Raw genomic sequence first — 228,797 nt, 5'->3', positions numbered from 1 at the left:
GAGCAACGAGAAGCGCACCGAACTGGGCATCTTCGTCAACGATGCCGCCTACAGCAAGCTCGAGTACTTCATGAAGACCAGCGTCAACGTCACCTGCAACGCGGCCGCCGGCACCGTCACGACGGCGCTGCAGATCGCCAACAGCGTCCCCTCCACCGGGATGACGTCGTACCAGCTCGGCATCCGCAACAAGCGCTACGGCATCCCGCGCCAATCCTTCATCCTCGACGTGATGTACTTCGCCCCACCGGGGTCGGTCATCACCGGCATCGATCCCGAGCACGGCAACTCCTGGTACGACGAACGATCCGGCGTGGAGGACGGTCGCGACGCCCACAGCATCCGGGTGTTCGTCGGTCAGGGCGAAACCCGCACGGTCTCGTACACGAGCACGCTGCCCGCGGGCAAACGCGGACCGCTGGCGGTGCGCTATTCGCCGACCGTGACCAGCACGCCCGTGCACATCGCACCGGACTGCGCGGGCCTGTTCACCCAGCCTCCGGCTGCGGCGAAAGCGAAGTCGGCGTTCACCCTCCCTGCTCTGACGCCCGGTCAGTGCGCGGCCGTCGAGGTCTTGGCGCGGGCCGAGTCCGACCGTCCCTGACCGCCCGACGCGCCGTCAGAGGGTGGGGGCGCACCGGATCACGTCCCCGGTGACGCCGGCAGTGCCGGGGACGCCCCGGCGGCATCCCATCTCTCCCGCCACGAGCGCGATTGGCCGGCGCGCACCAGACACACCACCAGCAGCAGCCATCCCGCCCCGAACAGCGTGAAACTCTCGAACAGCGAGTTCGCCAGCAGGGCGACCAGCATCAGCGGTGTCCACGCATAGATCACCGAGCGCCGCTCGCCGGCGACCAGCCACGAGCGGATCACGGCGATGCCGGTCATCGCCAGGAACAGGAAGAAGCCCACCCAGCCCACCTGCAGCACCAGGTCGGCATAGGAGTTCAGGGCCGTCGTGTAGTGCTTGCCGAGCGAGATGTTCACCAGCACGAACGGGTACTGGTCCTGCGGCCAGGGACCGAACCAGCCGAACCCCTGCACCGGATAGAACCGCACGTAGAACGACAGCACGCGCCACAGATTCGCACGGATCGAGAACTCCGGCCCGGCCGCGGCGATCAGCTGATGCCGGGCGATGTACGCGGTGGCAAGCCCCACCACGGCGACGCCGGCCACCGTCCACTGCAGCGTCATACGGTTGTGCGGGCGCACGTGGCGCACCGCCGCCAGCACGGCGGTGGCAAGCCCCACGCCCACCGCCACCACCAGCACCGTGGGGGAGCCCGACAGCACCGCGAGCACACCCGCCACGACCACCGAATAGACCGCGCGCGCGGGCGTGACCGACGAGGTGCGCCACTCCACCACGAACGTGATCAGCGCCAGCACCGCCACGAAACCCAGCATGTTGCGGGTGCCGAAAATGCCCTCGGCGGGCCCGAACCGGGTGATGTTGCCGGGGATCCCGAACAGATGCACGGGCGTGCGCATCAGGATGCCGATGACGATCTCCAGCCCCAGCGAGATCGACAGCAGCCAGCGCATCACGTCACCCAGCGCCCGTGCCGTCTGCAGCGTGTCGCGCACATGCCCGATCACGATCGCCAGGAACGCGATGCCCAGCAGCGCGACCCAGCCGGTGACGGTGTCGGACGCCGAGGTGCTCCAGAAGACGCTGATCAGCGTCCAGGCGAGGAACACGCTCAGCGACACCGGCAGCAGCCGCCACAGCGAGAGCTCGCGGTGCCGTGCCACGAGGATGCCGCCGCCGAGCAGACACAGTCCGGTGATGATGGTCAGGAACGTGACCTGGCCCGCCAGCCAGCCGATCGCGTGCGAGCAGAGCACGGCGCCCATCGCGGTGAGCGTGAACGCGCGGGCCAGGGCGGCGGAGCCCAGCAGTTCGACCAGGTCACGCCGTGCCCCGCCGCCACCGGCTGCCGTGCTGCTCACCGCGCGCGTCTCTGCTGTGCGGGCGCCCGCTGTCCTCGCTCGGCGACGGGTGGCGACTGCTCGATCAGGCCGCCGCCGACGTACGGCGCCTGCTTCATGCGGAAGCAGAACATGACCATGAACAGCCAGCCCCACTCCATCAGCGGACGCGACTCGACCAGACCCTGCATCAGCAGCACCGTGGCCACGAGCACCGGAAGCAGGCTCAGCACCGAGTAGGGCCGGTCGCGGTGCAGATCCCACCGCGGCCGATCGACGGCGAAGAACCAGGAGCGGCAGAGGAAGGCGAAGTAGGTCAGAGCCAGCAGCGCCACGCCGATCGCACCCAGCTGGAACAGCGAGTCCACCCACATGCTGTGCGCCACGAACACGGTCAGATCATGGTCCATGATCCAACCCTGGAAGTGCGGGTCCCAGGGCAGCCACGGCGTGGCGAAGCCCCACCCGGTCACCGGCCGCTCGTGCGCCTTCGCCAGCACCGCCGTCCAGATCCGGCCCCGACCGGTCAAGTCGTCCGAGCGCCCGAGCAGGCCGAACAGGCGGTCGCGCAGCAGCCACGCGGTGACCAGCCCCGCGGCGCCGATCAGGAGGAACACCAGGCAGCGCAGGCTGCGGCCGCGCGCGGTCCGCGCCGTGCGCATGATCAGGACCATCGCGAGAACGACGGCCGTGGCCACGGTCGCGAGGTAGATGCCGGCCGAGCCCGCCCGCACCAGCAGCAGCGCCGACACCGCGGTCCAGACGCCCAGCTCGATGCGGCGCCCCCGCCCCGAGGCGGCGAACTGGACGGCGAAGACGCTGATCGCCAGCAGCGCGGCGGCGCCGAGCAGATTGGCGTTGCCCATGATGCCCTGGATGCGGCCGCCGTCGAACAGATTGCCACGCACCCAGTACAGCTCGGCAGGCACCTTGCCACTGGGCGCGGTGATGAAATCGGGGAGGATCGGATGCCGGAGCACGACCGCGACCCACAGTTCGATCAGCAGTGACAAGCCGATGACCCACTTCATCGCGGTCACCAGCGCGCGGATCAGTTCGCGCCAGGTCAGCACGTCGGCCACGAACAGACCGTGCAGGGTCGTGGCCGCCAGCACGCTCCAGGTGATCAGGGTGGTGCTCGGCCACGCCGTCCAGATCACCGACAGCGCCGCCCAGAGCACATAGGCCAGCACCAGCCAGGGCAGCCGGCGCCAGCTCGGGTCGCGTCCCGCACCCTCGGCCGCGCGCGCGCGCTGCACGAGCGTCCACACGACGATGGTGACAGCGCTGCACAGGCCGATCAGGGCTCCGAGCAGGGCCGGTCCGAGCAGGTTGTTCCAGCCGCTGGCGATCAGCGCGACCAGGAGCACGAACACGCACCACGCGCGCACCAGCAGATGCCGGGTCCGCTCGCGCGGGGGCGGTGCCGGGGCCGCGGCGGTGGGGTGCGAGGAGAGGGCTGCCATCGTGGGTCTCAGGGTACCGTGCGCACCTGGCCGTTCCCATCGCCCACCCGTCGCAGACGGTCCGGCGCAGCCGCCGGCGCGCTTCGTTATCGGAAGGCGACACGCCGTCGGCGCGTCGCAAAGGTTCAACACCGGGGTGAGGCTTTACGCTTTGCGACTTGACCTCTCGGAATGACACCGGTGTAATTATGTGCAAGCGCTGATCGCGTGGGGGGAAAGTAGTTTGGAGAACGAGATGACGGGCGCACAGTACCGCTCAGGCGTTCCCGAGGATTGGTTCGTCGATCCGGTGAGCCTCGGGGTGCCGGGAGTCCGGCACCCCGTGGAAGAGGACAATCCGCTCGCTTGGCAAGCCGATGCGCTGTGTGCGCAGACCGATCCGGAAGCGTTCTTTCCGGAGAAGGGCGGCTCGACTCGCGATGCGAAACGCGTCTGCATGTCGTGCGAGGTTCGGGCCCAGTGCCTGGAGTACGCACTGCAGAACGACGAGCGATTCGGCATCTGGGGCGGTCTCAGTGAACGAGAGCGCCGCAGGCTGAAGCGCATGGCCAGCTGACGGGCGGCGGCGCGTCGGGCGATCAAGCTCGACTGCGCCGCCTATGCTGTCCAGGTCATGCCCGCCAGAGTCCACGCCATCCTCGTCGTGCGCCCGGACGCGCGCGCACCCGCCGCGCACCGCCTCGAGCGGATGCTTGCGGCGCTTCGCGCGCAGACCCGTCCGGTCTCGGCGCTGACGATCGTGCTGTGCGGTGAAGACGCGGATGCCGCGGCGTTCGCCGCCGGCTCGGGGGCGCAGCTCGTGCTGACCGCGTCGCGTACGACCGGCTTCGCCGCGGCGGTGCACCTGGCATCGCGCAGCCTCGACGGCGACGCGGTATGGCTGCTCGCGCAGGACACCGTGCCGGAACCGGGCACCCTCGGCCACCTCGCCGACGCGCTCGAACTGGCCCCGTCGGTGGCGGTGGTCGCGCCCAAGCTGGTGCAGGCGGGCGACACTGCCCGCATCGTCTCACTCGGCGTCAGCACGACCCGCGTGGGGCGCACGGTCGGGCTCGCCGACGGAGAGTACGACCAGGGGCAGCACGACGGCACCGAGGACGTGCTCGGCACCGACGTGCGCGGCATCCTGGTGCGCGCGGCGGCGCTGGCGCAGCTGCAGGGCCTGGATCCGGCGCTGGGCGGCGCCGACGAGGGCCTCGACCTGGGTGTGCGCGCCCGCCTGGCCGGCGGCCGGGTCTGCGTGGTCTCGGCCGCCCGCATGGCCGTGCACGGCGACGGGGTCGCCGGCCTGCGCGGCGTGCCCGCCACGCGCAGCGCGCACAACACCTATGCACGTCGTCGGGCGCAGCTGCATCGGCGGCTCGCATATGCGCACGTGGCCTGGCTGCCGCTGCTGTGGCTGTCGACCCTGCCGACAGCGCTATGGCGCACGGTCGTGCAGCTGATCGCGAAGACGCCCGGGCGCATCGTGCCCGAATGGGGGGCCGCGCTGGTCAGCGTCGTGCGGCTGGGCGCCGTCGCCCGCGCCCGTGCGCGGATCCGGCGCGCGCGCCGAGTCTCCTGGAGTCAGCTGGCGCCGCTGCGCGTGACACGCAGCCAGCTGCGCACCGGCCTGCACCCCGACCTCGATTCCAGCGAGACCGGTGCCCCGCGCGGCGACCTGCGGTTCTTCTCCGGCGGCGGCGCCTGGGCGGTGCTGGCGGCAGGCGTGGTGTCGGTGGCGGTGTTCCCCTCGCTGCTGGTCTGGCCGGCTCTGGGCGGCGGCGCGCTCGCGCCGCTGCGCTCGACGGTGGCACGGCTGTGGGCCGATGCCGGGTTCGGACTGCGCCCGCTGGGGCTGGATGCCGTCGGGCCGGCCGATCCGTTCTCGTCGGTGGTCGCGGTGCTCGGCACGCTGTGGCCGGGTGACCCGTCGCGCATCCTGGTCCTGCTGTGGATCCTCGCGCTGCCGCTGGCCGTGCTCGGCGCCTGGTTCGCCGCAACCCGGCTGACCGACCGCTCGGCGCTGCGCATCACCGCCGCGGTCGGATGGGCGCTGGCACCGACGTTTCTGACCGCGCTGACCCAGGGGCGTCCGGCCGCCGTCCTGGTGCACCTGCTGCTGCCCTGGCTCTTCTACGCCGGTACCGTCGCGCACCGGTCATGGGGTGCGGCGGGTGCGGCATCCCTCGTCTTCGCGGCGGTCGTCGCCAGCGCGCCGTCGCTGGCGCCGGCGCTGGTCGCCCTGTGGGCCGTGCTGCTGATCGCGATCGGCATCGCCCGCCGCGGCGTCGGCCTCGTGCGGGTGATCTGGCTCATCGTGCCGGCGATCGTACTGAGTGCCCCCCTCGTGCTGGCCCAGCTGCGCGCCGGCAACGCATGGGGCCTGCTGGCCGACCCGGGTCTCGTCTGGGCGGGCCCGCAGGTCAGCTCCGACACCGGCGGCCGGCTGCTGCTTGCCGCCGGCTCGCCGACCGCCGACCCCGGCGGGTGGGCGCGGCTGCTCGGCTCGGGCGGCTCGTGGCCCGCCGGCGTTCCGGCGGCATGGCTGCTGGTGCTGCTCGCGCCGCTGGGCGTTCTGGCGCTGCTGTCGGTGTTCACCCGGCGCTGGCTGGCGGGCGCCGCGATGCTGCTGGTCGCGCTGGCCGGAACGGGCACCGCGCTGGCGGCGGTCGGCATCGCCGTCTCGGTCGTCGACGGGGCGGCCGTGCCGCTGTGGCCCGGCGCCGCACTGAGCCTGGCCTGGGCCGGGGTGCTCGGTGCCGCCGTGCTCGCCCTCGACACCGGCTTCGCGCTGCGAGTGTCTCCCGACGCCGACCGGGCGCTGCCGGCGGGGCGCACCCGCGCCCTGGGCGCCGCCGTCGTGATGCTGACGCTGGCCGTGTTCGCGCTGCCGATGCTGACCGCGCACCTGCGCGGCCAGTCCGACCTGGCCGATGGCCCCGCCTCGACGCTGCCCGCGTTCGTGACGGCCGAGGGCCGCAGCAACCCCGACATCGGCACGGTCGTGCTGCACCCGCTGCCCGCCGGCGCCGTCGGCGCGCAGGTGGTGTGGGGCGAGAGCGCGACCCTGGGCGGTCAATCCACCCTGCTCGCCACGAGCACGCGGATCTCGGCATCCGACAAGTCAGTGGCCGCGCTCGCCGCCGACCTGGTCACGCCGACGTCCTCGGATGTCGTCAGCCGCTTGCGTGCGGACGGCATCGGGTTCGTGCTGCTGGCGCCGGCCGAGCCGGGCGCCGATCTGTCTCGGGCGCGCCGGCTGACGGCAGCCACGGCACTGAACCAGCGCGACGGGCTCGACGCCGTCGGCAGCACCACCAAGGGCGACCTGTGGCGAGTGACGGATGCCGTCACCCCGCGTGCGCCGGCGCCCGGCGGTGTGAGCGCCACGGCGCAGGGCATCGCCGCGGCTCAGCTGATCGCGATCGCGGCCGCACTGCTGCTGGCCGTGCCCACCACCGCCTCGCGTCGCCGCGCCCGGCATCGCCCTCGCGTCGTGGGCCGACGCGGCACGGTCCCGGCGGCGGCGCCGCCGGCGTTGCAGGTCGCGCCCGACGCGACACTCATGCCGGCGGTCGCCGCCGGACCGGTCTCGCCCGTCGGCCGGCCCGAGTCCGAACTCGCCGACGCGGCGCGCCGGCCCGTCACCACTCCGGCGGCAGCCGATGAGGAGGGATCATGACCCGTGCATCCCGCATCGGCGTCGCCGCGCGCTTCACCGCCGGCGGTGTGATCGCCGTCGCCGCCTCGGTCGCCATCGCCGGGGGCGTCGCGTTCGGCTGGATGCCGCACACGGCGACCCCCCTCTCGCAGCAGGTCGCACCGACCGCCGCCGACGCCGTGCTCACCTGCGCCGGCCCGCTGCTGGCCATCGGCCGCGATGCCACCGCGGCCGCCGAGATCGCCGTCGCCGGCAGCGCGCGGGTGACCTCGGCCGGCGACGAGCTGCGCACGGATCGGCTGGCCACCACGGGGATGCCGGCCCAGGCCGGCCCCACCCGGCTGGTCGCCGCCGCCGCCGGCCGGACGGTCCCGCACGCCGCGGGAGCGGCCTCCGCATCCGTCACCTCACCGGATCTGAGCGGATTCGCGGCATCGGCGTGCACGCCGGCGCTGATGCAGTCCTGGCTGGTCGGCGGGTCGTCGGCCACCGGCGCCGCCGACATGATCCTCCTGGCCAACCCCGGCACCGTCGCCGCCACGGTCGATCTCGTGCTGTACGGCCCGGACGGCCCGCGCCCCGGCGGCGCCGGGTCGAACATCATCATCGCGCCCGGCACCCAGCGCGTGATCCCGCTGGCGGGGCTCGGCCTGGATCAATCCGCCCCGATCGTGCGCGTCACCGCCACCGGTGCGCCGGTGCGCGCATCGCTGCAGTCCAGCATCACGCGGGGGCTCGCGCCCGGCGGCGTCGACCAGTCGGGTGCGATCGCCGCCGGATCGACCATGCAGGTGATCCCCGGCGTGCGGGTCACCTCGGCGCCGCAGGACCAACCCACCACGATCGTGCGGATCGTGTCGCCGGGCGCCGCCACGACGGCATCCGTCACGGTGCTCGGACCGCATGGCCCGATGGGGCCGGCGCAGCAGGTCCCGCTGGAAGACGGCGGGCCGATCGAGCTGAAGCTCGACGACCTGATGCCCGGCACCTACACCGTCGTCGTCGGCGCCGCCCATCCCGTCGTCGCCGCGGTCTGGCAGGCCACCGGCACTGGCGGCGGCTCGGACTTCGCCTGGGTCAATTCCGCGCCGACCCTGACGGCCGCCGACGGCACCCTGTTCATGGTGCCGGCCGGCCCGGCTCCCGCCCTGGCCGTCGCGGTGACCGGCACGCAGCCGGCCACCCTCACTCTCACACCGGCCGCCGGCGGCACCGCGCAGAAGGTGAACGTCGCGGCCGGCCAGACGGCATCCCTGGCCGTCAACGCAGGCACCGCCTACCGGCTGATCGCGACCGGCCCGGTGCAGGCCGCGGTCACCTTCGCCGGGCCGGATGCGTTGGCATCGTTCCCGGTCGGCGCGCAGGACGTGGCATCCGCACCCGTGGTCGTCTACCCGTAGGTGCATTGAGCTGCTGGTCAGCCCATGACCCGCTTGGTCAGGGCCGCGATATCGCGGTCGAGCACTTCGAAGCGCGAATCCATTTCGTGGTGCAGGTGGTCGATGCGGGCGTTCATGGCGTCGAACTTGGTGTCGACGGCCTCGAATCTCACGTTCATCTCGCGACGCAGACCACTGAGCTCGATCCCGGTCTTGCCGATCTCGGCGCGAAGCGCAACGGTATTGCCTGCCATCGTTCGTGAGAGGAGCGTTGTCATCAGCGTCATCCCGCCGATCATGATCGTCGTGAAGACGCCCAACAGCACCCAGGTCTGAGGCTCGGTCACGATGTTCACCCCTTCATTGTCGCCGACTCCTGCCGATAATGCCACGGTGGCAGGCCGCACCACCCGTGCTATCGCGCCAACTGTGGAGAGCCGACACGGACCGGGATGCTGGGGAGGAGGCGCGATACCAGCCGCAGGCCAGTAGATCAAAACTCAGAATCGGAAGCGCTCGGGCCCGAGGTCCCACGGATCGCGGCCGAGGTATTCGGCGGCCGCGCGGAACACGCAGCTCTCGATCTCGACGCGGCGGTGCAGATCATCCACCCGGTGCAGCCGGCTCAGCCGCTCGATCGGGATGCGGTAGAGGACGACCCGGTGGCCCTTGCGGTCGATCAGCCAGCGCGGGATGCCCTCGGTGTCGGATTCGGCCGGCATGTCGGCGACCTCGAAACCGACATCGCGCAGCTCTTCCCACGCGGAGCGCAGGAACTCGGCGGCCGTGCCGACGGTCAGATCGAACCGGTCGAAGCGGGTCTCCAGCGGCGGCAGCGGGGGACGGACCACGGGGCTCCGGCCCTGGCGCCCATGCCGCCCGTGGCGAGCGGGCCGGGGCCGTGCCGCAGCCGGGGACTTGCGCCGCATCATGCGTCCATCCTAGGCGGCGCGCCGGGGCGGTCGGCGGCACCTGCGGCACTACCGTGGAGAGCAAATGCGCCAGAGACTGTGCTCCAAGGTGGGGTGTGCCCGCGAAGCGGTGTCGACCCTGACCTATGACTATTCCGACCAGATGGCGGCGATCGGCCCGCTCGGCCGCGAGGGCGACCCCCACGCCCACGACCTGTGCGCCCTGCACACCGAGCGGCTCTCCATGCCGCGCGGCTGGATGATCGTGCGGCACGAGACGCTGCAGCTGTAAGGCGTGGCAGCCGGCGCGTGATCGTGCCGGCCGCCGTCGGCCGCCCGCCGTCGCGGTCCCCGTCCGCCCTCCGCCGCCCGCACAGGGTTCGGAGGATCGTCCGAAGTTCGGAGGGGTTTCGCCGGATCCGTCCGAGGTTCGTGCGATTGTCCGAAGTATGGGAGCGCACGGCGCCAGGGCACGGGCTCCCGGGCGGCCGTGGGAGAATTGCCGGATGCCGACATCCCTCCCGCAAGCCCCCGCACGTCCGCTCGACTACCGGGTCGCCGACCTGGCGCTGGCCGGCGCCGGGCGCCACCAGTTGCGCCTGGCCGAGAACGAGATGCCGGGGCTGATGGCGTTGCGCGCCGAGTTCGCCTCATCGCAGCCGCTGGCCGGCGCGCGCATCGCCGGCTCGCTGCACATGACCGTGCAGACCGCCGTGCTCATCGAGACTCTGGTGGCTCTGGGCGCGCAGGTGCGCTGGGCCAGCTGCAACATCTTCTCCACCCAGGACGAGGCCGCCGCCGCGGTCGTGGTGGGCCCCGGCACCGTCGCGCAGCCGGCCGGAGTGCCGGTGTTCGCGTTCAAGGGCGAGACCCTCGCCGAGTACTGGGACTTCGCCGAGCGCATCTTCGACTGGTCGGCCGAAGGCTTCGACGGCCCGAACCTGATCCTCGACGACGGGGGAGACGCCACCCTGCTCGTGCACAAGGGCGCCGAGTTCGAGAAGGCCGGGCGGGTGCCGGATGCCGCGGCCGGCGACTCCGCCGAGTACGGCGTCATCCTCGACCTGCTGCGTCGCAGCCTCGCCGCCGACCCGCACCGGTTCACGCGCATCGCCGACGGCCTGCTGGGCGTGACCGAGGAGACCACGACCGGCGTGCACCGGCTCTACGACCTGGCCGCCACCGGCCGGCTGCTGTTCCCGGCGATCAACGTGAACGACTCGGTGACCAAGTCGAAGTTCGACAACATCTACGGCATCCGCCACTCGCTGCCCGACGGCATCAACCGCGCCACCGACGTGCTGATCGGCGGCAAGGTCGCCTTCGTGGTCGGCTACGGCGACGTCGGCAAGGGCGCCGCCGAGGCGCTGCGCGGCCAGGGCGCCCGCGTGATCGTCAGCGAGATCGACCCGATCTGCGCGCTGCAGGCGGCGATGGACGGTTTCCAGGTGGCGCGGCTGGAGGACGTGCTCGAGAAGATCGACATCCTGATCACGTGCACCGGCAACACCCACGTCGTGCGGCTCGAGCACCTGCAGGGCCTGAAGCACCTGGCCATCGTGGGCAACGTCGGCCACTTCGACGACGAGATCGACATGGCCGGGCTCGAGGCGCTGCCGGGCGCCGTCAAGGTCGAGATCAAGCCGCAGGTGCACGAGTGGAAGATGCCGTCGGGCCGCAGCATCCTGGTGCTGTCCGAAGGCCGGCTGCTGAATCTGGGCAACGCGACCGGGCACCCGTCGTTCGTGATGAGCGCCTCGTTCACCAACCAGGTGCTCGCACAGATCGAGCTGTTCACCCGAACCGATGCCTACCCGACCGCGGTGCACACGCTGCCGAAGGTGCTCGACGAGAAGGTCGCCCGCCTGCACCTGGACGCGCTCGGGGTGCGCCTGACGACGCTGACCGATGAGCAGTCGGCATACCTGGGGGTGCCGGTGGACGGCCCCTACAAGCTGGACATCTACCGGTACTGACCCGGCGCGTCAGCGCGGCGGGACCAGCCGCGCGACGCGCTCGTTCTCCAGCATCAGCGCCGCGTACTCCCGGTCGCGGCGCAGCGCCACGACGCCTCGCACGAAGGCCTCGGCATCGGCGGTCGGAACCGGGGCGACGAACGGCGTGACCTCGGCGGCGAGGGATGCCGCCAGGCGGGCGCGGGGCACGGCCTGCATCTGCGCGGCCTGCGCGACGAACTGCGCGCAGCGGCGGGCCAGCGGGTCGGGCAGGCGCGACACGTCCGCGATCTGCGCCCAGCCGGCCAGGATCGGCGGCTGGCCGGGGGCCGCCGGCGGCAGCACCGGGGTGCGGGTGCGCTGGCAGTAGGTGCCCGCCATCAGATCGCCCAGGCGCTGCGAGCGGGGCGTGAACGCGCCGACCAATGCCGCGATCGCGCCGACGCTCATCCAGATCTCGAGCACCCCGACCAGGGCGCGGATCAGCGCGTGCCGGAACCCGGCGGCGCCGCCGTCGGCGCGCACGATCCGGCCGCCGACGGCCAGCCGGCCCAGGCTCCGGCCGCCGCTGAGTGTTTCCACCGCGGTCGGCAGTACGACCGTGACCAGCACGATGACGACGATGCCCAGGATGCCCGAGGCACTCGCATCCACAACGCTCTGCCCCAGCATCCAGCTCGAGGCCCATGCCAGAAGCAGCAGCACCGCCACGCCGACCAGCAGGTCGATCAGGGTGCCCACGGCGCGCAGGAAGAAGCCCAGCGGCTGCACGTCCAGCGCGACCGCCTCGCCGGTGAGGACCTCATCCGGCACGATCGTGATCGGATCGGCCATGACCTACAGTGAACCACATGGACCTCGACGCCCTCACGGCCGCGCGTGCGGCGGAGTGGCAGCGGCTGGACCGGCTGGCCCGCGCCCGCCGCCTGACCGGCGCCGAGGTCGACGAGCTGGTCACCCGCTACCGTGCGGCCTCGGCCGACCTGGCCGACATCAAGACCAGCGCGGGACGCACCACCACCGGCGACTACGTGTCGACGATCCTGGCCCGGGCCCGGCTGCGGCTGACCGGCAGCGGCACCGACACGCGCTCGGCGCTGCCGCGGTTCTTCCTGCGCCAGCTGCCCGCGGCGCTGTACCGGCTGCGATGGACGACGCTGGCCGTCGCGCTCGGCTTCTTCGTGATCGGCACCCTGGTGGCGATCTGGATCTCCACCGATGCGCAGGTGCTGGCGGCCCTCGGCAGCAAGGCCGACCTGCAGTACTACGCGGAGCACTCGTTCACCGACTACTACCGCGAGAACCCCGCCGCCGTGTTCGCCGGTACCGTCTGGAGCAACAACGCGTGGATCGCCGTGCAGTGCGTGCTGTTCGGGATCAGCGGATTCTGGCCGCTGTATGTCGTGATGCAGAACGCCGTCGGCGTCGGCACCGCCGGCGCGGTGATGATCTCGCTCGGGCACGGCGACGTGTTCTGGCAGTTCATCGCCCCGCACGGAATGCTGGAGCTGACGAGTGTGTTCGTCGCCGCAGCCGCGGGCCTGCACGTGTTCTGGGCATGGGTGGCGCCGGGGCGCCGATCGCGGGCCGCCTCGCTCGCGGCCGCCGGCAGAGCCCTGGTGACCGTCGCGATCGGGCTCGTGTTCAGCCTCGCCCTCTCGGGCCTGGTCGAGGGGTTCGTCACGCCGCAGCACTGGCCGTGGCCCGTCAAGGTGGCCCTGGGCGCGCTGGCGCTCGCGGTCTTCCTGACCTACATGCTCGTCGTCGGGCGCCGCGCGTATCGCGCGGGCGAGACCGGCGACCTCGCCGAGAGCGAAGCCGGCACCCCCACCCTCGTCGCCGGCTGAGGCCGGCGGCCCGGGGGAGCGGCTCGACCCAGAGGGTCTGGGCCGGCCCGGGCTGGGCCCCGCCCGCGGGCAGAACTCCTCCGATTCGGGCGCGGACCGTCGAATTCGGGGCTTTTCCGCGCGCGGGCGTCGATTTCGAAGGAGTTCTGGCCGCGCCGGCCCGAGCACACGCTGCGTCCACCATTATTTTGTTTTGATCAAATGAAAGCTAGACTGGGGGCATGCGCGCACCGATCTACGACATGGATGCCGCGATGGCGATCCGCGGCGCGGGGTTGCGCGTGACCGGATCCCGCACGGCGGTCTTCGACGCGCTGCGCGAGCACCCGCACGCCAGCGCCGAAGACGTCTATGGCGCCGTGGCGCCGCAGCTGGCGCATCCCAGCCTGCAATCGGTGTACAACGCGCTCGGCGACTTCGCCGGCGCGGGTCTCGTGCGCCGCATCGAACCGGCCGGGCACCCGCAGCTGTTCGAGCTGCGGGTGGGCGACAACCACCACCACCTCGTGTGCACCGACTGCGGTGCCGTCGCCGACGTGAACTGCGTCGTCGGCGAGGCGCCGTGCCTGGCGCCGGGCGACGATCACGGGTTCATCGTGCGCGAGGCCGAGGTCACCTTCTGGGGATCATGCGCCGCGTGTGCAGCCCTGCCGGCCGCGCCCGGCAACGCCAGAGAACACTGAACGAAGGGAACACCATGACCGACAACCTGATCGACCAGCCGGACGAGGGCGTCATCCCCACGCCCACCGACCGCGAGCAGGCCGAAGCCGAACAGCAGACCGAGACGCAGGCCGGCGCCTGCCCGGTCTTCCACGGCGAGTCCCAGCCGGTCGCGACGCCGAACAGCGCCTGGTGGCCGGGGCGGCTGAACCTGCGGGTGCTGGCGAAGAACCCGCCCGCGACCAACCCGCTGGGCCCCGACTTCGACTACCGCAAGAACTTCGAGAACGTCGACCTCGCCGAGCTGCGCCGCGACATCGAAGAGGTGCTGACCACGCCCCAGGACTGGTGGCCGGCCGACTTCGGCAACTACGGCCCCGCGATGGTGCGGATGGCCTGGCACAGCGCGGGCACCTACCGCGTGACCGACGGCCGTGGCGGCGGCAACTCCGGCCAGCAGCGGTTCGCCCCGCTGAACAGCTGGCCCGACAACGTCGGCCTCGACAAGCCGCGCCGCATCCTCTGGCCGGTCAAGAAGAAGTGGGGCAAGCAGGTCTCGTGGGCCGACCTGATGATCTTCGCCGGCACCGTGGCGATGGAGCAGATGGGGTTCACCTCGTTCGGCTTCGCCGGCGGCCGGGTGGATGCCTGGGAGCCCGACGACGACGTGTACTGGGGCGCCGAGACCACCTGGCTCGGTGACGGCAAGCGCTACGAGTCCGGCAAGGAGCGCGACCTCGAGAACCCGCTGGCCGCGACCCAGATGGGCCTGATCTACGTCAACCCCGAAGGGGTGGGCGGCAACCCCGACCCGATCGAGCTGGCCGGCGACATCCGCGAGACGTTCAAGCGGATGGCGATGAACGACGAGGAGACCGTCGCCCTGATCGCCGGCGGGCACACCTTCGGCAAGACGCACGGCGCGGGATCGGCCGATCACGTCGGCGCCACGCCCGAAGAGGCGGGCCTGGAGCGCCAGGGCCTGGGCTGGCACAGCACGTTCGGCACCGGCAAGGGCGACGATCAGATCGCCAGCGGCCTGGAGGTCACCTGGACCTACCACCCGACGCGCTGGGACAACGAGTTCTTCCACATCCTGTACGCCTACGAGTGGGAGCTGATGGACAGCCCGGCCGGCGCCAAGCAGTGGCGGCCGAAGGACGGCGGCGGCGCCGACATGGTGCCGATGGCCCACGACGCCACGAAGCGCCGCGAGCCGCGCATGCTCACCAGCGACCTGTCGCTGCGCTTCGACCCGATCTACGGACCGATCTCGCAGCGGTTCAAGGACGATCCGGATGCCTTCGCCGACGCGTTCGCGCGGGCCTGGTTCAAGCTGACCCACCGGGACATGGGCCCGGCCAGCCGGTACCTCGGCGAGCTCGCCCCGACCGAGGAGCTGATCTGGCAGGACCCGGTGCCCGCGGTCGACGGCGAGCTGATCGGCGCCGCCGACGCGGCGACCCTGAAGGTGCAGATCCTGGACTCCGGCCTGACGGTCTCCGAACTCGTGGCCACGGCGTGGGCGTCGGCGGCATCCTTCCGCAACAGTGACAAGCGCGGCGGCGCCAACGGCGCGCGTCTGGCACTGGCCCCGCAGAAGGATTGGGCGGTGAACAACCCCGAGCGCTCGGCCAAGGTGCTCGACGTGCTGCGCGGCATCAAGGCGCAGTTCGACGCCACCGGGGCGCGGGTCTCGCTGGCCGATCTGATCGTGCTGGCCGGCAACGCGGGCGTAGAGAAGGCGGCCGCGGACGCCGGTCACCCGGTGTCCGTGCCGTTCCGGCCCGGTCGCACCGACGCGGTGCAGGAGAAGACCGACGTCGAGTCGTTCGCCTACCTCGAGCCGGTCGCCGACGGGTTCCGCAACTACGTCGGCCCGCTGGCATCCGCGTCCGGACTGCCGGCCGAGCACCTGCTGGTCGATCGGGCGAACCTGCTGAACCTGACCGCGCCCGAGATGACGGTGCTGGTGGGCGGGATGCGCGCACTGGCGGCGAACTGGGACGGCTCGTCGTACGGCGTGTTCACCGAGCGTCCCGGCGTGCTCACGAACGACTTCTTCGTCAACGTGCTCGACATGGGGACGCAGTGGGAGCCGCTGGACCCGGGCTCGCACGCGTTCGCGGCCACGGACGTGGCCACCGGGGCGAAGAAGTGGATCGGCACCCGCGTCGACCTGGTGTTCGGCTCGAACTCCGAGCTGCGCGCCGTCGCCGAGGTCTACGGCGCCGATGACGCGGGCGACAAGTTCGTCGCCGACTTCGTCGCGGCCTGGACCAAGGTGATGGAGCTGGACCGCTTCGACCTGGAGTGAACCGGCGCGCCACGGCCGGTGTGCGGACGCCGTGGCCGTGCCTTGCGACAGCGGCCCGCCCCCTTCGGGGAGCGGGCCGCTGTGCCGTTCTGGCTATGCCGGCAGCCGGTCCATCGTCGGCGCCAGCAGGGCGCGGTGCAGGATGCCGGCGATCGCGCCGCCGACCAGCGGGAACACGATGAACACCCACAGCTGCGACAGCGGACCGAGCCCGCCGTAGATCGCCGCCGCGATCGAGCGTGCCGGGTTGACCGAGGTGTTGTCGATCGGGATCGAGATCAGGTGGATGAGCGTCAGCGTCAGGCCGACCGCCAGCGGGGCGAAGCCCATCGGCGCCCGCCGGCTCGTCGACCCGGTCACCACGAGCACGAACACCGCGGTCAGGATGATCTCGATGCAGATCGCGGCGCCGATGCCCCAGCCGCCCGGCGAGTGATCGCCGAAGCCGTTGCTGGCGAATCCCGCCGACTGCGCCTTGCTGAGCCAGCCCTCGGGGCCGAACAGGCCCACCAGCACCAGCAGGGTCGAGCCGACCAGGCCGCCGACGATCTGGGCGACGATGTAGCCGATCACGTCCTTCCAGGCGAATCTGCCGGCGATGGCCATGCCGAGTGTGATCGCCGGATTGAAGTGCCCGCCTGAGATCGGGCCCCACGCGTACATGCCGACCACGACGGTCAGACCGAACGCGAGGGCTATGCCGAGGTGCCCGACGCCCTGCGGCGTGCCGAGGCCGCCGACGGCGAAGTCGGATGCGTACAGCGCCGTGCCGACACCGCCGAACACGAGGACGAGCATCCCGAGCCCCTCCGCGATCATTCGGGTGACCAGGGGCGGTGCTGCCAGGGGAGCGGAATCCGACATCGAACGACCTTTCATCATTCTCGTCAGGTTATCAGCGGGCCCCTGCCGCGCCCGCGCCGGCTACAGCCGCCCGGCGGCCTTCAGCTGCAGGTACCGGTCGGCGATGCGCGGGGGCAGTTCGTCGGGTGCGTCGGCCACGACATCGGCGCCGGCCCGGCGCACCGCCGCCGCCACGCGCGCGGCGTCGGCCAGGGTCTGCTCGGCCGCCGCCGCCCGGTAGACCTCGCCGACGGTGCCGCGCGCCCGGGCGCGCTCGGCAAGGGCCGTATCGGTCACGGTGCCCACCAGCACCTGTGTGCCGGCGGTCACGCCCGGCAGCGAGCCGAGGAACCCGCGCGCGGCGTCGGGCTCGTCCTGCGCCGTCAGCAGCACCAGCAGCGACGGGCGCACCGCCAGGGCGCGCAGCTGCGCGAATGCGCCGTCCCAGTCGGTGTCGATCAGGCTCGGCTCCACCGGCGCCATCGCGTCCACCAGAGCCGGCAGCAGCGCCTCGCCGTCCACGCCCGACACGCGCGCCCGCACCAGACGGTCGAACATGATCACGTGCACGTGGTCGCCGGCCTGCGCGGCCAGCGCCGCCAGCAGCAGCGTCGCCTCGATCTCGGCATCCAGCCGCACGCCGTCGCCGACCCGTGCCGCCGAGGTGCGGCCGGTGTCGATCACGACGACGACGTGCCGGTCGCGCTCGGGCCGCCAGGTGCGCAGCATGGTCGTGCCGGCGCGCGCGGTGGCCCGCCAGTCGATCGAGCGCACGTCGTCGCCGCGCACGTACGGCCGCAGGCTGTCGAACTCGGTGCCCGGCCCGCGGATCAGCACGCTGGTGCTGCCGTCCAGCTCGCGCAGCCGCGCCAATCGTGACGGCAGATGCCGCCGGGCGGTGAACGGGGGCAGCACCCGCAGCGCTCCGCGCGCGGGGAGGCGCGCCTGACGGCCGGCGAGGCCCAGCGGGCCGTTGCTGCGCAGCACCACGAACTGCGACACCAGTTCGCCGCGCCGCCGCGGCCGCAGCGGCACCGCGACGCTGATGGACTCGTCCGGCTCCAGCTGCACCGGAATGCGCTGGGCCGGCGCCCCGGCGGTGGGCTGCCACGCATCCCGCAGCAGGCCGCGCACGCGGCGGCCGCCGACCGCGCGCAGCCGCAGGGTCTGCTCCACCCGGCTGTGCAGCAGCGCCCGCCGCGGCAGCTCGCGCTGCACCCGCACCCGGCGCGGATCGGCCGCGGCCGCGGCATCCGCGCCCGCCGTCACCAGGCACAGCACCAGCCATCCTCCGGCGACCCACCACGAGTCCAGCCCGGACAGCACGATCACCGGGATCACCCCGAGGGCGATCAGAGCGGGCAGGCGACCGGTGACGAACACGATCAGATCGGCACTCGGGTCTGCGCCAGCACGCTGGTGAGCACGGCATCGACCGAGACGCCCTCGAGCATCGCGTCGGGGCGCAGCCGGATGCGGTGCCGCCAGGTCGGCACCAGCATCGTCTGCACGTGGTCCGGCGTGATCGCCGGATAGCCGCCCAGCCATGCCCACGCCTTCGCGGCCGCCAGCAGCGCGGTCGTGGCGCGCGGACTGACGCCCAGCTGCACGGACGGGCTCTGCCGGGTCGCCCGGGCCAGGTCGACCAGGTAGCCCAGCACCGCGTCGGTGACGGCGACGGATGCCGCGGCCCGGCGCGCCGCCCGCAGCTGCTCGGCGTCGAGCACCGGGTGCACGTCGTCCAGGGCGCGCGGATCGAATCCGTTCGCGTGCCGGCGCAGCACCTCCAGCTCGGCGTCGCGCTCGGGCACCGTGATCAGCAGCTTCAGCAGGAAGCGGTCCAGCTGCGCCTCCGGCAGCGGGTAGGTGCCCTCGTGCTCGATCGGGTTCTGCGTGGCGGCGACCAGGAACGGATCCGGCAGCGCCCGGGTCACGCCGTCGGCGGTGACCTGGTGCTCCTCCATCGCCTCCAGCAGCGCCGCCTGAGTCTTCGGCGGGGTGCGGTTGATCTCATCGGCCAGCACGATGTTGGTGAAGATCGGACCCTCGCGGAACTCGAACTCGGCACTGCGGGCGTCGTAGACCAGCGAGCCCGACACGTCGCCGGGCATCAGGTCGGGGGTGAACTGCACCCGCTTGGTCGACAGCCCCAGCGCCTTGCTGAACGCGCGCACCAGCAGCGTCTTGGCGACGCCGGGCACGCCCTCCAGCAGCACGTGGCCGCCGGCCAGCAGCGCCACCAGCAGCCCGGTGATCGCGCCGTCCTGGCCGACCACCGCGTGCCCGGTCTGCCGGCGCACCTGGTGCAGCAGCTCGCGCAGGGCGGCTTCGTCCGGCGTCGGGCCGGCGCCCGGTCGCTCGTCCTGCGGGATCGGGTCGGTCTCGGTCATGGGGTGGTCCTCCCGGGTAGGTCGGTGGGCGAGACGGCCGCGCGCACGGCCGTCTCGATCGCCTGCAGCCGATCGCTGAGGGCGAGCAGGTCGCGGTCGGTGCGGGGCGCGGAATCGAGCAGGATGCCGTGGACCTCGCGGCGCGGCACCGCGAGCCGGTCCGCGGCGGCATCGGCGACCGTCGCGGGTGCGGCGCCCGGGCCCAGGCCCAGCAGCCGCGCCAGCCGGTCGCGCGTGCCGGCCTGCAGGCGCCGCGCGACGTGGACGCGATCACCCGAGCGCGCATACAGCCGCGCCCGGCCGTCGGTGGTCTCGCCGGTGCGCACCGTGACCGGCAGGTTCTCGGCCACGAGCGGCCCGAACCGGCGCCCCCGCCACACGGCGGTGGCGATGCCGGCCAGCAGCAGCAGCACGATCGCGGGCGACACCCACGACGGGGTCAGCGAGCCGAGCGTGGGCGCCGCGGCACCGGCGTCGGCGTCGTCGGCCGACGGCACGAACCAGATCAGCGTGCGGTGAGCGCCCATCAGATTGACCGCCAGCGCGGCGTTGCCGTGCTCGGCCAGAGCCGCATTCGTCAGCAGCGCGGCCCCGTCCACGGCGGTCACCGTCGTGCCCGCGGTCGTCCGCTGCAGCAGCGCGGCGTCCGGGCCCGTCCGGTAGCAGGCGGTCACGCCGGGTCTCTGCGGCACCGTGAACAGGGTGCCGGGCACGATCGCGCCCGCGCGCTGCGCAGCCGGCAGCGGACAGTCCGGCGGCACCGGGGCATCCGCGCCGTAGCCGGTCACGCTGCTGCCGAAGCGCAGGCGGACCGATCGCGACAGCGGCTGCGCGATCACGACGTCGGCGGCCGCACCGGTCAGCGACTGGAACGTCTTCGCGCTCAGCAACGGGCTGTCCGGCAGGACGAGGGTGGCCTGCGCGGGCCGGGCCCCGACCCGCCCGGCCGCGCGCAGCGCGTCGTCGGCGGCGCTGCGCGTGCGCACGATCTGCACGTCGACGCCGTGATCGGACAGGATGTGCGCCAGGGCCTGCGCGCCGTCGGCGCCGGTCGAGGCAGGGTCGAGCAGGTCGCGTCTGGTCCACTGCCCGATGCCGGACAGGATCGCGCCGCCGACGCCGGCCACGACCAGCACGACGGCGATCGCCGCCCACACGCCGGCGTGCCGGCGGCGTGCCGACGTCGCCGGGCGCGGCAGCACCGCCGTCACCGGACGGGCTCCGCGGTCTCGTCCCGGCGGAGGGGCTGGTCGGTCTGCACGAGCTCATCGGCGCGGGCCACGACCGCCAGCAGCGCGGGGGTGCCGGTCCGGCGCAGGTAGCGCACGTCGTCGAAGGCGCCGGCGGCGGCATCCAGCTCCGCCGCGCGCGCCGGGAAGGCCCGCGCGGCGGTGCGCGCGAACGCGTGCACGGTCGCCCCCGGCGACAGGTCGACGGCGCCGCGCTCGACGAGGCCGCGCGCCAGGGCGCGGAAGCGCAGGATGATCGCTTCGGCCCAGTCCTCGCCGGCGGCGGCGGATGCCGCGGCCCGGCGCAGCTGCGCGGCGCTGCGGGTCTCGGCGTCGCCGAACAGGTCGACCGGCGACGCGGCGGTGCGCCGGGACAGACGGGAGCGGCCGGCGAAGAAGACCGCCAGCACGATTAGCGCGACCAGGACTGCGGCGACGGCCAGTGCCAGCCAGAGGCCCCACGTGCCGCCGGGGGAGCCGTTGAACAGACTCGCGAAGAACTCCTGCACGGCGCGCGCGACGCGGTCCAGCGGCGTGGGCGCGGCGGCGGCGTAGGCGGGGTTGCTCAGCTCGTGCTCGGCCCAGCTGCGCGCCTGGTCGCCGTCCGGTGTCAGTGGCGGGACATCGGCGGCCGGCAGTCGGATCACTGCCGGTCCTGTTCCGGCGCCTGCCCGGGCGCCGCCCACTGCGTGGACGACGGCTGCCCGCCCTCGGGTGCGGGCGTGGGCTCGGTGGGCGCCGCCGGGGGACCGGTGGGAGAGGCAGTCCCAGACCCGGCGGGCGGGTACACCGGCTGCCCGGCAGGCGGGTAGCCCGCAGGCGGGTACCCCGTGGGCACACCCGCAGGCGGGTACCCGGCGGGCGGATATCCGGCGGTCATCGGCGGCCGGGCGATGACCCGGCCGATGTGCGCGGTGTAGGGATCGGGCAGGTCGCCGGAGCCGGCATCCCGCATCTGCACGTAGGCGAGCAGGTCCAGATCCAGGCCCTCGTGCCGCATCCGGCTGTCGATGTACAGCAGCGAGGTGGCGGTGGCCTGCACGACCGAGGCGACCGACTGGATGAGCAGCACGATGATCTCGGGGATCGCCAGGGCCACCACGAGCGTGATGACACTCTGGGTCTGCGCGCTGCCGGTCGGGGCGATCACGGCGCCGATGATGGTGCCCAGCAGCGCGAACGGGATCGACACGAGCTGCGCGACGGTGCCGAAGATCAGCTGGATCAGCACGATCACGCCCAGGATCGGCCAGAACCGGGTGCGGCTCAGCCGCCAGGCGCGCACCACGGCACCGCGGATGCCCTCGTGCTCGAGCACGATCACCGGCGCCACCAGCAGCAGCTTGGTCGCCAGCCACAGGTAGAGCGGGATCGCCGCCAGCAGCGCGAGGATGGTGACCACGACCGCGGTGGCCCGGCTCTGCGTGCCGACGGCGACGATGATGCCGGCGACGCTGCCGATGCCCAGGATCGAGGCCAGCGTGACCAGCAGCGCGTAGCCGATCAGGCGCCCCGCCACCGGCCGCACCTGCTGCCACAGCGCCTTCAGGCGCAGCCGCTCGGCGACCGCGCCGCGGGCGACGTCGGCCACGACGACGCCAGTGACGATGATGCTCAGCGCAGCGGCGGCAAGACCCAGCACGAACGCCGCGATGATCGTGGTGGCCACCGACCCGGCCAGGATCGTGGCGTAGTCGGGGGAGGATTCCGGCACGTTCTGCAGCCGGGACATCGACCAGAACGTCACCGACCCGATGGCCGCGACCAGCACCAGGAACGCGACCACCTGCACCACCAGGGCGAACCCCAGCAGCACCCGCGGATTCGCGCGCAGCGCGCTGAAGGATCGGCCCAGCACGGTGCCGAACCCGAGCGGGTGCAGAGGGATGATCCCCGGCCGCGATGCGGGCCGCCAGGTGGGGTACGCGGTCACGAAGCCTCCCTCATGCGACGGTTCCGCCCCTATCGTGTCACAGACGACCGCGAGGCGACGGACCGGAATCCATGTGGCTCGGCTACGCTGTCCACAGCGCACGGGGAATGCGTTGGCGAGCGTGCCGCGAGATGTGCACGCCGGACGAAGGACAAGACTTTCTATATGACTGCACGGATCCTGGTGGTCGACGACGACACCGCTCTGGCCGAGATGATCGGCATCGTCTTGCGCACGGAGGGGTTCGACACGGTGTTCTGCGCCGACGGTGCCGCAGCCGTCGACGTGTGGCGGGCCGAGCGGCCCGACCTGATTCTGCTGGACCTGATGCTGCCGAACATGGATGGCATCGAGGTCTGCACGCGCGTGCGCAGCGAATCCGGAGTGCCCATCATCATGCTCACCGCCCGCACCGACACCGCCGACGTGGTCAAGGGACTGGAATCGGGCGCCGACGACTACATCGTCAAGCCGTTCAACCCGAAGGAGCTGGTGGCCCGCATCCGCACCCGGCTGCGGCCGGGCAGCGCGGGCACCTCGGAGCAGATGCGCATCGGCGATCTGGAGGTGGATGTCGCCGCCCACGAGGTGCGCCGCGGCAGCACCTCGATCGCGCTGACCCCGCTCGAGTTCGAGCTGCTGGTGGCACTGGCGGCCAAGCCCGCGCAGGTGTTCTCCCGCGAGATGCTGCTCGAGCAGGTGTGGGGCTACCACTACAAGGCCGACACCCGACTCGTGAACGTGCACGTGCAGCGGCTGCGCGCCAAGGTCGAGCTCGATCCCGACAATCCCAAGATCGTCACCACCGTGCGCGGAGTCGGCTACCGCGCCGGTGCGGTCGTCTGAGCACGCCATGCCCGCCGTGACGGCGCCCACCCCCCGCGTCGGGGCGCACTCGTGGCGGCGCTGGGAGACGTGGCGCGCCTGGCTGGAGGACCTCGGCACGCTGTGGCGGCGCTCACTGCGCTTCCGCATCGTCGCGATCACGCTGGCGCTGACGGCCACGGCGATCATCGTCGCGTGCGTGTGGATGGCCCTGGCGATCCAGAACGACCTGTTCGAGTCGCGCAAGGACCAGGCGCTCACCGATGCGCGCCGGGCCGTGGACACCGCACAGACCACGCTGAACGACGCCGTCGTGCAAGACGACCCGGTGCAGGTGCAGAACCTGCTCAAGAGCGTGCAGAGCTCGCTCGCGCAGCAGTCCGCCACCGACATGACCCTCGCCGTCCGCATCGACACCACGTTCTCGCCGCTGGCACCGGCCGGATTCAAATCCGGCGGGCTCGAAGAGGACATGATCTCGCCCGAGCTGCGCCGGCACGTGCGCGGCGAGAACCAGACCGAGACGCAGTGGGCGCAGTCGATCGCGCTGCCGGTCGCCGGCGGCGCGGCCCGGCCCGGGATCGTGGTCGGGCAGCAGATCGACGTGCCCGACATCGGCCCGTACGAGCTGTACCTCGCCTACGATCTGGATGACGCGGCCAAGACGCTCAGCTTCGTGCAGGCGACGCTGTGGATCGTCGGCATCGCCCTGGTGGTGCTCATCGGCGGCATCTCCTGGTTCACGCTGCGCGCGGTGACCACCCCGATCCGGCAGGCCGCCGAGACCAGTGCGAAGCTGGCTGCGGGCGACCTCGGGGTGCGCCTGACCGTGCACGGCGAAGACGAGCTGGCGATCCTGGGCCGGTCGTTCAACGCCATGGCCGACAGCATCCAATCGCAGATCAACCAGCTCGCCGACCTCTCGCTCGTGCAGCAGCGGTTCGTCTCGGATGTCTCGCACGAGCTGCGCACGCCGCTGACCACGATCCGCCTGGCCGCCGATGTGATCAACGACCGGCGCGACGAGTTCGACCCGGCCACCGCCCGGGCCGCCGAGCTGCTGCACGCGCAGGTGCAGCGGTTCGAGGTGCTGCTGACCGACCTGCTGGAGATCAGCCGGTACGACGCCGGGTCGGTGCAGCTGGAGATGGAGCCGACCAGCCTCGCGCACCTGGCCGAGGACGTCGTCGCCTCGATGGCGCAGCTGGCCGAGCAGCACGGCACGGATGTGCGGCTGGTGGCGCCGGGCGGCTACTCGCCGGTCGAGATGGACCCGCGCCGCATCCGGCGCATCGTGCGCAACCTGCTGGGCAACGCCATCGAGCACGGTGAGGGGCAGCCGATCGTGATGACCGTCGACAGCAACCAGCAGGCGGTCGCGCTGAGTGTGCGCGACTACGGGATGGGGATGGCAGGCGCGGATGTGCAGCGGGTGTTCGACCGGTTCTGGCGCGCCGACCCCTCCCGCAAGCGCACGATCGGCGGCACTGGGCTGGGCCTGTCCATCGCGCTGGGCGATGCCACGCTGCATCACGGCACGCTGACGGTCTGGTCGCAGCTCGGGCGCGGCACCAACTTCGTGCTGACGCTGCCCCGCGGGTCCGCCTCGGTGGAGGGCGTCTCGCCGCTGCCGGCGGACCCCGGCGGCGACGAGGGCGCGTCGATGGATGCGCTGGGGCTGACCCAGCCGATCCCGCTGCACGATCTGCCGCGCCCCGACCGCGGAGGAGGCGGATCATGATCGGCACCGGCGGACACCGGCCCGCGGCGCCCCGGCGCGCGCGCCGCGGCATCCTGGCGGCCGTCCTCGCCGCGGCCGCCGTGGTGCTGGCCGGCTGCACCGGCCTGCCCACCTCCGGCCCCGTCTTCGCCGGGATCGCGCCGGGCGAGGTCGCGCCGCCGGACTTCTCGTTCGTGCCGCAGAAGCCGCAGGACGGCGCATCGCCCGAGCAGATCGTACAGGGCTTCGTCGACGCCGGCATCGGCCCCGAAGGCACCTGGGCGGTCGCGCAGCTGTATCTCGCGCCGAGCTTCAAGGACCAATGGAAGCCGAACCTCAACGCCACGATCGACGATCGTGCCGCCCGCGCGTATGTGAGCGATGGCGACGACAAGGTGTCGCTGACGGTCACCCAGCGCGCCACCGTCGACGCCACCGGCGCGTACAAGCCGTCCGACGGCGGCCAGTCCACGCTGCCGTTCACCCTCGCCAAGGTGAAGGGGCAATGGCGCATCACGCATGCGCCCAACGGCATCGTGCTCGGCGCCGATCAGTTCACCGGCGTGTTCCACCCGTACGCGCTGATGTACTTCGACCCCGGCTGGCACTACCTGATCCCCGATGTGCGGTGGTTCCCATCCAGCAACGCCGTCACGCGCATCGCCGACAAGCTGATCGACGGCAAGCCGAGTCCGTGGCTGGCAGGCAGCGTCGCCTCGGCCTTCCCGGAGAACATCGCGCTGGCCCGGCCGTCGGTGCCGCTGTCCGACGGCGTCGCGCAGGTCGAGCTGTCCGGTCCGGTGCTCTCGCTGGAGGGCGCGACGCTCAACCGCATGCAGACGCAGCTGCTGCCGAGCCTGTCCAGCGTCGGCGGCGTCACCGACGTCTCGATGGTCTACCAGGGCACCGCGCTGAGCGCGCAGCCGGTGGCCACGGCATCCACCCGCATCGACGTCCGCCCGCTGGCACGCACCGACAAGGGCTTCGGCTTCTTGTCGGCCACGGGACAGGTCGAACCGATCCCGGGGATCACCGAGGCGATGGCCACGGTGCATCCCGATGCGATCACGCTGGCCCGTGACTACACGTCAGCCGCCGTGCGCACCGCCACGGGAGCCGTGCTGCGGGTGCCCGCGAAGGGGCAGGTACGCACCCTGGACGCGCGCGCCGGGCTGATCGATCCGGCCGTCGATGCGCTGGGCTACATCTGGAGCGTGCCGGCACGCACGCCGGGCGCGCTTCTCGCGTACGGCCCCGACGACAAGGCGGTGCAGATCAGCGGCGGCGCCTGGTCGAACGCGTCGCAGGTCTCGGCCATCTCGATCTCGCGGGACGGCACCCGGATCGCGGCGATCCTGACGGTCGGCGGCGAGTCCACCGTGGCCGTGTTCGGCATCGTGCGCGATGCCGACGGCGTGCCGCAGAGCCTGGGCGACGGGCTGCTGCTGACGAAGCTGCCCGGGCTGGGCATCGACCTGACGTGGCTGGACGAGAGCACGCTGGGCATCCTCGCCCACGCGGGCGACACCACCGTCGAGATCCAGCAGATCATCGGCGGCCCCGGCACCACCACGGTGGCGCCGGACGGCGTCACCACGATCGCCGGCACCCCCGCCATGGTGCGGCTGCGGGGGGCCGACGGCACGCTGTACTCGCAGCGCGGCTCGAACTGGGAGCAGACCGGGACCGGCATCCTGACCGTGGGTCAGGCGCAGGGGATGCCGCAGTAGCACCGGCTCCTCCCCAGGCGGGGGCGGATGCGGTCGCCGGCCGGGCTGTGCACAGACCCCGCCGGCGCCCATGCGGTGGAGCCGGGTCGAGGGAGCATGGATGCATGGTCAGCCCCGGCGATGCGGATGAGGGGCCCGGGGCATACCTCGCACGCCTGGCGCGCGCGGCCGGCGCCGAGGCGCTCGCGCTCGTGTTCCCGGTGGCGTGCGCAGGCTGCGGCGCGCTGGATGCGACGCTGTGCGTGCCGTGCGAGCGGATGCTGCAGCCGGACGTGCGCCGCCGCATCGTCGCCGGCATCCAGGTGTGCAGCGGCCTGGACTTCGACGGCGTGCCGGCGCGCGTGCTGCGGGCGCTGAAGGCCGACGGCCGCACCGGCCTGGCCCGCGCTCTCGCGCCGGCGCTGGCCGCTGCAGTGGCGGCCGCCGGATCGCCCGGGCCCGAGCCGCTGCTGGTCGTGCCGGTGCCGACCTCCCGCGCGGCGATGCGCCGGCGCGGCTATCGGGTCACCGAGCTGCTCGCCCGGCGCGCCGGAGTGCACACGATCCGCGCGCTGACCAGCGTGCGCGCCACCGCCGACCAGCGCGGCCTGTCGGCGCTCGCACGCGCCGGCAACGTCGCCGGGAGCATGCGGGCCGCCCGTGGCGCACCGGCGCAGCTGGCCGGTCGATCCGTGCTGCTGGTGGACGACGTGGTGACCACCGGCGCGACGCTGGGCGAGGCCGCGCGGGCCCTGCGTGCTGCCGGCGCCGTCGTCACCGGCGCCGCCACCGTCGCGGCCACGGCGCGCCGGCATCGGCCTGTCGCGGCGGATTCCGGGACTGGGCGCCTCCGTACCGGACACATCGCAACAAGTGCGTGACAGTGCGGGGTGGGCCGACTACGGTGGGGGGCACAAGGTCGACCGAAGGTCCGCCCTTGACCGGGGGGACCGGAACAAGGAGGTCAGGGATGGAAACCAGCATCGTCGGCGTGGGTGTGAGCGTCTCGGATCGATTCCGCAGTGTTGCCGAAGAGAAGGCAGCCCGGATCGAGAGCATCGCCCCGCGCGCCCAGACCATGGATGTCAAGGTCACGCATCGCGCGTATCACAACGGCCGGATGGAGGACTCCACCGTCGAGCTCACGCTCACCGGCAAGGGGTTGCCGCTGGTGCGCGCCGAGTCAGTCGATCAGGACAAGTTCACCGCGCTGGACATGGCGGTCGACAAGCTCACCGAGCAGGTGCGCCGCGCCAAAGAGAAGCGGGTCGACGCACGCCGGCATCCGCGCGGCGCGAAGCTGGACAAGGGCACCGGTGTGCTGCAGGGCGTCGACCTGCAGCCGGCATCGGCCGACATGCTGCACGCCGTGGCGACCGGGGAGATTCCGCTCATCACCGGCGCGGAAGACGAGGAGGACTACACTCCCGTGGTCATCCGCACCAAGCGCTTCGGCGCCGAGTGGATGACGGTCGAAGACGCCGTGGACCGGATGGAGCTGGTCGGGCACGACTTCTTCCTGTTCATCGATGCGCGCACCGACCATCCCAGCGTCGTGTATCGGCGCAAGGGCTGGGACTACGGCGTCATCTCGCTGACCACGCCGGCGCCGCCCACGGTGCAGATGGTGTCGTGATCGTCGCGGGCGCGTGAGCGCCCGTGGGGCGGGCGGTCGAGGGGGGTTCGACCGCCCGCCCGTCTGCGCCCCGACTATGCGACCGCGCGGATCAGGATGCGCCAGGCCTCGGGCCCCTGCTCGAGGTAGCTCGTGGTGACCTTCTTGCCGTACCGCATGTCCATCTGCGCCAGCAGGGGCAGCGGCGCGTGGCCGGCCGAGATGATCAGCCCGCCGCCCGGCGCCAGGGCATCGATCGCGCCGAAGATGGCGGCATGGCGGATCGCGTGCGGAATGGTCTGCACGTTGATCTCGGGCAGGTCCTCGTTCACCTCTCCGCAGGTGCACTCGGCGGCGTGGGCGGCAGCCGCCTCATCGCGCGACGCATGGATGTCGATGTCGGCCATGATCTCTCCCGTCTGTCGGCGATCGCACCGGCTGGTGATCGCGCACTGCGCCCGAGTTTATTACACTGGATCCCGTGGAAAATAACGACGGCCCGAGTCGACGCCGCCGCATCGCGGCCAGCGGTCGCCGGCACTCGTCCACGCGCGAGATGGTGCTGCAGATGATCGAGGCGCAGGCCGCGCCGATCTCGGCGGCCGCGCTCACGCACGCCACCGGCCTGCACGAGAACACGGTGCGCGGCCACCTCGAGCAGCTGCTGGCCGACGGGTACATCGTCCGCGAGCGCGAGGAGTCCTCCGGCCGCGGCCGGCCCGCCTGGCTGTGGCGCGCGGTCGCGCAGGACCCGGAGAGCCCCTATGCGGCGCTGGCCGGCGTGCTGGCCGAGACCCTCGCCCGCACCGGCGCCGATCCAGCCCGCCAGGCCCGCGAGGCCGGCCGCAGCTGGGGCCGGGAGCTGGCCGCCCGCCGCACCCGCACGGCCGCCGGTCCGCGCGAGGCGGTCATCGACGCCATGCGCGAGCAGGGTTTCGCCCCCGAAGACACCGGCGACGACGTGCTGCTGCGCCGCTGCCCGCTGATGGAGGCCGCCAGCCGGCATCCCACGATCATCTGCGCCGTGCATCAGGGCATCATCGACGGCGTGCTGCAGGCCCAAGGCCAACGCGCCGACAGTGTGCTGGAACCCTTCAGCGCACCCGGCGTGTGCACCCTGCACCTGGCTGTGGCCCCGTGACGGCCGCCGCTCGGCGCGGGCCCTCGCTGCGCCTGCTGTGGATGCTGCCCGCCGGCCTGTCGCTGCTGGCCGGGCTGGACGCCGCGATGCTGCTGCTGGGCCTGCCGGCGCCGGTGACCACCACCCGGCTGCCCGAAGTGCATGGCATGCTGATGGTGCTCGGCTTCGTCGGCACCCTGATCTGCCTGGAGCGGTCCACGGCGCTGAACCGCTGGTACGGGTTCATCGCGCCGGGACTGCTGGGCGCCGGCGGCATCGCACTGCTGGCCGATCCGGTGCCGCTGATCGTGGCCAAGGCCATCCTCGTCGCCGGCACGGCAGGGTTCATGCTGATCTACATACCGCTGTGGCGCCGGCAGTACGACCACCCGCTGCTGACTCAGCTGCTCGGTGCCGGCCTGGGACTGGCCGGCGCGGTGATCTGGCTCAACCAGGACACGATGGACCGGGTGCTGCCCTGGCTGATCGGCTTCGTGGTGCTGACCATCGCGGCCGAGCGCGTGGAGCTGGCCCGTATCACGATGGGCCCGCACGCCGGCGGCCGGCTGCTGATTCACGCCTGGTCGATCGTGCTGGCCCTGGTGCTGGGCCTGGTCTATCCCGACGCCGGCGCGATAGCGCTCGGTGTGACGCTGCTGGCCCTGGTGGGCTGGCTGGTGGTGCACGACATCGCCCGGCGCACCGTGCGCGCCTCCGGGGCCGCGCGCTACATGGCCGCGTGCATCCTGGCCGGCTACCTGTGGCTGGCCGTCGCGGGCGTCGCACTGCTGTTCGGCGACCCGACCGCGCAACCCGCCTATGACGCCGTCATCCACGCCGTGTTCCTGGGCTACACGATCTCGATGATCATGGCGCACGCCACCACGATCCTGCCGGCCGTGCTGCACATCGCGCTGCCGTACCGGGCCGGGCTGTGGGTGCCCGCCGGCATCCTGCAGCTGAGCCTGGTCGTGCGGCTCTGGTTCGGCGACGGACTGGGCTCACAGGCCGGCTGGCAGATCGGCGGCGTGCTCGGCGTGATCGCACTGCTGCTGTTCGTGCTCACCGCCATCACGAGCGCCGTCATGGGGCCGCTGAAGAAGGCGCCGCCCGTGCGCATCAGGCCGGCGCGGACGACGCCCGGTGCCGGGGCCGCGCCGGCTGCGGCATCCCGGCCCGTGCCGACCACCGCGCCGAGGACGCCGCGCCCGTCCTCCGACACCGCTGCCCCAGCGGCGCCGGAACCCGCTGAAGGAGACGCATGAGCGCCCCGACCACCCGACCTCCGGCCGCCAAGGCGCCGAACCGCGGCTTCTGGGCGCTGCGCGACATCCCGACGCTGCTGTGGCTGATCCTGGTCGTCGTCGCCGTCCTCGCGCACCGCGCGCTGCCCGCGCCGACCTGGCTGATGATCCACCTGCTGCTGCTGGGTGCGCTCACGCACGCGATCCTGGTGTGGACTCAGTACTTCTCCTATGCGCTGCTGCGCAGCGCGCCCACCGTCACCGATCGGCGGCGGCAGAGCGTGCGGCTGAGCCTGGCCAACGGAGGAGCCGTGCTCGTGATCGCCGGCGTGCTCGCCGCACTGTACCCGCTGACTCTGGTGGGCGCGGCGCTGCTGATCGTCGCGGTCATCTGGCACGGCACGAGCCTCTACGCACGCTCGCGCGGCAGCCTGCCGGGCCGGTTCGGCCGCACGCTGCGCTACTACATCGTCTCGGCGGCGATCCTGCCGCTCGGCCTCGCACTGGGCGCGTGGCTCGCGCACGATGCCAGCGCGGCCACCCTGGTGCTCTCGCACGCGCTGCTGAACGTGCTCGGCTGGATCGGCATCACCGTCGCCGGCACCCTGGTGACGCTCTGGCCGACCATCCTGCGCACCCGCGCCGACGCGCGCGCCACGATCGGCGCCGCGCGCGCCCTGCCGGTGCTGGCCGGCGGGGTGCTGGTGGCCGCCGCCGGCGCCGCCGCCGGCATCCTGCCGATCCTGGCGCTCGGACTGCTGGCGTACCTGACCGGACTGGGCATCATCGGCCTGTCGCTGTGGCGCGCCGCCCGGCAGACGCCGCCGCGCAGCTTCGCGGCGATGTCGGTGGGCATGGCCGTGCTGTGGTGGATCGGCTGCCTGCTGGCCCTGGTGATCGCCACGATCGTCGACTTCTGGAGCGGCGGGGGCTTCGCCGCCGTCTCCCGCACCTTCGACCAGGTCGCTGCGTTGCTGGCCGCCGGGTTCGCCGCCCAGGTGCTGGTCGGCGCGCTCAGCTATCTGATCCCGGTCGTCCTCGGCGGCGGCCCCACCCCGGTGCGCACCGGCACGGCCATGTTCGACAAGGGCGGATCGCTGCGCATCGCCACCGCCAACGCCGCTCTGCTGGTGTGCGCGCTGCCGGTGTCCAGCCTCGTGCGGGTGGCGGCATCCGTGCTGTATCTCATCGCGATGGCGGCGTTCATCCCGCTGATGCTGGCCGCGATGCGCGTGCAGCGGGTGGCCAAGCGCGCCGGCGCGAAGCTGACCGAGCACGGGCACGGGCCGATCACCCCCGAAGGCGACGGCCGGCACCGCGCCGGGGGCGCGATGGCCGGGCTGCTGGCCGTCGTGCTGACCGTCGCCGTCTGCGCCGCGATCGACCCGATCGGAATGGGCTGGGGCGTGCCCGCCACCGGCGCCACGAACGCGCCGGTGCAGGTCGTGAAGGTGGATGCCGCCGACTACCGGTTCACGCCGAGCACGATCACGGTGCCGGTCGGCACCCGGCTGAAGATCGAGCTGACCAACACCGACCCCTCGATGGTGCACGACCTGGTCTTCGCCAACGGCGTCGCCGGCTCGCGCCTGTCGCCCGGGCAGTCCGAGACCATCGACGTCGGCGTGATCACCGCCGACCTGAACGGCTGGTGCTCGATCGTGGGGCACCGCCAGCTCGGCATGGTGATGACCGTCGTGGCCAGCGGCGCCGGACCCGGGGCGGCCGCGCCGACGCCCTCGGCATCGCCTGGCAGGGACGTGGGCGGCATGCCCGGGATGGACCACGGCACCGGCATCGACCTGAGCGGCACGCCCGGGCCGGGCTTCACGCCCTACGACGCCGTGCTGGCGCCGCTGCCTCCCAGCGACGGCCCGGTCACCCGTCGGATCACCCTGACCGTCACGGACAAGAAGGTCGAGGTCGCGCCGGGCGTGACCCAGACGCTGTGGCTGTACAACGGCACCGCGCCGGGACCCACGCTGCACGGCCGGGTCGGCGACACGTTCGTGGTGACGTTGATCAACCACGGCGACATGGGGCACTCCCTCGACTTCCACGCCGGCTCGCTGGCGCCGGACATGCCGATGCGCACGATCGCGCCGGGAGAGAGCCTCGTCTACACGTTCACCGCGAACCGGTCCGGCATCTGGATGTATCACTGCGCGACCATGCCGATGACCGCGCATATCGCCAGCGGCATGTACGGCGCCGTCGTGATCGAGCCGAAGGCCGGGCTGCCGGCGGTGTCGAAGTCCTACGTGCTGGTGCAGGGGGAGTACTACCTGGGTGCGCACGACGGCGGACTGGTGGACACCGCCAAGCTGCAGGCGGGCACGCCCGACCTGGTGGTCTTCAACGGATACGCGAACCAGTACGACCACGACCCGCTGACGGCGAAGGTGGGTGAGCGGGTGCGGGTGTGGGTGCTGGATGCCGGTCCGGAGCGCTCGACCAGCTTCCACATCGTCGGCGGCCAGTTCGACACGGTGTGGAGCGAGGGCCGGTACCTCATCAAGGATGCGACCGACACCGGGTCGCAGGCGCTCGGGCTGATGCCCGCGCAGGGCGGGTTCGTCGAGCTGACCTTCCCCGAGGCCGGCCACTACCCGTTCATCTCGCACTTCATGATCGACGCCGACCGCGGCGCGCACGGCATCTTCGACGTGACGCAGTAGCCGGCCGCGGCGGCCGGGTCGCGGCATCCCTGGCCGGGTCGCGGCATCCCTCGTCGTGCGGTCGGCTCTCACCCTCGTTGGGTCGGCGCGTTGTGCGGTCGTTCAGGAGGTGCGTCGGGCCGTCGTTCAGTCGGCGCGTTTTACGGACTTCGGCGCGCAGAACGGCACATCGCGCCGACCGAGTCCTTCCATTGCGGGTACGCCATGTCGACCCGCGCGAGAAAGCGGCCTACCGCGTCGAATGCATCGTGGTCGAGCAGGGGCTCGGGCAGCCCGCCGTCGACGAGGGTGAGCCGCGCCCACGTCTCGGTGCGCGACGCCGACCCGGAACGCACCCGCGGCAGCACCGCGCGCAGCAGGGCGATCCCTTCGCGCCGGCCCGCATTCACCGCCGTCGTCAGCTGCTTCGTCGACGCGAGTGGTACGGCCACCGGCTGCTCCGGCCGGCTGTGCGGCGGCCTTGCCCTGTGCACGAAATAGTCCGCCGCAGCGATCAGGTCGTAGGGGTGCCGCAGCACCGGCGCGAGCGTCGCCCAGGTCGACGCCGGAGTGGCCACGAGTAATTGCGATACGGGATGTCGGATGGTGTTCGTCAGCTCGGGCCGCACGGCACGACCGTTGATTGCCGCCGCCCGCGGTGCCCGCTTGGGCCAGTGCACCGCGACCTCGAGCACGTCGGGATCGATCTCGGGCGGCTGACCGCCGACGGAACGGAACATGCGCGTCGGGATCGGAGCATCCCACAGCACCGCCGCCGTGATGCCGTAATAGAACGCACCCTCCTTCATCACCGGGGCATACTGCACGGCTCGCTCGTGGATCCGCATCGCCTCGGCGATGCGTGGATAGGCGCGCCGCGCATCGATCGCTGCGTCGGCGACGAGGGGCGCTCCCGGCACGGCACGGGCGCCGTGGAAGGTGCGCTCCATGCTGCGCCGGCGCAGCCGCGACCGGCTCACGCCGGCACTGCATGCGGCGCGCACGCTGAACGCGGCGCCGAGCGCGGTGGGAAGTTCGTCGGCCGGCATGCCGACACTGTCGCACGGATGCTCGTTCGCCCGCGCACGTTATCCACAGGCCGCGGCATCCGGCCGGCATCTTTGCGGAGTCGCCGGGTTCGCCGTGCCTGATCTCCGTCGGCGCATTGTGCAATGGTGGGCACAGGGGCACATGGGCGCATGGGCGCATGGGCGCATCGCGTCGGCTGCGCGTAGACCGGCAATTTTCAGTCGACGCATATTACGAGTTTTAGCTTCTGCGCTCGTAAAACGCGCCGACTGAAATTCGGCGGCGGGTCTCAGTCGACGCGATTTACGGCGCTCCGCGCGCCAAGTGGTGAATCGCGCCGACTGAACTGCCGCTCGGCGGATCCGCTACGCGATCGCGACGCGACGGGTCAGGTCGGGCATGCGCGGCCGCACGCACCACGAGACCAGGGCGGTGACCACCGGCAGCCCGAAGGCGAGCAGGCCGAGCCACAGCCACGGCGCGTCGGCGAACTGCAGGTAGTCGGACGAGGTCTGGCCGATGCCCCACATCGGGATGAGCCCGGCGGCCGTGCCGACGATCGTGCCGATGCCCACGATGATCAGTGCCTGCCACGCGTTGATGCGCCGGCGCACCCGGATGCCGGCGCCGACCGCCGAGAGCGTGGCATCGTCGGGCCTGCGCTCGAAGCGGGCCAGGCCCAGGCAGACCGCGCCGGCACCGAGCACGAGCGCCATGGCGCCGCCCGAGATAGCCCACAGCACCGGGTCGATGGGGGCCGGGCCCTTCTCCACGTAGACGTCGAACCCGCCCCGGCCGACGTGCGCGCCCGCCGCGGCGGCCGTCAGCGCATCGGTCACCTCGGGTGTCGGCGGCTCAGCATAGGCGACCATGAGGGTCTGCGGTTGGGTGCGGATGCCGAGGTGCGCGGCGGTTTCGGGAGTGATGACCAGCTGTATTCCGCCCTGGAATCTGACACCGGCCAGCGTGGTCGCGGGGATCTTCTGCGTCGCCTCGGGCGTGGGCAGGTCCGCGGCATCGGTCGACCCCTGCCAGTAGCGGGCGAGGGCGTTGTTGTACTCCTCGTAGGTCGCGGCGCTCCAGCGGGTGAGCGTCACCGAGTCGCCATCCGGTCCCAGAAGGTGGTCCGCGAGGGCCAGCGCTCCGCCGTCCTGCAGGACGGCGCGCGCAGCGGCGGGCAGCGGCCGGCCGAGGTAGGCCGCCAGCGTCTGCGGCTCGGCGACCGCCAGCGACGGGCCCTGGGTCAGCGCCGCACGTGGATCGCACCGGTCGCAGTCGCCGGCCGACATGCTCGCGTCGGCCACCGACCACGCCGGTGCGGCGGGGTCCGCCGGCTGGCGTGTGCTCGGGTCGTACTGATACTGGACCGGCCCGCTGAGCACGCCGGTGCGCTGCGGGTTCGTCGATGCGACCAGGCTGCGGGCGGCATCCACGTACTCGTCCGGGTGGGTGGCGATGTCATCGCCCCACATGAAGACCTGGACCAGGCCGAGATGTCCACCCCAGGCGTAGTTGCGGCTGCTGCCCGCGTTGGTCATCGCGGTGGCCGACAGTGCGAACGAGGCGAGGAACACGCACGCGGCGATCGACGCGAACGCCGGGACCACCCGCGAGGGAGTCGCGGCGGCGTCCCGCGCCGCGATCCGGGCGGCGAGCCCGACGTGCGAGAGCGCTGCCGCGATGCGGGCGAGCAGCCAGTGCCCGCCGACGATGAACCCGATCTGGAAGACCACAGGGCCCGCGACGATCGCGATGATCAGCACGGCACGCCAGGGCGTGTCGTAGTTCACGACCGGGGCGGCGTTGAGGGCGGCGGTGCCCAGGGCGCCGCCGACGGTGGCGCACAGCCCCAGCAGCATCATGCCCAGTCCCCACAGCGGCCGGCGCGGGTTCAGCCGCGCCGGCCGGCGCGAGCCGCGCAGTGCGGCCAGCACATCGCCGCGGGTGGCCCCGCGTGCCGGGGCGATCGCGGCGATCGTCCCCACGATCACGGCGAACGCGATGATGCCGGCGATCAGTGTCCACGGCACCTGGATGCCCCAGTTGCCCCAGAACGAGCCGACGACGCCGTTGTCGGTGACGAGCATCCACACCGCGCTCGCGGCGATGCCGATCGCACCCCCGAAAAGCCCGCCGAGGGCGCCGAGCACGGTGCCCTGCAGCACGACGATCCGGAAGATGTCACTGCGGGCGGCGCCCACGCTCGCGGCGACGGCCAGGGCGCGCTGCTGCCGGCGGGCGGCGACCGCGAATGCGGCTCCGGCCAGCAGCACGACGAGGTATCCGCAGAACGCGGCGGCGATCGCACCGTACAGCACCAGCTGCCAGAACATGGCGCGGTCGCCCTGCACCTCGGTGTACGCGCCCGCGGGCGGGTCGAGCACGAGGTCGCGGGCGAAGGCGACGAAGCCGGCGTGGTTCATCTCCTGCAGCGTCTGGTAGTCGGGCTGCCAGTCGACGGTGTACCAGGTCGTGCCGCCGGTCTGCACGGCGCCTGCGGCCGATGCCGGCAGGAAGACCTGGTCCTCGGCGGGATCCTGGTCCATCGCCCGCATCGTGCCGGTGATGGTGAACGACAGGCCCTGATCGGGCAGGGTGAGCGCGCCGCCGATGCGTGCTCCGATGCGCTGCAGCGCGCCGGGGGTGACCATCGCCTCATGGCCGGATGCCGGAACCCGCCCGTCGACGATCGTGTACCGTCCCGCAAGGGCCGGGTCCCAGACCGGTCCGACGCTGGCGGGCATGTGGGCGGTGCCGGTCGCGGTGGTGACGTACGCCGAGCCGTACCGGTGCAGCGTGATCACCCGGGTGCCGGCCGGGATCACGGCATCCGCGTTCTCTGGTCGGGGCAGCTCCGGATTGATGGGAGCGCCGCCGTTCTCATCGACGTCGGTACGGGAGTAGTTCGGCTGGTCGATCGCCTGGGTGCGGCTCGGATCGGGACCGCCGATGATCTCGATCCACGCCTGGGCGCGTCCGAGTTCCAGCGTCGCCCGCTGCGCCGCCGAAGGGATGTGGCTCGCCGTGAACACGGCGGCGGCGGCGAGGGCGATGACAGGCAGCGCCACCAACAGCATCACCAGCAGGCTCGACCCCTTCGTGCGTGCGATCTGGCGCCGCGCCAGCCGCAGGTCCACGCGCCAGCGCGACCAGGCGCTGGGGCGGGGGCGCCGCTGTCCTTCCTCGGGCCGGCTCACGGTGCCGCCCCCTCGGCTCGGGCGAGGAGATCTGCCCGGGCGAGGGCCGAATCGAGCCGAGGCATCCTCGCTTCGGCAGATGCCCTCGGCTCGGGCGAGGACGTGGCGCTCCGGCGGCGGGATGCCGCGGGGCGCCCGCTCATGCGCGCGTCCCCACGAGGTCCTCCACGCCGTCGCGGCGCGACTCGTCGACGATGCGGCCGTCGCGCAGGAACACTATCCGGTCGGCCCACGCGGCATGGCGCGCCTCGTGCGTCACGAGGATCGCGCCGGCCCCGGCGTCCACCCGGGTGCGCAGCATCCGCAGCACGAGTTCCCCGGTGACCGAGTCCAGCGCCCCGGTCGGCTCGTCGGCGAGGATCAGCCGCCGGCCGCCGACGACGGCGCGCGCGATCGCGACGCGCTGCTGCTGCCCGCCGGACAGATCGTCGGGGTAGGAGTTCAGCTTGTCGGCGAGGTCGACCGAGGCCAGCGCATCCCGACCCGCACGGCGCGCGACCCGGGCCCGGAAGCCGTCGAGCTCGAGCGGGAGAATCACGTTCTCCAGCGCAGTGAGGGTCGGGATGAGATTGAAGTCCTGGAACACGAAGCCCAGGGACCGGCGCCGCAGCAGCGCCAGTTCGCGCGGCGACGCGGTCGACAGGTGCTTTCCCTCGACGATCACCTCGCCGGCGGTCGGATGCGCCAGCCCGCCGGCGATCGACAGCAGCGTCGACTTGCCCGAGCCAGACGCGCCCATGATCGCGACCAGTTCGCCGCGGGCGACGTCGAGGTCGACGCCGGACAGCGCCGACACGGCCGTCTCGCCGACGCCGTACTGCTGGCTGACGCCGACCATGCGCAGCACCTGCTCGCCGCTCATCGGGGGGTCCCCGTCGTGTCGACTCGCGGCGCGTGCTCGGCGGTCGGCGCGGCCGGCCGCCCGCGCTTGGGTCGCTCGGTCGACAGCTCCAGGGCCAGGGCATGACGTGGATGCAGCGCCAGGCGCTGCTCGGTGTGGTCGAGCCAGCGCGCCTCGGCCTCCGCGGCGAAGATCATCGAGTCGACCACGAGCGACCAGGCGAGCTCTTCCGGCCCGTCCGGGTCGGCTCCGGCGTACTTCGCACGGTTGAGCTCCTGCAGCTGCGCCAGTGACGCGCGCCGCTGGGACTGGATGACGGCGGTCACGTCCACCCCCGGCAGCGTCGCGGCCAGGGCCAGCTTGATCGCGAGCTCATCGCGGGTGCCCTGCCCGCGCTGCACGGGGGAGTCCAGCCACGCGCGCACCTCGGCCGAACCGGCATCGGTGATCTCGAAGAAGACGTGCCCCTGCTCGTCGGTCTCGCCCCGGGTCACCAGGCCGTCGCGCTCGAGTCGCTCCAGCGTGTTGTAGATCTGTCCGACGTTCAGCGGCCAGGTCGATCCCGTGCGCCGGTCGAATTCATGGCGCAGCTGGTAGCCGTAGCAGGGCCCCTGCTCCAGGATCGCCAGCAGACTCAATCGCACCGACATCGCGTTCTCCTCACATGCTTTCCAGGTATGTAGTTGCCGAGTATATACATACCGGGCAACTCGGGTGGCGGCATCCCCCCGCGTGTCGTGGGCACCGCGGCACTGCCAGTCACTTTCAAGGTCACGGGCGGATAACATGGGTAGGTGTGTCGGTGCGCGCCCGCACGCGCACCCGAGACCCGATAGATGGAGATCCTCTGTGGCTAACCCGCTCGAGAAAATACTTCGCGCCGGTGAGGGCCGCCTGCTGCGGCGCCTCCAGCAGGTCGTGAAAGCCGTCGGTGCGCTCGAAGACGAGTACGCGGCCCTGACCGATGACGAGCTGCGCGGCGAGACCGGCGAGCTGCGTGCCCGCTACGAGAACGGCGAGTCGCTGGACAAGCTGATGCCCGAGGCCTTCGCCGCCGTGCGCGAGGCCGCCAAGCGCACGCTCGGCCAGCGCCCCTACGACGTGCAGATCATGGGCGGGGCCGCCCTGCACCTGGGCAACATCGCCGAGATGAAGACCGGTGAGGGCAAGACCCTGGTCGCCACCCTGCCGTCGTATCTGAACGCGATCGCCGGCAAGGGCGTGCACGTGATCACGGTCAACGACTACCTCGCCAGCTACCAGTCCGAGCTGATGGGCCGCGTCTTCCGGGCGCTGGGGATGACCACGGGCACGATCATCTCGGGGCAGACCCCCGACGTGCGCCGCGAGCAGTACCTGGCCGACATCACCTACGGCACCAACAACGAGTTCGGCTTCGACTACCTGCGCGACAACATGGCCTGGCAGCAGTCCGACCTCGTCCAGCGCGGCCACTACTACGCGATCGTCGACGAGGTCGACTCGATCCTCATCGACGAGGCCCGCACGCCGCTGATCATCTCGGGTCCGTCCTCGGGCGAGGCCAACCGCTGGTTCGTCGAGTTCGCCAAGGTCGCCCGCACCCTCGAGCCGGGCGTGGACTTCGAGTTCGACGAGAAGAAGCGCACCGTCGGGGTGCTCGAGCCGGGCATCACGAAGGTCGAGGACTACCTCGGCATCGAGAACCTGTACGAATCGGTGAACACGCCGCTGATCTCGTTCCTGAACAACTCGATCAAGGCCAATGCGCTGTTCAAGCGCGACAAGGACTACGTCGTGATGAACGACGAAGTCATGATCGTCGACGAGCACACCGGCCGCATCCTGATCGGACGACGCTACAACGAGGGCATCCACCAGGCCATCGAGGCCAAGGAGGGCGTGCCGGTCAAGGCCGAGAACCAGACCCTGGCCACCGTGACGCTGCAGAACTATTTCCGCCTCTACGAGAAGCTGGCCGGCATGACCGGCACCGCCGAGACCGAAGCCGCGGAGTTCATGTCGACCTACAAGCTCGGCGTCGTGCCGATCCCGACTAACAAGCCGATGATCCGCAAGGACCAGTCCGACCTGGTCTACAAGAACGAGCAGGCCAAGTTCGTGCAGGTCGTCGAAGACATCGCCGAGCGCCATGCGGCCGGCCAGCCGGTGCTGGTGGGCACGGTCAGTGTCGAGAAGAGCGAGTACCTGTCGCGGATGCTGGCCAAGAAGGGCATCAAGCACGAGGTCCTGAACGCGAAGAACAATGCGCGCGAGGCCGAGATCGTCGCGCGCGCCGGGCGCCTGGGCGCCGTCACGGTGGCCACCAACATGGCCGGCCGCGGCACCGACATCATGCTCGGCGGCAACGCCGAGTTCCTCGCCGTGCAGGAGATCAAGGCGCAGGGGCTGGACCCGGTCGAGACGCCGGACGAGTACGAGGCCGCCTGGGACGACGTGTATGCCGCCATGAAGGAAAAGGTGGATGCCGAGGCCGAAGAGGTCGTCAAGACCGGCGGTCTGTACGTCCTGGGCACCGAGCGGCACGAGTCGCGCCGCATCGACAACCAGCTGCGCGGCCGGTCGGGCCGTCAGGGCGACCCCGGCGAGAGCCGGTTCTACCTGTCGCTGACCGACGACCTGATGCGCCTGTTCCAGTCCGGAGCGGCCGAGGCGATCCTCGCCCGCACGAACTTCCCCGACGAGGTCGCGATCGAGTCCCGGATGGTCTCGCGCGCGATCAAGAGCGCGCAGGGCCAGGTCGAGGCGCGCAACGCCGAGATCCGCAAGAACGTCCTGAAATACGACGACGTGCTCAACCGCCAGCGCGAGGCCATCTACACCGACCGCCGGCAGATGCTCGAGGGCGACAACATCGCCGATCGGGTGCAGCACTTCATCGAGGATGCCATCGGTGCCGTCATCGACGACCACACCTCGGTCGGCCACACCGAGAGCTGGGACTTCGACGCACTGTGGGCCGAACTGAAGACCCTCTACCCGGTGGGAGTGACGATCGACGAGGTCGTCGCCGAGGCCGGGAGCAGGGGCCGGATCACGCCGGACGGACTCAAGCGCGAGATCGTCTCGGACGCCCGCATCCGCTATCAGCAGCGGGAGCAGACCCTCGGCGAGGCCGCCACGCGCGAGCTCGAGCGCCGCGTCGTGCTGCAGGTGCTGGACCGCCGCTGGCGCGACCACCTCTACGAGATGGACTACCTCAAGGACGGCATCGGGCTGCGCGCGATGGCCCAGCGCGACCCGCTGGTGGAGTACCAGCGCGAGGGCTTCGACATGTTCCAGACCATGATGGGCTCGATCAAGGAGGAGTCGGTCGGCTACCTCTACAACCTCGAGGTCGAGGTGCGGCACGAGGCCGAAGGCGAGCTGGATGTCGCGGCGAAGGGCCTGACCGCCCCGGCCCAGGACGCGCAGCGCCTGCAGTACTCGGCATCCAACGATGCCGGCGAGGTCGAGGTGCGCAACGAGCGCGGTCAGGTGCAGCAGGCGGCCACCAACCGGATGCGCCAGCAGGCAGCGGCCGCCGCCGCGGCAGCGGCCGCCGACGGCGCGCCGCAGGAGGCGGCCCAGCCGACCGCGCGCGGTGCGTTCGGACAGCCCACCACGGCGCCGCAGCAGCAAGGCGGCGCACCGTCCCCGCAGAACCGTGCCGAGCGCCGGGCGGCGCAGCGCGGCAAGTGAGGGCGTTATCCTGAACGGATGACCCCACTGCGGCACCTCGACCAGTCGACCAAGCTCAAGGATGTTCTCTACGAGATCCGCGGGGCGGCACTGGTCGAGGCAGGTCGCCTGGAGGCCGACGGCCACCAGATCCTGAAGCTGAACACCGGCAATCCGGCGATCTTTGGGTTCGATGCGCCGTACCAGATCGTGCGCGACATGATCGCGGCGGTGCCGTACGCGCACGGCTACAGCGACAGCCGCGGCATCCTCTCGGCGCGTCGCGCCGTCGTCGCGCGCTATGAGGAGATCCCCGGCTTCCCGCAGGTCGACCCGGACGACGTCTACCTCGGCAACGGCGTGTCCGAGCTGATCACGATGACGATGCAGGCGCTGCTGGACACCGGCGACGAGGTGCTCATCCCGTCACCGGACTATCCGCTGTGGACGGCGATGACAAGCCTGGGCGGCGGCACGCCGGTGCACTACCGGTGCGACCCCGAGGACGACTGGCAGCCCGACCTGGAAGACATCCGCAGCAAGATCACCGAGCGCACCAAGGCGATCGTGGTGATCAACCCGAACAATCCGACGGGGGCGGTCTACACCCGCGAGAAGCTGCAGGGCATCGTCGACATCGCCCGCGAGCACTCACTGCTGCTGCTGGCCGACGAGATCTACGACCGGATCCTCTACGACGACGCCGAGCACATCAACCTCGCCGCGCTGGCGCCCGATCTGCTCTGCTTCACATTCAACGGGCTGTCCAAGACCTACCGGGTCGCCGGCTATCGCAGCGGGTGGCTGGTGATCACCGGGCCCAAGGCGCACGCCCAGGGCTTCCTCGAGGGGATCACGCTGCTGGCCTCGACCCGGCTGTGTCCGAACGTGCCCGCGCAGCACGCCGTGCAGGCGGCGCTGTCAGGCGTGCAGTCCATCGACGCGCTGATCGGTCCGACCGGGCGGCTGCACGAGCAGCGGGATGTCGCATGGCAGGGGCTGCTGGCGATCCCGGGTGTCACCTGCGCCAAGCCGCGCGGCGCCCTCTATGCGTTCCCGCGGATGGATCCGGACGTGTACGAGATCCACGACGACGCGAAGTTCATCTACGATCTGCTCGTGGCCGAGCACGTGCTGGTGGTGCAGGGCACCGGGTTCAATCTGCCCACCCCCGACCACTTCCGCATCGTGACGCTGCCCGAAGCACGGGTGCTCGCCGACGCGGTCGAACGCATCGGCAACTTCCTGTCGTCGTACCGGCAGTAGTCACAGCAGCGCGAACGACGTCGCGCGCCAGCGGCGGTCCAGGCCCTCCAGCCGCACCGCGACGGCACGCGTGCGCGCGGGGCCGCCGACGATGACGACGGCCTCCACGACGTTATCCAGCGGAATCGTGCAGTGCACGGAGCAGATCGTGTGCACCGGGCGGGTGGCGGCAACGCCCCGTGCGCTGCGCGCGCGGGTGGACAGGCTCGCACGGGTGAGCACCGACTGGAAGGCGTCTTCGCTCATCCAGCGGGCCAGCTGATTGACGTCGCGCACTCCCGCGAGCACCTCGAGCACGCCCTGGGTCAGATTGCGCAGCAGCGGCTCGGGATCGGGCAGCGCCGTGGCGGGAGTGCGTTCCGGCTCGCAGAGATCGTCCTCGGCTGGTGCCGGTCTCGGTGCCGGCCGCGGTGCGGCCGCTCCTGCGAGCGCTCTCGCCATGTGTCTGCCTTCCTCGATCTCTCGCCTGCCGCGAAGGGACACGAGAGGGATGTCGGTTACCCGCCCCAGTAGAACACAGGGCGAACTCACAGCAAGGTGAGAACCCTCTCACCTGTGGATAACTTCTCCGGCCGTCCGGCCGCATCGCATACGCTCGCGGAGTGCGCTGGGATCGCTTCTTCGAGGACCTCGAAGATCAGCTCGACTCCGAATGGGAGGCCGAGCGCGCCGCGCTGGACTCGGAGGCCGAACGGCTGCGGCTGTCCCGCACGACGCTGCGGGAACGGCTGCAGGCCCTGGCCGGCGACGACGCCGCACAGATCGGTCTTCATCTGACCGACCGGACGGTGCTGACCGGGCGACTGAGCGCCGTCGGCGTCGATTGGGCGGGGCTGGCACCGGACGGCCTGCCCGGCGGTGCCGGCATCGTGGCGATGGATGCCGTCACCGCCGTCGCACTGCCCGAAGCCGAACTGCTGCGCAGCGCACGCGCGCCGGCGGCGCCGGCCCGGCGCAGTCTGAGCGAACGGATGACGCTCGGCTTCGTGCTGCGCGACCTCGCCCGACGGCGGGTGCCGGTCACCGTGCATCTGCACGACGGCGAGCTGTCCGGCACGATCGACCGCGCGCTCGCCGACCACCTGGATCTCGCGCTGCACGAAATAGGTGTGCCCCGGCGCTCCGACCAGCTGCGCGGCGTGCGGATGGTGCCCTATCGGGCCCTGGCGTGGGTGCGGCTGGAGGAGCCGGACCGGGCGCGGTAGATGCCGGTCAGTCCGGGTTCTCCACGATCCCGGTGCTCCACAGCTCGGGGAAGCTGGCCGCGTTGGACTGGCGCCACAGCGCCATCCGACGCACCTGCTCGGTCTGGTCGTCCAGATAGGCGCTCACGCTGTCTTCGGCGACCCGCCACTGCGGTGGGCTGCCGACCCGCACGCCGCGCAGCGCGCCCTCGAGCACGAGGGCGATCACCTCGTCGACGGACACGCCCAGGGCCTCGGCGACCTGGGCGGGGGCCACCAGCCGGCCCGCGGGTAGGGGGATTTCGGGCATGCCCTCATTATCGCGGGCAAGCCCGGCCCGAAACCGTCCCCGCGCGGCCTGTGGATAACTTTCGAAGCGGCCGGCCGGACTGCGCGACGATAGAGATCATGAGCGCACTGGACAGGGTGATCTCCCCGGGCCGAGTCACCGGCCCCGACCAGGTTCCGGCCGCAGCCGAGCGCGCTCCCCGCGCGCGCCGCCGCGGCTTCTGGACCGACACCCGCTTCTTCCTCGGACTGCTGCTCATCGTGGCATCCATCGCCGGCGTCTGGGCCGTCGTCGCGCTGGCGCGGCAGACATCCCCGGTGTACGCCGCCGCGCACACCCTGGTCCCCGGCCAGGCGCTGACCGCAGCCGATCTGGTGGTCGTGGACGTCGCCCTCGGCCGCACCGCGGACGCCTACCTGGCGCCGGGCGGGACGCTGGCGGGCCTGGCCGCGACCCGCACCATCGCCACGGGTGAGCTCGTGCCCGCTGCCGCCACCGGCCCGCTGGCGCAGGCGAGCACCACCACCGTGGTCGTGCACAGCGCCGTCGAGGTCCCCAGCAGCGTGCGCGCCGGCAGCATCGTCGAGCTGTGGTCGGCCGCGCAGACCGAACGGGGCGTGTACGCGGTCCCCAGCATCCTGATCCCGACCGCGACGGTGGTGTCGGTCACGCGGGACGATTCGATGATCGGCGGCGGCGCCACGGCCCTCGAACTCGTCATCGAACGGGCCGACGTCGCCGACACCCTGGCGGCGATCGCCGCGCAGGCCGCGCTGTCGATCGTGCCGGCCGGGGGCGGCTCGTGACCCGCGTCATCGTCGCGGCAGGCAACGCCTCGACGCTGGCCGAACAGCTGACCCGGGCCGGGCTGACCGTGACCGGGGTGCTGGCCGCTGTCCAGCCCGCTTCGGGGCCGGAGCCGGGCCTGGACGCCGCCGACGTGCTGGTGCTCGAGGTCACCCGGCGCAGCCTCACGGCGCAGCTGGTGGCCGCGTGCGACGGCGCCGGTGTGCGGATCCTGCCGCTGTGCGCGAGCGATGCCGACGCGCGGCTGGCCGGCACGTTCGGCCTCGGGCCGCTGCTGCCGGCCGACGCCGACGGCTGGGCCGTGGCTGCGGCCCTCGCCGAACCGGCGGCGTCGTTCGCGCCCGGCGGCGGAGGCGGCGCGACCTCCCGCGTGATCGCGGTGTGGGGTCCGGCTGGTGCGCCCGGCCGGTCGACGGTGGCGGTCGAGCTGGCCGCCGAGCTGTCCCGCGGCCGGCACCGGGTCTGCCTGGTCGACGCCGACACCGTCGCGCCGTCGATCGCGCTGATGCTGGGGCTGGCCGATGAGGGCCCGGGCTTCGCGGCGGCGTGCCGGCAGACCGAGCGCGGCGGGCTGGACGGTGCGGAGCTGGAGCGGATCAGCACGCCGGTGTCGGTCGGAGACGGCCGCATCGACGTGCTGCCCGGCATCAACCGCCCGTCGCGCTGGCCCGAGCTCAGCGACCGCCGCGTGCGCGCAGCGCTGGCCGCCTGTCGCGGGTGGGCGGAGCACACCATCGTGGACGTGTCATCCGGCCTCGAGCGCGACGAAGAGATCGTCAGCGACCTGACCGACGGCCCGCGGCGCAACGCCGCGACCCTGGCCGCGTTGGGCGAGGCCGACCAGATCGTGGCGGTCGCCTCGGCCGATCCGCTGGGCATCGCCCGGTTTCTGCGGGCGCACGCCGAGCTGCGCGCCGCCGTCGGGCCGACACCGGTCGCAGTCGTCGCGAACCGGCTGCGGCCGGGTGCCCTGGGCCTGGATGCGCGGGGTCAGGTGCGCCGCACCCTGGAGCGGTTCGCCGGCATCCGGGACGTCTGGTTCGTGCCTCCGGACCCGCGCAGCGTCGACGCTGCGCTGCTGGCGGCGCGTCCGGTCTCGGATGCTTCGCCCCGGTCGCCGCTCGCGCAGGCCGTGCGCCGTTTCGTGGGCGAGGCGATCGCGCCGCGGCCGGAGGTGGCCCGCCCCGTGCGGCGCCGACGGTCCCGGGCGCGGGCGTGTGCAACGGAGGGGACGATCGCGCCGTAGGCTGAATCCGTGTCGACGCTCACCGATCTCGTCTATGCTCAGGGCCGTGCCGACGAAGCCGACGTGGAGTGGCTGCATCGCCTTGCCGGCGACGGGCAGCTTCTGGCCGACCTCGCCTTCGCCGACGTCGTGATGTGGGTGCCGACCGTCGACGATTCGTTCACCGCGGTCGCACACACCCGGCCCGGGGGAGCGGCGACGCTGTTCTACCGGGACATCGTCGGCGAGCTGGTGCGCCCGCAGTGGCGCGCCCAGGTGCGCTCGGCGTTCACCACCGGGAAGATCGTCGACTCGGCGTCGCCGGACTGGTTCGAAGAGACCCCCACGCGGGTGCGCGCCGTGCCGATCGTGCGCGAGCACGTCCGCGCCGGCGAGAGGCCGCCGGTGATCGGCGTGCTCACCCGGCACACCAATCTCGGCGAGACCCGCACCCCGTCGCGCCAGCAGATCACCTTCAACGACTGCGCCGACGACCTGTTCGGCATGATCGCCAGCGCCGACTTCCCGGATCTGTCCGCACCGACCGGGCCGCGGCGAGGTGCGCCGCGCGCATCCGACGGCCTGATCCGGCTCGACGTGGACGGCATCACGACCTTCGCCAGCCCCAACGCGCTGTCGGCGTTCAATCGGCTCGGCTTCGACGACGAGCTCGAAGGCGAGTCGCTGGCCGAGGTCGTCACCGGCATCCTGCCCGAGAAGCGCCACTTCGACGAGTCGCTGCCGCTGGTGATCACCGGCCGCGCGCCGTGGCGCACCGACATCGAGGCGCGCGGGGTCACCGTCTCGCTGCGCACGATCCCGCTGCGCGAGCATGGCACCCGGATCGGTGCGATCGTGATGTGTCGCGACGTGACCGAGATGCGCCACCAGGAGCAGGAGCTGATCACCAAGGACGCCACGATCCGCGAGATCCATCACCGGGTCAAGAACAATCTGCAGACGGTCGCGTCGCTGCTGCGCATCCAAGCGCGCCGCACCCACTCCGAAGAGGCGCGCGAGGCGCTGACCCAGGCCATGCGCCGGGTCGCGGCGATCGCCGTCGTGCACGACACGCTCGCGACCGGGCTCGCGCAGAACGTGCCGTTCGACGAGGTCTTCCAGCGGGTGCTCAAGCTGGTCGCCGAGGTCGCCGCCGACGCGAACACGCGCGCGAAGACGCATACGAGCGGCACGTTCGGCACGCTGCCCAGCGAATACGCGACGCCGCTGGCGCTGGCGCTGACCGAATTGGTGACCAACGCGGTCGAGCACGGCCTGGCCGGCAAAGAGGGCGACGTCGAGATCGTCGCCGACCGCACCCCCGAGCGCCTCGAGGTGCGCGTGCGCGACACCGGAGTGGGGCTGCCGGCCGGCCATGTCGGCCAGGGGCTGGGCACGCAGATCGTGCGCACGCTCATCCAGGGCGAGCTCAGCGGCTCGATCGACTGGCACACGCTCGAGGGCGAGGGCACCGAGGTGACCATCGAGATCCCGCTGCGCTACCTCGACCTCGACCCGGACTGAGCGGGGCCCCAGGGCGCCCGGCGGCGTCAGGACGCGCGGCGGGCGCGCGCGGCGCGGCGCTTGAGCGCGCGGCGCTCGTCTTCGGACAGTCCGCCCCACACGCCCGAGTCCTGGCCGGTCTCCAGTGCGTACTGCAGGCAGATCTCGGTGACCGTGCACCGTGCGCAGACGGCCTTCGCCTTCTCGATCTGGTCAACGGCCGGACCGGTGTTCCCGACCGGGAAGAACAGTTCGGGGTCGACGGTGAGGCATGCGGCTTTGTCGCGCCAATCCATAGTGCAGATGCTCCTTGAGAGGGGATGTCAGGTCGTGTCGGTTACGGTCCCAGCGCGGATTCGGATTCCGCTAACCTGGAGGGTGTGCGAGCTGGATGCTCGCCCCACGCCGCTGTGGGAGCACACAACGTGTTCAATGGTTCCACAGCCGGCGAGCGGAATCAAGGGTTTTTCCCACGAGTTCTGTGCGATCTGCTGATAGTTGCCCGAGCGCGTTGGAGGCCGTCGACAAATTCGAGGGCGTTCGGAGGGAATGTCAGGAATGCGAACAAGCACCGCCGCACACACCGCGACCGTCATCCTCGGCCTCGAGGCGGCGGGGGTGCTGGTCCTGGCGATCTGGCAGGTGCTGGAGCTGATGGCCGGTGCCGCCGAGTGGCTGGCCAGCGCCCTCGCGCTGATCGTGCTGACCCTGATCGCCGCCGCGGCGGTGGCCGCCTTCGCCGTCGGTGTGGCGCGGGATGTCTCGTGGGGACGCTCGGGTGGCATCGTGACACAGCTGCTCATCGTCGCCGTCGCGATCGGGGCCGCCACGGGCGCCTATGCGCACCCGCTGATCGGGCTGGCACTGGCCGCCGTGGCGGTGGTCGCACTCATTCCGCTCGTCCTCGAAGTGCGCCGCGCCGGCATCGCGCGTCGGGCGGCCGAGCACGGCGACGACGAGGACCGCTAGTCGATGCCGAGCTTGGCCCGCAGCCGCGACACGTGCCCGGTGGCCTTGACGTTGTACTGCGCATCGGTGATCGCACCCTGCTCGTCGATCACGAACGTCGAGCGCAGCACGCCCTCGATCGTCTTGCCGTAGTTCATCTTCTGGCCCCACGCGCCGTAGGCCTCGTGCACGGCGCGGTCGGGGTCGCTCAGCAGCGGGAAGGTCAGGCTGTCGCGGGCGCGGAACTCGCGGAGCTTGTCCAGGCTGTCCCGGGACACGCCCAGCACCGTGTAGCCGGCGCCTTGCAGCGACGAGAGGCTGTCGCGGAAGTCGCACGCCTCGGTGGTGCATCCGGGGGTCATCGCCGCCGGGTAGAAGTACAGGATGACCTTCTGCCCGCGCAGGTCGTGCAACGAGACCGGCGTGCCGTCCTGGTCGTCGAGGGTGAAGTCGGGTGCGGTGTCTCCGGGTGTCAGCTCAGCCATACCGCCAGCCTACGGCCTGCCGGAGTGCTCCGCGAAGGTGGTCAGCAGGCGCTGCAGCGACTCCAGCCGGCCCAGGGCCGCGGGGGAGAGGTCGCCGGCGGCCCTGGCCTCGTTCATGGCGCAGTCGACGGCGTCCGGCAGGTGGGTGCATCCGCGGGGGCAGTCCTGGGCGATCTCGGCCAGGTCCGTGAAGGCGCCGAGGATGTGCGCCGGGTCCACGTGTCCGAGCCCGAATGAACGCACTCCCGGGGTGTCGATGACCCAGCCGGTGCCGGATGCCCCGCGATAGCGCAGCGACACCGTCGAGCTCGAGGTGTGCCGGCCGCGGCCGGTGACCTCGTTGACGTGCCCGGTGGCCCGTCCGGCATCGGGCACCAGCGCGTTCACGAGCGTGGACTTGCCGACGCCGGAGTGCCCGACGAACACGGTGGTGTGGCCGACCAGCGCCGCCCCGATCTCGTCGACGGGCAGCCGGTCGCGGGCGCTGGTGAAGATCCGCAGCTCGATGCCCTCGAAGTGCTTCAGGAACTCGGTCGGGTCGGCCAGGTCGGTCTTGGTCACCACGAGCAGCGGCCGGATGCCGGCATCCAGCGCCGCGATCAGGTAGCGGTCGACCAGCCGCGGGCGCGGCGGCGGGTCGACCGCGGCGACCACGATCAGCATCTGGTCGGCGCCGGCGACGACGACCCGTTCGACCTGGTCGGTGTCGTCGGCGCTGCGGCGCAGCAGCGTCGTGCGCGCGGCCACGCCGACGATGCGCGCCAGGGTGCCCTCGGCTCCGGAGACGTCGCCCACGACGCGCACGCGGTCGCCGGTGACGATCGACTGCTTGCGCAGCTCACGGGCCCGGGTGGCCACGACGGTGTGCTCATCGGGTGTGTCCTCGCCCACCAGCACCGTGTAGCGCCCGCGGTCCACGCCCAACACTCGCGCCAGCACGGCGTCGGTGTGCGCCGGGCGGCGCTTGGTGCGCGGCCGGTTCGCCTTCGGATTCGGGCGCATCGGGATGTCGGACTCGTCGAGCTCGTCATCCTCCTCGGCGTCGCCGTCGTCCAGCCAGCTCATGGCGGGTGCGCGGCTACGCCGCGGATTCCCCCGACTCGTTGCCGAGCATCCGCGCCCACAGCTGCGGGAACTGCGGCATCGTCTTGGCGGTGGTGCCGATGTCGTCCACCTCCAGGCCCTCCACGACCAGGCCCAGCAGCGCACCGGTGGTGGCCATTCGGTGGTCGTGGTAGGCCTGCCACACGCCGCCGTGCAGCGGCCGGGGGACGATCCGGATGCCGTCCTCGAGCTCCTGTGCTTCGCCGCCCAGCGTCCGCAGGTTCTCGGCCAGCGCGGCCAGCCGGTCGGTCTCGTGCCCGCGCAGATGGCCGATGCCGTGCAGCGTCGAGGGTGAATCGGCCAGCGCCGCCAGGCCCACCAGGGTGGGGGCGAGCTCGCCGGCGGCCGACAGGTCGAGGTCGACGCCGGTGATGGTGTCGCCGCCGGTGATGTGCAGCGCTCCGCCGCGGCGCTGGGTGCGCGCGCCCATCAGAGGCAGGATGTCGGTCAGCAGCGCGCCCGGCTGCGTGGAGTGGGTCGGCCAGCCGGTCACCGATACGCGTCCGCCGGCCGCCATGGCCGCGGCCAGGAACGGGGCGGCGTTGGACAGATCGGGCTCGATGTGCACATCCTTGCCGCGGATGGACCCGGCCGGCACGACCCACTCGGTGGGGCTGGGGCGCTCCACGAGCACGCCGCGGCGGCCCAGCGACTCGATCGTCATGTCGATGTGCGGCACGCTCGGCAGGCGGTCGCCGTCGTGGATCAGATGCAGCCCGACGTCGAAGCGGGGGGCCGTCAGCAACAGGCCCGACACGAACTGACTCGATGCGCTGGCGTCGATCGTGATCTCGCCGCCGCGGATCTGGCCGTGCCCGCGCACCGTGAACGGCAGCGCCCAGCGTGCGCCGTCGTCGATGTCGACGCCGAGGTCGCGCAGCGCCTTGATCATCACGGCCATCGGGCGATGAAGCGCGCTGGCGTGCGCGGTCAGGGTCACCTCGCCGCCGACCAGGCCCGCCAGCGGGGCGACGAAGCGCATCACGGTGCCGGCCTGTCCGCAGTCCACGGCGCCGTCGGCCGCGTGGAAGGGGGCGATCGGGGTGATCAGCAGGTCGTCGCCGAAAGGGCCATCGCCGTGCTGCGGCTCGATGCTCACGCCCAGGGCGCGCAGCGCCCCGATCATCCGATCGGTGTCATCCGACTGCAGCGGCGCATACAGCCGGCTCGGGCCGTCGGCCAGGGCGGACAGGATCAGCTCGCGCCCCGTGAGCGATTTCGACCCGGGCACGGTGACCACGGCGTCCAGCGGGCCGGAGGCCTGCGGGGCGCGCCAGGTGCCGGTCCTGGTCGATCCGGACGAGGGCTGGGAATACCGGTGGGCGGTCATCGGGTTCTACCATAACGAACCCACCAGAGGAGCCGGATGATCGCCACCCTGCAACGCCCAGCTGAGCGCGAGCGCACCCACGTAGACTTGCGCGCGATGGACGAATCAGCAGCCGCCACCGCGCGCACGCAGTTCGAGCAGCAAGCGCTGCCCTACATGGATCAGCTGTACGCCGCCGCGATGCGCATGACGCGCAATCCCGCCGACGCCGCCGATCTGGTGCAGGAGACGTTCGTGAAAGCGTTCGCGTCCTGGAAGACGTTCACGCAGGGCACGAACCTGAAGGCGTGGCTGTACCGCATCCTCACCAATTCGTATATCAACACCTACCGCAAGAAGCAGCGCGAGCCGTACCAGAGCGCGATCGACGAGCTCGAGGACTGGCAGCTGGGCGGCGCCGAGTCGACCACGTCGACGTCGTCGCGCTCGGCCGAGGCCGAGGCCATCGACCGGATGCCGGCGACGGCCGTCAAGGACGCGCTGCAGTCGATCCCCGAGGACTTCCGGCTGGCGGTCTACCTCGCCGACGTCGAGGGCTTCGCCTATCAGGAGATCGCCGACATCATGAAGACCCCCATCGGCACCGTCATGAGCCGGCTGCATCGAGGCCGCCGGATGCTGCGGGAGCTGCTGGCCGACTACGCCAAGGAACGTGGCATCACCACATCAGGGAGCAAGAAATGACCGACTGCGGCTGCGAGAAGACCCGCAAGGATCTCGAGGAGTACCTGCGCAACGAGGTCTGCAAGACGGCATCGTCCGACATCCGCGAGCACCTGGCCGGATGCCCGGGATGCCGGGACGAGGCGCTGGTGTCGCGGACCCTCACCGAGGTGCTGGCACGCTCCTGCAAGGAGGCTGCCCCCGAACAGCTGCGCGAGATGGTGCTGACGCGGCTGAGCGAGCAGCACACCGTCGCCTGAGCGGGCCGTCGGCAGCGCGCCGCGCCCTATCGCGGTGCGAACACGGTGAGTGCGCCGGGGACGGCCTCCACCGTCAGCGGCAGCAGGCCGATCGGGTCGCCGTCGGCATAGCCGGTGACCGCCTCCGACTCCAGCCGCACCGAGCGCACCCGGAAGGTCGAGACCTCCGGGATGGTCGTGTGCGTGCCGCGGTAGACCCGCGGCAGCAGTCGCAGCAGTCGCAGCCGCCCCGCGGGGCGGACGATCGTCACGTCCAGCAGGCCGTCGGCGATGTCGGCATCCGGGCAGATCGGGATGCCGCCGCCGTAGCTGGGCCCGTTGCCCACCGCGGCGATCACGAGGTCGTCGGTCACGTCACGCCGGCTGCCGTCGGGCAGCTGCATCTGCAGCGTGAAGGGCGCGGCGTGCAGCGTCAGGAACTCGATCAGCAGCGCGACCGTGTAGCGGGATGATCCTCGCGGCCACCGCATCGCGTTGGCCCGATCGTTCACGCGCGAGTCGAATCCGCTGGCCAGCACGCTGGCCATCAGCTCGAACGTGCCGTCGTCGCGCGTGATCCGGGCCAGGTCGACCGTGCGGGTGCGGCCGGCGGCGATCACGTCGGCGGCACCGCGCACATCGAGCTCGCGCAGGCCCAGCGCCGCGGCGATGTCGTTGCCGGTGCCGACCGGGATGATGCCGAGCGGGATGCCGGTGCCGGCGATCTCGGCCAGGGCGAGGTGCACCGTGCCGTCGCCGCCGGCGACCGCCACGGCGTCGGCGCCGGCCCGCAGCGCGATCTGCAGCAGCGCCGACGACTCGGCCGCGCTGCCGCCGGAGATCAGCGAGGTCTCGATGCCGTGCGCGCGAAGCCGATTCGCGGCGTCGGCCGCGGCAGCGGACTGCCGGCCGCCACGGGCCGCGGGGTTGATCAGCAGCGCGAGCTTCATGCCGTGCCGGCCGGCGGCACCAGCGTGCCGGGGTTCATGATGGCGTGCGGGTCGACGGTGCGCTTGACCGCCCGCAGGATCTCGACCCCGAGCGGGCCGATCTCATCCGGCAGATACGGCCGGTGGTCCCGGCCCACGGCATGGTGGTGGGTGATCGTGCCGCCGGCGGCGCCGATCGCGCGGGAGGCGGCATCCTTCGCCCGCGCCCACTGCTGCTCGGGCTGTGCGGTCAGCGCCGCGACCACGGTGAAGTACAGCGAGGCGCCCGCCGGGTACAGGTGCGAGATGTGGCACATCACGATCGGCGTGGTGCCCTGTGCGGCCATCGTCTCGGTCAGCGCCGCGGTGACCGCCGCCTTCAGAGGTCGCAGGTTCGTCCACGTGGTGGCCGTCTCGAGGGTCTCGGCGAGGATGCCGGCATCCAGCAGCGCGTCGCGCAGCGCGGGGGAGGCGAACCGGCCGCGCTCCCAGGAGCGGGCCGGCTCTTCGCCGCGGTCCTTGCCGCCGTGCGCGGCGCACACCGCGGTGGCTTCGGCGCGGCGGGCCGCGGCCGCCGCCTGCGTCTCGGCTTCGAACGTCGCCACGGCCAGGGCGCCGCGCAGCCTCGTCAGGTGCCCGCCGATCGCGGCGTTCACGCGGGTCTCGGGTTCGTCCGAGAGCCGGATGACGGTGGTGCGGATGTCGCGCTGGACCAGGTCGCGCAGCGCGCCGGCGCCCGCGGCGAAGTCCGGGAACGTCCATGCGGCGTAGGCAGTGGCGGCGGGCGTGGGCCGGATGCGCACGGTGACTTCGGTGATGACCCCGAAGGCGCCCTCGGAGCCGAGGAAGAGCTGCCGCAGGTCGGGGCCGGCCGCGCTGGCGGGGGCGCGCCCGAGGTCGAGGTCGCCGGCGGGCGTCGCGATGCGCAGCCGATGCACGAGCTCGTCGAACCGGCCGTAGCCGCGCGAGGCCTGACCGCTGGAGCGGGTCGCGGCGAACCCGCCGATCGTGGCGTACTCGAAGCTCTGCGGGAAGTGCCCGAGCGTATAGCCGCGCGCGCCGAGCAGCTCTTCGGCCTGGGGGCCGGTGGTGCCGGGCCCGAACGTGGCCAGCCGGGACAGCTCGTCCAGCTCGTACAGGCCCGCGGTGCGGGCCAGGTCCAGCGCGATCACGGCCCGCTGCGCACCGATGACGGGATCGACGCCGCCGACGACGCTGGTGCCGCCGCCGAACGGGATCACCGCGATGCCGCGATCGTCGCACACCCGCAGCAGCGCCGCCACCTCGTCATGCGAACCGGGTCGGGCCACGGCATCCGGCGCCTGCTGTGCGGCACTGCCGCGGCGATGCAGCAGATCCAGGGTGCTCTTGCCGCCCAGGTGCCCGGCGCGGGCCTCGTCGTCGGCGGTGGTCTCGGCGGCGGCCGACAGCGCGGCCATGTCCGCCGCGGTCAGCCGTGCGGCGGTCAGCTGCAGCTGCGCGCGGGGCAGCCGCGGAATCGAGTGGACTCTGCCAGGCAGCAGCGTGGCGGCGAGGACCCGGGCGCCGGCGGGCAGCGTCCGCACGTGCGCGGCGTCGCCCCACGCATCCCACTGCATGGGCGGCCGGGTCTGCGGTACCGCGAGCGGGGCGCGGCCTTCGGCGGGCATCGTGGCCATGGCGACAGTATGACAGATTATGTATCGTTGTCACATGGTTGATCTCGCCGTCGGAACCGATGCCGCGATCCTGGACGCCGCACTGGTCGAGGTGCTCGAGCACGGCATCCGCCGCACCAGCGCCACGGACATCGCACGGCGCGCCGGTGTGTCGCGACAGACGCTGTATCGGCACTGGCCGGACCTGCAGACGCTGCTGGCGGCTCTGGTCACCCGCGAGCTGCTGGCCGCACTGCCGCGGGGCGCTGCGGTCGCGACCACGTGCGACGAGCTCGTCGGGCTGCTGGTGGACACGGCCGGCGCGATTGCCGAACTGCCCCTGCTGGCGCGGCTGCGCAGCACCGATCCAGAGCTGCTCGCGCGCTACATCCTGCAGCGGCTGGGCACCAGTCAGCACGCCATCCACGCCGAGCTGGTGGGCCGCATCGAGGCCGGGCAGGCGGCCGGGTTCGTGCGCGCCGGTGCGCCGGCGCAGCTGGCGGCGATGGTGCTGCTGATCGCGCAGTCCGCGATCCAGTCGGCGCCGCTGGTGGCCGGCTGGCTCGACGAGGGCGCGTGGCGGCGCGAGCTGGACCACGCCCTGCACGGCTATCTGCAGGCCCGGCCGTGACCGGCGAGCCGGTCTGCCGCCCGCGGGCACTCGTGCGCGCGGGCGGACCGGCCACGGCGCTGAACGCGGCGCGGCGCGCCCGTGAGCTGGCGGAGCTGGGCGAGCGGCCGCACGTGGACGTGCTGGTCGTCGGCGGCGGCATCACCGGCGTCGGGGTGGCGCTGGACGCCGCCAGCCGGGGTCTGCGCACCGTGCTGGTCGAGCGACATGATCTGGCGTTCGGCACCAGCCGGTTCAGCTCGAAGCTCGTGCACGGGGGACTGCGCTATCTGGCCACCGGGCAGTTCGGCATCGCGGCCGAGAGCGCGCTCGAGCGGCATCTGCTGATGACCCGCATCGCACCGCATCTGACGCGTGCCCTCGCACAGGTCACGCCGCTGTACCGCCCCGGCTACATTCCGCGCGGGGCATATCTCGGCATCGGCTACGGCATGGGTGACGGGCTGCGTCGCCTGGCAGGCACGCCGACGCACCTGCTGCCGGCTCCTGACTTCGTCGCCGCCGGCACGGTGGCCTTCCTCGCACCGGCCGTGCGGCAGGCCGGACTGCGCGGCGGACTGCGCGGCTGGGACGGCCAGCTGTTCGACGACGCCCGGCTGGTCGTCGCCGTAGCCCGCACCGCCGCCGGGTTCGGGGCATCCGTGCTCACCCGGGTGCGTGCACGGCAGGTGACCGGCGACGGCGCCGTGCTGCATGACGTGCTGACCGGACAGGAGCTGGCGATCACCGCGAGTGCGGTGATCTCGGCCGCGGGGGTGTGGGCGGGCGCGCTCGATGCCGATGTGCATCTGCGGCCGAGCCGCGGCACCCACCTGGTCGTCGACACGGCGCGCCTGGGCGGCTCCGACGTGTCGCTGACCGCGCCGGTGCCCGGCTCGTCCAGCCGGTTCGTGTTCACCGTGCCGGCGCCGCACGGCCGCACCTACATCGGGCTGACCGACGTCGAGGCGCCCGGGCCGATCCCGGACGTGGCGGCGGCGACGGATGCCGAGATCGACATGCTGCTGGGTGTGATCGGCGACGTGCTGGCACGTCCGCTGAGTCGCGCCGACGTGATCGGCGCCTATGCCGGGCTGCGGCCACTGCTGACCGACGGGCCCGATGGCGAGCAGACCAGCGACCTCTCGCGACGGCATGCCGTCGTGGAGTCGGCGAGCGGGGTGCTGTCGGTGGTCGGCGGCAAGCTCACGACCTATCGCCGGATGGCGGCGGACGGGGTGGATGCCGCGCTGGTGCGCCGCTTCGGCGCGGCCGGTCGCAACCGGCCCGGCCGCACCGCGGATCTGCCGCTGGTCGGGGCGTGGCCGCGCGGCCGGCTCGGACAGATCCGCGCGCCTGGCCGGCTGGTGGGCCGCTACGGCGCCGAGGCGCCGTACGCCGCGGCACTGCCGGACGGCGCCCCGGCCGCGCGCGGTGTCACGGCGCAGGAGCTGCAGTGGGGCGTGGCCGTCGAGGGCGCGTTGTCGGTCGACGACCTGCTGGAGCGCCGCACCCGGCTGGGCCTGGTCGCCGCCGACCGCGACGCGTCGACCGAGGCGGCCGCAGCCGCGTTCGCGCGCGCCGGTGTCGACCCGGTGGCCGAGACCGGCTAGAAGCCGACCGCCTGCTGCAGGATCGCAGCGGCCTCGGCCGCGTGCACCTTGGGCGAGCCGGTGGACGGCGCGGCGGCCGCACCACGCGAGATGCAGCGCACCGAGCGCGAGTGCAGGTGCTCGATGACCTCGAGTGCGAAGAACGGCCACGCGCCCTGGTTCGACGGCTCGTCCTGCACCCACACCAGCTCGGCGTTGGGGTACTCGGCCAGCACCGCATTCAGCCGGTCGACCGGCGCCGGGTAGAACTGCTCCAGTCGCACCAGTGCGATCCGAGGGTCCGGGTTCTTGTCGAGCTCGGCCTTGAGGTCCCAGTGGATCTTGCCCGAGTGCAGCAGCACGCGGGTGACCGCGGCCTTGTCGGCGATGCGGCGGTCGTCGTCCAGCACCGGCTCGAATGTCGTCCCGGTGAGGAAGTCCTCGACCGCGCTGGTGGCCCCGCGCAGCCGCAGCATCGCCTTCGGGGTGAACACGACCAGCGGACGCCGCGGGCGTGCATACGCGTGCCGGCGCAGCAGGTGGAAGTACGACGACGGCGTGGACGGCCGGGCGACGGTCATGTTGTCCTGCGCGCACATCTGCAGATAGCGTTCGATGCGCGCCGACGAGTGGTCCGGCCCCTGGCCCTCGTAGCCGTGCGGCAGCAGCAGCACGACACCGGACTGCTGGCCCCACTTCTGCTCGGCCGAGGTCACGAACTCGTCGACGACGGACTGCGCGCCATTGCCGAAGTCCCCGAACTGCGCCTCCCACAGCACCAGGGCGTCGGGGCGCTCGACCGAGTAGCCGTACTCGTACGCCATCGCGGCGTACTCGCTCAGCGGCGAGTTGTACACCCAGAACCGGCCCTGATTGGCCGACAGGTTGGTCAGGGGGATCCATTCCTGCCCGTTGGCCCGGTCGTGCAGCACGGACTGCCGCTGCACGAACGTGCCGCGCTGCGAGTCCTGACCGGCCAGACGCACCGCGGTGCCCTCCAGCAGCAGCGACCCGAAGGCCAGCAGTTCGCCGAATGCCCAGTCGATGCTGCCGCTGCGGCTCATCTCGCGGCGCTTGTTCAGCAGCTTGTCGAGCTTCGGGTGCACCGTGAAGCCGTCCGGCTTGTTGACGAACGCGTCGCCGATCGACTCGATCACTTCGCGCGAGACGCCGGTGGTCTCGGGCACCCCGGTGAACGCATCCGGGCCCGTGGCATCCGGCTGCACGACGGGGGAGGTGCCGGTCTCGGCGGCGTGGGTCTCGGCGAAGGCGATCTCGAGGCGGTCCTGGAAGTCCTTCTTCGCGGTCTCGTACTCGTCTTCGGTGATGTCGCCGCGACCGACCAGGGCCTCGGTGTACAGCCGGCGCACCGACCGCTTGGCCTCGATCAGGTCAGTCATCAGCGGCTGCGTCATCGACGGGTCGTCGCCCTCGTTGTGCCCACGGCGCCGGTAGCAGACGATGTCGATCACGATGTCGCGGTGGAACTCCTGGCGGTAGCGGAACGCCACCTCGGCCACGTGCACGACGGCTTCGGGGTCGTCGCCGTTGACATGCAGGATCGGCGCCTGAATGGTCTTGGCGACGTCGGTGGCGTACACCGACGTGAAGCCGTCGCCCGGCAGCGTCGTGAAGCCGACCTGGTTGTTCACCACGACGTGGATCGTGCCGCCGGTGCGGTAGCCGCGCAGCTGCGACATCTGCAGCGTCTCGACCACGACGCCCTGACCGGCGAAGGCGGCGTCGCCGTGCACCAGGATCGGCAGGTAGGTGAAGGAGCCCATCGGCTTGCGGTCCTGCTTGGCGCGGATGATGCCCTCGAGCACGCCGTCGACCGTCTCCAGATGCGAGGGGTTGGCGGCCAGGTGGATCGGCAGCTGGCGGCCGTCGTCGGCCACGAACGTGCCGTCCATGCCGAGGTGGTACTTGACGTCGCCGGACCCGCTCTTGTTGCCGACGTTCACCGAGCCCTCGAACTCGCGGAACACCTGGCCGTAGGTCTTGCCGGCGATGTTGGTCAGCACGTTCAACCGGCCGCGGTGGGCCATGCCGATCGCGGCGCCGTCCATGCCGGTCTGCGCCGCGCCCTGCAGGATCTGGTCCAGCAGCGGGATGAGCGACTCGCCGCCCTCGAGGCTGAAGCGCTTCTGACCGACGTACTTGGTCTGCAGGAAGGTCTCGAAGGCCTCGCCCTCGTTGAGCTTGCTGAGGATGCGCAGCTGCTCGTCGTGGCTGGGCTTCTGGTACTTGACCTCCATGTAGTCCTGGAACCACTTGCGCTGGGCGGGGTCCTGGATGTGCATGTACTCGACGCCGATGGTGCGGCAGTACGAGTCGCGCAGCACGCCGAGGATGTCGCGCAGCTTCATCTGGCGCTTGCCGCCGAAGCCGCCCGTGACGAACTCGCGGTCCAGGTCCCAGAAGGTCAGCCCGTGGGTCTCGATCTCCAGGTCGGGGTGTGTGCGCTGCACGTACTCGAGCGGGTCGGTGTCGGCCATCAGGTGACCGCGCACGCGATAGGAGTTGATCAGCTCCTGGACCCGAGCGGTCTTGTTGACCCGCTCGGAGATGTCGACGCTGATGTCCTGCGCCCAGCGGATCGGCGCGTAGGGGATGCGCAGCGCGGCGAAGATGTCGTCGTAGAAGCCGCGCTGACCGGCCAGCAGCTCGTGCACCTTCTTGAGGAACTCGCCGGAGCCGGCGCCCTGGATGACGCGGTGGTCGTAGGTGCTGGTCAGCGTGATGGTCTTGCCGATGCCCAGCTCGTTCAGCGACTTGTCGGAAGAGCCCTGGAATTCGGCCGGGTACTCGAGGGCACCTGCGCCGATGATGCACCCCTGGCCCTTCATCAGGCGCGGCACGGAGTGCACCGTGCCGATGCCGCCGGGGTTGGTCAGCGACAGCGTGGTGCCGGCGAAGTCGCTCGCCGTCAGCTTGTTCGCGCGGGCGCGCTTGATCAGGTCCTCGTATGAGGTGAGGTACTCGTTGAAGGTCAGGGTGTCGGCGCGCTTGACCGACGGCACCAGCAGGGCGCGCGAGCCGTCGGGCTTGGGCAGGTCGATGGCGATGCCCAGGTTCACGTGGGCCGGCGCGATCACCGACGGCTTGCCCTCGACCTCGGCGTAGTACACGTTCTGGCTCGGGAACTCCTTCAGCGCCTGGATCAGCGCCCAGCCGATCAGGTGCGTGAAGCTGACCTTGCCGCCGCGGGTGCGGGCCATGTGGTTGTTGATGACGATGCGGTTGTCGATCATCAGCTTGGCCGGGATGGTGCGCACGCTGGTGGCGGTGGGCACAGTCAGGGACTGGTCCATGTTGGCCGCGAGCGTCTTGGTCATGCCGCGCAGCGGGGTGACGACATCCTGCCCGTCGTCTTCGACCGGCTCATCGGCCGCCGACGGCCGCGCCTTGGGCGCCTGCGCCGGGATCGGCTGCGGGGCGGCCGGCTTGGCCGTGGTGCGGGCCACCGGAGGGGAGCCGAGCACCGGGATCGGCGCGGTCACCGGATGCGCGCCCGTGAGGGCCGTCGTCATCGGCGGGGCGGCCGGCGCAGCCGCGGCGGGCGCCGCTGCCGGTGCGTCGGTGTCGACCGGGTGGTATGCCTCGAGAATCGGCCACCACGACTTGTCCACGAGGTTGCGGTCCTTCTGGAACTGCACGTAGAGCTCATCGACGAGCCATTCGTTGGCCCCGAATTCCCCCTCGCTCGAAGTCCCGACGCCTGTCACCTGGCTCGACACGTCCGTTCGCCTGCTTTCCTCGCTGAGATCTTGAGATGGATGGGGACGGCCCCATGCACACGTTCGTCAAGCGTATCTCAGTCGCCTGTGCGCGCGCCGACCGGTGCGGTCGCGAAATGGCCACGATCAGGCATCATTTTTCCAGCCACGCGGAGTCACTACCCTGGAGCCATGGAGTTCTACGGCGAGCAACCTGAAGTCGATCTGGCCTATTCCGATGTCTTCCTGGTGCCGCGTCGATCGGACGTGACCAGCCGACTGGATGTGGACCTCTCGCCGGGGGACACGACGGCGGCCACGATCCCGCTGGTCTCGTCGAACATGAACTCGGTGACGGGCGCGCGACTGGCCGCCACGCTCGCCCGCCGGGGCGGTCTGGGAGTGCTGCCGCAGGACATGCCGTTGCAGGAGCTGGATGCCGCGATCCGCTGGGTCAAGGCTCAGCCGGTGCCGTGGGACACGCCGATCGTGCTGCCCCCGCGCGCGACGGTCGCCGACGCGGCGCGCATCCTGCCCGCATTGGAGGGATACGGGATCGTCGTGGCCGACGCCGCCGGGCAGACACTGAAGATCGAGGATGTGCGCGGCGTCGTGCCCGCCGGCCGGCTCGGTTCGGCCCTGCCCGATGCGCGCCTGGGCGACCTGGTGCATGCGCGGCCGACCGCGATCGACGCCGACGACGTCACCGACGCGCGGCAGGCGTTCGACCTGATCGTCGACAGCGCCGCCGAGACGGTGTGCGTGCTGCGCCGCGGCGAACTGATCGGCACGCTGTCGCAGCGCAGCGCGCTGCGCGCGACGCTGTACCGTCCCGCCGTCGACCGGGACGGCCGGCTGATCGTGGCCGCCGCGATCGGCGTCAACGGCGACGTGCAGGCCAAGGCCCGGGCGCTCGTGGCCGCGGGCGTGGACGTGCTGGTGGTCGACACCGCGCACGGGCATCAGGAGTCGATGCTGCACGCCCTGCAGGCGGTCGCCGCACTGGAGCTGGGCCTGCCGATCGCCGCCGGCAACGTCGTGACCGCGGAGGGCGTGCACGATCTGATCCTCGCCGGCGCGACCATCGCCAAGGTGGGCGTGGGCCCGGGCGCGATGTGCACGACGCGGATGATGACCGCGGTCGGCCGTCCGCAGTTCTCGGCGGTGCTCGAGACCGCGCAGGCCGCGCGCCTGATGGGCGCGCATGTGTGGGCCGACGGGGGAGTGCGCTATCCGCGCGACGTCGCGCTGGCGCTGGCGGCGGGAGCGGCATCCGTCATGATCGGCTCGTGGTTCGCCGGCACCGTCGAGGCGCCCGGCGAGCTCCTGGCCGATCGGGACGGCCGGGTCTACAAGGAATCGTGGGGGATGGCCTCGACCAAGGCCGTGCGCGAGCGGTTCGGACGACTGGACGCCTATGAGCTGGCCCGCAAGGAGCTGTTCGCCGAGGGCATCTCGTCGTCGCGCATCTACCTCGATCCGCTGCGGCCCGGGCTGGAGGACCTGCTCGACATGATCACCTCGGGCCTGCGCTCGGCGTTCAGCTACGCCGGCGCGCGCACGTTGACCGAGTTCCAGGATCGCGCCCGGGTGGGCCTGCAGTCCGCCGCCGGCTACGAAGAGGGCAAGGCGCTGCCGGTCAGCTGGTAGCGCGCACCGCGCGCGTTCGGCGCGTCCGGGGTTTCGCTCGCGCGCCCGTCTCTTGCATACGCGTACGTTTTGGCGCAGCCGGGTTCGCTCGCGCGCCTGTTTCTGACATCCGCGCCCGTTTATTTCATGCGCGACTGCGACTTTCTCTAGCGCGAGCGGTTGTGCTGTGCGGCACGAGAACCTGGATGCCACCGCCTTGAGCCGGCGGCCTCGGCAAGCACACCGCCGGTGATGCCGTGGGCGCGATGCCGCCTATGGTCGAGGCTTCGAACAGGGCAGTCCGTCTTCGGTGAGGATGTCCCAGATCCGGGCCGGATGGTCCGCGTCGGTCGCTTCCCAACGCGAGAAACCGCGCACCTCCCGGCGGATCTCGTTCTCCCGGTTCTTCTCATCGATCACGATGTCGGCGGCGCTGCGATCCGCGCCGAACTCCGGGCTCGCCGCGACGCCCGCCGCCGGTGCCGAGCAGCGTGCGGATCTCGTCGAGAGCGGTCAGGGCTCCGCCCGGTCGGTTGCGCCAGATGGCCTGGTCGACGGCGCTGACGGCGGGTGTGAACGGCAGCGATCGGGCGAGGTCGAGCACCGTCTGTGCGGGAGTCGTGATCTCGTGCTCGCCGTATGCGATCCGCTCCACGTCATCGAGCCCGGTCGCATGGCGCCGGATGGCACCGCCCGATCGGCCGCCGGTGGCGTACGCGATCGTGATGTCGACCCGGCGCGGCCAGGCTCCGAGCACATCGATTCCATGCACGGCCGCGGCCGCCTGGTGCGAGAGGAGGACGGGATGCCGCAGCCGGCGCAGGACCTCGTCCACGCGCACCGCGTGTCTGGCGATCGGCTTCAGCTGCCGCCATTGATGCGTCTTCGCGTAGGCGCCCGACGCGACCCGGGTCCACTCGCCGGTCTGGACCGCGCGCCGCAGGCCCCGCTCGTTGATCAGTTCCAGCGGCCGATCGCTGCGACGGATGATGACGAGGTCGTCCGCAGTGCGTGTCGGCATGCACCGACTCTGGTCCGGTGCGCCGACAGCGAAGGCGTGGATGCCGCTGTCTGGGGACAATCCCCTCGAACCGCGTGGATGTGCGATCTGGGGAGGAACCGCTCGCGCCGGCACGCCGGCGGCCCCGGCGCCCCGCGGCCCCGGCGCCCGGTGGCCCGGCGCCCGGTGGCCCGGCGCCGAGTTCGCCCGCGCGCCCGTTTCTGACATCCGCGCCCGTTTCTTTCATGCGCGACTGTGAAATTCGATAGCGCGAGCGCGCGTGTATGGGCTGGGGGCCAATGCACCACGCGCCCCGGCCACAGCGGACGCCGAGCCCGACTGCCCTAAACTGTCAGAACGATGGACGACCCTCCCAGTCGCAGACGCCCGCCCCACGACCCTGCCCCCGGAAGCCGGGGTGATGCGTGATGGATTACGTCATGCTGGGCGTGGGGCTGCTGCTCACCATCGGCACCGGCCTGTTCGTGGCCAGCGAGTTCGCGCTGGTCAACCTCGACCGCGCCGACCTCGAGGCGCGCCAGGCGCGCGGCGAGACGCGGCTGACGATGACGATCGCCGCGCTGAAGAAGACATCCACGCACCTGTCCAGCGCGCAGCTGGGCATCACCCTGACGACGCTGCTGACCGGGTTCACAATGGAACCGGCCATCTCGAACCTGCTGCGTCCGGTGCTGACCGGGTGGGGGATGCCGGAGGCCGCCACCGTCCCGATCGCGGCCATCATCGGGGTCTCGATCGCCACGATCGTGTCGATGATCCTGGGCGAGCTGGTGCCCAAGAACTTCGCGCTCGCGCTGCCGCGCCACACCGCCAAGCTGGTGCTGCCGTTCCAGCTGGCCTTCACCGCCGTGTTCCGCCCCGCGGTGATCGTGCTCAACGATTCGGCCAATGGGGTCCTGCGCGCGGTCGGGGTCGAGCCGAAGGAGGAGCTCTCCGGCGCCCGCACGGCATCCGAGCTGTCCAGCCTGGTGCGCCGTTCGGCCAGCGCCGGCGTGCTCGAACAGGACACCGCGACGCTCCTGGACCGCAGCCTCACCTTCTCGGCGCTGACCGCCGCCGATGTGATGACCCCGCGGCCCGACGTCGAGGCCGTGGCCGCCGGCGACTCCGCCGACGAGATCATCCAGCTGGCCCGCCGCACCGGGTACAGTCGCTTCCCGGTGTACGACGAGTCGATGGATGACATCGTCGGCGTCGTGCACCTGAAAGCCGCCGTCAGCGTGCCGCGCGAGCGCCGCCCCGACGTGCCGGCGGCCGCACTGGCGACCGAGCCGCTGCGGGTGCCCGAGTCCGTGCATCTGGACGGTCTGCTGGCCGAGCTGCGCGCCCGCGGCTACCAGCTGGCCATCGTGCTCGACGAGTACGGCGGCACCGCCGGCATCGTCACGCTGGAGGACCTGGTCGAAGAGATCGTCGGCGAGGTGCTCGACGAGCACGATCGGCGCCGGGCCGAGATCGTCCGAGGCGGCGAGACCGTCACCTTCCCCGCCGACTGGCGCCCGGACGAGCTGCGCGACCGCGCCGGGGTGCGGGTGCCCCCCGGTGACGTGTACGACACCGTCGGCGGGTACATCATGAGCGTGCTCGAGCGCATCCCGGTCGCGGGTGACGTCGTCCCGATCGCCGGTGGCACGCTGACGGTGGCGCGGATGGACGGCAGGCGGATGGACCGCGTCACGTTCACGCCGGCACCGAGCCCCGCCGGCGAGGACGGTGAGGCGCGATGAGCGACTGGGCCGGAATCGTCTGGCTGGTGATCCTGCTGGTCTTCAACGCGTTCTTCGTGGGCGCCGAGTTCGCCGTCATCTCGGCGCGGCGCTCGCAGATCGAGCCGCTGGCCGAGCGCGGGTCGCGGTCGGCCAAGACTGCGCTGTTCGCGATGGAGCACGCGACCCTGATGCTGGCGACCACGCAGCTGGGCATCACGATCTGCTCGCTGCTGATCCTGAACGTGTCCGAACCGGCCATCCACCATCTGCTCGCCATGCCGCTGGGTCTGACCGGGGCCAGCGCCGCGCTGGTGGATGTGATCGCGTTCGTCATCACGCTGGTGCTGGTCTCCTACCTGCACGTCGTGTTCGGCGAGATGGTGCCCAAGAACCTCGCGTTCTCGATGCCCGACCGCGCCGTGCTGCTGCTGGCCCCGCCCCTGGTGTGGACCTCGAAGGTCTTCCACCCCGTCGTGGTCGCCCTGAACTGGCTGGCCAACCACGTGGTGCGGCTGTTCCGGGTCGAGCCGAAGGACGAGGCGGCATCCACGTTCACGCTGGACGAGGTGGCCACGATCGTGAACCGATCGCGCATCGAGGGGGTGCTGGCCGACACGTCGGGCACGGTCGCGGCGGTGGTCGAGTTCACCGACAAGAAGGCCGCCGACATCGCCGTGCCGCTGTCGGCTCTGATCACGCTGCCTGAGACGACGACGCCCACCGACATCGAGCGCGCGGTCGCCCAGCACGGGTTCTCGCGCTACGTGATCGTGGACGCCCAGGGCCTGCCGACCGGCTATGTGCACCTGAAGGACGTGCTGCGGGTGGCCGAGGACTCGGATGCCGGCCTGGCGCGGCCGATCCCGGCCGGGCGCATCCACCATTTGGTGCCGGTGCTGGCCACCACCGACCTCGAGGATGCGCTCGCGCTGATGCGCCGCGCCGGCCGCCACCTCGCGGCGGTGCGCGACGGCTCCGGCGCGATCACCGGTGTGCTGTTCCTGGAGGACGTCATCGAGGAGCTCGTCGGCGAGGTGCAGGATGCCACCCGTCGCGGGTATCGCGCCAGGTAGGCGCGGCCCGGGTCAGGCGCGGCCGGGTCAGACGGTGCCGGATCGGGCGGTGCCGCGTCAGACCGTGTGGAATCGGGCCGTGCCGGATCAGGCCCAGCCGGGCCGGGCCCGCAGGTACTGCGCCGGCCAGTAGTCGATCTCGTCGCCGAGCGAGACCGAGGCGCGCAGCGCGAAGTGCGGGTCGCGCAGCCACTGCCGCCCGGCCATGATCGCGTCGGCGGCACCGTCTGCGAGCACCTGCTCGGCCTGCCGCGCGTCTTCGATCAGCCCGACCGCGCACACCGGTGCACCGGTGTCGCGCCGCACCGTCTCGGCGAAGCCGACCTGGTAGCCGGGGCCGGTGCGGATCTGCTGGTGGCGCACCAGCCCGCCGCTGGAGATGTCGAACATGTCGGCTCCGTGCTCCAGCGCCCACTGCGCCACCGTCACCGTCTGCGCCAGGTCCCAGCCGCCGTCCATCCAGTCCGTCGCCGACAGCCGCACCAGCAGCGGCGCGTCGGGTGCGGCCGCGCGCACGGCATCCAGCACCCGCAGCAGCAGCCGCGCGCGATTCGCGAGGCTGCCGCCATACTCGTCGGTGCGCCGGTTGGACAGCGGTGAGAGGAACTGGTGCAGCAGGTACCCGTGCGCGCCGTGGATCTCGAGCACGGTGAAACCGGCCGCCACGGCCCGGCGCGCGGCGGCGGCGAAGTCCGCGACCACCTGGTCGATGCCGGCGCGATCCAGTGCGGCCGGGGCGGCGTAGCCCTCGTACGCGATCGCTGACGGGGCCACGGTCGGCCAGCCACCGGCCTCGGGCGGCACCGATCCGCGGGCGGGGGCGAACGGCGCCCACGTGGACGCCTTGCGCCCGGCATGGGCCAGCTGCACGCCGGCGACGGCGCCGCGCGCGCGGATCGCCGCGACGATCGGCGTCCACGCGTCGCGCTGCGCGTCGGTGTAGAGCCCGACGTCGTCGGGCGAGATGCGCCCTTCCGGGCTGACCGCGGTGGCCTCGGCCATCACCAGGCCTGCACCGCCGGTGGCGAACTGCGCCAGGTGCACGTGATGCCAGTCCTGCGGCATCCCGTCGACGGCGCTGTACTGGCACATCGGCGAGACCCACAGCCGGTTGCGCAGCGTCACGCCGTGCAGGGTCAGGGGCGACAGCAGGATGCTCATGGTGATGCTCCGGGGCAGAGTAGGGTGTCGCCATGGCCGGGACCGACGCATGGATGACGCGTTGGGCGGCCGCCGACGCGGCACGGTGTCTGCGAAGACCAACCGCCGCCGATGACAAGTATTCCCGAGGCGTCGTCGGACTGCGCACCGGGTCGGACGCATACCCGGGCGCGGCGGTGCTGGGCGTGCAGGCCGCATGGCGCACCGGAGTGGGCATGGTCCGCTACCTCGGCCCCGCCGGCGCCACGGCGCTGGTGCTGGCCCGCCGCCCCGAGACGGTCACGGCGGACGGTCGCGTGCAGGCCTGGGTGATCGGGTCGGGGACGGATGCCGCAGCCCGCACCGCCGGCGAGGCCGCCGTGCTGGCGGGCATCCTCGCCGGCGACATGCCGGTCGTGGCGGACGCGGGCGCGCTCGACCTGGTCATCGGTGCCGCCGCGCCGCTGGTGGTCACTCCGCACGCCGGCGAGCACGCCCGGCTGCGCGCGCTGCTCGGTCTGGGCCCGGCGGCCGACCGGGCGGCCTCCGCCCGCAGCACCGCTGCCGCGCTCGGCGCCGCGGTGCTGCTGAAGGGCGCCGAGACCGTGATCGCGACACCGGCCGGCTGGAGCGCCGTCGTCGACGCCGGCCCGCCATGGCTGGCCACCGCCGGCACCGGCGACGTACTGGCCGGCGTTCTCGGAGCCCTCGTCGCGGGCCGGTGGGCACAGCGGCCCGGCACGGTCGAGGACCTCGGCCCGGTGGCGGCGACGGCCGCATGGTTGCACGGCCGCGCCGCCGTGCTGGCCGCGGCGCAGGCCGGCCATGGCCAGGCCGGCGGTGCACAGATCGGCGGCCCGATCACCGCCCTGGACGTCGCCGACGCGCTGCCGCGCGCCGTGGCGGCGATCCTCGCGGGCTGACCGCCCAGGCTCCAGGCAGAGGATGCACGAGCGCTCACCATAGGATGACTGCGTGTCGAGACGGGCGTGGCTGTGGGTGGCGTTCGTCATCGTCCATCTGTTCGTCGGCGCCATCGGCTTCGTGCTGCCGAATCAGCCGATGGGCGACGTCTACCTGGTCTACGAGCCCTGGGCCCACCGGGCCCTGTCCGGTGCGGGCATCGTCGGCATCACCGCGCCCTGGGTCTACCCGCAGTTGGCACTCGTGCCGATGGTGCTCGCGGAGGGCTTCTCGTGGATCGCCGGCTACACCGTCGGCTGGGCGGTCCTGGTCACGATCGGCAATGCGCTGGCGTTCGGGATGCTGGTGGGCCGGGGCCGCTCGCGCGGCCGCCTGGCTGCAGCCGGCTTCTGGATCGCCGCGATCGCGCTGCTGGGCCCGGTCGGTCTGTACCGGATCGACGCCATCACGGTGCCGCTGGCGATCGCGGGCAGCCTCTGGCTCGTGGGCCGGCCGTGGCTGGGGTCTGTGCTGCTGGCGGCGGCGACCTGGATCAAGGTGTGGCCGGCTGCGCTGATCGCCGCGGCCGTGATCGCGGTGCGCCGTCGCGCGGCCGTGCTGGGCGGCGCGCTCGCGGTCAGCGCACTCATACTGGCGGCGGTGTACGCCGCCGGTGGCGCGCGCTACGCATTCGGCTTCATCGGCGACCAGACCGGTCGCGGCCTGCAGCTGGAGGCGCCGGTCAGCGCCTTCTACCTGTGGCGGGCCGTGCTGCACCTGCCGGGCTCATTCATCTACTACGACCCCGACATGCTGACCTTCCAGGTGACCGGGCCCAACGTCGACGTCGTGATCGCGCTGATGACGCCGGTGCTGGTGGTGGCCGTGGCGACGGTGGCGGCCGCCGGGGCCGTGAAGGCCGCCCGCGGGGCATCCTTCCTCCGACTCTTCCCGCCGCTGGCGCTGGCGCTGGTGACCGCGTTCATCATCGCCAACAAGGTCGGTTCGCCGCAGTACCTGACCTGGATCGTGGTGCCGCTGGTGACCGGGCTCGTGATCGAGCGGCGCCGCTGGGGGCCGCCGGCGGTGCTGGCGCTGGTGGTCTCCGCACTCACCCAGGTCGTCTACCCGATGACCTACGGCGGCCTGCTGCTCGCGCAGCCGGGGCCGGCCGCGGTGCTGACGGCGCGCAATGTGCTCCTCGTGGTGCTGTTCGTGTGGGCCGCCGTGCGGCTGGCGCGGGTTCCGGTGCATGCGCGCCGGGTGCCGGTGGCCACGGCGCGCGCGGCCGAGTAGCGTCGCAGGCATGCTCATCGCCTTCTCAGTCGCCCCCAGCGGAACCGGTCGTCACGACGGTTCCGTCCATGACGCCGTCGCCGCCGCGGTGCGCGTGGTCCGGGAATCCGGCCTGCCGCACCGCACCACCTCGATGTTCACCGAGCTCGAGGGGGAGTGGGACGAGGTAATGGATGTCGTGCGGCGCGCCACCGAGGCGGTGCTGCCGTTCGGCTCCCGGGTCAGCCTCGTGCTGAAGGCCGACATCCGCCCCGGCTACACCGGCGAGCTGGACGCCAAGATCGATCGGCTCGAGGCCGCCCTCGGCGAGGACTGACGGCCGTTCGGGCCGGCCGAGGCGCCCGCCCGGCCCGCGCACCCGGCACGGGCCGCCCCCGGCCGAGGCATCGGTCGCCCGCCCGCGTCCGGCGCGCCGGCGTGATGCACCCCGGCGGTGCCGGCCGCCACACTCCTCGAATCGATTCGACACGCGCCGCCGCGCGGCGCTACGATGGCACGATGACCGCGCCGGTGACCGCTTCGAGAGGTGCTGCGCGGTGGGCGCTGCTGGCGCTGGCGCTCGGCAGCTTCGGCATCGGAATGACCGAGTTCACGGTGATGGGTCTGCTGCCCGACATCGCGCACGACGCGCTGCCGGCGCTGTGGGTGACCAGCCCGGCCGCGGCGATCGCGCACAGCGGCTGGCTGATCTCGCTGTACGCGCTGGGCGTGGTCGTCGGCGCCCCCACGATCGCGGGGTTCGTCGCGCGCTTTCCGCGCCACCGGGTGATGATCGGCCTGGCTGTCGCGCTGACGGTCGGCAACGCGCTGACCGTCCTGGCGCCGACGTTCGAGCTGGTCGCGGCATCCCGGTTTCTTGCGGGCCTGCCGCACGGCGCCTATTTCGGCATCGGCGCACTGGTGGCCGCCGACGTGCTCGGCCCCGGCAAGCGGGCGCAGGGCGTTGCGTTCGTGCTGACCGGACTGACCATCGCCAACGTCGTCGGCGTGCCGGTCGGCACCTATCTCGGCCAGCAATTCGGCTGGCGCACGGCGTTTCTGGCGGTCACCGTCATCTTCGGCCTCGCCGCCGCCGCGATCGCGGTGTTCGTCCCTGCGCACCCGGGTGAGCCGGGGCGCACGCTGCGCGCCGAACTGGGAGTGTTCCGCATCGGGCAGGTCTGGCTGACCCTCGGCATCGGTGCCATCGGGTTCGGCGGCTTCTTCGCCGTCTACAGCTATGTCGCCCCGATCGTCACCGAGGTCGCCGGCTCACCGGCGTGGGTGGTGCCCGTCGTGCTGGTGCTGATGGGTGTGGGCATGACCGTCGGCAACCTGGTCGGCGGCCGGCTGGCCGACATCGATCTGAAGCGCACGCTGCTGGGCGGCCTCATGGCTCTGGCCGCGGTGCTGACCGTGCTGGCCCTGGTGGCCCACGTGATCGTGCTGCTGGCGATCATGGTGTTCGCGCTGGGCGTCGTCTCGCAGGTGCTCAGCCCGACCATCCAGACCCGGCTGATGGATGTCGCCGGCGACAACCAGTCGATCGCGGCGGCGCTGAACCATTCCGCGCTGAACATCGGCAACAGCCTGGGCGCGTTCCTCGGCGGCGCGGTGATCACCGCGGGCGCCGGGTTCGTCGCGCCGGCGTGGGTGGGCGTGGTGCTGGCGCTGGCGGGCCTGGTCGTCGCGGCATCCGGCTATCGGGTGCAGCGGCGCCGCGTCGCGCGATCGACGACGCAGCCGATCGCCGTCGTAGGCTGAGGCGATGAGCGATTCCGCCGCGCGTGGCCTGCAGGATGTCGTGCGGGCAGCCCTGGCCGACGTCGCGTCGGACGGCTTCGACGCCGACATCCCGGTGGCCGGCACCGTCGTGCTGGTGCGGGAGGGCGCCGGCGGGCCTGAGGTGCTGATGATCGAGCGGCCGGCGCGCGGCTCGTTCGCCGGCGCCTGGGTGTTTCCCGGCGGCAAGATCGAACCGGGCGACCAGGTGGCCGGGGCCGCCGAGGTCGACGACGCGCGCCGCGCCGCCGCCCGCGAGACGGTCGAAGAGGTCGGCGTCGTCGTGCGCGCCGAGACGCTGGTCGAGTTCAGCTGCTGGGAGCCGCCGCAGGGCATCCCCAAGCGCATCCGCACCTGGTTCTATCTCGGGCAGGTGCGCGAGCCGGCGCAGTCGGCCGGCGCGGCAGATCTGGCGCTGTCGGCCGACGAGGTGGTCGCGGCGCAGTGGGCACGGCCCGCCGACGTGCTGGCGGGGCACGCCCGGGGCGAGCTGATGCTGTACCCGCCCACCTGGGTGACTCTGAACGGGCTGGCCGGCTTCGCCGACTGCGACACTCTGATCACGGCGGCGCGGGCCGGCGGCATCCGCCGTTTCGCGACCGTCGTGCGCCGCGATGAGGCGGGTCCGGTGTTCCTCTGGCAGCCGGATGCCGCAGCCGACGTCGCGGTCGGACTTGATGCGCGGGGGCCCCGCAACCGACTGCACACCGGCGCGCTGCCCTGGCGGTACGCGCGCTCCGACGACGCCTCGTCCTGACGGCGTCGTCTGAGACCGGTGGGCGTGCGGCACGACCCTGGTGCGGCGGGTGCGGCGACGCTAGGGTGGGGCCGAGCCGGTGGGGACCCGTCGGCCGGATTCCAAAGGGGGAATCATGAACCGACGTGCCATCACCATTCTCGCGGTCGCAGCGCTGGGGCTGACCGCACTGATCGGTGCCAGTCCGGCTGTCGCCGCACCGCAGCCGCCCGGCACCACCACGACGTACGTCGCGTTCGGCGACTCGGAGGCGGCCGGCACCGGCAACCTGCCCTACGCCGACACGGCGTGCCTGCGCTCGCAGAAGTCGTACCCGATGCTCTTGGCGGCCACCTTCGGTCCGGTCGCATCGTACGCATGCTCGGGGGCGACCACCGCCGATGTGCGGGGCCAGATCCTCGCCGCAGCGCGGGCGGGCGATCTGGGCGCGGACACCCGCATGGTCACCCTCACCGTGGGCGTCAATGACATCGACTTCGGCGGCGTCGGCTGGGAGCAGATGCTGATCGGCTGCAACAGCGCGCCCGATGCGGCGACCTGCGTGCAGACCGCCCTGGGTGCGGCCGTGGGTTCGCTGTTCGCGCTGACCGGCAAGATCGGGACCACGGTCGGCGCGATCCGGCAGGCGGCGCCGCACGCGCGCATCCTCGTCACGGGCTACCCGCTGCTGTTCGGCCAGGTCACCGACTCGTGCAGTATCGGCGCCTATCAGGGCACCCCGGTGAAGCTGAGCAGCGCGTACACGACGCTGATCGACACCGGGCTCACGGTGCTGAACAGCATGATCGCCACCGGCGTCGCCGGCTACGCGACAGCGAGCGGGGACCCGGGCGTCTCGTACGTCGACGTCACCGCGACCTTCGCCGGGCACGGCCTGTGCGACACCGGTGACCGGTGGATCAGCGGGCTGGTCTCGGGCCAGGCCAACGCCGTGCGCAGCCTGCACGCGAACGCACCCGGGCAGCAGGCGTTCGCGCGCGTCCTCGCGATGGCAGCGGCCGACTGACCGGCCGCCCGACTGCGTGACGCTCGATCCGGCCGTGGGAGTCCCGGCCGGATCGAGCGCTGCCGCGACGGTCTGCCGGTTCAGGCATCCAGCAGGCGCTGCAGGTGGTGCCCCACCAGCTGCGTCTCGATCAAGAAGCCGTCGTGCCCGAAGTCGCTCTGCAGCACGACCGCCTCATTGCCGTCGAGGGTGTTCGGGATGCCTCGGGCGATGCGGTGCTGCCCCTCGACCGGAAACAGCCGGTCGGTGTCGATGCCCAGCACCAGGGTCGTCGCGCGCACGCGTCCGAGGGCGTCTTCGATGCCGCCGCGGTCCCGGCCCACGTCATGCGAGTCCATCGCCTCGACCAGGCGGATGTAGCTGTTCGCGTCGAACCGGCGGGTGAACTTGTTGCCGTGGAAGTCGAGGTAGGACTCCACCGCGAACCGGCCGTCGTGGCCGAGCGGACTGACGGTGGACTGCCAGGACCGCTGAAAGCGCTGGTTCAGCTCGGTGGGACTGCGATAGTTCAGCAGCGCCATCCGCCGCGCCAGCGCGAGGCCGCGGTGCGGGCCGTTGCCGTCGCCGGCGTCGTAGTACTCGCCGCCCGAGAAGCCGGGGTCGATCTGGATGGCCTCCAGCTGCACCGAGTTCAGCGCGATCTGGTCGGCCGTGTTGAACGGGGGCGCCGACAGCACCGCGAGCCGCTGCACCCGGTCTGGGTAGGTCGCCGCCCACTCCAGGGCGTGCATGCCGCCCATCGAGCCGCCGACCACGGCCGCCCACCGGTCGATGCCCAGGGCGTCGGACAGCAGCGCCTGCGCCGCGACCTGGTCGCGGATCGTCAGGTACGGAAAGCGGCGCGCCCACTCGTAGCCGTCCGGGCCTATCGAGGCGGGCCCGGTCGACCCCTGGCAGCCGCCCAGCATGTTCGGCGCGAGGACGAACCACCGGTCGGTGTCGATGGCCAGTCCCGGGCCGACGAGGTCCTGCCACCAGCCCGCGGTGGGGTGGCCCCGGCCCGCCGGCCCGCGCACGTGGCTGTCGCCGGTGAGGGCGTGCAGGATCAGGATGCCGTTGTCGCGGGCCTCGTTCAGCTCGCCCCAGGACTCGTACGCCAGCCGCACGAACGGCAGCTCGCGGCCGCCCTCGGTGCGGAACGACCCGAGTCCGGCGAACGTGCGGTCGCCGACCGGATCGCCGTCGCGCCAGGCGCCGGTGGCCGGCGGACGGCCCAGCAGCAGACGGGCGTCGGCCTCGGTCACCGGCGCGCTGGGCACGGTGTCTTCAGAGGTCTGCCAGTCCATGGCATCCATTCTCTCGCGACACCCCGGGCAGCCCGGGCGTGTTACGGGTCGAGCCCGTGCGCGTGTCGGCGGCGCGGCGTAGTCTCGCGCGCATGGACACGATCGAGTACCTGATGCGCGGCGACCCCGCGATCCGCTGGCAGGTCATGGCCGATGTGACCGGCGCCGCCCCACAGGAGGTCGCCGCCGAGCGGGCGCGCGTCGCCGCCGAGGGCTGGGGTGCGCGGCTGCTGGACGAGCAGGCCGATGACGGGCTCTGGGACGGCGGCGCCTACCGCCCGGGCTGGGTCGACGAATCCCGGCCCATGTACGACGCATGGACGGCGACGCACTTCAGCCTGCAGCAGCTCGTCGACTTCGGCGCCGACGCCGCCGATCCGCGGGTGCGACAGGCGATCGCCCGGGTGCGCGCGAACGTGCGCTGGGATCACGAGGGTGAGCGATACTTCGACGGCGAGACCGAGCCGTGCATCAACGGCGTGGTGCTCACGGTCGGTGCCTACTTCGGCGAATCCGTCGACACCGTGGTCGACACGGCTCTGGCCGGCCGGCTGTCCGACGGCGGCTGGAACTGCTGGTCGGAATACGGCGCACAGGTGTCGTCACTGCACTCGACGATCTGCATGCTGGAGGGCCTGTGGGCCTGGGAGCAGGCGACGGGCGGCACCGAGGTCTCGCGTGCCGCGCGGCACGACGCCGAGGAGTATCTGCTCGAGCGGCGGCTGTTCCAGCGTCGGAGCACGGGCGAGGTGATCGACCCGCGTTTCATGATGACCTCGTATCCGGTGCGCTGGTTCTATGACGTGCTGCGCGCGCTCGACTATCTGCGCCGGGCCCGACCCGAACGGGATCCGCGCTGCGCCGAGGCGGTGGAGTTCCTGCGCGCCAAGCGCGGCGACGACGGGTTGTGGCCGCTCGAGAACACGCACGAGGGACCGATCCTGTTCGAGATGGACGGTGAGCGCGAAGGGTTCGGCAGCCGCTGGGTAACGCTGCGCGCTCTGCGGGTGCTGCAGTGGTGGGACGGCGCGTAGTGCCCACGCCGAGACTCAGCGGCGCGGACAGACGGATGCCCCGGCCCGACCGAGACGGTCGGCCCGGGGCATCCGGTCCCTGAGGAGGGCTATCAGACCCGCGCGGCCTCGGCGATCTTGCCGGCCGCGACGAGCGCCTGCTCGAGGTCGTCCTTGAGGTCCTCGACGTTCTCCAGGCCCACCGACAGGCGCACCAGGCCCGGCGTGACGCCGCCGCCCAGCTGCTGCTCGGGGGTGAGCTGCGAGTGCGTGGTCGAGGCCGGGTGGATCACCAGCGAGCGGACGTCGCCGATGTTGGCCAGATGGCTGAACAGCTTGAGGTTGTCGACGAAGGCACGTCCGGCATCCACCCCGCCCTTCAGCTCGAACGAGAGCACCGCGCCGACGCCCTTGGGCGCGTACTTCTGGGCGTTGGCGTACCAGGGCGAGCTGGGCAGGCCGGCATAGCTGACCGAGGCGACCTCGTCGCGGGCCTCGAGCCACTCGGCGATCTCCTGCGTGTTCTCCACGTGCCGCTCGATGCGCAGCGAGAGCGTCTCGATGCCCTGGATCAGCTGCCAGGAGCTGGCCGGAGCGAGCGCCGGGCCCATGTCGCGCAGCAGCTGCACGCGCGCCTTGATGATGTAGGCGATGCCGTCGCCGAGGGCGCCCGAGTAGCTCACGCCGTGGTACGACGGGTCCGGCTCGGTCAGCCCGGGGAACTTGTCGGCGTGCTGCGACCAGGGGAAGGATCCGCCGTCGACGATGACACCGGCGATGACGGTGCCGTGGCCGCCGAGGAACTTCGTGGCCGCGTGGATGACGATGTCGGCACCGTGCTCGAACGGACGGATCAGATACGGGGTCGCGATCGTGTTGTCGACGATGAACGGCAGGTCCGCCTCGTGCGCGATGTCGGCGATGGCCTGGATGTCGAGCACGTTGATCTTCGGGTTGCCGATGGACTCGGCGAAGACCAGCTTGGTGTGGGGCTGGATGGCGCTGCGCCAGGCGTCCAGGTCGTCCTGGTCGTCGACGAAGGTCGTCTCGATGCCGAGCTTGGCCAGCGTGTAGCGCAGCAGGTTGTAGGTGCCGCCGTAGATCGCCGACGACGCCACCACGTGGTCGCCGGCCTGGGCCAGGTTCAGGATCGACAGCGTCGCCGCCGACATGCCCGAAGCGACCACCAGGGCGCCAGTACCGCCTTCCAGGGCGGCCAGGCGCTGCTCGACGACATCGGTGGTCGGGTTCTGGATGCGGGTGTAGATGTTGCCGACCTCGGCCAGCGAGAACAGGTTCGCGGCGTGCTCGGTGTTCTTGAACACGTACGACGTGGTCTGGTAGATCGGCGTGGCACGCGACCCGGTGACCGGGTCGGGGGCGGCACCGGCGTGGATCTGCGCGGTTTCGAACCGCCAGTTCTCGGTAGCGGACATCAGGTTCTCCTCGGGCGTGTGGGTGGTCGCGGCCGGGCTGCTGCGACTGGTTCGAGGCTACGGATGTGCGCGCGTGTCAACAACGCAGGGGAAATGTTACGTAACGTTCGGCGGCATCCATCGCACGGGTGCTTTCGAAGGGCGCGGCTGGGCGCGGGTTGCCCGCGTGGGTACGGTGGATCCATGAACAGACGTGCAGTGGTGACGGGTGCCAGTTCCGGCATCGGCGAGGCGACGGTGCGGGCCCTGCGGGCGACCGGATGGGATGTCGCCGCCGTCGCGCGGCGCGCGGATCGGCTGGCGGCCCTCGAGTCCGAAACCGGCGCGGTGGCGTTCGCCGCCGACCTGACCCAGGCCACCGATGTCGCAGCCCTCGCCGCGTGGCTGGCGGAGTCCGGCCCGGTGCACGCCCTGGTACAGGTCGCCGGTGGCGCGCGCGGCACCGACCGCGCCGAGGACGGCAAGTCCGAGGACTGGCAGTGGATGTTCGATGTCAACGTGCTGGCCGCGCAGCGGACGGTCGCCGCCCTGCTGCCGCTGCTGCGCCGGGCGGCGGCATCCGATGACCATGCCGACCTGCTGTTCGTGACATCCACCGCGGCGCAGGACGCCTATCCGGGCGGTGCCGGCTACAACGCCGCGAAGGCGGGCGAGGCGATGCTCGCGCACGCGCTGCGACTCGAGCTCAACGGCGAGCCGATCCGGGTCGTCGAAGTGGCACCCGGCATGGTCTACACCCCGGAGTTCACGCTGAACCGGCTCGGGGGCGATGCGGATGCCGCCGCCAAGGTCTACGCCGGCGTCGAGAAGCCACTCGTGGCCGAGGACGTCGCGGACGTCATCGCCTATGCGCTGAATGCGCCCGGGCACGTCAACCTCGATCTGATCACGATGCGGCCGGTCGCCCAGTCGGCGCAGCACCTGCTGGCGCGCGGCCCGCTTCGGGTCCGCGAGTGAGCGTTCACTGCGGGTGAGCATGGCTACGCTGGAGCGGTGGCGCTGACACTGCCGGAACTGGCCGACGCGGGTCTGATCGATGCGGGGTGGGCGCACGAGCTTGCTCCGGTGGCATCCGACATCGCCGCGCTCGGCGCACGGCTGCGTGCCGAGGTCGCCGCCGGGCGGCATTACCTGCCGGCCGGCGACCGGGTGCTGCGGGCGTTCGCGCGGCCGCTGGCGCAGGTGCGCGTGCTGATCGTCGGGCAGGACCCCTACCCGACGCCCGGGCACCCCATCGGCTTGTCGTTCGCGGTCGACCGGCACGTGCGGCCGCTGCCGCGGAGCCTGGCGAACATCTACCAGGAGATGCAGACCGACCTCGGCATCCCGCCCGCCGCACACGGCGACCTGTCGGCGTGGAGCGACCAGGGCGTCATGCTGCTGAACCGGGTGCTGACCGTCGCGCCCGGGGCCCCGGCATCCCATCGGGGCTGGGGATGGGAGAAGGTCACCGAGCATGCGATCCGCTCGCTCGTGGACCGCGGCGGCCCGCTGGTGGCGATCCTGTGGGGGAGGGATGCCGCGAACCTGCGCCCACTGCTGGGCGACACGCCGATCATCGCGTCGCCGCATCCGTCGCCGCTGTCCGCGCACCGCGGGTTCTTCGGCTCCAGGCCGTTCTCGCGCGCCAACGAGCTGCTCGTGGCCCAGGGCGCGGCCCCCGTCGACTGGCGCCTTCCCGAGTAGGCCGCCCCGGCCGACAGGCGCGCGGGCTTGCGCTGGACCGCGCTCGCTCGACCGCCCTCGACGGGCTCGCTGGATCGTGCTCGACGGGCTTGGTCGCGCCCCCACTTCGCTGAGAATCAGCATCCGGTCGAGAGCCCGGGCGTCGCCGCGATTGTCGGCCGGGATGCCGATGCCCACGCGGGAATGGCGGCGCGGCCGGGCATGCCGACGGGCGCGTCGCTCGATGCGCGACGGACTGCACCGCGCGCGGCGCATTTCCCCGGCGACCGCGCCGCGTGGTCGGCCCCGACGTCGAGAATACTCATCGAGAATGCGCAAACTGCGCGATGCGTGACCGTTGCGCGCGGTTTGCGCGTTCTCGACGGGGTCTCGGCTCTCGCTCGGCCTGCGCCGGCCCACACGGTGCCGCATCGCGCACGGCGTCGGCACCCCCGCACTCCACGCCGCGGCCGCGCTTGGCTGAGTTCAGGCGTCGCCGGTGCGCTCGCGCTCGAAGGCCTGCACCTGGTCGACCAGATCGCGCCACGGGCCCTGCAGGTGCGACTCGGGCAGCGCGACGGCGCGGGCGGAATCGTCCAGGCGCGCCTCGATGTGCCAGACGAATCGATCCGGCTCGGCGGGGCGGCACGTGTCCGCATCCTGCCACGGGCAGTCGTGGATCAGTGCCACCCACCGCGGCGCGTCCACCGGCTCAGGCCGCGCGGTCCACTCGCGGCGCAGACCGGCGAAGCCGCCGCTGCGCACCACCGTGACCCGCACGGCGGTCGGCGGGTCAGTGGGCGGGCGATTCTGCATGGGCGAGCACGCCGACGCTCGTCCATGCGGCGCGAACGGCGGCGACCTCCTTCGCATCCACACCGTACTCCGCCTGCGCGGCCGCGAGGGTCGCGTGTGCGAACGTCGCGAAATCGGCATCCTTCGGCAGCGTCCCGGCGGTCACGGCCCGGTACCAGATGCGGCCGGCGCGCTCCCAGGCACGCCCGCCGATCGCGACCGCCGCGAGATAGAACGCGTGATTGGGGATGCCGGAGTTGATGTGCACTCCGCCGCTGTCCTCGCTCGTGTGCACGAAGCCGGCCATCGTCGCCGGCTGCGGATCCTTGCCCAGCACGCGGTCGTCATACGCCGTCCCGGGCGCCTTCAGCGAGCGCAGCGCCACCCCGTCGATGCCGGGGGCCAGGATCCCCGCGCCGATCAGCCACGACGCCTCGTCGACGCTCTGGTTGTGCGCGGACTGCTCGGCCAGCACCCCGAACACGTCCGAGATCGACTCGTTCAGCGCGCCGGACTGGCCCTGGTAGTCCAGGCCCCCGGATGCCTCGGTCACGCCGTGCGTGAGCTCGTGGGCGATCACGGTCAGCGAGCCGGTGAACCCGACGAACACGTCGCCGTCGCCATCGCCGAACACCATCCGCTCGCCGTTCCAGAACGCGTTGTCGTAGTCGTGGCCGTAGTGCACGGTGGCATCCAACGGCAGACCGCACCCGTCGATCGAGTCGCGCCGATACGCCTCCCAGAAGAAGTCGAACGTCGCTCCGAGCCCGTCGAAGGCCTGGTTCACGGTGGAGTCGGCCACCGGCGGCCGGTCTTCGGTGCGCACCGTCACCCCCGGCAGCGTCTCGGTGCCCGCGGCGTCGGCGATCGTGCGATCCGGTGACGGTTCGGTGCGGGCGACCAGCGTGCCGCCCTCTACACTCAGCTCGAGCTGCGTGCGACGCGGCCGGTACTCGCGCGGCGCGATCAGCGTGTGCCGTGCTGCCCGCGCGGCCCGGGCCAGGTGCGGCTGGTCGGCGGCCGCGACCCGGTCCAGCAGGAACGGGGGAACGATGCCGTAGTGCATGCCCCGAGACTAGCCCGGCCCGCCGACACCGGCCCGCAGACACGGGCCCGCAGACACGGGCCCGCAGACACGGGCCCGCAGACACGGGCCCGCAGACACGGGCCCGCAGACACGGGCCCGCCGACACCGGGCCTTCCCACGCAGGGCGAGCGCCTGCGCCTCAGCGGCCGGGGCCGATCACCGGGATGGAGGCCAGCAGGTGCCGCGTGTAGGCGACCTGGGGCTCGAGCAGCACCTTCTCGGTCGGCCCTTCCTCGACGATGCGGCCGTCCTTCATGACGACGACCTCGTCGCACAGGTTCTGCACGACGCCGATGTCGTGCGAGACCATGACCACGGTCAGGTTGTCGCGCTGGCGCAGCCGGGTGAACACCTCGAGGATCTGCGCGCGCACCGTCACGTCCAGCGCCGACAGCGGCTCATCGCCGACGAGCAGCCGCGGCCGGTGCACGATCGCGCGCGCCAGCGCGATGCGCTGCCGCTGCCCGCCCGAGAACTCGTGCGGGAAGCGCGTGGTCATCTCCGGCTCCAGGCCGACGTCGGCCAGCACCTCGCGCACGCGCTCGCGGCGCCCGGTGTTGCCGGGCTCGCCGTCGCCGCCGAGGTTCAGCGCCCACAGCGGCTCGCCGACGATGCGCCCCACGTTCATCCGCGGGTCCAGCGACGCGTACGGGTCCTGGAAGACGATGCCGCTCTGCCGGCGCAGCCAGTGCAGCGCCCGGGCACCGGCCTTCGCCTGCACCGGCTTGCCGTCGAAGGTGACGGTTCCCGCGGTGGGTATGTCCAGCGCCAGCAGCAGTCGCACCAGGGTCGACTTGCCCGACCCGGACTCGCCGATGATGCCGACCGCCGACCCCTCGCGCACGTCGATGTCGGCATCGGTCAGCGCGGTCTCGGAGGTGCGGCGGCCGAATGTCGACGTGCGCGGCCCCGGGTAGCGCCGGGTCAGGCCCCGTGCGCTGAGCAGGAAGGATGCCGTCATGCCCGCCCCTCCGGCTTCCACAGCGTCGCGGTCGCATCGCGCAGCAGCCCTTGTGTGATCGGCGAGGCCGGCGCGGTCAGCAGCGTGGGCACCGGCGCCTGTTCGACCACGCGGCCATGCTCGAGCACGACGCCGTGCGTGGCGATCTGGGAGAGCACCGCGAGGTCGTGCGTGATGAACACCAGTGACATCCCGTCGTCGTCGACGAGCGAGTGCAGCAGTTCGAGGATCTCGGCCTGGATCGTGACATCCAGCGCCGTCGTCGGCTCGTCGGCGATCAGCAGCCGCGGCCGGCACGCCAGCGCCATCGCGATCGCGACGCGCTGCCGCTGGCCGCCGGAGAGCTGGTGCGGATAGCGGTCGACGATGTGCTCGGGATCGGGCAGGTGCACGCGGGCGGCTTCGACGATCGCGCGCTGCCGCGCGGCGCGGGCGCCGATGTGCTCATGGATGCGGATCGCCTCGGCGATCTGGCGCCCCACCGTGCGGATCGGGTTCAGCGCCGTGCGCGGCTCCTGGAACACGATCCCGATCTCGTCGCCGCGGATGCCGGCCAGCTCCCGGTCCGGCATGCCGATCAGCTCGCGGTCGTTCCAGCGGATGCTGCCGCCGGCCGTCGCCGTCTCGGGCAGCAGTCCCAGCACGGCCAGTGCCGTCAGCGACTTGCCCGACCCGGACTCGCCGATCAGCCCCAGGCGCTGCCCGTCGGCCACCTCGAACGAGACGCCGTCCACGACCCGGCGGCCAGCGATGTCGATGGTCAGATCCTGCACGCACAGCGTCACGCGACCACCCCCGGCTGCCGCATCCGGTCGTCCGATTCGTGCGAGAGCGTCGGGTCGGTGGCCTCGCGCAGCGCATCGCCGAGCAGGTTCAGGCCCAGCACCGTGAACGTGATCGCCAGCCCCGGCCACAGCACTGCAAGCGGGTGCACGGTGAGGAACTGCTGCAGCTCGGCCAGCAGCAGGCCCCAGCTGGGCTCGGTGACCGGTGCGCCCACCCCGAGGTACGACAGCCCGGCCTCGGCGAGCACCGCCACGGCCATGCCCCAGGACAGCTGCACGATGAACACCGGTGCGACGTTGGGCAGCAGGTGCCGGATCAGGTTCTGTGCCGGCGTGAGGCCGTAGGCCTGGCCGGCCAGCACGAAGTCGCTGTGCAGCACCCGGCGCAGCTCGGGCCGGGTCACGCGCGCGATGCTGACGCCGAAGCCGACACCGACCGCCCAGATCACGACCCACAGCGACCGGCCGAAGATCGCCGAGATCATCAGCGCGATCAGCAGCACCGGGAATGCGATCAGGATGTCGACGAACACCGCCACCGACTCGCGCACCCAGCGGGCCGTCAGCGCACCGAGGGCGGCCAGCGCGATGCCCACGATCGTGGCGATCACCGCCGACCCGACCGCGACGAACACCGTCGTGCGGGCTCCGCCCATGACCAGGCTCAGGATGTCCCGGCCCGACCCGTCGGTGCCCAGCAGGTGCGGCCAGCTGGGGTTGAGCCAGCGGTTTGCGATGTCCACGTGCTGCGGGTCGAACGGCGTCCACAGCAGCGAGACGGCGGCCGTCAGCACGATGATCGCCGCCACGATCAGGCCGAAGCGGCCGGTGGACCCGCGCCAGAGCCGGCGCAGCCAGGACCAGCTCATGCCGCCTCCCGCTGCCGGGGATCGATCACGCGGTGCAGCAGGTCCACGCCGAAGCCGACGATCAGCACGAAGCCGGTCAGCACCAGCAGCTCGCCCTGCACCTTGATCAGGTCGCGGTTGCCGACGTCGGTCACCAGCATCCGCCCGATTCCGGGCAGCGAGAACAGCTGCTCGATGACGACGGTGCCGACGATGATGCCGGCCACCTGCAGGCCGAGCACCGTGATCACCGACAGCGCCATGTTGGGCAGTCCGTGCCGGATCAGCGCCTGCGTGCGGGTCAGTCCCTTGGCGGCGGCCGTGCGTACGTAGTCCTGACCGACCGCCTGCAGCGTCGCACTGCGCACGAACCGCAGCAGCATGGCGCCTTCGACGACGCCGATGGTCAGCGCCGGCAGCAGCAGCGACCGCAGTGCGCGGCCGGGCTGCTCCCATCCGGTGCGCGGGAAGCCCTGGGCCGGCAGCCAGCCCAGCCAGACCGCGAAGACGACGACCAGCATCATGCCCGCCCACACCACCGGGACGGCGGCCAGGGCCTGCGAGGCCACGTTCAGCGCGGTGCCGCCGGTGCGGCCGCGGCCGATCGCCGACAGCACGCCCAGCGGCACCGCCAGCACGAGCGCGATGCTCATCGCCAGCAGGCCCAGCGGCACCGTGACCTGCGCCTTCTGCAGCAGCTGGCCCAGCACCGGGCTGCCGGTGATCAGTGAGGTGCCGAAGTCGCCGTGGAGCACGCCGGTGATCCACGCGCCGTACTGCGCGGGCAAGGGGTCGCCGAGGTGGAGCTGGTCGCGGATGGCCGCGATCTGCTCGGGCGTGCTGTTCGTTCCGGCGATCAGCTGGGCGACGTCTCCGGGCAGCACCCGGAGCGTGAGGAAGATCAGCACGCTGGCGACGAACAGCCCCACCACCAGGAGGGCAAGTCGCGTCAGCGCGTAGCGGATCACCCCTTGCTCTTGCTGATTTCGGCGAGGTTCATGCGCTCATTGACGTTGGCTGACGGCATACCGGTGATGTTAGTGCCGACGGCCACCACCGACGCGCCGTTGTACACCCAGTCGGCGGCCATGTCCTCCGACACGATCTTCGCCGCCTGCTTCAGGAAGTCCGCGGCCCGCTCGTCGGTGGTCGCCGACAGCGACTTCTGGTAGAGGTCCTGGACGGTCTTGTTGTCGTAGGTGAAGTAGTAGTCCGGGTTGGCCCAGTTGCCGAAATCGCGTGCCTCGGTGTGCAGCACGAAGCTGAGCTGGTAGTCCTTGTTGATGTAGACGTCGTTGAGCCAGGTGGGGAACTCGACCGCGTTGACCTTCAGCGTGATGCCGACCGCGTTCAGGTCCGAGACCAGGATCTGCGGGATCGTGGTGCCGTAGCCGTTGTAGATCGTCAGGGTCAGCGTGATGTCGGAGGCGCCGGCCTCTTTCAGCAGCTGCTTGGACTTCTCCGGGTCATACGGGGCGACGCTGGAGAGGTCCTCGTAGCCCGGGTCCAGCTCGGGGATCGGGCCGTACAGGGTCTGGCCCGAGCCGAGCGCCTTGATGACGGCGTCGTGGTCGATCGCCTGGCGGATGGCCTGGCGCACGCGCTTGTCCTGCAGCCACCGGTCGTGGCTGTTCATGGCCAGCGTGCCCTTGTCGGTGGACTTGCCGAGCACGACCTTGTAGTCGCCGTTCGCCTCGATCTGATCCGTCAGGTTCGCGTCGAAGCCGGTCACGACATCCACCTCACCGGATTGGGCGGCGTTCAGGGCCGCCTGGGTGTCGGGGATGTAGTCGAAGACGACCTCTTTGACCTTGGCTTTGGTGCCCCAGTAGGCGTCGTTGCGCTCGAAGGTGATCGAGTCGCCCTGCTTCCAGCTGGTCAGCAGGAACGGGCCGGTGCCGTTGGCCTTGGTCTTGTAGTCGACCTTGTCGTCCTTCTTCAAGATCACGCCGGCGCGGCCGGACAGGTCCCACAGCAGCATCGAGTCGGGCTCGTTCATCGTGATCGTGATGGTCTGGCCCTCGGCGGTGATCGCCTTGACCCGGCTCAGGTCGCTGGCGTTGGTCCAGCCGGACTGAGTCTTGTGCTGGGTCAGCGACCAGACGACGTCTTCGGGGGTGAGCTTCTGGCCGTCGTCGAAGGTGACGCCCTCGCGCAGCGTGAACGTGTAGGTCAGGCCGTCCGGCGACTTGGTGAAGGCGCTGGCCAGCGCCGGCACGATCTTCTGCTCGGGGGTGCGCGAGACCAGCCCCTGGTACACGTTGTCCATCAGGATCTGATCCAGCGCGGCGCCGGCGGTCTGCCGGATGTCGAGGTTGCTCGGCTCGAGCACCAGGCGGATCGCCACCGATGCGTTCGGATCGGGGGTGCCCGAGGCGGCGGGGGTCGGGGCGCCGCCACCGGTGCAGCCGGTGAGGGCGAGGGCTGTTGCGGCGGCGAGCGCGGCGGCTGCCAGGACGGTGCGGCGGAGCATGGGGATCCTTTCGCGGGCTGCGCACCAGCCTAGAGGCCCCGTGCGGGCGGCTCGGACGGTGTGACAGGTCGGCTTCGGGTGTGCAGGGTGCGGTGTGCGGAGTGTCAGGCGCGCGGGTAGGGTGTGTGCTCGCGCAGCAGGGTGCCCAGGGCTGCGGGCAGTTCCTCCTGCACATTATGCCCGGAAGCGACCGTGACCACCTGCGCGCCCGGCAGCCGTCGGCGGTAGTCGGCGACGTCGGCGTCGGTCAGATACCCGCGCTGCCCGCGGATCAGGGTCAGCGGCGCGCGCACGGCGGCAAGGTCTGCCCAGCCGCCCTCGCGCAGCACGCGGGCCACGACATCCGGTGCCTGGCCGTGAGCGGACTGGGCGGTGGATGCCGCCGGCGAGGCCATCGCGGCAGCCAGGTGAGCGAAGTGGTGCTTCCATTCCACGCGCCCGTCCGATCGCATGCGCGAGTTCAGGTAGACGCCGCGGGTTGCGGCCACGCGAGTGCCGCCCAGGCCGAACGCCAGTGCACGATCGACGAGTTCGTCGCGGCTGGCCCAATCGGTGGGGCCGGCGAAGAATTGCGCGATCTGCTGCGCCCCGCCGTTCGGGTCGATGCCCGGCGAGATGTCGATCACGACGAGGTCGCGCACCAGGTCGGGGTGGGATGCCGCCACCGCCGCCGCGGTCAGCCCGCCGAGGGACTGGCCGACCAGCAGCTGAGGTGCATCCGTCCACTCCCGCATGCCGAGCGTGACATCGGGCGCCAGCACCGATCCCACATATGCCGCGTCATCACGCCACGACGAGTCGCCGTGCCCGGGCAGGTCGATCGCCAGCGCCGGCAGGCCGAGCGCGAGGATCGTGGTGTCCCAGGTGTGCGCGTTCAGCCCGGCACCGTGCAGCAGCGTCACGACCGGTGCGGCATCCGGTGTCGCCGCCGGCGCATAGCGCAGCGCGCTGAGGGTGCGCCCGTCCGGCAGGGTCAGCGCCAGGCGCTCGCCGTGCGGCACCGGAGTGCCCGCGCCCAGTTCGGCGGCCTGGTCGGGCAGAAACGAGAACTCGTCGAAAGCGTCGTCGGTCACCCCATCATTCTCGCGCAGCCGCGGGAAGGCGACGAACCCGGCGTACCGGCGGGCACAGCTGGCTCCGGCGGCGCACGGCTGGGTAGGCTGGCCAGCATGAGCGACCAGCCCCACGTGCCCTCTTCCGGCCAGCCGCGTGTGCACCTGTCTCGCGCAGCCAAGCCCGCCTATCTCGCGCTGGATGCGCTCTCGCGCACCATCGGCGAGGTCGCTGCGGCGGCCGGCGTCGACGATCGCCTCAGCGAGATCGTGCAGATCCACACGTCGCAGCTCAACGGCTGCGCCTACTGCGTGCGCGTGCACGTGGACCGCGCGCTGGCGGCGGGCCTGGATGCCGACCTCATCGCGCAGATCGCCAGCTGGCGCGAGTCCGGTGTGTTCACCGAGCGCGAGCGGGCCGGGCTCGAGCTGGCCGAGGAACATGTCTACATCCATGACGGTGGGGTCTCCGACGAGGTCTACGACAGGGTCGGCGGCATCCTGTCCGAGGCGGAGTACGTGGCGCTGAGCTGGATTCTGGTGTCGATAGGTTCGTTCAACCGCATCGCGATCGCGGGGCGCTACCCCGTGCCGCCGCGCCAGGCGCGCTCCGAGGCGTGACCCAGGTGAGGTTAGGCATGCCTAATCCTGCGCTAGACTGACTCGGTCATGACAGCCACGACCTCCGCCTCTGCCCCGCCCATGAGTGCCGTCGCACGCCGCCTGGCCCGTCGCGGGCTCGTGCAGCACCTGATCACCGCCGACGAGACCTCGCTGGTCGAACTGCAGGCGCTCGTGGCGACGCTGCCGATGTGTGCGACCGGGCGCGTATTCGTCGAGGTGCCGGATGCCTCGTGGACCGGCCCGCTCGAAGTGCCGGCGCGGATGACGGTGACCTGGCTGGATCGCTCAGTGCGCTCCGGTGCTCCCGGCACGGCCGCCGAATGCGGCCGCGGCGTCACCCTCGCACGTGCGGCGACGGCGTGGGCCGGCGAGATGATGTGCGCCGACGGCGACGACACCCGGGTCTTCCTGCTGGGCGGCTACCTCGGCACCGCCGAGATCGTGGACTGCCTGGTCGACCGGCTCGGCCGCGCACCGGCATCCCTGCACACCCCGCCGCAGTACCGCCTCTGACGGCGCCGGCACCTCAGGCGGCGTCGCGCGGGATGTAGTTGCCGTCGGCGAGGCCCGCTTCGATCTCGAAGCGGTTGCGCAGCGGGTTCTGACCGGCCAGTGCATACAGCAGCGGCATCAGCAGCCCATAGCGCTGCCACTGCCGCGCATGCACGGCCTCGTGGCGCAGCACCCGCTCGGAGGGCGCGTCATCGCCGGTGAGGAAGCAGCTGCCCACGCACACGCCGCCGCGGCGGAAGGTGCGCGGCGGCATGCCGCGGAACACCCACAGACCATTCGCCCGCTCGACCCGCCCCGTGCTCCACACCCCGCCCCAGAGCCACCCGACGGCGGTGCCGTACCAGGCGCCCGCCCGGCTGACGCGCGAATCCAGCAGCACGCTCGGGATGAGGCGGTCCCATCGCCGGCCACGCGCCACGGCGCGGTCGGCGCGCTCGCGCCATCCCGCCGGGGGAGCGGCCGGCCAGCTCACGCCAGAGCTCCCACCAGGCGCAGGATCGCGCCCAGGTCGTTGACGGCGTCGGCAGGCGATGTCGGCGCGAATCCGGTGATGGCTGCCGCGTGCAGGGGCGTGTGTGCACGGACGGCGCCGATGCATGCGACCAGCTGTGCGACATCCGGCCCGAACGGCTCGGGGTCGCTGACGCCGGTGACCGCCGCCGGATCCAGCACGTCCAGGTCGACGTGGATGAACACGTGGGATGCCCCCAGCCCGGCCACCGCCGCAGCCAGCGCGTCAGGGGTCAGCTCGTCGGCCGAGAGCACGCTGACACCCAGGCGCTCGATCACGTCGGCTTCGGCGGCGTCGACGGCGCGCACACCGGCCAGGATCAGCCGATCGGCGGCCAGCGAGAACTCTGCCGGCCGCGGTGCCGCGTCTTCCAGCAGTGCGCGCGCCGACATGCTGTCGAAGGCGCCGGTGGGGGACGAACCAGGGTCGTGCAGCCCGGCGTGCGAGCTGAACCACACGACGACGGCTTTCGGATCGATCGTCCCTCCGGTCGCGCCCACGGCGGCCAGCGCCGCCGTGGTGGCCACTCCCGAGTCGCCGCCGATCGTGAGCACCGGGTCGTCCAGCTCGGCGAGGGCCTCCAGGTGCGCGCGCGCGATCCGGTGCAGCGCACTGAGCCGGTGCACGCCCGAGTCGAGCGATTCGCCCGCCTCCATCGGCACGTCCAGAACCACGCACGAGGATCGCGGCAGGTCGCCGGCGATCGCGAGTGCACCGTCGATGAGCTGCATCGCCCGTGAGGACGACGATCCCTGCCATTGCGGGACGACGAGGAAGTGGGTCACCGCGGCCTCCTCAGGTCTTCACTGTGGACTTTACGCCACCGCTGCGACGCCGTCGCGGACGGGTGTGACACCGCAGCCGGCGCACGACGCGCTGTGCAATGAGTGCGGCGCCGGGCACGGATGCCCGGCGCCGCACCTGTCGCGCTCAGGCTCCGGGCGTGTACGGAGCCGACGGGGCGTCGATGGCCGCTGCCGCCGCAGCAGCGCTGCCGCCGGCCTTCAGCGCCGCCAGCCGGGCCTCGACCTCGGTGAGCTCGCCCATGTCGTCGAGCTGGTTGAACTGCGCGTCCAGGCTCGACGCCGCGAGCTCCTGCTTGCCCTGGGCCAGGGCCTCCTCGCGCCGGATCTTGTCTTCGAACCTGCTCAGATCGCTGGTCGGGTCCATGACATCGATCGACTTGACGGCGTCGGCGACCTTGTTCTGCGCCTCGGCGGTCTTCTGTCGTGCGACCAGCTCGGCGGCCTTCGCCTTCAGCTCCTGAAGCTTCTGCTTCATGCCGTTCAGGCCGTCCTTGAGCTGGTCGACCGTCTTGGTCTGCGAGGCCAGCTGCGGTTCGGCCGCCTTGGCCGAGTTCTCGGCCTCGATCTGGCGCTGCAGGGCGACCTTGGCGAGGTTGTCGAACTTGTCGGCGTCGGTCGCGTTGCCGCCCGAGCGCAGCTGATCGGCCTTCTTGCTGGCGGCCAGCGCCTTGCTGCCCCAGTCGGTGGCGGCCTGCACGTCCTCCTGGTGGTCGCGCTCGAGCAGACGCAGATTGCCGATCGTCTCGGCGATCGCCGACTCGGCGTCGGCGATGTTGTTGGTGTAGTCGCGCACGAGCTGGTCGAGCATCTTCTGCGGGTCCTCGGCCGAGTCGAGCATTGCGTTGATGTTCGCGCGCACCAGGGTGGATATGCGGCCGAAGATGGATTGCTTAGCCATCTGGGTTCCTTCCTATCGAGGGATCGGGGTGTTCAGGTCAGAGATCTGGTGTTCGCGCCGGGTCAGAAACGACCACCCCCTCGGCGGCCGCGGGTGCCGCCGCCGCCGAAGCTGCCGGCACTGCCACCGCCGAACATGCCGCTGCCGCCGCCACCGCCGAACATGCCACTGCCGCCGCCGAGCAGCGAGTTGATGACGATGCCGCCGATCATGGCGCCGAGCATCCCGCCGCCCCCGCCGCCCCCGGCCGGTGCGCCGAAGCCGCCGACATCGTTCTGGGCGTACTGCATGGCCTGGCCGGCGAGCTGGTCGGCGCGTTGGGCGCGCGCGAGGGCCTGGTCGGGGTCGGATGTCTGCAGCTGCTGGGCGCTCACCAGCTCGGCGCCCGCCTGCGCGAGCCGGGTGCGGGCATCCGCGCCGATCGCGCCGCGGCGCGACGTGACATAGTCCTCGGCAGCCGAGACCTGCGCCTGCGCCTGCATCATCACCTGACCGAGCATCTGCCGGGCGCGCTGGGCGCGGGTCGCGGCATCCCGTGCGCCGGCGAGGGTCTGGTCGATCTGGGTGTTGACCGCCTCGAGGGCCTTCATCGTGGCGAGCGGATGCTTCTTGCCGGCGGCCGCGTCGGCCTTGGCGGCGTCGACCTGCGTGCGGGTGGCGGTGACGACCGCGGCCACGCGGCCGTCCGGGTCGGGCACCGTCGAGGCAGTGGCCAGGTCGGATTCCAGATCGATGATCATCGGCCCGATCTGCTCCTGCGCGGCGGCCAGGTCGGTGCCCAGCTTGCCGATCGCCCGCTGCAGCAGCAGCGCCTGGTCTACGGCCTGCTCGCCGGCGCGGATCGCGACCGCGGCCTGACCGCCGTTGCCGGCCGCCATCGCGGTCTGTGCGGCGTTCAGCTGCTCGTCCGCGAAGGCGAGCCGCTGCGTGGCCTGGTCGATGTTGTCGGTCACGGTGCTCAGCGACTCGGGTGCGTAGTCGATGCCGAGCTTCTGCAGCGCGGTGGCGGCGGGCGCCATCCCGTCGCCGGCCTTGGCGCGCTCCTGCTGGATGCGCGCGAGCGCCTCGGGGGCGTTCTGCTCGAGCTTGCGCAGCTCGTCGAACGCGGCGGCCTTCTCGTCCAGTCCCTTGTTGGCGTCGGCGCACAGCTGGATGATCTGGGTGTTCCAGGCGCGGGTCTGCTCTTCGGTGTCGGCGACCGAGTCGTTCAGCTTCTGCTGCAGCGCGAACGCGGCGTCGAGGTTCTCCTTGGCCTGGGCCAGTGCGGCCGTGAACTCCGTGGTGGCGTCGTCGCCGAACTGGGCGCGGGCAAAGCCCAGCTCTTCACCGCTGGTGCGCAGCGCGTCGTCGGTCTGCACAAGGGCCGAGCCGGCGCGCCGGGCCAGCTCCTTCGTGTCCAGCCGCTCGATCGCGGGGCCGGAGGTCGCACCGGCGTTCTTCTTCTTGCGCGAGCGGACGATCAGCACGATCACCAGCACGATGACCACGATGATGACGACGACGATCAGGATGGCGGTCAGCGGCCCTCCGCCGGAGCCGCCCGCCCCGCCGCCGAGTGCGCTCTGGATCTGGTCGGCGGCGACCGAGATCGCACCCGACCAGTCCCCGTCGCTCAGGTGCGGTTTGACGGCGGCCTCGATTGCGTCCAGCTGATCGTTGCTGAGCGGGCCGGCGCTGTCGGCCGAGGTCGTGAACTGGCGGGCGTCGGTCGCGATCGCCATCAGGTACTGCGAGCTGCCCAGGCCGTTGTCGACTGCGACGCGGTCGGCCCACTCCTGCCGGTCGCCGGGATCGGTGAACGTGGGCACGAACACGACGTACAGGTCGACACCGGTCTGGGTGTACAGGCTCTTCAATCGTGCGTCGGCGGCGTCGAGCTGGCCCTGGCTGAGCGCGCTGGACTGGTCCAGCACGTGACCCGCGCCGAGGGTCACGGGATCGGTCGCCGATGCGGCCGCGGAGGCCCCCAGGATCAGCGCGGCACTCACTGCCACGAGTGCCGCCAGTTTCCGAAGGCGCATCCGTACCTCTTTCCCCCGAGGGGCGCGGCCCCATTCCGCGAGTCTATTCAGAGTTGCCCACTGTGTGCCACCGGGGGCGTGGCGACCGGGTTCGGGCCCTGGGTGCGGATAGGCTTCCCGATTCGGGAGGCACGATGGACGATCGATACGGGGCCGATGTGCTCAGCGCGGGCTGGCGAGGGCAGTTCCAGCGCGAGCTGCCGAGGATCGAGGCAGCGCGCGAGCAGGTCGTCGAGGTCGCCGAGGACGGCTACTGCGGCGCCGTCGTGTCGCTCACGCACGGACTGGTCGAGCTCGAAGACCGGTACGGCCGCCGGCGGGTGTTCCCACTCGGGCCGGGCTTCCTCGTCGACGGCGAGCCGGTGATCCTGGTCGCGCCGACCGCGCAGGCACCGGCCGGTGCCGCCCGCACGGCATCCGGCTCGTTCGCCGCCGCACACTCGCGGGCACGCGTCGCGCGGGCCAGTCGCATCTTCGTCGAGGGTCGGCACGACGCCGAGCTCGTCGAGAAGGTGTGGGGTGCCGACCTGCGCGCCGAGGGCGTTGTGGTGGAGTACCTGCAGGGGGTGGACCTGCTCGATGCCGCGCTGGCCGCGGACCCGCCGTCGGCCGAGCGTCGCTACGGCGTGCTGGTGGACCACCTGGTGCCCGGCTCGAAGGAGTCGCGCATCGCGGAGGCCGTGGCGCGCGGACGGCACGGCGCGCATGTGCGCATCGTGGGGCATCCGTTCGTGGATGTCTGGCAGTGTGTGACGCCGGCGGCGATGGGCATCAGGGCGTGGCCGCAGATCCCGCGCAGCGTGGAGTTCAAGGTCGGGATCTGTGCGGCATTCGGCTGGCCGGCGGGTGACCAGGCCGACATCGCGCGGGCGTGGCAGCGCATCCTCGCGCGGGTGCGCACCTATCGCGACCTCGAGCCGGCGCTGCTGGGCCGGGTCGAAGAGCTCATCGACTTCGTCACGGTCGACTGACTCTCGCCTACCCTTGTGGGGTGTCCACCGAGCCGCCCCGACCGTATCGTGATCATCCTGTCTCGTTCGTGCGGCGCGGCGGCCGGATGACGGAGGGCCAGGAGCACGCGTGGGCTCGGCTCGGTCCGCGCTACCTGCTGCCCGTGCCGCGCGATGCCGCCTTCACGAGCGTCGCCCCCGGCTCCCAGATCGACCCGGCGCAGGTCTTCGGGCGCGTCGCGCCGCTGGTCGTCGAGATCGGCTCGGGTCAGGGGCACGCGATCGTGCACGCGGCAGCGGCCCGGCCCGAGGTCGACTTCCTCGCCGTGGAGGTGTTCCAGGCGGGGCTGGCGCGCACGATGCGCGATGCGGATGCCGCCGGGGCGACGAATCTGCGCCTGGTCGAGGCGAATGCGCCCGAAGTGCTGCAGCACCTGCTGCCGCCGGCGTCCGTCGACGAGCTGTGGGTGTTCTTCCCCGATCCCTGGCACAAGAAGCGGCACACCAAGCGGCGCCTGGTCACCGCCGAGTTCGCCGGCCTCGCGGCGGGCTCGCTGCGTGTCGGCGGGATGCTGCGACTGGCCACCGACTGGGAGGACTACGCGCGGCAGATGGTGGACGTGATGGATGCCGCCCCCGGCTTCGCGCGCGGCTTCGAGGGGGAGTGGGCCCCGCGCTTCGACGGCCGCGTGCTCACCGCGTTCGAGCGCAAGGGCGCGCGCGTCGGCCGCGACATCCGCGATCTCGCCTACCGTCGGGTGTGAGCTCCGTACGCTGATACGCTTTATCGGTACGCCTCCGTAGCTCAGGGGATAGAGCGCTGGTTTCCGGTACCAAAGGTCGCAGGTTCGATTCCTGTCGGGGGCACCAATGAGGGTGTGGGCGCGGATCGGCGCCCGCATCGGCCGGTGCCGTCTGGAACTGGAAAGATGAAGCAGTGAGCACGAGCGCGCCGGTTCCCAAGTTCCAGGTGCTGCGCAGCTGGAAGACCGCGCCGTATCTGGTCGGCGCCGGCATGGCGATGATGGGCGACAACATCGAGCATGTCATCACCTACCTCGTGCTGTGGAACACGTTCCACTCGCCGGTGCTGGTCGGCTTCCAGCTGATCAGCCACTGGCTGCCGTTCCTGCTGCTGTCGGTGTATGCCGGCGGACTGGCCGAACGGTTCGACTGCCGCCGCATCATCCAGGCCGCGCAGGTGCTGTTCATGTTCGTGTCGCTGTGCTGGGGCATCCTGTTTCTGACCGGCACGCTGCAGCTGTGGCAGGCGTGCGTGCTGCTGGTGCTGCATGGCATCGCCGGATGCCTGTGGGGACCGGCCGAGCAGATGATGCTATACGACTTCGCCGGGCGCGATCAGCTGCCTTCGGCGGTGCGCATCAACGCGACTTTCCGCAGCCTCGGGATCCTGTTCGGCCCGGTGGTCGGTTCGGCGCTGCTGCTGCTGCTCGGTCCCACTGCCGGCATCTTCTTCAACATCGTGTTCTATCTGCCGTTGACGATCTTCCTGATGCGCACACCGTTCACCGGGCACAGCCGCGAGGGCGCCTTCTCCACCGGTCGGGTGTCGCTGATCGACTCGTTCCGCGTGCTCGGCACGGTGCGACGCAACACCGTGATCCTCGGGATGCTGATCCTCTCGGCGCTGGCGTCGGTGACTATCGGCGCCGTCCTGCAGACCGCGATGCCGGTGTTCAGCGCGATCCTGACCCCGACCGGTGCCGACGGTGAACTGATCTACGGCATCCTGCTGTTCGCCCTCGGCATCGGCGGCGTGCTCGGCGGGTTCTTCCTCGAGGCCAGCGGCCGCATCAAGCCGACCGTGACCACCGCCGTGGTCGCCGCGGTCGGGTTCGGCGCGTTCGCGATGGTGTTCGCGTTCACCGGCTCCGTCGCGATCGCCGTGATCGCGCTGGTGCTCACCGGTGCGTCGCAGATCACGGCGACGGCGACCGCGCAGGCGATCGTGCAGCTGGAGGCCCCGCCGGCCGAGCGGGGTCGTGTGCTGGGCGCCTACAGCATGTTCGGACCGGGCATGCAGACCTTCAGCGGCGTCACCATCGGCGTGCTCGGCACGCTGCTGGGCATTCCGCTGACGGTCGTGCTGGGCGGTGCCGTGCTGGTGGGCGGTGCGGCGCTGACCGCGGGCTATATGGCACGCGGCCGGCGTCGCGCCGGGTTGGTCGGCTAGCCGCGCAGCGGTGCAAGCGCGCCGTCCAGCTGTGCGATCTCGTCCAGCATGGCGTGCAGCGTGCGGCCGTTGCTCTCGGTCGCCTCGAACTCACCATCGTCGTTCAGATGCTGGGCGGCCCAGGCCAGTTCGAGGTTGGCCTGAGTGGGCGAGAGTCCGAGCGCGAGCTCGACGGGGCGGATCGCCGTCGTGCCACGGGTACCGCCCGAGATCCCGCCATAGCTGACCGTGCCCACGGGCTTGCGCCGCCATTCGGCGTGCAGGTAGTCCAGCGCGTTCTTCAGCGCGGGCGCGAAGCTGTAGTTGTACTCCGGCTGCACGAAGATGAACGCGTCAGCGGCATCCACCCGCGCACTCCACGCCTTGGTGTGGTCGTGCGTGTACTGGCGCAGCCTCGGGTGGTTCGGCTCGTCCATCAGCGGCAGCGCGATCTCTTTCAGGTCCGCCCAGTCGATGTCGAACCGCGGGTCGGCCTCGGCCACGCCGCGCACCCACTGCGCGATCGGCAGGCCGATGCGGCCCTCTCGCACGCTGGCGACGATGATCATGAGTCTGGTCATAGGTGATTTTCCTCCGGCGTCCATTCAACATCAGCCCGCGCGGGGCCGGCGTCACGGGGCAGGTCGGACCCTTGATGCTATCGTTCGCATATACGACAGTACGCGCTGATCGAAGCGAGAGACGCCTCCACGTGACTGGACAGAAAACGGCCAAAACTAAGAGAGAGAATCTTACGAGTAGACTTGTAATCCGTACATAAATACGATAGTCTGGTCATATCGATCAACGGAGACGGGAGGAGTCTCAGATGGCACAGGCGACGCACGTGGGACTGTCCCCGGCGATCTCAGAGCTGGATGAGCTGGTCGATCATCTCACTCGGTCGCGGGCCCGGGCGGGGTCGGCGTTTGCGGCGGAGATGTTCTTCTTCGAACGCGTCCCCGCCCTCGTGGCGCGGCGGGAGCAGGAGCGCGCCGCGCGGGACGGGTCCGGGGCGCTCACGCATTCCTCCCAGCTGGGGATGCGGGAGGTGTTCGCCGAGATCGGTGCCGGGCTGCGGTTGAGCGAATGGCAGGTCGCCCGGAAGGCGTCCCTGGCGTGGTCGTTGACCCACCAGTTCTACGAGACCCTCTGCCAGGCCAGTTGCGGTGAGATCTCTCCCGAGCAGGCGACCTTGATCGCCGATACCGGGGCGGTGATCGGCGACGACGCGGTGCGCCGCCAGTACGAGGCGGTCGGGTTGGACATGGCCGCGGAGATGACCCCCGGCCGGCTCGGGCCCGCCCTGGCCGGCCTGGTCACCCGGCTGGACCCGGACGGCACCGCACAGCGGGTGCGGGCGGCCGTGGCCCGCCGGAAAGTCACCGTGCGGGAGCTGGAGCCCGGGCTTGCCCGGGTGATCGCGGACGTGCCTACCGCCCAGGGCGTCGGGATCGTGAACCGGCTCCGCGACATGGCCACCGAACTGCACGGCCAGAACACCGCCGAACAAGCCGAAGCCGAAGCCGCCGCGGAGGGCACCGCCGGTGCTGGTGCCGTGTCGGATGCCGGTGCCAATGGCGCCGCGGATCCCGATGCGACGGCCGACACGGGCCAGGAAGCCGCGGATCCCGATGGCGCGGCTGCGGCCGGCAACACCGATACCGATTCTGATTCGGGTGCGGGTGGTCCGGTGTGTGATGAGCGTACCCACACGCAGATCATGGCCGATATCTTCTGCGACCTGCTGCTGACCAGCGTCCCGGACGGGCACGGCGCCACCGGACAAGCCCGAGACGCACTGGGCGCGATCAGAGCGACCGTGCAGGTCACCCTCCGCGCCAGCACCCTGGCCGGCCAGACCAGCGGTGGCAGTGCGGTGCTCGGGTTCGGGCCGGTCGGTGACGACACCGCGAGCGGGGTCCCGATCAGCGTGGACCGATACCGGCCCAGCAAACGACAGCGCCTGTTCCTGCAGGTGCGGGATGTGCAGTGCCGGTTCCCCGGCTGCCGCCGGCCCGCCCAGAAATGCGACATCGACCACACCCGCGGCCACGCCGACGGGGGACCGACCGGCCTGTGCAACCTGGCACACCTGTGCACCCGACACCACACCCTCAAACACGACACCGACTGGACCGTGCAGCAACTGCCCGGCGGCATCCTGATCTGGACCGCACCCACCGGACGCACCCACACCACCAGACCACCCGGCACCGTCCGATTCGGACCCCCCGAACCGATCCCCTTCTGAACCACGACGGGTGCGGCACATACGCTCATCGGGCCCGCAGGTGGGGGACCGTAGAATCGATGGCCTATGGATCCCGCAGCCCTCTCCACCGTTCTGCTCGACGTCATCCGTCCGCTCGCACAGGCCCGGCGACCGGGTTCGGTCGACGGCGTGACCGTCGCAGACCTGCCACTTGATCGGCCGAAGAGCCGCGACCACGGCGACTGGGCTTCGAACGCGGCGCTCAAGCTCGCCGGGAGGGTCGGGGCCAACCCCCGCGAGCTGGCGGCCGAGATCGCCGCGGCGCTGGCAGACATCGCCGGCATCGCCTCCGTCGAGGTCGCGGGCCCCGGCTTCATCAACATCCGACTCGATGCCGCCGCCGCCGGCATGCTCGCGAAGACGATCGTCGACGCCGGCGACCGCTACGGCACCGCCGACACGCGCACCGACGAAGTGGTCAACCTCGAGTTCGTCAGCGCCAATCCGACCGGGCCGATCCACATCGGCGGCACGCGCTGGGCCGCCGTCGGCGACGCGCTCGCGCGCATCCTCCAGTCGCAGGGCGCGCAGGTCACCCGGGAGTACTACTTCAACGACCACGGCGCCCAGATCGACCGGTTCGCGCGTAGCCTGGTCGCCGCCCACGACGGCCTGCCGGCGCCCGAGGACGGCTACGGCGGCGCCTATATCGCCGACATCGCGCGGCGTGTGGAGCTGGCCTACCCCGGCGACCTCGACGCGCTCGAGCCGGCCGCCAAGCAAGAGGTCTTCCGCGAGGTCGGGGTCGGGCTGATGTTCGGCGAGATCAAGCAAAGCCTGCGCGAGTTCGGCGTCGAGTTCGACGTGTACTTCCACGAGAACAACCTGCACGCCTCCGGTGCCGTCGACCGCGCCATCGCGCGGCTGCGCGAACTCGGCCACATCTTCGAGGCCGACGGTGCGACCTGGCTGCGCTCGACCGAGTTCGGCGACGACAAGGACCGGGTCCTGATCAAGTCCGACGGCGACGCCGCCTACTTCTCCGGCGACCTCGCCTACTACCTCGACAAGCGCGAGCGCGGATTCAACCGCTGCATCATCATGCTCGGCGCCGACCACCACGGCTACGTCCGCCGCATGATGGCGATGTGCGCGGCCTTCGGCGACGAGCCGGGCCTGAACCTGCAGATCCTGATCGGCCAGCTGGTGAACCTGGTCAAGGACGGGCAGCCGGTTCGCATGTCCAAGCGCGCCGGCACGGTCGTCACGCTCGAAGACCTCGTCGAGGTCGTCGGCAAGGATGCCGCACGCTATGCGCTCACCCGCAGTTCCGCCGATTCGAACCTCGACATCGACATCGACCTGCTGCAGCGGCGCACCAACGACAACCCCGTCTTCTACGTGCAGTACGCACACGCCCGCACGCACAACGTCGCCCGGCACGCCGCCGACACGGGCGTCGACCGCAGCGTCTTCGACCCGGCCACCCTCACGCACGACACCGAGGCGCTGCTGCTGGGCGCACTGCAGGAGTTCCCGCGCGTCGTCGCGTTCGCCGCCGAAGTGCGCGAACCGCACCGCATCGCCCGCTACCTCGAAGAGCTGGCCGGGCTCTATCACCGCTGGTACGACAACTGCCGGGTCATCCCGCTCGGCGACGACGCGATCGAGCCGGTGCACCACACCCGGCTGTGGCTGAACGACGCCACCGGCCAGGTGCTGCGCAACGGCCTTGCACTGCTGGGTGTGAGTGCGCCCGAGCGCATGTAGCACGCCGAACGGAGGCACACCCGGAATGGACCAGAGCACACCACACTCGTCGGATGACAGCACCGATCCGATCCGGATCCCGCCGCGCCCGCCCCTTCCGCCTGCAATCACCGAACCCATCTCGGCTGCCGACGTCAGCGAACCCGAAGCCACCACGCTTCCCCTGCCGGTGATCCCGACCGCCGCCGCGCCCGCCGTGATGGCCCCGGCGGCCCAGGCTGCCCCGGCCGCCCCGCCCCGACGCCGCCACCGGGGCCGGACCGCGGTGATCTCCATCGGCATCGTGCTCGTGGTGCTGGCCGGCCTCGGCATCGCCGGCTGGTTCGGCGGCAATGCCTGGGCACGCACGCAGGTGATCGACACCGTCATGCAGCAGACGCGTCAGGCGCTCGGGCTGCCGGCCGGCCACAAGGTGCAGGTGGCGGTCGACGATCCGGTGCTGCCGCAGCTGATCGGCGGCACCCTGACCGAGCTAAACATCACGGTGCCCGACGCCCCGATCGGCGGCGCGACCGGCACGGTGACGGTGCACGCCACCGGGGTTCCGATCCGCGGCGACGCGGCCGTCTCCGCCGCGACGGCGACCGTGCGGCTGAGCCCCGACGCGATCACCACACTCGTCGGCGACATCGGGCGCACCGTGCCCGGTTCGCTGCACATCGCCGGCGGCGACATCGCGGTCAGCCTGGACCCGTCACAATTCCTCAGCGGCGTCTCGTTCACGCTGACGCTGCATCCGAGCGTGCACTCCGGCGCACTCGTGCTCACGCCGACCGGCTTCGAGGTCGGGGGAGCGCAGATGTCCGCCGACATCATCCGCGCGCGGTTCGGCTCGCTGGCCGCCGGCATCCTCGCGCCCCGCACGGTGTGCGTGGCCGACCGATTCCCGAAGGGGATGACGCTGACCGCGATCACCCTCGACAAGGATGCCGTCACCGCGACGTTCGCCGTGGACCCGCACCTGCTCACCGAGCCGGCGCTGCAGCGGCCGGGCACCTGTTCCTGATCGTCGGGGCCGCACGGCCCGGTGCCATAGACTGGCAGGCACTACCCGGTGCGCGTCGACGCATTCACTGATTGGTCCGATCCTTGTCCGCCTCGTCCTCCCATCCGGTCGCACCGGCCTGGTTGACAGTGCCCGATGACGCCAACGCGCTCGCCGCGGCCGTCTGGCCTGCTTCGGCCCACCGCGACGACGACGGCCAGCTGATCGTGGGCGGCGTGGCCGCGGGCCGGCTGCGCGAGCGCTTCGGCACCCCGCTGTACGTCCTGGACGAAGACGAAGTGCGCACCCGCGCCCGCCGCACCGTCACCGCCTTCGCCGCGGCGACGTCGGCCCACGGCATCCGCTCCCGCATCTATTACGCCGGCAAGGCGTTCCTGTCCGCCGAAGTGGTCCGCTGGGTCACCGAAGAAGGTCTGGCCGTCGACGTGTGCAGCCAGGGAGAGCTCGAGCTCGCCCTGGCCGCCGGTGCGGACCCCGCCCGGATCGGCTTCCACGGCAACAACAAGAGCGTCGCCGAGCTCGAGCGCGCCGTCGATGTCGGTGTCGGCACGATCATCGTCGACAGCCTGATCGAGTTGGAGCGGCTGGCCGCCGTCGCCGCCCGTCGCGGCGCTGTGCAGCCCGTGCTGCTGCGTGTGAACAGCGGTGTGCACGCCGAGACCCACGACTTCCTGGCGACCGCGCATGAAGACCAGAAGTTCGGCTTCGCCCTCGACGACGCACCCGCCGCGGTCGCCCGCATCCGCGGACTCGACACGCTGGGGTTCGTGGGCCTGCACTGCCACATCGGCTCGCAGATCTTCGGCGTCGCCGGCTTCGCCGAATCGGCTGCGCGGCTGGTCGACCTGCACGCGCGGTTGCTCGAGGGCGGCCCGATCCCGCTGCTGAACCTCGGCGGCGGCTTCGGCATCGCCTACACCAGCGTCGACGACCCCACCCCGATCGAGCAGCTCGCCGCCGGCATCGTCGACGCCGTCGCGCAGGAGTGCGCGGTGCGCGGCATCCCCGTCCCCGACCTCGCGTTCGAACCGGGCCGTGCGATCGTGGGCACGGCCGGCATCACGCTGTACGAGGTGGGCACCACCAAGCCGGTACGGCTCCCCGGCGCGCAGCGGCTGTATGTCAGCGTCGACGGCGGCATGAGCGACAACGCGCGGCCCGCGCTCTACGGCGCCGAGTTCTCCGCCCGGATCGCCTCGCGCACCTCCACCGCCGAGCCTGCGCTGGTGCGGGTGGTCGGCAAGCACTGCGAGTCCGGCGACATCGTCGTCGACCACGAATACCTGCCCGGCGACGTCGCCCCCGGCGACTTGCTGGCGGTGCCGGCCACCGGCGCATACTGCTTCTCGCTGGCCAGCAACTACAACTACCTGCCGCGCCCGGCCGTCGTGGCCGTGCGAGACGGATCCGCCCGCGTCATCGTGCGCGGAGAGACGATCGCCGATCTGCTGCATCGAGATGCCGGGATCGCTGCCGAAGGGAACGCATGATCGATTACCGCCGCCTGCGCGTCGCACTTCTGGGGGCCGGCGCCGTCGGGTCCCAGGTCGCCGACCTGCTCCTGACCCACTCCGCCGAGCTCGCCGACCGGGCCGGGGCCGAGCTGGAACTGGCCGGCATCGCCGTGCGCGATGTGCACGCGCCGCGCGACGTGGAGCTGCCCGCCGAGCTGCTGACCACCGACGCCGAGACGCTGATCGTGGGCAGCGACATCGTCATCGAGCTGATGGGCGGCATCGAGCCGGCGCGGGGATACATCCTGCAGGCGATCAACTCGGGCGCCGACGTCGTCACGGCGAACAAGGCGCTGCTGGCCACGCATGGCGTCGAGATCTTCGACGCCGCCGATCAGGTCGGCGCATCGGTCTATTACGAGGCGGCCGCGGCCGGCGCGATCCCGATCATCCGCCCGCTGCGCGACTCGCTGGCCGGCGACCGGGTGCAGCGGATCATGGGCATCGTCAACGGGACGACCAACTACATCCTCGACCGGATGGACACCGAGGGCGCCGAGATGGCCGACGTGCTGGCCGACGCGCAGCGGCTGGGCTACGCCGAGGCCGACCCGACCGCCGACATCGAGGGCTACGACGCGGCGCAGAAGGCCGCGATCCTGGCGAGTCTGGCGTTCCACACCACCGTCCCGCTCCAGGCCGTGCACCGTGAGGGCATCACGTCCGTCACGAAGTCGATGATGGATGCCGCTCGTCATGCCGGCTACGTCATCAAGCTGCTCGCGGTGTGCGAACGACTCACCGGCCGCGGCGACGACCCGGCGGCCGAGGCCATCTCGGTGCGTGTCTACCCGGCCCTGGTCGCCCGCTCGCATCCGCTGGCCAGCGTGCACGGGGTGAACAACGCCGTGTTCGTGCAGGCCGAGGCGGCCGGCGATCTGATGTTCTACGGCGCCGGCGCCGGCGGCGTGCAGACCGCGTCCGCCGTGCTCGGCGACGTCGTCTCGGCCGCCCGCCGCCATATCGCCGGGGGAGTCGGCGTGGGCGAGTCGACCCGGGCCGGCCTGCCCACGGTCGACATCGGCCAGGTGGTCACCCGCTATCAGATCACCCTCGAGGTGCGCGACCGTCCGGGCGTGCTGGCGCGGGTGGCAGGCATCCTCAGCGAAGGACACGTCTCGATCGCCACCGTCGAGCAGTCGCAGCAACCAGCCGCGGGCGAGGCGGGCACGGGCTTCGCCCGCCTGGTCATCGGCACACACAAGGCTTTGGAGCAGGACCTCAGCGAGACCGTGACCCGGCTCGCCGCGGACGACGTCGTCGAGCGCGTCGTCTCGGTGCTGCGCGTGGAAGGAGATTGAGATGGCACATCTTTGGCGCGGAGTACTCCGCGAATACGCCGACCGACTGGGCGTGACCGACGCCTCCACCGTCGTTACCCTGGGCGAGGGCGGCACCCCGCTGCTGCCGGCCCCCGCGCTCTCGCGCCGGACCGGCGCCGACGTGTGGGTGAAGTACGAGGGGATGAACCCCACCGGCTCGTTCAAGGACCGCGGCATGACCGTGGCCCTGTCGCGGGCCGTCGAGCAGGGCGCGAAGGCGGTGATCTGCGCATCCACCGGCAACACTTCGGCCTCCGCCGCCGCCTATGCCGCGCATGCCGGCATCACCGCCGCCGTGCTGGTGCCCGAGGGCAAGATCGCGATGGGCAAGCTGAGCCAGGCGGTCGCGCACGACGGGCGGCTCATCCAGGTGCGCGGCAATTTCGACGACTGCCTCGAGATCGCCCGCGAGCTGGCGGCGAACTACCCGGTGCATCTGGTCAACTCGGTCAACCCCGACCGCATCGAGGGGCAGAAGACCGCCGCCTACGAGATCGTCGAGGTCCTCGGCGACGCGCCGGACTTCCACTTCATCCCGGTCGGCAACGCCGGCAACTACACGGCCTACACCCGCGGCTACCGGGAAGAGGCCGAGCGCGGCGCATCCACCCGCCTCCCGCGCATGTTCGGGTTCCAGGCCGAGGGGTCCGCCCCGATCGTGCGCGGCGAGGTCGTCACCAGCCCCGAGACGGTCGCCAGTGCCATCCGGATCGGCAACCCGGCCTCGTGGCACCTGGCACTTCAGGCGCGCGACGCCACGAACGGCTGGTTCGGCGCGATCGACGACACCCGCATCCTCGCGGCGCAGAAGCTGCTGGCCGCCGAGGTCGGCATCTTCGTCGAGCCGGCGTCGGCGATCAGCGTCGCCGGCCTCCTGGACCGCGCCGAAGCCGGCATCATCCCGGCCGGGGCGCGTATCGTGCTCACCGTCACCGGGCACGGACTGAAGGACCCGCAGTGGGCGCTGCGCAACGCCGACGGCAGCGAGGTGCACCCGATGGTCGTCGACGCCGACACGCACGAGGTCGCCGAAGTGCTCGCCCTGTCCCGTACCGAGGCGCCGGAGTGAGCCCAGCACCGCCGAGCCCGGTGGTGGGCGGCCGTGCCGTCGTGGTGCGGGTGCCCGCCACCAGCGCGAACCTCGGCCCGGGGTTCGACACTCTGGGCCTGGCCCTGAGCCTGTACGACGAGCTGATCGTGCAGGCGCTGCCCGAAGGGCAGCTGCGCATCGAGGTGGACGGTCCCGGTGCCGAGAATGTGCCGCGCGACGCGAGCAACCTCGTGGTGCGCTCGATGGCCTACGCCTTCGAGGCGGTCGGTCGGCGGATGCCCGGGATCGCGCTGTCGACCCGCATCGTCATCCCGCACGGCCGCGGGCTCGGCTCCTCCGGCGCCGCCGTCGTGGCGGGGCTGCTGGCCGCGCAGGGACTGCTGGCGGGGGATGTCGAGTTCGGCCCCTCGCTGCTGCTGCGGCTGGCCACCGAGCTGGAAGGGCATCCCGACAACGTCGCACCCGCACTGTTCGGCGGGCTGACGATCGCCTGGCTGGACGAGCACGGCCCGCAGTACAAGAAGCTGCTCGTGCACCGCGGCGTCTCGCCGGTCGTGTTCGTGCCCGAGACCACGATGCCCACCCGCATCTCGCGCGCGCTGGCGCCACTGCAGGTGCCGCGCGAGGACGCCGTGTTCAACGTGTCCCGCTCGGCGCTGCTGATCGCCGCGCTCACGCAGAGCCCCGAACTGCTGCTGGCCGCCACCGACGACAAGCTGCACCAGAACTACCGTGCCCAGGCGATGCCCGCCACCGACCAGCTTGTGCACCGGCTGCGCGAGGCCGGGTATGCGGCGGTGCTGTCCGGCGCCGGGCCGAGCGTGCTCGTGCTGGCCGACGGACCGGGCCGGCGGCTGGAAGCGGTGCGGCTGGCGGCCGCCGTCACGGACACGCCCTGGGAGCCACTGTTGCTCGCCGTCGACTTCAAGGGTGGTACAGTGAAGGAGCATTCGGAGGATGCACAGCAGCCTGCTTCGCACGCGTCGTAAGGCCGCAAAAATCTCACCCTCCATCGCATTTCTGCGAACCCCCGCACTGCCCCCGACAGCCGGCGTCATCGTACCGGCCAGGTCCTGAGGGCCTGTCCCCGGTATCTGATCCGGCTCAGGGGCATACCGGCGCGTCACCGACGCCGCCGTGCGGTCATGCATCATCAACCAATCGTTCACAAGGGAGAACTCGTGGAGTCCATCTCCGAGATCCGCACCGCCGACGCATCTGTCGCCGACCGCACCGATGCGGCCGCTCCGGCCGAGGCCGAGCCCGCCAAGGCGCCGCGCAAGCGCGCCCCGCGCCGCGCCAAGACCGAGGTCGTCACGCCCGAGTCGTCGGCGCCCGCCGAGACCCAGGCGCCGGCCGAAGCACCCGCACCGGCCGAAGCACCCGCACCGGCCGAGACGCGCGCACCGGCCGAGGCATCCGCCACCGACGCGTCTGCAGAGGCGCCGGTCAAGAAGACCACCCGGGCCCGCAGGGCCCCGGCCAAGAAGACGGCCGCCGAGGCGGACACCGCATCGGCCGAGTCCGCAGCCGCGCCGGTCGAGGCATCCGACCGCAAGGGCACTGACGCATCCGCCGAGAACGCCGCCGGCCGACCGGCCGACGAGCCCGCTGATTCGTCCGCGGACAAGACCGCCAACAAGCCGGCCGAGAAAACCGCCGCAGACGAGACGGATGCCGCAGCCGGGCAGACCGGTTCTGGCCGAGGACGGTCGGGCCGGGCGCGCGCCGAGGCATCCGACGCCGAGCACGCCGGCGACCACACTGACCGCACCGATCACGGCGATCACACCGATCACGATGATCACACCGATCACGGCGATCACGCCGACGAGCAGAGCAGCGATCAGCCCTCACGCGGCCGCAACCGCAACCGCAACCGCAACCGCAACCGCAGCTCCAACGGCGGCAATGGTTCGCAGCACCAGGGCTCCTCCGCCGACAGCGACGACGACTCGGGCCGCAACCGCCAGCGCGGCAAGCGCCGCGGCCAGGGCGGCGACGAGTTCGAGACCGAGATCAGCGCGGACGATGTCCTGATCCCGATCGCCGGCATCCTGGACGTGCTCGACAACTACGCCTTCGTGCGCACCACCGGCTACCTGCCCGGCGCGAACGACGTGTACGTGTCGCTGGGCCAGGTCAAGAAGTACAACCTGCGCAAGGGCGACGCGATCGTCGGCGCCATCAAGCAGCCGCGCGAGGGCGAGCAGTCCGGCCGCCAGAAGTACCACGCCCTGGTCAAGGTCGACGCGATCAACGGGCTCAGCGTGGAGGACGCCGCCGCGCGCGTCGAGTTCGGCAAGCTGACCCCGCTGTACCCGCAGGAGCGCCTGCGCCTGGAGACGGTGCCCGAGAAGCTGACCCAGCGCATCATCGACCTGATCGCCCCGATCGGCAAGGGTCAGCGCGGGCTCATCGTCGCACCGCCCAAGGCCGGCAAGACGATCGTGCTGCAGCAGATCGCGAACGCCATCGCGACGAACAACCCCGAGGTGCACCTGATGGTCGTCCTCGTCGACGAGCGTCCCGAAGAGGTCACCGACATGGAGCGCACGGTCAAGGGCGAGGTCATCGCCTCGACCTTCGACCGCCCCGCCGAGGACCACACCACGGTCGCGGAGCTGGCCATCGAGCGCGCCAAGCGACTGGTCGAGCTCGGCCGCGACGTGGTCGTGCTGCTGGATTCGATCACGCGGCTCGGCCGCGCCTACAACGTGTCGGCGCCCACCAGCGGCCGCGTGCTCAGCGGCGGCGTGGACGCGGCGGCGCTGTACCCGCCCAAGCGCTTCTTCGGCGCCGCTCGCAACATCGAGAACGGCGGATCGCTCACGATCCTGGCCACGGCGCTGGTGGAGACCGGCTCCAAGATGGATGACGTCATCTTCGAGGAGTTCAAGGGCACCGGCAACAGCGAACTGCGACTGAGCCGCCAGCTGGCCGACAAGCGGATCTTCCCGGCAGTGGACGTGAACGCGTCCAGCACCCGCCGCGAAGAGATGCTGCTGAACCCCGACGAGGTCAGGATCACCTGGAAGCTGCGCCGCGCACTGGCGGGCCTGGACCCGCAGCAGGCCCTGGAGGTCGTGCTCGGCAAGCTGAAGGAGACGCAGTCCAACGTCGAGTTCCTCGTGCAGATGCAGAAGTCGATTCCCGCGCCGGCCGCAGGCCACGGGGGCGGCCACAGCCACGGGCACGAGAACAGCATCCGCTGAGGGTGGCGCGCCGTGTCCGAGCCCGCCATGTTCGAGTCCGTGAGGGCTCTGCTCCAGGAGCACAAGGCCGTCCAGGAGGAGTTGTCCGACCCGGCCGTGCACGCGGATGCGGCGCGCGCCAAGCGGGTGAACCGCCGCTACGCCGAGCTGTCGAAGATCGTCGCGGCGTACGACGCCTGGCGTGCGGCATCCGATGATCTGGATGCCGCACGCGAGCTCGCGCGCGAGGACGACGCCTTCGCCGCAGAGGTGCCCGAGCTCGCCGAGCACCTGGCACAGGCGCAGGAGCGGCTGCGCCGGCTGCTGATCCCGCGCGACCCCGATGACGCCCGCGACGTGATCATGGAGATCAAACAGGGCGAGGGCGGCGCCGAGTCGGCGCTGTTCGCCGCTGATCTGCTGCGCATGTACCTGCAGTACGCCGCCTCGAAGGGCTGGAAGACCGAGCTGCTCGAGCGTAACGAATCGGACCTGGGCGGCTACAAGGACGTGCAGGTCGCGATCAAGGGCTCCGCCGCCGACCCGGCGCAGGGCGTCTGGGCGCACCTGAAGTACGAGGGCGGCGTGCACCGCGTGCAGCGGGTGCCGGCCACCGAGTCGCAAGGGCGCATCCACACCTCGACGACCGGCGTGCTGGTCTTCCCCGAGGTCGATGAGCCCGAAGAGATAGAGATCGGCCCGAACGACCTGAAGATCGACGTCTACCGGTCCTCCGGCCCCGGCGGCCAGTCGGTGAACACCACCGACTCCGCGGTGCGCATCACGCACCTGCCGACCGGCATCGTCGTCTCGATGCAGAACGAGAAGAGCCAGCTGCAGAACCGCGAGGCCGGCATGCGCGTGCTGCGCGCGCGGCTGCTGGCCCGGCAGCAGGAGGAGCTGGCGGCGGCGGCATCCGATGCCCGACACTCGCAGATCCGCGGCATGGACCGCTCCGAGCGGATCCGCACCTACAACTTCCCGGAGAACCGGATCGCCGACCACCGCACCGGCTACAAGGCGTACAACCTCGATCAGGTGATGGACGGCGCTCTGGATCCGGTCATCGAGTCGGCGATCCAGGCCGACGAGCAGGAGCGCCTGGCGGCACTGGCCGACGCGTCCTGACCGGTCAGATGTAGTATTCGGGCGCCGTCAGGAGGGCCCGGGTGTCCTCGCCGGGCCGATGGGCGCGCGGCTTCGCCGGCACCCCGACCAGGACGCTGTCGGGCGGCGCATCGCGCGTCACGACGGCATTCGCCCCGACCGCGCTGCCCGCGCCGATCGTGATCGGCCCCAGCACTTTGGCTCCGGCGCCGACGGCGACCCCGTCGCCGATGGTCGGATGCCGCTTGCCCGCGTTGCGGGTGCGGCCGCCCAGGGTCACCCCGTGGTAGAGCATCACGTCGTCGCCGATCTCGGTCGTCTCGCCGATCACGACACCCATGCCGTGGTCGATGAACAGCCGGCGGCCGATCTCTGCGCCGGGGTGGATCTCGATGCCGGTGAGCCATCGGGTCACCTGCGACCCGGCGCGCGCGACGAACCGCAGCCGGCGCACCCACAGCGCATGCCACACGCGGTAGGCCCACACGGCGTGCAACCCCGGGTACAGCAGCGCGATCTCCAGGCCGCTGCGCGCGGCCGGATCCCGCAGCCGTGCTGCGGCGACATCCTCACGGATCCGTGACCAGACCGACATGTCAGGCCTCGCGCACGTCCGCGAACAGGGCCGTGCTCAGATACCGCTCACCCGTGTCGGGCACGATCACGACGATCCGCTTGCCCGCGTTCTCGGGCCGTGCGGCGACCTGCAGCGCCGCCCACACGGCGGCTCCGGCCGACATGCCGCACAGGATGCCCTCCCGGGCGGCCAGGGCCCGCGAGGTGCTCAGCGAGTCCTCGTAGCCCACGCCGATGACCTCGTCGTAGATCGTCGTGTCCAGCACCGGCGGCACGAAGTTCGGGCCGATGCCCTGGATCCGCGCCGGGCCCGGGTGCCCGGTGGCCAGCAGCGGCGAGTCGCTGGGCTCGACGGCCACCACGCGCACGTCCGGCTTGCGCTGCTTGAGCACCTGGCCGACACCGGTGATGGTGCCGCCGGTGCCGACGCCGGCCACGAAGACATCGACGTCGCCGTCGGTGTCGCGCCAGATCTCCTCGGCGGTGGTGGTGCGGTGGATCTCGGCGTTCGCGGGGTTGTCGAACTGCTTCGCCAGGATCGCCCCCTCCGTCTTGGCGACGATGTCCTCGGCGATCGCGATCGCACCGGTCATGCCCTTGTGCGGGTCGGTCAGCACGACCTCGGCGCCCAGGGCCCGCAGCAGATAGCGGCGCTCCTTGGACAGCGACGCCGGCATCGTGATGATGACGTGGTAGCCGCGGGCTGCGCCCACCAGGGCCAGCGCGATGCCGGTGTTGCCGCTCGTGGACTCCACGATCGTGCCGCCCGGCTTGAGCTCGCCCGAGGCCTCGGCCGCGTTGACCAGAGCGATGCCCAGCCGGTCCTTGACGCTCGAGCCGGGGTTGTAGTACTCGAGCTTTGCCAGCACCTCGGCGCCGAGATCGGCCGTGAGGTGATTCAGGCGCACCAGCGGAGTGTTGCCGAACGCGGTGGTGATATCGGGGTGGATGCCGGGCATGCACGGGCCTTTCCAAGTGAACGGGACAAATCAAGCCTAAGCCCGCGACCGGAGCGGTCCGCGTATGTGACGAATATCAATGCGCCGAATAAGGGTGCCGGACGGCTCCCGATGCGGGTTATCCGCTGATTCAGTGCGCGGCGTCGTACGCGTCGAGAATCGTCGCCGGCACCCGGCCGCGATCGGACACGGTGTAGCCGTTCGCCGCCGCCCACGCCCGGATCGGCGCATAGTCGCGCCGTCCGGCGCCGCCGGCCGTGCGCGAGCCGGTGCCGCGCCGACGCGAGCCGCCCACAGCGCGGGCCGCCGCCACGAAGGGCGCCAGCGCTTCGCGAAGCCGGGCGGCGTTCTGGTCGGTGAGATCTATCTCATAGGAGACACCGTCCAGAGAGAACAGCACGGTCTGACCGGATCCCGGGTCGAGGGTGGTGCCGTCGATGTCGTCAACGAGCTGATGCACGATTTTGCGAGCCATGAGAATACATTAGCGGTCGAAGTCGAATTCGCGCCAATAAGAATTCCGTGCGTCACGCTATTGCTGGGTCAATGCAATACGAACGCCTGTGATCTATTCCCCCGATCGCAGCAATACCGCCGTATTCTGCGGGTCAATACGGTGATATCGGAAGTGCCGGGTGCGCTGCCGGCGGCCTACTCGCCGGCAGCGCGCTCGAGCTCGAGCAGGAACCGCTTGACCTCGAGCCGACCGCCGTACCCGCCGATCGTGCCGTCGGCGTGCACCACCCGGTGCACCGGGACGATGATCGAGAACGGTGAGCCGGCGCAGGCGTTGCCCACGGCCCGCGCCGCACGGGGATGGCCGGCCATCGCTGCGATCTCGCCGTACCCGGCGGTCTGGCCGTATGGCACGTCGCAGACCTGTTGCAGCGCCGCGCGCGCGAATCCCTGCACCAGCCGCCAGTCCAGCGGCACGTCGAATCGTCGCCGCGACCCGGCGAAGTACTCGTCCAGCTGCCGGCGCACCTGCCCGGCGCCGTCGTCGTCCCGGCCGATCACGGTGCGCAGGCTGCGGGTCAGCCGTGCGAGGAGGGCGTAGAGATCCCGTTCCTGTTCATCGCCGCGCAGCACGTCGGCGGTGACCAGCCCCTCGTCGCCGCTGACCAGCAGCACGTCGCCTACCGGGGTGGAGTGCACTGCGAAGGTCGTCATGCTCCCATCCTGGCAAGCGTGCGAGGGCGCCGGGCGCCGCAGCGGCCGATCTGTGCACAGCGGCATCCGCGCCCCCGGCTGGGGAGGAACGGCCGATCAGTCCGGCGCGTCGCGCCGATTCGCATGAAACTCCCCCAGGGTACCGGCGCCCGGGCGACGCTCCGCTTAGGGTATGTCTGTGTGGCGAGGTGAGGGCGGCGGTGCGGTGGCAGGCGTGGCAGACGCGGCCCCGGCGGATGTGATGCCGGAATCACTCACGCTCGCGGAGTCGGGGGTGAGCGTGATGCACGTGGCCGAGCCGGAGCGCGAGCGCATCCGCGACCAGGCGGCCGGCCTCGGCGGCCGCTCCACGCTGCTGTGCTTCCACGAGGGGGTCGACGTCGGCATCGAGATGACCGGGGCGCACCCGGGCAGCCTGCCGCAGTTCATCACCGGTCGCTCCACGCTGCTGTCGAACCTGTTCCGCGACGAGGTCGCGCTGCGCAATGCGCGGATCACCGCCGGTCAGATCGTCGCGAAGAACGTCGAGCTGCGCACCGCCCGCGGGCTGGATCTGGTGCGCCTGGGCGTGGGTCTGGCGACCTGGACCCACGACGATCGCATGCACAGCGCCCCGGTGCTGCTGCGTCCCACCGCCATCCGCCGGCACCTGCGCGACTTCGAGCTCAAGCTGCACGGCTCCTTCACTGCCAACCCCGAGCTGGTGCGCGCCCTGGCCGAGCAGTTCGACGTGCAGGTCGACGGCGCGCGCCTGGCGGCGCTGGTGCGCGACGGCGGCGTGTTCCGGCCGCAGACGGTCATCGACATGCTGCGCCGGCTGACCGCGCACATCCCGTCCTTCAGCGTGCGCCCGCGCCTCGTGATCTCCACCTTCGGCGATGTCGGCGCGCACATCCAGCGCGACCTCGTCGACCTCGACTCCCCGGTGCTGAACGCGCTGGCCGGCCACAGCGGCGACCGCGAGCTGCTGATGCTGCACCGGCGCCGGCCCGCCGTCACCGATCCGGATGAGCGGCCACCGGCATCCGACACGCTGCTGCTGGACGCCGACGCCGAGCAGGAGGAGGTGCTCGCGCGGATCACCGACGGCCAGTCCCTCGTCGTGCACACGCTGCCCGGCACCGGCGGCACCCAGACGGTGATCAACGCGCTGGGGGCACTCATCGACGACGGCAAGCGCGTGCTCGTGGTCAGCGCGCGCCGTTCCACACTGGAGGGCGTGCGGCACCGGCTGGCCGGCATCGGACTGGGCGGCCTGGCGGTCTCGCCCACGCACCTGCGCCGCGACCTGATCCGTGCCATCGGCCGCAACGAGAAAGCCGCACAGCCGAAGATCGCCGACATCGACGATGCGCTGGTGCGGCTGCGCACGGTGCTGCGCGACTATCGCGGCGCGCTGGCGGCGCCGCGCCCGGAACTCGGCGCGTCGGCGCTGGACGTCGTGCGCGAGCTGACTGCACTGGCCGCCGCCGGCCAGAGCCCCGGCACCGCCGCCCGCTTCGATGCCGCCACGCTGCAGCGGCTGAGGTCCAGCCGCCCGCAGGCGGCCGACAAGCTGACCACCGCCGCGCGCCTGGGCGAGTTCCGGTTCGGGCCGGACGACTCGCCGTGGTACGGCGTGGCCTTCGCCTCGACCGAGGCGGCGCGCAGCGCCCACGCGCTGGCCCACCGCCTGCACCGCGACGATGTGCCGGCCCTGCTGGAGCGCGGCTACGCGCTGATCGCGCAGACGCGGATGCGGCCATTTCGCACCGTGGCAGAGCTGGGTCAGTACCTGGACCTGCTGCGCGGCATCCGTGATTCGCTCGACAAGTTCAGCCCCACCGTGTTCGAGCGCCCGCTGGGCGAGCTCATCGCCGCGCACGCGCCGCGTCGCGACGCGCCGCAGCTGTCCGGCGCCAACCGCCGTCGGCTGCGCCGCCTGTCGCGCGAGTACGTGCGGCCCGGCGTGCACGTGACCGACATGTACGACGCGCTGGTGCGCATCCAGCAGCAGCGCACGCAGTGGGAGTCCTACGCCGACGCCGCCATCGCCGTGCCGGAGGTCCCGGTGGGCCTGGCCGACGTGCACGGCGTGTGGCAGCGCACGCAGGCGGGGCTGGACGAGCTCGACCAGGTGCTGCGGCGCGCCGACCACGGCCGGCCCGAAGCGCTGAGCACTCTGCCGGTGCAGCGGCTGGTGCGGGAGCTGGCGGGGCTGGCGGCCGAGTCCGAGTACTTCGACAACCTCATCGAGCGCGCGAGCCTGCGCGCCGAGCTGGCCCAGATGGGCCTGGAGCAGCTGCTGGTCGAGCTGTCGGTGCGACACGTGAGCGAAGACCGGGTGCGCGCCGAACTGGAGTACGCCTGGTGGCAGTCCGCGCTGGAGTACCTGCTGCGCTCGGACCGGGCGCTGCTGGGCGCGAACACCGCCGTGGTGGACCGTCTGGAACGCGACTACCGACTGGTGGACGAGGCCCATGTCGCGGCATCCGGCTCGTTGCTGGCCGCGCGCCTTTCCACGCAGTGGCGGATCGGCATCGTCGATCACGCCGACGAAGCGGCGCGTCTCAAGCGCGCGCTGCAGGCCGGCGAGATCACGGCGACCGAGCTGGTGCGCACCGCTCCCGCCCTGTCGGCCACGCTCGTGCCGGCCTGGATCGCCTCGCCGTACGAGGTGCCGCGCATCCCCGACGACGTCGAATTCGATGTCGTGCTGCTGGCCGATGCCGGCGCGCTGTCGCTGGCCGAAGCCGCCCCCGCGCTGCGGCGGGCGCGTCAGGTGGTCGCGTTCGGTGACCCGGTCACCCAGCAGCCCACACCCTTCCGGATCGCCACCGGACCGCTCGGCCCGGAGGACGAGCCGGACGAGTCCGCCGAGCCGTTCGACGCGATCAGCGTCTTCGAGCGCCTGGCCGAGCTGCTGCCGGTCGAGACGCTCACGCACAGCTACCGCGCCGGCGGCGAGGACCTCGCCGAGCTGGTCAACGACGCCTTCTACGGCGGCGAGCTCGTCTCGCTGCCCTGGGCCGGTTCGTACCTGGGCCGCGGCAGCCTGTCGGTCGACTACGTCGAGGGCGGGATGGGCGTGCCCGATCCCGACACCGGCGCCGTGGAGAGCCCGGACGCCGAGGTCGCGCGCGTGGTCACCCTCGTGATCGAGCATGCCGTCAATCGCGGCGCCGAGTCGCTGATGGTGGTCACCGCCAGCGCGCGGCATGCCGAGCGGGTGCGCGTGGCGGTGGATGCCGCCTTCGCCGGCCGTTCGGACGTGGCCGACTTCGTCTCGCGCGACACCGCCGAGCCGCTGGCCGTGCTGACGCTGGAGGAATCGGTCGCCGAGAGCCGGGACCGCGTGATCTTCTCGCTCGGCTTCGGCCTGACCCGGCATGGCCGGGTGCTCAGCGACTTCGGCGACCTGTCCACACCGGACGGCGAGCGGCTGCTGACGGTGGGAATGACCCGCGCCCGCCGCTCGATGGTGATCGTCTCCTGCATCCGGCCGTCGGCATTCGACGACGGGCGTCTGCAATACGGTGCGGCCACCCTGATGACGGTGCTCGGCGGCATCGCCACGCGGGCGCGCGACGCGCGGCTGGAGGATCTCGCCGACCCGCTCACGCTCGCCCTCGCGCGCGAGCTGCGACGCCTGGGCGTCTCGGTGGACGTGCACTACCGCGGCCTGCTGCCGCTGGTGGCCCAGTACGGCGGCAAGGCGGTGATCGCCGAGAGCGACCCCGAGACCGGCGCCGGGTCGCTGCGCGAGTCGCTGCGGCTGCGCCCACAGGTGCTGCGCCGGCTCGGGTGGCATTATGTACGCGTGCACTCCTTCGATCTCTACAGCAATCCCGCCGATGTCGCGGCGCGGATCGCCGGCATCCTGGGCGTGCACCCGGAGACCCCGACCGCCGATGCCGACACGCAGCCGATCGATGTCGACTGATCCCATCCGCCGCCAGCGGATCGTGCATGCGCGCGGTGCGCGGCGCGCACGGCTGACGCCGGCACCGGGGACCACGGCCGAGCCCGTCGCCGCCGACGAGCAGACGCCGGAGGGGAATGTCGGCCCCAACGACGAGCGGATGCGGCGCGAGAAGCCGCCGCACTACTGAGCGCCGGGCGCGCCGACACGCGCGGGACCCACTGACATCGGAACGTCGCTGCCCTATTGTGTGAGGCGGCGGTAGACCACCGCCGCCTGTCAGAGGGGGCAGCAAATGATTCGTGGATTCAAGAACTTCCTGATGCGCGGAGACGTGATCACCGTAGCCATCGGGCTGGTCGTCGCACTGGCGTTCAGCACTCTGGTGAAGGCCTTCACAGACTTCGTCATCAACCCGCTGATCGCGGCGGCCGGAGGCGGCAAGGGCGTCGGCCTCGGCTGGCAGCTGGGCGCGGCGGGCAACAAGGCCACCTACCTGGACCTGGGCTCGTTCATCTCGGCGATCATCTACTTCATCATCTTCATGGCGGTGGTGTACTTCGTGATCGTCGTGCCGTACAAGACGATCCAGGCCCGGCGCGGCGTGACCGTGTTCGGCGACCCGGCACCCACCAAGACCTGCCCGGCGTGCCTGTCCGAAGACCTTCCGGCCGCGGCGAGCAAGTGCCTGCACTGCGGCACTGAGCAGCCCGCAGCTGCCTGACTGACACACCAGACGCCCCGTGGATCCGTTCCGCGGGGCGTCTGGTGTTGGTTCCGGCCGGGCCGGGTGCTCGCGTCAGGATGCCGCAGTCGGCGTCGGTGCGGCCTTCGGCTTTTCGGTCTTCTCCGGCTTCGGCGATGTGGTCGCACCGCTGCCCGAGCTGTGGCTGTGGCTGTGCCCGTGACCGGGGGACGGCGTCTTGCGCGAGTCGGTGCGGTAGAAGCCCGGGCCGTTGAAGGTGACCCCGATCGAGCCGTACTGCTTGCGCAGCGCGCCGCCGCACACCGGGCAGACGGTCAGTGCCGGGTCGGCGAAGGACTGCACGGCATCGAAATGATGACCGCACTGCTTGCAGGCATACGCGTAAGTGGGCATTGCTCTCCTGTCAGCGCCGCTGTGGCGCGAGTGTCACGGTGCGTGTGGGCGTGACGACGCCGCCGACCGGCTGGTCGTGCACGTCGCGCGGCACCTCGTCGACGAGCTCGGTGTCGTAGACGACCGCGTACACCGGCGGGCCGTCCTGCATCGAGCCGATCGTCTTGTCGAAATATCCGCGGCCCCAGCCCAGTCGCATTCCGGTGCGATCGACGGCGGCGGCGGGAATGATCATCAGGTCGACCTCGCCCACCGCGATGGGGCCGAGCAGATCGCCGGCCGGCTCGGGCATCCCGAGCAGACCCTCGACCAGTTCGCCGTCCGGATCGGCGACGGCCCAGTCCAGCAGGCCGTCGACGCGGGTGATGGGCAGCAGCACGCGGATGCCGCGCTCGGTGGCGGCGCGCACGAAGGCACGCGTGCCCGGCTCGGTCCGCGTGGACAGGTAGCACGAGACCGACCGTGCCCCGGTGGCCTGCACCAGGGCATTCAGCTGCGTGGTGATCCCGGATTCGGCGTCACGCCGTGCGGCCTCGGTGAGCAATTGGCGACGTTCGCGCAGTTCAGCGCGCAGCGCGCGCTTGGCATTGTCGATCGGGTCGGCCATGCTCCTGATTCTACGGTCGATAACATATGGGGATGACCCACAAGCCCTTCAAGGCCGTGATCCCCGCCGCGGGCCTCGGTACCCGCTTCCTGCCCGCAACCAAGGCGATGCCCAAAGAGATGCTGCCGGTCGTGGACAAGCCGGCGATCCAATACGTCGTGGAAGAGGCCGTGGACTCCGGGATCGACGATGTGCTGATCGTCGTGGGTCGCAACAAGAACACGATCGCCAATCACTTCGACGCCGTGCCCGAATTGGAGTCGACCCTGCAGCGCAAGGGCGACGACGACCGGCTCCGGAAGGTGCAGTACTCCAGCGACCTGGCCGACATCCACACGGTGCGTCAGGGCGATCCGCTCGGGCTCGGACATGCGGTCCTGCGCGCCAAGGCCCATGTCGGCGACCATCCGTTCGCCGTGCTGCTGGGCGATGACCTCATCGACTCGCGTGACCCGCTGCTGACGACCATGCTGGCCGCGTTCGACAAGCGCGGCGCTGCCGTGATCGCGCTGATGGAGGTCGACCCGGCCCAGATCCACATGTACGGTGTCGCCGCCGTCGAGGCGACCGGCGAGGCGGACGTGGTGCGGGTCACCGGCCTGGTCGAGAAGCCCAGCAACGAGGACGCGCCGTCGAATCTGGCCATCATCGGCCGCTATGTGCTGCCGCCGGAGGTGTTCGGCGTCCTCGAGCACACCCCGCCCGGCAAGGGCGGCGAGATCCAGCTCACCGATGCGCTGCAGGAGATGGCTCAGGATCCGGAGGCCGGGGTGTATGGGGTGGTCTTCCGTGGACGCCGCTATGACACCGGCGATAAGGTCGACTACATCAAGGCCATCGTGCAGCTGGCTGCCGATCGGGCGGACCTGGGACCGGAGCTGCGGCCCTGGTTCAAGGAGTTCGCGGCGACGCTGTAGGCGCCGTGCGAGGGGGCGAAGTGGATCTCACCGACCCGCAGCAGCATGGGGCCGTTTCGATCCGGCTGATCCGGACCAAGGACGCGCGCGTGCTGCAGCATCAACTGATCTCCAACCGCGGCTGGCTGCGGCCGTGGGAGGCGACCAGCCCGGACGGTCCGGTGTCGCTGGACATGCGCCTGAGCATCCGGCGGCTGCTGCAGCAGTACCGCGACGGCAACGGCGTGCCGTTCGTGATGGAGTGGGAAGGCGCCGTCGCCGGTCAGCTGAACGTGTGGGGGATCGCGCGCGGCTCACTCGCCTCGGCGACCATCGGGTACTGGGTCAGCGAGAACTACGCCGGTCGTGACGTCACGCCGACCGCCGTGGCGCTGGCGACCGACTTCTGCTTCCGCGAGATGCGGCTGCACCGCATGGAGATCTGCATCCGCCCCGAGAACAAGGCCAGTCTGCGGGTCGTCGAGAAGCTCGGCTTCCGCTACGAGGGCCTGCGTCGGCGCTACATCCACATCGACGGCGACTGGCGTGACCACTACGCGTTCGCGCTCACGCGCGAAGACGTGCCCGATGGTGTGCTGGCGCGGTGGGTGGCCGGGCGCGCGCCGCAGTCCGCCGCCGCCATCCCGCCGGCGGACCGGCAGGTCTGAGCCCCTCCGCCGGTCCGACACGCGGAGCGTTGCCGCCGAAGGCGGTGCCGGTCGCATACCGTGGTGTGCATGGGTGGGCAGGTGTGGGGTGGCGGGGTCATCGTGCTGGTGGCGGTGGCGCTGTGGCTGGTGTACCTGCTGCCGAGCTGGCACAGTCGGCATCAGTACGATGCGGCCACGCGCAATGCGGTACGGCTGAACCAGGCGCTGCGGGTGCTGGCCGAGACCAGCGAGACACCCGACGAGGTGCGGCTCGAGCTGACCGCGCGCACGGCGCTGGCCCAGCAGAAGCTGGCGCGCAAGGCGCAGGCCGAACGCGATGGGCTCGCCAGACGCGCGCAGGCCGAGCAGGAGGACCTCGCCACACAGACGCTCGTGGAGCAGCAGCGGACCGAGCACGCAATGCGGCAGGTCCGGCTCGAGCAGGCGCGCGCGCAGCGCGCCGCCGTGCAGCGGCTGCCCGAGGTGCGGCGGACCCGTGCTCGGCGCCGGGCACGGCTGACCGTGACGATCGTCGGTGCGCTCGGCCTGATCGTGGCCGGTCTCGGGGTGCTGCCGCTTTTGGCGACCGGCGTGCAGACGCTCGTGTGGGCCGGGTCGGCGGTGGCGGTCGGGTGCGCCCTGCTGCTGGTGCGGATGGCGCGGGTGCGCGCACGGGCCGAGGCCGCACCGGTCGTGGTCCGGACGTTTGCTGCCGGGCGGACCGCGCTGCCGGTGCACGATTTCGCGGTCGGCGACGAGCGTGGCTGGCAGCCGCGGGAGCTGCCCCGGCCCCTCGCCTCGTCGGCCGGATCGCGCGCGGCAGCGGTGCTGGATGCTGCGGCAGCGCGGGAACGGCTGCGTCAGGCGACGCTGGACGAGCCGTTGCGCGAGCGCGCCGAGGCCGAGCGGCCGCCCCAGCTGGAGCAGGCGCGGGTGGCGCGGATGGGTCACATCGACGACGCCGAGATCGAAGCGCACGTGCGTGAGATGCTGCGCCAGCGCGCGGCCGGCTGACCCGTCGTCGGTGCGCATCGCGCTCGCCGAGTCATGATAATCTTGCTGAGGTTCACGGGCCTGTGGCGCAGTTGGTAGCGCGCTTCGTTCGCAATGAAGAGGTCAGGGGTTCGAATCCCCTCAGGTCCACGTAATCGGAAACGTTCGAACCCTGCCCCGCTTCAACGCCGGGCAGGGTTCGTTCGTTGTGGGGACTGGGGTCGCTGGCGAGGATCGTGGCGATGGCCTGCTTGGGTGTGATGGTCGCGGTGTCGTCGTCTTCGAGGGTGATCCGGTCGAAGAGTGCCCGGTTGAGCATGCGCCGTTCGGCTGGTTCGGCCTTGGCGTAGAGGTCGCCGAGGTCGGGTCTCCATCTGGAACGCTCTGAAGATGCTCTGGCGCAGCGAACAGGTTGCCGTCCGCGTCCCACGCGATCCCCTGAGGGTTGCGGTGTCCGAGGCTGTACACGAGCGAGCCGGGGAATGGGTTGTCGCCCGGGATGCCCCCGTTCGGGGTCATCCGGAGGATCTTCCCGCCGGGATCGTCGAGACTCTGGGCTGCCTCCCGTCGGCCGGCGTCACCCGTCGTGGCATACTTCCCGCGTAAGGGTGAATCGGTGGATGCGGTTCTCATCCGCACCGGTCGAGTAGGCGTAAAGGCGTTGCCGGTCGTCGAGCGCGAGGCCCAGAAGCCCCGATTCCCCGGTGTGGACCGGCGTCTGAACATCGCCGTCACTCGCCGACGACCTCTATCGTGACCTGGCCGCCCTCGAGGAGCGCGAGCTGGTCGGCGGCGGCGGAGTACGTCCCGATGTGAATGGTGGCGTCCGAGTAGTCGATGCCATCGGCGTTGTAATAGAACCCCAGGTTCCCCCACGACGCGAAGTAGATGAGATCCCCGTTCTCCGGGTCGGATCCCGGCGATCCCTCGGTCGTCAGTTCCGGGTCGAAGTAGGCGATCTTCTCCCGGCCGTTGAACTCCTCGAACGTCATCTCGAGCGGAAGCCGGGAGAGGAAGTCGCGCACGGTGGGGCTGTCCTCCCCGACGGTGACACCCACCGAGGTCCGGTCGGACGCGAAACGCACGACGGTGCCCACGATCTGATCGACGGCGGCGGACTCCGACCGGGTCGGCGCGGGTGGCGATTCCGTCTGAGCCGGCGCGGGCGAGGTCGACGTCGCGGACGGGCTCGTCGGGCCGGCGCCGGGCGTCGCTTCCGTGGTCGTCCCGCAGCCGGTGAGAAGCGCCGCGAGGACAACTGCGGCAAGTGCGGGCAGAAGCGGCTTCCTCATCGGTCACCCCCGTCGACCTCGGCATCGGCGAGCCCTTGGTACTCGGCATTGGTGACGTGCTCCTTCCAGACGGTGCTGGTGGCCGGGTCGTCGCCGGCCTCGAACATCGCGATGTGCTCCATGAAGAACCCGGATGCGGCGGCATGCCAGTGGTCCTGCCCTGGCGGGGTGTACAGCGTCTGGCCGGGATGGACCTCGATGATCTGGCCGTCTCGGGTGCCGAACCGGGCAACGCCCTGGGTGACGCGCAGGTACTGGCCGCGCGCGTGCGAGTGCCAGGCGGTGCGGGCTCCGGGAGCGAACCGTACGATCGCGACCGACATGCGTTGATCGGCGGTGTTCGGGGTGGCGATCATGTCGACCCATACGTCGCCCGCGAACTGCTCGGGCGGGTTCTTCACGGTCGGTGAGGCCGGTTCGATGTTCATTCGGATCTCCTGGTCGGTTCTCTGCTGCGCGAGCGGGTGTCAGAGCGTGAGCAGCACTTTGGTGGCGCGGCGCTCGTCCATCGCGGCGTACCCGGCGGCGGCATCCTCGAGCGGGAGGGTGAGGTCGAAGACGACACCGGGGTCGATCTTGCGGTCCCAGATCAGCTGGATCAGGTCGGGCAGGAACCGTCGCACTGGCGCCGGTCCGCCGTGCAGGTGCACGCCGGAGAAGAACAGCTCCAGTCCGTCGAGCGAGACGTCGTGCGAGACGCCGACGTAGCCGATGTGCCCGCCGGGCCGGGTCGCCCGAATCGCCTGCTCCATCGACTCCTGCGTGCCGACGGCCTCGATCACCGAGTGCGCGCCGAGACCGTTCGTCAACTCCTTGATCCTGGCTACACCGGCATCGCGCCGCTCTTCGACGATGTCGGTCGCACCGAACTCGCGCGCGAGCGCCTGCCGGTCGGCGTGGCGCGACATCGCGATGATCCGGTCCGCACCGAGCTCCCGTGCGGCGAGGATGCCGAGGAGCCCGACCGCCCCGTCGCCGACGACGGCGACGGTCTTGCCGGGACCGGCCTCTGCGGCGACGGCGGCGAACCACCCCGTGCCGAGCACATCCGAGGCAGCCAGCAGCGACGGGATGAGGTCGGCGTCGGGATGTTCGGGGGTGGCGACGAGTGTGCCGTCGGCGAGGGGGATGCGGGCGTACTCGGACTGCGTGCCGATCGCGCCCATCATGACGTTGTGCACGCACCGGGACTGGTACCCGGCCCGGCAGATCTCGCACGTGTTGTCGGAGGCGACGAACGATCCGACGACGAAGTCGCCGACTTTCACGTTCCTCACGTCGGCGCCGATCTCGGTGACGACGCCGACGTACTCGTGGCCCATCGGCTGCGGTGTGGTCGATAGCGGCTCGGCACCTCGGTATGGCCAGAGGTCGGAGCCGCAGATGCACGACGCTGAGAGGCGGATGATCGCATCCGTGGGTTCGAGGATGGTCGGGTTGTCGCGATCTTCGACGCGGACGTCGCCGGGAGCGTACATGGTGACCTGACGCATGGTGTTCTTCCTCATTTCTGGGAACTGACGGGGATGGGGTGCGCCGCCGGGGCGGCGGACGGAGCGGGCGGGGCCGAGCGGGCCAGCACGAGGTAGGCGAGGCCGGCGAGGAGCACGGCGACGGTGGTGACGACGCCCAGCGGGAGGATGCTCAGCGCGCCGGCGACTCCGACCAGCGGTGCGGCGACACCGCCGAACCCGAACCGGACCATGCCGAGTAGTGAGGACGCCGTTCCGGCCATCTGCGGGTAGTCCACCAGAGCGAGCGTCGTCGCGGGTGGCGAGGAGATCGCGACGCCGCCGGCGAGGAGGAACAGCGACACGATCACCACCCACAGCGGCACGGCGACGATGCCCGAGGCGAGCAGGCCGAGCCCGCCGAACCCGGCGACGATCGTGCCGACTGTGAGTGTGCCGCGGACGCTCCATCGCTCGGCGGCACGCCCGGCGAGGTATCCGAATGCCATGAAACCGGCGGAGTTCAGTCCGAATGCCAGCGCGTAGCTGAGCGGCGAGAGGCCGTAGATGTCCTGCAGCACGAACGTCGACCCCGCCAGGTAGGCGAACAGCGCCGCGTACAGGAACCCTTGGTTGAGCACGGCCCCCAGGAACACGCGATCTGCCAGCAGAGTCCGGTAGTCGTGCATCGTCTGTCCGAACCCTCCCCGCGTGCGGTTCGTAGCCGGAAGTGTTTCGCGGAACACCCGCAGGGTGACGAGGAGGATGCCGGCGCCGATCAGGGCGAGGAACACGAACAGTCCGCGCCAGTCGGCGAAGGAGTTGAGGAGGCCGCCGAGAAGCGGGCCGATGATCGCGGCGAATCCGCCGACGACCGTGAGCCGCCCGTAGAAGCGGATCAGTGCCCCGCCCGCGTAGATGTCTCGGCCGGCGGCCTGCGCGATGACGATCCCTACACCGCCGGCGAGTCCCTGCACGAACCTCGCCGCGATCAGCAGCTCGACGGTGGGACTGATCGCACACAGGGCGGAAGTGGCGATGTACGCGACGATGCCCGTCAGCAGGATCCCGCGACGCCCGAACCGATCGGACAGCGGCCCGGCGACCAGCTGGCCGCCGGCGAGTCCGATGAGGCAGGCGGTGACCGTCAGCTGCGCGACCGAGGTGACCGCGCCGAGGTCCGCGGTGAGCGCGGGAAGCGCGGGGAGGTAGAGGTCCATCGAGATCGGACCGAACACCGTCAGCAGCAGGAGGAGCGTCGGCAGGGCGCGCCGAAGGGCGGACGGGGCGGTCGGTGACTGATCGGGCATGACACAACCCTCGCCCCGTTCGCCGAATCGCGGGAGTCCCTGATGAAGGGTGTACCAGGAGGGCACCCTTCACTCGACCTGAGGCCCCAGGGGTGCCCTCGCAGGGTCTCCCTCAGGGGGCGCGACCGCTCTAGCCTGGGATCGATGGACAATCGAGCAGAGGTCCGCGAGTTCCTCATGACACGCCGCGCACGGGTCACTCCCGATGTGGTCGGCCTCACCGTCGGTCCTAACCGCCGTGTGGTGGGGTTGCGGCGCAGTGAGGTCGCCGCCCTGGCGGGGGTGAGCGTGGAGTACTACTCCAAGCTCGAGCGCGGCGCGATCGCCGGGGCATCCGCATCCGTTCTGGACGCGATCTCGCGCGCACTGCAACTCGATGACACCGAGCGAGCCCACCTGCTCGACCTCGCCCGCACCGCAGATGGCATCCCGACGAGCGGTCGATCCCGACGCCGCATCAGCAGACCCGCCACCCCTCGGCCCAGCCTGCAATGGGCGCTGGCATCGATCACCGACGCGGTCGCCTTCGTGCGCGACCCGCGCCACGACCTGCTCGCCGTCAACGACCTGGGCCGCGCGTTCTTCTCTCCCGTGATCGGCGATGGCGGGCGGACCCCGAATCTGGCAAGGTTCCAGTTCCTCGACCCTGTCGCACACGACTTCTACCCGGACTGGGATCGGTTTGCAGAGATGTGCGTCGCTGTCATGCGCGCAGAGGCCGGTCGCGACCCGCACGACAAGGGTCTGCAGGATCTCGTCGGGGAGCTCTCGCTGCGCAGCGACACCTTCCGCACGCTGTGGGCGGCACACGACGTGCGAACGCACGGCGCCGGTACCAAGCGGTTCCAGCATCCGATCGTGGGCGAACTCATCCTCGCGTACGAAGAACTGGCCCTCACGGCCGAACCGGGCAACGTGATGCTCATCTACAGTGCAGAGCCCGGCTCGCCCTCCGCGGACCGGCTCGGACTCCTCGCATCCTGGGGAGCCGACCACCGTTCGGTCTCGCCTGAAGTCAACCCTCTCGCCCCGATGTCGGCCACACCGCCACAAGGCGACGCCGCGGGGTGAGATCATTCAGCCTGGCACGGCCCGCTGGCAGCGATCAGGCCGGTCAGCGTCTCGGGCCGCACGCCAACGCAAGGGGCCGTGCTTCATCTCGCCATAAACCCATGCCGCGGCCGCGAGGTCAGCTTCGGTCATGCGTCGAACGGTCGCGATGCCAGCGGCGGCGAGATGCTTCGCCGCCGTCTGGCGCGTGATCCCAAGTGCGTTTGCGGCCGCCACCACGCTGCCGCTGTCCCGGTAGTTCGCGATGAGAGCATTCACTTCCTCCACGCGGAGCTGCCTGGCTCGCCGTTTTAGCACAGCGTCCGATGCGGACAGGCGCCTCGACATGTCAGCTCTACTCGACAGGTCGCGAGGATCGTGGAGACGTCGCGATTGTTTGGAGTAGTTGTGCAGTAGGTCCACCAAGGTCTTTTCGGTGCGTGCTGGTGCGGTGGGACCCGTCGTCACCGCCGTCATCCAGCTCACGACCCCCGCCTGAGCGGGCGCGCGGCGTCCGCGCTCAGAGGTACTGGCAGACGCTGTCCGCCCGGCAGTGCGAGTCGGTGGCGACGTCGGCGCGGCGGCGCAGGTCGCCGATGGTGGCCCGCAGGGCGGTGAGGCTGCGGATCTGCGCGTCGAGGTCGGCGAGGCGCTGGTCGAGCAGGTCGCGCACATGCGTGCACGGCGCGTGACCGTCGTCGCGGATGTCGAGGACTTGCTTGATCTGAGCGAGGGTGAATCCGGCGGCTTGCCCGCGGTGGATGAAGTCGAGCCGGGGCAGCACGCCTCGCGTGTAGTCGCGGTAGCCGCTGAGGGTCCGTCCCGTCTCGGGCAGCAGGCCCCGCTCCTCGTAGAACCGCAGCGTCTTGGCCGTCGTGCCGGCCGCCTGCGCGAGCTCACCGATCCTCATGACGCCTCCCTTCTGCGTGCCCAGTACGTTGGCCGGACCGGCCCGGGGTTGACCTTCCCCTGCACTGGAAGGTCAACGCTAGTCGCAATGGAAGGGTGCAGGGCGATGGAGAGCGGTGCGGGGATGGCGACAGCGGTGGATCTCGTGGTGATCGGGTCGGGCGGGGCGGCGTTCTCGGCGGCGATCCGCGCGCGCGCCCTGGGCAGGTCGGTCGTCATGGTCGAGCGCGGCACGGTCGGCGGCACGTGCGTCAACACCGGCTGCGTGCCGTCGAAGGCGCTGATCGCCGCGGCGGCGGCCCGCCACGGCGCCGCCGATGCCGGCCGCCGCCACCCCGGCATCAGCGCCGCGGCGGGGCCGGTGGACCTGCGTGCTCTGGTCGAGGGCACGCAGGACCTGGTGGACCGGATGCGGTCGGAGAAGTACGTCGACATCGCGGCATCCTATGGCTGGCCGATCCGGCACCGGGAGGCATCCTTCACCGGCACGGCCGATGCTCCGGCCGTGCAGCTGGTGGGCGCGGATGGCTCGGTCGAGGTGATCGCGGCGCGGCACTACCTGATCGCGACCGGGGCGTCGCCCGTCATTCCCGAGATCCCCGGTCTGGCGCAGGCCGGCTACCTGACCTCGGCGACCGCGATGGAGCTGGCGACGGTACCGGAGTCGCTGCTGATCATCGGCGGCGGGTTCGTCGCGGTGGAGCAGGCGCAGCTGTTCGCCCGGCTCGGGTCGAAGGTCACCATGCTGGTCCGCTCCCGACTCGTGTCCCGGGAGGAACCGGAGGTCAGCCGGGCGCTGGAGGCGGTCTTCGCGGACGAGGGCATCCGCGTGGTGCGCAGCGTCCGCGTCACCGCGGTGACTGTCGATGCCGCCACCGGGGGAGTCGTGGCGGCCGCGGTGGCCGCCGGTGGCGCCCGCGAATACCGCGCCGAGCGGGTGCTGGTCGCGACCGGCCGCCGCCCCGTCACCGACGCGCTGAACCTGGCGAGCGTGGGCGTGCAGACCGGAGACCGTGGCGAAGTCGTGGTCGACGACTCGCTGGTCACCGCCAACCCGCGGATCTGGGCGGCCGGTGACGTGACCGGGCGCCAGGAGTTCGTCTATGTCGCCGCCAGACACGGTGCGATCGTCGTCGACAACGCCTTCATGGGTGCTGCGCACTCGGTCGACGACGCGTCCTTGCCGCGCGTGGCGTTCACCGATCCCGCGGTCGGGGCGGTGGGCATGACCGAGCAGGAGGTGCACGCCGCCGGACACCGCTGCAACTGCAGCATCCTGCCCCTGGAATATGTGCCGCGCGCGATCGTCAACCGGGACACCCGCGGGTTCATCAAGGTCGTCGTCGACGACGACACCGGTCGGATCCTCGGCATCACCGCCGTCGCGAAGGACGCCGGCGAACTCGCCGCGGCGGGCGTGTTCCTCCTGGAGGGGTGCAAGACCCACACCGATGTCGCCTCGATGTGGGCGCCCTATCTGACGATGGCCGAGGGCATCAAGCTCGCCTGCCAGGCGTTCACCTCCGATCCGGCCCTGCTGTCGTGCTGCGCCTGACCGCGTGCGTAGGGTGGGAGCGATACGCGCTCGTGCGCGGGATCCATCCGGCAACCGGAAGGACTCATCATGGCAGAGCCTGTGGACCCACACCTCGACGTCGCCCTGACGGTCTACCTGCCCGCCCTGCGCGTCTTGCGCGACTATGACGAAGGCCTGCTCAACGAGGCCCCGGCCGGAGCCGATCCGGCCTGGACGCTCAGCTACGACGACGCGCGTCGGGTCATCGACGGCGTCCGCGCCCGGTTCCCCGACGACGCCTTGTTCGGCGCCGAGCGCGGGGACGGCCTGCGCGGAGTCGTCGAGACGCTCTATCAGGGCTTCGCCGGTCACGAGCTGTATCCGACGGTGCAGGCCAAGGGCGCGAACCTGCTCTATCTGATCGTGAAGGACCACCCGCTCAGCGACGGCAACAAGCGCAGCGCCGCAGCGCTGTTCGTGCACTTCCTCGCGCACAACGGACAGCTGCGGGATGCTGCGGGCAGGGCGCGCATCACCAACAACGCCCTGGCCGCCATCACGCTCATGGTCGCGATGAGCGACCCGAAGGAGAAGGAGACCATGATCGCTCTCGTGCAGCGCATGCTGCTGGAGGACGCGGGGTGAGCAGCCTCCGCGACACTGTCCCGGCTGGGCGCACGACTGCGCTGACGGCGTGCGCCGGTGGCATCACCGCGCGGTGCGCTGCGCCGCCTGCGGCACGATCGTGATCGGGTGCGTGCCGGTGTAGTCCGGCCGGTCGGGCTGCGTGCGCTCGTGTGAGCCTTCACCGCCCTGGCGGCCGCCGAACGGCCGCCCGTGGTCGGCGAACTCGTCGCGCGCGAACACGAATGCCCAATCGCCGAGCACGAATCGCGCACCGCTGCGCAGGATCTCGCCGGGTCGCCCGTCCAGCGATTCGAGCGGGACGTGCCGCGCACTGGTCTGTGCTGGACCGTGCAAGACCAGCACGTACTCGTCGTTCGGATCGTGCACGACCTCGGCATGCAGCGCGATCAGGTCGGCCAATCGGACGTGGACGTCTTCGGCGGAGCCGATTCGGACCAGGTCCTGATCCAACGGCGCCTCGAAGTGCTCATCGTTGCCGCTCACCAACAGCCGCGGATGCCCCGCACCCCACGCAGCATGCGTGGTGGTCGGAGTGTACTTGTCAGCCATGACTTCGTCCTCCTCGCCACACAATGGTTCGGTTCCACTCAGGATAGGACTCTTTGGAGCGTCCGGGGTGGAATCTGTCGCCGGATCGGGGATCGAATCGTCCGGATGTGTTGCGCATGATGCAACGTGCGTTGCGTGCATGGTTGGATGCGGACTAGGCTCGCGATATGCCCGCGCCGATCCGTCCCCCGATGCGCGCGGTGGCGTTCGGCGAAGTGCTCGCGGTGCTCGCGCAGGAGCAGCCCGGCGCACTCGAAGACGCCGAGATGTTCCGGCGGTCCCTGGGTGGCGCCGAAGCCAACGTCGCCATCGCACTGGCCGCACGCGGCATCGACGTCGCCATGCTCACCCGGGTCGGCGACGACGGCTTCGGCCGCTTCGCCACCGGGTTGCTGTCGCGACTGGGCGTAGACGTGGCACCAGTGCAGATCGACCCGGCGCGGCCGACCGGTCTCTATGTGAAAGAGATCGACGGCGGCGGCAGCAGCATGCACTACTACCGGTCGGGTTCGGCCGCCGCCGCCATCGGGCCGGAGTATCTCGACCTGCCCGCCGTGGCCGGGGCCGTTGCGGGCGCGGGCCTCGTGCACACAACCGGCATCACGCCGGCGATCTCCGACACCGCCGCGGCCGCGCAGCGCGCGCTCGTGCAGGCCTTCGCCGGGCGCGGGCTCTGCTCGTTCGACCTGAACTGGCGTCCGGCGCTGTGGCGCGGGCGCGAAGCCGCCGGCAGCGAACTGCTGGCCGGCTTCATGCGTTCCAGCGACATCGCTTTCGCGGGGCAGGACGAGGCGGCCGTCGTCTTCGGTGTGCACACTGCCGACGGGCTGCGGCGGATGTTCCCCGAGCCGCGCTGGCTCGTCGTCAAGAACGACGGCGGCGCGGCGGCGGCGTTCGACGGCGACGAGCGGGTGGATGTCGCACCCGGCCGCGTCGACGTCGTCGAGGCGATCGGTGCCGGCGACGCGTTCGCGGCCGGATTCCTCGCCGGCGTTATGTACGGGTTCTCGCTGCGCGACTGCGTCGTGCAGGGGCATGACATGGCGGCCCTGGCCCTGCGCACGGCCGGCGACCACATCGGCGCGGGAGGCGTCGGGTGACCACGCAGAGCGTCGGCCGCGCGCTCGAGCTGCTGCAGCACCTCGCCGCCGGGCCGCGGTCGCTGGACGAGTGCGCACAGCGGCTGGGCGTGCACAAGACCACGGTGCTGCGGCTGCTGCAGACCCTGGCCGAACAGGGATTCGTCAGCCACGATGAGCGGCACCGGTACCGGCTCGGACGCACGGTGTTCGCGCTGGCCAGTGCCGCACTCGAGCAGTGGGACGTCCGCGGCATCGCGCGCCCGCACCTGGAGCGGCTCGGCGCCGCGACCGGGCAGACCGTGCACCTGGCTGCCCACGAAGCCGGGCAGGTCGTCTACATCGACAAGATCGAGGCGCGCAGCGGCATCCGCATGTACTCCCGCATCGGGCTCACCGCACCGGTGCATGCGACCGCCGTGGGCAAGGTTCTGCTGGCGGCGATGCCCGGGCCCGCCCGGGAGCAGGCCGCCCGCGGCATCCTGTACACGCGATTCACCGACCGCACCATCACCACGGCAGCCGACTACCTCGCCGAGCTGAACCGGGTACGCGCCGAAGGGTTCGCCCACGACTGGCGGGAGCACGAGTCGTTCGTCAACTGCGTGGCCGCACCCATCCGTGACGGATCCGGCGCCGTCGTCGCCGCTGTCTCGGTCTCGGTGCCCACCGTCAGTCTCGACGCCGACGAGGTGCTCGCCCTCGTACCCACGCTGCGCGGCGCCGCCGCAGCGGCATCCGCCGACCTCGGCTGGCCTGCGCCGGCTGCGGCCGACACGACAGAAGGAGTGTCATGACCCCGCAGGACGGCAGCAGCTGGTTCGAAGAGCAGTTCGGGTCGGTGCGGCTGATGGCGATCGCCCGCGGCAAAGGGGTGGCACGCACCCTCGAGCTGGCCGAGGCGGCCTGGAATCTGGGGGTCGTCGCCGTCGAGGTGACCCTGCAGTCCGACGACGACATCCAGGCCCTGCGCGAGACAGTGCGGGCGGCGCACCGGCACGGCGGCATCGTCGGGGCAGGCACCGTGACCTCGGCGGCCGACGTCGAAGCCGCCCGCGCGGCGGGAGCGGCGTTCACCGTCAGCCCGGGCCTCGACCCCGACGTCGTGGCGGCGTCGGCGGCGGCGGGGCTGCCCGCACTGCCCGGCGTGGCCACGGCATCCGAAGTGCAGCAGGCCCGCGCTCTCGGTCTGACGTGGCTGAAGGCCTTTCCGGCGCGGCACCTGACGCCGGCCTGGTTCACCGACATCGCGGGGCCGTTCCCCGAGGTGCGGTTCGTCGCCAGCGGCGGCATCACCGCCGCCAGCGCTGCCGCGTTCCTGGATGCCGGAGTGCATACGGTCGCACTGGGGTCGGCGCTGGCCGACCCCAGTCAGCTGCCGCAGCTCGCGGCGCTGCTCGGTTAGCCGGCTGCCGCCGTCTCACGCGCGCGCAGGTCCTTGCGCAGGATCTTGCCGGAGCTGGACTTCGGGATCGCATCGACGAACTCGACGCGGCGCACCTTCTTGTACGGCGCAACGTGCTCGGCCACGAAGGCCATCACCTCTTCGGCGGACAGTTCGGCCCCGCTGGCGGGCACGACGAACGCCTTCGGGATCTCCTGCCTCTGTTCGTCGAGCACCCCGATCACGGCCACGTCGGCGACCTTCGGGTGGCTCAGCAGCAGCGCCTCGAGCTCGGCCGGCGGCACCTGGTAGCCGTGGTATTTGATGAGCTCCTTGACCCGGTCCACGACCGTGAACCAGCCGCCCTCGTTGTAGACGGCGACGTCGCCGGTGTGGAAGAAGCCGTCTGCGTCGATCGCATTCGCGGTCGCCTCCGGCTTGTTCAGGTAGCCGACCATGACCTGCGGACCCTTGATCCACAGCTCGCCGGGCACGGTCTCGCCGTCCTCGCCGAACTCCGTGATCTCCTCGCCGGTGGCCGGGTCGACGAGCTTGCAGAGGGTGTTCGGCAGCGCGCAGCCCACCGAACTGAGCGGCATGTCGTCGCGCGTGTACGGGACGGCGTGGGTGACCGGGCTGGTCTCGGTCAGGCCGTAGCCCTGCATCATCCGGGCGTGCAGCCGGGTGCCGGCCATGGCCGCGGTGTCGCCGTCCAGGGGAGCGGCGCCCGAGAACATCGAGTGCACCGTCGAGATGTCGAATTGGTCGACGATCGGATGCTTGGCCAGCGCCACGGCGATCGGCGGCGCGATGTAGAGGTACGTGCACTTGAAGTCCTGGATGTTCTTCAAGAACTCGGCCAGGTCGAACCGCGGCATCGTCACCAGGCTCGCGCGCTGGCGCAGCGCCAGGTTCAGCAGCACGGTCAGGCCGTAGATGTGGAAGAACGGCAGCACCGCCAGGACCCGGTCGTTCGATTTCAGATCGATGTTCACCCGCGACTGCTCGACGTTGGCGACCAGATTGCGGTGGCTGAGCATGACGCCCTTGGGGATTCCGGTGGTGCCCGACGAGTAGGGCAGCGCCGCGATGTGCGTGGCCGGGTCGAAGCTGACCTGCGGGGGAGTGCGCTGCTCCATCAGCAGCTCGCGCAGATTGGGGTGCCCCTCGGCGCCGTCCAGCACGATGACGTGGTCGTCGGGGATGCCGCAGGCTGCGGCCGCCTCGGCGGCGTGGGCCAGCAGCGGGCTGACGGTCACGAGCCAGGTGGCACCGGCATCCTCGATCTGGGTCTGGATCTCGTGCGCCGTGTACAGCGAATTGAACGTCGTGACCGTGGCACCCAGGCGCAGCGCGCCATGGAGCACGGTCGCGAAGGCCGGCACGTTCGGACACAGCACGCCCACCACGGTGTCGGTGTCGACGCCGCGCGCGGCCAGCGCGCCGGCGAAGGCATCCACCTGAGCCTTCAGCGCACCGTAGGTCGTCTCGGCGCCCGACGGATCGATCAGCGCGACACGGGCCAGATCTTCGTCGGTCAGATCGCCGAAGAGGTAGTCGTAGACGCTGAGCTCGGGTATCTCAATGTCGGGGAACGGGCTGGTGAACACGAGGCTTCTCCCTTGATTCTTCGTGCATGTGCCGCATCGGGCAGCCGGCGACGCCGCCGGCTGCCTTCATCATGCCACGGCGGATCTCAGGCGTTCACGGCGGATGCGGCCTGAAGCCGGGCCGCCGCGAGCTGCTCCGCGGCGCGCAGCGGAGTGGTGCCCGCGGCGGCCGCCTCATCGAAGATGCGACGTAGCGTGTCACCGATCGCACCCACCCGCCGCATGATCTCCTCGCGGGTGCCGTGGTGCTTGGCCTCGAGGTCCAGGTAGATCACGCCGCCGGCATTGACCACGAAGTCGGGGGCGTACAGGATGCCGCGGGCCGCGAGACGGTCGGCGCCGGAGCGGTCGGCGAGCGGATTGTTGGCCGGCCCGCACACGGCCTGCACGGCGAGCGCGTCGATCGTCTCGTCGTCCAGCACGCCGCCGATACCCGCCGGCACGAAGACGTCGCCGGGCACGTGCTGCTCGGTGCCGGGGCTCACCCAGGTCGCGCCCAGGCGCGCGGCGAGCTCCTTCTTGGCCGGATTGACGTCGGTCACCGTCAGCACGGTGCCGGCGGCGGCCAGGCGCTGCGCGAGACGGCCGCCGACCTGGCCCAGGCCCGAGATCGTGATGCGGCGGTCCGCGACATCCGTCGAGCCGGTGACGCGCTCGAGGGTCGCGCGCAGCGACTCGTACACGCCGAGGCTGGTGGGGCCGGCCGGCTCGCCGGAACCGCCGACGGTGTCGGGCAGGCCGACCACGTGTGCGGTGCGCTCGCTGACGGTGAGCATGTCTTCGGTCGTCGAGCCGACGTCCTCTGCCGTCCGGTAGGCGCCGTCCAGGGCCTCGACCGCGTCGCCGAGGTCGAGGAAGGCCGCGCGCCGGCGGTCGGCATCCAGACGCTGCCCGGGCTCCAGCCGGATGACGGACTTGCCGCCGCCCGCGTCCAGGCCCGCCGCCGCGTTCTTCAGCGTCATCGCGGCCGACAGTCGCAACGCGTCGCCGAGGGCGTCGCTCCACTGCGGGTAGGTCCACAGGCGGGCGCCGCCGAGGGCGGAGCCGAGGGCCGAGGAGTGCAGTGCGACGGTCATGAACAGGCCGCTGCGCGGGCCGGTGATCACCTCCACGCGCTCGTGGGTGAAATCGGGCAGGGGCAGGGTGTGCGTCATCGCAATTCACTTTCGGCTGGCCTTGTGGGCTGTGCGGTGGCCCCACGGCGTTGCGGGGCCGCCTCCATTCTGCCTGTTTCCGGGCGGTGCGCGGCGATACGCTCGAGGAATGCCCGACGTCTACGCCCACGGCCACCACGAGAGCGTGCTGCGCTCGCATTCCTGGCGCACGCTCGACAACTCGGCCGCGTATCTGAAGCCGCACCTGCGGCCGGGCATGTCGGTGCTCGACGTCGGAGCCGGCCCCGGCACCATCACGGTCGACGTCGCCGCCGCCGTCGCCCCCGGCCGGGTGGTCGGGGTCGACGCCGAGGCCTCCGTCGTCGCGCAGGCGGCGGCCCTGGCCGCCGAGCGGGGCGTTGCCAATGCCAGCTTCCGGGTCGGCGACGCGTATGCGCTGGACGCCGCGGACGGCGAGTTCGACGTCGTGCACGTGCACCAGATGCTGCATCACCTGACCCATCCGGTCGACGCGCTGGCGGAGTTCCGCCGTGTCGCCGGGCCCGACGGCCTGGTCGCGGTGCGCGAGGTCGACTACGAGGGGACGATCTGGTTTCCGCAGGTGCCGGCGCTGACCGAATGGCTGGACGTGTTCTGCCGCATGCACCGGGGCCTCGGCGGCGAGCCGGCGACCGGCCGCCGCGTGAAGGCCTGGGCGCAGCATGCGGGGTTCGCCGACATCACCGCGACCGCATCGACGTGGCTGTTCGAATCATCCGCCGACCGCGCCTGGTGGGGCGGCATGTGGGCCGACCGCGCCCTGCAGTCCGCGTTCGCGGAGCACGCGCTGGAGCAGGGCGTGACCGATCGCGCCGGCCTGCAGCGCATCTCGGTCGGCTGGCGCGAGTGGGCGGCGGCGCCGGACGGCTGGCTGCTGATGCCGCACGGCGAGATCCTCGCGCGCGGCTGACCGGGCGCGCAGGATGCCTCGACCCCATAGGATGAGCGCATCTGGGGAAGGAAGTCGCTCTGTGGCTGTGCACGGACTCGGCGTGGACAAATGGCCGGCACCCATCGCTGCGCGGTTGCTGGATCTCAGCGCCGACTTCGCGGTGGCCGCAGGCTTCGACGGATACTTCAAAGAGCTCACCGGCGACTGGGAAGGGCTGCTGGGCTATTCGATCACCGAGCTGCAGGCCCGGCCGCTGCTGGAGTTCGTCCATCCCGACGATGTCGCCGCCACCGCCGAAAAGCTGGCATCCGCTCGTGACGGCGCCGACATCGTCAGCTTCGAATGCCGGTTCGTCGGCCGGGACGGGCAGAGCCGCTCGCTGCAGTGGACAGCGGTCGGGATGCCGCAGGAGCAGTGCTATCGCGCCATCGCGCACGATCTGACCGCGCGCCGCGCCGCCGAAGCGTCGCGCCTGGAGAGCGAGCGGCGCTACGCCGACATGATCGAGTCCTCGCACGACATCGTGCAGTCGATCCTGCCGGACGGGCACTTCCAGTTCGTGAACAAGGCGTGGTACGAGCATCTCGGCTACACACCCGAGGAGCTGCCCGGCCTGACCCTGTTCGACATCGTCGCCGAAGCCGACCACGACCACTGCACGATCCTGATCGCGCAGATCATGAGCGGGCACTCGTTCGACAAGGTCGAGGTGAGCTTCGTCGCCAAGGGCGGTCGCACCTTTCCCGTCGAGGGCAACGCCACCGGCCGGTTCCGCGACGGCGAGTACATGGCCACGCACACCTTCTTCCGCGACATCAGCGATCGCAAGGAGGCCGAAGCGCTGCAGGCGGCCTATCAGCGCGAACTCGAGCAGGAGGTCGCCGAGCGCACCGCCGCACTCGTGCAGAGCGAGAAGCTCGCCACCCTCGGCCGGCTCAGCGCCGGCATGGCGCACGAGCTGAACAACCCCGCCGCTGCCGCCCTCCGCGGTGCGCTGCAGCTGCGCGAGGCGCTGTCGGCCACCTCCAGTGCGTTCCTCGATCTGGCCCAGGCCGGTCTGGACCCCGACGACACCGCCGAGCTGCAGCGCCTGCTCGAGCGCGCCGGGCAGCAGGCCACGCTGCCCGACACCCGCGACCCGCTGGCCCGCAGCGCGGCCGAAGAGGCCGTCGAGCAGTGGCTGGATCAGCACGGCGTGGACGGTGGCTGGGATCTGTCCGGCGCGATCGCGGCCGTCGGCCTGGACGAGGCCGGGCTCGCCCAGATCGCGGCGCGCTTCCGGTCCGCCCAGCTGCCGGCGGCCCTGAACGTCCTCTCGCACTCCTTCACGGCGCTGGCGCTGCTGGAACAGATCAGCCACGGCTCGCAGCGCATCTCCGAGATCGTGCGGGCGCTGAAGGACTACAGCTTCATGGACCGCGCCCCGGTGCAGGACATCGACGTCCGGCGCGCCCTGGACAACACCCTGGTGATGCTGCAGGCCAAGCTCAAGCAGGGCATCGAGGTCACCAGCTCCTACGCCGACGACGTGCCGCACATCGAGGCGCTGGGCAGCGAGCTCAACCAGGTGTGGACGAACATCATCGACAACGCCATCGACGCGATGGGCGGCACCGGGCATCTTGAGATCCGCACGTCCCGCACCGACACGGGCGTCGCCGTCGAGATCGAAGACGACGGCCCCGGCATCCCGAGCGAGATCCTCGACAAGATCTTCGACCCGTTCTTCACCACGAAGGGGCCCGGCTCGGGCACCGGGCTGGGGCTGAACATCGTCTTCAACATCATCCGCGGCTCCGGCGGGCACATCGACGTGCGGTCGCGGCCCGGGCGCACCGTGTTCCGCGTCGAGCTGCCGCTGCGCCGCATCCACGAGACACCGAAGGGTGGTCAGCTGTGACCGATCCGACGCCGGCCGGCGATGCGGCGCGCCCCGTCATCCTCGCTGTGGACGACGACCCCGCCGTGCTCAGCGCTGTGCGCGGCGATCTGCGCCGCCACTACGGGCGGCACTATCGGGTGGTCACCGCGGCCGGCGGCGCCGAGGCGGTGGCGACGCTGCGCACCCTGAAGCTGCAGTCGGCTCCGGTCGCGGTGGTCATCTCCGATCAGCGGATGCCGGAGGTGGCCGGTCACGAAGTGCTGGCGGCGGCCCGCGAGCTGTTCGACGACGTGCGCACGGTGCTGCTGACCGCCTATGCCGACACCGAGGTCGCGATCGGGGCGATCAACGATCTGCACCTGGACTACTACATCCTCAAGCCCTGGGATCCGCCCGAGGAGCGCCTGTACCCGGTCGTGGACGACCTGCTCGGCGACTGGCACGCGCACCACCGGTCCGGCGCGGCGCTGACCCGGGTCGTCGGCACCCGCTGGTCCACCCGCACCCACGAGATCCGCGACTTCCTGCAGCGCAACCAGATCCCGATGGCCTGGCTCGATGTGGATGTCAGCGCCGAGGGCCGCACCCTGTGGGAGGCCGCCGGCAGCGGTGCGCTGCCGCTGGTGCTCACCCCGGACGGCACCGGGCTGGCCGATCCAGACGTGGCGGAGCTGGCCGCGGCGCTCGGGCACAAGACGCACACCGACACCGAGACGTTCGATCTGGTCATCGTCGGTGCCGGGCCCGCCGGGCTCGCCTCGGCGGTGTACGGCGCGAGCGAGGGACTGCGCACCGTGTGCGTGGAACGGCTCGTGCCGGGCGGCCAGGCCGGCCAGTCCTCGCGCATCGAGAACTATCTCGGCTTCCCGGGCGGCATCGCCGGCGCCGACCTGGCCCGGCGCGCGGTGACGCAGGCCCGCCGGTTCGAGGTCGAGGTGCTCGCGCCGACGACGGTCTCGGGACTGGACCTGGCTGGCCCCTACCCGCGGGTCGAGCTGTCCGACGGGTCGGCGATCAGCTGCGGCGCGCTGATCCTGGCCTGCGGCGTCTCCTACCGCAGCCTCGATGTGCCCGGCAGCGCCGAGTTCGAGGGCCGCGGCGTGTTCTACGGCGCCGCCCTCAGCGAGCGCGACACCGTCGCCGGCGAAGACATCGTCGTCGTCGGCGGGGCCAACTCGGCCGGCCAGGCCGCGGTGTTCTTCTCCGACCACGCGAAGTCGGTGACGATCCTGTGCCGTGCCGCCGAGCTCGGTGCCAAGATGTCGGACTATCTCGTGCGCCAGATCGCCGCGCGGCCCAACATCACGGTGCGCTGCGGCACGACGGTGCAGGCGGTCTCCGGCGACGGCCACCTCGAGCACGTGACCGTCGCCGGCGCCGAGGATGCCTCGACCGAGCAGCTGGCGGCGTCCTCGATGTTCGTCTTCATCGGCGCATCACCGCACACCGACTGGATGCCCCCGCAGATCGTGCGCGATGCCCGCGGGTTCATCCGCACCGGCCCGGCACTGGGCGGCCAGCGGCATCCCACCGCCGACGGCGACCGCGATCCGTACCTGTACGAGACGAGCGTGCCGCGCGTGTTCGCGGTCGGCGACGTGCGCGCGCAATCGATCAAACGGGTCGCCTCCGCGGTCGGCGAAGGGTCGGTCGCGGTCCAGTTCGTGCACCAGGTGCTGCGCGGCTGAGCCGCTGGCGCCGGCGCTAGGCTGAGGCCATGTCCGACCCGCTGCCCGCCCGCAGCCGGCTCGTCCAGGAAGCGCTGCGCGCGGCCGGGATCGCCGGTGAGATCATCGAACTGCCCGACTCCGCCGCGACCGCGCCGCTGGCGGCGGCCGCGCTGGGCGTACCGGTCGGCGCGATCGCGAACAGCCTGGTGTTCTGGTGCGACGACGAGGCGCTGCTGGTGATGACCAGCGGCGCGCATCGGGTCGACACGGCACGGCTCGCGCAGCGTCTGGGCCGCGGCAAGATCGCACGGGCCACGCCCGACCAGGTGCGGGCCGCGACCGGCCAGGCCATCGGCGGTGTCGCCCCGGCCGGGCATCCGACCCGGCTGACCACGGTCGTCGACAAGGCGCTCGCCGACTACGAGCACGTCTGGGCCGCGGGCGGCACGCCGCACACGGTGTTCCCGCTCAGCTACGCCGAGCTGGTGCACCTCACCCGCGGCATCGTCGAACAGGTCGACTGACACCGCGCCAGCGGGCGACCGAGTGTCTGGGATCACAGACACCGGATGCCGCCGGGCCCACCCGCCGGCATCGCAAACGGTGTGGAATCGGGGTATGACCACCCCGCTCGCATCCCGCGTCGTCATCGGCGCCGCACCGCTGACCCCCGCCCAGGTCGTCGACGTCGCCCGGCACGGCGCGCCCGTCGAGATCGACGCCGGTGCCCGCGCGCGCGTCGCCGACGCTCGGGCGCTCGTGGAGCGGCTGGCCGACGACCCGGTGCCGCACTACGGCATCTCCACCGGGTTCGGGGCGCTGGCGACCACGTTCATCCCGCCGGACCGGCGCCGGCAGCTGCAGGCCAGCCTGATCCGCTCGCATGCGGCCGGCACCGGGCCCGAGGTCGAGGCCGAAGTCGTGCGCGGTCTGCAGGTGCTGCGCCTGCAGACCCTGGCCACCGGGCACACCGGGGTGCGCCCCGAGGTCGTCGACACCTACGTCGCGATGCTGAACGCCGGCATCGTCCCGGTCGTGCGCGAGTACGGCTCGCTCGGCTGCTCGGGCGACCTCGCGCCGCTCGCGCACATCGCCCTGGCCGCGATGGGCGAGGGCAAGGTGCGCATCGGCGGCGCGCCGATGGATGCCGCCGACGCTCTGGCGGCGGCATCCATCACTCCGCTCGTGCTGGCCGAGAAGGAGGGCCTGGCGCTGATCAACGGCACCGACGGCATGCTCGGGATGCTGCTGCTGGCCATCGCCGACCTCGACATGCTGCTGGACGTGGCCGACCTGTCGGCGGCACTGTCGATCGAGAGCCAGCTGGGCACCGACGCCGTCTTCGCCGCCGATCTGATGGCGCTGCGCCCGCAAGTGGGCCAGGCCGCCTCGGCGGCGAACCTGCGCGCGCTGCTGAACCCGTCGCCGATCATCGCCAGCCACAAGGGCCCGGCCGACGGTCGCGTGCAGGACGCGTATTCGCTGCGCTGCGCGCCGCAGGTGCACGGCGCGGCCCGCGACACGCTCGAGCACGCCCGCACGATCGCGGTGCGCGAGCTGTCCGCGGCCGTGGACAATCCGGTGATCACCGACGACGGGCGGGTCGAGTCCAACGGCAACTTCCACGGCGCACCGGTCGGGTACGTGCTGGACTTCCTGGCGATCGCGGTCGCCGACGTCGCCTCGATCTCGGAGCGCCGCTGCGACCGGGCGCTGGATGTGGCCCGCAACCGCGACCTGCCGCCGTTTCTGGCCGACGAGGTCGGCGTGGACTCGGGCCTGATGATCGCCCAGTACGCGGCGGCCGGGATCGTCTCGGAGCTCAAGCGCCTCGCGGTGCCGGCGTCCGTGGACTCGATCCCGTCGTCGGCGATGCAGGAGGACCACGTCTCGATGGGCTGGTCGGCCGCCCGCAAGCTGCGGCGCGCCATCGACGGGCTCACCCGCGTGCTGGCCATCGAGATCATCACCGGCACCCGCGCGCTGGACCTGCGCGCGCCGCTGCAGCCCGGCCCCGGCACCGGCGCGGTGCGCGACCTGGTGCGCACCGTGGTCGCCGGCCCCGGGCCCGACCACGTCGTCAGCGACGACATCGAGGCGGTCACCGCCCTGGTGCGCTCCGGCGCGATCCGGAACGCCGCCTACCCGAGCACCACGAGCAACTGAGGAGAGATCATGGAAGGCGCACGCGAAGTGCACGCCCCGCGCGGACCCGAGCGCACCGCGAAGAGCTGGGGTGCCGAGGCCGCGAAGCGGATGCTGATGAACAACCTCGACCCCGAGGTGGCCGAGCATCCCGACGACCTGGTCGTCTACGGCGGCAGCGGCCGCGCGGCGCGGTCGTGGGCCGCGTTCGACGCGATCGTGCGCACCCTGGACGAGCTCGAGCCCGACGAGACCCTGCTGGTGCAGTCCGGCAAGCCGGTCGGCGTGTTCCGCACGCACGAGTGGGCGCCGCGCGTGCTGATCGCCAACGCGAACCTGGTGGGCGACTGGGCGACGTGGCCCGAGTTCCGCCGCCTCGAGGCGCTCGGGCTGACCATGTACGGGCAGATGACGGCCGGGTCGTGGATCTACATCGGCACGCAGGGCATCCTGCAGGGCACCTACGAGACGTTCGCGGCCGTCGCCCGCTCGCTCGGCCGCGAGTCGCTGGCCGGCACGCTCACCCTGACGGCGGGCTGCGGCGGCATGGGCGGCGCGCAGCCGCTGGCGGTCACGATGAACGACGGCACCGTGCTGATCGTCGACGTCGACGAGTCGCGGCTGGCCCGCCGGGTGCAGAAGCGCTACCTGGACGAGTACACGACCGACCTCGACGACGCGCTGACGCGCGTGCTGGCCGCCAGGGCCGAGCGCCGGGCGCTGTCGGTGGGCGTGGTCGGCAACGCCGCCGAGGTGTACCCCGAGCTGCTGGCGCGGGGCGTGGCGATCGACATCGTCACCGACCAGACCAGTGCGCACGACCCCCTGGCCTACCTGCCGATCGGCATCAGCGTGGCGGACTGGAAGGCCGAGGCATCCCGCGACCCGGAAGCCTTCACGGCCCGCGCCCGCGCGTCGATGGCCGCCCACGTGGACGCGATGGTCGGATTCCTGGATGCCGGGGCCGCCGTCTTCGACTACGGCAACTCGCTGCGCGCCGAGGCCCAGCTGGGCGGCTGCGAGCGGGCGTTCGCGTTCCCCGGCTTCGTGCCGGCCTACATCCGGCCGCTGTTCTGCGAGGGCAAGGGCCCGTTCCGCTGGGCGGCGCTGTCGGGCGAGGCGGAGGACATCTACAAGACCGACGCCGCCATCAAGGAGCTCTTCCCCGACGACGCGCCGCTGCACCGCTGGCTCGACAAGGCGCGCGAGCGCGTCGAGTTCGAGGGCCTGCCGGCGCGGATCTGCTGGCTCGGCTACCAGGAGCGGCACCTGGCCGGCCTGAAATTCAACGAGATGGTCGCCTCCGGCGAGCTGAAGGCGCCGATCGTGATCGGCCGCGACCACCTGGACGCCGGCTCGGTGGCCTCACCGTATCGCGAGACCGAGGCGATGGCCGACGGGTCGGATGCGATCGCCGACTGGCCGCTGCTGAACGCGCTGCTGAACACGTCGTCGGGCGCGTCGTGGGTCTCGATCCACCACGGCGGCGGCGTCGGCATCGGGCGCTCGATCCACGCCGGGCAGGTGTCCGTCGCCGACGGGACCGCGCTGGCGGCCGCCAAGCTCGCCCGGGTGCTGGTCAACGATCCCGGCTCGGGGGTGATGCGGCACGTGGATGCCGGATACGATCGCGCCAAGGAGGTCGCGCGGCGGCGGGGCCTGCAGGTGCCGATGCTGTGAGGGGACTGAGATGACGGTTGCCGGCCGCCTCGCCGAGATCGCCGACCTCGGACGTGATGCCGAGCGCGGCGGCTACTCCCGCCACCTCTTCGACGCGTCCGATGCGCCGCTGCGTGCGTGGTTCGGCACCAGCGCCGCGGCACTCGGTCTTCAGGTCGACGAGGACCTCGATGCGAACCTCTGGGCATGGTGGATGCCGCAGCCCGGGGCCGTGCGTCAGAACGCGATCGCGACCGGCAGCCATCTGGACTCGGTCCCCGGCGGCGGCGCCTTCGACGGCCCGTTGGGGGTGGCCGGCGCTTTCGAGGCCGTCGCGCAGCTGCAGGGCGGCGGCTTCGCCCCGGCGCGGCCCATCGTCGTGTGCGCGTTCGCCGAAGAAGAGGGATCCCGGTTCGGCCTGCCGTGCCTGGGCACCCGGCTGCTCACCGGCGCCGCCGACGCGGCATCCGCGCTGGCGCGTGTCGACGCCGCCGGCGTCACCCTCGCGCAGGCGTGGCGCGAGTCCGGGCGAGACCCGGCGCAGGTCGGCCCCGATCCCGAGCGACTGGGGCGGTTCGCGGCCTTCGTCGAGCTGCACGTCGAGCAGGGCCGCGACCTCGAAGACCGGGGTGTGCCGGTCTCGACGGCGTCGGCGATCATCCCGCACGGCCGCTGGCGCCTTGAGATCACCGGGGAGGGCAACCACGCCGGCACCACGACGATGGACCGGCGCGCCGACCCCGTGGTCGCCTTCGGCGGCGCCGTGCAGGCGGTGCGCGAAGTCGCGGTGTCGCGGATGCCGGCCTCGCGTGGCACGATCGGCAAGGCGCAGATCATCCCGGGCGGCACCAACGTGATCGCCTCGCGCGTGGTCGCGTGGATGGACCTGCGCGCCTCCACCGACGACGACGTGCGCGAGCAGCATGCCCGCACGATCGAGCGGATCCGTGCCGCGGTGCAGGCGGAAGGCTGCACGCTCGAGGTGCACGAGGAGTCGTTCTCCGCCCGCGTCGACTTCGACGACGCGCTCACCGCGCGCATCACCGCCGCGCTCGAGCCCGAGTTCGGGCCGGTTCCCGCCATCCCCACCGGAGCCGGCCATGACGCCGGCATCCTGTCGGCAGTGCTGCCCACGGCGATGATCTTCGTGCGCAATCCCACCGGCGTCTCGCACGCACCGGGCGAAGATGCACGCGACGAGGACTGCGAAGCCGGTGCCCGCGCGCTGGCGGCGACGCTGCGAATGCTGGCGGGCCCGGCATGACCGCGCTCACGTCGGCGCATGCCGCTGCGGCCCTGATCGACGGCGCGTTCGCGGCCGACGTGCGGATCACCGCGCACGACGGGGTGATCACGGGGCTCGCCGCCGGCGGTGACGCGCAGCCGGGCGACACGCGGCTCGGGGTGGTCGCGCCCGGGTTCGTCAATGCGCATTCGCATGCGTTCCACCGGCTGCTGCGCGGGCGCACCCACGGCGGGGGCGGCGACTTCTGGGTGTGGCGCGAAGAGATGTACCGCGCGGCGGCTTCCCTCACCCCCGACTCGTATCGGGCGCTGGCCGAGCAGGTGTTCCTCGAGATGCGCGACGCCGGCTGCACGGCGGTGGGGGAGTTCCACTACGTGCACCACCGGGCAAACGGCACGCCGTACACCGGCCACGCGATGGAGCTGGCGCTGGCGGATGCCGCCGTGGCCGCAGGCATCCGTCTCGTGCTGCTGGACGCGTGCTACCTGCGCGGCGGTGTCGGCCTCGACCTGTCCGAGCGCCAGCGGCGCTTCGGCGACGCCGATGCGCACGCGTGGCTCGTGCGCTGGCAGTCGCTGCGCGATGCGGTGGCCGCCGATGTGCGCCGGCGGGCGCTGGTGACGGTCGGGGCGGCGGTGCACTCGGTGCGGGCGGTGACGCCCGACGACCTCGCGGTGGTCGCCCGGGAGCTGCCGGCCGACGTGCCGCTGCACGTGCACCTGTCGGAGCAGGTCGCCGAGAACGATGCGTGCCTGCAGGCGTACGGCCTGACCCCCACGGGTCTGCTGGCCGAACAGGGGCTGCTGCGGCCGACGCTGACGGCGGTGCACGCGACGCACCTGACAAGCGCCGACATCGCCCTGCTCGGCGAGGCAGGCGCCTCGATCGTGATGTGCCCGACGACCGAAGCCGACCTCGGCGACGGCATCGGGCCCGCACCCGAACTGCGCGGGGCCGGCGCCACGCTGTCGATCGGATCGGATCAGCACGCCGTCATCGACCCGTTCGAAGAAGTCGCCCGGCTCGAGCTCGACCAGCGCCTGCGTGCGCGCCGGCGCGGCATCTTCACGCCCGCGCAGCTGTGGCACGCGGGCAGCGTCGGCGGCGCGCGGGCGCTGGGGCTGCCGGGCGGGGCGGTGGATGTCGCCGGGCTGCGCGTGGGCGATCCGTTCGACGTCGTCGAGATCGATGCCGACACCGTGCGCACCCGGGGGAGCGGGCTGCTGCAGCTGCCGCTGGTCGCCCGGGCGGGCGACGTCACCGCGACCATCGTCGGCGGCATCCTGACCCGAAGGGGGCCGGCATGAGCATCCTCATCACGAACATCGGCGAGCTCACGACGAACGTGGCTGCCGGCTCCGACGCGTGCGGCACCCTCGTCGACGCCGCCGTGCTCATCGAGGGCTCGCACATCGCCTGGGTCGGGCCCGCCGACCAGGCGGCCGAGCGAGCGCGGCGAGACGACGCGTCCGGGACCCGCACGGTCGTCGACGCCCGCGGTCGTGCGGTCATCCCGGGCTTCGTCGACAGCCACAGCCACCTCGTCTTCGGCGGCGAGCGTTCGGCCGAGTTCGCCGCCCGAATGGCCGGCCAGCCGTATTCCGCCGGTGGCATACGCACGACGGTGACGGCGACCCGCTCGGCGACTGACGATGAGCTGCGCCGGCGCCTGGCCGGACTCGTGACCGAGCTGCACGCGCAGGGCACCACGACGATCGAGATCAAGACCGGGTACGGACTGACCGTGCACGATGAGGCGCGTCTGGCGCGGCTGGCCGCCGAGGTCACCCCCGAGGTCACCTACCTCGGCGCGCACGTGGTCCCCGTCGAGTACGTCCACGATCGCGCCGGGTACGTCGATCTGGTGTGCGGCCCGATGCTGGCCGCATGCGCGCCGCACGCGAAGTGGGTGGACGTGTTCTGCGAGACCGGCGCGTTCACCGCCGACGAGTCGCGGCGCATCCTCGAGGCCGGCATCGCCCACGGCCTGGTGCCGCGCGTGCACGGCAACCAGCTCGGCGCGGGTCCCGGTGTGCGGCTGGCCGTCGCCCTGGGCGCGGCATCCGTCGACCACTGCACTTTTCTCACGGATGAGGATGTCGCGGCCCTCGCGGCCTCGGACACCGTGGCGACGCTGCTGCCCGGCGTGGAATTCTCGACCCGCCACCCGTACCCCGACGCGCGCCGGCTCATCGACGCGGGCGCGACCGTCGCGATCGCGTGCGACTGCAACCCGGGGTCGAACTTCTCCAGCTCGATGCCGCTGATGGTCGCCCTCGCCGTGCGCGAGATGAGGATGACGGTGCCCGAGGCGATCTGGGCCGCGACCGCGGGCGGTGCCCGGGCCCTGCGCCGCGACGACATCGGCGTGCTGGCCATGGGAAAGCGGGCCGACCTCGTGGTGCTCGGTGCGCCCAGCCGCACCTACCTCGCCTACCGCGCAGGCGTGCCGCAGATCGACTCCGTGTACAAGGACGGCGTGCAGGTCGGCTGATCCGCATATGTGACGCTCACGACGCGAATGTTCTCGACGTGGGATGTCGGGGGCCGGTGGGACGATATGGATGTTCGATAGTGGATGCCCCGACGCTATGAGTCCGTTGACGGGATAGAAGCCATGAAATCGCGGAATGAGCCACTTGGAGATCGCAGATAGGTACGATAGTATGAGGGTGCTCAGGTTCGAAACAGTGATCGATCGGAGAGCATCGTGGACGCAGCATCGGACGGGGTGTCCCCGGTCGTTTCGCAGCTGGATGGGCTGATCGACAGTCTGGGCGGTGCGCGTGCCCTGGCCGCGAACGCGTTCGCGACGGAGATGTACTTCTTCGCGAATGTCGCCGACATGGTCCAGCAGCGGGAGAGAGAACGCGCCGCCCGGCAGGACACGGGCGCGAAGGTGTCCGCGTCCCAGCTGGCGATGCGGGAGATCTACGCGGAGATCGGCGCCGCGCTACGGCTGTCGGAGTTCCAGGTGACCGCCCGCGTCAATCAGGCCCACACTCTGGCGCACAAGTTCTATGACACGTTGCGGGATGCAAGCAGTGGGCTCCTTTCGCCGCAGCATGCGCAGACCATCGCGGAGGTCGGTGGTGATCTGGATGATGACACTCTCCGTGGTGAGTATGAGCGTCTCGCGTTGGACATGGCGAGTGAGCTGACGCCGTCCCAGTTGCGGGACGCGCTGGAGTCAGTGGTGAACCAGCTGGACCCGGAGGGCACGCAGGAGCGCATCCGGCAGGCCGTCGCCCGACGCAGCGTCCGCAAACGCGCGGCGGGGCCCGGGGTGGGACAGTTGATCGTGACCGGTCCCGCGGCCGAGATCGAGGGTGCGTACCACCGGCTGCGCGACATCGCCGCACAAGTGCAGGCCGACAACGAAGCCGACGTGGCTGAGCACGCCGCCGCCGAAGCCGCACGTGAAGCCGTCGAGGGTGCGGGTGGGCCGAGCGGGTCGGGTTTCGTGGCCGATGATCGTACTCGAGGCCAGATCATGGCTGATGTGGCGTTGGATCTGTTGTTGACGTCCGCCCCGGACGGGCATGGCACCACCGAGCAACGCAGAACCGGGCTGGGCGCGATCCGGGCGACGGTGAACATCACCGTCCCCGCCGCGACCCTCACCACCGCGGGGGTCGGCGGTGCGCAGCTGGTGGGTGTCGGTGCCATCGATGACAAGACGGCGCGGCGCCTGGCCGGCACATCGGACACCTGGTACCGGTTCTTCATCGACCCGGCCACGGGGGTGCCGGTCAGTGTCGACAAACGGCATCCCTGCACGGCGCAGAAACGACTTCTGCGGGCTCGGGACGAGCATTGTCGATTCCCGGGCTGCCGACGGCCCGCCGAGAAATGCGACATCGACCATACGATCGCGCACCAGAATGGTGGTCCTACCGCGTTGTGGAATCTCGGCGACTTCTGCAAGCGCCATCACACCGTCAAGCACCACACCGACTGGACCGTGCAGCAACTGCCCGGCGGGGTGTTGCGTTTCATCGCACCTACGCGCCGCGTCCACACCACCCGACCACCCGGCGCCGTCAGATTCGTCCCCGACGATGTGCGACGCGCCACGCGACCACCCGGGTACGCCGATCCCCCTGTGCCCGAAGGCGATCCCGCACCCTTCTGAACGACACTCGAAGACGGTGGCGGCGGCACGGTCCACGAGCGCCGCGCCGAGGTGCGCGCCCGCACGGGCTCAGGCCCGAGCGGGCAGCAGCACGACCTCGCGGGTGCGGTCGGGCCACAGCACGGTGATCGCGTGGCCTCCGTCGGGGGCGGGCGCGAGCTCCACCTCGGGGATCGACAGCCCGGTGCGCAGGATGCGTATCGGCTTCTTGCCGCTGTCGGCGCTCTTCTCCTCGATCTGCGGCACCGCCGGGTCTTCGGCTCCCAGCCGCACCGCGATGATCATCGGGAAGCCCGTCGGCGGGTCGAGCACCGTCGCCGACGGCAGCGGCGACGGGCCGCCGGCGACGGCGAGCTCGCCGTCCCACGGCACGAGCATCCGCACCTCGGTGTGCACCGGCGTGCCATCGGCGTCGACGCGCACGTCGACGCCCTGGTGCACGTCGGTGATCGCCGGCTGTGCCCCGTCTGTCGCAGGCACGGCGTGCCCGGTCAGCCGCACTCCGTGCACGGCGTCATTCGCCGAGCCGCCGGCAGTGCTGTCGATGCGCAGCATCCGCAGCTGCCAGTCGCCGCGCGTCGCCGTGGCGGCCGTGATCACCACCGGCCCGAGCCGGCCGTCGAGCTCGGCCCATGGCAGCCACTCGGTCACCGCGCCGTCCGCGCCGAGCACGCCGGCGGCGTTGGCCGGCAGCCCCGCCGAATCCACGATCGCCGCGCTCATCCGCGCGGAACCTCGACATGACGCACGAGCGCAAGAGAGACCATGCCTCCATCATGCCGTCTCGCCCGGGTCGGATCTCACCCCAGTACCAGCTGCGCCACGGTGTAGATCGCCACGCCCGCCAGCGCCCCGATCACCGTGCCGTTCAGGCGGATGTACTGCAGGTCGCGGCCCACCATCAGCTCGATCTTCTCGGTCGTCTCGGCGGCATCCCACCGCTCGACGGTGTCGGTGATGATCGAGGCGATGTCGTGCCGGTAGCGGTCGACGGCGAACACGGCGGCATCGGTCACCCAGCCGTCCACGCGCCGCGCCAGCGCGGCCTCCGTCGTCAGCCGGTCGCCGATGTCGATCAGCGCGGCACGGGCGCGCTGACGCAGCCCGCTGCCCGGGTCGGCGAGGGATGCCAGCAGCCCGCTCTTGGCGGTCTCCCACGTGCGCGCCGCCAGCTCGCGCACCCGCGGGCTGTCGAACATCGCCGACTTGGCGTCTTCGACGCGGCCGATCATCGCCGGGTCGTGCTGCAGCCGGTCGGCCAAGCGCAGCAGATACCCGTCGATCGCGTGCCGCGCCGGGTGGTCGGGGTCGGCCTGCACGGCACGGGCGAAACCGACCGCCTCGCGGTAGACGGTGTCGTCCACGAACCGGTGCGCCAGGTGCGGCACCCACGACGGCAGCCGACGCGAGACCAGGCCCGCGAACGCGGCCTGGTTGGCGTCCAGCCACGACACGACGCTGTCCACGGCGAGGTCGACGGCGCCGCGCTGCGCACCGGCATCCAGCACCCGCGTCAGCCACCCGCCCGCCGGCGGCCCCCACTCCGGTGCGATCAGATGCTCGCGGGCGAGGTCTTCGATGAGCTCCTGCACGTCGGCGTCCGACAGCGCCCGCAACACGCCCGAGGCCATCGCCGAGCCCTCCGCCGCGACCCGCTCGGCGTTGCGCGGCTCGGCCAGCCAGCGGCCCAGCCGCGCGGCGATCGAGGTCGACTCGAGCTTGGTGCGCACGACGGTGCCGGAGAGGAAGTTCGTCTCGACGAATTCGCCCAGGGTGCGGCCGATCTCGTCCTTGCGGGTCGGGATGATCGCGGTGTGCGGGATGGGCAGGCCGAGTGGGTGCCGGAACAGCGCCGTGACGGCGAACCAGTCCGCCAGCGCGCCGACCATGCCCCCTTCGGTCGCCGCGCGCACATAGGCGAGCCATCCGAAGCGCTCCTGGAACAGGAACGCGAACACGAACACGACGGCCAGCAGCAGCAGTGCACCCAGCGCGATGGCCTTCATGCGGCGCAGCGCCCTCCGGCGCGCCCGGTCGGCGGGGCTCAGCAGAGCGGTCGGAGTGCGCGCCATGGCGCCATCCTCGCATGGCGCACGGGTTCGCCCGGTACCCTGGCGGCGTGATCTCCACCGAGCTGGCCCGTGCGCTGCGCGACGCCGGGCTGAAGTGGCAGCCGCGCTCGGGCGACCGCTTTCAGCTGGACGAGCCCGAGTTCGAGGCCGACGTGTTCACCGTCAGCGAGATGACGATCGAGGCGCGGCGGTATCCGACCGGCAGCATCCTCAGCTTCAACGGCACCACCGAGTGGGCGCTGGATTCGGTCGCGCAGGAGGAGGCCCTGTGGCTGCCCGGCGAAGAACAGCTGCGCGAGCTGCTGCGCGGCACGTTCACGGCGCTGCGCCGCCGGCCCGACACGTACGAGGTCGAGATCCGGATCGCGGGGCGGCTGCAGGTGTTCGAGCACCCCGAAGTGTCGGATGCCTATGCCCTCGCGCTGCTGGAATTGATGCGCCACGCGCAGTGATCGCCGTCGGGCGCGCGCTCGGCGGGCTAACCTCGCGGGTATGGGCTTCGACGACATCGTGCAGGCATTGGATGAGACGGCCGTGGTCGCGGTGGTCACCTCGACACCCGGCGGCAAGAAGGTGGCCACGCCGATCTGGGCGATGGTGATCGACGGCGTGCCCTATGTGCGATCGGTCTACGGCGCCGACGCGGCGTGGTACCGGCATGTGGTCTCGGGGCGGCCGGTGGAGTTCGTGCTCGGCGACGGATCGCTCGCCGAGCGGGATCGCACGGCCGCACTCGAGCTTGCGCGCGCGCAGGTTTCCACCGTCTACGTGCCGGTGGACGACGGCGTGCAGGGGGACATCGACGACGAGCTGCGGCGCAAGTACGCCGGCCAGCCGTCGTCGGTCGCGGCGATGCTGACCGACGCCGCCCGTTCGTGCACATTGCGGATCGAACCCGCGGCCGGGTGAGGCCGGCGCCGCTCACGACGTGATGGTGGCGACCGGTGCGGTGTCGGGGATGGGACTCGGGTCGCGGAAGCGCAGGTCGGGGAACCCGCGGACGAACACCACGCACACGAGCACTCCGGCGGCGGCGAAGCCCGCCGCCGTCCAATAGGCGCCGCCGGGACCGGCGCTGTCGATCAGGAACCCGGCGATCGCCGACCCGGCCGCGGCGCCGATGAGCTGGCCCGTGTTGACCCAGCCGAACGCCTCGGCGGTGTCGCTGAACTTGACGCTGGCGGTGGTCATGGCCGAGATCACCGCGAACGCGGGCGCGACGCCGATCCCGGCGATCAGCAGCGAGCCGCTGATCCACCACACGTTCAGGAACATCGTCGCGAGGATCAGGCCCACCAGCACGATCGCCATCCGGCGCGCCATCGCCCAGCGGCCCATCGCGATGTTGCCCGAGACGAGTCCGCCGACGAGGCTGCCGATCGCGAAGACGGCCAGCACCAGCCCGGCCTCCACGCCGCCGCCGCCGAAGGCGGCCACCACGCCCGCCTCCACCGCCGCGCAGGCGCCGATCAGCAGGAAGCCGACGAGCGTGGCCAGCAGCACCGGCGGCCGGCTGAGCACGGTGCCGAACCGGCGCCGGCTGCGCGGGATGCGCACCTGCCCGAGCTCGGGGGAGAGGATGAACCACGCCCCGCCGGCCAACAGGATCACCACTATCAGCATGAGACCCGCGACGGTGCTGACCTGCGTCGAGACCAGGGTGACCACCACCGGTGCCAGGATCCAGATGAGCTCCTGCAGCGAGGCATCCAATGCGAACAGCGGCGTGAGCTGGCGGGAGTTGACCATCTTCGGGTAGATCGTGCGCACCGCCGGCTGCACCGGAGGGGTGGACAGCCCGGCCAGCAGGCCCAGCAGCATGACCACCGGCAGCGGTACCGCCAGCAGGGCGATGCCGGCCACGGCAGCCGCGCACACCAGCGTCGTGAGGGTGAGCACCCGGCGCATGCCCCACAGGCCCATCCACCGGCTCGTGATGGGGCCGGCCACGGCCTGGCCCACCGACGCCGCCGCCAGCACGAGGCCGGCGGCGCCGTATGAGCCGGTGGCGTGCTCGACATGCAGCAGGATCGCCAGGCTCGTCATCCCCGACGGGAAGCGCGCCGTCAGCTGTGCGGCGATGATGCGCCCGACACCCTGCGTGCGAAGAAGATCCCGGTATCCCGCCACGGGTCAACGTTACCGACCCGGCCGGGCGCGTGCGACACGCCGAAGAGCGCTGTCCACAGGAAATCGGATGTCGGAACCGGCTCGTATCGTGCGGCCTGTGGATGGATTCGTCCGCGCCTGGCGAAAAGCGCATGATCCTGGCCTTTTCGAGTGTGCTGAGAATGGTCCCGGCTGTGGATGAATCGGTGGACAAGTTGTGTTGTACATGGGGAGAGCGGTGGAAAACTACACGGATGTAACTACTATCCCTTGTGGTGCTTCCCGATGTCGGCACCCATATGTAGTATTGGAGCTCCGGCGGGGGGACTGCCGGAACAGACGGACCGAATGAGGGGAGACGCAGTCGAAATGGCTATCACGGTCTACACGAAGCCTTCGTGCGTGCAGTGCAACGCGACCTACCGCGCACTGGACTCGAAGGGCATCGAATACGAGGTGCACGACCTCACCGAAGACGCGGACGCACTGGCGCAGGTCAAGGCGCTGGGCTACCTGCAGGCGCCCGTCGTGGTCACCGACGAAGGCCACTGGTCGGGCTTCCGCCCCGACAAGATCGACGAGCTCGCCGCCCGTCTGGTCTGACATGCACACCGCGGTGGCGGCGCCGCTTCTGGTCTACTTCTCCAGCGTCTCCGGCAACACGGCCCGCTTCGTCGAGAAGCTGGGGCTGCCGGCCAAGCGCATCCCGCTGCACATGGGTCCGCACAGCACGGAAGAGTTCCTGAAGGTCGACGAGCCCTTCGTGCTGGTTACCCCGACGTACGGCGGCGGGCAGGGGCGGGGCGAAGAGAAGGGCTCGGTGCCCAAGCAGGTCATCAAGTTCCTCAACGATGAGGACAACCGCAAGTGGATCCGCGGAGTCATCTCCGCCGGCAACACCAACTTCGGTCAGGCGTTCTGCCTGGCCGGAGAGATCATCAGCCGCAAGTGCAACGTGCCGCACTTGTATCGGATCGAAGTTTTCGGCACGCCTGAGGACGTCGCCCGCGTGGGCGACGGATTGGAACGATGGTGGAAGCAGCACTGACGGACACGACGTCCTTTAAGACCGATGCCCGTTTCGACGGCATGGATTACCACGCGTTGAACGCGATGCTGAACCTGTACGACGCGGACGGCAACATCCAGTTCGACGCCGACAAGCGCGCCGCGCAGGAATACTTCCTGCAGCACGTGAACCAGAACACGGTGTTCTTCCACTCGCTCAAGGAGCGGCTGGACTACCTGGTCGAGAAGGAGTACTACGAGCCCGAGGTGCTCGCCAAGTACTCGTTCGAGTTCATCCAGGAGCTCAACGACTACGCGTACGGCAAGAAGTTCCGCTTCTCCACGTTCCTGGGCGCGTTCAAGTACTACACCAGCTACACGCTGAAGACCTTCGACGGCAAGCGCTACCTGGAGCGGTTCGAGGACCGCGTCCTGATGACGGCGCTGGGCCTGGCCGACGGCGACGAGAAGGTCGCCCGCGATCTCGTCGATGAAATCGTCTCGGGTCGCTTCCAGCCGGCCACCCCGACTTTCCTGAACACCGGCAAGGCGCAGCGCGGCGAGCTCGTCAGCTGCTTCCTGCTGCGCATCGAAGACAACATGGAGTCGATCGCCCGCGGCATCAACTCGGCGCTGCAGCTGAGCAAGCGCGGCGGCGGCGTGGCACTGCTGCTGTCGAACATCCGCGAGTCGGGGGCGCCGATCAAGCAGATCGAGAACCAGTCCTCCGGCATCATCCCGGTCATGAAGCTGCTCGAAGACAGCTTCAGCTACGCGAACCAGCTGGGCGCGCGTCAGGGCGCCGGCGCGGTGTACCTGAACGCGCACCACCCCGACATCATGCGGTTCCTGGACACCAAGCGCGAGAACGCCGACGAGAAGATCCGCATCAAGACGCTGAGTCTGGGCGTGGTCGTGCCGGACATCACGTTCGAGCTGGCCCGCGGCGGCGAAGACATGTACCTGTTCTCGCCGTACGACGTCGAGAAGGTCTACGGGGTGCCGTTCGGTGACATCTCGGTCACCGAGAAGTACCGCGAGATGGTCGATGACCCGCGCATCAAGAAGACGAAGATCTCGGCGCGCGAGTTCTTCCAGACCCTCGCCGAGATCCAGTTCGAGTCCGGCTATCCGTACATCATGTTCGAAGACACCGTGAACAAGGCCAACCCCATCAAGGGCCGGATCAACATGTCGAACCTGTGCAGCGAGATCCTGCAGGTGAACACGCCGACCACGTACCACGAGGACCTGTCCTACGACCAGATCGGCAAGGACATCTCGTGCAACCTGGGCTCGATGAACATCGCGCTGGCGATGGACGGCGGCGACCTGGCCAAGTCGGTCGAGACGGCCATCCGGGGGCTGACCGCGGTCAGCAACCAGAGCCACATCGCCTCGGTGCGTTCGATCGAGGACGGCAACGACCGGTCGCATGCGATCGGCCTGGGGCAGATGAACCTGCACGGGTACCTGGCCCGCGAGCACGTGCACTACGGGTCGGAAGAGGGCCTGGACTTCACGAACATCTATTTCTACACCGTGCTCTACCACGCGCTGCGGGCGTCGAACAGGATCGCCATCGAGCGCGCGGAGACCTTCGACGGGTTCGCGGACTCGACGTATGCGTCGGGGGAGTTCTTCGACAAGTACGTGGAGCGCGAGTGGGCGCCCGAGACCGAGAAGGTCAAGGAGCTGTTCGCCGGGCACCAGATCCCCACTCAGGCCGACTGGGCCGCGCTGAAGGCATCCGTCATGGAGCACGGCATCTACAACCAGAACCTGCAGGCGGTGCCGCCGACCGGATCGATCTCGTACATCAACAACTCGACGAGCTCGATCCACCCGATCGTCTCGAAGATCGAGATCCGCAAGGAGGGCAAGCTCGGTCGTGTCTACTACCCGGCGCCGTTCATGACGAACGAGAACCTGGAGTACTACCAGGACGCGTACGAGATCGGCCCGGAGAAGATCATCGACACGTACGCCGCGGCCACCCAGCACGTGGACCAGGGGCTGAGCCTGACGCTGTTCTTCAAGGACACCGCCACCACCCGCGACGTCAACAGGGCGCAGATCTACGCCTGGCGCAAGGGCATCAAGACCCTCTACTACATCCGTGTGCGTCAGATGGCGCTGGAAGGCACGGAGGTGGACGGTTGCGTCTCGTGCATGTTGTGACGCCGGCATCCGCATCAGATCAAGGACAGATGAAATGACACCCGAACCGCTCAAGCTCCTGGAGACCGTCCAGGCGATCAACTGGAACCGCATCGAGGACGAGAAGGACCTCGAAGTGTGGCACCGTCTCACCGGCAACTTCTGGCTGCCCGAGAAGGTGCCGCTGTCCAACGACGTGCAGTCGTGGGGCACGCTCACCCCCGACGAGAAGCTCGTCACGATGCGGGTCTTCGCCGGCCTGACGCTGCTGGACACGATCCAGGGCACCGTCGGCGCCGTGTCGCTGATCCCGGACGCGATCACCCCGCACGAGGAGGCGGTGTACACCAACATCGCGTTCATGGAGTCGGTGCACGCCAAGAGCTATTCGTCGATCTTCTCGACGCTGGCCTCGACGAAGGAGATCGACGAGGCGTTCCGCTGGTCGAACGAGAACGTCAATCTGCAGCGCAAGGCGCGGATCGTCATGGAGTACTATCGCGGCGACGACCCGCTCAAGCGCAAGGTGGCGTCGACCCTGCTCGAGTCCTTCCTGTTCTACTCGGGCTTCTACCTGCCGATGTACTTCTCCTCGAAGGCGAAGCTCACCAACACCGCCGACATCATCCGGCTGATCATCCGCGACGAAGCCGTGCACGGCTACTACATCGGCTACAAGTTCCAGAAGGGACTCGAGAAGGTCGACGAGGCGCGGCGGCAGGACCTGAAGGACTACACCTTCTCACTGCTGTACGAGCTGTACGACAACGAGGTGCAATACACCCAGGACCTCTACGACGGCGTCGGGCTGACCGAGGACGTCAAGAAGTTCCTGCACTACAACGCGAACAAGGCGCTGATGAACCTCGGCTACGAGGCGATGTTCCCGTCGACGACGACCGACGTGAACCCGGCGATCCTCTCGGCGCTGTCACCCAACGGCGACGAGAACCACGACTTCTTCTCGGGATCGGGCTCGTCGTACGTGATGGGCAAGGCCGAGGCCACGGAAGACGAGGACTGGGACTTCTGACAGTCGCTGAGGCCCTCGGCGCGCTCGCCGCCGGCTGCCGTAGCGATCTCGGTGACGTTCGGCAGCCGCAGCAGCGTGCCGGCCGCGTCGAAGCCGAGATCAGCGCGGGGCATGCGGCGCCCCCGGCTACGATTGAGCCATGCCCCAGCGCCCGCCGTTCTCGCCCATCATCTCGCTGCTGACGGTCGCCAGCATCTGGGACGGGCAGCTCAACAAGCAGTTGAAGGACCTGGGGCTGACCACCCGCAAGTACGGGCTGCTCGCGCACATCCAGGCCACGCCCGGCATCTCGTTCTCAGAGCTGGCCCGCCGCGCGCAGATCACGGTGCAGACCGCACACACCGCGGTGCGTGCGCTCGTCGACGACGGCCTGGCGGCAGACGCCACGGCCCACGCGGGTGCGGCATCCGACCTCCGCGTCACGCAGCGGGGCACCGACGCGCTCGCCGAGGCGGATGCGCGCCTGGCTGCGCTGGATCGGGCATTCGCCCATGGGGCACCGCCGCTGGCGGGGGCGCTGGAAGGCCTGCACGAGGAACCGTTCGGAGAGGATCTTCAGGAACGCTGACGATGTTTCAGCTATACTGAAGGTGTGTTCACCACCCCCACGACTCTCTATCGCACGTTCGCGATCGCCGAAGCGATCTCGTGGACGTTGCTGATCACCGCCCTCATCCTGCGCGCCACCGCGGGCCTGGCCGCTGCGGTCATGATCGGCGGCGGCATCCACGGCTTCGTGTTCCTCTGCTACGGCGCGACGGCCATCCTGGTCGCCAAGAACAACCGCTGGCGGCCCGGGCCCACGATCCTCGCCCTGGTCAGCGCGATCGTGCCCTATGCGACGATCCCGGTCGAGATCTGGCTGCACCGCAAGGGCCTGCTCGCCGGTGCCTGGCGCAGGCAGGCGACCGACGACCCGCGCGATCGCACCTGGCACGACCGGCTGCTGCGCTTCTTCCTGATGCGGCCGATGCTGCTGGGGGGACTTGCCGTCGTCGCCGTCGCCGGCCTGTTCACCGTGCTGCTGGTGATCGGCCCTCCGGGCGGTCGAGCCTGACGTCATCCGGCCGCGGTGCGCGCAGCACCGTGCGCCACAGGTTCAGCAGCATCGCGACGAACGTGACGATCCACGCCGCGAACGCGACCCAGCTCTCGGCGAAGCCGATCGCGTGCATGATCGGCAGCTTGTCGACGTCGCCGAGGAACTGCGACCCCACGCCGTACATGCCCAGTGGGAAGATGATGCTCCACAGCGTCGCCTCGTAGCGGAACCGGATGCGGTGGCGCACGTGCCGCCACAGCCCGGCCATGATCAGCGGCGGGATCAGCCAGGTGCCGAACGCCCAGAAGAACACCGCCGCGCCGGCGATCAGGCCACGCGTGGCATCCACCATCGGGGCGTTGTCCATCATCACGATGCGCGCGCCGGCGACCACGGTGATGGCGGTCGCACCCATCGCCACCCAATACGGGGGAGTGAGGTCCTCGGGCCGGAACGGCGCCGTCAGCATCCGCACGCCGACGAACACGCCCACCGCGCAGTACAGGAACGTGCCCACCGACCACGAGAACACGGCCAGCAGCGCCAGCGGAGCCCGCCACGCCACGAACTCGACTTCGAGGGTCGCCGCCAGCACCGCGATCGACTGGCTGGCCACCGCCCAGATGAACCAGGTGCCGTTGGCGGTCGTGATCGGCTGCGCCTTGCGATCGCCGAGCACGGCCGTCCACGGCACCGTGTAGCCGAACGCTATCCACGCCAGCGCACCCAGCAGCATCAGCACCACAGCGATCGCGTGATACCCGTTCTCCTGACTGAGCCGGCTGCCCAGCACGCAGGTCGCCGCCACGAATGTGAAGAAGCCGAATGCGCGCGCCGGGTCGGCGAAGTCTTCGGCCATGTTCGACCAGTGCCGTGCCACGCGCACCAGGTTCAGCACGATCAGCACGACATAGGCCACGGCGGCGATGACCAGCAGCACCAGCGACACGGTCACCCAGTTGTTGGTGCGCATGCCGATCGAGACGATGCCGGTGGCCATCACCAGTGCGAAGTAGCCGGGGGTCAGCCCCGCCACCGCGGCGTCGGCGCGGGCGGACAGGGTGGATGGCGTGGGCACGCCACCAGGCTAGCGGTCGCGATGGCGGCGATGTGGACCGCCGTGCGGGCATCCGGTGGTGCAGGATGGCGGTATGCGGCTGACCAGCACGTCGACCCAGCGCACCTATCGGTACGTGCGCATCGGGATCATCGGGGCGGTGGTCGTGCTGGCGGTCACGCTGACCCTCGTGTTCGTCTTCGAGGGCCCGCAGCCCAGCATCAGCGCGGTCTACTACACGGACGGCCGCACCGTGTTCACCGGCGTCCTGTTCGCCGTCGCCCTGGGACTGCTCACCCTCGCCGGCCACAGCGTCGAGCAGATCCTGCTGGGGATCGCCGCGCTGTACGCGCCGATCATCGCGATCGTGCCGACGCCGCACCGGGGGCCGGACCTGCCGAACGCGGGCATCTCCTGCCCGGGGCTCCCCGGGTGCGTGCCCGATATCGGTCCGGAGCGCATCGGCATCCTCACTGTCGTCATCGCCGGGGCGCTGGGCATCGCGGCGGCGGCGATCATCACCCGCCGCGAGCGCACGCTGACGCCGGGCACTGTCGCGGGCCTGGTCGCGTGCGCCGCGACGGTGATCGGGGTGCTGGTGTGGCTGCTGGTGGGCCCCGCATCGCTGCTGGCGCTCGGGCATCTGGTCGCCGCCGGGATCTTCTTCATGCTGATGACGGCCGTCGCGGTGATCTCGGCCGTCGTCGCGGCGCCCCGCTGGCGCGTGGTCTATGCGATCGTGGCGATCGGGATGGCGGCGGCGCTGGTGCTGCTGGGGTTCGGCTTCACGGCAGCGGGCGGGCCGCCACTGGTGCTGATCGGCGAAGCCGTGCTGATCGTGCTGTTCGGCGCGTTCTGGATCGCGCAGACCGTGCAGAAGTGGAACGAGGTCGATCCGGCGCTGCTGCCGGCGGGTGGAATACCTCACCCGGCCTCGCGTTGAACTTGATAACCATGTGCTCAAGTTTGTAATCTTGACGCAGCAAGACTCAAGTTTTCGAGGAGATCCCCGCATGAACGACGACGGAACACCCCCGGTCTCGGGCCCGCACGACAACGCAGCCGCGTTCGACGACTTCCTCGCGCGCTACCTCGCCGGTGAGCGCGCGCGGCAGCAGCGTTCCATCGACCTCAGCCGCTTCCTGACGGCGCGCTCGCAGGAGATCCTGCAGCACGCCGCCCAGTTCGCCCTGGAGCGCGGTCAGCGCGAGGTCGACACGCTGCACGTGCTGCGCGTGCTGATGGGCGTGGATGCCGCGCGCGAGGCCGTGCAGCGCATCGGCGCCGACCCCGACGCGATCGCGCGCGCGACCGAGTCGCGGCTGCCGGCTGCCGGCACCGCCGGTGACAATGTGGACGGCGCTGTCGTGACGCCGTCCCTGCAGCGCGCCCTGTTCCACGCCTTCCAGGTCGCCCGCTCGTCCGGTTCCACCTACGTCGAGCCCGAGCACCTGTTCTTCGCCCTGGTGCTGAGCCAGGACACGCCTGCCGGCCAGGTGCTCGAGCGGGCCGGCGTCACCGCCGAGTCGCTCACCCAGCCCGCGCGCGAGACCGTGCGCCCGGGTGCCCCCGGTGCCGCGGGCCAGGCCCCGACGGCGTCGCAGACGCCGATGCTCGACCAGTTCAGCACCGACCTGACCGCCATGGCCGAGGCCGGTGCCCTGGATCCGGTGATCGGCCGATCCGACGAGATTGAGCAGACCATCGAGATCCTCTCGCGCCGCACCAAGAACAACCCGGTGCTGGTCGGCGAGGCCGGCGTCGGCAAGACGGCGATCGTGGACGGGCTGGCGCGCGCGATCGTGGCGAACCAGGTGCCCGAGCAGCTGCGCGGCAAGCGCGTGCTCGAGCTCGACCTGCCCGGCATGCTCGCCGGCACGCGCTACCGCGGTGACTTCGAAGAGCGCCTGACCAAGACGATGGACGAGATCGCCACGCACAACGCCGAGAACAAGGGCGGCGAGTACATCATCTTCATCGACGAGGTGCACACCGTCGTCGGCGCCGGCGGCGGGGGAGACGGCGGCAGCATGGACGCCGGCAACATCCTCAAGCCCCGCCTGGCCCGCGGCGACCTGCACCTGATCGGCGCCACGACGTTGAACGAGTATCGCAAGATCGAGAAGGACGCCGCGCTGGAGCGCCGCTTCCAGCCGGTCAAGGTCGGCGAGCCCAGCGTCGAAGACGCCGTGCTCATCCTGCAGGGCCTGAAGAGCGCGTACGAGCTGCACCACGGCGTGACCTACACCGACGCCGCGCTGCGCGCGGCCGTCGAGCTCAGCGACCGCTACCTGACCGAGCGGGTGCTGCCCGACAAGGCCATCGACCTGATCGACCAGGCCGGTGCGCGGCTGCGGCTGCGCCTGGGCCTGCAGGCCGACGCGGCCGTGCTCATGCAGCGCCTGGCCGACCTCGAGGCGGAGAAGAACGCCGCCGTCTCGGCCGAGCACTACGAGGACGCGTCGCGGCTGCGCGACGAGATCGCCGACGTGCAGCACAAGCTCGACGAGGTCGCCACCGGCGCCGGCGGCGCCCGGGCCGAAGCGGTCGTGGACGAGCCCGAGATCGCCGGCGTGATCAGCCGTGCCACCGGCATCCCGGTCAGCCGGCTCACCGAGAGCGAGCGCGACCGGCTCGCGGTGCTCGAGGACGAGCTGCACGAGCGCGTCATCGGGCAGGACGAAGCCGTGGCCGCCGTGGCCAAGGCCGTGCGGCGCAACCGCACCGGCATGGGCGACGCGCATCGGCCGATCGGATCGTTCCTGTTCCTGGGCCCGACCGGCGTCGGCAAGACCGAGCTGGCCAAGGCGCTCGCGCAGTCGCTGTTCGACGACGAGAGCGCCGTCATCCGGTTCGACATGAGCGAGTTCAGCGAGCGGCACACCGCCGCGCGTCTGGTCGGTGCCCCTCCCGGCTACGTCGGCTACGACGAGGCCGGCCAGCTCACCGAGCGGGTGCGGCGCAACCCGTATTCGGTCGTGCTGTTCGACGAGATCGAGAAGGCCCACCCGGATGTCTTCAACCTGCTGCTGCAGGTGCTCGACGACGGGCGGCTCACCGACGGGCAGGGCCGCACGGTCGACTTCCGCAACACTGTCGTCGTGATGACCTCGAACCTGGGCGGCGAGTTCCTGGCCGCGCGGGGCGGGGCGATCGGCTTCCTCGCCGACGGCGGCGGCGCGACCGGCTTCGGGTCCGAGAAGGATCTGCGCGACCGGGTCTTCGCCAAGCTGCGCGAGGCGATGCGGCCGGAGTTCCTCAACCGCATCGATGAGATCGTGCTGTTCCGCAAGCTCGACCAGGAGCAGCTGCGCGACATCGTCCGGCTGCTGCTGCAGGCCACCGCCCAGCGCCTGCACTGGCGCGAGATCACCTTCGAGGCCACCGACGCCGCGGTGCTGTGGCTGGCCGAGCACGGCTACCAGCCCGAGTACGGGGCCCGGCCGCTGCGGCGGCTGATCCAGCGCGAGGTGGACGACAAGATCGCCGACCTGTTCGTCTCGGGCGAGCTGGTCGACGGTGCCGCGGTGCGGGTGGATGCCATCGCCGATGAGCTCGTCGTGGCGGCCGTGCCCGGCGGTGGCACACTCGAGGGATGAGCACCGCACGGGTTTCGATGGGAGTGGCCGGCACGCTCGGCCCGGACGCGATCGCGAAGATCGCGGTCGCGGCCGAGCGTGCCGGTCTGTATGCGCTGTGGGTCAACGACACGCCGGGCGGTGATTCGCTGGCGGCGCTGCGGGCAGCGTCCGCCGTCACCGACCGCCTCGTCCTGGCCACCGGGGTGATCCCGTTCGACCGCTACTCGGCGGACGACATCGCCGCCGGCGCGACGGGGCTTGCGGCCGGGCGACTCGTGCTCGGCGTCGGCTCCGGCCAGCTCGCCGGGCCGGTGCTGAGCCGCGTGGGCGACGGCGTCGCGCAGCTGAAGGCCCGCACGGGGGCGCGGGTCGTCGTCGGCGCCCTCGGCCCGAAGATGCGTCGGCTGGCCGCGGCATCCGCCGACGGGCCGCTGCTGAGCTGGCTGACGCCGCAGATCGCCGCCGCCCAGGCGGACGAGGCGCACGGCGTGTCGCCGGCGGCGCACGTGGCGCTCTACATCCGCGCGGCGCTCGAGGACGAGGGGATGCCGCGGCTGGTCGCCGAGACCGGGCGCTACGCCGCGTTGCCGAAATACGCCGCGAACTTCGCGCGGCTGCGGATTGCGGCATCCGACACCGTGATCACGCCCGCAGATGCCGCAGTCGTGGTTCCCGCGTACCGCGCGGCGGTCGACGAGATCGTGCTGCGCGCGGTGACGGGTGCCGACGACGTGGGCGCATACCTGCGCTTCGCCGAGCAGGCCGGCGAATTCGAGGTCGGCTGACGTCCGACCGCGCTGAGCTGGCTGCGCTCACCTGACTGCCGGCTCGCCGGGCGCGGGCTCGTCGACGATCGGCACATGCGGGATCAGGGCCGTGCAGACGATCAGGATGAGCGCCGAGACGGCCACGCCGATGAACACGGCCGTCGACCCGGCCTGCACGGCCGTCGCGCTCTGCGACCCGCCGCGCGCGCCGATCACCGAGTTCGCGATCGCGCCGTAGACCGCCACGCCCAGTGAGCTGCCCACCGAGCGGGCCAGCATGTTGGTGCCCGAGGCGACGCCGCGCTGGCGCAGACCCACCGACGACTGCGCGGCGATCAGCGCCGGGTTGGCGACCAGGCCCAGCCCGAGCCCGACCACGAAGCAGCCCAGGGCCGTCAGCAGGGCCGACGGCGTCGCCGAGAACACCGTCAGCATGAGCGCCCCCACGACGCTGAGCACGCTGCCGATCACCGCCGTGTTGCGGAACCCGATGCGCAGATAGAAGCGCCCCGCCAGCGCGCCGCTGATCGGCCAGCCCAGGCTCAGCACCGCCACGGCCAGTCCCGCCAGCAGCGGGACGGCGCCGGCGGAGGTCTCCAGGAACGTGGGCACGAAGGAGGTCAGGCCGATCAGCACCACGCCCACCACCAGCGACGCGGCGGCCGTGGTCATCACGACGCGGCTGCCGAAGACCCAGGGCGCCAGCACCGGGTCGGCGGCCCGCCGCTCGACCAGACCGAACACCACCAGCAGCACGACCGCCGACGAGAAGCATCCGATGCTCTGCCAGCTGTCCCACGCCCAGCTCTGGCCGCCCTCCAGCACGCCCAGCACGAGCAGCACCAGGCCGGCGGTCAGAAGTGCCGCGCCGGTGAGGTCGATGCGCGCCCGCTGCCGCTCGAACGTCTCGTGATAGCTGCGCTGCAGCATCCACATCGCCAGCAGGCACAGCGGCACGTTCACCCAGAAGATCCACCGCCAGGAGAAGAACTGCGCGAACACGCCGCCCAGCGTCGGGCCGGCCACCGACGAGATCGCCCAGACGCTGGCCAGGTACGCCTGCGCCGTGGCGCGCTCGCGCACCGTGTAGATGTCGCCGGCGATCGTCATGCTCGACGGGGTGATCGCGCCCGCGCCCAGCCCCTGCACGGCGCGGAACGCGATCAGCGCCGTCATGCTCCAGGCGTTCGCGGCCAGGATCGACCCGACCAGGAACAGCGCGATGCCGAACATCATGACCGGCTTGCGGCCGAACGTGTCGCAGAGCTTCGCATACACCGGCACCGAGGCGGCCTGCCCGAGCAGATAGATCGAGAACAGCCAAGGGAACTGGCTGAACCCACCGAGGCTGTGCACGATGGTCGGCACGGCCGTGGCCAGGATCGTCGAATCGATCGCGATCAGGAACGTGCCGAGCATCAGGGAGAGCAGGATGGCGCCGCGATCTCCGCGCAGCCCGACGGTGCCCATCACCCGCTCCCGTTCAGTCCGCGTAACGCAAGCGCGCGTCGGCGGCCGTGCATTCGTCGCCGATGCGGATGCCGTCGGCGATCGTGCCGAGCCCGCGCAGCCGGGTCAGCTCATCGACGGCGCGGGCGCGCAGCGTCCACGGGTCGATCGTGTTGACATAGATGCGGGTGCCGCCCTCGAAGCCGGCCGGATTCGAGATGCGCCATTTCAGCACGATCCGCCATGGCATCGGCCAGGGGGCGTCCAGGGGGCGGTAGTGCCACTCCTCGTTGGTCGGCACGTGCACGCCGGTGGCGGCATGCAGGGCGTGCAGCAGGTCCGAGACCGCCCGCTGCCCGGCGGGGGAGTGCTCGGTGGGATGGTTCGCGGTGCCCGTCGAATACACTTCGAAGGACGGGTAGCGATGCCCCACCCCGGCGAGGGCGACCGCGCCGTCGTTGGCCGCGACGATCAGGTTCTCCTCGACCGACAGGTCGGCGATCGCGTGCTGATACAGCTCCCGGTCCGAGGCGAGCATGTTCAGCTCGCGCTCGATCTGCGGCCCGTACGCGTCGATCGCGACCAGCTGCTTGTGCAGGTGCTCGAAGGATGCCCCGGCCGGCCGCAGCCAGTTCTGGAACACCGACACGTACTTCGCGTGCGGCTGCGCCGCGGCGATCTCGCCGAGAGCGGCGACCGTGAACGACAGATAGGCGGCGTGTTCGTCGGGCGTGAGCACCCCGGCCGAGACCAGATCGTCGTCGGTCGTGGCGCCGTCGCGCACGTGCCGGCGCGCGACGATCACGTCGTGCGAGCCCCCGACCAGGTCCAGCGCCGCCTCTTCCAGGCTCTGCGGGATGCCCGAGGACGCGGCCCGGATCGCGGCGATCTTCTCGATGTGCGCCCGCCCCTGCGGGTCGGCCAAGTATGCGCCGGCCCAGTCGACGACGGATGCCGGTGGCCGGAACCCGTAGTTCTCCCGCCAGTACTCGGCCGAGACGATCTCGAACAGGTTGCCGAACCGGCGGAACTCGGCGACGGTGTCGCCCAGGGCGCTGGCCATCAGGTGCGACAGGCGCGCATGATCGGGTCCGACCAGGCGGTCCTTCTCCGGCGTCGTCTCCAGATACCGGTCCGAGCAGAACGCGCACAGCCGGGTGCGCTCGCCGCACGCCAGCGGGTGCGGCTCGTCGCGGGCCGGTGCCAGCGGCCGGTTCGCCCGCCCGGGCACCGTCCACACCCGGGTGCCGGTGAGCGGACCGATCTGCTTGACCGTGCCGTCGGGGAGCCGCCGCAGTGCCGGGTCGGTCACGACCGGGCCGGCTGCAGGCGCACCGTCACGATGTTGGTCGATTCGTCGAGCTCGGCCACCTCAGGATGCGACTTGACGAAGTCGGAGAACGAGCGATGCCCGAGCGCCTTCTCGCTGAAGGACGGGTCCATCCGCTTGAGCAGGTTCTTCACGGCCGACAGGTGCACCCACTCGTCGTCGGTGCGCACGTGCTCGAGCTTCAGCGCGCGCTCCAGCAGTTCGCCCGAGGCGACCTGCTCCTGCTCGTGCTCCTTGTCCTCCTGCTTCTGCTTCTTCCTGCGGGTGCGGGCCGCGGGAGCGGCATCCGAGACCTCCTCCGCCGCCGGCGCCGGCGCCGGGGTGACGGTGATGCCCGGCAGCGAGTCGTAGGAGTCGAATTGGTCGCATGCGGCGGCCAGCGATTTCGCCGTCGACCCGGCCACGCCCACGCCCACCACGAACCGACCCAGCCGCTTGCAGCGCTGCGCGAGGGGCACGTAGTCGGAGTCGCCGGCGGCGATCACCACGTGCGTCAGATCGGGCAGTCGGAACATGTCCTCGACGGTGTCCACGGCAAGGCGGATGTCGGCCCCGTTCTTCGCATAGGCGGCGGCGGGGAACAGCTGCACCAGGTCGACGGCGCGCGCGACCAGCTGGGAGCGGTACTGCGCGTTGACGGGGCTGGACCAGTCCGCGTAGGCACGGGTGAGCACCAGCGTGCCGAACGAGGCGGCGTAGTCGATGATGGCGCCCACGTCGATCGTGGCCTCGGCGAGCCGCTGCGCGATCTCGGGGTCGGTCGGGTCGGCCGAGATGCGCTGTCGGTCGTGCGAATACGAATTGCGCCCGTGGACCCGGTCGTACCACGACATCACGATGTTGTCGAAGTCGAGGTAGACGGCCACGCGGGCGTCGGAGGAACTGGTCATGCCCCCAGTCTCGCAGGTCGCTCTATGCTCGTGTCATGCCCTTTCTGTTCTCGCTCCTGGTGATCGCGGCGATGGTCTTCGCCGTCGTCGACATCATCACGCGTGATGATTCGCAGATCCGGTACATGCCCAAACTGCTCTGGCTGCTGGTGGTGATCCTGCTCTCGCTGCTCGGGGTGATCCTGTGGTTCGTGCTCGGCCGGGAGTATCCGCAACGGGGAGCGGGCGCGGAGCGGCCGGTGCGCGCGGCGCGGCCGACGCCGCGGCGCACGCAGCGTTCCGCCGCCCCGACGGCGTCGCCGTCGCCTGCGGGCGACCCGCGCAGCACCGAGCAGCAGCTGGCCGATCTGGAGCGCGAGATCGAAGAGGAGCGGCTGCGGGCCGAGCTGCGCCGCCGCCAGTCCGGCACCGACTCTCAGTCCGGGTCGTCCGCCGGGTAGCGCACGCCGATCTGCGCGCGCACCGCATCGAGGGTGCGCATGATGGCCACGGTCTCGGCGATGGGCAGGATGTCGCTGTCGCGGCCGCCGGCGGCGAGGATCCGCTCTGCCGCCAGCGCCTGGTACTGCATGCCGCGGCCGTCCACTTGCGAGGCGTACTCTTCGGTGACCGTGCCGCCTGGCGCGGCGACCCGGAACGAGGTCGGGCTGTACCAGACCCGGTCGATGTCGATGCGACCGCTCGTGCCGACGATGTGCGCCGTGGTGGGGCCGGCGCCGCGCGAGGACGACAGCGTCGTGGAGATCGCCCCGTCCGCGTGCGTGAACACGGTGCCGACCTCGGTGTCGGCGCCGGTGGCGCCCAGCCGCGCCTGGGCGCTGATCTGCACCGGCTCGCCCAGGACGTCCCAGGCCAACGAGATCGGATAGACGCCGAGGTCCAGCAGCGCCCCGCCGCCCAGGTCGAGGGCGTTCAGCCGGTGCGCGGGGTCGGTCGGCAGGCTCTGCGTGTGGTCGGCGGACACGGCGCGCACCTCGCCGATCACGCCGGCGTCCAGGATCTCGTGGATGCGGCGCATGTGCGGCAGGTACCGCGTCCACATCGCCTCCATGGCCAGCAGGCCCGCCGCGGCCGCAGCCTCCTGCACCTGCTGGGCCTGGTGCGCGGTGAGGGCGAACGGCTTCTCCACCAGCACGTGCTTGCCGTGCGCCAGGCACAGCAGCGCATCGGCGGCGTGCATCGGGTGCGGCGTCGCGATGTAGACGATGTCGACCTCGGGGTCGGCGGCCAGCTGCTCGTACGAGCCGTGCGCGCGCGGGATGTCGAACTGCCGGGCGAACTCGGCGGCGGCCCCGGCCCGGCGCGATCCGACCGCCTGCACGTCCAGTCCGGCGGTGCGCAGGTCGGAGGTGAAGGCGTGCGCGATGCCGCCCGTGGCGAGGATGCCCCAGCGAAGTCCGGTCATGACTGACAGACTAGAGCCAGTGCCCGATCCAGATCCGCGATGATGTCGGCGGGGTCCTCCAGCCCGATCGACAGGCGTACGGTCGTATCCGTGATGCCGGCGGCCGCCAGCTGCGGTGCCGACAGATGCGAGTGCGTCATCGAGGCCGGGTGCGTGACGATGCTGCGTGCGTCGCCGATGTTGGCCAGCAGCCGCAGCACCTGCAGGGCCGAGATGAACGTCTCGACGCGGTCGAAGTCGGCCCGCGGGTCGCCGGTGGAGTGCAGATCGATCGAGAACACCGACGCCGCCCCGCGGGGCAGATAGGTGCGCGCCGCCCGGTGCCAGGCGTTGCCCGGGAGCGCCGGGTGGTGCACCGTGGCCACGGCCGGGTGGGTGGCCAGGTGTTCGGCCACCTGCCGGGCCGATGCGCTGTGGCGCTGCATCCGCAGGTCCAGGGTCTCCAGGCCCTGCAGCAGAGCGAATGCGCTGCTGGCGGGCAGGCTCGGACCCAGGTCGTGCAGGTACTTCGCCTTGATCAGGGCGATCAGGGGCGACGAATCGGCGAAGCGGTCGGCCAGGCTCGTGCCGGGCACCCGGCGGGATGGCTCGGTCAGAGCGGGCCAGCGCTGCGGGTCGGCCGTGAAGTCGAACGTGCCCAGGTCGACGATCGCCCCGCCCAGCACGGTGCCGTGCCCGCCGATGAACTTGGTCGCCGAGTGCACGCTGACGTCGGCGCCGAACTCTTTCGGCCGCTGCAGGTAGGGCGTCGCGATGGTGTTGTCCACCACCAGCGGCACCCCGGCCGCGTGGGCGGCGCCGGCGACGGCAGTGACATCCAGCACCTGCGCGAGCGGGTTGGCGACCGTCTCGGCGAAGAACACGCGGGTCTCCTCGCGCACGGCGGCCCGCCAGCCGGCGATGTCGTCCTGGTCGACGAAGGTCGTGGCGATGCCCCAGTCGGGCAGGGTGTCTTCGAGCAGATCGATCGTGCCGCCGTACAGCTGCGTCGCCGCGACGATGTGCCCGCCGCGTCCGCACAGCGCCAGCAGGGTCAGCGCGACGGCCGCCTGGCCGGAGGCGAGGCCCACCGCGGCGACTCCGTCCTCCAGCGCCGCGATGCGCTGCTCGAACACGGCCACGGTCGGATTCGCGGTGCGCGAATACACGTCGCCGTCCACCCGGTGCGCGAACAGGTCGCGGGCGTGCGCGAGCGAGGTGAATTCGAACGCATTGGACTGGTAGATCGGGGGCACCGCCGCCGCCGGGGCCGTCGCCGCCGAGAATCCGGCCTGCACCTGCAGGGTCGCGAACGAACGGGACGGACGGTCGGCGGATTCGGACATGGCCCCATTGTCCTCGGCGCCGGCGGCCGGCGCGGTGGTGTGTGTCGAAGTATTGCGGCCAGGGGCCCGAGCGGCCCGTCCGGTCTGGGCGACGCGCCGCAGCGGGCAAAATGGAGACATGGCGCTTCTGATCGACCCGAACCAACTCTCCGAACTGCTTGCCGGCCCCGCCGCGGTGCGGGTGCTCGACGTGCGGTGGCGGCTGGACCGTCCCGACGGCCTGCCCGCGTATCTGGACGGGCACCTGCCCGGCGCCGTGTACGTCGACCTCGACTACGACCTGGCCGAGCAGCGCGCCCCGCAGGACGGCCGGCATCCGCTGCCCTCGCTGCCGGTGCTGCAGGCGGCGGCGCAGCGCTGGGGACTGAACGAGGGCGAGATCGTCGTGACCTACGACGACTGGGGCTCGATGGGCGCCTCGCGCGCCTGGTGGCTGCTGCGCGGTGCGGGCGTGGCCGACGTGCGCGTGCTCGATGGCGGGCTGCGCAGCTGGGTGGACGCGGGGCTGCCGATCGAGCACGGCGCCGTGCTGCCGCCGGAGGGCGATGTCGTGCTGCACGAGATCACCGCCGGGGTGGCCGACATCGATCAGGCGGCCGCGTGGCCGGACCACGGCGTGCTGCTGGACGTGCGGGCGGCCGATCGGTACCGCGGCCAGACCGAGTCGATCGATCCGCAGGCCGGGCACATCCCCGGTGCGGTCAACCTCCCCGGCACCGAGCAGCTGCACCGGGGCCGGTTCCGCGACGTCGACACGCTGCGGGCGGGATTCGCCGACGCCGGCGTCACCGCCGGCACGCCGGTGGCGGCATACTGCGGGTCGGGCATCACCGCCGCCCGCACCGCGCTGGCGGGGGCGCTGGCGGGAATCGACGTGACCGTCTATCCCGGCTCCTGGAGCCAGTGGTCGAACTCGCCGGGCCGGCCGGTGGCCACCGGCGACCAGCCCTGATCAGGGCGTGAGGGTGATCTTCCCGTCCACTCCTGCCGCCAGGACCCGGTGCGCCTCGGCGGCCTCGGCCAGCGGGAAGGACGGGCCCAGCTCGACGCTGAACCGTCCGGCGGCCATCAGCGCGAGGGTGACCGGCATCGCCTCGGCGCGCAGCGCCACGGCGCGCGGCGGCAGCGGGTCGGGAGAGCCCCCCAGGAACGCGCGGATGCCCAGGGATGCGGCATCCTTGCCGCGCACCAGTGTGATGATGCGGCCGCGATCGGGCACCAGGTGCAGCGACACGTCGATGGCCTCGTCGGTGCCGGCGATGTCGATGACGCCGTGCACGCCCGCGGGCGCCGCCCGCCGGACGCGGTCTTCCAGCCCCGTGCCGTAGGCGATCGGGATCGCCCCGAGCCGGCGCAGCCGCTCGTGCCGGCGTGGCGAGGCGGTCGCGATGACGGCGATGCCCCACAGCACGGCGAACTGCACGACCGCCTGTCCGACCGCCCCCGAGCCGCCGTGCACGAGCAGGGTGTCGCCGGGGCGCACCCCCAGCGCGCGCAGGGTCTGATACGCGGTGCCGGCGGGCACCCCCAGCGCGGCGCCTTCGGCGGCCGAGACCTGGGGCGGGCGCGGCTGCACGTGCGCGGCAGGCACGGTCAGCTCGCTCGCGTAGGCGCCGAGCGAGTCGAAGACGATGACCTCATCGCCGGCGCGCAGATCTGCCACGCCGGCGCCGACGGCGGTGACCCGGCCGGCGGCGTCCCGGCCCACCCGGCGCGGCGCCGTGATGGGGCCGCTCGGGCGCGACCCCGAGCGCAGCTTCGCGTCGAGCGGATTGACACCCGCCGCGGCCACGGCGACGGTGACCTCGCCCGGGCCGGGCGCCGGCGAGGCGACCTCGCGCAGCGTCAGCACGTCGGGTCCGCCGAACTCGGTGTATTCGATCACGTGTGCCATGTGGGCTGAACCTCCTGGTGTCGATGGGCTATTGCCCGCGCAGCACCTTGCCGATGCGCTGCGGCGAGACGGACTCGATCGTGCCGAGGGACTGCGCGAACAGACTCACCCGGTACTCCTCCAGCATCCACCGTGCGTGCACCAGATGCGCGGGTGCGTCGGGTGCCGGCGGGATGCCGCCGCCGGCTTCAGCGTAGGCGGCGGCGGCGCGCTCGTATTCGGTCAGGCGCTGGCGGTCGCGGCCGGGCGCGTCGGGCAGCGCCTGCAGGCGCAGCTGCGCACCGCGCAGGTAGCGCGGCAGCTGCGCGAGTCGGGCCGTACCGGTGCGTGCGACGAATCCGGGGAAGACCAGACCCGCCACCTGCGCCTTGACGTCGCCGAGCGCGGCGAGCAGGGTCAGTGCATTGGTGGCCTGCACGAGGCGCTGCACGTCGCGGGCGGCGGTGAGGATCTTCGCCAGCAGCGACACGGCGGAGAACAGCTCATCGACGACTGCGCCGGCGAACGCGTCGCGCGCCTGTTCGAACGCGGCACGGGTGCGGATCGCGCCGTCCGGGTGCACGCGCTCGATCACGGCATCGGCGACGGCGACGCGGCAGTCCTCGATCGCCGTGCGCGCCGAAGGATAGGGGGATGCCGCCAGGGCCAGCTTCTCGGGTGCGGTCAGGTGGTTCAGCACATAGTCGGCCGGGCTCGGCGTGGACAGCAGGATCAGCCGCCGCACGCCGGCGCGGGTGGCCGCTGCGGCCGCTTCGGGGGTCGCTTCGATGCGCAGCGACACCGTCGCGCCGTCGTCGGTCAGCGCGGGGTAGCCGCGCACCACGCCGCCGGGCACCTTCGAGTCGACCACGTCGGGGATCGACTCGAGGTCCCACGTCGTCAGGCCACCCCGCTCGGTCGTGGCCGGCCCCGGTGCGGGTGCATGCAACGGGTGCGCGTGCGACGCGGGTGCATGCGGCGCGGGGTTGCGCGGGCCGCGCGCCGGTCCGCTCAGCGACCGGGTCACCGCTTCGCGGGAGTCCTCGGCCAGCCGGGCCTGCAGCGCGGCCAGGTCGCGATCCGCGCCCGCCGGCCGCCCGCGCCGATCGATGGCGCGGAACGAGATCTGCAGGTGGCCGGGCACGCGCGCCATGTCGAAGTCGGCGACGGCGACCGGCTGACCGGCGACGCGTCGGATGCGGCCGGCCAGCGCCTCGCGCAGCGTCATCGGCGGCATCCCGTCGTGCGATTCCGGCCCCTGCCCTGCCAGTTCTTCGCCCAACCGGGCCGCCCAGTCCGCCGCCGGCACGACGGTGCGGCGGATCGCCTTGGGCAGTGACCGGATCAGTGCGGCGATGAGTTCGTCGCGCAGGCCCGGGACCTGCCAGTCGAATCCGTCCGGGCGCAGCTGGGCCAACAGCGCCAGCGGCACCACCGCCGTGACGCCGTCGTCGGGCGCGCCGGGCTCGAACCGGTAGGCCAGCGACAGCACCTGGTCGCCCTGCGTCCACCTGGTCGGAAAGTCGCGCTCGTCGGCGCGGGCGGCATCGCCGGCCAGGTCGGCCTCGCTCATGTCGAGCAGGCGCGGTGTGCGCGCACTGGTCTCGCGCCACCAGCTCGTGAACGAGCGCACGTCGAACACGTCGCGCGGCAGGCGCGCGTCGTAGAACGCGAACACCGCTTCGTCCCCGGCGAGGATGTCGCGGCGGCGTTCTCGCTCTTCCACCTTCTCGAGGCGGTGCCGCAGGTCGGTGTTGCGCCGGTCGAACGCCGTCAGCCGCTTGTCCAGGTGCGAGATGTCCCATTCGCCGTCGACCAGCCCGTGCCGCAGGAACAGCTCACGGGCCAGCGGGCGGTCGATGCGCGCCAGCTGCACGCGACGGCGCGGGATGATCTCGACCCCGAACAGGGTGACCTTCTCGGCGGCGACGGCGGCGCCGGCATCCTTCGACCAGTGCGGATCGCTGAGGGTGCGCTTCGCGAGATCGCCGGCCAGCGGCTCGGCCCAGGCCGGGTCGATGGCCGCGACGGTGCGCGCATACAGCCGGCTGGTCTCGACCAGTTCCGCGGCCATCACCGCCTCGGGGCGCTTCTTGCGCAGCGCCGAGCCGGGGAAGATAGTGAACCGCGCGCCGCGCGCGCCGATGTAGCCCGCGGCGGCGGCCCGCTTCGGGTGCTTCGGGTCGACCTTGACCGTGCGGGTGTCGAGGACGCCGAGGTGCGAGAGCAGACCGGACAGGATCGCCTGGTGGACGGCATCCGGGGCGGCGGCGGCCGGTTCTTCGTGCCTGTCGGCCTTGAGCAGCGAGCGCAGCTGGCGGTGCACGTCGAACCATTCCCGCACGCGCACGTAGTTCAGGTGCTCGGCCCGGCAGGTGCGTCGGAAGGCGCTGGAGCCGAGCTCGCGCTGCAGCTGCTGCAGGTGGTTCCACAGGTTCAGCAGGCTGAGGAAGTCGCTGGTCGGGTCCGTGAACCGGGCGTGCAGCCGGTCGGCGGCCTCGCGCTGGGCCTCCGGCCGCTCGCGCACGTCGGGGATGGACAGGCCCGCCACGATCGCCTGCACTTCGGCGAGCACGCCGGTGCGGCGTGCCTCGATCAGCATGCGGGCGAACCGGGGGTCGATGGGCAGCCGGGCCAGTTCCCGGCCGCGGTCGGTGAGTGCGGGGTGCTCGCGCTGCCGGGTGACGGCACCGAGCTCGACGAGCAGGTCGAACGCGGCCTTGACGCTGCGCGAGTCGGGGGGCGTCAGGAACGGGAACTCGGCGATGTCGCCGAAGCCGAGCGAGAGCATCTGCAGCACCACCGAGGCGAGGCCCGTGCGCAGCACCTCGGGTTCGGTGTACTCGGGTCGCGATGCGAAGTCCTCTTCGGAGTAGAGGCGGATCGCGACGCCGGGAGCGGTGCGGCCGGCGCGCCCGGAGCGCTGCTGGGCGGATGCCTGTGAGATGGCCTCGATCGGCAGCCGCTGGATCTTGCTGCGGCTGCTGTAGCGCGAGATGCGGGCCGTGCCGGAGTCGACGACATAGCGGATGCCCGGAACGGTCAGGCTCGTCTCGGCGACGTTGGTCGCCAGGATGATCCGCCGGCGCACGCCGCGCACCGTCGACGGCTCGAACACGCGATGCTGCTCGGCCGACGAGAGCCGCCCGTACAGCGGCAGCACCTCGGTGGGCGCGGCATCGTGCGCGTACATGCCGCGGACGGCATCCGTCGCGTCGCGGATCTCGGCCTCGCCCGGCAGGAAGACGAGCACATCGCCGGCCGGCTCGCGGTCGAGCTCGCGCAGCGCGCCGACCAGGCCCTCGAGGTCGTCCTCCTCGTCGTCGTGGAGCGGATCGCGATAGCGGATCTCGACCGGGTAGGTGCGGCCCGAGACCTCGATGATGGGGGCGGGCGTGCCGTCCGGCTCGGCGAAGTGGGCGGCGAAGCTGGCCGGGTCGATCGTGGCCGAGGTGATGATCACCTTCAGATCGGGGCGTCGCGGCAGGATGCGGCGCAGGTAGCCGATCAGGAAGTCCACGTTCAGCGATCGCTCGTGGGCCTCGTCGACGATGATCGTGTCGTAGCGGCGCAGCAGCCGGTCGCGGTGGATTTCGTTGAGCAGGATGCCGTCGGTCATCAGCGCGACGCGGGTCTCGTCGGTGACCTTGTCGGTGAAGCGCACCTTGTAGCCGACGGTGGTGCCCAGCGGCACCTGCAGCTCGTGCGCGATGCGCTCGCCGATGCTGCGGGCCGCGATGCGGCGCGGCTGGGTGTGTGCGATCCTGCTGCGGCCGAGCTCGAGGCAGATCTTGGGCAGCTGCGTGGTCTTGCCCGAACCGGTGGCGCCGGCGACGATCACGACCTGGTGTTCGGCGATCGCGCGCGCGATCTCGGCCCGCGCGGCGCTGACAGGCAGCTCCGGCGGGTAGGTGATGACGGGTTCGGGCGCGGACACAGCCCTCGATCGTATCGCGGCCAGGTGTCGAACCCGCCGTCCCGGCGAAGTTCGCCGACGGCGCGGGCGCGTGCTGCACTCGGCACAGGGGTGACGCGAGTGCTGGTCTGCCCCGGGTTCGCTGCAACCCGGCGACCTCGGACGGCGCGATGAGCGGGCCGGCGCACGCGGCGCCGGCGACTCCTAGGCTGGGGGCATGACGGTTTCCCGCATCACGCTCAACGATGGCAGCACGATCCCGCAGCTGGGCTACGGCACTTTCAAGGTGCCGCCCGCCGACGCGCAGCGGGCGGTGTCCGAAGCCCTCGAGCTGGGCTACCGGCACATCGACACGGCCGCGATCTACGGCAACGAGCAGGGCGTGGGCGCGGCGCTGGCCGCCAGCGGCATCCCGCGCGACGAGCTGTACATCACCACCAAGCTGTGGAACGACCGGCACGACGGCGACCAGCCGCGCGCCGCGATCGGCGAGAGCCTCGACAGGCTCGGCCTCGATCACGTCGACCTGTACCTGATCCACTGGCCGACGCCCGCTGCCGACAACTACCTGCACGCCTGGCAGGAGCTCATCCACCTGCGCGCGGCGGGCCTTGCCCGCAGCATCGGGGTCTCCAACTTCCTGGTGCCGCACCTGGAGAAGATCGTCACCGCCACCGGCGTCGTCCCCGCCGTGGACCAGATCGAGCTGCACCCCGCGCATCAGCAGCCGGCCGTCACCGCCTGGGCCGCCGCCCACGACATCCGGATCGAGGCCTGGGGCCCGCTCGGCCAGGGCAAGTACGACCTGTTCGGCGCGCCCGCTGTCTCCGCCGCCGCTGCCGCGCACGGCAAGACGCCGGCGCAGGCCGTCATCCGCTGGCACCTGCAGCACGGCCGCATCCTGTTCCCCAAATCAGTGCACCGGGAGCGTCTGGCCGAGAACTTCGCCGTCTTCGACTTCACCCTCACCGACGCCGAGGTCGCCGCGATCGACGCCCTCGAGCCGGGCGACGGGTCGGGGCGGGTCAGCGCACACCCCGATGAAGTGAACTGACATGGCATCGCGACTCGCCGACTCCGCCAGCCCCTATCTGCGCGCCCACGCCGGCAACCCGGTGGCCTGGTACCCGTGGGGCACCGAAGCCTTCGCCGAGGCCGCGCGGCGCGACGTGCCGGTCTTCATCTCGATCGGCTATTCGACCTGCCATTGGTGCCATGTGATGGCGCGGGAGTCGTTCGAGGATGCCGCCACCGCCGCCGTGCTCAACGCGGGCTTCGTCGCGATCAAGGTCGATCGGGAAGAGCACCCCGAGGTCGACGAAGCGTACCTGGCCGCAGCCAGCGCCTTCACCCGGAATCTGGGCTGGCCGTTGTCGGTGTTCGCAACCCCCGGCGGGCACGCGTTCTACGCCGGCACCTACTTTCCGTCTGAGCCGCGGCAGGGGATGACCTCGTTCCGGCAGGTGCTGGCCGCCGTGACCGAGGCGTGGACGGCCCGCCGTGACCAGGTCGAGCAGACCGCGCAGAGCGTCGTGGCCGCCCTGGCGGCGGTGCGTGAGGCCACCACGGCCGCCGACGCGCTGCCGACCGCCGAGGACCTGGGCCGCACGGCCGAACTGGTGCTGGAGCGCGAGGACCGCCAATACGGCGGGTTCGCGCCGGCCGGAGCCGGCATGACGACCCCGAAGTTCCCGATGGTGCCGGTGCTGCGCTTTCTGCAGTCCCCGGCGTTCGCCGACCATGTTCCGGACGTCACCGCCGCCGCACTGCGCGCGCTGCGCGCGATGGCCGCGTCGCCGTTGCACGACGACGTCGACGGCGGGTTCTTCCGCTACGCGACCCGCCGTGACTGGACGATCCCGCACTACGAGCGGATGCTCACCGACAACGCGGGCCTGCTCGAGGTCGCCCTCGACGCCGGCGAGCACGCCATCGCCCGCGGCATCGCCGCGTTCCTGATCGACGTCCTGCAGCAGCCGTCCGGCGGATTCGCCAGCGCGCAGGACTCCGAGTCGCTCATCGACGGCGCCCGCAGCGAAGGCGGCTACTACGCGCAGGATGCCGCCGGGCGCGGCGGCCTGCAGCCCCCGGCGATCGACGGCAAGATCGTCACCGGCTGGAACGGGATGGCCATCGGTGCGCTCGCCCGCGCCGGCGCGCGGCTGGGCGAGACCGCGTTCATCGACGCGGCCCGGCGGGCCGCCGACGCCGTGCTCGAGGTCAACGTCGCGCCGGGCGGCCGGCTGCACCGTGCATCACTGGACGAGATCATCTCACCCGCCCTGGCCACGCTCGAAGACCACGGACTGCTCGCGTCGGGGCTCGTGGCGCTGGCCGCGGCCACCGGCGAGATCGCGTACGCGCAGACCGCGCGCGACCTGGTCGACGCCTGCCTGCTGCAGGGCCCCCGGCCGGCGGCACCCGGCGGCGGCGACCCGGTGCTGGCCGCGCAGGGCGTGGCATCGGCGCCGGCCGTCTCCGACGGCGACCACCCCTCCGGTCCGGCCGCCGTGGCTGACGCCGCCTATGCGCTGTGGCTGATCGGCGCCGGAGGTCGGTATCGGGATGCCGCGGCCTCCGTCGTCCGCACCCACGCCGCACGCGCGCTCGCCGAGCCGACCGCGCACGGCGCGCTGCTGCGGGTCGCCGCCGCGCTGACCGGCGCACCGCGGCAGCTCGTGGTGGTCGGCGGCACGGCGGCCGACCCGCTCACGCGCGCCGCCGGCGGCCAGGCCGCGGATGTGTTCGCGACGGTCACCGCGGCCCAGGCACGGCAGCTGGCCGGCGCCGGATTCACGCTGTTCGAGGGCAAGACCGGCGACATCGCCACCGCCTACGACTGCCGTGACTTCGCGTGCCGGCTGCCGACCACCGACCCGGCCGTGTTCGGCAGCTGACGCGGCAGCCCGCCACCCGGCGCGTCAGCCGGCCGACGGCAGCGGCCGGCTGGCCGTGCGCGTGGTGACCCTGCGGAACCATGCCGTGTCGGACAGGCGCGCCAGCAGCGTCGCGCCGATGACCGTGATGAACACGTAGACGGCGGCCAGTGGCGCCAGTGCCGGCGCGGTGCCCGCGGCGAGTCCCGCGATCACGATCGAGAACTCGCCGCGCGGGGTCAGCCCGATCCCGGCGCGCCACCGGCCCGGCACGCCGATGCCGGCGCGGCGCGCGGCCAGGTAGCCGGTGACGATCTTGGTGGCCATCGTGATGGCGGCCAGGATAAGGCCCGGGATGATCACCGACGGCAGCTCGGTGGCGTCGGTGGCCAGCCCGAAGAACAGGAAGAACACCGCGGCGAACAGATCCCGCAGCGGCGTCAGCACCTCACGGGCGGACTGCGCCACGCGGCCGGACAGCGCGATGCCGACCAGGAACGCCCCGACCGCGGCCGACACGCTGACCTCTTCGGCCAGGCCCGCGACCAGCATCGTCAGGCCGAGCACGCCCAGCAGCAGCGGCTCGGCCAGATCCGGCGTGAACAGGCGGGAGATGAACGGTCCGAACTTCAGCGCCACATACAGGATGATCAGCACCACCGCGACCGCCACCGCGACCCGGATCGAGCCCTGCAGCAGGCTCACCCCGATCACGATCGCCGACACGGTCGGCAGGTAGAACGCCATCGCGAGGTCCTCGATCACCAGGATCGACAGGATGACGGGCGTCTCGCGGTTTCCGATCCGGCCGAGGTCGCGCAGCAGCTTCGCGGCGACCCCCGAGGAGGTGACCCAGCAGATGCCGGCGACGGCGACGGCCGCGGCCGGTCCCCAGCCCAGGATCAGCGCGAAGGCGGCGCCGGGCACGGCGTTGAGCACGGCATCGAGCACACCGGCCGCCTTGGAGCGGCGCATTCCGTGCAGCAGCTCGTCAGCGGAGTACTCCAGCCCCAGCAGCGCCAGCAGCAGGATGACGCCGATCTCGGAGCCGATCGTGAAAAAGCCCTCGCTGGCGTCCATCGGCACCAGACCCCCGGTGCCGAAGGCCAGACCCGCGACCAGATACAGCGGAATGGGGGACAGGCCGAACCGCGCGGCGATCCGGCCGAGCAGGCTCATCGCGAACAGCAGGGCGCCGACCTCGATGAGGACGATCGTGGTATCGGTCATCGGCGCTGTGCGCTGATCACTCGGGGCCGTCGGCCAGAAGCCGGGCTGCGGCATCCAATCCGGGGCGGGTGCCCACCGAGACGATGACATCCCCCTCGTGCAGCATCTCGTCCGGGGTGGGCGAGGCGATCACGCGCCGGTCCCGGATCACCGCCACCACCGAGACATGCGTGCGGGTGCGGGTCTTGGTGTCGCCGAGGGTGCGACCGATGAACGGCGAATCCGAGGGCAGCGCGATCTTGTCGGTGTAGAGCCCGTCGGTCTCTTCGGTCAGCTTGGTGAGGCGGCTGACCGCCAGCGACGCGCTGAACAGGTCGGCCAGCGACTCGGCCTCGTCCTCGCTGATGCGCAGCGACTCCTTGCACGAGTCCGGATCGTCGGCGTCGTACAGCGCCAGCTCACGCTCGCCGTCCCGGTAGCGCACGACCGCGAGACGCCTGCCGCTTTCGGTGATGAGGTCGTGGCGGATGCCGATGCCCGGCAGATCGACCTTCTCAATACGCACGCTCACATCACGAGCGTAGCCGTTCAGATCCAGGTGGGCACCCAGTTGTGCAGCAGCCAGAACCAGTACGGCACCGGCATCCCGACCCATACCGGATACCACAGCGCCGACAGCGCCACGACGACGGCCAGGTAGATCCACACGATCCGCTGGCCGGCCAGGCGCCGGATCCGCCCGTGCCCGGCGGCGATGTCGCGCAGCGCGAAGGTCAGCGCCAGCACGGCGAACGGCGCGATCGCGATCGTGTAGAACTGGAAGATCGTGCGGTCGGGGAACATCAGCCACGGCAGGTACGCCGATCCGACGCCCAGCAGCACGACGGCGTGCCGCCAGTTCCGTCGGAGCACGAACGCGACGACCAGATACACGATCGCCGCCATGCCGCCCCACCACATGAACGGGTTCGGGATCGACGAGATCGACTGCACGCAGCTGCCCGCCCAGGTGCAGCCGGCCTGCCCGACCTGGTCCTGGTGCCAGTACATCGAGGTGGGACGGATCAGCAGCGGCCACTGCCACGCCGGACTCGCATAGCTGTGCGGCGTGGACAGTCCCACGTTGAACGCATAGATGGCCTCGTGATAGATCCACAGGCTCTGCAGCGGCAACGGCACCCAGGCGAACACGCCGGTGGCCGGCGAGACGTCGGCGGCGTGCCGGTCATAGCCACCGTCGGTGGCGAACCACCCGGCCCAGGAGGCGAGGTAGACCGCGAGCGCGACCGGCACGAACAGCACGAAGGATGCCAGGCCCTGGCGCAGCGCGTCCCACGGCCACATCGGCGCTCCGGCGCGGCGGCGTGCCAGGGCATCGGTGATCACGACGTACAGGCCGAGTCCGGCCAGCACGTACAGCCCCGACCATTTCACCGCGGTCGCCGCCCCTGCGGCGGTGCCGGCGGCGACCAGCCAGGGCCGGCCCCACAGCGTGCGCAGGCCGAGCCGGGACAGGCGGTCGAGGTGCCGCTGCCGGTCGAGCACGGCGAACAGGAACGCCAGCACGCTGAAGAAGGTCAGGAAGATGTCGAGCAGGCTCACCCGCGACAGCACGATCCCGAGTCCGGACACGGCCATCAGCAGTCCGGCGACGGCGGCGAACACGGTGGAGCGGGTCAGCCGGTGGGCGAGCAGGTAGACCAGCAGCACTGTGGCCGTGCCCAGCAGCGCCGCGCTGATCCGCCAGCCGGTCGACGAGTCCGGGCCGAAGGCCCACATCCCCACGCCGATGATCCACTTGCCCAGCGGTGGGTGCACGACGAAGCTGCCGGTGCTCAGGAACGCGTCGGTCTTGCCGGTGATGAACCCGGCGTCGGCGTCGCTGGGCCAGTTCGCCGGGAAGCCGAGCACCCACTGGCTCCAGGCATCCTTCACGTAGTAGGTCTCGTCGAAGACCAGCGCGTGCGGATGACCGAGGTTCCACAGCCGGAGGATCCCTGCCAGCAGCGTGACCAGCACCGGGGCCAGCACGTCGATGCGGCGGCTTCGCACGGCCGAGGCGCGCACGCGCGCCGCCCAGCGGTCCAGGTGCGAAGGCGCGGCCTCGGACAGCAGCACGTCCGCCGTCCCAGTCACCGTCCCAGCCTATGCTGGGGCGGTGATCATCCTTGCGGCCACGCCCATCGGAAATCTGGGCGATGCCTCGCGCCGGCTCATCGAGGCGCTCGAGCAGGCCACCACGATCGCCGCCGAAGACACCCGCACGGCGCAGCGGCTGCTGGCGGCGCTGCACATCGCGAACCGGCCGCGCCTGATCGCCCTGCACGACCACAACGAGAAGCAGAAGGCCGCGGAGCTCGTCGCGGCGGCCCGGGACGAGGATCTGCTGGTGCTCAGCGACGCCGGCATGCCCACCGTCAGCGATCCCGGCTACGGCCTGGTCGCCGAGGCGGCGGCGCAGGGCGTGACCGTGACCGCGCTGCCGGGCCCCAGCGCGGTGATCACGGCGCTGGCGGTGGCGGGACTGCCCACCGACCGCTTCACCTTCGAGGGATTCCTGCCCCGCAGGCCGGGGGAGCGCCGCGCGGCGCTGGCGGCGCTTTCCGCCGAGGCGCGCACCATGGTCTTCTTCGAGGCGCCCTCGCGCGTGGCACCGACCCTCGCCGACATGGCGGCCGCATGGGGCGCCGACCGGCGTGCGGCGGTGTGCCGCGAGCTGACCAAGCTGCACGAGGAGGTCGTGCGCGGCACGCTGGCAGAGCTTGCCTACTGGGCGGCGGCCGGTGTGCGCGGCGAGCTGGTCGTGGTCGTCGGCGGCGCGGCGCCGCGGCGCATCGCGTTAGGCGATGCCGTCACCGAGGTGCTCGATCTGGCCCGCACCGGCCTCCGGCTCAAGGACGCCGTGGCCGAGGTGTCCGGCCTGACCGGCCACTCCAGCCGCGAGCTGTATCAGGCGGCCCTGGCCGTCAAGAACGGCTGAGGCCGCACCGGCGGGTGCGATCGCCTGGTCAAACTAGACTCGGAGGGTGACTTCAGCGGGCTCTTTCTATATCACCACGCCGATCTACTATCCCAGTGATCTGCCGCACATCGGGCACGGCTACACGAGCGTCGCCGTCGACACGCTGGCGCGCTGGCACCGGCAGGCCGGCGATGACACCTGGATGCTCACCGGCACCGACGAGCACGGCCAGAAGATGCTGCGCGCCGCCGCCGCGAACGGCGTCACGCCGCAGCAGTGGGTGGACAAGCTCGTCACCGAGAGCTGGTTCCCGCTGCTGAAGTCGTTGGACGTGGCCAACGACGACTTCATCCGCACCACGCAGCCCCGGCACGAAGAGAGCGTGCAGGTCTTCTTCCAGACGCTGTACGACCGCGGCTACATCTATGCCGGCGAGTACGAGGCGCTGTACTGCGTGGGCTGCGAGGAGTTCAAGCCCGAGTCTGAGATCGTCGACGGCACCGGTCCGTTCGAAGGGCTGAAGGTCTGCGTGATCCACTCCAAGCCCCTGGAGCTGCTGCAGGAGAAGAACTACTTCTTCAAGCTCAGCGAGTTCGGCGACCGGCTGCTGGAGCTCTACAAGGCCGAGCCCGATTTCGTGCGGCCCGATTCGGCGCGCAACGAGGTGGTCTCGTTCGTCAGACAGGGCCTGAAGGACCTGTCCATCTCGCGATCGACGTTCGATTGGGGCATCAAGGTGCCGTGGGATGCCTCGCACGTCATCTACGTGTGGGTGGACGCGCTGCTGAACTACATCACCGCCGTGGGCTACGGCGCCGACGAGGCGAACTTCGCGCGCCGCTGGCCGGCGTACCACGTGGTCGGCAAGGACATCCTGCGCTTCCATGCGGTGATCTGGCCTGCGCTGCTGATGGCGGCCGGGCTGGAGGTGCCGCGCGGCGTGTTCGCGCACGGCTGGCTGCTGGTCGGCGGCGAGAAGATGTCCAAGTCCAAGCTGACCGGCATCGCGCCCACCGAGATCACCGACGTGTTCGGCTCGGACGCGTACCGCTACTACTTCCTCTCGGCGATCCCGTTCGGCCACGACGGGTCGTTCTCGTGGGAGGATCTCTCGGCGCGCTACCAGGCGGAGCTGGCCAACGGCTTCGGCAACCTCGCGTCGCGCACCACGGCGATGGTGGACCGGTACTTCGAGGGAATCGTGCCGGCGCCCGGCACCTACTCCGACCGTGATCTGGCCGTGCAGCAGACGGTGGCCGATGCCGCCGCGGCGGCCGATGCCGCCATGGAGCGGTTCCGGATGGACGAGGCGATCGCCGCGATCTGGACGATCGTGGACGAGCTGAATGCCTACATCACCGACAACGAGCCGTGGCAGCTGGCCAAGGACGACGCGCGGCGCGAGAGACTCGGCACCGTGCTGTACACGGCGTCCGAGGGGCTGCGGGCGCTGGCCGTGCTGCTGTCGCCGGTGATGCCGGTGGCCACCGAGAAGCTGTGGATCGGGCTGGGCGCGGCCGAGACGCTGGGCCGGCTGCAGGACCAGCCGATCCGGGCGGCCGGCGCCTGGGGCATCCTGCGCCCGGGTACCTCGGTGAACGCGCTGGCGCCGCTGTTCCCGCGCGTGGAGCAGCCCGCCTGAGCATGCCCGACGACCCCAGCAACTACGTGCGCCGCCGCGAGAAGGGCGCGCGCGACGTGTCCTACCCGCCGCCGCCCGAGCCGCTGGCGGTGCCGGTGTACGACAACCACTGCCACCTCGAGATCGCCGACGGCGAGGACCCGCTGAGCCTGGACGAGCAGCTGTCGCGGGCGGCTGCCGTCGGCATCGCCGGTGTCGTGCAGGCCGGCGGAGACATCTCGTCCAGCCGCTGGTCGGCGGACGCGGCATCCCGTGACCCGCGCGTGCTCGCGGCGGTCGCGATCCACCCGAACGAGGCACCCGGGTACGCGGCGGCAGGCCGGCTCGACGAGGCGATCGCGGTGATCGACGAGCTGGCCGCACAGCCGCGGGTGCGGGCGATCGGCGAGACCGGGCTCGACTTCTTCCGCACCGGCCAGGAGGGGCGAGGCGCGCAGTTCGTCTCGTTCGAGGCGCACATCGCGCTCGCGAAGAAGCACGGCATCGCGATGCAGATCCACGACCGCGACGCGCACGACGCGGTGCTGTCTGCCTTGGCGCGCCACGGCGCGCCCGATCGCACGGTGTTCCACTGCTTCTCGGGCGACGCCGACATGGCGCGCGTGGCAGCCGAGCGCGGCTATTACCTGTCGTTCGCCGGCAACATCACGTTCAAGAACGCGCAGAACCTGCGGGACGCGCTGGCGATCGCGCCGCGCGAGCGCATCCTGGTCGAGACGGATGCCCCGTTCCTGACGCCGATGCCGCTGCGCGGCCGCCCCAACGCGCCCTACCTGGTGCCCGTGACGGTGCGGTTCATGGCCGCGGAGCTCGGTGTCGACGTCGATGAGCTGTGCGCGCAGCTGGCCGCCAACACGGTGGCCGTCTACGGGCGGTTCGAGGACTGATCGCGTTCCGCTCACGCATGCGCCGGGTCAAATGCTGCCGTGCGCTCATCAGCTCGCCCAGCGCCGTCGCCAGATGCGCGTCGGCGACCGGCTCGTCGCGTGCGGCGGCAGTCAGGACGCTGCGCCGGATCAACTCCTTCGCGAACGACCCGGTCACCCCCGCGGTGTGCTCGGCGGCGCGCCGCAGTGCGTCATCGGAGAACGCGAGGTCGTGCGCGTAGTGCCGCAGCAGCCGGGTGCGTTGATCTGGTTCATCGTTCTGCCGCCGCTTGATCAGGGAACCGTCGTGCCGCCGCTGACCGAATGACCGCGGCGCAGTTCCTGCGCCCCGTCCCTCGATCAGCTGCGCACTGGGGCAGGATGGAGTCCATGCCCGTGACACTGCTCGGCGCGGCCGAGATCCGCGCTCTGGCCGCAGACCTCGACGTCACCCCCACCAAGAAGCTCGGGCAGAACTTCGTGCACGACGCCAACACGGTCCGCAGGATCGTACAGGCCGCGGCCGTGGCGCCGGGCGAGCGCGTGGTCGAAGTCGGGCCGGGCCTCGGGTCGCTGACCCTGGCGATCCTCGAGACCGGGGCCGCCGTCACCGCCGTCGAGATCGACCACCGCCTGGCCGCCCGGCTCCCGCGGACGGCGGCGGAGCACGGCGTCCCCGACGGCGCGCTGACGGTGGTGGATGCCGATGCCCTGCGCATCACGTCGCTGGAGGGCGATCCCACCGTCCTGGTCGCCAACCTGCCCTACAACGTGTCGGTGCCGGTGCTGCTGCATCTTCTCGAGACGTTCCCCGGCCTGCAGCGCGCGGTCGTCATGGTGCAGGCCGAGGTGGGGGAGCGGCTGGCCGCGCCCCCCGGCTCGAAGGTCTACGGCTCGCCGAGTGTGAAGGCGGCCTGGTACGGGTCGTGGCGGGTGGCCGGCACCGTCTCGCGCCAGGTGTTCTGGCCGGTGCCGAACGTCGACAGCATCCTGGTCGCGTTCACCCGCGATGCCCGGCCGCGCGGCAGCGAGGCGCTGCGGCGGCGCACCTTCCAGATCGTGGATGCCGCCTTCGGGCAACGGCGCAAGATGCTGCGCCAGGCCCTGGCCGCCGTTCTGGGCGGCACGTCGGCTGCGGCGACGGCTGTGCTGGAGCGGGCCGGCATCGCACCGACGCTGCGCGGCGAGCAGCTGGGCATCGACGACTTCGTCGCCATCGCTCGCACGAGCCGCTAGCGGCCGGCGCGGGCAGGGGGTGGCGGGCGCCGTGATGTTGGCTAGCCTGGACGAGTGACCGACCAGACGCGCTTCAGCACGACCCAGCACGACATCCATCGCCCGTACGCGGCCGCCGACGACCGCTACACCCACCTCGGCTACCGCCGGGTGGGGGATTCCGGTCTCTATCTGCCCCTGATCTCGCTCGGCCTGTGGTGGAACTTCGGCGACAACATCCCGTTCGACCGCCAGCGCGAGCTGCTGCGGCACGCCTTCGACTGCGGCATCATCCACTTCGACCTGGCCAACAACTACGGCCCGCCCTACGGCACCGCCGAGACCAACTTCGGCCGGATGATGCGCGAGGACTTCGCCCCGTACCGCGACGAGCTGATCATCTCGTCCAAGGCGGGGTGGGACATGTGGCCGGGCCCCCACGGCACGCTCGGCAGCCGCAAGTACATCCTGGCCAGCGCCGATCAGTCCCTGGCGCGGATGAGCCTGGACTACGTGGACGTCTTCTATTCGCACCGCGCCGACCCGGACACTCCGCTGGAAGAGACCATCGGCGCCCTGGACACGCTGGTGCGCCAGGGCAAGGCCCTGTATGTGGGCATCTCCTCCTACAGTCCCGAACGCACCGTCGAGGCGAAATCCATCGCCCGCAGCCTGGGCACGCCGCTGGTGATCCATCAGCCGGCCTACTCGATCCTCAACCGCTGGATCGAGGACGGGCTGACCGGTGCGCTGGCACAAGAGGGGATGGGCGCGATCGCGTTCACGCCGCTCGCGCAGGGCCTGCTGACCGACAAGTACCTGGAGGACGGCACCGCTGAGCGTGCGCAGCAGCGCAGCTCGCTGCCGGGCGGGCGCTTGTCCGACACGACGCTCCAGGCGCTGCGGAGCCTGAACGACGTCGCCCGCGAGCGGGGCCAGACGCTCGCGCAGATGGCCCTGCAGTGGGTGCTGCGCGACGAGGTCGTCGCCTCGGCGCTGATCGGGGCATCCCGGCCCGTGCAGCTGGACGAGAACATCCAGGCGCTGAACGGCCCGGCCTTCGACACCGAAGAGCTCGAGCAGATCGACACGCTCGCCGGCTCGGTCGACGTGGACCGGTGGGCGGTGTCGACGGAACTGTGACCGAGGCATTCGTCGCCGGCCGCGTGCACGCGCGTGCACCGGGGAAGATCAACGTCTTCTTCGCGGTCGGCGGCGCCGATGCCACCGGGTACCACGAGGTCGCGTCGGCCTATCAGGCGGTGTCGGCATACGAGGATGTCTGGGCCACCGAGTCCGATGCGTTCACCGTCGCCGTCACCGGCGCGGTCGATGTGTCGGGGGTGCCCACCGACGAGAGCAACCTGGCCGTGCGCGCGGCACGCCTGCTCGCCGAGTACATCGGCTGGGACGACGGCGTGCACCTCGACATCCACAAGACCGTTCCGGTGGCCGGCGGGATGGGCGGCGGATCGGCGGATGCCGCGGCGGCGCTGCTGGCCTGCGATGCGCTGTGGGGAGCGGGGCTGTCTGCGCACGATCTGCAGCGGCTGGGCGCGCGTCTGGGCGCCGACGTGCCCTTCGCGCTGATGGGCGGCACCGCCGTGGGCACCGGGCGCGGCGATCAGTTGAGCCCGGCACTGGCGCGCGGCCGGTTCGACTGGGTGCTGGTCACCAGCGACCAGGGGATGTCGACGCCCGCCGTGTACGCCCGCCTCGATGAATACCGGGCCAGCGGATCGCTGCAGGCGCTGCCGGTTCCGACGCGGCCGACGGTGCGGCCGACGGTGCTGCAGGCGCTGCGCCAGGGCGACCCGCGGCTTCTGGCCGGGGCATCCCACAACGACCTCGAGCACGCGGCACTGCTGCTGCGGCCCGAACTGGACGACGTGATCCGGCTCGGCCTGGACCAAGGCGCCATGACCGGTCTGGTCTCGGGCTCGGGTCCCACCGTAGCCTTCCTCGTCGACCATGAGCACGCCGCCCTCGACCTGCAGGTCGTGCTCAGCGCCGCCGGATACGAGACCATGCACGTGCACGGCCCGGTCCCCGGCGCGCGTGTGCTGGCATCCTGACCTTCCATCCGCGATCGATCCTGAACCTGGAGATGCCCGATGACCTCCGATCTCGCCACTATGTTCCACGACGGCCCGGCCGATTCCGCAGCCGTGGCCGCGCTGGCCGCACAGGGCCTGCAGCTGCGCGTGGTGCCGAACACGCGGCCCGTCTTCGACCAGTGGCTGCAGGCCACCGCCCGCGGCTTTCTGGACTCGGAGCGCAGCGAGGCGAACATCGCCGCCGCCGACGAGGCATCCGGCGACCGTCGCCTGATCGGCGTCTACGACCCCGGCACGGAGTTGGCAGACCAGCCGGTCGGCACGTTCGCCTCATGGGTGACCGACCTGTCGGTGCCCGGCGGGCAGAGTGTGCCCGCCGTCGCGATCAGCGCGGTCACGGCCGCCCCCACGCACCGGCGCCGCGGGATCGCACGCGCCATGATGGAGGGCGAGCTGCGACTGGCGGCGGCGGTGGGGGTGCCGATGGCGGCGCTGACGGTCAGCGAGTCGACGATCTACGGCCGCTACGGCTTCGCGCCCGCCGTCGACGCCGCGGAGTGGGTGCTGGACACCAATCGCGCCACGTGGGCGGGGCCGATCGCTCCGGGGCGCGTCGATTTCATCGCCCGCGAGCGCGCCCGTGCGCTGCTGCCCGGTCTGCATGAGCGGATCCGGCTGAGCAGGCCGGGCGAGATCAGCGTGCCCGACCGGCACTGGGACCGGATGACGGGGCAGAACCCGGACGCCGAGAAGGCCGGGAACACCCGGGCGGTGGCCTACCGCGATGCCGCCGGCGAGGTCACCGGCGTCGCGCTCTACACCGCCAAGGAGAACCTCGACGACTTCACCAAGTCGCCCGCGCGCATCACGACCCTGGTCGCGGCGAACCCGGAGGCCTATGCCGGGCTGTGGCGGTTCTTCGTCGAGCTGCCGCTGATCGGCACGGTGCGGGCCGGCGAGCTGTCGGTGGACGAGCCGCTGGCCTGGATGATCTCCGATCGTCGCGCCGCTACGGTGACGATCCGCGACCACCACTACCTGCGCATCCTCGACGTGCCCGCCGCACTGTCGGCGCGCCGCTACGCCGGCGCCGGCACGCTCGTGCTCGATGTCACCGACCCGCTGGGCATCAGCGGGGGACGGTTCGTGCTCGTGGTGGCAGCAGACGGCACCGGCGCGGTCACCACCGGCGGCGACATCCCCGCCGGCGCCCCCGTCGTGGCACTGGGCACCACCGAGCTGTCGGCGGCGTACCTCGGCGCCGTGTCGCTGCAGACGCTCGCCGATGCCGGGCGGGTGCACACGACCGACGCGGCCGCCGCGACGCGGCTGCTGGCGTGGCCGGTGCGCCCGCAACTGAGCTTCTGGTATTGAATCCGCCATGAACCGGGAGCGCGTCGGAAGCCTGGACTACGCTCGAAAGTGCACGCGGACCCGGCATGGGAGGAACGACCATGAAGGCACGACTCGGTGACATCACCGTCGCAGCGGCGGATCAGGCGGACCTGATCCGGATCGAGGGCAACTGGTATTTCCCACCCGAATCGGTGGATTTCAGCCTGCTCGAGCCCAGCGACACCCCGTACACCTGCCCGTGGAAAGGCGAGTGCCAGTACTACTCGATCAGAGCCGGCGACCAGGTGCGCAAGGACCTGGCCTGGGCCTATCCGCATCCGTATCCCGACTCCTTCGACAAGGTCGGGCGGAATTATTCGGGCTACGTCGCGTTCTCGAAAGAAGTCGAGGTCGCCGACTGAGCGCCCGACGCGACGAACGGAGCCCGGGGTGATCGAGTTCCGTGGCGTCTCGAAGCAGTTCTTCGACGGCACCCGCGCGGTCGAAGACTTCAGTCTGGTCATCCCGGCGCACAAGACGACGGTGTTCGTCGGCTCCAGCGGCTGCGGCAAGACGACGCTGCTGCGCATGATAAACCGGATGGTCGATCCCACCAGCGGCGTGATCGCCATCGACGGCGAAGACATCGCCGCGACCTCGGCGGTGCAGTTGCGCCGCGGCATCGGCTACGTGATGCAGAACTCCGGCCTGCTGCCGCATCTGACCGTCGAAGACAACATCGCCACGGTACCGGTGCTGCAGGGCGTGAAGAAGACGCAGGCCCGGGCGCGCGCGCGCGAACTCATGGTCACCGTGGGCCTGGACCAGCAGATGGCACGCCGCTACCCCAGCCAGCTCTCCGGCGGGCAGCAGCAGCGCGTCGGAGTCGCCCGGGGCCTGGCCGCCGATCCGAACATCCTCCTGATGGATGAGCCGTTCGGCGCCGTCGACCCGATCGTGCGCGCCGACCTGCAGCAGGAGCTGATCCGGCTGCAGGTCGAGATCGGCAAGACCATCGTCTTCGTCACGCACGACATCGAAGAGGCCTTCCTGCTGGGCGATCAGGTCGTCATCCTGCAGGTCGGCGCGCATATCGCGCAGGTGGGCAGTCCCAGCGAGATCATCGAGGCCCCGGCCTCCGAATTCGTAGCAAGCTTCATCGGTGCCCAGCGCGGCGCGCGCGCACTGCACCTGAAACAGACGCCGCGCGGCACCGTCGTCGTCGACGGGCAGGGCCGCACGCAGGGAGCGCTGATCGCCGAGGGGGAGCCCGGGTGAGCTGGGTCGCCGACAACATCGGGCTGATCCTGCAGCTGTCCGCAGAGCACCTGCGGCAGAGCATCATCCCGATCGTGCTCGGCTTCGTGATCTCGGTGCCGCTGGGCTGGGTCGCGTGGCGTTACCGGCTGCTGCGCGGCCCGGTGCTGGTGATCACCGGGCTGCTGTACACGATCCCGTCACTGGCGCTGCTGGCGCTGCTGCCGGTGATCCTCGGGGTCAGCTACATCAGCGACATCAACCTCATCGTCGCACTGACCGTCTATGCCGTCGCGCTGATGGTGCGGTCGGTCGCAGACGGGCTCGACTCCGTCGATGAGAACGTGCGCCTGGCGTCGGTGGCGATGGGCTACGGACCGGTGCGCCGGCTGTTCACGGTCGAGTTCCCGCTGTCCGGCCCGGTCGTGCTCGCGGGCCTGCGGGTGATGGCCGCCAGCACCGTCGCGCTGGCAACCGTCGGCATCCTGATCGGCGTGACCAACCTCGGCTTCCTGTTCACCAACGGCCTGCAGCGGCGCATCATCGCCGAGGTGCTCGCCGGGATCGTCGCCGTCGTGGTGATCGCGCTGATCATCGACCTGCTGCTGGTGCTGCTGGGCCGGATGCTGATGCCCTGGGCGCGCGCACCGCGGCGCGTGCACGGCCACGCGCTCAGCCGGCAGGAGGCGATCGCGTGAACTTCTTCATCGACGCCATCCGATGGATCTTCTCCGGTGACCTGTCCGGCACCGACCCGATTCTGACCGCCGTGTGGGTCCACCTCGCCTTCACCGCCGTCTCGGTGCTGATCGCGGCCGCTATCGCCGTGCCGATCGGCTGGCTGATCGGGCACACCGGTCGTGGTCGCGACATCGCCGTCGCCATCTCCGGCGCCGCGCGCGCGGTCCCCTCGTTCGGCCTGTTCATCCTGCTGGTGCTGCTGATGGGTGTGCTGCACAAGCCGGAGGCGGCCGTGCTCACGTTCGTGATCCTCGGCATCCCGTCGATCCTTGCGGGTGCCTATTCCGGCCTGGAGACGATCGACCGCGAGGTGGTCGGCGCCGGCCGGGCGATGGGCATGACCGAGTGGCAGGTGCTGTGGCGCATCGAGGTGCCGCTGGGGCTGCCGCTGCTGGTGGCCGGCATCCGATCTGCGGTGCTGCAGGTGGTGGCCACCGTCACGATCGCCGCCTACGTCGGCATCGGCGGGCTCGGCCAGTACATCCTGGCCGGCATCCCGCTGCGGCGCCTGGACATGGTGCTGGCCGGTGCGATCCTGGTGGCGGCCCTCGCCCTGATCCTCGACGGCGTGTTCGCGCTGCTGCAGCGCGCGAGCGTGCCGCGCGGGATGCGCACCGTGCCGGCTCGCCGCCAGCGTCGAGCGGCAGAGCGCCTGCTCGCCCGATCCGCCTGAACCCGCCCAACCACCCGAACCAGACCCCCAAGAGAAAGAGAAGGACCATGACCACTGCGAAAAAGACCATTGCGGCCCTGGCCGCGATCGTCGGCGCGGCGCTTGTGCTGGCAGGATGCGCATCCAGCAATCCGCTGACACCGTCCGCCGCCGGCACGCCCAGCGGCGACAGCTCCGCACCCATCGTCGTCGGATCGCAGTCCTACCCGTCGAACCAGATCATCGCCGAGACCTACGCGCAGGCGCTGGAAGGCGCGGGCATGCAGGTCGAGCGCAAGTTCAACATCGGCCAGCGCGCCGCCTACATGCCGGCGATCGAAAGCGGTGAGATCCAGCTGTTCCCGGAATACACCGGCAACCTGCTGCAGTTCTTCGACAAGTCGGCCACCGAGACCGACCCGCAAGGCGTGTACGCGGCGCTGAAGAAGGCGCTGCCGTCGGGCCTGTCCGTGCTGGAGATGGCCACCGCCACCGACCAGGACTCCTACACGGTGACCAAGGCCTTCGCCGACAAGTGGCACCTGGCCTCGATCGCCGACCTGGCCAAGGTCACCGATCCGCTGACGCTGGGCGGCAACCCCGAGCTGGCCGACCGGCCCTACGGCCCGAAGGGACTGAAGTCGATCTACGGCATCGACATCGGGTTCAAGGCCACCGGTGACACCACGGTCGAAGACCTGCAGGCGGGCACCATCAACGTGGCAGACGTGTTCACGTCGGATCCGCGCATCAAGACCGACGACCTGGTCGTGCTCACCGACCCGAAGGCGATGCTGCTGTCCTCCAACATCGTGCCGGTGGTCAGCACGGCCATCGAGTCGAAGGTCGCCGACGTCATCAACGCCGTGCAGGCCAAACTGACTCCGGCGGCGCTGGTCGAGATGAACGTCGAGAACACGGTCGATCAGAAGTCGGCTGCCGACATCGCGAAGAAGTTCCTGGCCGACAACGGGCTGAAGTGAGGCGCGGCCGGCGCGGGCGGGTGACCGGTCCGCGCCGGCTCAGGCCTCGAGGGCCTCGGACAGCTCCAGCCAGCGATCTTCCAGCCCCGCCGTCTCGGCGGTGAGCCCGTCCCGTTCACCCTGCAGCGTCAGCAGCGTCGGGTAGTCGTCGTGCGCGTCGGCGAGCTTCGCGTCCACCGCGGCGAGCTGCTGAGCGACCTTGCGCAGCCGCCGGTCGATCGCCGACAGCTCCTTCTCGGCGGTGCGCCGGTCGGCGCCGGCCAGTGCGGACTCGGATGCGGCGGGGGCGGCAGCCGTGCCGGCTGCGGCATCCGTTCGCTGTGATGCGTGGCCCGACGCCCGCTGCGCGGCGCGCAGGCGCAGGTACTCGTCCACGCCGCCGGGCAGATGCCGGAAGCGGCCGTCCAGGATGGCGTACTGCTGATCGGTGACCCGTTCGAGGAAGTACCGGTCGTGCGAGACCACCAGCAGGGTGCCCGGCCACGAATCCAGGAGTTCCTCCATCGCCGCGAGCATGTCGGTGTCGAGGTCGTTGGTCGGCTCGTCCAGGATCAGCACATTCGGCTGGGTCAGCAGCACCAGCAGCAGCTGCAATCGGCGCTTCTGACCGCCGGAGAGGTCCTTGACCGGGGTGGACAGCTGGGTGCTGGAAAAGCCCATCCGCTCCAGCAGCTGGCCGGGGGTGAGCTCGGTGGCCTTCGACCCGGTGCCGAACGAGTAGGTCGTGCGAAGCGTCTCCAGCACGACACGCACCGGCTTGTCGCGGTGCACGTCGAGCTCGTCCATCTGCTGCGACAGCGCCGCGACCTGCACGGTCTTGCCGCGCTTGACGCGGCCACCGGTCGCGGCCACGGTGCCGTCCACCAGGCCCAGCAGGGTGGACTTGCCCGCACCGTTGACGCCGAGGATGCCGGTGCGCTCGCCGGGGGCGATCCGCCACTGCACGGAATGCAGCACTTCGCGCGCGGCTCCCGTGTCGGGATCTGGGTAGGCCACCGAGGCATCCAGCAGGTCCACGACATCCTTGCCCAGCCGCGCCGTCGCCAGCGACTGCAGCGCCACGGTGTCACGCAGCGGCGGCACGTCGGCGATCAGCTCGTTCGCCGCCTCGATGCGGAATTTCGGCTTGGCCGTACGGGCGGGCGCGCCGCGGCGCAGCCAGGCCAGCTCGCGGCGGGCGAGGTTCTGCCGGCGCGCCTCGGTGGCGGCGGCCTGGCGGTCGCGCTCGACGCGCTGCAGGATGTAGGCCGCGTAGCCGCCCTCGAACGGCTCGACCACACGGTCGTGCACCTCCCATGTGTCGGTGCACACCTCGTCGAGGAACCACCGGTCGTGCGTGACCACCAGCAGTGCCCCCGCGTTCGCGGGCCACCGCGTCTTCATGTGCCGGGCCAGCCACGCGATGCCTTCGACGTCGAGGTGGTTGGTGGGCTCGTCCAGGGCGATCACGTCGAGGTCCTGCGCGAGCAGGGCCGCCAGCGCGACCCGGCGCCGCTGGCCGCCCGAGAGGGTGCCGACCCGGTCGTCCCAGGGCAGGTCGGCGACCAGCCCCGCGATGACGTCGCGGGTGCGCGCGTCGCCGGCCCACTGGTACTCGGGGGTGTCGCCGACGATGGTGTGGCCGACGGTCTCGCCATCGTCCAAGGTGTCCTGCTGCTCGAGCACGCCGATGCGCACGCCGCCACGCACCGTCACCTGGCCGGAGCCGGGCTGGAGGCTGCCGGTGAGCATGGCCAGCAGGCTCGACTTGCCGTCGCCGTTGCGCCCGACGATGCCGATCCGGTCGCCTTCGCCGACGCCCAGGCTGATCGAATCGAAGACGATCCGGGTGGGGAACTCCAGGTGCAGGGCCTGCGCCCCGAGAAGATGTGCCATAGCCCATCCAGGCTAGGCCACGCGGCTGTGGCAGAGCTCAGTCGTCGCCCTCGCGCCGGGTGCCGCCGCAGCGCCAGCACGCGGTTCCGGGCGGGCCTTCGATCATGGCGCCGCAGTTCGCGCACAGGCTCGGCAGCCAGCACGCCGGGTCGCCGCCTTCGACAGGCGGCGGCATCGGGTCGGAATCGTCCACCCCTCCATCATGCCGCCGCGGGGGGTGGGTCGCGCGGGGCGAGGCGGTGCGGGCGCTCCGGGGCGTGCAGTGCGGGTTCCGGCCATGATGCGCAGCGCCTGGACCCCGCCGAGACTGCACGAACCGCGTGCAATGCGCCGGTAACTCGCAGTTTGCGCGTTCTCGGCGGCAGGCCGCCCGCTGTGGGCGCGGGCGTGGGCGCGGGCGCGAGAGCTCAGGTAGGCGTGGACGCTCCGCGGCCTCCGGCGCAGCAAGCGGGCGTGGACGTCACGAACCGGCCAGGCCGGGTGGCAGGCTGATAATTTCGGATCATGACCGCTCGACCGCCGTATCACGTTGCCATCACCGACGACTGGGATCAGAGCGAGATGATCGGCGAGTACGACGCGGCCACCCGCGGGGTGGCGTACGAACCCGGCGGATACCTGCGGGCGAGCACCGCCGAAGGCGTGCAGGAGGTCTTGGACACCCGCTACCGCGACCTCGACCTGCCACTGACCCTCGTCACGGTCGACCCCGACGCGCTGCGCGCCGACGGCGTGCAGATCGAGCCCGCGCCGCCGCACGGCGCCCGCATCCGCTCCGTGCTGATGCGCGACGGGGGAGCCGCCGTGATCGCCGCGACGCCGCTGCAGCGGGTGGACGGCCGCTGGCTCTCGCCCCTGCCGGAAACGTCGGATGCCGCCTCGGATGCCGTCGCCGCCCCCGACCCACACGTGATCGCCCACCCGAACGTCCTGTACGTGGGCACCCCGGCCTACCTGGTCACCTCGGTCAACCCCGACGGCACGGCGAACCTGGCGGCGGCATCCAGCTCTTGGGCGCTGGGGGACATGCTGGTGCTGGGCATCGAATCCGATGGGCAGACGGCGCTGAACATGGCCGAACGCAGCGGCATTGTGGTGAACTTCCCGTCCCCGCCGCTGTGGCCCGCGCTGGTGCGGCTGTCGCGTCTGACCGGGCGCGATCCGGTGCCCGAGGCCAAGGCCGACCGCTATCGGCACGAGAAGGACAAGTTCGCTGCGGCGGGGTTGACACCGCAGCCCTCCGACCTGGTCGCGGCGCCGCGGGTGGCCGAGTGCCTGCTGCAGTTCGAGGCCGTCGTGCGCCGGATGACGCCGGGCGTCGCGGGCAGCTACTTCATGGTGGAGGCCGAGGTGGTGCGGGTGCACGCCGACCGGTCGATCGTGCGCGCGGGCACCGATGAGATCGAGCCGACCGCGTGGCATCCGCTGGTGTATGCGTTCCGGCACTTCTTCGATCGGGGCGCCGAGGTGGGCTGGCTGCCATCGAGCCGGATGGCCCCGCGCGCGCCGGTGTTCGAGTAGCCGCTACAGGTCGAACTCCAGGCTCAGCTTGCGCAGCAGGGCCGCCAGTCGCTCCCGGTCGGTGCGCGCCAGGTGCGCCAGCAGTGCGGCCTCGGCATCCACCAGGCGCGTGATCGCGGCGTCCACCCGCGTCTTGCCGTCCGGGCTGAGAATGACCAGGATGCTGCGCCCGTCACCCGGGTCCGCCTCCCGGTGCACGAGCCGGCGGCTCACGAGCCGGTCGATCCGGTTGGTCATGGTGCCGCTGGAGACCAGGGTCTGCAGCAGCAGCTGTTTCGGCGTCAGCGTGAACGGCTCGCCCGCCCGACGCAGGGCGGACAGCACGTCCCACTCCCACGGCTCCAGCTCGCTGCGGCGGAACGCCTCGCGCCGGGCACGGTCGAGGTGCTTGGAGAGCCGGTCGACCCGGGAGAGCACCTCGAGCGGTGAGAAATCCAGATCGGGCCGCTGTGAGACCCAGGCCTGCACGATGCGGTCGACTTCGTCGGTCTTCGGAGTCACCCCTTCATTATCGGCCCTGTGAGAATCTGGCAGACTTGACGCGACGACCTGGTGATGAGCCCGGCCGATCCGCCGTGGTGTAATGGCAGCACGACAGCCTTTGGAGCTGTTAGGTCTAGGTTCGAATCCTGGCGGCGGAGCATGTCGCACAATTCGGATCTGTCCCTTGCCGTGGTCGTGCTCGCCGCCGGGGCGGGCACGCGCATGAAGTCGTCGCTGCCGAAAGTGCTGCACCAGATCGGCGGCCGCGCGCTGGTGGCGCACGTGCTGGCCACCGCCGGTGCGTTGGGCCCCGTCGAGACGGTCGTCGTGGTGCGCCACGAACGCGAGCTGGTCGGGGCCGCGGTCGTGGATGCGGCACCATTCGCCCGCGTCGTCGACCAGGACGAGATCCCGGGCACCGGCCGCGCCGTGCAGGTGGCCGTCGAGGCCCTGGGTGCCTTCGCCGGCGACGTGCTCGTGCTCAGCGGCGACGTGCCGCTGCTGGAGGAGGCCACGCTGACCGCGCTGCTGACCGCGCACCGCACCACCGGTGCGGCCGCGACGCTGCTCAGCGCGACCCCGGCCGACGCGACCGGCTACGGCCGCGTGATCCGCGACGACGCCGGCGACGTGCTGCGCATCGTCGAGCAGAAGGATGCCTCGGCACAGGAAGCCGCCGTCGCCGAGATCAACGCCGGCGTGTACGTGTTCCGCGTCGACGCGCTGCGGGCCCAGCTGCCCGCCATCGGCACCGACAACGCGCAGGGCGAGATGTACCTCACCGACGTCGTGGCACTGCTGTGTGCGCAGCGGGAGCGCGTGCAGGCGCTGCCGGCGCCGGACGCCGCCGCTGCCCTGGGCGTGAACGATCGCGTGCAGCTGGGCGAGGCCGCACGCGTCCTGAACGCGCGCACTGTGCGCCGCTGGCAGCTGGCCGGCGTCACGGTCCTGGACCCGGCCACCACCTGGATCGACGTCACCGCGACCCTCGCCGAGGATGTCACCCTCCTGCCGGGCACCCAGATCCTGCGCGCCAGCACCGTCGGCGTCGACGCCGTCATCGGTCCCGACACCAGCCTGGTCGACTGCGAGGTGGGGGAGCGCGCCACCGTGCGCCGCACCGATGCCACGCTCGCGGTGATCGGCGCCGATGCGACGGTGGGGCCGTTCGCGTACCTGCGCCCGGGCACCTACCTCGCCGAGCACGGCAAGATCGGCACCTTCGTCGAGACCAAGAACGCCACGATCGGCGCCGGCAGCAAGGTGCCGCACCTGTCGTACATAGGCGACACCACGATCGGGTCGGGCGTGAACCTGGGCGCGGGCGCGATCACGGCCAACTACGACGACATCACCAAGCACCGCACCGTCATCGGCGACCAGGTGCATTCCGGCTCGCACAACGTCTTCGTCGCGCCCGTTAGGATCGGAGATGGCGCGAAGACCGGGGCGGGGGCAGTCATCCGAAAGGATGTGCCTGCGGGAGCCCTGGCGCTGAGCGTGGCACCTCAGCGCAACATCGAGGGGTGGGTCGAGCAGAATCGACCGGGCACGGCAGCGGCGGATGTCGCGGGTCACGCGCGGTCTGCACAGAAGGCAGGCGATGAGTCACAAGGACAAGAAGGTTGATCTCGATCGTGAGCGCGGGGTCGCTCCAGGGCTGATCGCCAAGACGAAGAAGCGGCTGGTCGTCGCCTCCGGCCGTTCGCATCGCATCCTCGCCGAAGACGTCGCCACGGCACTGGGCACCGAGCTGGTGCCGACCGAGTACCGCACGTTCGCGTCGGGCGAGATCCTCACCCGCTTCGAGGTCTCGGTCCGCGGCTGCGACGTGTTCCTGATCCAGTCGTTCGGGCCGCCGGTGAACGAGTGGCTGATGGAACTGCTCATCATGCTGGATGCGGCAAAGCGCGCCTCCGCCAAGCGGATCACCGTCGTCGCGCCCTACTACCCCTATTCACGGCAGGACAAGAAGGGCCGCGGGCGCGAGCCGATCAGCGCGCGGCTGGTCGCCGATCTGCTCAAGACCGCCGGCGCCGACCGCGTGATGAGCGTGGATCTGCACGCCGCACAGATCCAGGGCTTCTTCGACGGCCCGGTCGACCACCTGTTCGCCCAGCCCGTGCTGCTGGACTACTTCAAGCGCACCCTCAGCGCCGCCGACCGCGACAACCTCACGGTGGTCTCGCCCGACACCGGCCGGGTGCGCGTGGCCGACCAGTGGTCGGACAGCCTCGGCGCGCCGCTGGCGATCATCCACAAGCGACGCGACCCGAAGGTCGCCAACCAGGTCACCGTCAACGAGATCGTCGGTCGGGTGCGCGGCCGCGTGTGCCTGCTGGTGGACGACATGATCGACACCGGCGGCACGATTCTGAAGGCGGCCGAGGCGCTGAAGGCCAACGGCGCCGAGCGGGTCATCGTCGCCGCCACGCACGCCGTGTTCTCCGACCCGGCCACGCAGCGCCTGCAGCAGGATGCCATCGACGAGGTCGTCGTGACCGACACGATCCCCGTGCCGGCCGACAAGGTGTTCCCGGGCCTGACCATTCAGCCGATCGCGCCGCTGCTGGCGCGCGCGATCCATGAGGTGTTCGTCGACGGCTCGGTGACGAGCATGTTCGACGGCGCCGCCTGAGCGCGCCGCTGTGCTGCGGGCACTGACAGCCGGCTTCACCCGCGGGTTCGCGGTGCTGGGCAAGATCTCGATGTACCGCCTGACGCTGCTGGCGCTGGCGCTGCTGGCCGCGATCGCACTGCTGCTGTCGTTCGCGGGCCTGGCCGGCCCGCAGTGGTACGAGCTGCTGGCTACGGCGGCGGTGCTGGCGGTGGTGTGCGCCGCGGTGGATGCCGCGGCCCAGCGGCTGCTGAAGCTGCCCTGGCGGCTGGAGTCATCGCTGATCACCGCCGCCATCCTGCTGTTCGTGCTGCGCCCGAGCATCGACCCGGCGGGACTGGCCGGCATCGCGATCGGCGGCGCCGTGGCCTCGGCGTCGAAATATCTGCTGGCCTGGCGCGGCCGGCACCTCTTCAACCCGGCCGCGGCCGGCGCCACCGTGCTGACCCTGATCACCGCGATCAGCGGGGTCTACGGGCTGGGCACCTCGTCGTGGTGGGTCGGCACGCCGGTGTTCGGCCCGATCGTGCTGCTGCTGGGGATCGTGGTGCTGTGGCGCACCGAGAAGCTGCGCGTGATCGCGCTGTTCGCCGTGACGGCGCTGGTCGTCGGCGTGGTCAGCGTCGCGATCGCCTACCAGCAGCAGGGCGTCGTGGCCGACGTGCCCTCACTCGTGTGGGACCAGCTGTGGTCGTCGCCGCTGCTGTTCCTCGGGGCGTTCATGCTCTCGGAGCCGCTGACCCTGCCCCCGCGCCGCTGGCAGCAGATGGTGGTCGCGGCGGTGGTCGGCGTCCTGGTGGGCTGGGCCCCGTTGTTCGGCAGCTTCCCGGTCGGGCTCGGACAGGAGCGCGCGCTGCTGGTGGGCAACGCGATCGCGTTCGCGTTCACGGTGCGCACCGCGGTGCGGCTGGTGTTCCAGGGCCGAGAGCAGCTCACCGCGACGGTGCGGGTGCTGACCTTCCGCGCTCGGCGGCCGCTGGCGTTCCTGCCCGGCCAGTTCCTCGAGCTGGACGTGCCGCACCGGCATCCCGATGCCCGCGGCACACGGCGTGAATTCAGCATCGCCTCGGCGCCCGAAGACCAGCCGCTGGTGCGGATCGCCTTCCGCGAGGGCGGCGGACAGGCCGCGCGCAAGCCACAGTCCAGCTACAAGAAGGCGCTCGCGGCCGTCGAGCCCGGGCAGAGCCTGGCCGTCACCGGCGTGTGGGGCGATTTCGTGCTGCCCCGGCAGGCGGGCAGCCGCATCCTGATGGTGGCCGCCGGCATCGGCGTGACGCCGTTCGTCGCGCAGCTGCGGCACCTGGCCGCCACCGGGCAGCAGCGCGACATCGTCATGGTCTACGTCGCGCCCGAGGCCGCCGAGCTCGCCTTCCGGCCCGACCTCGAGGCTGCCGGCGTGCCGGTGATCGCCTTCACCCGCGACGAGCCGGCCGACCTCGCGCCCTCGTGGCGATGGGCGCGCGGCATGCGGTTGGATGCCGCCGGCCTGCAGAGCGCGGTCCCCGACATCGCGACCCGGCACGCCTACGTCTCGGGCCCGGCCGGGCTGATCGCCGACCTGGCACCGGCGCTGGAAAAGGCCCGGTCGATCACGACCGACGCGTTCAGCGGCTACTGACCGGCGCCGGATCGGCCGGCCGTGCCGGCATCCGCACCTCGAAGGTCGTGTCGCCCGGCTCGCTGCGCACCGTGATCGTGCCGTGGTGGGCCAGCATGATCGCACGGGCGATCGACAGCCCCAGGCCCGTGCCGCCGGTGTTGCGGGCGCGCGAGCGGTCGGCCCGCGCGAACCGTTCGAACAGCTCGGCCGACACCGACGGGTCGATGCCCGGGCCGTCGTCGTGCACCCGCAGCACCGCGTCGTCGCCCGCGCGGGTCACGGTGGTGGTCACCACGGTCCCGGCGGGGGTGTGCGTGCGCGCGTTGGCCAGCAGATTGGCCACCACCTGGTGCAGCCGCGCGGTGTCGCCGGCGACGATCACCGGGTGCTCGCCGACGTCGACCATCCAGTGGTGGTCCATGCCCGCCGCGCGGGCGTCGCCGACCGATTCGACGGCCAGCCGGGTCAGATCGACGGCGCCGAACACGAGCTCCTGCCCCTCGTCCAGCCGCGCCAGCAGCAGCAGGTCCTCGACCAGCGCGGTCATCCGCAGCGACTGGGCCTGGATGCGCTGCAGCGACTGCTCCGTGTTCGGATCCAGACTCCGGTCGCGCAGCGACAGCTCCGAATAGCCGCGGATCGACGCCAGCGGGGTGCGCAGCTCGTGGCTGGCGTCGGCGACGAAGCTGCGCATCCGCTCCTCGTTGTGCTGGCGGGCCTGCAGCGAGGCGCCGACGTGGTCCAGCAGCGTGTTCAGCGCCGCACCGACCTGGCCGATCTCGGTGCGCTGGTCGGCCTCTTCGGCCGGCACCCGCTCCATGATCGACACATCGCCCTGCGCCATCGGCAGCGCCGCGACCCGGGTCGCGGTGTCGGCGACAGCGCGCAGCGGCTGCAGTCCGCGCCGGATGACCACGGCGATCGCCGCCGCCAACAGCAGCAGACCGCCCAGGGTCACCAGCACGACGGTGGTGAGGATCTGCGCGATCGTCTCGTTGACCTCGCTCAGCGGCAGCCCGCCGGCCAGGGCGTACGCGCTGCCGACCGCACCGGACCGCATGTGGTACGCGCCCAGGTTCTCCACCGACACGGTCGCGGTGGCGGAGTGCTGCAGGCTGGCCACGACCTGCTCGACCTGGCGCGAAGTGAGCTGGCTGACCCCGCCGTCCTCGTTGATGTACGCGCCGTCGGGCACACCGCCGGCGGTGCGGACCACGAGCAGGAATCCGGGCTGGTGCGGCGACTGCTCGAGCGTCTGGAAGGCCAGCAGCGTGCCGGCGGCAAGACCCGGGCGCGGCAGGGCGGGCAGCACGGCACTGGTGGCCTGCTGTACCTTGTTGTCGAGGTTCTGCTGCAGGATGCCGCCCAGAATCGCACTGGAGGCGATAGCGACCGCCGCCAGGATCAGCGCCACGATGGCGATCACCGTCGCCATCAGCCGGGTCTGCAGGCTCAGCGGATGCCGCGGGGACGGCTGGGGCGCTGCGGGCGAGCTCACTGAGGCGCTTTGATCATGTATCCGACGCCGCGCACGGTGTGGATCAGGGCCTCCTCGCCCTGGTCGATCTTCTTGCGCAGATACGAGATGTACAGTTCGACGACGCTGGAGCGGCCGCCGAAGTCGTAGTTCCACACCCGGTCGAGGATCTGTGCCTTCGAGACGACGCGGCGTTGATTGCGCATCAGATAGCGCAGCAGCTCGAATTCGGTGGCGGTCAGTTCGATCTCCCGCCCGGCGCGCTCGACCTCGTGGCTGTCCTCGTTCAGCGACAGGTCGCCCACTCGCAGGATCGGCTCGGCCTCCACGGACTGCGCCGTACCGGCCCGGCGCATCAGGCCGCGCAGGCGTGCCACGACCTCTTCGAGGCTGAACGGCTTGGTGACATAATCGTCGCCACCGGCGGTCAGGCCTGCGACCCGGTCACCGACCGAGTCCTTGGCGGTCAGGAACAGCACCGGCACGTTGTTGCCGCTGTGGCGCAGTCGCTGCAGCACGCTCATGCCGTCCAGATCGGGCATCATGATGTCGAGCACGACCGCATCGGGACCGTAATCGCGCGCCGCCTGCAGCGCCTCGAACCCGGATGCCGCGGTGTGCACGTCCCAGCCTTCCATGTGCAGCGCCATCGACAGCAGGTCGGTGAGCATCTGCTCGTCGTCTACCACGAGGACGCGAGGGGCCGTCCCATCCGCTCGGTGCAGCGATGTGCTGGAAGCTGTCATGGTCATGCCTCGATTCTCGTCAGAACACTGTGAGGTTGCTATGGCGTAGCCTATGTCGCGTCTGTGAATCGCGTTCTCCGCGGTGCGAGCAGGAACGCGAGCAGCAGCATCAGCAGCATGCCGATCACCGCGCCGCCGGTGTTCGCGACGACGTCGCGCAGGTCGGGGACGCGGGTGGACAGCGCGAGCGCCTGCGTGGTCTCGATGGCGGTGCTGACCAGGGCGCCCAGCACCGGCGCGGTCCACCAGCCGCGCACGCCGAACCACAGCACGGCGAGCACGCCCAGCGGAATGAACATCGCGACGTTGGCGGCGAATTCGACGCGGTCGAACGTGATCCACGCCGTGGACTGATGCCGGGCGAACCAGCGCAGCAGCAGGTCGATCCCGCTGGCGATGTCGGCTCCGTAGGGCCTCGTGCGCAGGGTCAGCCAGCCCACTCCGAACAGATAGCCGGCTGTCAGCGCGGCCAGCACGAGGCGGGCCAGCCCGCGCTGCACGCGCAGCGCGCCGGTGCGCCGGCTCAGTGCGTGTCCTGCGCCGAGACCTCGGAGCGGTCCGCCGACCACAGCGTGTGGAAGGTGCCCTCCCGGTCGGTGCGCCGGTAGGTGTGCGCACCGAAGAAGTCGCGCTGGCCCTGGATGAGCGAGGCCGGCAGCCGGTCGGCGCGCAGGCCGTCGTAGTAGGCCAGCGACGAGGAGAACGCCGGTGACGGGATGCCGGACGCCGCCGCAGCGGCCACGACGCTGCGCCAGGCATCCTGGGCGCGGGTGAGCGCGTCCACGAAGAACGGCGCGGTCAGAAGCACCGCCAGATCGGGCTCGGCCGCATACGCGTCCGAGATGCGGTTGAGGAACTGCGCGCGGATGATGCAGCCGCCGCGCCAGATCTTCGCGACCGCACCCAGGTCGATGTTCCAGTCGTACGCCGCCGCGCCGGCACGGATCTCGTCGAAGCCCTGCGAGTACGCGACGATCTTCGAGGCGAACAGCGCCAGGCGCACGTCTTCGATGAATGCGTCGACGTCGTCCACCGCGGCCTTCGGCGCGGGCCCCGGCAACCCCGCCGACACGGCGCGCTGCTCCGGGTGGCTGGACAGCGAGCGAGCGAACACGGCCTCGGCGATGCCCGAGACCGGCACGCCCAAGTCGATGGCCGTCTGCACGGTCCAGCCGCCGGTGCCCTTGGCACCGGCCTGGTCGACGATGACGTCCACCAGCGGTGCGCCGGTGGCGGCATCCGTCTGCCGGAGCACCTCGGCGGTGATCTCGATCAGGTAGGAGTCCAGCTCTCCGGCGTTCCACTGGGCGAACACGTCCGCGATCTCGGCCGGCGTCTTCCCCGTGCCGCGGCGGATCAGGTCATAGGCCTCGGCGATCAGCTGCATGTCGGCGTATTCGATGCCGTTGTGCACCATCTTCACGAAGTGCCCGGCGCCGTCGTGGCCGATGTGCGTGACGCATGGCTCGTCCTCGGCCACTGCGGCGATGCTCTGCAGGATCGGGCCGAGTGTGACCCACGACTCGTCCGAGCCGCCGGGCATCAGCGAGGGGCCCAGCAGCGCGCCCTCCTCGCCGCCCGAGACGCCCATGCCGACGAAGTTGACGCCGGTGCTGCGCACGGCCTGCTCGCGGCGGATCGTGTCGTGGAACAGCGCGTTGCCGCCGTCGACGATGATGTCGCCCGGCTCGAAGACGGCCAGCAGGTCATCGATGACGGCGTCGGTGGGCGCGCCGGCCTTGACCATGATGATGGCCGTGCGGGGCGTGCTCAGCGAGGCGGCGAACTCGGCGTACGAGAAGGCGGGCACGAAGCCGGCCTCGGGGTGGGCGGCCAGCAGCTCGTCGGTCTTGGCGCGGGTGCGATTGTACACGGCGACGGTGTTGCCGGTGCGGCTGGCGAGGTTGCGGGCGAGATTGGAGCCCATCACCGCCAATCCGACGACGCCGATGTTCGCGGTGTTCTGATCGGTCGACTCGGTCACGGCGCGCTCCTTGCTGTGGGGGAATGACCCCACCAGCCTAGAGTCTGCGGCAGCGTGCGGCCGACGTGTGGCCGATCAGCGGTCGCGGTAGTTCTGACGGCCCAGGAAGAAGAACGAGACAGCGACACCGGCCACACCCAGCACCACGACGAGCCCGACATACGCCAGCACCAGGTCTGAGGCGATCTGTGCGTTCATGGGTGCCTCCTGGCGGTCGGGGTCAGACGTCGTCTCCATGTTAGCGGGCGACTGATAGACTCGGTCCGCAACTTCGGCGAGGGATGCCGCGTGCCGGCCGCAGCAGGCCGGGTCGCGCAGCATCCGTGATCGACGCGGTGATGCCGGCCTGGCGGCTTTCCTCACGCGTGTGCGTTCGAGTCGAACAAGAACCCCGATACATCAGAACCGACACGTCGTCGGTTCCGCAAGGAGAGAACATGTCTGACGACACCAACGTCCACGCCGAGCTGCGCGAGAACTTCGGCAAGGGCTTCGCCCGGCGCCTGCGCGCGGCGGGCAAGGTCCCCGCGGTCATCTACGGCCACGGCACCGACCCGGTGCACGTGGCGCTGCCGGGCCACCAGCTGTCCCTGCTGCTGCGTCGCGCCAACGCGCTGCTGGACCTCGAGGTGGGCGGCACGCAGCAGCTCACCCTGGTCAAGGACGTGCAGCGCGACCCGGTGCGGCAGATCATCGAGCACGTCGACCTGCTCGTGGTCAAGAAGGGCGAGAAGGTGCACGTCGAGGTCCCGATCGTCGTCGTCGGCGAGCCGGTCGCCGGCACCATCGTCAACCTGGATGCGGTCACCATCAAGCTCCAGGTCGAGGCCACGCACATCCCCCAGCACGTCGAGGTGGACGTCACGGGTCTGGACGACGGCGCGCGCATCACCGCCGCCGATGTCGTGCTGCCCAAGGGGGCCGTGCTCAGCGACGAGGCCGACCTGCTGATGGTCGCGATCTCGATCCCGGCCGCCGGCATCGACGAGACCGACGAGGCCGAGACCGCCGAGACCGCCGCCGTCGTGGAGGACGCCGCAGAATAGGCCATGGCGCAGACCTGGCTGGTTGTGGGCCTGGGCAATCCAGGCCCGCAATACGAGTTGACCCGGCACAACGTCGGGCAGATGGTCGTCGACCTGCTCGCCGACCGGCGCGGCGAGAAGTTCAAGACGCACAAGGCCGGTGCCCGCGTGGCCGAGGGCTGGCTGCGCCCCGGCGGGGCGAAGATCGTGCTGGCCAAGCTCAACTCGTTCATGAACGTCTCGGGCGGGCCGGTGGCGGATCTTGCCCGGTTCTATCACGTCGACCCGGCGCACATCGTGATCGTGCACGACGAGCTCGACATCCCGTTCGACTCGCTGCGCCTGAAGGCCGGCGGTGGGCACGGCGGCCACAACGGCGTGCGCGATGTCGCCCAGGCCCTGGGCTCGCCCGAGTTCGCTCGGGTGCGGGTGGGCATCGGGCGCCCGGCGGGGCGGCAGGATGCCGCGGACTGGGTGCTGAGCCCGTTCAGCGCCGCCGATCGCCGCGCGCTGCCGGTGCTGCTGGCCGACGCCGCCGATGCGGTCGAACTGCTGATCGGCGAGGGCCTGACCGCCGCCCAGCAGCGCTACCACGCCCCGCGCGACTGACGCCTCGTGCGCCGAGGTGCCGTGATCGGCCATAGAATCCTTCAGTGACAGTTCCCGGGATCGCGCGCGCCCTCGCGCAGGCCGAAGCCGTCTCCGACACCCTGGCCGCGGCCTCCGTCGACACCGATCTCGCGCTGGTCGAGGGCCTGGATGCTCCGATCCTGGCCGCGCTTGTGGAGCGGCGCCGGCTCGCCGGCCACCCCGCCGCGCTGCTGGTGATCACCCCGACCGGGCGCCGCGCCGACGCCATCGGGCCGGCGCTGCAGGCGCTGCTGCCCGGGTCGAGCGTGCTGCACTTCCCGGCGTGGGAGACCCTGCCGCACGAACGGCTGAGCCCGAGTGCCGAGACCGTCGGGCGCCGCCTGGACGTGCTGCGGCGCATCCACGAATGGTCCGGTGCCGACCCCGACACCCGCGGCCCGCTGGTGATCACCGCCTCGGTGCGCGGCGCGCTGCAGCCGCTGGCGCCGGGGCTCGCGCAGATCGCGCCGATCGTGCTGGCCGAGGGCGGCCGCGGCCATGACCTGACCGTGCTCAGCACGCGGCTGGTCGAGCGCGCCTACCTGCGCGTGGACATGGTCTCGCGCCGCGGCGAGTTCGCCGTCCGCGGCGGCATCGTCGATGTCTTCCCGCCCGATGCCGACCACCCGTATCGCGTCGAGTTCTTCGGTGACGAGGTCGATCAGATCCGCGCGTTCTCGGTCGCCGACCAGCGCAGCCTGCCGGGTGAGGTCGCCGCCGTCGAGCTGCTGCCCAGCCGCGAACTGCTGCTGAGCGACGACGTGCGCTCCCGGGCGGCGGGACTGGCCGATCGGCTGCCGGGACTGCGCGGCATGCTCGAGAAGATGGCCGCGGGGATCCCGGCCGAGGGCATGGAGTCGCTGACACCGGCGCTCGTGGACGATCTGGTCACGCTCGTGGACTATCTGCCGGATGCCGCCGCCGTGGCGCTGGTGGACCCGGAGCGGGCGGTGACCCGCGCGATGACCCTGGCCGAGACCAACCGCGAGTTCCTCGACGCGGCGTGGAGCGCCGCCACCGCCGGCGCGCGGTCGCCGATCGACCTCGGGGCGGGGGACTTCCTCACCCTGCCCGCGCTGCACGAGGTCGCCCGTGCCGCCGGCGGCGTGTGGTGGACTCTCAGCCCCTTCGATTCGGGTGCGGCCGACGCCCTCTCCGAGGGTCTGATCGACACCGACGGCGACACCGACGCGGTGCGCGTCGACGGGCGCGCGGTGCCCTCGTTCCAGGGCAACATCGAGGGCGCGACGGAGCATGTCGGGCAGCTGCTGGCCGACGGCTACCGGGTGGTCGTGACGGCGTCCGGCCCGGGCCTGGCCGACCGCGCGCGTGACGTGCTCGCCGAGCGCGGCATCGCCGCCCGGCGCGTGGACGAGGTGCTCACGGTGCCCGAGCCCGGCGTGGCGCACGTCGTGGTGGCGAGCCTGGAGCGCGGCTTCGAGTCCGCAGCCGCCCGGCTCGCGGTGCTCACCGAATCAGAGTTCTACGGCCGCACCATCGGCGCCGACTCGCGGGTCGTGCGCAAGCTCGCCTCGCGGCGGCGCAGCGTCGTCGACCCGCTGCAGCTGAAGGCGGGCGATCACGTCGTGCACGCCACGCACGGCATCGGCAAGTTCGTCGAGCTGACCCAGCGCGAGGTCTCCAGCGGCGGGCGCCATCCGGTCAAGAGCACGCGCGAGTACCTGGTGCTCGAGTACGCGCCGAGCCGGCGCGGATACCCCGGCGACAAGCTCTACGTGCCCACCGACCAGCTCGACCTGCTCTCACGCTATGTCGGCGGCGAGGCGCCGGCACTGTCGAAGATGGGCGGCAGCGACTGGTCGCAGGCCAAGGGCCGCGCCCGCAAGGCCGTGCGCGACATCGCCGTCGAGCTGGTCAAGCTGTATTCGGCGCGGATGGCGTCGAAGGGGTACGCGTTCGGGCCGGATTCGCCCTGGCAGCGCGAGTTGGAAGAGGCGTTCCCGTTCGCCGAGACCCCCGATCAGCTGCACACCGTCGATGAGATCAAGGCCGACATGGAGAAGCCGATCCCGATGGACCGGCTGCTGTCGGGCGATGTCGGCTTCGGCAAGACCGAGGTCGCCGTGCGCGCGGCGTTCAAGGCCATCCAGGATGGCAAGCAGGTCGCCATGCTGGTGCCGACCACGCTGCTGGTCAAGCAGCACCTCGAGACGTTCACCGAGCGGTTCGCGGGATTCCCGGTCAAAGTCCGGCCGCTCTCGCGCTTCCAGAACGACAAGCACGTGCGCGAGACGCTGGCGGGTCTGCTGGACGGCACCGTCGACATGGTCATCGGCACGCACCGGATCCTCACCGAGAAGGTCGTGTTCAAGGACCTCGGGCTGCTGATCGTGGACGAGGAGCAGCGCTTCGGGGTCGAGCACAAGGACGCGCTGAAGAAGCTGAAGACCAACGTCGACATCCTCGCGATGAGCGCGACGCCGATCCCGCGCACGCTCGAGATGGCCGTCACCGGCATCCGCGAGATGTCCACGCTGCAGACCCCGCCCGAGGACCGGCATCCGATCCTCTCCTACGTGGGTCCGCGCAACGAGAAGCAGATCGCGGCGGCGATCCGACGCGAGCTGCTGCGCGAGGGCCAGGTCTTCTACGTGCACAACCGGGTCTCCTCGATCCAGCGGGTGGCTGCCCAGCTGGCCGAGCTCGTGCCCGAGGCGCGCATCGCCGTCGCGCACGGGCAGATGGGGGAGGGCCAGCTCGAGCGTGTGGTGGATGACTTCTGGGAGCGCCGTGCCGACGTGCTGGTGTGCACCACCATCATCGAGACCGGACTGGACATCTCCAACGCCAACACGATCGTGATCGACCGCGCCGACAAGTACGGGCTGTCGCAGCTGCACCAGCTGCGCGGCCGGGTGGGGCGCGGTCGCGAGCGCGCCTACGCGTACTTCATGTACGACGAGAACAAGCCGCTGAGCGAGACCGCGGCCGACCGGCTCGAGACCATCGCGGTCAACAATGAGCTCGGGTCGGGCATGCAGGTCGCTCTGAAGGACCTCGAGATCCGCGGCGCCGGCAACCTACTGGGCGCCGAGCAGGCCGGGCACATCGCCGGCGTCGGCTTCGACCTCTACCTGCGGATGATCGGAGAGGCCGTCTCGGCGTTCCGCGGCGAGGACACCGAGGGGCCCGCCGAGCTGCGGCTGGAGCTGCCGGTGCAGGCGCGGATCCCCCCGACCTACATCGACAGCGAGCGCCTGCGCCTGGAGGCATACCAGAAGCTGTCGGCCGCGGCATCCGCCGCTGCCAAGGACGACGCGATCGATCTGGTCGTCGACGAGCTGCGCGATCGGTACGGTGAGCTGCCGGCCGAGGCCGAAGGCCTGCTGGCGGTGGCCCGGCTGCGCCGCCGCGCCGCCCAGGCGGGGCTGGCCGACGTCGTGGCGATGGGGCCGAACCTGAGGCTGGCCCCCGCGCACCTGCCCGACTCGATGCGGGTGCGCCTGCAGCGGCTGCACCCGAAGGCCAAGCTCGTGGCCAGCGGCGAAGCCGTCGTCGTGCCGCTGCCGACTGCGTCGGGCGAGCGCCTCGCGGATGCCGACCTCATCGCCTGGGTGGGTCGGCTGCTCGACCAGCTCTGGCCGCAGCCGGCCGCCGCCGCGCCGGCGCGGGCGGCCGGCTGACGCCGCCCGCTGCGGGTTCCGCGCGGGAGTGCCGCGTCGAGCCGACGCATAAGCGTTTGAGAGTCGACACCGAGCCCGCACCAATATGCTCACGCATGCATATAGCGGGCTGTTGGATGAAGGGCACCCGATGAACCGGTGGTTTCTGAACCTCGATGTGATGACCGGTCCGATCCCGGCGGCCCTGTGGGCGCTGACCGCGATCGCCGGCATCGTCCTGCTGGTGCGCGACGGCACGCGGCGGTGGGTGATCACCGCGCTGCCCGCCGTCATCGGCGGCGCGATCCTGGGCGTGGGCGTCGTCTGGTATTGCAACGCGGCCGACGTGTTCGGCGTGCCGCTGCCGCACGGCACCGGATGGTGGATGTCGCTGGCCGGCGGCGGGGTGGGTCTGGGGATCGCGACGATGTGGCGCAGTCCTTGGTGGCGCAAGGCGCTGGCGGCGCTGCTGATCGTGATGGCGCCGCTGTCGGCGGCGATCGGCATCAACGCCGGCTTCGGACTGACCCCGACCATCGGCGATGTGTTCGGCGTGAACACGCTGCCCAGCGTCGGCCGGCTGCCACCGGCCACAGGTCACCGGGCACGCCCCGCATCCGAGCCGCTGTACCGCACCTGGCGACCGCCGGCGACGATGCCCAAGGTCGGCCGGGTCGGGACCCTGTCCGGTGCGCTGAAGATCCCGTCGACGGGCGGGTTCGTGCCCCGTGACGCGACGATCTACCTGCCGCCGGCCGCGCTGGTGCCCAACGCCCCGGCGCTTCCGCTGGTCGTGATGATGAACGGCAAGCCGGGCAGCCCCAACCCATCCCATGTGCAGGCAGCACTGAACCGGCTCGCCGCCGCGCATCACGGGCTCGCGCCCATCGTGATCGTCGCAGATCAGCTCGGCAGCCCCGGTCACCAGCCGGCGTGCTCGCCGTACTCCCAGTTCGGCAACGTGTCACGGTATTTCAACTCGGACATCGTCCGCTACGCTCGCACGCACCTGAACATCATCGATGATCCCGCAGACTTCACGATCGCCGGGTACTCCGACGGAGGCGCGTGCGCGGTGAAGTGGGCGAGCGAATACCCGAAGATCTGGGGGAACGTGATCAGCATCTCGGGCGACCTGTTCCCCGGCGCCTCCGATCCGGCCACCGCCCTGAAAGAGGGGTTCCGCGGCAGCAAGGCGCACGATCTGTCACAACGGCCGGCCGTGTTCGTCACGGCGAATGCCGGCCGCTTCGCAGGGCATCACGCGTTCTTCACCGGCGGCTCGCTCGACCCGCGGTTCTCCGGCTACGCGCTTCGAAACGCCGAGATGCTGCAGCGGGCCGGGTTCGGCGTGTGGCTGCACGAGATCACGGGTGCCACACATGTGGGAACCGCGCTCAGCGGCGGCCTGCTCGCGGCGTTCGGCCAGCTCTACCCGCTGCTCGGCCTGGCACCGGCACGCTGATGCGCAGCGCCGGGCGGTTCCTGGCACGGTACCTGCGGCTCCACCCCTTCTCGGTGGTGATCGCCGCGACCGTCCTGATCAGCGGCTTCGTGTTCTCGCTGCCGCGCACCCACGACACCCGGTGGGTGTCGGCGGGACCGGTCACCACAGGGGAAGAGCATCTGTGGTGGACGCCGGTGACGGCGCTGCTGGTGCCCAGCTCGCTGCTGGATGCCGCGCTGTCGGCCGCTGTCGCGCTGACCGTGATGGCGTACATCGAACGGCTCATCGGCACGGCCCGCACGGTGCTGGCCTACTTCGGTGTGGGCGTCGTGGCGATCATGGCCGGCATCGGCCTGCACCTGCTGACCATCCTGCTCGGCACGCCGCTGCTGGTGCTGGCCCGTCCCGAGCTGACGCTGGATCCGGCGATCGGCATCTTCGCCGTGCTGATGTGCGGCAGCGCGTTCGCCCCGGTGCTGTTCCGACGGCGCATCAGGCTGATCGGCTTCGCCGTCGTCCTGACCTTCGCCCTGTACGGCGGCGATCAGGACAGCTTCTATCGGGTCATCGCCGCACTGCTTGGGCTGGGTCTGGGCGCCCTGCTCGGACGGGAGATGCCGGCGGCGCGCTCGGGGGCGCCGGTGCCCGCGCGCTCATGGCGGCGGATGTCGTTCGCCGAGTCGCGGACGCTGACGGCCGCCGTCGTCGCGGTGACCGGCGTGGGTCTGGTGATCGTGCTGCTGACGCGGACCGTCACCGGCCCGCTCGCGCTGGTCGTCTCCGGCTATGCGCAGGTCAACGGCAGCGAGGCATTCGAGAGCTGCGCGACGTATTTCCGCAGCGACTGCGATCTCGGCGCCGTGCACCCGCTGGCCCGCGGGCTCGGCGCCGTGCTGGTGAGCCTGGTCCCGGTCGCGATGAGCCTCGTGGCCGCGTGGGGGCTGCGTGCCGGGCGCCGCGCCGCCTGGGTGGCGGCCGTGGTCGTCAACGCCGTGAGCCTGGTGGCGACAGGAACGGCCGTGGGCATCCTCACGCTCATCACCCCCGTGCAGCTCGAACGCATGGGGGAGCGCTTCGCTCTGGCGGCGCTGCTGGCGGTGGGAGTGCCGGCCGCGGTGCTGGTGGCGCTCTGGCTGTGCCGGCACCGGTTCGCCCTGCCGAGTGGACGGGCCGCGGCGCGGCGCTTCGCCTGGACGACCGGTGCGGCACTCGCCGTCGTCGTGACGGTGTGGGCGGTGGCCGGTGCCGTGACGGGCGGACTCGGGCTGCCCCTGGGCTTTCGCGCCATCTTCGGGCGCTTCCTCGACGTGCTGCTGCCTGCCGGTCTGGTGCGGGCGCTGCCGCACACCGGATCTGCACCGCGGGGCGTGCTGGCCCTGGTCGACGAATGGGCCGGAGTCGCATTCTGGGTCGTCGTGATCGTGGGGCTCGTGGTGCTGCTGCGCGCTGCCGACCGTCGCGACGCGAGCGACTCGGCACGTTTTCGTGCGGTGCTGCGCGAAAGCGGTGGCGGCACCCTGGGCTTCCTGGGCACCTGGGCGGGCACGCAGCACTGGATCGACGCGGACGGCCGCGGCGCACTCGCATACCGCGTGATCGGCGGTGTGGCCCTGGCGATCGCCGATCCGGTGTGCGAGCCGGGCCGGGAAGCCGGGGTGATCTCCGGGTTCCTCGCGCTGTGTGACCGACAGGGGCTGACACCGGTGTTCTACAGCATCCATGCCCAGGCGCTGACGGAGCTGCGCCGCCGCGGCTGGCGGTACGTGTCGATCGGCGAGGAGACCGTCGTCAGTCTGCCCGGGCTGGAGCTGACCGGCGGGCTGTGGAAGCGGGTGCGCCAGGCGCTCGCGAAGGCCGAGCGGCAGAATCTGCGCACCGTGTGGGCCCGGTGGGACGAGCTGCCGGCCGCGATGGCCGCGCAGATCGAGGCGCTCAGCGAGCACTGGGTCGCTGAGAAGGCGCTGCCCGAACTGGGATTCACGCTCGGCGGACTCGCCGAGCTGCGCGATCCGGACGTCCTACTGCTGCTGGCCGTCGACGCGGACGATGTGCTGCACGCCGTGACCAGCTGGTTGCCGAGTTGGCGCGGCGGGGTGCGGGTGGGCTGGACGCTCGACTTCATGCGGCGCAGTGACGAGGCCATGGCCGAGATCATGGTCTATCTGATCGCCTCGGCGGCGCTGCGCATGCGCGATGCGGGCATCGAGGTGATGAGCCTGTCCGGGGCACCGCTGGCCACCCGGCCCCGCACCGACACGGCACCGCCTCCGGCCACGTCGCTGCTGTCGCGTCTGCTGGTCTGGCTCGCCGAGGTGCTCGAGCCCGTCTACGGATTCCGGTCCCTCTTCGAGTTCAAGAAGAAGTTCCATCCGGAGTTCGAGACCATCTACATGGCCTATGCCGACTCGGCCAGTCTGCCGGCGGCGGGACGGGCGATCGTGCGCGCGTATCTGCCGGCGATATCACCCCGCCAGACGCTCGACTTCGTGCGCACGCTCTCGGCACGGCACGACTGATGCCGTGGGCTCAGATCACGCCCTGGGCGAGCATCGCGTGCGCGACCCGCTCGAAGCCGGCGCAGTTGGCGCCCACGACGTAGTCGCCCTCGTGGCCGTACCGGCGTGCGGCGGTGAACGACGCCGCATGCACGTCGCGCATGATGGCGCGCAGTCGGTGCTCGCTGTCGGCGAAGCCCCAGTGCTCACGGCCGGCGTTCTGGGTCATCTCCAGCGCCGAGGTGGCCACGCCCCCGGCGTTGACGGCCTTGCCCGGCCCGAACAGCACACCGGCGTTCTGGAAGACCTCGACCGCCGCAGGGGTGGAGGGCATGTTCGCGCCCTCGGCGACCGCGCGCACGCCGCCGGCGACCAGGGTGTGCGCGTCGTCGACATCGATCTCGTTCTGCGTCGCGGACGGGATGGCGACATCCATCGGCACCTCCCACGGCCGTGCACCCTCGACGAAGCGCGCACCCGGCCGGCGGGCGGCATACTCCGAGATGCGCACGCGCTCGACCTCCTTGAGCTGGCGCAGCAGCTCCAGGTCGATGCCCGCCTCGTCGATCACATAGCCGGACGAATCGGATGCCGTCACCGGCACCGCGCCCAGCTGGCGCGCCTTGTCGATCGCGTAGATCGCGACGTTGCCCGAACCGGACACGCCCACGCGCTTGCCCTCGAGGGTCTCGCCGTGCACCGCCAGCATCTCCTGCACGAAGAAGACCGCACCGTAGCCGGTGGCCTCGGTGCGCACCTCGGCGCCGCCCCAGCCCGTGCCCTTGCCGGTGAGCACGCCCGACTCGTGGCGGTTGGTGAGCTTGCGGTACTGCCCGAAGAGGTAGCCGATCTCGCGCCCGCCGACGCCGATGTCGCCGGCGGGCACGTCGGTGTGCTCGCCGATGTGGCGGAACAGCTCGCTCATGAACGCCTGACAGAAGCGCATCACCTCGGCGTCGGACCGGCCGTGCGGGTCGAAGTCGCTGCCGCCCTTGGCGCCGCCGATGCCCTGACCGGTCAGCGCGTTCTTGAAGATCTGCTCGAAGCCGAGGAATTTGATGATCGACAGGTTCACCGACGGGTGGAAGCGCAGTCCGCCCTTGTACGGTCCCAGCGCGGAGTTGAATTGGATGCGGTAGCCGCGACCCACCTGCAGCGCGCCGTCATCGTCGACCCAGGGGACCCGGAACATGATCTGACGCTCCGGCTCGACCAGGCGCTCCAGGATGCCGGCGTCGACGAATTCGGGGTGCGCGTCCAGCACCGGACCGATCGAGTCGAGCACTTCGTGGACGGCCTGCAGGAACTCCGGCTCGTTCGGGTTGCGGGCCACGACAGTGTCGTAAACGCTGCGGACGGTGGACGACAGGGCAGTGAGAGTCGTGGTCACGATGAGGCTTTCTGGCCGATTTCGGGAGGCTCGCGCATACGCACGGACCGTCCCACTTTACCGACGGTACGCTGACGATCAGGCCGCCGCGATGTAATACAAGGAGCAGGCATGCTGTTCGAGCACATGGGTTCTCAGCCGAAGATCGATCCGACGGCCGTGATCGCGCCGTCCGCGGTGATCAGCGGCGACGTCACCATCGGCCCCGAATGCCAGGTGCTGCACGGCGCCGTGATCACCGCCGAAGGCGGCCCGATCGTCATCGGATCGAGCGTGATCGTGATGGAGAATGCGCTCATCAGGGCCAGCGCCGTGCATCCGGTGCACATCGGCGATCACACCCTGGTCGGGCCGATGGTGAGCATCGCCGGCGCCGTGATCGCCCCCGAGGTGTACCTGGCGACCGGAGTGCGGGTCTTCAACGGCGCCCGCATCGACAGCGGCTGCGAAGTGCGCATCAACGCCGTCGTGCATCTGCGCACGCACCTGCCCGAGCGCACCGTCGTCCCGATCGGCTGGGTCGCCGTCGGCGACCCGCTGCAAGTGCTGCCGGCCACCGAGCGGGAACAGATCTGGCTGGCGCGCCAGGATCTGGATTTCCCGGGCTACGTGTTCGGGCTGGACCGGGACACGCCCGATCTGATGGTGCAGCTGACCGAGCGGTACGGGCGCGGTCTCGCCCGACACGCGGACGACCGGCAGATCGACTGAACCCGGTACGCTTGCCGCAGGTGTGCCGGGAAGTCTGGTCGGCGTTCGTCGAGTGAGACGATCCGACCTTCGGAGGCACCCATGACACTGCTGCGCTCGGCGCGGTTCCCCGCGATCCTGCTGCTGGCCGCCGCCGCGTGCGGTCTGCTGCTGGCCAACACCTCCGCCGCCGGCGGCGCCTTCTTCGTGCAGGGGCTGCCGCTGGGCATCCCGGGCACGCCGTTCTTCCACACTGTCGGCGAATGGATCTCCGATGCGCTGCTGGTGGCGTTCTTCTTCACGGTGGCGGTGGAGCTGCAGTTCGAGCTGACGGCGGGGCAGCTGCGCTCGGTGCGCCGCGCCGTGCTGCCGGCGATCGCAGCGGCGGGCGGCGTCGCGGTGCCGGTCGCGGCCTATCTGATCGTCGCCGCACCGGCGGGACTCGCCGCCGGCTGGCCGGTGCCGACGGCGACCGACATCGCGTTCGCACTCGGCGTGCTGGCGGTCTTCGGCCGGGGACTGCCACCCGCCGTGCGGGTGTTCCTGCTGGCGCTGGCGATCCTCGACGACATCATCGGCATCGTCTTCATCGCGGTGCTGTTCGCCCACGACGTCAGCATCGGGATGCTGGTGCTGGGCGTCGTGCTGGCGGCGGCGTTCGCCATGCTCAGCCGGATGCTCGGCGGACGCTGGGGCCGGGCACTGGTCGCGGTGATGTTCGTGCTGGCGGTCGGCGTGTGGGCGGCGGTGCTGGCCTCGGGGGTGCACGCCACGATCGCCGGTGTGCTGCTGGGGCTGGCCATCGCGCAGCAGCCCGGGCTGCGGGTGCGGCACGTGCTCGAGCCGTGGGTGAATGGAGTGGTGCTGCCGCTGTTCGCGCTGTCGGCGGCCCTGGTGACGATCCCGATGGTGGGCGCCGGCGGCCTCTCGCCGGTGTTCTGGGGCATCGTGGTGGCGCTGCCGGTGGGCAAGCTCCTCGGCATCACGGGTGCCGGTTGGGTCGCGCAGCGCGCGCTGCGGGTGCCCGTCGCGGCCCGGCTGGGCCTGGCCGATCTGGTTGCGGCGGGGTGCCTGGGCGGCATCGGGTTCACGGTCTCGCTGCTGCTGGCGAATCTGGCCTTCGCCGGCGACGCCGACCTGCGCGACCAGGCGGTGCTCGGCGTGCTGTGCGGATCGATGGTCTCGCTCGTGCTGGCCGGAATCGTCGTATCGTGGCGGGCACACCATCACCGGAGGCTGGCAGCATGACATCCGATCCCGAACGAACGGTCCGTGCCGACGCCGACGCCGGCGACGCTGCCGACTCGGCCGGCGCCGCCGATCCGCTGCGCGGTGCCGCCGAGGTGATGCGGGCGGTGCGGGACCGCTGCGTGTGGACGCAGCAGATCACCCACCGCGACCTGGTGCCATATCTGATCGAGGAGAGCGCCGAGCTGATCGACGCCGTCGAGACCGGTTCGCGCGCCGATCTGCGCGAGGAGCTCGGCGACCTGCTCTGGCAGGTGCTCTTCCACGCGGAGATCGCCTCGCGCGACGCGGACGATCCGTTCGACATCGACGACGTCGCACGTGGGCTCACCGAGAAGATGGTGCGGCGGCATCCCCATGTCTTCGGCGACGCCGTGGCCCGCACGCCGGCCGAGGTGCTGGTGCTGTGGAACGCGGCCAAGGCCGCCGAGAAGCGGTCGCGCACGAGCGTCCTGGATGGCGTCAGTCAGCGGATGCCCTCGCTCGCCCTGGCGCAGAAGCTGCTCGGCCGCTCCGCCGCGGCCCGTGGGGGCGGCGGCGCCCCGTCGTACGGGGGCAGTACCGCCCCGCGGACCGAGGCCGAGCTCGGCGACGCGCTGCTGGAGCTGGTCGCCGTCGCGCGCGAGCGGGGGTGGGACGCCGAGCGCGCCCTGCGCGAGCGGCTGCGGATGCTGCAGGCCGACATCCGCGCCGGAGAGGCGGCGCCGGCGGACCTGCAAGGATAGACGCGTGCCCCCCGTGAACCCGCCGCGCGGCATGCGCGACTTCCTCCCCGCCGACAAAGCCCGCCGCGAGCGCGTGCTCGCCACCATCCGCGCGCGCTACCGCGCGCATGGGTTCGACGAGATCGAGACGCCGGTGCTGGAGGAGTACGCGCGTCTGCACGCCGGCATCGGCGGTGACAACGAGAAGCTCGCGTACAACGTGCTGCGCCGGGGGCTGTCCGCCGACGCGATCCGCGCGGCCGCCGACGACCCGGCCGCACTGACCGATCTCGGTCTGCGCTATGACCTCACGGTGCCGCTGGCGCGGTTCTATGCCACCCACCGGGCGCAACTGCCGACCGTGTTCCGCGCCATCCAGATCGCGCCGGTCTGGCGCGCCGAACGCCCGCAGAAGGGCAGGTATCGCCAGTTCCTGCAGTGCGACATCGACATCATCGGCGATGCCACCGCGCGCGGCGAGGCAGAGCTCGCGATCGCGACGCTCGACACGATCGATGCGCTGGGTCTGACCGGCGGCGGCATCCGCATCAACGATCGGCGCCTGCTCGAATGGATGCTGGGACACTTCGGATTCGCAGCGGACGAGCAGCCCGGCGTGCTCATCACGATCGACAAGCTCGACAAGACCGGGCCCGACGGCGTGACCGCCGAGCTGCGCGAGCGCGGTACGACCGCCGCGGCCGTGGACGCGTTCGAGGCGTTCCTGCACCGCCCGTCCACCGGCGCGCACCACCCGTTCGGCGAGCGGCAGATCCGCACGGCGCTGCCGGACGGCGCGCCCGACGAGGTCGTGGCGCACCTGGTCGAGATCGGCGCGGCGGTCGCCGCCGCGCAGGGTCCCTCCGGCGACGTGCCGCTCGAATACGACCCGTTCCTGGTGCGCGGCATGGGCTACTACACCGGAACCATCTTCGAGCTGTCGCATCCGAGTGTGTCGTATTCGCTGGGCGGCGGCGGCCGCTACGACGGCATGATCGGGCGCTTCCTCGGGCAGGACGTGCCCGCGGTCGGGTTCTCGATCGGCTTCGAGCGGATCGTGGACCTGGTCGCAGCGGATCAGGATGCCGCGGCCGACGCCGTCGTGCTGGTGCACGATCGCGACGTGCCGGTGGCCGAGCTCGCCGCGCACAAGGCGCGGCTGGTTGCGTCCGGCGCGCGAGTGCGCTTGGAGACGCGCACGAAGAACCTGAAGGCGCTGCTGGAGCGCGCCGCCGCCGACGGCTACACGTCGTTCGCGACCGTCGCCGCCGGGCAGGACGGCGCCGAGCGCAAGCCGCTGGCCTGATCCGGGCTCACCGCGCGTCGCGCACCGCATAGCGGTGCATCACGACGCCGCGGGCGAAGGACTGCTGCTCGAGCAGGTCCAGCTGCAGCGGCCGCTCCAGTCGGTCGAACAGCGGGCGGCCCGTGTTCAGGACCACCGGATGCGTGAACAGCAGCAGCTCGTCGAGCAGGTGGGCCTCCAGCAGCGCGGTGGCCAGCGTCGCCCCGCCCACGCCGATGTCGCCATCGGCCGACGCGCGCAGTGCGGCCAGATCGGCGATCGCGTCCGGCCCGCCGACGATCCGGGTGTTGTGGTCGGCAGCGGTGCGGGTGCGGGAGACGAGTACCTTGGGCGCGTCGGTCCAGATCGCGCCGTATTCGCGCAGGTAGTCGGGCAGGTCGGTGTCATCGCGCGCAGCGGGCCAGAACGACGCCATGATGTCGTAGACGATCCGACCCTGCACCAGCTGCGTCATGCGGCCGGCACGGGCATTGAACTCGCGGTGCAGGTCCTCGCCGATGCGCAGCCACTCGCCGCCGCCGTGCTCGCCGTCCTCGTGTTCGATCCGCAGGTCGAGCGAGACGTTCATCCAGTACACGAACCGTGCCGTCATGGCTTGACGCTACTGCGCGGAAGCTCTCAGGACCAGAGCGATGCCAACGAGGACTCGACACCGCAGAGGCAGGCGCGAGACCGGGCGCCCCGTCGACGCGGAGTCAGGCCGGTGAGCGCTCCTCGGTCACGCGCCGCTTCTCGCGCACGTACACCTCCCGGCGCACATGCGCGACCACGTCTCCGGCAGCGTCGGTGATGTCGGTCTGGAACCACTCGAGCACCTTCGCCCCGCCTCGCGCACGCTCGCGCAGGTCGGCGGCCTTCGCCTGCGGGACCTCGAAGCGGGCGGTGAGCACGCCGCGGCCAGGCTTGACGAAGTCGATCTCGCCCTTCGTGTCCCACACCACGTAGTCGCGGCCGAGCTGGTGGGCCACGAGCATGAAGAAGTACGGGTCGGTCATCGCCGACATCGACCCGCCGAACGCCGTCTTGACATAGTTGCGGGTCAGCAGGTTCACGTGCAGCTGCACCGTGACGCTGGTCCAGTCCTCCGCGAAGGGGCGCACCCGGATGCCACTGGCCAGATTCGGCAGCCAGGTGCTCATCGCGAAGGCGAGCCGCCGAGGGGTGATCCGCATGGGTGCCAGTGTGCCCGATCGTCGGTGCCGATCGCACATCGATTGTCGGGGAGCCACAACGCCGGTGCGCACGTCATGCGGCCGGGCCTTCTCGCCGCCGTGGCCCGATGCATGCCCGGCGGCGGCGGTTGCAGGAGGCGGCGCAGCGGGTACGGGAGCATCCGCACGAGCCGCTGGCCGTGATCGCGGCGGAACTCGGATACAGCGATCAGGCGCAACTGGCAGGCGACTTCCGCGCCGTGCTCGGGTTCACAGCTTCCGGCTGCGGTAGCGGATGTGGGTGGCCAGCGGCGAGTGCAGAACCTCGACGGGCTCCATTCCGAATGATTCGACGCCATCGAAGATCCGCTCGCCGGAGCCGAGCAGAACGGGGGCGATGTCGAGCGTGAGTTCGTCGACGACCCCTGCGATGAGCGCCTGCCGAACGGTCGACGCGCCACCGGCGATGTCGACGCCGCCGTCGCCGGCCGTGTCCTGCGCCCGCGCGAAGGCAGCGTCGAAGCCGTCGGTGACGAAGAAGAAGGTCGTACCACCCTCCATCTCGATCGGCTCGTGGGCGTGATGGGTGAGCACGAACACGGGTGCATGATACGGCGGCTCGGGCCCCCACCATCCGCGCCAGTCCTCGTTCCATTCGCCACGGATCGGCCCGAACATGTTGCGGCCCATGACGTAGGCGCCGCGCGGGCGCATCAGCCATCCGGCCGCGCTCCTGTCGGCGTCGGTGGCGCGCTCATCGCCGATATGCCAGCCGTGCAACTCGATGCCGCGCCGGCCGAGCGGGGTCTGGCGGCTCTGCTCCGGTCCGGCGACGAAGCCGTCGAGCGAGATCGACATGTGACACGTGGTGTCCGGCATCCGTGGTCCTTGCAAGGTGGGAGGTGGGAGGGGAATGGCCGCAATCTACCGGAGCGCACGGGCGGGCGGAAGGAGGACTGGAGCCTTCCCGGGCTCGCCTGGCCGTAAGGGGGCCGGCGCGCCTCGACATGAGCGCGCCGGGCGCCGCGCTCACCAGGGTGGTGGGTCGAGGTCGGCGCTGTGCCCGGTGGGGGAGAGCCAGCGGACCTCGCCGGTGTCCGGATCAGTCTCGAAGCGCCAGCGGGTCTCGGTCTTCATTCGGTGGTGCGGGTGGCACAGGGGTCCGGTGTTGCCGGCAGACGTGGCGCCGCCCTCGGCCCACTCGATCCGATGGTCGATCTGACAGTCCCGCGCGAGCCGCCCGCATCCGGGCATCGTGCACACCGGGTCACGGGCACCGAGCCACCGGCGCAGATCCTTCGGGACACGGTAGGTGCTGCGGTCGAGATTCAGGATCGTCCCGGTGACGGGGTGGGTCAGCACCCGGACCCAGCTGGTGGCGTCCCCGGCCAGGTGCTTCGCGTCGTCGAGCGGGATCGGTCCGTACCCGTCCAGGATCGCCGGCTCGTCGCCATGGCCGAGCAGTGTGAGCGCCGGAATCGTGATCGCGACGGACGGCCCCGCCATCGCCGGGGCGGTGTGCGCGGGGTCGGTCCCATGCAGCAGACCGATTGCGACATCCGCGCGCAGCTGGGTGAGTGTGCGGGCCTCGCCGTCCTGCGCATGCAGATGCCGGGCACCGGCATCCACCCGCGCATGAACCGCGTGCAGCTCGGCCGCCGGACCATAGACGCTGAACGTGGCCATGCCGTCGAGCTCCGCAGCCAGCCACGCCCCACGGTCTGCCCGGGACCGCCGATGCCGATCGTCGACCGACTCGGGGTGCAACCGCTCGCGCAGCGCCCGCGCATACGTGCGGAACTTTCCCGGCGTCAGCCGCGACCCCGCCGAGGCCGCGGCGTCGTCGAACGCGGCGCGCACACCCTCGTCGTCGGGCAGGCTCACCGCGAGTCCGGCGATCGTCTCGGCGTTGCGCTCGTCAACGAGTCCCGCGCGGAATGCGGCCCAGGTCTTCGGGCAGGATGCCTGCAGGTTCCGCGCGGTGTTCGCCCGGGTGCGGATCATCCACTCCGACATCCGCGCGCGCACCGCCAGGTCGCACACCGCGGCCCGCTCGGCCATCTCCACCCGCTCGGCGCGCACCTGCGCCGCCGTCCGGTCGCGAGGATCCCGCCAGTGCGGGTCGCGGGTCGGGTCCGGGCCGCACCACGGATCGGGGCACGCCATCGCATCCCCGATGATCTGCCCCGCCAGCGCGTACTGCTCTGCCACATCCACGCGGGAACGGGCCAGCGCGTCGGCGAAGGCATCCACCGCGCCATCGTGCACCGCACCGGACGCAAGCAGCCGCTCGCCCTCATCGGGGCCGCCCTGCGAGGCCACGTAGTCGTCGTGCTCGGCCAGCGCGACCGCGAGCGCGGCCGCATCGAGGAAGGGGGCGGCGCCGGACCGGTCCGCCGCCGGATCCATCGATGAGAAGTCCATACCTTCACAGTAGACAGGGGCTCCGACATCCGAACCGACATCCCCACTCTGGTGCGCGCACCGCCGCTCGCTAGACTCGAGGGCGGACCGACGACGCTCCCGGCAACCCTCCCCACAACTCAAGGAGTCCTCCGTGGCACTTATCGAGGCCGTCAACGCACGCGAGATCCTGGATTCGCGCGGCAATCCGACCGTGGAGGTGGAGGTGCTGCTGGATGACGGCATCGTCCAGCGCGCGGCCGTCCCCTCCGGCGCATCCACCGGCGCGTTCGAGGCGTACGAGCTGCGCGACGGCGACAAGAGCCGGTACGGCGGCAAGGGCGTGCGCAAGGCCGTCGCCGCCGTCATCGACGAGCTCGGCCCGGCCGTCGAGGGCACGGATGCCGCGGACCAGCGCGTCATCGACGAGATCCTGATCGAGACCGACGGCACCGAGAACAAGTCCCGGCTCGGCGCGAACGCGATCCTCGGCGTGAGCCTGGCCGTGGCCAAGGCCGCCGCCGACAGCGCCGACCTGCCGCTGTTCCGCTACCTGGGCGGCCCCAACGCGCACGTGCTGCCGGTGCCGCTGTTCAACGTCATCAACGGCGGCGAGCATGCCGACAACGGCATCGACATGCAGGAGTTCTTCCTCGCACCGATCGGTGCGTCCAGTTTCGAAGAGGCGCTGCGCTGGGGCGCCGAGACCTACCACGTGCTCAAGGGCGAACTGAAGGCCGCCGGCTTCAGCACGGGCCTCGGCGACGAGGGCGGCTTCGCCCCCGACCTTCCGAACAACCGCGAGGGCCTGGACTTCCTGGTCAAGGCGATCGAGAAGGCCGGCTTCACACCCGGCGCCGACATCGCGCTGGGCCTGGACGCCGCCGCCACCGAGTTCTTCGCCGACGGCGTCTATCGCCTCGACCAGAAGGACTGGACCGCGCCCGAGCTCATCGACTACTACGCCGGCCTCGTCGACGCCTACCCGATCGTCACGATCGAGGACGCCCTCGCCGAGGACGACTGGAACAGCTGGAAGCTGCTGACCGACAAGCTCGGTGCGAAGATCCAGCTCGTCGGCGACGACCTGTTCGTCACCAACCCCGAGCGTCTGGCCAAGGGCATCGGCCTGGGCGTGGCCAACTCGCTGCTGGTGAAGGTCAACCAGATCGGCACGCTGTCCGAGACGCTGGATGCCGTCGAGCTGGCGCACCGCTCGGGCTACACCACGATGTTCTCGCACCGCTCCGGCGAGACCGAGGACACCACGATCGCCGACCTGGTGGTCGCGACAGGCTCCGGCCAGATCAAGTCTGGCGCACCGGCGCGCAGCGAGCGGGTCGCGAAGTACAACCAGCTGCTGCGCATCGAGGAGGAGCTGGGCGACGCGGCGGAGTTCATCGGCCGCGCGGCCTTCCCGCGCTTCACCGCGTAGCAGGCGACGCGCGCCGCGCCTGAACGTTCACCGTCGGCGCGGCGCGCCCGTGCGCGGCGCGCGGGCGGCGAATTACAATCGGCATCTGCACGCCTGGTGCACGACCGGCTGCAGCACGCGTGAAAGGGGGGAGCCGTGGCCAGCAGAACGACCCCCGATCCACGCTCTGCCGCCGCGCGCAGCGCGCCCGGGCGGCGCCCGGTCGACGTGCGCGCGTGGCTGGCGGGATCCAGGCTGTCGGGGTTCACCGCGATCATGCTCGGACTGGTCGTGCTGGCCGTGTTCGTGCTCGTGCCGACGATCGGCACCTATGTCGGCCAGCGTCAGCAGATCGCCGCTCTCGCGCAGTCGGTGCAGGTCACCCGGGGCGAGGTGGCCGATCTGCAGCGACAGCAGGAGCGCTGGAAGGACCCCGCCTTCATCACGACGCAGGCGCGGCAGCGGCTGTACTACTTCAAGCCCGGCGAGATCGTCTATCTGGTCGACGACGACCTGCCGGCATCCGACATCCCGCGCGAGAGCGCACCCGTCAGCGGCACCGTGCAGACCACGCGCACCGACTGGATGTCACAGCTGGTGCGCTCGGTCGCGCACGCGGGCCTGGCCCGCACCGCCGTCGCGCCCGGCGGCGGGGCCCGATGACTGGCGGGCCCGGTGACCCAGCATCGTCCCAGCGGCCGCCGATAGCCTGATGCGCGTGACCCCGCCCTTCGCCCCGGTGACCGACCACGACCTCGCCGTGCTGGCCGAGCAGCTCGGTCGCCCGGCACGCGGCGTGATCGGCATCGCCGCCCGGTGCGTGTGCGGCAACCCGACCGTGGTCGCCACTGCGCCGCGGCTGGCCGACGGGTCGCCGTTCCCGACGTTCTACTACCTCACCCATCCCGCGGCCACTGCGGCGATGTCGCGGCTGGAGGCCACGCACGTGATGGCCGAGCTGGCGGACGAGCTGGCCGCAGATCCCGAGCTGCAGGCCGGCCACCTGCGTGCGCACCACGCGTACCTCGCCGACCGTGCCCGCTACGGTGACGTGCCCGAGATCGCCGGCATCTCGGCGGGTGGCATGCCCACCCGGGTGAAGTGCTTGCACGCGCTGGCCGGCCATGCCCTGGCCGGCGGGCCGGGCGTGAACCCGATCGGGGACGCGGCGCTGGCGCGCGGCGACTGGTCGCCGCAGCGCTGCGCATGCGCCCGCCCCGGGCCGATGCTGGATGCTGCCGGAGTCGCCGAATGAGGCGGCTCGTGGCAGCGCTGCTGGCCGGCGTGATCGCGGTGCTGGTGTGCACCGGTGCGTCGGCGACCCCGGGACCCGGCGAGGAGGGCGCCGCCGATGCGGTGCGGTCGCAGGAGTACTGGCTCGCCGACTACGGCATCGAGCAGGCGTGGAAGGTCACCCGCGGCGCCGGCGTGAAGATCGCGATCATCGACACCGGCGTGGGTCATGCGCCCGAGCTGGACCCCGCCGTCGTCGGCGGCACCGACGTATCGGGCGCGGGCAGTCCCGACGGTCGCACCCCGGTCGGCGTGCTCGACGCCAACCACGGCAGCTGGGTGGCGTCCCTGGCCGCCGCCCGCGGCACCGGTGCGGACACCGGCATGATCGGGGTGGCGCCGGAGGCGCAGCTGCTGTCGATCTCGATCGGCTTCACCGGTTCGCCGGTGCCGTTCACCGAGCAGATGGTGCGGGCCATGCGCTGGGCCGTCGACCATGGCGCCCAGGTGATCAACCTGTCGCTGACGACCAACACTCTGGACTGGGACCCGAGCTGGGACGACGCGTTCCTGTATGCCTTCGAACACGATGTCGTGGTGGTCGTCGCCGCCGGCAACCGAGGCAGCGGCACCGGCCAGGTCGGCGCCCCGGCCACGATCCCGGGGGTGCTCACCGTGGCCGGCGTGGATGAATCCGGACACGCCAGTGTCGAGGCATCCACCCAGGGCATCACGATCGGCGTCTCGGCCCCCAGCGAGCAGCTGCTGGGCGTGTCGGCCAACGGCGAGGTGGTGCAGTGGAAGGGCACCAGCGGCGCGGCACCGATCGTGTCGGGCATCGTCGCGCTGGTGCGTGCCGCCCATCCTGGACTGAGCGCGGCCAACGTCATCGAGCGCATCATCAAGACCGCCCGGCCCGCGCCCGGGATGACCTCGGTGCCCAACCCGTTCTACGGCTACGGGCTGGTGGATGCCGCGGCCGCCGTCTCGGCCGATGTGCCGCTGGTATCGGCCAACCCGATGGGCGACCTGCGGGAGTGGATCCGGCTGTACCGGCGGGCCCCGGTCGCACCCCAGCCGGTACCCACCGAGCAGGCCGTGACGGTGCCGCCGCTGCCCGAAGCAGAACCCGCCTCGCAGCCGCTCTCGCCGCTGCTGCCCACTCGCGACCGGGTGCTGTACGGCACCCTCCCCCTGGTAGCGGTCACCCTGCCCGCTATACTGGTAGCGCTCGGCGTCACCGCTGCTGCCCGACGCATCCGATCGGCGCGCACCTCTCGCACGCCACGCCGCCAAAAACTCTAGGAGTTTTCCCCCCGTGAACACTGCCGCGACCACTGCGCCCAAGATTCTCATCGTCGGCGGTGGATACGCCGGCTTCTACACCGCGTGGAAGCTCGAGAAGCATCTGCGTCGCGGCGAGGCCGAGGTCACCATGGTCGACCCGCTGCCCTACCTGACCTACCAGCCGTTCCTGCCCGAGGTCGCCGCCGGCTCGATCGAGCCGCGGCACGCGGTCGTCGCGCACCGCCGGCACCTGAAGCGCACCACCGTGATCAACGCGAAGATCACCGGGATCAACCACGCAGCCAAGACCGCGACCATCACCGGCCCGGACGGCCAGAGCTGGGAGCACGCCTACGACCAGATCGTCGTGACCGCCGGTTCGGTCTCGCGCACCTTCCCGATCCCCGGCATCGCCGACAACGCGATCGGCATGAAGACGATCGAAGAGGCCGTCGCGGTGCGCGACCGGGTGATGAGCAACTTCGACCGGGCCGCGGCACTGCCCGCAGGTCCCGAGCGCGACCGGCTGCTGACCGTCGTCGTCGTCGGCGGCGGATTCGCCGGCATCGAGGCGTTCGCGGAGCTGCGGTCACTGGCGTCGGCGCTGCTGAAGGACTACCCGCAGCTGTCGTTCGACGACACCCACTTCCACCTGATCGAGGCGATGGGCCGGATCATGCCGGAGGTGTCGCTGAAGACGAGCGAGTGGGTGCTGAAGGACCTCGCCAAGCGCGGCGCGTACGTGCATCTGGATACGCAGGTCACCGGCGCGGTGAACGGCAACGTCGAGCTGTCCACCGGAGAGACACTGCCGTCGGACCTGATCGTGTGGACGGCCGGTGTCATGGCCAACCCGACCGTGGTGCGCGGCGGCGACCTGCCCGTCGAAGAGCGCGGGCGCATCCGCACCCGCGCCGACCTGCGCGTGGGCACCGCCGAAGCGGCCGTCGAGGGCGCCTGGGCGGCGGGGGATGTCTCCGCGGTGCCGGATCTGAGCGGTGGCGGCGTCGGCGGGTACTGCGTGCCCAACGCCCAGCACGCGGTGCGGCAGGCCAAGCTTCTCGCCAAGAACCTCGTGGCGGTGCTGCGCGGCGAGGCGCCGCGCGACTACCTGCACAAGAACCTCGGTGCCGTCGCCGGCCTGGGGTTGTACAACGGCGTGTTCCAGTCGGGCAACTTCGCCCTGAAGGGCTTCGTCGCCTGGCTCGCGCATCGCGGCTACCACGGTCTGGCCATGCCGACGTGGGAGCGCAAGTGGCGCGTGCTGTGGGGCTGGTGGAACAACCTGTGGCTGGGTCGCGACATCGTCAGCCTCGAGGCCGTGCAGACTCCGCGGGCCGTATTCGAGCAGTTCGCGGCGCGCCCACGCCCGCCGCAGCCGGTCGAGGCCGCGCCGAAGAAGGACGCACCCGCGGGGCCGGCCGAGTCCAAGGCCGCCTCCGACGGCGGGAAGGCTGCGGCCAAGAAGCCGGCCAAGAAGCCGGCCAAGAAGGCATCGGCTTCGGCCTGACGAGATCTCGCAGAGCACCCGCGCACCGGATGGCGCGCGGGTGCTCTGCGCCGGTCGGTAGGCTGGCGCGGTGGGCCCCCATAGCCCAACGGCAGAGGCAGGCGACTTAAAATCGCTCCAGTCTGGGTTCGAATCCCAGTGGGGGCACTTCTGGCGTTCCATACTCCCGACTGGGATCGCGGCATGCGCGCTCGGCGCACATCTCCACTTGACGGGTCGGGTGAAGCGGGCACCTTTGTGTGTCGGCAGGATCTCGCCGCGCACGACTGCCTTCCGGAAGGGCTCGACAATCCGCCTGGTCGTGCCGAACCTGCGTGCCATCCATGCGTGTCATCAGACGGCAACGCCCCCGTCCGAGCTCCCCCAGTGGTCTGTGCTCGGACGGGGGCGTTCTTCCTTCCCCAGGCGAGAAGAATAACAACCCGGTGGCCGGATCAGAAGAACGGATTTGAGCGGTGTCCCCGGCGCGGAGGACAGTGTGGAGAGCCGTAATCGACACGAACCTGAGGATTTGCTCAGGAGTCGAGAGTTGTCCCCCATTTGGGGGACACGCCTCATGTATGGTGAGACTCGTTCGAACGCTCTGGGGGCGTGAAGAACGTGGGCATCCGACACCGGTTCAATCACTGGGGAAGCGAATCGGCAGGATGCCCCCAGAGCTTCCGCTCCCGGTGCCGAGAGGCGTGGGTGCCGCGAGCAGA

General features: G+C 71.3%; 207 protein-coding genes and 4 tRNA genes (1 of these 211 running past the window's edge). 126 read left to right on the top strand and 85 right to left on the bottom strand.

Annotated elements, in window-relative coordinates; all coding sequences use genetic code 11:
- Positions 1-604: the end of a DUF4012 domain-containing protein gene (locus ABD705_RS10515; protein WP_344783301.1), read on the top strand. Its footprint begins 1,325 nt before the window's first position; the window shows 604 of its 1,929 coding nt (coding positions 1,326-1,929); its start codon lies off the left edge, out of view; the stop codon is at positions 602-604.
- Positions 605-642: 38 nt separating this feature from the next.
- On the opposite strand, the gene ABD705_RS10510 is transcribed toward ABD705_RS10515, so the two are convergent.
- Positions 643-1,959, bottom strand: a complete 1,317-nt coding sequence (locus tag ABD705_RS10510) for an O-antigen ligase family protein (protein WP_344783299.1) — start codon at positions 1,957-1,959, stop codon at positions 643-645.
- The gene (locus tag ABD705_RS10505; RefSeq protein ID WP_344783297.1) at positions 1,956-3,404 is read right to left on the bottom strand and encodes an O-antigen ligase family protein; all 1,449 of its coding nucleotides are present in this window, start codon (positions 3,402-3,404) and stop codon (positions 1,956-1,958) included. Before ABD705_RS10505 ends, ABD705_RS10510 begins: the two co-directional genes overlap by 4 nt.
- 235 nt (positions 3,405-3,639) lie before the next feature.
- On the opposite strand from ABD705_RS10505, the gene ABD705_RS10500 reads away from it, so the two are divergent.
- Genes ABD705_RS10500 through ABD705_RS10490 form a run of 3 tightly spaced genes read left to right on the top strand, consistent with a single transcriptional unit; the run spans position 3,640 to position 8,447 of the window.
- Positions 3,640-3,960 carry a WhiB family transcriptional regulator gene (locus ABD705_RS10500; RefSeq protein ID WP_344783295.1) on the top strand — a complete coding sequence of 107 codons (321 nt, stop codon included), beginning with the start codon at positions 3,640-3,642 and terminating at the stop codon, positions 3,958-3,960.
- A 57-nt stretch (positions 3,961-4,017) separates the two neighbouring features.
- On the top strand, positions 4,018-7,068 hold the full coding sequence (locus ABD705_RS10495) for a glycosyltransferase (RefSeq protein WP_344783293.1): 3,051 nt from the start codon (positions 4,018-4,020) through the stop codon (positions 7,066-7,068).
- A complete protein-coding gene (locus tag ABD705_RS10490) occupies positions 7,065-8,447 on the top strand; it encodes a DUF5719 family protein (protein ID WP_344783291.1) in 1,383 nt (460 codons plus the stop codon). Before ABD705_RS10495 ends, ABD705_RS10490 begins: the two co-directional genes overlap by 4 nt.
- Before the next feature lie 17 nt (positions 8,448-8,464).
- Here the strand turns inward: ABD705_RS10490 and ABD705_RS10485 are convergent, their stop codons facing one another.
- Positions 8,465-8,782: a hypothetical protein gene (locus ABD705_RS10485; RefSeq protein WP_344783289.1), complete on the bottom strand. Its 318-nt coding sequence runs from the start codon at positions 8,780-8,782 to the stop codon at positions 8,465-8,467.
- 144 nt (positions 8,783-8,926) lie between these two features.
- The gene (locus ABD705_RS10480) at positions 8,927-9,277 is read right to left on the bottom strand and encodes a metallopeptidase family protein (RefSeq protein ID WP_344783287.1); all 351 of its coding nucleotides are present in this window, start codon (positions 9,275-9,277) and stop codon (positions 8,927-8,929) included.
- A gap of 145 nt (positions 9,278-9,422) precedes the next feature.
- On the opposite strand from ABD705_RS10480, the gene ABD705_RS10475 reads away from it, so the two are divergent.
- Positions 9,423-9,629 carry a DUF3499 family protein gene (locus tag ABD705_RS10475; RefSeq protein WP_344783285.1) on the top strand — a complete coding sequence of 69 codons (207 nt, stop codon included), beginning with the start codon at positions 9,423-9,425 and terminating at the stop codon, positions 9,627-9,629.
- 214 nt (positions 9,630-9,843) lie between these two features.
- A complete protein-coding gene (gene ahcY / locus ABD705_RS10470) occupies positions 9,844-11,313 on the top strand; it encodes an adenosylhomocysteinase (protein ID WP_344783283.1) in 1,470 nt (489 codons plus the stop codon).
- 9 nt (positions 11,314-11,322) lie between these two features.
- Here ahcY and ABD705_RS10465 read toward each other — a convergent pair whose 3' ends face one another.
- Positions 11,323-12,126, bottom strand: a complete 804-nt coding sequence (locus ABD705_RS10465; RefSeq protein ID WP_344783281.1) for an RDD family protein — start codon at positions 12,124-12,126, stop codon at positions 11,323-11,325.
- Between the two features lie 17 nt (positions 12,127-12,143).
- Here ABD705_RS10465 and ABD705_RS10460 point away from each other — a divergent pair, with 17 nt between their 5' ends.
- From ABD705_RS10460 to katG, 3 genes are all read left to right on the top strand, one after another.
- Positions 12,144-13,139: a stage II sporulation protein M gene (locus ABD705_RS10460; RefSeq protein ID WP_344783279.1), complete on the top strand. Its 996-nt coding sequence runs from the start codon at positions 12,144-12,146 to the stop codon at positions 13,137-13,139.
- Positions 13,140-13,360: 221 nt separating this feature from the next.
- Positions 13,361-13,822 (top strand): Fur family transcriptional regulator, encoded by a 462-nt coding sequence (locus tag ABD705_RS10455; RefSeq protein ID WP_344783277.1) that lies wholly within the window; start codon positions 13,361-13,363, stop codon positions 13,820-13,822.
- A gap of 14 nt (positions 13,823-13,836) precedes the next feature.
- Entirely contained in the window at positions 13,837-16,119 is a 2,283-nt protein-coding gene (katG, locus tag ABD705_RS10450; RefSeq protein ID WP_344783275.1) for a catalase/peroxidase HPI, read from the top strand.
- Positions 16,120-16,212: 93 nt separating this feature from the next.
- On the opposite strand, the gene aqpZ is transcribed toward katG, so the two are convergent.
- Genes aqpZ through ABD705_RS10420 form a run of 6 tightly spaced genes read right to left on the bottom strand, consistent with a single transcriptional unit; the run spans position 16,213 to position 22,514 of the window.
- A complete protein-coding gene (gene aqpZ / locus ABD705_RS10445; RefSeq protein ID WP_344783273.1) occupies positions 16,213-16,983 on the bottom strand; it encodes an aquaporin Z in 771 nt (256 codons plus the stop codon).
- 60 nt (positions 16,984-17,043) lie between these two features.
- Positions 17,044-18,345, bottom strand: coding sequence for a DUF58 domain-containing protein (locus tag ABD705_RS10440; protein WP_344783271.1), 1,302 nt, complete (start codon positions 18,343-18,345; stop codon positions 17,044-17,046).
- 2 nt (positions 18,346-18,347) lie between these two features.
- Positions 18,348-19,352, bottom strand: a complete 1,005-nt coding sequence (locus ABD705_RS10435; protein WP_344783269.1) for an AAA family ATPase — start codon at positions 19,350-19,352, stop codon at positions 18,348-18,350.
- Positions 19,349-20,563 carry a DUF4350 domain-containing protein gene (locus ABD705_RS10430; protein WP_344783267.1) on the bottom strand — a complete coding sequence of 405 codons (1,215 nt, stop codon included), beginning with the start codon at positions 20,561-20,563 and terminating at the stop codon, positions 19,349-19,351. The genes ABD705_RS10435 and ABD705_RS10430 overlap by 4 nt, the downstream gene beginning before the upstream one ends.
- Positions 20,560-21,228: a DUF4129 domain-containing protein gene (locus tag ABD705_RS10425; protein ID WP_344783265.1), complete on the bottom strand. Its 669-nt coding sequence runs from the start codon at positions 21,226-21,228 to the stop codon at positions 20,560-20,562. Before ABD705_RS10425 ends, ABD705_RS10430 begins: the two co-directional genes overlap by 4 nt.
- Positions 21,225-22,514, bottom strand: coding sequence for a glycerophosphoryl diester phosphodiesterase membrane domain-containing protein (locus tag ABD705_RS10420; RefSeq protein ID WP_344783263.1), 1,290 nt, complete (start codon positions 22,512-22,514; stop codon positions 21,225-21,227). Before ABD705_RS10420 ends, ABD705_RS10425 begins: the two co-directional genes overlap by 4 nt.
- A gap of 165 nt (positions 22,515-22,679) precedes the next feature.
- Between ABD705_RS10420 and mtrA the strand changes: the two genes are divergently transcribed.
- The 5 genes from mtrA to hpf all read left to right on the top strand — a co-directional run bounded on the left by mtrA (position 22,680) and on the right by hpf (position 28,404).
- Positions 22,680-23,360, top strand: a complete 681-nt coding sequence (gene mtrA, locus ABD705_RS10415; protein ID WP_344783261.1) for an MtrAB system response regulator MtrA — start codon at positions 22,680-22,682, stop codon at positions 23,358-23,360.
- A gap of 7 nt (positions 23,361-23,367) precedes the next feature.
- Entirely contained in the window at positions 23,368-25,080 is a 1,713-nt protein-coding gene (gene mtrB, locus ABD705_RS10410; protein ID WP_344783258.1) for an MtrAB system histidine kinase MtrB, read from the top strand.
- A complete protein-coding gene (locus tag ABD705_RS10405) occupies positions 25,077-26,789 on the top strand; it encodes an LpqB family beta-propeller domain-containing protein (protein WP_344783256.1) in 1,713 nt (570 codons plus the stop codon). The genes mtrB and ABD705_RS10405 overlap by 4 nt, the downstream gene beginning before the upstream one ends.
- Before the next feature lie 104 nt (positions 26,790-26,893).
- A complete protein-coding gene (locus ABD705_RS10400; RefSeq protein ID WP_344783254.1) occupies positions 26,894-27,649 on the top strand; it encodes a ComF family protein in 756 nt (251 codons plus the stop codon).
- Positions 27,650-27,738: 89 nt separating this feature from the next.
- Positions 27,739-28,404: a ribosome hibernation-promoting factor, HPF/YfiA family gene (hpf, locus tag ABD705_RS10395; RefSeq protein ID WP_344783252.1), complete on the top strand. Its 666-nt coding sequence runs from the start codon at positions 27,739-27,741 to the stop codon at positions 28,402-28,404.
- Between the two features lie 74 nt (positions 28,405-28,478).
- Here hpf and ABD705_RS10390 read toward each other — a convergent pair whose 3' ends face one another.
- Positions 28,479-28,790, bottom strand: a complete 312-nt coding sequence (locus tag ABD705_RS10390) for a DUF2249 domain-containing protein (RefSeq protein WP_344783250.1) — start codon at positions 28,788-28,790, stop codon at positions 28,479-28,481.
- A 74-nt stretch (positions 28,791-28,864) separates the two neighbouring features.
- Between ABD705_RS10390 and ABD705_RS10385 the strand changes: the two genes are divergently transcribed.
- From ABD705_RS10385 to ABD705_RS10375, 3 genes are read left to right on the top strand one after another with little or no spacing between them, the layout of a single operon-like run.
- Complete coding sequence (locus ABD705_RS10385; RefSeq protein ID WP_344783248.1) at positions 28,865-29,524, top strand: helix-turn-helix transcriptional regulator; 660 nt, start codon at positions 28,865-28,867, stop codon at positions 29,522-29,524.
- The gene (locus ABD705_RS10380; RefSeq protein WP_344783246.1) at positions 29,521-30,768 is read left to right on the top strand and encodes a hypothetical protein; all 1,248 of its coding nucleotides are present in this window, start codon (positions 29,521-29,523) and stop codon (positions 30,766-30,768) included. The genes ABD705_RS10385 and ABD705_RS10380 overlap by 4 nt, the downstream gene beginning before the upstream one ends.
- Positions 30,765-33,425 (top strand): multicopper oxidase domain-containing protein, encoded by a 2,661-nt coding sequence (locus ABD705_RS10375; protein ID WP_344783244.1) that lies wholly within the window; start codon positions 30,765-30,767, stop codon positions 33,423-33,425. The genes ABD705_RS10380 and ABD705_RS10375 overlap by 4 nt, the downstream gene beginning before the upstream one ends.
- A gap of 140 nt (positions 33,426-33,565) precedes the next feature.
- Here the strand turns inward: ABD705_RS10375 and ABD705_RS10370 are convergent, their stop codons facing one another.
- From ABD705_RS10370 to ABD705_RS10355, 4 genes are all read right to left on the bottom strand, one after another.
- The gene (locus tag ABD705_RS10370; RefSeq protein ID WP_344783242.1) at positions 33,566-34,453 is read right to left on the bottom strand and encodes a hypothetical protein; all 888 of its coding nucleotides are present in this window, start codon (positions 34,451-34,453) and stop codon (positions 33,566-33,568) included.
- 345 nt (positions 34,454-34,798) lie between these two features.
- Positions 34,799-37,630, bottom strand: coding sequence for an FtsX-like permease family protein (locus tag ABD705_RS10365; RefSeq protein WP_344783240.1), 2,832 nt, complete (start codon positions 37,628-37,630; stop codon positions 34,799-34,801).
- Positions 37,631-37,769: 139 nt separating this feature from the next.
- A complete protein-coding gene (locus tag ABD705_RS10360) occupies positions 37,770-38,492 on the bottom strand; it encodes an ABC transporter ATP-binding protein (RefSeq protein ID WP_344783238.1) in 723 nt (240 codons plus the stop codon).
- A complete protein-coding gene (locus ABD705_RS10355; protein ID WP_344783236.1) occupies positions 38,489-39,121 on the bottom strand; it encodes a PadR family transcriptional regulator in 633 nt (210 codons plus the stop codon). Before ABD705_RS10355 ends, ABD705_RS10360 begins: the two co-directional genes overlap by 4 nt.
- Positions 39,122-39,320: 199 nt before the next feature.
- Here ABD705_RS10355 and secA point away from each other — a divergent pair, with 199 nt between their 5' ends.
- Both secA and ABD705_RS10345 read left to right on the top strand, forming a co-directional pair.
- Positions 39,321-42,152: a preprotein translocase subunit SecA gene (gene secA, locus ABD705_RS10350; RefSeq protein WP_344783234.1), complete on the top strand. Its 2,832-nt coding sequence runs from the start codon at positions 39,321-39,323 to the stop codon at positions 42,150-42,152.
- An 18-nt stretch (positions 42,153-42,170) separates the two neighbouring features.
- Positions 42,171-43,397 (top strand): pyridoxal phosphate-dependent aminotransferase, encoded by a 1,227-nt coding sequence (locus tag ABD705_RS10345; protein ID WP_344783232.1) that lies wholly within the window; start codon positions 42,171-42,173, stop codon positions 43,395-43,397.
- Here ABD705_RS10345 and ABD705_RS10340 read toward each other — a convergent pair whose 3' ends face one another.
- Positions 43,398-43,838, bottom strand: coding sequence for an Rv3235 family protein (locus ABD705_RS10340; RefSeq protein WP_344783230.1), 441 nt, complete (start codon positions 43,836-43,838; stop codon positions 43,398-43,400).
- A 161-nt stretch (positions 43,839-43,999) separates the two neighbouring features.
- Here ABD705_RS10340 and ABD705_RS10335 point away from each other — a divergent pair, with 161 nt between their 5' ends.
- The gene (locus ABD705_RS10335; protein WP_344783228.1) at positions 44,000-44,602 is read left to right on the top strand and encodes a hypothetical protein; all 603 of its coding nucleotides are present in this window, start codon (positions 44,000-44,002) and stop codon (positions 44,600-44,602) included.
- A 7-nt stretch (positions 44,603-44,609) separates the two neighbouring features.
- Here the strand turns inward: ABD705_RS10335 and ABD705_RS10330 are convergent, their stop codons facing one another.
- Entirely contained in the window at positions 44,610-44,891 is a 282-nt protein-coding gene (locus ABD705_RS10330; protein ID WP_344783226.1) for a helix-turn-helix domain-containing protein, read from the bottom strand.
- 98 nt (positions 44,892-44,989) lie between these two features.
- On the opposite strand from ABD705_RS10330, the gene ABD705_RS10325 reads away from it, so the two are divergent.
- The 3 genes from ABD705_RS10325 to ABD705_RS10315 are packed head-to-tail and all read left to right on the top strand — an operon-like array spanning position 44,990 to position 48,426.
- The gene (locus tag ABD705_RS10325) at positions 44,990-45,676 is read left to right on the top strand and encodes an SAF domain-containing protein (protein WP_344783224.1); all 687 of its coding nucleotides are present in this window, start codon (positions 44,990-44,992) and stop codon (positions 45,674-45,676) included.
- Complete coding sequence (locus ABD705_RS10320) at positions 45,673-46,923, top strand: CpaE/TadZ family protein (RefSeq protein WP_344783222.1); 1,251 nt, start codon at positions 45,673-45,675, stop codon at positions 46,921-46,923. The genes ABD705_RS10325 and ABD705_RS10320 overlap by 4 nt, the downstream gene beginning before the upstream one ends.
- 9 nt (positions 46,924-46,932) lie before the next feature.
- On the top strand, positions 46,933-48,426 hold the full coding sequence (locus ABD705_RS10315; RefSeq protein WP_344783220.1) for a sensor histidine kinase: 1,494 nt from the start codon (positions 46,933-46,935) through the stop codon (positions 48,424-48,426).
- A gap of 26 nt (positions 48,427-48,452) precedes the next feature.
- Here the strand turns inward: ABD705_RS10315 and ABD705_RS10310 are convergent, their stop codons facing one another.
- The gene (locus ABD705_RS10310) at positions 48,453-48,701 is read right to left on the bottom strand and encodes a WhiB family transcriptional regulator (protein WP_039397845.1); all 249 of its coding nucleotides are present in this window, start codon (positions 48,699-48,701) and stop codon (positions 48,453-48,455) included.
- 262 nt (positions 48,702-48,963) lie between these two features.
- On the opposite strand from ABD705_RS10310, the gene ABD705_RS10305 reads away from it, so the two are divergent.
- Complete coding sequence (locus tag ABD705_RS10305; RefSeq protein ID WP_344783218.1) at positions 48,964-49,374, top strand: histidine kinase; 411 nt, start codon at positions 48,964-48,966, stop codon at positions 49,372-49,374.
- Here ABD705_RS10305 and bcp read toward each other — a convergent pair.
- From bcp to aroA, 3 genes are read right to left on the bottom strand one after another with little or no spacing between them, the layout of a single operon-like run.
- Entirely contained in the window at positions 49,371-49,838 is a 468-nt protein-coding gene (gene bcp / locus ABD705_RS10300) for a thioredoxin-dependent thiol peroxidase (RefSeq protein WP_344783216.1), read from the bottom strand. The genes ABD705_RS10305 and bcp overlap by 4 nt on opposite strands.
- A 9-nt stretch (positions 49,839-49,847) precedes the next feature.
- Positions 49,848-50,903 carry a ribosome small subunit-dependent GTPase A gene (rsgA, locus tag ABD705_RS10295; RefSeq protein ID WP_344783214.1) on the bottom strand — a complete coding sequence of 352 codons (1,056 nt, stop codon included), beginning with the start codon at positions 50,901-50,903 and terminating at the stop codon, positions 49,848-49,850.
- A 13-nt stretch (positions 50,904-50,916) separates the two neighbouring features.
- Complete coding sequence (gene aroA, locus ABD705_RS10290) at positions 50,917-52,272, bottom strand: 3-phosphoshikimate 1-carboxyvinyltransferase (protein WP_344783212.1); 1,356 nt, start codon at positions 52,270-52,272, stop codon at positions 50,917-50,919.
- A gap of 96 nt (positions 52,273-52,368) precedes the next feature.
- Here aroA and ABD705_RS10285 point away from each other — a divergent pair, with 96 nt between their 5' ends.
- Positions 52,369-52,956 carry a sigma-70 family RNA polymerase sigma factor gene (locus ABD705_RS10285; protein ID WP_344783210.1) on the top strand — a complete coding sequence of 196 codons (588 nt, stop codon included), beginning with the start codon at positions 52,369-52,371 and terminating at the stop codon, positions 52,954-52,956.
- Complete coding sequence (locus tag ABD705_RS10280) at positions 52,953-53,195, top strand: zf-HC2 domain-containing protein (RefSeq protein WP_344783208.1); 243 nt, start codon at positions 52,953-52,955, stop codon at positions 53,193-53,195. Before ABD705_RS10285 ends, ABD705_RS10280 begins: the two co-directional genes overlap by 4 nt.
- 26 nt (positions 53,196-53,221) lie before the next feature.
- Here ABD705_RS10280 and ABD705_RS10275 read toward each other — a convergent pair whose 3' ends face one another.
- Positions 53,222-54,124, bottom strand: coding sequence for a diacylglycerol kinase (locus ABD705_RS10275; protein WP_344783206.1), 903 nt, complete (start codon positions 54,122-54,124; stop codon positions 53,222-53,224).
- Positions 54,121-55,761, bottom strand: coding sequence for an FAD-binding oxidoreductase (locus ABD705_RS10270; protein ID WP_344783204.1), 1,641 nt, complete (start codon positions 55,759-55,761; stop codon positions 54,121-54,123). The genes ABD705_RS10275 and ABD705_RS10270 overlap by 4 nt, the downstream gene beginning before the upstream one ends.
- Before the next feature lie 34 nt (positions 55,762-55,795).
- Between ABD705_RS10270 and ABD705_RS10265 the strand changes: the two genes are divergently transcribed.
- Together ABD705_RS10265 and ABD705_RS10260 are read left to right on the top strand one after the other, a co-directional pair.
- Positions 55,796-56,371, top strand: a complete 576-nt coding sequence (locus ABD705_RS10265) for a TetR/AcrR family transcriptional regulator (protein ID WP_344783202.1) — start codon at positions 55,796-55,798, stop codon at positions 56,369-56,371.
- Positions 56,368-57,963: a glycerol-3-phosphate dehydrogenase/oxidase gene (locus ABD705_RS10260; RefSeq protein WP_344783200.1), complete on the top strand. Its 1,596-nt coding sequence runs from the start codon at positions 56,368-56,370 to the stop codon at positions 57,961-57,963. Before ABD705_RS10265 ends, ABD705_RS10260 begins: the two co-directional genes overlap by 4 nt.
- On the opposite strand, the gene ABD705_RS10255 is transcribed toward ABD705_RS10260, so the two are convergent.
- A complete protein-coding gene (locus ABD705_RS10255) occupies positions 57,960-61,682 on the bottom strand; it encodes a multifunctional oxoglutarate decarboxylase/oxoglutarate dehydrogenase thiamine pyrophosphate-binding subunit/dihydrolipoyllysine-residue succinyltransferase subunit (protein ID WP_344783198.1) in 3,723 nt (1,240 codons plus the stop codon). The genes ABD705_RS10260 and ABD705_RS10255 overlap by 4 nt on opposite strands.
- A gap of 171 nt (positions 61,683-61,853) precedes the next feature.
- On the opposite strand from ABD705_RS10255, the gene guaB1 reads away from it, so the two are divergent.
- Positions 61,854-63,311, top strand: coding sequence for a GMP reductase (gene guaB1 / locus ABD705_RS10250; RefSeq protein WP_344783196.1), 1,458 nt, complete (start codon positions 61,854-61,856; stop codon positions 63,309-63,311).
- 388 nt (positions 63,312-63,699) lie between these two features.
- On the opposite strand, the gene ABD705_RS10245 is transcribed toward guaB1, so the two are convergent.
- Positions 63,700-64,311, bottom strand: coding sequence for a hypothetical protein (locus ABD705_RS10245; protein WP_344783194.1), 612 nt, complete (start codon positions 64,309-64,311; stop codon positions 63,700-63,702).
- Between the two features lie 407 nt (positions 64,312-64,718).
- Here ABD705_RS10245 and ABD705_RS10240 point away from each other — a divergent pair, with 407 nt between their 5' ends.
- Positions 64,719-66,038, top strand: coding sequence for a hemolysin family protein (locus ABD705_RS10240; RefSeq protein WP_344783192.1), 1,320 nt, complete (start codon positions 64,719-64,721; stop codon positions 66,036-66,038).
- Positions 66,035-67,093 (top strand): hemolysin family protein, encoded by a 1,059-nt coding sequence (locus ABD705_RS10235; protein WP_344783190.1) that lies wholly within the window; start codon positions 66,035-66,037, stop codon positions 67,091-67,093. The genes ABD705_RS10240 and ABD705_RS10235 overlap by 4 nt, the downstream gene beginning before the upstream one ends.
- A gap of 87 nt (positions 67,094-67,180) precedes the next feature.
- On the opposite strand, the gene ABD705_RS10230 is transcribed toward ABD705_RS10235, so the two are convergent.
- Complete coding sequence (locus ABD705_RS10230) at positions 67,181-68,254, bottom strand: NADH:flavin oxidoreductase/NADH oxidase (protein ID WP_344783188.1); 1,074 nt, start codon at positions 68,252-68,254, stop codon at positions 67,181-67,183.
- A gap of 32 nt (positions 68,255-68,286) precedes the next feature.
- Here ABD705_RS10230 and ABD705_RS10225 point away from each other — a divergent pair, with 32 nt between their 5' ends.
- From ABD705_RS10225 to ABD705_RS10200, 6 genes are all read left to right on the top strand, one after another.
- Complete coding sequence (locus ABD705_RS10225; protein WP_425562068.1) at positions 68,287-69,156, top strand: ADP-dependent NAD(P)H-hydrate dehydratase; 870 nt, start codon at positions 68,287-68,289, stop codon at positions 69,154-69,156.
- 52 nt (positions 69,157-69,208) lie between these two features.
- Positions 69,209-70,432: a hypothetical protein gene (locus ABD705_RS10220; protein WP_344783186.1), complete on the top strand. Its 1,224-nt coding sequence runs from the start codon at positions 69,209-69,211 to the stop codon at positions 70,430-70,432.
- 10 nt (positions 70,433-70,442) lie between these two features.
- Positions 70,443-70,748 carry a thiamine-binding protein gene (locus ABD705_RS10215; RefSeq protein WP_344783184.1) on the top strand — a complete coding sequence of 102 codons (306 nt, stop codon included), beginning with the start codon at positions 70,443-70,445 and terminating at the stop codon, positions 70,746-70,748.
- A gap of 182 nt (positions 70,749-70,930) precedes the next feature.
- Positions 70,931-72,175 (top strand): MFS transporter, encoded by a 1,245-nt coding sequence (locus ABD705_RS10210; protein WP_344783182.1) that lies wholly within the window; start codon positions 70,931-70,933, stop codon positions 72,173-72,175.
- Between the two features lie 4 nt (positions 72,176-72,179).
- Positions 72,180-72,950 (top strand): NUDIX domain-containing protein, encoded by a 771-nt coding sequence (locus ABD705_RS10205; protein WP_344783180.1) that lies wholly within the window; start codon positions 72,180-72,182, stop codon positions 72,948-72,950.
- 115 nt (positions 72,951-73,065) lie between these two features.
- Positions 73,066-73,956 (top strand): SGNH/GDSL hydrolase family protein, encoded by an 891-nt coding sequence (locus ABD705_RS10200; protein ID WP_344783178.1) that lies wholly within the window; start codon positions 73,066-73,068, stop codon positions 73,954-73,956.
- 80 nt (positions 73,957-74,036) lie between these two features.
- Here ABD705_RS10200 and metX read toward each other — a convergent pair whose 3' ends face one another.
- The gene (metX, locus tag ABD705_RS10195) at positions 74,037-75,242 is read right to left on the bottom strand and encodes a homoserine O-acetyltransferase MetX (protein WP_344783176.1); all 1,206 of its coding nucleotides are present in this window, start codon (positions 75,240-75,242) and stop codon (positions 74,037-74,039) included.
- 92 nt (positions 75,243-75,334) lie between these two features.
- Between metX and ABD705_RS10190 the strand changes: the two genes are divergently transcribed.
- Positions 75,335-76,276, top strand: a complete 942-nt coding sequence (locus ABD705_RS10190) for a hypothetical protein (RefSeq protein ID WP_344783174.1) — start codon at positions 75,335-75,337, stop codon at positions 76,274-76,276.
- A 92-nt stretch (positions 76,277-76,368) separates the two neighbouring features.
- Here the strand turns inward: ABD705_RS10190 and ABD705_RS10185 are convergent, their stop codons facing one another.
- The gene (locus tag ABD705_RS10185; RefSeq protein WP_344783172.1) at positions 76,369-77,691 is read right to left on the bottom strand and encodes a bifunctional o-acetylhomoserine/o-acetylserine sulfhydrylase; all 1,323 of its coding nucleotides are present in this window, start codon (positions 77,689-77,691) and stop codon (positions 76,369-76,371) included.
- A gap of 183 nt (positions 77,692-77,874) precedes the next feature.
- Here ABD705_RS10185 and ABD705_RS10180 point away from each other — a divergent pair, with 183 nt between their 5' ends.
- Both ABD705_RS10180 and ABD705_RS10175 read left to right on the top strand, forming a co-directional pair.
- A complete protein-coding gene (locus ABD705_RS10180) occupies positions 77,875-78,648 on the top strand; it encodes an SDR family oxidoreductase (RefSeq protein WP_344783170.1) in 774 nt (257 codons plus the stop codon).
- A gap of 36 nt (positions 78,649-78,684) precedes the next feature.
- Positions 78,685-79,377: a uracil-DNA glycosylase gene (locus ABD705_RS10175; RefSeq protein WP_344783168.1), complete on the top strand. Its 693-nt coding sequence runs from the start codon at positions 78,685-78,687 to the stop codon at positions 79,375-79,377.
- A 465-nt stretch (positions 79,378-79,842) separates the two neighbouring features.
- Here the strand turns inward: ABD705_RS10175 and ABD705_RS10170 are convergent, their stop codons facing one another.
- The 8 genes from ABD705_RS10170 to ABD705_RS10135 all read right to left on the bottom strand — a co-directional run bounded on the left by ABD705_RS10170 (position 79,843) and on the right by ABD705_RS10135 (position 87,378).
- The gene (locus ABD705_RS10170) at positions 79,843-80,172 is read right to left on the bottom strand and encodes a protealysin inhibitor emfourin (protein ID WP_344783166.1); all 330 of its coding nucleotides are present in this window, start codon (positions 80,170-80,172) and stop codon (positions 79,843-79,845) included.
- Positions 80,150-81,217 carry a M4 family metallopeptidase gene (locus tag ABD705_RS10165; protein ID WP_344783164.1) on the bottom strand — a complete coding sequence of 356 codons (1,068 nt, stop codon included), beginning with the start codon at positions 81,215-81,217 and terminating at the stop codon, positions 80,150-80,152. The genes ABD705_RS10170 and ABD705_RS10165 overlap by 23 nt, the downstream gene beginning before the upstream one ends.
- 160 nt (positions 81,218-81,377) lie before the next feature.
- Entirely contained in the window at positions 81,378-82,199 is an 822-nt protein-coding gene (locus ABD705_RS10160) for an ABC transporter ATP-binding protein (RefSeq protein ID WP_344783162.1), read from the bottom strand.
- On the bottom strand, positions 82,196-82,984 hold the full coding sequence (locus ABD705_RS10155; protein ID WP_344783160.1) for an ATP-binding cassette domain-containing protein: 789 nt from the start codon (positions 82,982-82,984) through the stop codon (positions 82,196-82,198). The genes ABD705_RS10160 and ABD705_RS10155 overlap by 4 nt, the downstream gene beginning before the upstream one ends.
- Positions 82,981-83,853 carry an ABC transporter permease gene (locus tag ABD705_RS10150; RefSeq protein ID WP_344783158.1) on the bottom strand — a complete coding sequence of 291 codons (873 nt, stop codon included), beginning with the start codon at positions 83,851-83,853 and terminating at the stop codon, positions 82,981-82,983. The genes ABD705_RS10155 and ABD705_RS10150 overlap by 4 nt, the downstream gene beginning before the upstream one ends.
- Entirely contained in the window at positions 83,850-84,800 is a 951-nt protein-coding gene (locus ABD705_RS10145) for an ABC transporter permease (RefSeq protein WP_344783156.1), read from the bottom strand. Before ABD705_RS10145 ends, ABD705_RS10150 begins: the two co-directional genes overlap by 4 nt.
- Complete coding sequence (locus tag ABD705_RS10140) at positions 84,797-86,305, bottom strand: ABC transporter substrate-binding protein (protein WP_344783154.1); 1,509 nt, start codon at positions 86,303-86,305, stop codon at positions 84,797-84,799. Before ABD705_RS10140 ends, ABD705_RS10145 begins: the two co-directional genes overlap by 4 nt.
- 104 nt (positions 86,306-86,409) lie before the next feature.
- Positions 86,410-87,378, bottom strand: coding sequence for an alpha/beta fold hydrolase (locus ABD705_RS10135; RefSeq protein ID WP_344783152.1), 969 nt, complete (start codon positions 87,376-87,378; stop codon positions 86,410-86,412).
- A 96-nt stretch (positions 87,379-87,474) separates the two neighbouring features.
- On the opposite strand from ABD705_RS10135, the gene ABD705_RS10130 reads away from it, so the two are divergent.
- Together ABD705_RS10130 and ABD705_RS10125 are read left to right on the top strand one after the other, a co-directional pair.
- A complete protein-coding gene (locus tag ABD705_RS10130; RefSeq protein ID WP_344783150.1) occupies positions 87,475-87,978 on the top strand; it encodes a carboxymuconolactone decarboxylase family protein in 504 nt (167 codons plus the stop codon).
- Between the two features lie 48 nt (positions 87,979-88,026).
- Complete coding sequence (locus ABD705_RS10125; RefSeq protein ID WP_344783148.1) at positions 88,027-88,494, top strand: SIP domain-containing protein; 468 nt, start codon at positions 88,027-88,029, stop codon at positions 88,492-88,494.
- Positions 88,495-88,507: 13 nt separating this feature from the next.
- On the opposite strand, the gene ABD705_RS10120 is transcribed toward ABD705_RS10125, so the two are convergent.
- From ABD705_RS10120 to ABD705_RS10105, 4 genes are all read right to left on the bottom strand, one after another.
- Positions 88,508-88,966, bottom strand: coding sequence for a Fe-S oxidoreductase (locus ABD705_RS10120; RefSeq protein ID WP_344783146.1), 459 nt, complete (start codon positions 88,964-88,966; stop codon positions 88,508-88,510).
- Positions 88,963-89,790 (bottom strand): arginase family protein, encoded by an 828-nt coding sequence (locus ABD705_RS10115; RefSeq protein ID WP_344783144.1) that lies wholly within the window; start codon positions 89,788-89,790, stop codon positions 88,963-88,965. Before ABD705_RS10115 ends, ABD705_RS10120 begins: the two co-directional genes overlap by 4 nt.
- Positions 89,791-89,935: 145 nt before the next feature.
- On the bottom strand, positions 89,936-90,709 hold the full coding sequence (locus tag ABD705_RS10110) for a PspA/IM30 family protein (protein WP_344783142.1): 774 nt from the start codon (positions 90,707-90,709) through the stop codon (positions 89,936-89,938).
- Positions 90,710-90,771: 62 nt separating this feature from the next.
- Positions 90,772-92,730, bottom strand: coding sequence for a TPM domain-containing protein (locus tag ABD705_RS10105; RefSeq protein WP_344783140.1), 1,959 nt, complete (start codon positions 92,728-92,730; stop codon positions 90,772-90,774).
- A gap of 134 nt (positions 92,731-92,864) precedes the next feature.
- Between ABD705_RS10105 and ABD705_RS10100 the strand changes: the two genes are divergently transcribed.
- The 4 genes from ABD705_RS10100 to ABD705_RS10085 all read left to right on the top strand — a co-directional run bounded on the left by ABD705_RS10100 (position 92,865) and on the right by ABD705_RS10085 (position 95,874).
- Positions 92,865-93,701, top strand: coding sequence for a DUF3097 domain-containing protein (locus tag ABD705_RS10100; protein ID WP_344783138.1), 837 nt, complete (start codon positions 92,865-92,867; stop codon positions 93,699-93,701).
- Between the two features lie 86 nt (positions 93,702-93,787).
- On the top strand, positions 93,788-94,444 hold the full coding sequence (gene trmB, locus ABD705_RS10095; RefSeq protein WP_344783136.1) for a tRNA (guanosine(46)-N7)-methyltransferase TrmB: 657 nt from the start codon (positions 93,788-93,790) through the stop codon (positions 94,442-94,444).
- A gap of 30 nt (positions 94,445-94,474) precedes the next feature.
- Positions 94,475-94,550, top strand: a tRNA-Arg gene (locus ABD705_RS10090).
- A 67-nt stretch (positions 94,551-94,617) separates the two neighbouring features.
- Positions 94,618-95,874, top strand: coding sequence for an MFS transporter (locus ABD705_RS10085; RefSeq protein ID WP_344783134.1), 1,257 nt, complete (start codon positions 94,618-94,620; stop codon positions 95,872-95,874).
- On the opposite strand, the gene ABD705_RS10080 is transcribed toward ABD705_RS10085, so the two are convergent.
- Entirely contained in the window at positions 95,871-96,434 is a 564-nt protein-coding gene (locus tag ABD705_RS10080) for an NADPH-dependent FMN reductase (protein ID WP_344783132.1), read from the bottom strand. The genes ABD705_RS10085 and ABD705_RS10080 overlap by 4 nt on opposite strands.
- 248 nt (positions 96,435-96,682) lie before the next feature.
- Here ABD705_RS10080 and ABD705_RS10075 point away from each other — a divergent pair, with 248 nt between their 5' ends.
- The 9 genes from ABD705_RS10075 to prfA all read left to right on the top strand — a co-directional run bounded on the left by ABD705_RS10075 (position 96,683) and on the right by prfA (position 109,053).
- On the top strand, positions 96,683-98,107 hold the full coding sequence (locus ABD705_RS10075) for an HNH endonuclease signature motif containing protein (protein ID WP_344783130.1): 1,425 nt from the start codon (positions 96,683-96,685) through the stop codon (positions 98,105-98,107).
- 66 nt (positions 98,108-98,173) lie between these two features.
- Positions 98,174-99,838, top strand: a complete 1,665-nt coding sequence (gene argS, locus ABD705_RS10070) for an arginine--tRNA ligase (protein WP_344783128.1) — start codon at positions 98,174-98,176, stop codon at positions 99,836-99,838.
- Between the two features lie 25 nt (positions 99,839-99,863).
- Positions 99,864-100,844, top strand: coding sequence for an LmeA family phospholipid-binding protein (locus ABD705_RS10065; protein ID WP_344783126.1), 981 nt, complete (start codon positions 99,864-99,866; stop codon positions 100,842-100,844).
- Positions 100,845-100,927: 83 nt separating this feature from the next.
- The gene (gene lysA, locus ABD705_RS10060; RefSeq protein ID WP_344783124.1) at positions 100,928-102,334 is read left to right on the top strand and encodes a diaminopimelate decarboxylase; all 1,407 of its coding nucleotides are present in this window, start codon (positions 100,928-100,930) and stop codon (positions 102,332-102,334) included.
- Entirely contained in the window at positions 102,331-103,659 is a 1,329-nt protein-coding gene (locus tag ABD705_RS10055) for a homoserine dehydrogenase (protein WP_344783122.1), read from the top strand. The genes lysA and ABD705_RS10055 overlap by 4 nt, the downstream gene beginning before the upstream one ends.
- 1 nt (position 103,660) lies before the next feature.
- On the top strand, positions 103,661-104,749 hold the full coding sequence (gene thrC / locus ABD705_RS10050; RefSeq protein WP_344783120.1) for a threonine synthase: 1,089 nt from the start codon (positions 103,661-103,663) through the stop codon (positions 104,747-104,749).
- Positions 104,746-105,720, top strand: a complete 975-nt coding sequence (gene thrB, locus ABD705_RS10045; RefSeq protein ID WP_344783118.1) for a homoserine kinase — start codon at positions 104,746-104,748, stop codon at positions 105,718-105,720. Before thrC ends, thrB begins: the two co-directional genes overlap by 4 nt.
- Before the next feature lie 192 nt (positions 105,721-105,912).
- On the top strand, positions 105,913-107,946 hold the full coding sequence (gene rho, locus ABD705_RS10040) for a transcription termination factor Rho (protein ID WP_344783116.1): 2,034 nt from the start codon (positions 105,913-105,915) through the stop codon (positions 107,944-107,946).
- 27 nt (positions 107,947-107,973) lie between these two features.
- Positions 107,974-109,053 (top strand): peptide chain release factor 1, encoded by a 1,080-nt coding sequence (gene prfA / locus ABD705_RS10035; protein WP_344783530.1) that lies wholly within the window; start codon positions 107,974-107,976, stop codon positions 109,051-109,053.
- A 4-nt stretch (positions 109,054-109,057) separates the two neighbouring features.
- Here prfA and epsC read toward each other — a convergent pair whose 3' ends face one another.
- From epsC to ABD705_RS10015, 4 genes are all read right to left on the bottom strand, one after another.
- On the bottom strand, positions 109,058-109,627 hold the full coding sequence (gene epsC, locus ABD705_RS10030) for a serine O-acetyltransferase EpsC (protein WP_344783114.1): 570 nt from the start codon (positions 109,625-109,627) through the stop codon (positions 109,058-109,060).
- 1 nt (position 109,628) lies between these two features.
- Entirely contained in the window at positions 109,629-110,567 is a 939-nt protein-coding gene (gene cysK / locus ABD705_RS10025) for a cysteine synthase A (protein ID WP_344783112.1), read from the bottom strand.
- A 130-nt stretch (positions 110,568-110,697) separates the two neighbouring features.
- Positions 110,698-111,042, bottom strand: coding sequence for a histone-like nucleoid-structuring protein Lsr2 (locus ABD705_RS10020; protein WP_344783110.1), 345 nt, complete (start codon positions 111,040-111,042; stop codon positions 110,698-110,700).
- Positions 111,043-111,218: 176 nt separating this feature from the next.
- Positions 111,219-111,737 carry a methylated-DNA--[protein]-cysteine S-methyltransferase gene (locus ABD705_RS10015; RefSeq protein ID WP_344783108.1) on the bottom strand — a complete coding sequence of 173 codons (519 nt, stop codon included), beginning with the start codon at positions 111,735-111,737 and terminating at the stop codon, positions 111,219-111,221.
- A 172-nt stretch (positions 111,738-111,909) separates the two neighbouring features.
- Between ABD705_RS10015 and ABD705_RS10010 the strand changes: the two genes are divergently transcribed.
- From ABD705_RS10010 to ABD705_RS10000, 3 genes are all read left to right on the top strand, one after another.
- Positions 111,910-115,659, top strand: coding sequence for an AAA family ATPase (locus tag ABD705_RS10010; RefSeq protein WP_425562067.1), 3,750 nt, complete (start codon positions 111,910-111,912; stop codon positions 115,657-115,659).
- Complete coding sequence (locus ABD705_RS10005) at positions 115,649-115,828, top strand: hypothetical protein (protein WP_344783106.1); 180 nt, start codon at positions 115,649-115,651, stop codon at positions 115,826-115,828. The genes ABD705_RS10010 and ABD705_RS10005 overlap by 11 nt, the downstream gene beginning before the upstream one ends.
- Positions 115,829-115,933: 105 nt before the next feature.
- Complete coding sequence (locus ABD705_RS10000) at positions 115,934-116,362, top strand: large conductance mechanosensitive channel protein MscL (protein ID WP_344783104.1); 429 nt, start codon at positions 115,934-115,936, stop codon at positions 116,360-116,362.
- A gap of 75 nt (positions 116,363-116,437) precedes the next feature.
- Here ABD705_RS10000 and ABD705_RS09995 read toward each other — a convergent pair whose 3' ends face one another.
- Together ABD705_RS09995 and ABD705_RS09990 are read right to left on the bottom strand one after the other, a co-directional pair.
- A complete protein-coding gene (locus tag ABD705_RS09995) occupies positions 116,438-116,737 on the bottom strand; it encodes an FmdB family zinc ribbon protein (protein WP_344783102.1) in 300 nt (99 codons plus the stop codon).
- A gap of 10 nt (positions 116,738-116,747) precedes the next feature.
- Complete coding sequence (locus ABD705_RS09990; RefSeq protein WP_344783100.1) at positions 116,748-117,344, bottom strand: 5-formyltetrahydrofolate cyclo-ligase; 597 nt, start codon at positions 117,342-117,344, stop codon at positions 116,748-116,750.
- Positions 117,345-117,376: 32 nt separating this feature from the next.
- On the opposite strand from ABD705_RS09990, the gene galU reads away from it, so the two are divergent.
- The 4 genes from galU (at position 117,377) to ABD705_RS09970 (ending at position 120,033) form a co-directional block, all read left to right on the top strand.
- A complete protein-coding gene (gene galU, locus ABD705_RS09985; protein WP_344783098.1) occupies positions 117,377-118,261 on the top strand; it encodes a UTP--glucose-1-phosphate uridylyltransferase GalU in 885 nt (294 codons plus the stop codon).
- 20 nt (positions 118,262-118,281) lie between these two features.
- Positions 118,282-118,908: a GNAT family N-acetyltransferase gene (locus ABD705_RS09980; RefSeq protein WP_344783096.1), complete on the top strand. Its 627-nt coding sequence runs from the start codon at positions 118,282-118,284 to the stop codon at positions 118,906-118,908.
- A gap of 69 nt (positions 118,909-118,977) precedes the next feature.
- On the top strand, positions 118,978-119,904 hold the full coding sequence (locus ABD705_RS09975; RefSeq protein WP_344783094.1) for a large exoprotein: 927 nt from the start codon (positions 118,978-118,980) through the stop codon (positions 119,902-119,904).
- A 56-nt stretch (positions 119,905-119,960) separates the two neighbouring features.
- Positions 119,961-120,033 (top strand) — tRNA-Ala (locus ABD705_RS09970).
- On the opposite strand, the gene ABD705_RS16110 is transcribed toward ABD705_RS09970, so the two are convergent.
- The 5 genes from ABD705_RS16110 to ABD705_RS09945 all read right to left on the bottom strand — a co-directional run bounded on the left by ABD705_RS16110 (position 120,025) and on the right by ABD705_RS09945 (position 123,936).
- Positions 120,025-120,516 (bottom strand): PQQ-dependent sugar dehydrogenase, encoded by a 492-nt coding sequence (locus ABD705_RS16110; RefSeq protein ID WP_425562066.1) that lies wholly within the window; start codon positions 120,514-120,516, stop codon positions 120,025-120,027. The genes ABD705_RS09970 and ABD705_RS16110 overlap by 9 nt on opposite strands.
- A gap of 98 nt (positions 120,517-120,614) precedes the next feature.
- Entirely contained in the window at positions 120,615-120,980 is a 366-nt protein-coding gene (locus tag ABD705_RS09960) for a cyclophilin-like fold protein (RefSeq protein WP_344783092.1), read from the bottom strand.
- Between the two features lie 191 nt (positions 120,981-121,171).
- Complete coding sequence (locus tag ABD705_RS09955; RefSeq protein ID WP_344783090.1) at positions 121,172-121,603, bottom strand: (R)-mandelonitrile lyase; 432 nt, start codon at positions 121,601-121,603, stop codon at positions 121,172-121,174.
- 39 nt (positions 121,604-121,642) lie between these two features.
- On the bottom strand, positions 121,643-122,668 hold the full coding sequence (locus ABD705_RS09950) for a zinc-dependent alcohol dehydrogenase family protein (RefSeq protein WP_344783088.1): 1,026 nt from the start codon (positions 122,666-122,668) through the stop codon (positions 121,643-121,645).
- An 11-nt stretch (positions 122,669-122,679) separates the two neighbouring features.
- Positions 122,680-123,936, bottom strand: coding sequence for a multidrug effflux MFS transporter (locus ABD705_RS09945; RefSeq protein WP_344783086.1), 1,257 nt, complete (start codon positions 123,934-123,936; stop codon positions 122,680-122,682).
- A 144-nt stretch (positions 123,937-124,080) separates the two neighbouring features.
- On the opposite strand from ABD705_RS09945, the gene ABD705_RS09940 reads away from it, so the two are divergent.
- A complete protein-coding gene (locus tag ABD705_RS09940) occupies positions 124,081-125,007 on the top strand; it encodes a helix-turn-helix domain-containing protein (RefSeq protein WP_344783084.1) in 927 nt (308 codons plus the stop codon).
- A gap of 6 nt (positions 125,008-125,013) precedes the next feature.
- Here ABD705_RS09940 and ABD705_RS09935 read toward each other — a convergent pair whose 3' ends face one another.
- Both ABD705_RS09935 and ABD705_RS09930 read right to left on the bottom strand, forming a co-directional pair.
- Positions 125,014-125,472: a hypothetical protein gene (locus ABD705_RS09935; protein WP_344783082.1), complete on the bottom strand. Its 459-nt coding sequence runs from the start codon at positions 125,470-125,472 to the stop codon at positions 125,014-125,016.
- 34 nt (positions 125,473-125,506) lie between these two features.
- A complete protein-coding gene (locus tag ABD705_RS09930) occupies positions 125,507-125,896 on the bottom strand; it encodes a heavy metal-responsive transcriptional regulator (protein ID WP_344783081.1) in 390 nt (129 codons plus the stop codon).
- Between the two features lie 123 nt (positions 125,897-126,019).
- Here ABD705_RS09930 and merA point away from each other — a divergent pair, with 123 nt between their 5' ends.
- The gene (merA, locus tag ABD705_RS09925) at positions 126,020-127,450 is read left to right on the top strand and encodes a mercury(II) reductase (protein WP_344783528.1); all 1,431 of its coding nucleotides are present in this window, start codon (positions 126,020-126,022) and stop codon (positions 127,448-127,450) included.
- Between the two features lie 69 nt (positions 127,451-127,519).
- On the top strand, positions 127,520-128,056 hold the full coding sequence (locus tag ABD705_RS09920; RefSeq protein ID WP_344783079.1) for a type II toxin-antitoxin system death-on-curing family toxin: 537 nt from the start codon (positions 127,520-127,522) through the stop codon (positions 128,054-128,056).
- Between the two features lie 63 nt (positions 128,057-128,119).
- Here ABD705_RS09920 and ABD705_RS09915 read toward each other — a convergent pair whose 3' ends face one another.
- Positions 128,120-128,608 carry an FHA domain-containing protein gene (locus ABD705_RS09915; protein WP_344783077.1) on the bottom strand — a complete coding sequence of 163 codons (489 nt, stop codon included), beginning with the start codon at positions 128,606-128,608 and terminating at the stop codon, positions 128,120-128,122.
- Between the two features lie 167 nt (positions 128,609-128,775).
- Here ABD705_RS09915 and ABD705_RS09910 point away from each other — a divergent pair, with 167 nt between their 5' ends.
- From ABD705_RS09910 to ABD705_RS09900, 3 genes are read left to right on the top strand one after another with little or no spacing between them, the layout of a single operon-like run.
- Complete coding sequence (locus ABD705_RS09910; protein ID WP_344783075.1) at positions 128,776-129,708, top strand: sugar kinase; 933 nt, start codon at positions 128,776-128,778, stop codon at positions 129,706-129,708.
- Positions 129,705-130,484, top strand: a complete 780-nt coding sequence (locus ABD705_RS09905) for an IclR family transcriptional regulator (protein WP_344783073.1) — start codon at positions 129,705-129,707, stop codon at positions 130,482-130,484. Before ABD705_RS09910 ends, ABD705_RS09905 begins: the two co-directional genes overlap by 4 nt.
- Complete coding sequence (locus ABD705_RS09900; RefSeq protein WP_344783071.1) at positions 130,481-131,092, top strand: bifunctional 4-hydroxy-2-oxoglutarate aldolase/2-dehydro-3-deoxy-phosphogluconate aldolase; 612 nt, start codon at positions 130,481-130,483, stop codon at positions 131,090-131,092. Before ABD705_RS09905 ends, ABD705_RS09900 begins: the two co-directional genes overlap by 4 nt.
- On the opposite strand, the gene ABD705_RS09895 is transcribed toward ABD705_RS09900, so the two are convergent.
- Positions 131,089-132,681, bottom strand: a complete 1,593-nt coding sequence (locus ABD705_RS09895) for an AMP-binding protein (RefSeq protein ID WP_344783069.1) — start codon at positions 132,679-132,681, stop codon at positions 131,089-131,091. The two genes, ABD705_RS09900 and ABD705_RS09895, sit on opposite strands and share 4 nt — an antisense overlap.
- Positions 132,682-132,767: 86 nt before the next feature.
- The gene (locus ABD705_RS09890) at positions 132,768-133,835 is read right to left on the bottom strand and encodes a Glu/Leu/Phe/Val dehydrogenase family protein (RefSeq protein ID WP_344783067.1); all 1,068 of its coding nucleotides are present in this window, start codon (positions 133,833-133,835) and stop codon (positions 132,768-132,770) included.
- Between the two features lie 109 nt (positions 133,836-133,944).
- Between ABD705_RS09890 and ABD705_RS09885 the strand changes: the two genes are divergently transcribed.
- From ABD705_RS09885 to ABD705_RS09840, 10 genes are all read left to right on the top strand, one after another.
- A complete protein-coding gene (locus ABD705_RS09885; RefSeq protein WP_344783065.1) occupies positions 133,945-134,745 on the top strand; it encodes a class I SAM-dependent methyltransferase in 801 nt (266 codons plus the stop codon).
- 61 nt (positions 134,746-134,806) lie between these two features.
- Entirely contained in the window at positions 134,807-136,627 is a 1,821-nt protein-coding gene (locus ABD705_RS09880; protein ID WP_344783063.1) for a PAS domain S-box protein, read from the top strand.
- Entirely contained in the window at positions 136,624-138,297 is a 1,674-nt protein-coding gene (locus ABD705_RS09875) for an NAD(P)/FAD-dependent oxidoreductase (RefSeq protein WP_344783061.1), read from the top strand. The genes ABD705_RS09880 and ABD705_RS09875 overlap by 4 nt, the downstream gene beginning before the upstream one ends.
- A gap of 29 nt (positions 138,298-138,326) precedes the next feature.
- Positions 138,327-138,803: a YbaK/EbsC family protein gene (locus ABD705_RS09870; protein ID WP_344783059.1), complete on the top strand. Its 477-nt coding sequence runs from the start codon at positions 138,327-138,329 to the stop codon at positions 138,801-138,803.
- Between the two features lie 94 nt (positions 138,804-138,897).
- Entirely contained in the window at positions 138,898-140,445 is a 1,548-nt protein-coding gene (gene hutH, locus ABD705_RS09865) for a histidine ammonia-lyase (RefSeq protein WP_344783057.1), read from the top strand.
- A gap of 9 nt (positions 140,446-140,454) precedes the next feature.
- Positions 140,455-142,104, top strand: a complete 1,650-nt coding sequence (hutU, locus tag ABD705_RS09860) for a urocanate hydratase (RefSeq protein WP_344783055.1) — start codon at positions 140,455-140,457, stop codon at positions 142,102-142,104.
- A 10-nt stretch (positions 142,105-142,114) separates the two neighbouring features.
- Positions 142,115-143,347, top strand: a complete 1,233-nt coding sequence (locus ABD705_RS09855; RefSeq protein ID WP_344783053.1) for an allantoate amidohydrolase — start codon at positions 142,115-142,117, stop codon at positions 143,345-143,347.
- A complete protein-coding gene (locus tag ABD705_RS09850) occupies positions 143,344-144,636 on the top strand; it encodes a formimidoylglutamate deiminase (RefSeq protein WP_344783051.1) in 1,293 nt (430 codons plus the stop codon). Before ABD705_RS09855 ends, ABD705_RS09850 begins: the two co-directional genes overlap by 4 nt.
- Positions 144,633-145,823 (top strand): imidazolonepropionase, encoded by a 1,191-nt coding sequence (gene hutI / locus ABD705_RS09845; RefSeq protein ID WP_344783049.1) that lies wholly within the window; start codon positions 144,633-144,635, stop codon positions 145,821-145,823. Before ABD705_RS09850 ends, hutI begins: the two co-directional genes overlap by 4 nt.
- Before the next feature lie 216 nt (positions 145,824-146,039).
- Positions 146,040-147,464 carry an HNH endonuclease signature motif containing protein gene (locus ABD705_RS09840; protein WP_344783047.1) on the top strand — a complete coding sequence of 475 codons (1,425 nt, stop codon included), beginning with the start codon at positions 146,040-146,042 and terminating at the stop codon, positions 147,462-147,464.
- 69 nt (positions 147,465-147,533) lie between these two features.
- Here ABD705_RS09840 and ABD705_RS09835 read toward each other — a convergent pair whose 3' ends face one another.
- Together ABD705_RS09835 and ABD705_RS09830 are read right to left on the bottom strand one after the other, a co-directional pair.
- Positions 147,534-148,187, bottom strand: coding sequence for a hypothetical protein (locus ABD705_RS09835; RefSeq protein ID WP_344783045.1), 654 nt, complete (start codon positions 148,185-148,187; stop codon positions 147,534-147,536).
- Positions 148,188-148,264: 77 nt separating this feature from the next.
- The gene (locus ABD705_RS09830) at positions 148,265-149,536 is read right to left on the bottom strand and encodes a DUF445 domain-containing protein (RefSeq protein WP_344783043.1); all 1,272 of its coding nucleotides are present in this window, start codon (positions 149,534-149,536) and stop codon (positions 148,265-148,267) included.
- A gap of 47 nt (positions 149,537-149,583) precedes the next feature.
- Here ABD705_RS09830 and ABD705_RS09825 point away from each other — a divergent pair, with 47 nt between their 5' ends.
- Positions 149,584-149,988: a pilus assembly protein CpaE gene (locus ABD705_RS09825; protein WP_344783041.1), complete on the top strand. Its 405-nt coding sequence runs from the start codon at positions 149,584-149,586 to the stop codon at positions 149,986-149,988.
- 40 nt (positions 149,989-150,028) lie between these two features.
- A complete protein-coding gene (locus ABD705_RS09820; RefSeq protein WP_344783039.1) occupies positions 150,029-150,445 on the top strand; it encodes a DUF2255 family protein in 417 nt (138 codons plus the stop codon).
- A 12-nt stretch (positions 150,446-150,457) separates the two neighbouring features.
- Here the strand turns inward: ABD705_RS09820 and ABD705_RS09815 are convergent, their stop codons facing one another.
- Positions 150,458-151,666: an MFS transporter gene (locus ABD705_RS09815; RefSeq protein ID WP_344783037.1), complete on the bottom strand. Its 1,209-nt coding sequence runs from the start codon at positions 151,664-151,666 to the stop codon at positions 150,458-150,460.
- Positions 151,667-152,014: 348 nt separating this feature from the next.
- Here ABD705_RS09815 and nrdH point away from each other — a divergent pair, with 348 nt between their 5' ends.
- The 6 genes from nrdH to ABD705_RS09785 all read left to right on the top strand — a co-directional run bounded on the left by nrdH (position 152,015) and on the right by ABD705_RS09785 (position 156,903).
- Positions 152,015-152,248: a glutaredoxin-like protein NrdH gene (gene nrdH, locus ABD705_RS09810; RefSeq protein WP_344783035.1), complete on the top strand. Its 234-nt coding sequence runs from the start codon at positions 152,015-152,017 to the stop codon at positions 152,246-152,248.
- A 1-nt stretch (position 152,249) separates the two neighbouring features.
- Entirely contained in the window at positions 152,250-152,693 is a 444-nt protein-coding gene (nrdI, locus tag ABD705_RS09805; protein ID WP_344783033.1) for a class Ib ribonucleoside-diphosphate reductase assembly flavoprotein NrdI, read from the top strand.
- On the top strand, positions 152,675-154,834 hold the full coding sequence (gene nrdE / locus ABD705_RS09800; protein WP_344783031.1) for a class 1b ribonucleoside-diphosphate reductase subunit alpha: 2,160 nt from the start codon (positions 152,675-152,677) through the stop codon (positions 154,832-154,834). The genes nrdI and nrdE overlap by 19 nt, the downstream gene beginning before the upstream one ends.
- A 34-nt stretch (positions 154,835-154,868) precedes the next feature.
- Positions 154,869-155,846, top strand: coding sequence for a class 1b ribonucleoside-diphosphate reductase subunit beta (nrdF, locus tag ABD705_RS09795; RefSeq protein ID WP_344783030.1), 978 nt, complete (start codon positions 154,869-154,871; stop codon positions 155,844-155,846).
- A gap of 139 nt (positions 155,847-155,985) precedes the next feature.
- On the top strand, positions 155,986-156,414 hold the full coding sequence (locus ABD705_RS09790) for a MarR family winged helix-turn-helix transcriptional regulator (RefSeq protein WP_344783028.1): 429 nt from the start codon (positions 155,986-155,988) through the stop codon (positions 156,412-156,414).
- A 24-nt stretch (positions 156,415-156,438) separates the two neighbouring features.
- Positions 156,439-156,903, top strand: coding sequence for a DUF3817 domain-containing protein (locus tag ABD705_RS09785; RefSeq protein ID WP_344783026.1), 465 nt, complete (start codon positions 156,439-156,441; stop codon positions 156,901-156,903).
- Here the strand turns inward: ABD705_RS09785 and ABD705_RS09780 are convergent.
- On the bottom strand, positions 156,860-157,966 hold the full coding sequence (locus tag ABD705_RS09780) for a tellurite resistance/C4-dicarboxylate transporter family protein (protein WP_344783024.1): 1,107 nt from the start codon (positions 157,964-157,966) through the stop codon (positions 156,860-156,862). The two genes, ABD705_RS09785 and ABD705_RS09780, sit on opposite strands and share 44 nt — an antisense overlap.
- Before the next feature lie 73 nt (positions 157,967-158,039).
- Here ABD705_RS09780 and ABD705_RS09775 point away from each other — a divergent pair, with 73 nt between their 5' ends.
- The 3 genes from ABD705_RS09775 to ABD705_RS09765 all read left to right on the top strand — a co-directional run bounded on the left by ABD705_RS09775 (position 158,040) and on the right by ABD705_RS09765 (position 162,311).
- The gene (locus ABD705_RS09775) at positions 158,040-158,888 is read left to right on the top strand and encodes a hypothetical protein (protein ID WP_344783022.1); all 849 of its coding nucleotides are present in this window, start codon (positions 158,040-158,042) and stop codon (positions 158,886-158,888) included.
- 70 nt (positions 158,889-158,958) lie between these two features.
- Positions 158,959-161,544 (top strand): ATP-dependent Clp protease ATP-binding subunit, encoded by a 2,586-nt coding sequence (locus ABD705_RS09770; RefSeq protein WP_344783020.1) that lies wholly within the window; start codon positions 158,959-158,961, stop codon positions 161,542-161,544.
- Complete coding sequence (locus tag ABD705_RS09765; protein WP_344783018.1) at positions 161,541-162,311, top strand: LLM class flavin-dependent oxidoreductase; 771 nt, start codon at positions 161,541-161,543, stop codon at positions 162,309-162,311. Before ABD705_RS09770 ends, ABD705_RS09765 begins: the two co-directional genes overlap by 4 nt.
- Positions 162,312-162,338: 27 nt before the next feature.
- Here the strand turns inward: ABD705_RS09765 and ABD705_RS09760 are convergent, their stop codons facing one another.
- From ABD705_RS09760 to ABD705_RS09750, 3 genes are read right to left on the bottom strand one after another with little or no spacing between them, the layout of a single operon-like run.
- Positions 162,339-163,763, bottom strand: coding sequence for an MFS transporter (locus ABD705_RS09760; protein ID WP_344783016.1), 1,425 nt, complete (start codon positions 163,761-163,763; stop codon positions 162,339-162,341).
- Positions 163,764-163,776: 13 nt separating this feature from the next.
- The gene (locus ABD705_RS09755) at positions 163,777-165,054 is read right to left on the bottom strand and encodes a DUF4921 family protein (protein WP_344783015.1); all 1,278 of its coding nucleotides are present in this window, start codon (positions 165,052-165,054) and stop codon (positions 163,777-163,779) included.
- A complete protein-coding gene (locus tag ABD705_RS09750; RefSeq protein ID WP_344783013.1) occupies positions 165,051-165,962 on the bottom strand; it encodes an NYN domain-containing protein in 912 nt (303 codons plus the stop codon). Before ABD705_RS09750 ends, ABD705_RS09755 begins: the two co-directional genes overlap by 4 nt.
- Before the next feature lie 35 nt (positions 165,963-165,997).
- Between ABD705_RS09750 and ABD705_RS09745 the strand changes: the two genes are divergently transcribed.
- Entirely contained in the window at positions 165,998-166,402 is a 405-nt protein-coding gene (locus ABD705_RS09745; protein WP_344783011.1) for a PLDc N-terminal domain-containing protein, read from the top strand.
- Here ABD705_RS09745 and ABD705_RS09740 read toward each other — a convergent pair.
- A complete protein-coding gene (locus ABD705_RS09740; protein WP_344783009.1) occupies positions 166,378-167,367 on the bottom strand; it encodes a Gfo/Idh/MocA family protein in 990 nt (329 codons plus the stop codon). The two genes, ABD705_RS09745 and ABD705_RS09740, sit on opposite strands and share 25 nt — an antisense overlap.
- Complete coding sequence (locus ABD705_RS09735; protein ID WP_344783007.1) at positions 167,364-168,692, bottom strand: O-acetylhomoserine aminocarboxypropyltransferase/cysteine synthase family protein; 1,329 nt, start codon at positions 168,690-168,692, stop codon at positions 167,364-167,366. The genes ABD705_RS09740 and ABD705_RS09735 overlap by 4 nt, the downstream gene beginning before the upstream one ends.
- 118 nt (positions 168,693-168,810) lie before the next feature.
- Between ABD705_RS09735 and ABD705_RS09730 the strand changes: the two genes are divergently transcribed.
- Positions 168,811-169,644 carry a sulfurtransferase gene (locus tag ABD705_RS09730; RefSeq protein ID WP_344783005.1) on the top strand — a complete coding sequence of 278 codons (834 nt, stop codon included), beginning with the start codon at positions 168,811-168,813 and terminating at the stop codon, positions 169,642-169,644.
- Here the strand turns inward: ABD705_RS09730 and ABD705_RS09725 are convergent, their stop codons facing one another.
- Together ABD705_RS09725 and hrpA are read right to left on the bottom strand one after the other, a co-directional pair.
- The gene (locus tag ABD705_RS09725) at positions 169,645-170,586 is read right to left on the bottom strand and encodes a quinone oxidoreductase family protein (protein WP_344783003.1); all 942 of its coding nucleotides are present in this window, start codon (positions 170,584-170,586) and stop codon (positions 169,645-169,647) included. It abuts the gene before it with no gap.
- A gap of 28 nt (positions 170,587-170,614) precedes the next feature.
- Positions 170,615-174,502, bottom strand: a complete 3,888-nt coding sequence (hrpA, locus tag ABD705_RS09720) for an ATP-dependent RNA helicase HrpA (RefSeq protein WP_344783001.1) — start codon at positions 174,500-174,502, stop codon at positions 170,615-170,617.
- 196 nt (positions 174,503-174,698) lie between these two features.
- On the opposite strand from hrpA, the gene ABD705_RS09715 reads away from it, so the two are divergent.
- Positions 174,699-175,535 carry an aldo/keto reductase gene (locus tag ABD705_RS09715; RefSeq protein ID WP_344782999.1) on the top strand — a complete coding sequence of 279 codons (837 nt, stop codon included), beginning with the start codon at positions 174,699-174,701 and terminating at the stop codon, positions 175,533-175,535.
- 1 nt (position 175,536) lies between these two features.
- Positions 175,537-177,378, top strand: a complete 1,842-nt coding sequence (locus ABD705_RS09710; protein ID WP_344782997.1) for a thioredoxin domain-containing protein — start codon at positions 175,537-175,539, stop codon at positions 177,376-177,378.
- Between the two features lie 24 nt (positions 177,379-177,402).
- Here the strand turns inward: ABD705_RS09710 and ABD705_RS09705 are convergent, their stop codons facing one another.
- The 3 genes from ABD705_RS09705 to ABD705_RS09695 are packed head-to-tail and all read right to left on the bottom strand — an operon-like array spanning position 177,403 to position 180,663.
- A complete protein-coding gene (locus ABD705_RS09705) occupies positions 177,403-178,587 on the bottom strand; it encodes a cation:proton antiporter (RefSeq protein WP_344782995.1) in 1,185 nt (394 codons plus the stop codon).
- A 16-nt stretch (positions 178,588-178,603) separates the two neighbouring features.
- Positions 178,604-179,098, bottom strand: a complete 495-nt coding sequence (locus ABD705_RS09700; RefSeq protein WP_344782993.1) for a cation:proton antiporter regulatory subunit — start codon at positions 179,096-179,098, stop codon at positions 178,604-178,606.
- A 17-nt stretch (positions 179,099-179,115) separates the two neighbouring features.
- Entirely contained in the window at positions 179,116-180,663 is a 1,548-nt protein-coding gene (locus tag ABD705_RS09695) for a dolichyl-phosphate-mannose--protein mannosyltransferase (protein WP_344782991.1), read from the bottom strand.
- Between the two features lie 22 nt (positions 180,664-180,685).
- Between ABD705_RS09695 and rsmI the strand changes: the two genes are divergently transcribed.
- From rsmI to ABD705_RS09630, 13 genes are all read left to right on the top strand, one after another.
- Complete coding sequence (gene rsmI / locus ABD705_RS09690) at positions 180,686-181,507, top strand: 16S rRNA (cytidine(1402)-2'-O)-methyltransferase (RefSeq protein WP_344782989.1); 822 nt, start codon at positions 180,686-180,688, stop codon at positions 181,505-181,507.
- A gap of 46 nt (positions 181,508-181,553) precedes the next feature.
- On the top strand, positions 181,554-183,131 hold the full coding sequence (metG, locus tag ABD705_RS09685; protein WP_344782987.1) for a methionine--tRNA ligase: 1,578 nt from the start codon (positions 181,554-181,556) through the stop codon (positions 183,129-183,131).
- A gap of 2 nt (positions 183,132-183,133) precedes the next feature.
- Positions 183,134-184,018: a TatD family hydrolase gene (locus tag ABD705_RS09680; protein ID WP_344782985.1), complete on the top strand. Its 885-nt coding sequence runs from the start codon at positions 183,134-183,136 to the stop codon at positions 184,016-184,018.
- A gap of 73 nt (positions 184,019-184,091) precedes the next feature.
- On the top strand, positions 184,092-184,325 hold the full coding sequence (locus tag ABD705_RS09675) for a hypothetical protein (protein ID WP_344782983.1): 234 nt from the start codon (positions 184,092-184,094) through the stop codon (positions 184,323-184,325).
- Between the two features lie 62 nt (positions 184,326-184,387).
- Complete coding sequence (gene rsmA, locus ABD705_RS09670) at positions 184,388-185,233, top strand: 16S rRNA (adenine(1518)-N(6)/adenine(1519)-N(6))-dimethyltransferase RsmA (RefSeq protein WP_344782981.1); 846 nt, start codon at positions 184,388-184,390, stop codon at positions 185,231-185,233.
- 54 nt (positions 185,234-185,287) lie between these two features.
- Positions 185,288-186,355, top strand: a complete 1,068-nt coding sequence (locus ABD705_RS09665; RefSeq protein ID WP_344782979.1) for an aldo/keto reductase — start codon at positions 185,288-185,290, stop codon at positions 186,353-186,355.
- Entirely contained in the window at positions 186,352-187,287 is a 936-nt protein-coding gene (locus ABD705_RS09660; RefSeq protein ID WP_344782977.1) for a 4-(cytidine 5'-diphospho)-2-C-methyl-D-erythritol kinase, read from the top strand. Before ABD705_RS09665 ends, ABD705_RS09660 begins: the two co-directional genes overlap by 4 nt.
- Before the next feature lie 39 nt (positions 187,288-187,326).
- Positions 187,327-188,643 carry a GNAT family N-acetyltransferase gene (locus ABD705_RS09655; protein ID WP_344782975.1) on the top strand — a complete coding sequence of 439 codons (1,317 nt, stop codon included), beginning with the start codon at positions 187,327-187,329 and terminating at the stop codon, positions 188,641-188,643.
- Between the two features lie 80 nt (positions 188,644-188,723).
- On the top strand, positions 188,724-189,026 hold the full coding sequence (locus tag ABD705_RS09650; RefSeq protein WP_344782973.1) for a DUF427 domain-containing protein: 303 nt from the start codon (positions 188,724-188,726) through the stop codon (positions 189,024-189,026).
- A gap of 28 nt (positions 189,027-189,054) precedes the next feature.
- Positions 189,055-189,882 (top strand): ABC transporter ATP-binding protein, encoded by an 828-nt coding sequence (locus tag ABD705_RS09645; RefSeq protein ID WP_344782971.1) that lies wholly within the window; start codon positions 189,055-189,057, stop codon positions 189,880-189,882.
- A complete protein-coding gene (locus tag ABD705_RS09640; RefSeq protein WP_344782969.1) occupies positions 189,879-190,559 on the top strand; it encodes an ABC transporter permease in 681 nt (226 codons plus the stop codon). The genes ABD705_RS09645 and ABD705_RS09640 overlap by 4 nt, the downstream gene beginning before the upstream one ends.
- On the top strand, positions 190,556-191,275 hold the full coding sequence (locus tag ABD705_RS09635; protein ID WP_344782967.1) for an ABC transporter permease: 720 nt from the start codon (positions 190,556-190,558) through the stop codon (positions 191,273-191,275). The genes ABD705_RS09640 and ABD705_RS09635 overlap by 4 nt, the downstream gene beginning before the upstream one ends.
- 47 nt (positions 191,276-191,322) lie before the next feature.
- Positions 191,323-192,237, top strand: coding sequence for an ABC transporter substrate-binding protein (locus ABD705_RS09630; protein WP_344782965.1), 915 nt, complete (start codon positions 191,323-191,325; stop codon positions 192,235-192,237).
- 39 nt (positions 192,238-192,276) lie between these two features.
- Here the strand turns inward: ABD705_RS09630 and ABD705_RS09625 are convergent, their stop codons facing one another.
- Together ABD705_RS09625 and ABD705_RS09620 are read right to left on the bottom strand one after the other, a co-directional pair.
- On the bottom strand, positions 192,277-194,112 hold the full coding sequence (locus ABD705_RS09625; RefSeq protein WP_344782963.1) for an ABC-F family ATP-binding cassette domain-containing protein: 1,836 nt from the start codon (positions 194,110-194,112) through the stop codon (positions 192,277-192,279).
- A 37-nt stretch (positions 194,113-194,149) separates the two neighbouring features.
- Positions 194,150-194,305 (bottom strand): hypothetical protein, encoded by a 156-nt coding sequence (locus ABD705_RS09620; protein WP_344782961.1) that lies wholly within the window; start codon positions 194,303-194,305, stop codon positions 194,150-194,152.
- A 311-nt stretch (positions 194,306-194,616) separates the two neighbouring features.
- Here ABD705_RS09620 and ABD705_RS09615 point away from each other — a divergent pair, with 311 nt between their 5' ends.
- On the top strand, positions 194,617-195,633 hold the full coding sequence (locus ABD705_RS09615) for a flavin reductase (RefSeq protein ID WP_344782959.1): 1,017 nt from the start codon (positions 194,617-194,619) through the stop codon (positions 195,631-195,633).
- A gap of 3 nt (positions 195,634-195,636) precedes the next feature.
- On the opposite strand, the gene ABD705_RS09610 is transcribed toward ABD705_RS09615, so the two are convergent.
- A complete protein-coding gene (locus tag ABD705_RS09610) occupies positions 195,637-196,134 on the bottom strand; it encodes a MarR family winged helix-turn-helix transcriptional regulator (protein ID WP_344782957.1) in 498 nt (165 codons plus the stop codon).
- 68 nt (positions 196,135-196,202) lie between these two features.
- Between ABD705_RS09610 and ABD705_RS09605 the strand changes: the two genes are divergently transcribed.
- The 4 genes from ABD705_RS09605 (at position 196,203) to ABD705_RS09590 (ending at position 200,351) form a co-directional block, all read left to right on the top strand.
- A tRNA-Gln gene (locus ABD705_RS09605) sits at positions 196,203-196,274 on the top strand.
- Between the two features lies 1 nt (position 196,275).
- On the top strand, positions 196,276-197,745 hold the full coding sequence (gene glmU, locus ABD705_RS09600) for a bifunctional UDP-N-acetylglucosamine diphosphorylase/glucosamine-1-phosphate N-acetyltransferase GlmU (protein WP_344782955.1): 1,470 nt from the start codon (positions 196,276-196,278) through the stop codon (positions 197,743-197,745).
- A complete protein-coding gene (locus tag ABD705_RS09595) occupies positions 197,720-198,754 on the top strand; it encodes a ribose-phosphate diphosphokinase (RefSeq protein ID WP_344782953.1) in 1,035 nt (344 codons plus the stop codon). The genes glmU and ABD705_RS09595 overlap by 26 nt, the downstream gene beginning before the upstream one ends.
- A 10-nt stretch (positions 198,755-198,764) precedes the next feature.
- Positions 198,765-200,351 carry an FAD-dependent oxidoreductase gene (locus ABD705_RS09590; RefSeq protein ID WP_344782951.1) on the top strand — a complete coding sequence of 529 codons (1,587 nt, stop codon included), beginning with the start codon at positions 198,765-198,767 and terminating at the stop codon, positions 200,349-200,351.
- On the opposite strand, the gene ABD705_RS09585 is transcribed toward ABD705_RS09590, so the two are convergent.
- The 5 genes from ABD705_RS09585 to ABD705_RS09565 all read right to left on the bottom strand — a co-directional run bounded on the left by ABD705_RS09585 (position 200,338) and on the right by ABD705_RS09565 (position 204,738).
- Entirely contained in the window at positions 200,338-201,831 is a 1,494-nt protein-coding gene (locus tag ABD705_RS09585) for a sensor histidine kinase (RefSeq protein WP_344782949.1), read from the bottom strand. The two genes, ABD705_RS09590 and ABD705_RS09585, sit on opposite strands and share 14 nt — an antisense overlap.
- Positions 201,828-202,562, bottom strand: a complete 735-nt coding sequence (locus ABD705_RS09580; RefSeq protein WP_344782947.1) for a response regulator transcription factor — start codon at positions 202,560-202,562, stop codon at positions 201,828-201,830. Before ABD705_RS09580 ends, ABD705_RS09585 begins: the two co-directional genes overlap by 4 nt.
- 44 nt (positions 202,563-202,606) lie before the next feature.
- Entirely contained in the window at positions 202,607-203,125 is a 519-nt protein-coding gene (locus ABD705_RS09575) for a VanZ family protein (protein ID WP_344782945.1), read from the bottom strand.
- Positions 203,080-204,540 (bottom strand): NADP-dependent phosphogluconate dehydrogenase, encoded by a 1,461-nt coding sequence (gene gndA / locus ABD705_RS09570; RefSeq protein WP_344782943.1) that lies wholly within the window; start codon positions 204,538-204,540, stop codon positions 203,080-203,082. The genes ABD705_RS09575 and gndA overlap by 46 nt, the downstream gene beginning before the upstream one ends.
- A gap of 75 nt (positions 204,541-204,615) precedes the next feature.
- The gene (locus tag ABD705_RS09565; protein WP_344782941.1) at positions 204,616-204,738 is read right to left on the bottom strand and encodes a hypothetical protein; all 123 of its coding nucleotides are present in this window, start codon (positions 204,736-204,738) and stop codon (positions 204,616-204,618) included.
- Positions 204,739-204,977: 239 nt separating this feature from the next.
- On the opposite strand from ABD705_RS09565, the gene ABD705_RS09560 reads away from it, so the two are divergent.
- The 5 genes from ABD705_RS09560 to ABD705_RS09540 all read left to right on the top strand — a co-directional run bounded on the left by ABD705_RS09560 (position 204,978) and on the right by ABD705_RS09540 (position 213,781).
- Positions 204,978-205,586, top strand: coding sequence for a 50S ribosomal protein L25/general stress protein Ctc (locus ABD705_RS09560; RefSeq protein ID WP_344782939.1), 609 nt, complete (start codon positions 204,978-204,980; stop codon positions 205,584-205,586).
- A 3-nt stretch (positions 205,587-205,589) separates the two neighbouring features.
- A complete protein-coding gene (gene pth / locus ABD705_RS09555) occupies positions 205,590-206,174 on the top strand; it encodes an aminoacyl-tRNA hydrolase (RefSeq protein ID WP_344782937.1) in 585 nt (194 codons plus the stop codon).
- A 44-nt stretch (positions 206,175-206,218) separates the two neighbouring features.
- Positions 206,219-209,839, top strand: a complete 3,621-nt coding sequence (gene mfd, locus ABD705_RS09550) for a transcription-repair coupling factor (RefSeq protein ID WP_344782935.1) — start codon at positions 206,219-206,221, stop codon at positions 209,837-209,839.
- A 160-nt stretch (positions 209,840-209,999) separates the two neighbouring features.
- Positions 210,000-211,283, top strand: coding sequence for an alpha/beta hydrolase (locus tag ABD705_RS09545; RefSeq protein ID WP_344782933.1), 1,284 nt, complete (start codon positions 210,000-210,002; stop codon positions 211,281-211,283).
- Complete coding sequence (locus ABD705_RS09540) at positions 211,283-213,781, top strand: bifunctional lysylphosphatidylglycerol flippase/synthetase MprF (RefSeq protein WP_344782931.1); 2,499 nt, start codon at positions 211,283-211,285, stop codon at positions 213,779-213,781. Before ABD705_RS09545 ends, ABD705_RS09540 begins: the two co-directional genes overlap by 1 nt.
- 10 nt (positions 213,782-213,791) lie before the next feature.
- Here ABD705_RS09540 and gdhA read toward each other — a convergent pair whose 3' ends face one another.
- On the bottom strand, positions 213,792-215,129 hold the full coding sequence (gdhA, locus tag ABD705_RS09535) for an NADP-specific glutamate dehydrogenase (protein ID WP_344783527.1): 1,338 nt from the start codon (positions 215,127-215,129) through the stop codon (positions 213,792-213,794).
- Positions 215,130-215,261: 132 nt separating this feature from the next.
- On the opposite strand from gdhA, the gene ABD705_RS09530 reads away from it, so the two are divergent.
- The 4 genes from ABD705_RS09530 to ABD705_RS09515 all read left to right on the top strand — a co-directional run bounded on the left by ABD705_RS09530 (position 215,262) and on the right by ABD705_RS09515 (position 219,098).
- The gene (locus ABD705_RS09530) at positions 215,262-215,861 is read left to right on the top strand and encodes a gamma carbonic anhydrase family protein (protein ID WP_344782929.1); all 600 of its coding nucleotides are present in this window, start codon (positions 215,262-215,264) and stop codon (positions 215,859-215,861) included.
- Positions 215,862-215,942: 81 nt separating this feature from the next.
- Positions 215,943-217,088 carry a Na+/H+ antiporter NhaA gene (locus tag ABD705_RS09525; protein WP_344782927.1) on the top strand — a complete coding sequence of 382 codons (1,146 nt, stop codon included), beginning with the start codon at positions 215,943-215,945 and terminating at the stop codon, positions 217,086-217,088.
- A gap of 98 nt (positions 217,089-217,186) precedes the next feature.
- Positions 217,187-217,813: a MazG nucleotide pyrophosphohydrolase domain-containing protein gene (locus ABD705_RS09520; RefSeq protein WP_344783525.1), complete on the top strand. Its 627-nt coding sequence runs from the start codon at positions 217,187-217,189 to the stop codon at positions 217,811-217,813.
- Between the two features lie 31 nt (positions 217,814-217,844).
- Positions 217,845-219,098, top strand: a complete 1,254-nt coding sequence (locus tag ABD705_RS09515) for a histidine--tRNA ligase (RefSeq protein WP_344783523.1) — start codon at positions 217,845-217,847, stop codon at positions 219,096-219,098.
- A 7-nt stretch (positions 219,099-219,105) separates the two neighbouring features.
- Here ABD705_RS09515 and ABD705_RS09510 read toward each other — a convergent pair whose 3' ends face one another.
- The 4 genes from ABD705_RS09510 to ABD705_RS09490 all read right to left on the bottom strand — a co-directional run bounded on the left by ABD705_RS09510 (position 219,106) and on the right by ABD705_RS09490 (position 222,673).
- On the bottom strand, positions 219,106-219,690 hold the full coding sequence (locus tag ABD705_RS09510) for a dihydrofolate reductase family protein (RefSeq protein ID WP_344782925.1): 585 nt from the start codon (positions 219,688-219,690) through the stop codon (positions 219,106-219,108).
- Between the two features lie 103 nt (positions 219,691-219,793).
- Positions 219,794-220,270 (bottom strand): DUF4442 domain-containing protein, encoded by a 477-nt coding sequence (locus ABD705_RS09505; protein WP_344782923.1) that lies wholly within the window; start codon positions 220,268-220,270, stop codon positions 219,794-219,796.
- A gap of 249 nt (positions 220,271-220,519) precedes the next feature.
- Complete coding sequence (locus ABD705_RS09495; RefSeq protein WP_344782921.1) at positions 220,520-221,128, bottom strand: dihydrofolate reductase family protein; 609 nt, start codon at positions 221,126-221,128, stop codon at positions 220,520-220,522.
- 150 nt (positions 221,129-221,278) lie between these two features.
- Positions 221,279-222,673 carry an HNH endonuclease signature motif containing protein gene (locus ABD705_RS09490; protein WP_344782919.1) on the bottom strand — a complete coding sequence of 465 codons (1,395 nt, stop codon included), beginning with the start codon at positions 222,671-222,673 and terminating at the stop codon, positions 221,279-221,281.
- 133 nt (positions 222,674-222,806) lie between these two features.
- Between ABD705_RS09490 and eno the strand changes: the two genes are divergently transcribed.
- From eno to ABD705_RS09460, 6 genes are all read left to right on the top strand, one after another.
- Positions 222,807-224,087, top strand: a complete 1,281-nt coding sequence (gene eno, locus ABD705_RS09485; RefSeq protein ID WP_344782917.1) for a phosphopyruvate hydratase — start codon at positions 222,807-222,809, stop codon at positions 224,085-224,087.
- A 135-nt stretch (positions 224,088-224,222) separates the two neighbouring features.
- Positions 224,223-224,729 carry a septum formation initiator family protein gene (locus ABD705_RS09480; protein WP_344782915.1) on the top strand — a complete coding sequence of 169 codons (507 nt, stop codon included), beginning with the start codon at positions 224,223-224,225 and terminating at the stop codon, positions 224,727-224,729.
- Positions 224,730-224,784: 55 nt separating this feature from the next.
- Positions 224,785-225,321: a DUF501 domain-containing protein gene (locus ABD705_RS09475; protein ID WP_344782913.1), complete on the top strand. Its 537-nt coding sequence runs from the start codon at positions 224,785-224,787 to the stop codon at positions 225,319-225,321.
- The gene (locus tag ABD705_RS09470; RefSeq protein WP_344782911.1) at positions 225,318-226,604 is read left to right on the top strand and encodes a S8 family peptidase; all 1,287 of its coding nucleotides are present in this window, start codon (positions 225,318-225,320) and stop codon (positions 226,602-226,604) included. Before ABD705_RS09475 ends, ABD705_RS09470 begins: the two co-directional genes overlap by 4 nt.
- A gap of 13 nt (positions 226,605-226,617) precedes the next feature.
- Positions 226,618-228,096, top strand: a complete 1,479-nt coding sequence (locus ABD705_RS09465) for an NAD(P)/FAD-dependent oxidoreductase (protein ID WP_344782909.1) — start codon at positions 226,618-226,620, stop codon at positions 228,094-228,096.
- 74 nt (positions 228,097-228,170) lie between these two features.
- Positions 228,171-228,243: transfer RNA gene (locus ABD705_RS09460), tRNA-Leu, on the top strand.
- Positions 228,244-228,797 lie beyond the last annotated feature (554 nt).

Source organism: Microbacterium kribbense (assembly GCF_039537285.1).
Taxonomy (GTDB): Bacteria; Actinomycetota; Actinomycetes; order Actinomycetales; family Microbacteriaceae; genus Microbacterium; species Microbacterium kribbense.
The sequence above is the reverse complement of the archived record's forward strand: the minus strand, read 5'-3'. Positions and strand labels throughout refer to the sequence as shown.

What these genes read in the sequence shown, in the direction of transcription:
- ABD705_RS10505 (WP_344783297.1), bottom strand. Translation starts at nt 3,404, where the DNA reads ATGGCAGCCCTCTCCTCGCACCCCACCGCCGCGGCCCCGGCACCGCCC.
- ABD705_RS10500 (WP_344783295.1), top strand. Translation starts at nt 3,640, where the DNA reads ATGACGGGCGCACAGTACCGCTCAGGCGTTCCCGAGGATTGGTTCGTC.
- ABD705_RS10495 (WP_344783293.1), top strand. Translation starts at nt 4,018, where the DNA reads ATGCCCGCCAGAGTCCACGCCATCCTCGTCGTGCGCCCGGACGCGCGC.
- ABD705_RS10490 (WP_344783291.1), top strand. Translation starts at nt 7,065, where the DNA reads ATGACCCGTGCATCCCGCATCGGCGTCGCCGCGCGCTTCACCGCCGGC.
- ABD705_RS10475 (WP_344783285.1), top strand. Translation starts at nt 9,423, where the DNA reads ATGCGCCAGAGACTGTGCTCCAAGGTGGGGTGTGCCCGCGAAGCGGTG.
- ahcY (WP_344783283.1), top strand. Translation starts at nt 9,844, where the DNA reads ATGCCGACATCCCTCCCGCAAGCCCCCGCACGTCCGCTCGACTACCGG.
- ABD705_RS10465 (WP_344783281.1), bottom strand. Translation starts at nt 12,126, where the DNA reads ATGGCCGATCCGATCACGATCGTGCCGGATGAGGTCCTCACCGGCGAG.
- ABD705_RS10460 (WP_344783279.1), top strand. Translation starts at nt 12,144, where the DNA reads ATGGACCTCGACGCCCTCACGGCCGCGCGTGCGGCGGAGTGGCAGCGG.
- ABD705_RS10455 (WP_344783277.1), top strand. Translation starts at nt 13,361, where the DNA reads ATGCGCGCACCGATCTACGACATGGATGCCGCGATGGCGATCCGCGGC.
- katG (WP_344783275.1), top strand. Translation starts at nt 13,837, where the DNA reads ATGACCGACAACCTGATCGACCAGCCGGACGAGGGCGTCATCCCCACG.
- aqpZ (WP_344783273.1), bottom strand. Translation starts at nt 16,983, where the DNA reads ATGTCGGATTCCGCTCCCCTGGCAGCACCGCCCCTGGTCACCCGAATG.
- ABD705_RS10435 (WP_344783269.1), bottom strand. Translation starts at nt 19,352, where the DNA reads ATGACCGAGACCGACCCGATCCCGCAGGACGAGCGACCGGGCGCCGGC.
- mtrA (WP_344783261.1), top strand. Translation starts at nt 22,680, where the DNA reads ATGACTGCACGGATCCTGGTGGTCGACGACGACACCGCTCTGGCCGAG.
- mtrB (WP_344783258.1), top strand. Translation starts at nt 23,368, where the DNA reads ATGCCCGCCGTGACGGCGCCCACCCCCCGCGTCGGGGCGCACTCGTGG.
- ABD705_RS10405 (WP_344783256.1), top strand. Translation starts at nt 25,077, where the DNA reads ATGATCGGCACCGGCGGACACCGGCCCGCGGCGCCCCGGCGCGCGCGC.
- ABD705_RS10400 (WP_344783254.1), top strand. Translation starts at nt 26,894, where the DNA reads ATGGTCAGCCCCGGCGATGCGGATGAGGGGCCCGGGGCATACCTCGCA.
- hpf (WP_344783252.1), top strand. Translation starts at nt 27,739, where the DNA reads ATGGAAACCAGCATCGTCGGCGTGGGTGTGAGCGTCTCGGATCGATTC.
- ABD705_RS10390 (WP_344783250.1), bottom strand. Translation starts at nt 28,790, where the DNA reads ATGGCCGACATCGACATCCATGCGTCGCGCGATGAGGCGGCTGCCGCC.
- ABD705_RS10375 (WP_344783244.1), top strand. Translation starts at nt 30,765, where the DNA reads ATGAGCGCCCCGACCACCCGACCTCCGGCCGCCAAGGCGCCGAACCGC.
- ABD705_RS10370 (WP_344783242.1), bottom strand. Translation starts at nt 34,453, where the DNA reads ATGCCGGCCGACGAACTTCCCACCGCGCTCGGCGCCGCGTTCAGCGTG.
- ABD705_RS10360 (WP_344783238.1), bottom strand. Translation starts at nt 38,492, where the DNA reads ATGAGCGGCGAGCAGGTGCTGCGCATGGTCGGCGTCAGCCAGCAGTAC.
- ABD705_RS10355 (WP_344783236.1), bottom strand. Translation starts at nt 39,121, where the DNA reads ATGTCGGTGCGATTGAGTCTGCTGGCGATCCTGGAGCAGGGGCCCTGC.
- ABD705_RS10345 (WP_344783232.1), top strand. Translation starts at nt 42,171, where the DNA reads ATGACCCCACTGCGGCACCTCGACCAGTCGACCAAGCTCAAGGATGTT.
- ABD705_RS10340 (WP_344783230.1), bottom strand. Translation starts at nt 43,838, where the DNA reads ATGGCGAGAGCGCTCGCAGGAGCGGCCGCACCGCGGCCGGCACCGAGA.
- ABD705_RS10330 (WP_344783226.1), bottom strand. Translation starts at nt 44,891, where the DNA reads ATGCCCGAAATCCCCCTACCCGCGGGCCGGCTGGTGGCCCCCGCCCAG.
- ABD705_RS10325 (WP_344783224.1), top strand. Translation starts at nt 44,990, where the DNA reads ATGAGCGCACTGGACAGGGTGATCTCCCCGGGCCGAGTCACCGGCCCC.
- ABD705_RS10310 (WP_039397845.1), bottom strand. Translation starts at nt 48,701, where the DNA reads ATGGATTGGCGCGACAAAGCCGCATGCCTCACCGTCGACCCCGAACTG.
- ABD705_RS10305 (WP_344783218.1), top strand. Translation starts at nt 48,964, where the DNA reads ATGCGAACAAGCACCGCCGCACACACCGCGACCGTCATCCTCGGCCTC.
- bcp (WP_344783216.1), bottom strand. Translation starts at nt 49,838, where the DNA reads ATGGCTGAGCTGACACCCGGAGACACCGCACCCGACTTCACCCTCGAC.
- rsgA (WP_344783214.1), bottom strand. Translation starts at nt 50,903, where the DNA reads ATGAGCTGGCTGGACGACGGCGACGCCGAGGAGGATGACGAGCTCGAC.
- aroA (WP_344783212.1), bottom strand. Translation starts at nt 52,272, where the DNA reads ATGACCGCCCACCGGTATTCCCAGCCCTCGTCCGGATCGACCAGGACC.
- ABD705_RS10285 (WP_344783210.1), top strand. Translation starts at nt 52,369, where the DNA reads ATGGACGAATCAGCAGCCGCCACCGCGCGCACGCAGTTCGAGCAGCAA.
- ABD705_RS10280 (WP_344783208.1), top strand. Translation starts at nt 52,953, where the DNA reads ATGACCGACTGCGGCTGCGAGAAGACCCGCAAGGATCTCGAGGAGTAC.
- ABD705_RS10275 (WP_344783206.1), bottom strand. Translation starts at nt 54,124, where the DNA reads ATGAAGCTCGCGCTGCTGATCAACCCCGCGGCCCGTGGCGGCCGGCAG.
- ABD705_RS10270 (WP_344783204.1), bottom strand. Translation starts at nt 55,761, where the DNA reads ATGGCCACGATGCCCGCCGAAGGCCGCGCCCCGCTCGCGGTACCGCAG.
- ABD705_RS10265 (WP_344783202.1), top strand. Translation starts at nt 55,796, where the DNA reads ATGGTTGATCTCGCCGTCGGAACCGATGCCGCGATCCTGGACGCCGCA.
- guaB1 (WP_344783196.1), top strand. Translation starts at nt 61,854, where the DNA reads ATGGAGTTCTACGGCGAGCAACCTGAAGTCGATCTGGCCTATTCCGAT.
- ABD705_RS10245 (WP_344783194.1), bottom strand. Translation starts at nt 64,311, where the DNA reads ATGCCGACACGCACTGCGGACGACCTCGTCATCATCCGTCGCAGCGAT.
- ABD705_RS10240 (WP_344783192.1), top strand. Translation starts at nt 64,719, where the DNA reads ATGGATTACGTCATGCTGGGCGTGGGGCTGCTGCTCACCATCGGCACC.
- ABD705_RS10235 (WP_344783190.1), top strand. Translation starts at nt 66,035, where the DNA reads ATGAGCGACTGGGCCGGAATCGTCTGGCTGGTGATCCTGCTGGTCTTC.
- ABD705_RS10230 (WP_344783188.1), bottom strand. Translation starts at nt 68,254, where the DNA reads ATGAGCATCCTGCTGTCGCCCCTGACCCTGCACGGCGTGACGCTGCGC.
- ABD705_RS10225 (WP_425562068.1), top strand. Translation starts at nt 68,287, where the DNA reads ATGGCCGGGACCGACGCATGGATGACGCGTTGGGCGGCCGCCGACGCG.
- ABD705_RS10215 (WP_344783184.1), top strand. Translation starts at nt 70,443, where the DNA reads ATGCTCATCGCCTTCTCAGTCGCCCCCAGCGGAACCGGTCGTCACGAC.
- ABD705_RS10210 (WP_344783182.1), top strand. Translation starts at nt 70,931, where the DNA reads ATGACCGCGCCGGTGACCGCTTCGAGAGGTGCTGCGCGGTGGGCGCTG.
- ABD705_RS10205 (WP_344783180.1), top strand. Translation starts at nt 72,180, where the DNA reads ATGAGCGATTCCGCCGCGCGTGGCCTGCAGGATGTCGTGCGGGCAGCC.
- ABD705_RS10200 (WP_344783178.1), top strand. Translation starts at nt 73,066, where the DNA reads ATGAACCGACGTGCCATCACCATTCTCGCGGTCGCAGCGCTGGGGCTG.
- metX (WP_344783176.1), bottom strand. Translation starts at nt 75,242, where the DNA reads ATGGACTGGCAGACCTCTGAAGACACCGTGCCCAGCGCGCCGGTGACC.
- ABD705_RS10190 (WP_344783174.1), top strand. Translation starts at nt 75,335, where the DNA reads ATGGACACGATCGAGTACCTGATGCGCGGCGACCCCGCGATCCGCTGG.
- ABD705_RS10185 (WP_344783172.1), bottom strand. Translation starts at nt 77,691, where the DNA reads ATGTCCGCTACCGAGAACTGGCGGTTCGAAACCGCGCAGATCCACGCC.
- ABD705_RS10180 (WP_344783170.1), top strand. Translation starts at nt 77,875, where the DNA reads ATGAACAGACGTGCAGTGGTGACGGGTGCCAGTTCCGGCATCGGCGAG.
- ABD705_RS10170 (WP_344783166.1), bottom strand. Translation starts at nt 80,172, where the DNA reads ATGCAGAATCGCCCGCCCACTGACCCGCCGACCGCCGTGCGGGTCACG.
- ABD705_RS10165 (WP_344783164.1), bottom strand. Translation starts at nt 81,217, where the DNA reads ATGCACTACGGCATCGTTCCCCCGTTCCTGCTGGACCGGGTCGCGGCC.
- ABD705_RS10160 (WP_344783162.1), bottom strand. Translation starts at nt 82,199, where the DNA reads ATGACGGCATCCTTCCTGCTCAGCGCACGGGGCCTGACCCGGCGCTAC.
- ABD705_RS10150 (WP_344783158.1), bottom strand. Translation starts at nt 83,853, where the DNA reads ATGAGCTGGTCCTGGCTGCGCCGGCTCTGGCGCGGGTCCACCGGCCGC.
- ABD705_RS10140 (WP_344783154.1), bottom strand. Translation starts at nt 86,305, where the DNA reads ATGCTCCGCCGCACCGTCCTGGCAGCCGCCGCGCTCGCCGCCGCAACA.
- ABD705_RS10130 (WP_344783150.1), top strand. Translation starts at nt 87,475, where the DNA reads ATGAGCGACCAGCCCCACGTGCCCTCTTCCGGCCAGCCGCGTGTGCAC.
- ABD705_RS10125 (WP_344783148.1), top strand. Translation starts at nt 88,027, where the DNA reads ATGACAGCCACGACCTCCGCCTCTGCCCCGCCCATGAGTGCCGTCGCA.
- ABD705_RS10110 (WP_344783142.1), bottom strand. Translation starts at nt 90,709, where the DNA reads ATGGCTAAGCAATCCATCTTCGGCCGCATATCCACCCTGGTGCGCGCG.
- ABD705_RS10105 (WP_344783140.1), bottom strand. Translation starts at nt 92,730, where the DNA reads ATGCGCCTTCGGAAACTGGCGGCACTCGTGGCAGTGAGTGCCGCGCTG.
- ABD705_RS10100 (WP_344783138.1), top strand. Translation starts at nt 92,865, where the DNA reads ATGGACGATCGATACGGGGCCGATGTGCTCAGCGCGGGCTGGCGAGGG.
- trmB (WP_344783136.1), top strand. Translation starts at nt 93,788, where the DNA reads ATGACGGAGGGCCAGGAGCACGCGTGGGCTCGGCTCGGTCCGCGCTAC.
- ABD705_RS10080 (WP_344783132.1), bottom strand. Translation starts at nt 96,434, where the DNA reads ATGACCAGACTCATGATCATCGTCGCCAGCGTGCGAGAGGGCCGCATC.
- ABD705_RS10075 (WP_344783130.1), top strand. Translation starts at nt 96,683, where the DNA reads ATGGCACAGGCGACGCACGTGGGACTGTCCCCGGCGATCTCAGAGCTG.
- argS (WP_344783128.1), top strand. Translation starts at nt 98,174, where the DNA reads ATGGATCCCGCAGCCCTCTCCACCGTTCTGCTCGACGTCATCCGTCCG.
- ABD705_RS10065 (WP_344783126.1), top strand. Translation starts at nt 99,864, where the DNA reads ATGGACCAGAGCACACCACACTCGTCGGATGACAGCACCGATCCGATC.
- ABD705_RS10055 (WP_344783122.1), top strand. Translation starts at nt 102,331, where the DNA reads ATGATCGATTACCGCCGCCTGCGCGTCGCACTTCTGGGGGCCGGCGCC.
- thrC (WP_344783120.1), top strand. Translation starts at nt 103,661, where the DNA reads ATGGCACATCTTTGGCGCGGAGTACTCCGCGAATACGCCGACCGACTG.
- prfA (WP_344783530.1), top strand. Translation starts at nt 107,974, where the DNA reads ATGTTCGAGTCCGTGAGGGCTCTGCTCCAGGAGCACAAGGCCGTCCAG.
- epsC (WP_344783114.1), bottom strand. Translation starts at nt 109,627, where the DNA reads ATGTCGGTCTGGTCACGGATCCGTGAGGATGTCGCCGCAGCACGGCTG.
- cysK (WP_344783112.1), bottom strand. Translation starts at nt 110,567, where the DNA reads ATGCCCGGCATCCACCCCGATATCACCACCGCGTTCGGCAACACTCCG.
- ABD705_RS10020 (WP_344783110.1), bottom strand. Translation starts at nt 111,042, where the DNA reads ATGGCTCGCAAAATCGTGCATCAGCTCGTTGACGACATCGACGGCACC.
- ABD705_RS10015 (WP_344783108.1), bottom strand. Translation starts at nt 111,737, where the DNA reads ATGACGACCTTCGCAGTGCACTCCACCCCGGTAGGCGACGTGCTGCTG.
- ABD705_RS10010 (WP_425562067.1), top strand. Translation starts at nt 111,910, where the DNA reads ATGTCTGTGTGGCGAGGTGAGGGCGGCGGTGCGGTGGCAGGCGTGGCA.
- ABD705_RS10005 (WP_344783106.1), top strand. Translation starts at nt 115,649, where the DNA reads ATGTCGACTGATCCCATCCGCCGCCAGCGGATCGTGCATGCGCGCGGT.
- ABD705_RS10000 (WP_344783104.1), top strand. Translation starts at nt 115,934, where the DNA reads ATGATTCGTGGATTCAAGAACTTCCTGATGCGCGGAGACGTGATCACC.
- ABD705_RS09995 (WP_344783102.1), bottom strand. Translation starts at nt 116,737, where the DNA reads ATGCCCACTTACGCGTATGCCTGCAAGCAGTGCGGTCATCATTTCGAT.
- ABD705_RS09990 (WP_344783100.1), bottom strand. Translation starts at nt 117,344, where the DNA reads ATGGCCGACCCGATCGACAATGCCAAGCGCGCGCTGCGCGCTGAACTG.
- galU (WP_344783098.1), top strand. Translation starts at nt 117,377, where the DNA reads ATGACCCACAAGCCCTTCAAGGCCGTGATCCCCGCCGCGGGCCTCGGT.
- ABD705_RS09975 (WP_344783094.1), top strand. Translation starts at nt 118,978, where the DNA reads ATGGGTGGGCAGGTGTGGGGTGGCGGGGTCATCGTGCTGGTGGCGGTG.
- ABD705_RS16110 (WP_425562066.1), bottom strand. Translation starts at nt 120,516, where the DNA reads ATGAGAACCGCATCCACCGATTCACCCTTACGCGGGAAGTATGCCACG.
- ABD705_RS09955 (WP_344783090.1), bottom strand. Translation starts at nt 121,603, where the DNA reads ATGAACATCGAACCGGCCTCACCGACCGTGAAGAACCCGCCCGAGCAG.
- ABD705_RS09950 (WP_344783088.1), bottom strand. Translation starts at nt 122,668, where the DNA reads ATGCGTCAGGTCACCATGTACGCTCCCGGCGACGTCCGCGTCGAAGAT.
- ABD705_RS09945 (WP_344783086.1), bottom strand. Translation starts at nt 123,936, where the DNA reads ATGCCCGATCAGTCACCGACCGCCCCGTCCGCCCTTCGGCGCGCCCTG.
- ABD705_RS09940 (WP_344783084.1), top strand. Translation starts at nt 124,081, where the DNA reads ATGGACAATCGAGCAGAGGTCCGCGAGTTCCTCATGACACGCCGCGCA.
- ABD705_RS09930 (WP_344783081.1), bottom strand. Translation starts at nt 125,896, where the DNA reads ATGAGGATCGGTGAGCTCGCGCAGGCGGCCGGCACGACGGCCAAGACG.
- merA (WP_344783528.1), top strand. Translation starts at nt 126,020, where the DNA reads ATGGCGACAGCGGTGGATCTCGTGGTGATCGGGTCGGGCGGGGCGGCG.
- ABD705_RS09920 (WP_344783079.1), top strand. Translation starts at nt 127,520, where the DNA reads ATGGCAGAGCCTGTGGACCCACACCTCGACGTCGCCCTGACGGTCTAC.
- ABD705_RS09915 (WP_344783077.1), bottom strand. Translation starts at nt 128,608, where the DNA reads ATGGCTGACAAGTACACTCCGACCACCACGCATGCTGCGTGGGGTGCG.
- ABD705_RS09910 (WP_344783075.1), top strand. Translation starts at nt 128,776, where the DNA reads ATGCCCGCGCCGATCCGTCCCCCGATGCGCGCGGTGGCGTTCGGCGAA.
- ABD705_RS09900 (WP_344783071.1), top strand. Translation starts at nt 130,481, where the DNA reads ATGACCCCGCAGGACGGCAGCAGCTGGTTCGAAGAGCAGTTCGGGTCG.
- ABD705_RS09890 (WP_344783067.1), bottom strand. Translation starts at nt 133,835, where the DNA reads ATGACGCACACCCTGCCCCTGCCCGATTTCACCCACGAGCGCGTGGAG.
- ABD705_RS09885 (WP_344783065.1), top strand. Translation starts at nt 133,945, where the DNA reads ATGCCCGACGTCTACGCCCACGGCCACCACGAGAGCGTGCTGCGCTCG.
- ABD705_RS09870 (WP_344783059.1), top strand. Translation starts at nt 138,327, where the DNA reads ATGTCCGACCCGCTGCCCGCCCGCAGCCGGCTCGTCCAGGAAGCGCTG.
- hutH (WP_344783057.1), top strand. Translation starts at nt 138,898, where the DNA reads ATGACCACCCCGCTCGCATCCCGCGTCGTCATCGGCGCCGCACCGCTG.
- hutU (WP_344783055.1), top strand. Translation starts at nt 140,455, where the DNA reads ATGGAAGGCGCACGCGAAGTGCACGCCCCGCGCGGACCCGAGCGCACC.
- ABD705_RS09855 (WP_344783053.1), top strand. Translation starts at nt 142,115, where the DNA reads ATGACGGTTGCCGGCCGCCTCGCCGAGATCGCCGACCTCGGACGTGAT.
- ABD705_RS09850 (WP_344783051.1), top strand. Translation starts at nt 143,344, where the DNA reads ATGACCGCGCTCACGTCGGCGCATGCCGCTGCGGCCCTGATCGACGGC.
- hutI (WP_344783049.1), top strand. Translation starts at nt 144,633, where the DNA reads ATGAGCATCCTCATCACGAACATCGGCGAGCTCACGACGAACGTGGCT.
- ABD705_RS09835 (WP_344783045.1), bottom strand. Translation starts at nt 148,187, where the DNA reads ATGAGCGCGGCGATCGTGGATTCGGCGGGGCTGCCGGCCAACGCCGCC.
- ABD705_RS09830 (WP_344783043.1), bottom strand. Translation starts at nt 149,536, where the DNA reads ATGGCGCGCACTCCGACCGCTCTGCTGAGCCCCGCCGACCGGGCGCGC.
- ABD705_RS09820 (WP_344783039.1), top strand. Translation starts at nt 150,029, where the DNA reads ATGGGCTTCGACGACATCGTGCAGGCATTGGATGAGACGGCCGTGGTC.
- nrdH (WP_344783035.1), top strand. Translation starts at nt 152,015, where the DNA reads ATGGCTATCACGGTCTACACGAAGCCTTCGTGCGTGCAGTGCAACGCG.
- nrdI (WP_344783033.1), top strand. Translation starts at nt 152,250, where the DNA reads ATGCACACCGCGGTGGCGGCGCCGCTTCTGGTCTACTTCTCCAGCGTC.
- nrdE (WP_344783031.1), top strand. Translation starts at nt 152,675, where the DNA reads ATGGTGGAAGCAGCACTGACGGACACGACGTCCTTTAAGACCGATGCC.
- nrdF (WP_344783030.1), top strand. Translation starts at nt 154,869, where the DNA reads ATGACACCCGAACCGCTCAAGCTCCTGGAGACCGTCCAGGCGATCAAC.
- ABD705_RS09790 (WP_344783028.1), top strand. Translation starts at nt 155,986, where the DNA reads ATGCCCCAGCGCCCGCCGTTCTCGCCCATCATCTCGCTGCTGACGGTC.
- ABD705_RS09775 (WP_344783022.1), top strand. Translation starts at nt 158,040, where the DNA reads ATGCGGCTGACCAGCACGTCGACCCAGCGCACCTATCGGTACGTGCGC.
- ABD705_RS09770 (WP_344783020.1), top strand. Translation starts at nt 158,959, where the DNA reads ATGAACGACGACGGAACACCCCCGGTCTCGGGCCCGCACGACAACGCA.
- ABD705_RS09765 (WP_344783018.1), top strand. Translation starts at nt 161,541, where the DNA reads ATGAGCACCGCACGGGTTTCGATGGGAGTGGCCGGCACGCTCGGCCCG.
- ABD705_RS09760 (WP_344783016.1), bottom strand. Translation starts at nt 163,763, where the DNA reads ATGGGCACCGTCGGGCTGCGCGGAGATCGCGGCGCCATCCTGCTCTCC.
- ABD705_RS09750 (WP_344783013.1), bottom strand. Translation starts at nt 165,962, where the DNA reads ATGACCAGTTCCTCCGACGCCCGCGTGGCCGTCTACCTCGACTTCGAC.
- ABD705_RS09745 (WP_344783011.1), top strand. Translation starts at nt 165,998, where the DNA reads ATGCCCTTTCTGTTCTCGCTCCTGGTGATCGCGGCGATGGTCTTCGCC.
- ABD705_RS09740 (WP_344783009.1), bottom strand. Translation starts at nt 167,367, where the DNA reads ATGACCGGACTTCGCTGGGGCATCCTCGCCACGGGCGGCATCGCGCAC.
- ABD705_RS09735 (WP_344783007.1), bottom strand. Translation starts at nt 168,692, where the DNA reads ATGTCCGAATCCGCCGACCGTCCGTCCCGTTCGTTCGCGACCCTGCAG.
- ABD705_RS09730 (WP_344783005.1), top strand. Translation starts at nt 168,811, where the DNA reads ATGGCGCTTCTGATCGACCCGAACCAACTCTCCGAACTGCTTGCCGGC.
- ABD705_RS09725 (WP_344783003.1), bottom strand. Translation starts at nt 170,586, where the DNA reads ATGGCACACGTGATCGAATACACCGAGTTCGGCGGACCCGACGTGCTG.
- ABD705_RS09715 (WP_344782999.1), top strand. Translation starts at nt 174,699, where the DNA reads ATGACGGTTTCCCGCATCACGCTCAACGATGGCAGCACGATCCCGCAG.
- ABD705_RS09710 (WP_344782997.1), top strand. Translation starts at nt 175,537, where the DNA reads ATGGCATCGCGACTCGCCGACTCCGCCAGCCCCTATCTGCGCGCCCAC.
- ABD705_RS09705 (WP_344782995.1), bottom strand. Translation starts at nt 178,587, where the DNA reads ATGACCGATACCACGATCGTCCTCATCGAGGTCGGCGCCCTGCTGTTC.
- ABD705_RS09680 (WP_344782985.1), top strand. Translation starts at nt 183,134, where the DNA reads ATGCCCGACGACCCCAGCAACTACGTGCGCCGCCGCGAGAAGGGCGCG.
- ABD705_RS09675 (WP_344782983.1), top strand. Translation starts at nt 184,092, where the DNA reads ATGCGCGTCGGCGACCGGCTCGTCGCGTGCGGCGGCAGTCAGGACGCT.
- rsmA (WP_344782981.1), top strand. Translation starts at nt 184,388, where the DNA reads ATGCCCGTGACACTGCTCGGCGCGGCCGAGATCCGCGCTCTGGCCGCA.
- ABD705_RS09655 (WP_344782975.1), top strand. Translation starts at nt 187,327, where the DNA reads ATGACCTCCGATCTCGCCACTATGTTCCACGACGGCCCGGCCGATTCC.
- ABD705_RS09650 (WP_344782973.1), top strand. Translation starts at nt 188,724, where the DNA reads ATGAAGGCACGACTCGGTGACATCACCGTCGCAGCGGCGGATCAGGCG.
- ABD705_RS09630 (WP_344782965.1), top strand. Translation starts at nt 191,323, where the DNA reads ATGACCACTGCGAAAAAGACCATTGCGGCCCTGGCCGCGATCGTCGGC.
- ABD705_RS09625 (WP_344782963.1), bottom strand. Translation starts at nt 194,112, where the DNA reads ATGGCACATCTTCTCGGGGCGCAGGCCCTGCACCTGGAGTTCCCCACC.
- ABD705_RS09615 (WP_344782959.1), top strand. Translation starts at nt 194,617, where the DNA reads ATGACCGCTCGACCGCCGTATCACGTTGCCATCACCGACGACTGGGAT.
- glmU (WP_344782955.1), top strand. Translation starts at nt 196,276, where the DNA reads ATGTCGCACAATTCGGATCTGTCCCTTGCCGTGGTCGTGCTCGCCGCC.
- ABD705_RS09595 (WP_344782953.1), top strand. Translation starts at nt 197,720, where the DNA reads ATGAGTCACAAGGACAAGAAGGTTGATCTCGATCGTGAGCGCGGGGTC.
- ABD705_RS09580 (WP_344782947.1), bottom strand. Translation starts at nt 202,562, where the DNA reads ATGACCATGACAGCTTCCAGCACATCGCTGCACCGAGCGGATGGGACG.
- ABD705_RS09565 (WP_344782941.1), bottom strand. Translation starts at nt 204,738, where the DNA reads ATGAACGCACAGATCGCCTCAGACCTGGTGCTGGCGTATGTCGGGCTC.
- ABD705_RS09560 (WP_344782939.1), top strand. Translation starts at nt 204,978, where the DNA reads ATGTCTGACGACACCAACGTCCACGCCGAGCTGCGCGAGAACTTCGGC.
- pth (WP_344782937.1), top strand. Translation starts at nt 205,590, where the DNA reads ATGGCGCAGACCTGGCTGGTTGTGGGCCTGGGCAATCCAGGCCCGCAA.
- ABD705_RS09545 (WP_344782933.1), top strand. Translation starts at nt 210,000, where the DNA reads ATGACCGGTCCGATCCCGGCGGCCCTGTGGGCGCTGACCGCGATCGCC.
- ABD705_RS09540 (WP_344782931.1), top strand. Translation starts at nt 211,283, where the DNA reads ATGCGCAGCGCCGGGCGGTTCCTGGCACGGTACCTGCGGCTCCACCCC.
- ABD705_RS09530 (WP_344782929.1), top strand. Translation starts at nt 215,262, where the DNA reads ATGCTGTTCGAGCACATGGGTTCTCAGCCGAAGATCGATCCGACGGCC.
- ABD705_RS09525 (WP_344782927.1), top strand. Translation starts at nt 215,943, where the DNA reads ATGACACTGCTGCGCTCGGCGCGGTTCCCCGCGATCCTGCTGCTGGCC.
- ABD705_RS09520 (WP_344783525.1), top strand. Translation starts at nt 217,187, where the DNA reads ATGCGGGCGGTGCGGGACCGCTGCGTGTGGACGCAGCAGATCACCCAC.
- ABD705_RS09515 (WP_344783523.1), top strand. Translation starts at nt 217,845, where the DNA reads ATGCGCGACTTCCTCCCCGCCGACAAAGCCCGCCGCGAGCGCGTGCTC.
- ABD705_RS09510 (WP_344782925.1), bottom strand. Translation starts at nt 219,690, where the DNA reads ATGACGGCACGGTTCGTGTACTGGATGAACGTCTCGCTCGACCTGCGG.
- ABD705_RS09505 (WP_344782923.1), bottom strand. Translation starts at nt 220,270, where the DNA reads ATGCGGATCACCCCTCGGCGGCTCGCCTTCGCGATGAGCACCTGGCTG.
- ABD705_RS09495 (WP_344782921.1), bottom strand. Translation starts at nt 221,128, where the DNA reads ATGCCGGACACCACGTGTCACATGTCGATCTCGCTCGACGGCTTCGTC.
- ABD705_RS09490 (WP_344782919.1), bottom strand. Translation starts at nt 222,673, where the DNA reads ATGGACTTCTCATCGATGGATCCGGCGGCGGACCGGTCCGGCGCCGCC.
- ABD705_RS09470 (WP_344782911.1), top strand. Translation starts at nt 225,318, where the DNA reads ATGAGGCGGCTCGTGGCAGCGCTGCTGGCCGGCGTGATCGCGGTGCTG.